The organism is Burkholderia sp. MSMB1588 (assembly GCF_001546925.1).
GTDB lineage: Bacteria > Pseudomonadota > Gammaproteobacteria > Burkholderiales > Burkholderiaceae > Burkholderia > Burkholderia humptydooensis.
On sequence record NZ_CM003770.1, the window covers coordinates 456,988 to 687,673 of the forward strand.

The 230,686-nt window shown below is 67.8% G+C and carries 193 protein-coding genes, 1 tRNA gene and 17 pseudogenes (1 of these 211 cut by a window edge); 97 read left to right on the plus strand and 114 right to left on the minus strand.

Going from position 1 to position 230,686, the window contains the following annotated elements:
• The 3 genes from WS92_RS01865 to WS92_RS01875 form a co-directional block, all read left to right on the plus strand.
• Positions 1-980, plus strand: the 3' portion of a protein-coding gene (locus WS92_RS01865) for a metallophosphoesterase family protein (protein WP_059932921.1). 643 nt of this gene lie to the left of the window's left edge; the window shows 980 of its 1,623 coding nt (coding positions 644-1,623); its start codon lies off the left edge, out of view; it ends in the stop codon at positions 978-980.
• A 74-nt stretch (positions 981-1,054) separates the two neighbouring features.
• Positions 1,055-1,993, plus strand: coding sequence for a hypothetical protein (locus WS92_RS01870; protein ID WP_015602660.1), 939 nt, complete (start codon positions 1,055-1,057; stop codon positions 1,991-1,993).
• Positions 1,994-2,015: 22 nt separating this feature from the next.
• A complete protein-coding gene (locus WS92_RS01875; protein WP_059932923.1) occupies positions 2,016-3,170 on the plus strand; it encodes a ferritin-like domain-containing protein in 1,155 nt (384 codons plus the stop codon).
• A gap of 81 nt (positions 3,171-3,251) precedes the next feature.
• Here WS92_RS01875 and WS92_RS01880 read toward each other — a convergent pair whose 3' ends face one another.
• Entirely contained in the window at positions 3,252-4,004 is a 753-nt protein-coding gene (locus WS92_RS01880; protein WP_006028107.1) for a class II aldolase/adducin family protein, read from the minus strand.
• Positions 4,005-4,247: 243 nt separating this feature from the next.
• Here WS92_RS01880 and WS92_RS01885 point away from each other — a divergent pair, with 243 nt between their 5' ends.
• A complete protein-coding gene (locus WS92_RS01885) occupies positions 4,248-4,922 on the plus strand; it encodes a uracil-DNA glycosylase family protein (RefSeq protein ID WP_059932925.1) in 675 nt (224 codons plus the stop codon).
• A 136-nt stretch (positions 4,923-5,058) separates the two neighbouring features.
• Here WS92_RS01885 and WS92_RS01890 read toward each other — a convergent pair whose 3' ends face one another.
• The 3 genes from WS92_RS01890 to WS92_RS34120 form a co-directional block, all read right to left on the minus strand.
• Positions 5,059-6,993, minus strand: a complete 1,935-nt coding sequence (locus WS92_RS01890; RefSeq protein ID WP_059932927.1) for a Xaa-Pro dipeptidyl-peptidase — start codon at positions 6,991-6,993, stop codon at positions 5,059-5,061.
• A 300-nt stretch (positions 6,994-7,293) separates the two neighbouring features.
• Positions 7,294-8,796, minus strand: a complete 1,503-nt coding sequence (locus WS92_RS01900; RefSeq protein WP_082743803.1) for a S8 family peptidase — start codon at positions 8,794-8,796, stop codon at positions 7,294-7,296.
• Between the two features lie 545 nt (positions 8,797-9,341).
• Positions 9,342-9,641 (minus strand): hypothetical protein, encoded by a 300-nt coding sequence (locus WS92_RS34120; RefSeq protein ID WP_138110307.1) that lies wholly within the window; start codon positions 9,639-9,641, stop codon positions 9,342-9,344.
• Positions 9,642-10,164: 523 nt separating this feature from the next.
• On the opposite strand from WS92_RS34120, the gene WS92_RS01910 reads away from it, so the two are divergent.
• The 3 genes from WS92_RS01910 (at position 10,165) to WS92_RS01920 (ending at position 12,798) form a co-directional block, all read left to right on the plus strand.
• Positions 10,165-10,857, plus strand: coding sequence for a heavy metal response regulator transcription factor (locus WS92_RS01910; protein ID WP_006028121.1), 693 nt, complete (start codon positions 10,165-10,167; stop codon positions 10,855-10,857).
• Positions 10,854-12,308: a heavy metal sensor histidine kinase gene (locus WS92_RS01915; RefSeq protein ID WP_059932936.1), complete on the plus strand. Its 1,455-nt coding sequence runs from the start codon at positions 10,854-10,856 to the stop codon at positions 12,306-12,308. The genes WS92_RS01910 and WS92_RS01915 overlap by 4 nt, the downstream gene beginning before the upstream one ends.
• Positions 12,309-12,459: 151 nt before the next feature.
• Positions 12,460-12,798, plus strand: coding sequence for a DUF4148 domain-containing protein (locus tag WS92_RS01920; protein WP_015603925.1), 339 nt, complete (start codon positions 12,460-12,462; stop codon positions 12,796-12,798).
• Between the two features lie 159 nt (positions 12,799-12,957).
• Here the strand turns inward: WS92_RS01920 and blaOXA are convergent, their stop codons facing one another.
• The 7 genes from blaOXA to WS92_RS01955 form a co-directional block, all read right to left on the minus strand.
• Positions 12,958-13,767, minus strand: coding sequence for an OXA-42 family class D beta-lactamase (blaOXA, locus tag WS92_RS01925; protein WP_059932938.1), 810 nt, complete (start codon positions 13,765-13,767; stop codon positions 12,958-12,960).
• A 28-nt stretch (positions 13,768-13,795) separates the two neighbouring features.
• Positions 13,796-14,962: a class C beta-lactamase gene (ampC, locus tag WS92_RS01930; RefSeq protein WP_059932940.1), complete on the minus strand. Its 1,167-nt coding sequence runs from the start codon at positions 14,960-14,962 to the stop codon at positions 13,796-13,798.
• A 287-nt stretch (positions 14,963-15,249) separates the two neighbouring features.
• Positions 15,250-18,087, minus strand: coding sequence for a phosphoesterase (locus WS92_RS01935; RefSeq protein ID WP_059932943.1), 2,838 nt, complete (start codon positions 18,085-18,087; stop codon positions 15,250-15,252).
• A 401-nt stretch (positions 18,088-18,488) separates the two neighbouring features.
• A complete protein-coding gene (locus WS92_RS01940) occupies positions 18,489-19,325 on the minus strand; it encodes an FTR1 family iron permease (protein ID WP_059932945.1) in 837 nt (278 codons plus the stop codon).
• A gap of 13 nt (positions 19,326-19,338) precedes the next feature.
• Positions 19,339-19,680, minus strand: coding sequence for a cupredoxin domain-containing protein (locus WS92_RS01945; RefSeq protein ID WP_059932946.1), 342 nt, complete (start codon positions 19,678-19,680; stop codon positions 19,339-19,341).
• A gap of 521 nt (positions 19,681-20,201) precedes the next feature.
• Entirely contained in the window at positions 20,202-20,639 is a 438-nt protein-coding gene (locus WS92_RS01950) for a hypothetical protein (protein WP_059932948.1), read from the minus strand.
• Between the two features lies 1 nt (position 20,640).
• Positions 20,641-20,877 (minus strand): hypothetical protein, encoded by a 237-nt coding sequence (locus WS92_RS01955; RefSeq protein ID WP_006028130.1) that lies wholly within the window; start codon positions 20,875-20,877, stop codon positions 20,641-20,643.
• A gap of 459 nt (positions 20,878-21,336) precedes the next feature.
• Here WS92_RS01955 and WS92_RS01960 point away from each other — a divergent pair, with 459 nt between their 5' ends.
• The 4 genes and pseudogenes from WS92_RS01960 (at position 21,337) to WS92_RS36245 (ending at position 24,308) form a co-directional block, all read left to right on the plus strand.
• Positions 21,337-21,825 (plus strand): DUF411 domain-containing protein, encoded by a 489-nt coding sequence (locus WS92_RS01960; protein WP_015603076.1) that lies wholly within the window; start codon positions 21,337-21,339, stop codon positions 21,823-21,825.
• 108 nt (positions 21,826-21,933) lie between these two features.
• Positions 21,934-22,185: pseudogene (locus tag WS92_RS36240) on the plus strand (IS3 family transposase); the annotation flags it as partial.
• Between the two features lie 66 nt (positions 22,186-22,251).
• Positions 22,252-23,628 (plus strand): ATP-dependent RNA helicase DbpA, encoded by a 1,377-nt coding sequence (gene dbpA, locus WS92_RS01965; protein WP_231755963.1) that lies wholly within the window; start codon positions 22,252-22,254, stop codon positions 23,626-23,628.
• A 269-nt stretch (positions 23,629-23,897) separates the two neighbouring features.
• Entirely contained in the window at positions 23,898-24,308 is a 411-nt protein-coding gene (locus tag WS92_RS36245; protein ID WP_231755960.1) for a hypothetical protein, read from the plus strand.
• Here WS92_RS36245 and glmS read toward each other — a convergent pair.
• From glmS to WS92_RS02000, 7 genes are all read right to left on the minus strand, one after another.
• Positions 24,236-26,053 carry a glutamine--fructose-6-phosphate transaminase (isomerizing) gene (gene glmS / locus WS92_RS01970; protein ID WP_059932950.1) on the minus strand — a complete coding sequence of 606 codons (1,818 nt, stop codon included), beginning with the start codon at positions 26,051-26,053 and terminating at the stop codon, positions 24,236-24,238. The genes WS92_RS36245 and glmS overlap by 73 nt on opposite strands.
• Complete coding sequence (locus WS92_RS01975) at positions 26,029-27,180, minus strand: hypothetical protein (protein ID WP_059932952.1); 1,152 nt, start codon at positions 27,178-27,180, stop codon at positions 26,029-26,031. Before WS92_RS01975 ends, glmS begins: the two co-directional genes overlap by 25 nt.
• 90 nt (positions 27,181-27,270) lie before the next feature.
• On the minus strand, positions 27,271-29,394 hold the full coding sequence (locus WS92_RS01980; protein ID WP_059932954.1) for a polysaccharide deacetylase family protein: 2,124 nt from the start codon (positions 29,392-29,394) through the stop codon (positions 27,271-27,273).
• A 323-nt stretch (positions 29,395-29,717) separates the two neighbouring features.
• Entirely contained in the window at positions 29,718-30,533 is an 816-nt protein-coding gene (locus WS92_RS01985) for a hypothetical protein (RefSeq protein WP_059932956.1), read from the minus strand.
• 12 nt (positions 30,534-30,545) lie between these two features.
• Complete coding sequence (locus tag WS92_RS01990; RefSeq protein ID WP_059932958.1) at positions 30,546-31,745, minus strand: YaiO family outer membrane beta-barrel protein; 1,200 nt, start codon at positions 31,743-31,745, stop codon at positions 30,546-30,548.
• A gap of 13 nt (positions 31,746-31,758) precedes the next feature.
• Positions 31,759-32,751 (minus strand): polymer-forming cytoskeletal protein, encoded by a 993-nt coding sequence (locus WS92_RS01995; protein WP_059932960.1) that lies wholly within the window; start codon positions 32,749-32,751, stop codon positions 31,759-31,761.
• A gap of 3 nt (positions 32,752-32,754) precedes the next feature.
• Positions 32,755-34,317, minus strand: a complete 1,563-nt coding sequence (locus WS92_RS02000; protein ID WP_059932962.1) for a glycosyltransferase family 2 protein — start codon at positions 34,315-34,317, stop codon at positions 32,755-32,757.
• Positions 34,318-35,503: 1,186 nt separating this feature from the next.
• Between WS92_RS02000 and wecB the strand changes: the two genes are divergently transcribed.
• Positions 35,504-36,718, plus strand: coding sequence for a non-hydrolyzing UDP-N-acetylglucosamine 2-epimerase (gene wecB, locus WS92_RS02010; protein WP_059932967.1), 1,215 nt, complete (start codon positions 35,504-35,506; stop codon positions 36,716-36,718).
• Positions 36,719-37,181: 463 nt separating this feature from the next.
• On the opposite strand, the gene WS92_RS02020 is transcribed toward wecB, so the two are convergent.
• Together WS92_RS02020 and WS92_RS02025 are read right to left on the minus strand one after the other, a co-directional pair.
• A tRNA-Val gene (locus tag WS92_RS02020) sits at positions 37,182-37,258 on the minus strand.
• Between the two features lie 150 nt (positions 37,259-37,408).
• Complete coding sequence (locus WS92_RS02025) at positions 37,409-38,290, minus strand: LysR family transcriptional regulator (protein ID WP_006028141.1); 882 nt, start codon at positions 38,288-38,290, stop codon at positions 37,409-37,411.
• A gap of 138 nt (positions 38,291-38,428) precedes the next feature.
• On the opposite strand from WS92_RS02025, the gene WS92_RS02030 reads away from it, so the two are divergent.
• Entirely contained in the window at positions 38,429-39,184 is a 756-nt protein-coding gene (locus WS92_RS02030; RefSeq protein WP_059932969.1) for a TerC family protein, read from the plus strand.
• Positions 39,185-39,335: 151 nt separating this feature from the next.
• On the opposite strand, the gene WS92_RS02035 is transcribed toward WS92_RS02030, so the two are convergent.
• Positions 39,336-40,757, minus strand: coding sequence for a pyridoxal phosphate-dependent decarboxylase family protein (locus WS92_RS02035; RefSeq protein ID WP_059932971.1), 1,422 nt, complete (start codon positions 40,755-40,757; stop codon positions 39,336-39,338).
• Positions 40,758-40,940: 183 nt separating this feature from the next.
• Between WS92_RS02035 and WS92_RS02040 the strand changes: the two genes are divergently transcribed.
• A complete protein-coding gene (locus tag WS92_RS02040; RefSeq protein WP_059932973.1) occupies positions 40,941-41,846 on the plus strand; it encodes a hypothetical protein in 906 nt (301 codons plus the stop codon).
• A 132-nt stretch (positions 41,847-41,978) separates the two neighbouring features.
• Here WS92_RS02040 and WS92_RS02045 read toward each other — a convergent pair whose 3' ends face one another.
• From WS92_RS02045 to WS92_RS02080, 8 genes are all read right to left on the minus strand, one after another.
• Entirely contained in the window at positions 41,979-43,589 is a 1,611-nt protein-coding gene (locus WS92_RS02045; protein ID WP_171845178.1) for a xylulokinase, read from the minus strand.
• Positions 43,590-43,882: 293 nt separating this feature from the next.
• On the minus strand, positions 43,883-44,713 hold the full coding sequence (locus tag WS92_RS02050) for a hypothetical protein (RefSeq protein WP_006028146.1): 831 nt from the start codon (positions 44,711-44,713) through the stop codon (positions 43,883-43,885).
• Between the two features lie 3 nt (positions 44,714-44,716).
• Positions 44,717-45,952, minus strand: coding sequence for an acyl-CoA dehydrogenase family protein (locus WS92_RS02055; RefSeq protein WP_059932975.1), 1,236 nt, complete (start codon positions 45,950-45,952; stop codon positions 44,717-44,719).
• Positions 45,953-45,957: 5 nt separating this feature from the next.
• On the minus strand, positions 45,958-46,224 hold the full coding sequence (locus tag WS92_RS02060; protein WP_009915902.1) for a MoaD/ThiS family protein: 267 nt from the start codon (positions 46,222-46,224) through the stop codon (positions 45,958-45,960).
• A gap of 70 nt (positions 46,225-46,294) precedes the next feature.
• Positions 46,295-47,128, minus strand: a complete 834-nt coding sequence (locus WS92_RS02065) for a metal-dependent hydrolase (RefSeq protein WP_006028149.1) — start codon at positions 47,126-47,128, stop codon at positions 46,295-46,297.
• 37 nt (positions 47,129-47,165) lie between these two features.
• Entirely contained in the window at positions 47,166-47,615 is a 450-nt protein-coding gene (locus tag WS92_RS02070; RefSeq protein WP_006028150.1) for an SAM-dependent methyltransferase, read from the minus strand.
• Positions 47,616-47,643: 28 nt separating this feature from the next.
• Positions 47,644-47,991 (minus strand): hypothetical protein, encoded by a 348-nt coding sequence (locus WS92_RS02075; protein WP_009915906.1) that lies wholly within the window; start codon positions 47,989-47,991, stop codon positions 47,644-47,646.
• A 19-nt stretch (positions 47,992-48,010) separates the two neighbouring features.
• Positions 48,011-48,784 carry a class I SAM-dependent methyltransferase gene (locus WS92_RS02080; protein ID WP_006028151.1) on the minus strand — a complete coding sequence of 258 codons (774 nt, stop codon included), beginning with the start codon at positions 48,782-48,784 and terminating at the stop codon, positions 48,011-48,013.
• A 774-nt stretch (positions 48,785-49,558) separates the two neighbouring features.
• Here WS92_RS02080 and WS92_RS02085 point away from each other — a divergent pair.
• The 7 genes from WS92_RS02085 (at position 49,559) to WS92_RS02115 (ending at position 58,076) form a co-directional block, all read left to right on the plus strand.
• Positions 49,559-50,167, plus strand: a complete 609-nt coding sequence (locus WS92_RS02085) for a peroxiredoxin (RefSeq protein ID WP_015603668.1) — start codon at positions 49,559-49,561, stop codon at positions 50,165-50,167.
• Positions 50,168-50,273: 106 nt separating this feature from the next.
• Positions 50,274-51,746, plus strand: a complete 1,473-nt coding sequence (locus tag WS92_RS02090; protein WP_059932977.1) for a coproporphyrinogen-III oxidase family protein — start codon at positions 50,274-50,276, stop codon at positions 51,744-51,746.
• Positions 51,747-51,897: 151 nt separating this feature from the next.
• Positions 51,898-52,707, plus strand: coding sequence for a redoxin domain-containing protein (locus tag WS92_RS02095; protein WP_059932981.1), 810 nt, complete (start codon positions 51,898-51,900; stop codon positions 52,705-52,707).
• Positions 52,708-52,730: 23 nt separating this feature from the next.
• Positions 52,731-53,825, plus strand: a complete 1,095-nt coding sequence (locus WS92_RS02100) for a CE1 family esterase (RefSeq protein WP_242425350.1) — start codon at positions 52,731-52,733, stop codon at positions 53,823-53,825.
• Positions 53,826-53,851: 26 nt separating this feature from the next.
• Entirely contained in the window at positions 53,852-54,985 is a 1,134-nt protein-coding gene (gene moeB, locus WS92_RS02105) for a molybdopterin-synthase adenylyltransferase MoeB (RefSeq protein ID WP_041862011.1), read from the plus strand.
• A gap of 225 nt (positions 54,986-55,210) precedes the next feature.
• Positions 55,211-56,662: an MDR family MFS transporter gene (locus tag WS92_RS02110; protein ID WP_082743799.1), complete on the plus strand. Its 1,452-nt coding sequence runs from the start codon at positions 55,211-55,213 to the stop codon at positions 56,660-56,662.
• A 352-nt stretch (positions 56,663-57,014) separates the two neighbouring features.
• Entirely contained in the window at positions 57,015-58,076 is a 1,062-nt protein-coding gene (locus WS92_RS02115; RefSeq protein WP_141667950.1) for a helix-turn-helix domain-containing protein, read from the plus strand.
• Positions 58,077-58,159: 83 nt separating this feature from the next.
• On the opposite strand, the pseudogene WS92_RS36250 reads toward WS92_RS02115, so the two are convergent.
• The 4 genes and pseudogenes from WS92_RS36250 to WS92_RS02135 form a co-directional block, all read right to left on the minus strand.
• Positions 58,160-58,417: pseudogene (locus tag WS92_RS36250) on the minus strand (hypothetical protein); the annotation flags it as partial.
• A gap of 81 nt (positions 58,418-58,498) precedes the next feature.
• A complete protein-coding gene (locus tag WS92_RS02125) occupies positions 58,499-59,179 on the minus strand; it encodes a TetR/AcrR family transcriptional regulator (protein WP_015603268.1) in 681 nt (226 codons plus the stop codon).
• 357 nt (positions 59,180-59,536) lie between these two features.
• Positions 59,537-60,634 carry an IS5 family transposase gene (locus WS92_RS02130; RefSeq protein WP_082761070.1) on the minus strand — a complete coding sequence of 366 codons (1,098 nt, stop codon included), beginning with the start codon at positions 60,632-60,634 and terminating at the stop codon, positions 59,537-59,539.
• 97 nt (positions 60,635-60,731) lie between these two features.
• Positions 60,732-61,904, minus strand: coding sequence for an acyl-CoA dehydrogenase family protein (locus WS92_RS02135; RefSeq protein WP_082744035.1), 1,173 nt, complete (start codon positions 61,902-61,904; stop codon positions 60,732-60,734).
• Positions 61,905-62,213: 309 nt separating this feature from the next.
• On the opposite strand from WS92_RS02135, the gene WS92_RS02140 reads away from it, so the two are divergent.
• The 7 genes from WS92_RS02140 (at position 62,214) to WS92_RS02170 (ending at position 71,447) form a co-directional block, all read left to right on the plus strand.
• A complete protein-coding gene (locus WS92_RS02140; RefSeq protein ID WP_009915917.1) occupies positions 62,214-63,074 on the plus strand; it encodes an SDR family oxidoreductase in 861 nt (286 codons plus the stop codon).
• Position 63,075: 1 nt separating this feature from the next.
• On the plus strand, positions 63,076-64,692 hold the full coding sequence (locus WS92_RS02145) for an acyl-CoA carboxylase subunit beta (protein ID WP_015604040.1): 1,617 nt from the start codon (positions 63,076-63,078) through the stop codon (positions 64,690-64,692).
• A 12-nt stretch (positions 64,693-64,704) separates the two neighbouring features.
• Positions 64,705-65,856, plus strand: a complete 1,152-nt coding sequence (locus WS92_RS02150) for an acyl-CoA dehydrogenase family protein (RefSeq protein ID WP_059934422.1) — start codon at positions 64,705-64,707, stop codon at positions 65,854-65,856.
• Positions 65,857-65,862: 6 nt separating this feature from the next.
• Entirely contained in the window at positions 65,863-66,705 is an 843-nt protein-coding gene (locus tag WS92_RS02155; RefSeq protein ID WP_059934423.1) for an enoyl-CoA hydratase/isomerase family protein, read from the plus strand.
• The gene (locus WS92_RS02160) at positions 66,702-68,714 is read left to right on the plus strand and encodes an acetyl/propionyl/methylcrotonyl-CoA carboxylase subunit alpha (protein ID WP_059934424.1); all 2,013 of its coding nucleotides are present in this window, start codon (positions 66,702-66,704) and stop codon (positions 68,712-68,714) included. The genes WS92_RS02155 and WS92_RS02160 overlap by 4 nt, the downstream gene beginning before the upstream one ends.
• 33 nt (positions 68,715-68,747) lie before the next feature.
• The gene (locus WS92_RS02165; protein WP_059934425.1) at positions 68,748-69,632 is read left to right on the plus strand and encodes a beta-keto acid cleavage family enzyme; all 885 of its coding nucleotides are present in this window, start codon (positions 68,748-68,750) and stop codon (positions 69,630-69,632) included.
• Between the two features lie 153 nt (positions 69,633-69,785).
• Entirely contained in the window at positions 69,786-71,447 is a 1,662-nt protein-coding gene (locus WS92_RS02170) for an AMP-binding protein (RefSeq protein ID WP_059934426.1), read from the plus strand.
• Positions 71,448-71,571: 124 nt separating this feature from the next.
• Here the strand turns inward: WS92_RS02170 and WS92_RS02175 are convergent, their stop codons facing one another.
• A complete protein-coding gene (locus WS92_RS02175) occupies positions 71,572-72,498 on the minus strand; it encodes a DMT family transporter (RefSeq protein WP_015602778.1) in 927 nt (308 codons plus the stop codon).
• Positions 72,499-72,585: 87 nt separating this feature from the next.
• Between WS92_RS02175 and WS92_RS02180 the strand changes: the two genes are divergently transcribed.
• Positions 72,586-73,140 (plus strand): cupin domain-containing protein, encoded by a 555-nt coding sequence (locus WS92_RS02180; RefSeq protein WP_059934427.1) that lies wholly within the window; start codon positions 72,586-72,588, stop codon positions 73,138-73,140.
• A gap of 188 nt (positions 73,141-73,328) precedes the next feature.
• Here WS92_RS02180 and WS92_RS02185 read toward each other — a convergent pair whose 3' ends face one another.
• Complete coding sequence (locus tag WS92_RS02185) at positions 73,329-73,940, minus strand: cysteine hydrolase family protein (RefSeq protein WP_009915925.1); 612 nt, start codon at positions 73,938-73,940, stop codon at positions 73,329-73,331.
• Between the two features lie 177 nt (positions 73,941-74,117).
• Here WS92_RS02185 and WS92_RS02190 point away from each other — a divergent pair, with 177 nt between their 5' ends.
• The 18 genes and pseudogenes from WS92_RS02190 (at position 74,118) to WS92_RS02270 (ending at position 90,981) form a co-directional block, all read left to right on the plus strand.
• Positions 74,118-75,083, plus strand: coding sequence for a GlxA family transcriptional regulator (locus WS92_RS02190; RefSeq protein WP_059934428.1), 966 nt, complete (start codon positions 74,118-74,120; stop codon positions 75,081-75,083).
• Positions 75,084-75,647: 564 nt separating this feature from the next.
• On the plus strand, positions 75,648-76,682 hold the full coding sequence (locus WS92_RS02195) for an acyl-CoA desaturase (protein WP_015603835.1): 1,035 nt from the start codon (positions 75,648-75,650) through the stop codon (positions 76,680-76,682).
• A 25-nt stretch (positions 76,683-76,707) separates the two neighbouring features.
• Positions 76,708-76,992, plus strand: a complete 285-nt coding sequence (locus WS92_RS02200; RefSeq protein ID WP_015603326.1) for an acyl carrier protein — start codon at positions 76,708-76,710, stop codon at positions 76,990-76,992.
• A 12-nt stretch (positions 76,993-77,004) separates the two neighbouring features.
• The gene (locus WS92_RS02205) at positions 77,005-77,940 is read left to right on the plus strand and encodes a class I SAM-dependent methyltransferase (RefSeq protein ID WP_006028175.1); all 936 of its coding nucleotides are present in this window, start codon (positions 77,005-77,007) and stop codon (positions 77,938-77,940) included.
• Positions 77,937-78,887 carry an acyl-CoA desaturase gene (locus WS92_RS02210; protein ID WP_059934429.1) on the plus strand — a complete coding sequence of 317 codons (951 nt, stop codon included), beginning with the start codon at positions 77,937-77,939 and terminating at the stop codon, positions 78,885-78,887. Before WS92_RS02205 ends, WS92_RS02210 begins: the two co-directional genes overlap by 4 nt.
• A 39-nt stretch (positions 78,888-78,926) precedes the next feature.
• Positions 78,927-79,949: an amidohydrolase family protein gene (locus WS92_RS02215; RefSeq protein ID WP_059934430.1), complete on the plus strand. Its 1,023-nt coding sequence runs from the start codon at positions 78,927-78,929 to the stop codon at positions 79,947-79,949.
• Positions 79,946-81,748, plus strand: coding sequence for a fatty acyl-AMP ligase (locus tag WS92_RS02220; RefSeq protein WP_059934431.1), 1,803 nt, complete (start codon positions 79,946-79,948; stop codon positions 81,746-81,748). Before WS92_RS02215 ends, WS92_RS02220 begins: the two co-directional genes overlap by 4 nt.
• A gap of 13 nt (positions 81,749-81,761) precedes the next feature.
• Positions 81,762-82,181 carry a PaaI family thioesterase gene (locus tag WS92_RS02225; RefSeq protein ID WP_006028179.1) on the plus strand — a complete coding sequence of 140 codons (420 nt, stop codon included), beginning with the start codon at positions 81,762-81,764 and terminating at the stop codon, positions 82,179-82,181.
• 6 nt (positions 82,182-82,187) lie between these two features.
• Positions 82,188-83,159 (plus strand): alpha/beta fold hydrolase, encoded by a 972-nt coding sequence (locus tag WS92_RS02230; protein WP_015603083.1) that lies wholly within the window; start codon positions 82,188-82,190, stop codon positions 83,157-83,159.
• Between the two features lie 187 nt (positions 83,160-83,346).
• Positions 83,347-83,492: pseudogene (locus tag WS92_RS36255) on the plus strand (HAD family phosphatase); the annotation flags it as partial.
• Between the two features lie 448 nt (positions 83,493-83,940).
• A complete protein-coding gene (locus tag WS92_RS02235; protein WP_059934432.1) occupies positions 83,941-85,008 on the plus strand; it encodes an inositol-3-phosphate synthase in 1,068 nt (355 codons plus the stop codon).
• 59 nt (positions 85,009-85,067) lie between these two features.
• The gene (locus tag WS92_RS02240) at positions 85,068-85,694 is read left to right on the plus strand and encodes a DJ-1/PfpI family protein (RefSeq protein ID WP_231756000.1); all 627 of its coding nucleotides are present in this window, start codon (positions 85,068-85,070) and stop codon (positions 85,692-85,694) included.
• Positions 85,691-86,437, plus strand: a complete 747-nt coding sequence (locus tag WS92_RS02245) for an SDR family NAD(P)-dependent oxidoreductase (RefSeq protein ID WP_059934434.1) — start codon at positions 85,691-85,693, stop codon at positions 86,435-86,437. The genes WS92_RS02240 and WS92_RS02245 overlap by 4 nt, the downstream gene beginning before the upstream one ends.
• Positions 86,434-86,856 carry a RidA family protein gene (locus WS92_RS02250; RefSeq protein ID WP_059934435.1) on the plus strand — a complete coding sequence of 141 codons (423 nt, stop codon included), beginning with the start codon at positions 86,434-86,436 and terminating at the stop codon, positions 86,854-86,856. The genes WS92_RS02245 and WS92_RS02250 overlap by 4 nt, the downstream gene beginning before the upstream one ends.
• Positions 86,849-87,907, plus strand: coding sequence for a carbohydrate kinase family protein (locus WS92_RS02255; RefSeq protein ID WP_059934436.1), 1,059 nt, complete (start codon positions 86,849-86,851; stop codon positions 87,905-87,907). Before WS92_RS02250 ends, WS92_RS02255 begins: the two co-directional genes overlap by 8 nt.
• Positions 87,885-89,393 carry a phosphohexomutase domain-containing protein gene (locus WS92_RS02260; RefSeq protein WP_059934437.1) on the plus strand — a complete coding sequence of 503 codons (1,509 nt, stop codon included), beginning with the start codon at positions 87,885-87,887 and terminating at the stop codon, positions 89,391-89,393. The genes WS92_RS02255 and WS92_RS02260 overlap by 23 nt, the downstream gene beginning before the upstream one ends.
• A gap of 26 nt (positions 89,394-89,419) precedes the next feature.
• Positions 89,420-90,136 carry a histidine phosphatase family protein gene (locus WS92_RS02265; protein ID WP_059934438.1) on the plus strand — a complete coding sequence of 239 codons (717 nt, stop codon included), beginning with the start codon at positions 89,420-89,422 and terminating at the stop codon, positions 90,134-90,136.
• A 29-nt stretch (positions 90,137-90,165) separates the two neighbouring features.
• Positions 90,166-90,981, plus strand: a complete 816-nt coding sequence (locus WS92_RS02270) for a phosphorylase family protein (protein ID WP_015603091.1) — start codon at positions 90,166-90,168, stop codon at positions 90,979-90,981.
• Between the two features lie 83 nt (positions 90,982-91,064).
• Here the strand turns inward: WS92_RS02270 and WS92_RS02275 are convergent, their stop codons facing one another.
• Positions 91,065-91,556 carry a nucleotidyltransferase family protein gene (locus WS92_RS02275; RefSeq protein WP_059934439.1) on the minus strand — a complete coding sequence of 164 codons (492 nt, stop codon included), beginning with the start codon at positions 91,554-91,556 and terminating at the stop codon, positions 91,065-91,067.
• 95 nt (positions 91,557-91,651) lie between these two features.
• On the opposite strand from WS92_RS02275, the gene WS92_RS02280 reads away from it, so the two are divergent.
• The 3 genes and pseudogenes from WS92_RS02280 to WS92_RS02290 all read left to right on the plus strand — a co-directional run.
• Complete coding sequence (locus tag WS92_RS02280; RefSeq protein ID WP_059934537.1) at positions 91,652-92,494, plus strand: NAD-dependent epimerase/dehydratase family protein; 843 nt, start codon at positions 91,652-91,654, stop codon at positions 92,492-92,494.
• A gap of 18 nt (positions 92,495-92,512) precedes the next feature.
• Positions 92,513-93,256 carry an SDR family oxidoreductase gene (locus tag WS92_RS02285; RefSeq protein ID WP_006028191.1) on the plus strand — a complete coding sequence of 248 codons (744 nt, stop codon included), beginning with the start codon at positions 92,513-92,515 and terminating at the stop codon, positions 93,254-93,256.
• A 106-nt stretch (positions 93,257-93,362) separates the two neighbouring features.
• Positions 93,363-93,875, plus strand: a pseudogene (locus WS92_RS02290) (HAD family hydrolase); the annotation flags it as partial.
• Between the two features lie 310 nt (positions 93,876-94,185).
• Here the strand turns inward: WS92_RS02290 and WS92_RS02295 are convergent.
• The 18 genes from WS92_RS02295 to tssJ all read right to left on the minus strand — a co-directional run bounded on the left by WS92_RS02295 (position 94,186) and on the right by tssJ (position 123,133).
• Positions 94,186-95,097, minus strand: a complete 912-nt coding sequence (locus tag WS92_RS02295) for a hypothetical protein (RefSeq protein WP_141667952.1) — start codon at positions 95,095-95,097, stop codon at positions 94,186-94,188.
• 1 nt (position 95,098) lies between these two features.
• Complete coding sequence (locus WS92_RS02300; protein WP_082744039.1) at positions 95,099-99,442, minus strand: RHS repeat-associated core domain-containing protein; 4,344 nt, start codon at positions 99,440-99,442, stop codon at positions 95,099-95,101.
• Between the two features lie 22 nt (positions 99,443-99,464).
• The gene (locus WS92_RS02305) at positions 99,465-100,730 is read right to left on the minus strand and encodes a hypothetical protein (protein WP_041862010.1); all 1,266 of its coding nucleotides are present in this window, start codon (positions 100,728-100,730) and stop codon (positions 99,465-99,467) included.
• 15 nt (positions 100,731-100,745) lie between these two features.
• Entirely contained in the window at positions 100,746-102,950 is a 2,205-nt protein-coding gene (tssI, locus tag WS92_RS02310; protein ID WP_009915939.1) for a type VI secretion system Vgr family protein, read from the minus strand.
• Positions 102,947-105,604, minus strand: coding sequence for a type VI secretion system ATPase TssH (gene tssH / locus WS92_RS02315; RefSeq protein WP_059934441.1), 2,658 nt, complete (start codon positions 105,602-105,604; stop codon positions 102,947-102,949). Before tssH ends, tssI begins: the two co-directional genes overlap by 4 nt.
• 12 nt (positions 105,605-105,616) lie before the next feature.
• On the minus strand, positions 105,617-106,879 hold the full coding sequence (gene tssG / locus WS92_RS02320; RefSeq protein WP_059934442.1) for a type VI secretion system baseplate subunit TssG: 1,263 nt from the start codon (positions 106,877-106,879) through the stop codon (positions 105,617-105,619).
• Positions 106,843-108,714 carry a type VI secretion system baseplate subunit TssF gene (gene tssF / locus WS92_RS02325; RefSeq protein ID WP_059934443.1) on the minus strand — a complete coding sequence of 624 codons (1,872 nt, stop codon included), beginning with the start codon at positions 108,712-108,714 and terminating at the stop codon, positions 106,843-106,845. Before tssF ends, tssG begins: the two co-directional genes overlap by 37 nt.
• A 4-nt stretch (positions 108,715-108,718) precedes the next feature.
• Entirely contained in the window at positions 108,719-109,279 is a 561-nt protein-coding gene (gene tssE / locus WS92_RS02330; protein WP_059934444.1) for a type VI secretion system baseplate subunit TssE, read from the minus strand.
• 18 nt (positions 109,280-109,297) lie between these two features.
• Positions 109,298-109,789, minus strand: a complete 492-nt coding sequence (locus tag WS92_RS02335; RefSeq protein WP_009915945.1) for an Hcp family type VI secretion system effector — start codon at positions 109,787-109,789, stop codon at positions 109,298-109,300.
• A 60-nt stretch (positions 109,790-109,849) separates the two neighbouring features.
• Positions 109,850-111,358 carry a type VI secretion system contractile sheath large subunit gene (gene tssC / locus WS92_RS02340; protein ID WP_059934445.1) on the minus strand — a complete coding sequence of 503 codons (1,509 nt, stop codon included), beginning with the start codon at positions 111,356-111,358 and terminating at the stop codon, positions 109,850-109,852.
• Complete coding sequence (gene tssB, locus WS92_RS02345) at positions 111,351-111,932, minus strand: type VI secretion system contractile sheath small subunit (protein WP_015603677.1); 582 nt, start codon at positions 111,930-111,932, stop codon at positions 111,351-111,353. Before tssB ends, tssC begins: the two co-directional genes overlap by 8 nt.
• A gap of 62 nt (positions 111,933-111,994) precedes the next feature.
• Positions 111,995-113,047, minus strand: a complete 1,053-nt coding sequence (gene tssA / locus WS92_RS02350; protein ID WP_059934446.1) for a type VI secretion system protein TssA — start codon at positions 113,045-113,047, stop codon at positions 111,995-111,997.
• Between the two features lie 52 nt (positions 113,048-113,099).
• The gene (locus WS92_RS02355; protein WP_059934447.1) at positions 113,100-115,232 is read right to left on the minus strand and encodes a serine/threonine-protein kinase; all 2,133 of its coding nucleotides are present in this window, start codon (positions 115,230-115,232) and stop codon (positions 113,100-113,102) included.
• A gap of 188 nt (positions 115,233-115,420) precedes the next feature.
• Positions 115,421-116,293 (minus strand): type VI secretion system-associated protein TagF, encoded by an 873-nt coding sequence (tagF, locus tag WS92_RS02360; RefSeq protein WP_082744041.1) that lies wholly within the window; start codon positions 116,291-116,293, stop codon positions 115,421-115,423.
• Positions 116,275-119,904, minus strand: a complete 3,630-nt coding sequence (tssM, locus tag WS92_RS02365; protein WP_015602770.1) for a type VI secretion system membrane subunit TssM — start codon at positions 119,902-119,904, stop codon at positions 116,275-116,277. Before tssM ends, tagF begins: the two co-directional genes overlap by 19 nt.
• A 2-nt stretch (positions 119,905-119,906) precedes the next feature.
• Positions 119,907-121,220 (minus strand): DotU family type VI secretion system protein, encoded by a 1,314-nt coding sequence (locus tag WS92_RS02370; protein WP_059934449.1) that lies wholly within the window; start codon positions 121,218-121,220, stop codon positions 119,907-119,909.
• Positions 121,221-121,235: 15 nt separating this feature from the next.
• On the minus strand, positions 121,236-122,618 hold the full coding sequence (tssK, locus tag WS92_RS02375; RefSeq protein WP_006028207.1) for a type VI secretion system baseplate subunit TssK: 1,383 nt from the start codon (positions 122,616-122,618) through the stop codon (positions 121,236-121,238).
• The gene (tssJ, locus tag WS92_RS02380; protein ID WP_009915961.1) at positions 122,615-123,133 is read right to left on the minus strand and encodes a type VI secretion system lipoprotein TssJ; all 519 of its coding nucleotides are present in this window, start codon (positions 123,131-123,133) and stop codon (positions 122,615-122,617) included. Before tssJ ends, tssK begins: the two co-directional genes overlap by 4 nt.
• Before the next feature lie 642 nt (positions 123,134-123,775).
• Here tssJ and WS92_RS02385 point away from each other — a divergent pair.
• Together WS92_RS02385 and tagH are read left to right on the plus strand one after the other, a co-directional pair.
• A complete protein-coding gene (locus tag WS92_RS02385; protein ID WP_006028209.1) occupies positions 123,776-124,189 on the plus strand; it encodes a TssQ family T6SS-associated lipoprotein in 414 nt (137 codons plus the stop codon).
• Positions 124,190-124,243: 54 nt separating this feature from the next.
• Positions 124,244-125,611 carry a type VI secretion system-associated FHA domain protein TagH gene (gene tagH, locus WS92_RS02390; protein ID WP_059934450.1) on the plus strand — a complete coding sequence of 456 codons (1,368 nt, stop codon included), beginning with the start codon at positions 124,244-124,246 and terminating at the stop codon, positions 125,609-125,611.
• A gap of 51 nt (positions 125,612-125,662) precedes the next feature.
• On the opposite strand, the gene WS92_RS02395 is transcribed toward tagH, so the two are convergent.
• Positions 125,663-127,555, minus strand: a complete 1,893-nt coding sequence (locus WS92_RS02395) for a DUF3857 domain-containing transglutaminase family protein (RefSeq protein ID WP_059934451.1) — start codon at positions 127,553-127,555, stop codon at positions 125,663-125,665.
• Positions 127,556-127,781: 226 nt separating this feature from the next.
• Between WS92_RS02395 and WS92_RS30755 the strand changes: the two are divergent.
• Positions 127,782-128,081, plus strand: a pseudogene (locus tag WS92_RS30755) (aldehyde dehydrogenase family protein); the annotation flags it as partial.
• Here WS92_RS30755 and WS92_RS02400 read toward each other — a convergent pair.
• From WS92_RS02400 to WS92_RS30760, 7 genes and pseudogenes are all read right to left on the minus strand, one after another.
• Positions 128,069-129,091, minus strand: coding sequence for an ABC transporter substrate-binding protein (locus tag WS92_RS02400; RefSeq protein WP_059934452.1), 1,023 nt, complete (start codon positions 129,089-129,091; stop codon positions 128,069-128,071). The pseudogene WS92_RS30755 and the gene WS92_RS02400 overlap by 13 nt on opposite strands.
• A gap of 182 nt (positions 129,092-129,273) precedes the next feature.
• Positions 129,274-129,660 (minus strand): GtrA family protein, encoded by a 387-nt coding sequence (locus WS92_RS02405; protein ID WP_006028213.1) that lies wholly within the window; start codon positions 129,658-129,660, stop codon positions 129,274-129,276.
• Positions 129,657-130,403 (minus strand): class I SAM-dependent methyltransferase, encoded by a 747-nt coding sequence (locus WS92_RS02410; protein ID WP_015603189.1) that lies wholly within the window; start codon positions 130,401-130,403, stop codon positions 129,657-129,659. The genes WS92_RS02405 and WS92_RS02410 overlap by 4 nt, the downstream gene beginning before the upstream one ends.
• 15 nt (positions 130,404-130,418) lie before the next feature.
• Positions 130,419-131,465: a glycosyltransferase family 2 protein gene (locus WS92_RS02415; RefSeq protein WP_059934453.1), complete on the minus strand. Its 1,047-nt coding sequence runs from the start codon at positions 131,463-131,465 to the stop codon at positions 130,419-130,421.
• Positions 131,450-132,861, minus strand: a pseudogene (locus WS92_RS02420) (glycosyltransferase family 87 protein). The gene WS92_RS02415 and the pseudogene WS92_RS02420 overlap by 16 nt, the downstream one beginning before the upstream one ends.
• Positions 132,858-134,066 (minus strand): glycosyltransferase family 87 protein, encoded by a 1,209-nt coding sequence (locus tag WS92_RS02425; protein WP_059934538.1) that lies wholly within the window; start codon positions 134,064-134,066, stop codon positions 132,858-132,860. The pseudogene WS92_RS02420 and the gene WS92_RS02425 overlap by 4 nt, the downstream one beginning before the upstream one ends.
• A 63-nt stretch (positions 134,067-134,129) precedes the next feature.
• Positions 134,130-134,654, minus strand: coding sequence for a hypothetical protein (locus WS92_RS30760; RefSeq protein ID WP_230479303.1), 525 nt, complete (start codon positions 134,652-134,654; stop codon positions 134,130-134,132).
• A gap of 157 nt (positions 134,655-134,811) precedes the next feature.
• On the opposite strand from WS92_RS30760, the gene WS92_RS02430 reads away from it, so the two are divergent.
• From WS92_RS02430 to WS92_RS02500, 15 genes are all read left to right on the plus strand, one after another.
• Positions 134,812-135,051, plus strand: coding sequence for a hypothetical protein (locus WS92_RS02430; RefSeq protein WP_059934454.1), 240 nt, complete (start codon positions 134,812-134,814; stop codon positions 135,049-135,051).
• A 145-nt stretch (positions 135,052-135,196) separates the two neighbouring features.
• Complete coding sequence (locus WS92_RS02435; RefSeq protein WP_059934455.1) at positions 135,197-135,367, plus strand: Flp family type IVb pilin; 171 nt, start codon at positions 135,197-135,199, stop codon at positions 135,365-135,367.
• Between the two features lie 178 nt (positions 135,368-135,545).
• Entirely contained in the window at positions 135,546-135,692 is a 147-nt protein-coding gene (locus WS92_RS02440; RefSeq protein WP_009916580.1) for a Flp family type IVb pilin, read from the plus strand.
• Positions 135,693-135,783: 91 nt separating this feature from the next.
• Positions 135,784-136,323 carry an A24 family peptidase gene (locus tag WS92_RS02445; protein WP_059934456.1) on the plus strand — a complete coding sequence of 180 codons (540 nt, stop codon included), beginning with the start codon at positions 135,784-135,786 and terminating at the stop codon, positions 136,321-136,323.
• A 41-nt stretch (positions 136,324-136,364) separates the two neighbouring features.
• Complete coding sequence (locus WS92_RS02450) at positions 136,365-137,747, plus strand: ATPase AAA (protein ID WP_015603376.1); 1,383 nt, start codon at positions 136,365-136,367, stop codon at positions 137,745-137,747.
• A gap of 45 nt (positions 137,748-137,792) precedes the next feature.
• On the plus strand, positions 137,793-138,638 hold the full coding sequence (gene cpaB, locus WS92_RS02455) for a Flp pilus assembly protein CpaB (RefSeq protein WP_015603420.1): 846 nt from the start codon (positions 137,793-137,795) through the stop codon (positions 138,636-138,638).
• A 112-nt stretch (positions 138,639-138,750) separates the two neighbouring features.
• Positions 138,751-140,733 (plus strand): type II and III secretion system protein family protein, encoded by a 1,983-nt coding sequence (locus WS92_RS02460; RefSeq protein WP_059934457.1) that lies wholly within the window; start codon positions 138,751-138,753, stop codon positions 140,731-140,733.
• A 23-nt stretch (positions 140,734-140,756) separates the two neighbouring features.
• On the plus strand, positions 140,757-141,062 hold the full coding sequence (locus WS92_RS02465; protein WP_059934458.1) for a hypothetical protein: 306 nt from the start codon (positions 140,757-140,759) through the stop codon (positions 141,060-141,062).
• Positions 141,063-141,087: 25 nt separating this feature from the next.
• Complete coding sequence (locus WS92_RS02470) at positions 141,088-142,344, plus strand: pilus assembly protein TadG-related protein (protein WP_059934459.1); 1,257 nt, start codon at positions 141,088-141,090, stop codon at positions 142,342-142,344.
• Between the two features lie 59 nt (positions 142,345-142,403).
• Positions 142,404-142,910, plus strand: a complete 507-nt coding sequence (locus WS92_RS02475; protein WP_006028224.1) for a TadE/TadG family type IV pilus assembly protein — start codon at positions 142,404-142,406, stop codon at positions 142,908-142,910.
• A complete protein-coding gene (locus WS92_RS02480) occupies positions 142,907-143,368 on the plus strand; it encodes a TadE family protein (protein WP_015602502.1) in 462 nt (153 codons plus the stop codon). Before WS92_RS02475 ends, WS92_RS02480 begins: the two co-directional genes overlap by 4 nt.
• Before the next feature lie 23 nt (positions 143,369-143,391).
• On the plus strand, positions 143,392-144,600 hold the full coding sequence (locus WS92_RS02485) for a CpaE/TadZ family protein (protein WP_006028226.1): 1,209 nt from the start codon (positions 143,392-143,394) through the stop codon (positions 144,598-144,600).
• Between the two features lie 21 nt (positions 144,601-144,621).
• A complete protein-coding gene (locus WS92_RS02490) occupies positions 144,622-145,989 on the plus strand; it encodes a TadA family conjugal transfer-associated ATPase (RefSeq protein WP_006028227.1) in 1,368 nt (455 codons plus the stop codon).
• 26 nt (positions 145,990-146,015) lie between these two features.
• Positions 146,016-146,993, plus strand: a complete 978-nt coding sequence (locus WS92_RS02495) for a type II secretion system F family protein (protein ID WP_009917575.1) — start codon at positions 146,016-146,018, stop codon at positions 146,991-146,993.
• A 54-nt stretch (positions 146,994-147,047) separates the two neighbouring features.
• A complete protein-coding gene (locus WS92_RS02500) occupies positions 147,048-148,013 on the plus strand; it encodes a type II secretion system F family protein (protein WP_059934460.1) in 966 nt (321 codons plus the stop codon).
• Between the two features lie 272 nt (positions 148,014-148,285).
• Here the strand turns inward: WS92_RS02500 and WS92_RS30765 are convergent.
• From WS92_RS30765 to WS92_RS02515, 4 genes and pseudogenes are all read right to left on the minus strand, one after another.
• Positions 148,286-148,378, minus strand: a pseudogene (locus tag WS92_RS30765) (Lrp/AsnC family transcriptional regulator); the annotation flags it as partial.
• A 32-nt stretch (positions 148,379-148,410) separates the two neighbouring features.
• Positions 148,411-149,178, minus strand: a complete 768-nt coding sequence (locus WS92_RS02505; RefSeq protein ID WP_009916044.1) for a FadR/GntR family transcriptional regulator — start codon at positions 149,176-149,178, stop codon at positions 148,411-148,413.
• 507 nt (positions 149,179-149,685) lie between these two features.
• Positions 149,686-151,224, minus strand: a complete 1,539-nt coding sequence (locus WS92_RS02510; RefSeq protein ID WP_059934539.1) for a M81 family metallopeptidase — start codon at positions 151,222-151,224, stop codon at positions 149,686-149,688.
• Positions 151,221-152,528: an MFS transporter gene (locus WS92_RS02515; RefSeq protein WP_059934461.1), complete on the minus strand. Its 1,308-nt coding sequence runs from the start codon at positions 152,526-152,528 to the stop codon at positions 151,221-151,223. The genes WS92_RS02510 and WS92_RS02515 overlap by 4 nt, the downstream gene beginning before the upstream one ends.
• Positions 152,529-152,656: 128 nt before the next feature.
• On the opposite strand from WS92_RS02515, the gene WS92_RS02520 reads away from it, so the two are divergent.
• On the plus strand, positions 152,657-153,571 hold the full coding sequence (locus tag WS92_RS02520; RefSeq protein ID WP_006028233.1) for a LysR family transcriptional regulator: 915 nt from the start codon (positions 152,657-152,659) through the stop codon (positions 153,569-153,571).
• Positions 153,572-153,667: 96 nt separating this feature from the next.
• On the opposite strand, the pseudogene WS92_RS30775 reads toward WS92_RS02520, so the two are convergent.
• A pseudogene (locus tag WS92_RS30775) lies at positions 153,668-154,667 on the minus strand (hypothetical protein); the annotation flags it as partial.
• 211 nt (positions 154,668-154,878) lie between these two features.
• Between WS92_RS30775 and WS92_RS02535 the strand changes: the two are divergent.
• Positions 154,879-155,151, plus strand: a complete 273-nt coding sequence (locus WS92_RS02535) for a hypothetical protein (protein ID WP_015604061.1) — start codon at positions 154,879-154,881, stop codon at positions 155,149-155,151.
• Positions 155,152-155,158: 7 nt separating this feature from the next.
• On the plus strand, positions 155,159-155,536 hold the full coding sequence (locus tag WS92_RS02540; RefSeq protein WP_006028236.1) for a DUF3175 domain-containing protein: 378 nt from the start codon (positions 155,159-155,161) through the stop codon (positions 155,534-155,536).
• A gap of 29 nt (positions 155,537-155,565) precedes the next feature.
• On the opposite strand, the gene WS92_RS02545 is transcribed toward WS92_RS02540, so the two are convergent.
• Entirely contained in the window at positions 155,566-157,044 is a 1,479-nt protein-coding gene (locus WS92_RS02545) for an RNA polymerase factor sigma-54 (RefSeq protein WP_059934463.1), read from the minus strand.
• 128 nt (positions 157,045-157,172) lie between these two features.
• Positions 157,173-157,604 carry a hypothetical protein gene (locus WS92_RS36260; RefSeq protein WP_231756001.1) on the minus strand — a complete coding sequence of 144 codons (432 nt, stop codon included), beginning with the start codon at positions 157,602-157,604 and terminating at the stop codon, positions 157,173-157,175.
• Here WS92_RS36260 and WS92_RS02555 point away from each other — a divergent pair.
• Positions 157,603-158,361: a DUF4397 domain-containing protein gene (locus WS92_RS02555; RefSeq protein ID WP_015603252.1), complete on the plus strand. Its 759-nt coding sequence runs from the start codon at positions 157,603-157,605 to the stop codon at positions 158,359-158,361. The two genes, WS92_RS36260 and WS92_RS02555, sit on opposite strands and share 2 nt — an antisense overlap.
• A 45-nt stretch (positions 158,362-158,406) precedes the next feature.
• On the opposite strand, the gene WS92_RS02560 is transcribed toward WS92_RS02555, so the two are convergent.
• The 6 genes and pseudogenes from WS92_RS02560 to WS92_RS02585 form a co-directional block, all read right to left on the minus strand.
• Positions 158,407-158,964: a DUF3005 domain-containing protein gene (locus tag WS92_RS02560; protein ID WP_059934540.1), complete on the minus strand. Its 558-nt coding sequence runs from the start codon at positions 158,962-158,964 to the stop codon at positions 158,407-158,409.
• Between the two features lie 214 nt (positions 158,965-159,178).
• On the minus strand, positions 159,179-160,078 hold the full coding sequence (locus WS92_RS02565) for a MipA/OmpV family protein (RefSeq protein WP_059934465.1): 900 nt from the start codon (positions 160,076-160,078) through the stop codon (positions 159,179-159,181).
• A 300-nt stretch (positions 160,079-160,378) separates the two neighbouring features.
• Entirely contained in the window at positions 160,379-160,645 is a 267-nt protein-coding gene (locus tag WS92_RS02570; protein WP_059934466.1) for a hypothetical protein, read from the minus strand.
• A gap of 55 nt (positions 160,646-160,700) precedes the next feature.
• Positions 160,701-161,012, minus strand: coding sequence for a hypothetical protein (locus tag WS92_RS02575; RefSeq protein WP_006028243.1), 312 nt, complete (start codon positions 161,010-161,012; stop codon positions 160,701-160,703).
• Between the two features lie 121 nt (positions 161,013-161,133).
• Positions 161,134-161,385, minus strand: a pseudogene (locus WS92_RS02580) (hypothetical protein); the annotation flags it as partial.
• Between the two features lie 219 nt (positions 161,386-161,604).
• Positions 161,605-161,904, minus strand: coding sequence for a hypothetical protein (locus WS92_RS02585; RefSeq protein ID WP_059934467.1), 300 nt, complete (start codon positions 161,902-161,904; stop codon positions 161,605-161,607).
• A gap of 291 nt (positions 161,905-162,195) precedes the next feature.
• Between WS92_RS02585 and WS92_RS02590 the strand changes: the two genes are divergently transcribed.
• Positions 162,196-162,444: a hypothetical protein gene (locus WS92_RS02590; RefSeq protein ID WP_006028246.1), complete on the plus strand. Its 249-nt coding sequence runs from the start codon at positions 162,196-162,198 to the stop codon at positions 162,442-162,444.
• Positions 162,445-162,640: 196 nt separating this feature from the next.
• Positions 162,641-162,769 (plus strand): hypothetical protein, encoded by a 129-nt coding sequence (locus WS92_RS36940; RefSeq protein ID WP_015603476.1) that lies wholly within the window; start codon positions 162,641-162,643, stop codon positions 162,767-162,769.
• A gap of 56 nt (positions 162,770-162,825) precedes the next feature.
• On the opposite strand, the pseudogene WS92_RS02595 reads toward WS92_RS36940, so the two are convergent.
• Positions 162,826-163,107, minus strand: a pseudogene (locus tag WS92_RS02595) (hypothetical protein); the annotation flags it as partial.
• 75 nt (positions 163,108-163,182) lie between these two features.
• Between WS92_RS02595 and WS92_RS02600 the strand changes: the two are divergent.
• Both WS92_RS02600 and WS92_RS02605 read left to right on the plus strand, forming a co-directional pair.
• Positions 163,183-163,614, plus strand: coding sequence for a CBS domain-containing protein (locus tag WS92_RS02600; RefSeq protein WP_059934469.1), 432 nt, complete (start codon positions 163,183-163,185; stop codon positions 163,612-163,614).
• A gap of 149 nt (positions 163,615-163,763) precedes the next feature.
• Positions 163,764-164,261: a PRC-barrel domain-containing protein gene (locus tag WS92_RS02605; protein WP_059934470.1), complete on the plus strand. Its 498-nt coding sequence runs from the start codon at positions 163,764-163,766 to the stop codon at positions 164,259-164,261.
• 195 nt (positions 164,262-164,456) lie between these two features.
• Here WS92_RS02605 and WS92_RS02610 read toward each other — a convergent pair whose 3' ends face one another.
• Positions 164,457-164,906 (minus strand): response regulator, encoded by a 450-nt coding sequence (locus tag WS92_RS02610; protein ID WP_015602938.1) that lies wholly within the window; start codon positions 164,904-164,906, stop codon positions 164,457-164,459.
• Positions 164,907-165,014: 108 nt separating this feature from the next.
• Here WS92_RS02610 and WS92_RS02615 point away from each other — a divergent pair, with 108 nt between their 5' ends.
• On the plus strand, positions 165,015-165,380 hold the full coding sequence (locus WS92_RS02615; RefSeq protein ID WP_015602809.1) for a hypothetical protein: 366 nt from the start codon (positions 165,015-165,017) through the stop codon (positions 165,378-165,380).
• Between the two features lie 105 nt (positions 165,381-165,485).
• Here the strand turns inward: WS92_RS02615 and WS92_RS02620 are convergent, their stop codons facing one another.
• Positions 165,486-166,037, minus strand: coding sequence for a hypothetical protein (locus tag WS92_RS02620; RefSeq protein WP_059934471.1), 552 nt, complete (start codon positions 166,035-166,037; stop codon positions 165,486-165,488).
• Between the two features lie 99 nt (positions 166,038-166,136).
• A pseudogene (locus WS92_RS37065) lies at positions 166,137-166,485 on the minus strand (BON domain-containing protein).
• A 152-nt stretch (positions 166,486-166,637) separates the two neighbouring features.
• On the opposite strand from WS92_RS37065, the pseudogene WS92_RS36270 reads away from it, so the two are divergent.
• Positions 166,638-166,859 (plus strand): annotated as a pseudogene (locus WS92_RS36270) (glycosyltransferase family 1 protein); the annotation flags it as partial.
• Positions 166,860-167,155: 296 nt separating this feature from the next.
• Here the strand turns inward: WS92_RS36270 and WS92_RS30790 are convergent.
• The 7 genes from WS92_RS30790 to WS92_RS02655 form a co-directional block, all read right to left on the minus strand.
• Positions 167,156-167,794, minus strand: coding sequence for a class I SAM-dependent methyltransferase (locus WS92_RS30790; protein WP_171845179.1), 639 nt, complete (start codon positions 167,792-167,794; stop codon positions 167,156-167,158).
• A 138-nt stretch (positions 167,795-167,932) separates the two neighbouring features.
• A complete protein-coding gene (locus tag WS92_RS34160) occupies positions 167,933-168,580 on the minus strand; it encodes an SRPBCC domain-containing protein (RefSeq protein WP_171845180.1) in 648 nt (215 codons plus the stop codon).
• 177 nt (positions 168,581-168,757) lie between these two features.
• The gene (locus tag WS92_RS02635; RefSeq protein WP_059934472.1) at positions 168,758-169,855 is read right to left on the minus strand and encodes an alanine racemase; all 1,098 of its coding nucleotides are present in this window, start codon (positions 169,853-169,855) and stop codon (positions 168,758-168,760) included.
• Positions 169,856-169,873: 18 nt separating this feature from the next.
• Positions 169,874-170,950, minus strand: coding sequence for a fatty acid desaturase (locus WS92_RS02640; RefSeq protein ID WP_059934473.1), 1,077 nt, complete (start codon positions 170,948-170,950; stop codon positions 169,874-169,876).
• An 87-nt stretch (positions 170,951-171,037) separates the two neighbouring features.
• Entirely contained in the window at positions 171,038-171,613 is a 576-nt protein-coding gene (locus tag WS92_RS02645; protein ID WP_059934474.1) for a C39 family peptidase, read from the minus strand.
• Complete coding sequence (locus tag WS92_RS02650) at positions 171,610-172,620, minus strand: D-alanine--D-alanine ligase family protein (RefSeq protein WP_059934475.1); 1,011 nt, start codon at positions 172,618-172,620, stop codon at positions 171,610-171,612. The genes WS92_RS02645 and WS92_RS02650 overlap by 4 nt, the downstream gene beginning before the upstream one ends.
• 11 nt (positions 172,621-172,631) lie before the next feature.
• Entirely contained in the window at positions 172,632-173,789 is a 1,158-nt protein-coding gene (locus WS92_RS02655) for an MFS transporter (RefSeq protein ID WP_082744051.1), read from the minus strand.
• A gap of 480 nt (positions 173,790-174,269) precedes the next feature.
• On the opposite strand from WS92_RS02655, the pseudogene WS92_RS30795 reads away from it, so the two are divergent.
• Positions 174,270-174,386: pseudogene (locus tag WS92_RS30795) on the plus strand (H-NS family nucleoid-associated regulatory protein); the annotation flags it as partial.
• 768 nt (positions 174,387-175,154) lie between these two features.
• Here WS92_RS30795 and WS92_RS02660 read toward each other — a convergent pair.
• On the minus strand, positions 175,155-176,039 hold the full coding sequence (locus WS92_RS02660; protein WP_009916068.1) for a LysR family transcriptional regulator: 885 nt from the start codon (positions 176,037-176,039) through the stop codon (positions 175,155-175,157).
• A 130-nt stretch (positions 176,040-176,169) separates the two neighbouring features.
• Between WS92_RS02660 and argC the strand changes: the two genes are divergently transcribed.
• Positions 176,170-177,162: an N-acetyl-gamma-glutamyl-phosphate reductase gene (gene argC / locus WS92_RS02665; RefSeq protein WP_059934477.1), complete on the plus strand. Its 993-nt coding sequence runs from the start codon at positions 176,170-176,172 to the stop codon at positions 177,160-177,162.
• Here the strand turns inward: argC and WS92_RS02670 are convergent.
• Entirely contained in the window at positions 177,093-179,390 is a 2,298-nt protein-coding gene (locus tag WS92_RS02670) for a hybrid sensor histidine kinase/response regulator (RefSeq protein WP_059934478.1), read from the minus strand. The two genes, argC and WS92_RS02670, sit on opposite strands and share 70 nt — an antisense overlap.
• Before the next feature lie 134 nt (positions 179,391-179,524).
• Here WS92_RS02670 and WS92_RS02675 point away from each other — a divergent pair, with 134 nt between their 5' ends.
• Positions 179,525-179,797: a hypothetical protein gene (locus WS92_RS02675; protein WP_059934479.1), complete on the plus strand. Its 273-nt coding sequence runs from the start codon at positions 179,525-179,527 to the stop codon at positions 179,795-179,797.
• A gap of 83 nt (positions 179,798-179,880) precedes the next feature.
• A pseudogene (locus WS92_RS36275) lies at positions 179,881-180,072 on the plus strand (glycosyltransferase family 2 protein); the annotation flags it as partial.
• 39 nt (positions 180,073-180,111) lie between these two features.
• Here the strand turns inward: WS92_RS36275 and WS92_RS02685 are convergent.
• Positions 180,112-181,482, minus strand: a complete 1,371-nt coding sequence (locus tag WS92_RS02685; protein WP_059934542.1) for a sigma-54-dependent transcriptional regulator — start codon at positions 181,480-181,482, stop codon at positions 180,112-180,114.
• Between the two features lie 353 nt (positions 181,483-181,835).
• Here WS92_RS02685 and WS92_RS02690 point away from each other — a divergent pair, with 353 nt between their 5' ends.
• The gene (locus WS92_RS02690; protein WP_015602746.1) at positions 181,836-182,804 is read left to right on the plus strand and encodes a sigma-54 interaction domain-containing protein; all 969 of its coding nucleotides are present in this window, start codon (positions 181,836-181,838) and stop codon (positions 182,802-182,804) included.
• Positions 182,805-182,862: 58 nt separating this feature from the next.
• On the opposite strand, the gene WS92_RS02695 is transcribed toward WS92_RS02690, so the two are convergent.
• The 7 genes from WS92_RS02695 to WS92_RS02725 all read right to left on the minus strand — a co-directional run bounded on the left by WS92_RS02695 (position 182,863) and on the right by WS92_RS02725 (position 190,537).
• The gene (locus tag WS92_RS02695) at positions 182,863-183,762 is read right to left on the minus strand and encodes an NAD(P)-dependent oxidoreductase (RefSeq protein WP_167359329.1); all 900 of its coding nucleotides are present in this window, start codon (positions 183,760-183,762) and stop codon (positions 182,863-182,865) included.
• Between the two features lie 125 nt (positions 183,763-183,887).
• Complete coding sequence (locus WS92_RS02700; protein WP_015602535.1) at positions 183,888-185,237, minus strand: LLM class flavin-dependent oxidoreductase; 1,350 nt, start codon at positions 185,235-185,237, stop codon at positions 183,888-183,890.
• Between the two features lie 260 nt (positions 185,238-185,497).
• Positions 185,498-186,313, minus strand: coding sequence for a 4'-phosphopantetheinyl transferase family protein (locus tag WS92_RS02705; protein ID WP_059934480.1), 816 nt, complete (start codon positions 186,311-186,313; stop codon positions 185,498-185,500).
• Positions 186,314-186,428: 115 nt separating this feature from the next.
• On the minus strand, positions 186,429-187,682 hold the full coding sequence (locus tag WS92_RS02710) for an MFS transporter (protein WP_015603460.1): 1,254 nt from the start codon (positions 187,680-187,682) through the stop codon (positions 186,429-186,431).
• A 354-nt stretch (positions 187,683-188,036) separates the two neighbouring features.
• Positions 188,037-188,717: a flavin reductase family protein gene (locus WS92_RS02715; protein ID WP_006028268.1), complete on the minus strand. Its 681-nt coding sequence runs from the start codon at positions 188,715-188,717 to the stop codon at positions 188,037-188,039.
• Positions 188,717-188,977 carry a hypothetical protein gene (locus tag WS92_RS02720; RefSeq protein ID WP_059934481.1) on the minus strand — a complete coding sequence of 87 codons (261 nt, stop codon included), beginning with the start codon at positions 188,975-188,977 and terminating at the stop codon, positions 188,717-188,719. The genes WS92_RS02715 and WS92_RS02720 overlap by 1 nt, the downstream gene beginning before the upstream one ends.
• Positions 188,978-189,397: 420 nt before the next feature.
• The gene (locus WS92_RS02725; RefSeq protein ID WP_059934482.1) at positions 189,398-190,537 is read right to left on the minus strand and encodes an autoinducer binding domain-containing protein; all 1,140 of its coding nucleotides are present in this window, start codon (positions 190,535-190,537) and stop codon (positions 189,398-189,400) included.
• Positions 190,538-190,716: 179 nt separating this feature from the next.
• On the opposite strand from WS92_RS02725, the gene WS92_RS37070 reads away from it, so the two are divergent.
• Positions 190,717-191,112: a hypothetical protein gene (locus tag WS92_RS37070; RefSeq protein WP_009916074.1), complete on the plus strand. Its 396-nt coding sequence runs from the start codon at positions 190,717-190,719 to the stop codon at positions 191,110-191,112.
• Between the two features lie 78 nt (positions 191,113-191,190).
• Here WS92_RS37070 and lpdA read toward each other — a convergent pair whose 3' ends face one another.
• From lpdA to WS92_RS02750, 4 genes are read right to left on the minus strand one after another with little or no spacing between them, the layout of a single operon-like run.
• Positions 191,191-192,591 (minus strand): dihydrolipoyl dehydrogenase, encoded by a 1,401-nt coding sequence (lpdA, locus tag WS92_RS02735; RefSeq protein ID WP_059934483.1) that lies wholly within the window; start codon positions 192,589-192,591, stop codon positions 191,191-191,193.
• 4 nt (positions 192,592-192,595) lie between these two features.
• Complete coding sequence (locus WS92_RS02740) at positions 192,596-193,978, minus strand: dihydrolipoamide acetyltransferase family protein (protein WP_059934484.1); 1,383 nt, start codon at positions 193,976-193,978, stop codon at positions 192,596-192,598.
• Position 193,979: 1 nt separating this feature from the next.
• The gene (locus tag WS92_RS02745) at positions 193,980-195,023 is read right to left on the minus strand and encodes an alpha-ketoacid dehydrogenase subunit beta (RefSeq protein WP_009916082.1); all 1,044 of its coding nucleotides are present in this window, start codon (positions 195,021-195,023) and stop codon (positions 193,980-193,982) included.
• Between the two features lie 5 nt (positions 195,024-195,028).
• Entirely contained in the window at positions 195,029-196,261 is a 1,233-nt protein-coding gene (locus WS92_RS02750; protein WP_009916083.1) for a 3-methyl-2-oxobutanoate dehydrogenase (2-methylpropanoyl-transferring) subunit alpha, read from the minus strand.
• Positions 196,262-196,900: 639 nt separating this feature from the next.
• Here WS92_RS02750 and WS92_RS02760 point away from each other — a divergent pair.
• Together WS92_RS02760 and WS92_RS02765 are read left to right on the plus strand one after the other, a co-directional pair.
• Positions 196,901-198,028: a DUF6670 family protein gene (locus WS92_RS02760; RefSeq protein WP_059934485.1), complete on the plus strand. Its 1,128-nt coding sequence runs from the start codon at positions 196,901-196,903 to the stop codon at positions 198,026-198,028.
• A 265-nt stretch (positions 198,029-198,293) separates the two neighbouring features.
• Positions 198,294-198,734: an SRPBCC family protein gene (locus WS92_RS02765; protein WP_006028277.1), complete on the plus strand. Its 441-nt coding sequence runs from the start codon at positions 198,294-198,296 to the stop codon at positions 198,732-198,734.
• Positions 198,735-198,788: 54 nt separating this feature from the next.
• On the opposite strand, the pseudogene WS92_RS02770 reads toward WS92_RS02765, so the two are convergent.
• Positions 198,789-199,076 (minus strand): annotated as a pseudogene (locus WS92_RS02770) (SRPBCC family protein); the annotation flags it as partial.
• 33 nt (positions 199,077-199,109) lie between these two features.
• Between WS92_RS02770 and WS92_RS02775 the strand changes: the two are divergent.
• Positions 199,110-200,045: a LysR family transcriptional regulator BsrA gene (locus tag WS92_RS02775; RefSeq protein ID WP_006028278.1), complete on the plus strand. Its 936-nt coding sequence runs from the start codon at positions 199,110-199,112 to the stop codon at positions 200,043-200,045.
• Between the two features lie 145 nt (positions 200,046-200,190).
• Positions 200,191-200,913 (plus strand): annotated as a pseudogene (locus tag WS92_RS37075) (GMC oxidoreductase).
• An 89-nt stretch (positions 200,914-201,002) separates the two neighbouring features.
• Here WS92_RS37075 and WS92_RS02785 read toward each other — a convergent pair.
• Together WS92_RS02785 and WS92_RS02790 are read right to left on the minus strand one after the other, a co-directional pair.
• Complete coding sequence (locus WS92_RS02785) at positions 201,003-203,276, minus strand: FAD-dependent oxidoreductase (protein ID WP_059934488.1); 2,274 nt, start codon at positions 203,274-203,276, stop codon at positions 201,003-201,005.
• A gap of 87 nt (positions 203,277-203,363) precedes the next feature.
• Entirely contained in the window at positions 203,364-203,759 is a 396-nt protein-coding gene (locus tag WS92_RS02790) for a TraR/DksA family transcriptional regulator (protein WP_059934489.1), read from the minus strand.
• Between the two features lie 634 nt (positions 203,760-204,393).
• On the opposite strand from WS92_RS02790, the gene phaZ reads away from it, so the two are divergent.
• The 5 genes from phaZ to WS92_RS02815 all read left to right on the plus strand — a co-directional run bounded on the left by phaZ (position 204,394) and on the right by WS92_RS02815 (position 212,588).
• Positions 204,394-205,665 (plus strand): polyhydroxyalkanoate depolymerase, encoded by a 1,272-nt coding sequence (gene phaZ / locus WS92_RS02795; RefSeq protein WP_059934490.1) that lies wholly within the window; start codon positions 204,394-204,396, stop codon positions 205,663-205,665.
• 42 nt (positions 205,666-205,707) lie between these two features.
• Positions 205,708-207,549, plus strand: coding sequence for a ribonucleotide reductase-like protein (locus WS92_RS02800; RefSeq protein WP_059934491.1), 1,842 nt, complete (start codon positions 205,708-205,710; stop codon positions 207,547-207,549).
• Positions 207,550-207,641: 92 nt separating this feature from the next.
• A complete protein-coding gene (locus WS92_RS02805; protein WP_059934492.1) occupies positions 207,642-209,444 on the plus strand; it encodes a bifunctional aminoglycoside phosphotransferase/ATP-binding protein in 1,803 nt (600 codons plus the stop codon).
• A 268-nt stretch (positions 209,445-209,712) separates the two neighbouring features.
• Positions 209,713-210,744, plus strand: coding sequence for an Acg family FMN-binding oxidoreductase (locus WS92_RS02810; RefSeq protein ID WP_059934493.1), 1,032 nt, complete (start codon positions 209,713-209,715; stop codon positions 210,742-210,744).
• Entirely contained in the window at positions 210,741-212,588 is a 1,848-nt protein-coding gene (locus tag WS92_RS02815) for a SulP family inorganic anion transporter (protein ID WP_059934494.1), read from the plus strand. The genes WS92_RS02810 and WS92_RS02815 overlap by 4 nt, the downstream gene beginning before the upstream one ends.
• Positions 212,589-212,826: 238 nt before the next feature.
• On the opposite strand, the gene WS92_RS02820 is transcribed toward WS92_RS02815, so the two are convergent.
• Complete coding sequence (locus WS92_RS02820) at positions 212,827-213,276, minus strand: CBS domain-containing protein (RefSeq protein WP_006028287.1); 450 nt, start codon at positions 213,274-213,276, stop codon at positions 212,827-212,829.
• Between the two features lie 305 nt (positions 213,277-213,581).
• Here WS92_RS02820 and WS92_RS02825 point away from each other — a divergent pair, with 305 nt between their 5' ends.
• Positions 213,582-214,235 carry a nitroreductase family protein gene (locus WS92_RS02825; protein WP_015603266.1) on the plus strand — a complete coding sequence of 218 codons (654 nt, stop codon included), beginning with the start codon at positions 213,582-213,584 and terminating at the stop codon, positions 214,233-214,235.
• A gap of 102 nt (positions 214,236-214,337) precedes the next feature.
• Here WS92_RS02825 and WS92_RS02830 read toward each other — a convergent pair whose 3' ends face one another.
• Positions 214,338-214,772 (minus strand): Hsp20/alpha crystallin family protein, encoded by a 435-nt coding sequence (locus WS92_RS02830; protein WP_009916102.1) that lies wholly within the window; start codon positions 214,770-214,772, stop codon positions 214,338-214,340.
• Positions 214,773-215,669: 897 nt separating this feature from the next.
• On the opposite strand from WS92_RS02830, the pseudogene WS92_RS36285 reads away from it, so the two are divergent.
• Together WS92_RS36285 and WS92_RS36290 are read left to right on the plus strand one after the other, a co-directional pair.
• Positions 215,670-216,122: pseudogene (locus WS92_RS36285) on the plus strand (polysaccharide deacetylase family protein); the annotation flags it as partial.
• Positions 216,123-216,287: 165 nt separating this feature from the next.
• Positions 216,288-217,628 carry a putative glycoside hydrolase gene (locus WS92_RS36290; protein ID WP_059934543.1) on the plus strand — a complete coding sequence of 447 codons (1,341 nt, stop codon included), beginning with the start codon at positions 216,288-216,290 and terminating at the stop codon, positions 217,626-217,628.
• Positions 217,629-217,745: 117 nt separating this feature from the next.
• On the opposite strand, the gene WS92_RS02840 is transcribed toward WS92_RS36290, so the two are convergent.
• From WS92_RS02840 to WS92_RS02870, 7 genes are all read right to left on the minus strand, one after another.
• Complete coding sequence (locus tag WS92_RS02840; RefSeq protein WP_059934495.1) at positions 217,746-219,239, minus strand: M81 family metallopeptidase; 1,494 nt, start codon at positions 219,237-219,239, stop codon at positions 217,746-217,748.
• The gene (locus tag WS92_RS02845) at positions 219,236-220,576 is read right to left on the minus strand and encodes a Zn-dependent hydrolase (protein WP_059934496.1); all 1,341 of its coding nucleotides are present in this window, start codon (positions 220,574-220,576) and stop codon (positions 219,236-219,238) included. The genes WS92_RS02840 and WS92_RS02845 overlap by 4 nt, the downstream gene beginning before the upstream one ends.
• A 37-nt stretch (positions 220,577-220,613) precedes the next feature.
• Positions 220,614-221,315, minus strand: coding sequence for an ABC transporter ATP-binding protein (locus tag WS92_RS02850; RefSeq protein WP_059934497.1), 702 nt, complete (start codon positions 221,313-221,315; stop codon positions 220,614-220,616).
• Positions 221,312-222,079, minus strand: a complete 768-nt coding sequence (locus tag WS92_RS02855; protein WP_006028294.1) for an ABC transporter ATP-binding protein — start codon at positions 222,077-222,079, stop codon at positions 221,312-221,314. Before WS92_RS02855 ends, WS92_RS02850 begins: the two co-directional genes overlap by 4 nt.
• Entirely contained in the window at positions 222,076-223,122 is a 1,047-nt protein-coding gene (locus WS92_RS02860; RefSeq protein WP_059934498.1) for a branched-chain amino acid ABC transporter permease, read from the minus strand. Before WS92_RS02860 ends, WS92_RS02855 begins: the two co-directional genes overlap by 4 nt.
• Complete coding sequence (locus tag WS92_RS02865; RefSeq protein ID WP_006028296.1) at positions 223,119-223,979, minus strand: branched-chain amino acid ABC transporter permease; 861 nt, start codon at positions 223,977-223,979, stop codon at positions 223,119-223,121. The genes WS92_RS02860 and WS92_RS02865 overlap by 4 nt, the downstream gene beginning before the upstream one ends.
• A gap of 65 nt (positions 223,980-224,044) precedes the next feature.
• Positions 224,045-225,253, minus strand: coding sequence for an ABC transporter substrate-binding protein (locus WS92_RS02870; protein WP_009917034.1), 1,209 nt, complete (start codon positions 225,251-225,253; stop codon positions 224,045-224,047).
• A gap of 208 nt (positions 225,254-225,461) precedes the next feature.
• On the opposite strand from WS92_RS02870, the gene WS92_RS02875 reads away from it, so the two are divergent.
• Positions 225,462-226,295, plus strand: coding sequence for a FadR/GntR family transcriptional regulator (locus WS92_RS02875; RefSeq protein ID WP_015603167.1), 834 nt, complete (start codon positions 225,462-225,464; stop codon positions 226,293-226,295).
• A gap of 88 nt (positions 226,296-226,383) precedes the next feature.
• Here WS92_RS02875 and WS92_RS02880 read toward each other — a convergent pair whose 3' ends face one another.
• Together WS92_RS02880 and WS92_RS02885 are read right to left on the minus strand one after the other, a co-directional pair.
• Entirely contained in the window at positions 226,384-228,930 is a 2,547-nt protein-coding gene (locus WS92_RS02880; protein ID WP_059934499.1) for a penicillin-binding protein 1A, read from the minus strand.
• Between the two features lie 131 nt (positions 228,931-229,061).
• Positions 229,062-230,630: a thioredoxin family protein gene (locus WS92_RS02885; RefSeq protein ID WP_059934500.1), complete on the minus strand. Its 1,569-nt coding sequence runs from the start codon at positions 230,628-230,630 to the stop codon at positions 229,062-229,064.
• Positions 230,631-230,686: the final 56 nt, after the last annotated feature.

Below are 230,686 nucleotides of genomic sequence, written 5' to 3' on the forward strand. Positions count from 1 at the left end.
TCGTGCGCGACGTGCTGCGCGGCGGCAAGCGGCGCGTGCCGTTCTTCACCGTGCCCGGCAATCACGAGTATTTCACGGGCGCGGTGTCGTTCCTGCATGCGCTCGATTCGGGCCAGCTCGTCGACAGTCCCGCGCAGCGGCAGCAGGCAAGCTATTTCTGCCTGCGCACCGCGGACGACGGCTGGCAGTTCCTCGGCCTCGACACCGGCTATCACGGGCATTACATGAATGTCGCCGCGTCGGCGCAGCAGGCGACGCTCGAGCGGCTGCACATTGGCAAGGTCGAGACGGCGGGCGCCGGCGCGAGCCCGCACTGGCCGACCGACAGGAATCCGTACTTTCAGCACACGCCGCTTGCCGATCTGCCGACGCGCGACACGACGTCGCCCGTCGACCAGGTAAGCGTGCGCGCCGACGAAGCGGTATGGCATCTCGACAAGCTGACGAACTTCCCCGGTCGCTCGGTCCTGCTGTCGCACCATCAGCTCTACTCGGCGCTCGACGTGTGCGGCATCGCGCAGCGCCGCGACGCATCCGGCGCGCCCGATCCCGCCGATTTCAATCGCGAATGGGTCAACACCGGGCTCTGGCGGCAATTCGGCCCGACGTTCGGCGACCGCGTGGCCGCGTGGATCTGGGGTCATGAGCACAACCTCGGCATCTTCGCGGATGCGTATCGCCCGTCCGATTGGCCGGCCGACGGCGACGAGGCGACGCGCATCTTCAAGACGCTGCCGAAAGGCCGCTGCGCAGGACACAGCGCGATTCCCGTTCAGGCGAACGAAGCGCCTTACGCGCAAAAGTATCCGGTGCCGCTGAAGCAGGCGGAGCTGCAGCTCGATCTGATCGACGGCTGGTACAACCGCGGCTTCCAGATCCTCGAGCTCGCGGGTGCAGGCAAGCCGGCCCGGCTGAGCTACTTCCAGGTCGCGGGAGCGGACCCGACGCCGCTGCCGCTGTTCGTCGAATCGATTTCATGAGCGGTCGGCAGCGCCTGGACGCCGTTCGCGCCCGGCCCGCCGGTCACCGGCCGTTCGATCGCAAAGGAGCGAACATGAGCAGCCTCTATTCGATTCACCCCGATTCGGGGTCCGAAAAAATCGCGCTGAAACGCGTGTGGGATGGCGACGGCCCGCTCGCGGGCGGCTACACGAGCTTCGTCGCGCTGCCGCGCGCCGGCGGGCCCGATCTGATCGCCTACAACAAGGCCACGCAGAGGACCGACGTCTATGCGCTCGGCGACGCCGCGCCGTGGATCAATCCTGTCGATTCGAAGATCGAACTCGCCGGCGGGCCGTGGGACAGCGTCGCGTCGTTCGCGCTCGGCAACGTGCCGTATCTGCTTACGTATCGCGCCGACGACGGCACGTTCGGCTTCTTCGCGCTCGGCGCCGATCGGAGCGCGTCTCCGCCGTACACGTTTGCGCTGCCGCGCAACACCCCGACGCGCGGCTTCACGAACGTCGCGCCGTTCACGTCGCTCGGCCAGCAATACATCCTCGGCTACGACTTCAACACGGGGCGCGTCGCGAACTTCAGCGTCGCCGTGACGCCTTCGTCGGCGGACGGCGTGCCGCCGCTGCTCGCGCTGAACGTCTGGTATCACGAGTGGGCGAAGGGCTGGACGCAGTTCTCGTTCTTCCAGCTCGGCGGCGCGAACTTCTTTTTCAAGATCAACACGGCGAAGCTCAACGTCAACATCGATCACATCCAGGACAATCCGGCGCTCGGCACGGTCGAGGTCGGCAGCTACCTGCAAGGCCAGCTTCCGGACGCGCTGAAGATCACGAATGCGGCATGCGTGCCGTGGGCGCACGGCGAGCCAACGCTCATCACGTACATCGCCTCGGACGGCGCGACGGCCGTCTATCGGATTCACGCGAACTGCCTCGGCTGGACGCGCATCGGCGCCGCGACGACGGTCGCGGGCGCGTCGCACGTCGTGCCGTATCGCGCCGGCAACGCGTCGTATGCGCTGTTCTATCGAGGCTGAACGATCGATCGAGGAACCTGCGATGAACCCGAACACTGTCCCCCCGGCTGCGCGCGACGTCGCGTGGATCAAGCGCGCGTTGCAAGCCGCGATCGAGCTCGAATACTCGACGCTGCCGCTGTATCTGTCCGCGATGTTTTCGCTGGAAGTCCAGAACTACACCGCATACAACGCGATCCGCAGCATCGCGATGGAAGAAATGGTGCACATGGCCATCGCGTCGAATCTGCTCGCCGCGCTCGGCGGTTCGCCGCAATTCCAGTCGATCCGGATCGCATATCCGACGACGGGGCTGCCGGGCGGCGCGGAGCCGGATCTGCACGTCGGTCTCGCGCGCTATTCGAAGCCGCAACTGAAAAACTTCCTGCGCATCGAGACGCCCGCCTTCCTGCTGCGCCAGTTGGGCCGCGGCGACGGCTACCCGACGATCGCCGCGTTCTACGAGAGCATACGTGATGCCGTCGAGCGCAACGCGGACGCAGTGCGCGCGGCGGTGCAGGCGGGCGGCCCGGCGAACCAGGTCGGCGACGACATCGGCTTCACGACCGTCACGTACACGCCGGGCGTCGATCCCGTCGACTCGTTCCATGCGGGCATCGACGAAATTCTTCAGCAGGGCGAAGGTTCCGGGCGCGGCGACGTGTTCGCCGGCAATCCGTTCGAGGACGAAGAGTCGCACTACGCGCGCTTCGCCGAGCTCTATTACGGCGCGCGCTACCAGGCGCCGTCACCGCCCGTCGATTTCAATCCGAAGAACGAGCCGCTTTTCTTCGGCGGTGCGGCGATCGCGGCGCCCGTCGTGATCAACACGCTCGCCGTGCCGGGCGACGGCTACGCGAGGATTCTCGCGCTCGATCCCGACCGCAGCACGGTGGAAAACGATCTGAACGCGTTCGACAACGGCTTTTCGGCGATCCTGTCGGCGCTCGACGCTGTATGGAACGGCCCGTCTGCTGCTTCGTGGAAGACGCTCGGCGGGGCCGTGCACGGGATGGTCGACCTGCGCGTGCTGTCGTGCTTCAACATCATGCGCCATCCGGTGCCGGCCGCCGCCGTCGCGCAACTCGCCGAGCTGTATCCGGACGAAATCGGCTACCTGCGCACTTACACCGATCTGTCGAAACCCGTGTTTTACGGTCCGAGATTCGTCAACGTGAATGGCAAGCAGGCGTCGTGAGCAGTCCGCACGACGACGGGCGTTGGGCGGCGCGCGCAAAGCGCGCCGCTCCTTTGTATTCGAGTTTGCGTGTGCGAGCGTTCAGGTCCTGTAGCCGTCGTCGCGACGCTCTAGCTTGCGAAGCAACGCCGGCCACACGAACGCGCCACCGAGTCCGCCCGTCTGCACGGACGCCGCTTCGGCACTCGTCGCGACGATCTCGGGCGGTATCTCGATCAACTCGCCGCCATTCTGCGCGGCAAGCTGAATCTGGCACGCGGTCTCGAACAGATACATCGCGAGAAATGCGTCCGCGATCGTCGGACCGACCGTCAGCAAGCCATGATTGCGCAGCATCAGGAACGTCGCGCGCCCGAGATCGGCCTGCAAGCGCGGCTTCTCGTCATCTCTGAGCGCAACGCCTTCGTAATCGTGATACGCGAGCGACGGCAGCACGAACGTCGATTGCTGGGAAATCGCCCGCATGCCGCCGCGCTGCGCGCTGACGGCCACGCCCGCCCGCGTATGCGTGTGCAGCACGCATTGCACGTCTTCGCGCGCGGCGTGCACCGCACTGTGAATCACGAAGCCCGCGCGGTTCACCGGGTAAGGAGAATCGCCGACCTTGTTGCCGGCCGGATCGACCTTCACGAGCGACGACGCGGTGATCTCCTCGAACATCATTCCATACGGGTTGATCAGAAAATGGTGATCGGGGCCGGGCACGCGCGCCGAAATGTGCGTGAAGATCAGATCGTCCCAGCCGTGCATCGCGACGAGGCGATAGCACGCCGCCAGGTCGCAGCGGAGTTTCCATTCGGCCGGATCGATGCCGGCGGCGGATGCGGTGCTCATGAAGGCTTCCTTTCGTTGCGGCCGACTGCCGGTGCAGTCGCTTTCGATGCAATGGGGCGCGCGTGCGTCACGCGTTGGGGTCGCGACGCCGACGCGCCGCCGCGGTGGAGCCGCACGCCACCCTACCAGTTTCGCGCGCCGGTGTGCATTAGGATTGCCAGCTCTCTCCCTCATCGGCAGTCGCTTCAAACGTTTGAAACGGGATGGAACGCGCGCGGCAAAACGGCGGCATAATCACGGGCGATGCCACCGAAACGAAACGAACCGTCGCCGATCCGCAACGGCGCACGCCCGAAGCCGACGCGACACGCCTGCCTCGATGCCCTCCTTCGCGAGATCCGCGCGTGCACCGTCTGCGCGCCGCATCTTCCGTGCGGGCCGCGGCCGGTCGTGCGCGCCGATCCGCGTGCGCGCATCCTGATCGTTGGTCAGGCGCCCGGCGCGCGCGTCCATGCATCCGGCATCCCGTGGGATGACGCGAGCGGCAAACGGTTGAGGGAGTGGCTGAACGTCGACGACGCGACGTTCTACGACGAATCGCTGTTTGCGATCGTCCCGATGGGATTCTGCTATCCGGGGCGCGGCGCGAGCGGCGACAATCCGCCACGTCCGGAATGCGCGCCGCTTTGGCTCGACAAGCTGCTTGGCGAACTGCCCGACATCCGGCTCACGCTGCTGATCGGCCAGTATGCGCAACGCCGCTTCCTCGGCGCGCGCCGCAAACCTTCGTTGACCGAAACGGTGCGCGCGTGGTCCGAGTACGCACCGGAATTCATTCCGCTTCCGCATCCATCGCCGCGCAATCAGGGCTGGCTCAAGCAGCATCCCTGGTTCGACGCCGAGGTGCTGCCCGCGCTGCGCGGCAAAGTGGCCGAACTGCTGCTGCCGACGCGAGGCCGCCGGCGGACGAAGCGCTGATCGTCCGAAAACGCCCGGTTCGTTCGTGTTCCGAATCGTCGCTGCAAACGGCTTCGCCGCGAGCGACCCGCCCGTGTCGAAGCCCCGGTCAGGCGGCGCGCGCCTCGCACGCCGCCCCGTGCCCGCGCGCTTCCCGTCAGGCCGGAAGCAGCGGCACCGTCACGCTCGTTCCGGCCGGATCGAGCGTGAGCTCGGTGCCGGGCGTCGGCCGCAGCGTCGCCTCGTTGTCGCTCGACAGCACGACGAGCCCGAGCCGGTGGCCCGCTTCGAGCTTGTAGTCGCGCGGCATGAATGTCAGGCGCAAGTCGTACGGCATGCCGGGCAGCACCGGCTCCGAGAACCAGCTCGACAGACGGTTGCGCGGGTCCGTCCATGCACGGGTGACGATCGTCGCACTGCCGTCCGGCGCGCGATCGATCAGCAGCGCGGTCACGTTCGCGGTCGCCGAGAACGTCAGACGCACGCGCGCGGTCGCAGTGCCCGAGATCCGCGTCGCGCTTGCGACGGGCGTCGTCTCGAAGCGGCTGCGATGCTCGCCCGTGTTCGCGTTCGCGAGCGTGAGCGCCATGATCCTCGCATCGTCGGTGAACTTCGCGAGCGGGCCGCCCGCCGGCTCGGCCAGCAGCGTGCCGGTGCTCGCGCCGTCGCCGCCCGCGAAATACGTGACGGACGATGCGCCGCGCGCGGGCCAGCTCGCCTCCTTCAGCAGCGTGCCGTCCGCCTGCTCGATCACCGAGCCCGGGCTGCGCTCGACGCCGTTGTCGTAGCCGAGCAGATAGCGCGTGAACCAGCGGTTCACCTGCTCGGTCCACGCGTTGGCCATCGCGGGCACGCGAGTCGGATCGGTGTGGCGCGCGCGGTGCAGCCACAATTGCGCGGGCACGCCCTGGCGCCGCATGGCGAGATACCACGATGTCGACTGATCGGTTCTGACGTTGTCGTCGGCAAGCCCCTGCGCGACGAGCGCGGGCGCGACCGCGAGCGCGCTCGGAATCTCGCGCGCCGCCCAGAACGCCGAATAGTCGCCCGTCTTGCGATCCTCCTTCTGCAATGCCTCATCGATCAGATGCGTGCAGCGCTCCGGATGCGGGTTCGTCAGCAGCGCCTTGATGTAGACGTCGACATCCTCGCCCTGATAGCCGTCGGGCGCGCGCACGAGCCCGCCCGACCGGTAGTAGCCGTACATGTCCGTCAGCCCGGCGACCGGCACGATCGCATCGAGCCCGCGCGTGCGCAGGCTCGCGACCATCTTCGGCAGCGTGCCGTCGTACGATACGCCGTACATGCCGACGTGCCCCGTCGACCAGGTCGCGACGGCCGGCTTGCCATTCGCGTCCTTCGCGGCCGCGCCGCGCCCGAGCCAGCGGATCACCGACGCCATCGCCACCGATTCGTCGCGCGTCAGGATCGTCGGGCAGCCGTCCGAGCCGGCCGTGCCGAGCGAATCCGCGTACACGACCGTGAAGCCGCGCGGCACGAAATAGCCCTCGATCCACGAGCGCCCCGCGGCGGCCGCGTCGACCTGCTGCCAGATCCGCGTCTGCGGCGCGGCGGCCATGATTCGTGCGGACACCGAAGCAGCCGGATGCGGCGTGCCGTCGAGCTCGACGTCGACGTTGTGGTTCGGGCTGTCGGCAAGCCCGTTGTAGTAGGGACTCGCGAGCACGATGACGGGCGTGCGCGCGCCCGACGCGGTTTCGGACGGACGCACGATGCGCACGTGAATCCGGTCCTTCGCGCCGTCGCCGTCGGAATCGACGGGCGTCTCGACCCACGCCTCCTCGGAGATCGTGCCGCCCGACAGCGACGGCTGCACCTGCCCGTTCTGGATCACGGGCCGATAGCGGCCGCCGCTCGACAGACTGGCATACGCCACGCCGGACGGCGAGAAGCGCGCCGCGAGCTGCTGTGTGCCGGCCGCGGACGGCGCGGCCCCCTCCTGCTGGACCTGAGCGAGCGCGGACGCACCCGGGATGCCTGCGCCGTCGTCGCCGCCGCAAGCGGCAAGCGTCGCGGCGGCGGCGAGTACGGCAATCCAGGCGCGACGCGGTTCGGTTCGATGAAGTCTCATTGTTGTCCTTGTTTCGATGATCGTCTGGGAACGGTCATCCCGTGCGGGATGGCGTCGTGTTGAACATGCCGGCGGGCGCTGCCGGCCGCATCGCGCGTATCGTCGCCCTCACGAAATCGGGCGCGTCCGCGACGCGATGCTTCGACGCCGCCGGCCATGCTGCGACGGCGGCGTCGCTATGCGGGCGTTGCAAGGGAAAGCGCGTCGCACATCGATGCGCCGCGCCGATGCCCGCATCCCGCATGACGGACATCGGCGCGCGCGAACGCGAAACCTCCCTGCCGCAACGCCCGCGTTCGCTCACTGCGCAGCGGCGTCGACCGCGTTGCCCGCGTCGAGCAGCCCTGCGCCGCAAGTGCTCGTCGAGCAGTTCGATCCGCTCGCGAACGGGCGCGCGCTCGATTGCAGCCGCTGCAAGACCTGCGAAGGCGACAGCGTCGAATTGACCGCGAGCATCAGCGCGACCGTGCCCGCGACGTGCGGCGTCGCCATGCTCGTGCCGTTGTAGCTCGCGTAGCTGTCCGCCCCCGGCGACGTCTTGCCTGCATTGAGCGTCGACAGAATGCCGACGCCCGGCGCGGCGATCTTCACGGCGGCGCCGTAGTTGCTGAAGCTCGCGCGCACGCCGTTGCTGTCGATCGCGCCGACCGCGATCACGCCCTGACAATTCGCCGGCTGCGTCGTCGACACCGGGCCGCCGTTGTTGCCCGCCGCCACGACGACGCTCGCGCCGCGCGACGCGATCTCGTTGATCGCGTTCTGGTAGGTCGAGCTGCACGTGCGGCCGTATCCGCCGAGGCTCAGGTTCAGCACCTTCGCCGGATTCGGATTCGACGGCACGCCCGGCACCGCGAGGCCCACCGCCCAGCGCATGCCGTCGACGATGTCGCTCAGCATCCCGCCGCACTTGCCGAGCACGCGCACGGGCAGCACCTTGCCGACCCACGAGATGCCCGCGACGCCGACGCCGTTGTTCGTCACCGCGCCGATCGTGCCCGCGACGTGCGTGCCGTGCCACGAGCTGTTGCTCGCGCCGCAACCGTAGAACGGACCGCTCGGATCGCTGTCCTCCTGCGCGGTGACCCAGTCGCCGGGGTCCGATGCGTCGCTGTCGCGGCCGTTGCCGTCGTTCGCGGTCGGGACGTCGGAGATGAAGTCGTAGCCGGGCAGCAGGTTGGCGGCGAGATCCGCGTGCGGGCGATAGCCGGTATCGATGACGCCGACGACGATGCGCGCGGACCCGGTCGTGCGATCCCATGCCTTCGGCAGATTCGCGCCGGCTGTCGGATTGAAGTAGCCCCACTGCTCGGGATAGCGCGTGTCGTTCGGCACGACGAACGCATGCATCCGCGCATCGGGCTCCGCATATTCGATCGCACCGTCCGCCGCGAAATCGCGCGCGAGCCCCTCGGCTTCCGCGAGCGGCACGCGGCGCCGCAGCGCCAGCACGGTCGCGCCGCCCGACATGTCGCGCTTGATGCGAATGCCCGCGGCGGGATCGCCCGGATTGCCGGGCGCGGATGCGGCGGCCGCGCCGAATGCGCGCCCCGCCGCGCGCGCATTGCGTGCGGCCAGCACGCGATCGATGACCGCCTGGACGTCCGCTTGCGCGGCCTTCGCGGCCGGCGCACCGGACAACGTCTTCGCGGCGCGCAGCTTGACGATCAACTGATCGACCGCATCGGCGGGCCCCGGAACCCAAGGCGCGGCTGTGGTTTCCGCTCGCGCGACCGAAGCGAGACTTGCCAGTGCGGCGCACAGCACGGTCATCCTAATAGAAGTAGTACGAATCAATATTGACATGCCCATACTCCCCCAAACGGAATGGAACGGAATGAGTCCACGATGTTGTGCTGTCGCTGCTTGCTTCGCTGCGCTGCCGGCAAGAAAGGACACGCCGCGCCGATGCGAACGACGTAACTTGGCTGGACGACGTGTTGCCGACAAACCGATCGCGGTCGACCGAACCGTCCGGCTGCGCGAGCCGGACGGTTCGTCTTCCGTCAGATCTGCGTCATGGGAACGAGCGGAACGGTGACCCGCTCCGTCTGCCCCACCCTCTCAGGTTCTTTTTGCCGCGTTTGTATTTATCAGTACATCTTTGCGACTCGTCAGGCCCGCATCAAGCATTCGCCGTGTCGTTCGACGACGGCGAACTCGGATTACATTCTTGTTTCTCGATGTCGACACGAGATCACGAGCAGCGTGCAAGCGGCGGATCGGCAGACCCGCCGGCACCGGCCATCGTCAGCAGAGTCGCCCGCCTGTCCACGTTGCGGCGCTTGCGCCGCCCGGTCTCGTTTCTTTCCAGAAGCTTGCACAAAACTTATCTCGCTGAAATCCTCATGTCAAACATTTTTAGCTAATATCAAAAAAAGTTTCATCTCAATTACCCGGCGGAGAATCGCTTTCCGCGTCCGGGCAAAAACAACCATCATGTCGAATGCGGACGCCGGCTCCACGCTGCGCCGTTTCTCCATGCCGCCGATCTCGTAGAAGAAAGTAGCGGCTGCGCAAGAAAATGCTGTTTGAAAGCGTAAGGGCGAGAGATTTTCAGGCGCCAAATCGAGCGGGACGGTCCACAAGGTTTTGTGCACAGCAGCTATTTCAGGTCGAATATCCCCAAACCTTATAAGGAATACTGTCACTCACTTGCGTGCGTTGCTCGTGACGCCCGGCACTTTTCATTGCATGCAAGCGTATCGTATTTCTTCGATTTTCCCGGTTGCAGCCGCGCCTTTCGTTTTTTGCTCCCCCGCCTCGCGCGTCGCACGCCATCTGACGAAGCGTGTCGGCACACGTCGGTTTCTCTCTTCGACATCGAGGCGTCGAATCGATTGCTGTCGCATCCGCATGACATGTTTGTTACGCTCAACCGACGCAGGCGTCCATCGTACGTCGTCGTCAGCGCAAGCGACGTGACAAACGCAAACGACGACGCACCACGGCACGTTGCATCATCGATGCATCACCGGGCGCCCGCACGCCCTCACCTCTGCGCATCGCACGTCCATGTCACGGATCGGTTCTCGGATGTGACGTTTTATCGCTGCATTTGCCGGCAAAAAAAACGATATCCGAATCGCACGTTTAATCACGGAAACCGAAATGTTGAACTGTGAACGACACACATTCTCAAAGAAAATTTAACGAGTTCTTAAAGAGTTTGAAATGAAGGTCCTCATCGTAGAAGACGAGCCGAAGACGGGCATGTATCTGAAGCGCGGGCTCACCGAAGCAGGCTTCGTCTGCGACTGGACCCAGGATGGCATCAGCGGTCTGCACCAGTTGCAGACGGAGAACTACGATCTCGCGATCCTCGACGTGATGCTGCCCGGCTGCGACGGCTGGACGGTCGTGCGCGAGCTGCGCAGAACGCACCGCACGCCGGTGCTGTTCCTCACCGCGCGCGATCACGTCGACGATCGCGTGAAGGGCCTCGAGCTCGGCGGAGACGACTATCTCGCGAAACCGTTCGATTTCGCCGAGCTGCTCGCGCGCGTGCGCTCGCTGCTGCGGCGCGGCCAGGCGACCGATGCGCCGGTGCTGCGCGTCGCGAATCTCGAGCTCGATCTCATCCAGCGCAAGGCCCGCCGCCAGGGCAACACGATCCTGCTCACCGCGAAGGAATTTCTGCTGCTGTGGCTGCTGATGCGCCGGCGGGGCGAGATCCTGCCGCGCTCGCTGATCGCATCGCAGATCTGGGACATCAACTTCGACAGCGATTCGAACGTCGTCGACGCGGCGATCAAGCGCGTGCGCGCGAAGGTCGATCAGGACTACGAGCCCAAGCTGATCCACACGGTGCGCGGAATGGGCTACGTCCTCGAGCAGCGAGGCGAGCCGTGCGAATCGTGCGCATGATGCGTCGCCTCGCGCCGCGCACGATGCGCGCGCGGCTTGCGATCAAGTTCGCGCTGTCCACGTCGGTGCTGCTCGCGATCAGCGGCCTGCTGCTGTACGAAACGCTCACGCGCACGCTCGCGTATTCGTCGGAGCGCGCGATGGAGACGACGCTCGCCGGCGTCGTCGCACACATCGACGAGGCGCGCAGCATCGCCGAGCTGCGCGAGAAGGGAACCAAGTTCTACTACTCGTTCCATAGCGACGAAAAGGTCGACTTCGCGATCTACGACGCACAGGGCACCGCATGCATGCAAAGCGGCTGGTACGTGCCATACGGCGGCGTGCGGCAGGCGAGACCCGGCCTCGATCCCGCGATCGTCGACGACAAGCGCAACGCAAGGCGCTATCTCGTGGCCAACGCGCGCCTCACCGGCAATCCGGGCTTGCCGCTGCGCGTCGCGGTTCAGTACGACTTCCGTCGCGAGCAGTCGCTGCTGCGAACGTGCGCGATCAGCATCGTCGCGATCATTCTTGTCGGCACCGCCGTCGCGGCAACCGTCGCTTACTGGATCGCCGCTTACGCGCTCATGCCGCTACGCCGCTTCGCCGCGCAGGCCGATCAGATCTCGAGCAGCCGTCTCGCGCAGCCGCTGGCCGAAACGGAAATGGCAGGCGAGCTCAGAGAGCTCGCGGTGTCGTTCAACCGGATGCTCGTGCGGCTCAATGCTTCATTCACGCGGCTGAAGGAATACTCGTCCGACCTCGCGCACGACATCCGCACGCCGCTCACCAATCTGCTCGCCGAAGCACAGGTCGCGCTGTCGCAGCGGCGGTCGGTCGACGAGTATCGTCAGGTGATCGAATCGAGCGTCGAGGAATATCAGCGGCTCGCGAGGATGGTCGACGACATGCTGTTCCTCGCACGCGCCGACGGCCATCAGAACAAGCTCGACATCGAGCCGATCGACGCCTATGAGATGGCCGATCGGCTCGTCCGCTACTACGAGACCGTCGCCGAGGATCGCGGCATCGGGATCGCGGTCGAAGGCCAGGCGAGCTTCAGCGGCGATTCGATCCTCGTGCAGCGGGCGCTGAGCAATCTGCTGTCCAACGCGATCCGTCATGCGCCCGATCACTCGACGGTCGTCGTCCGCTGCGAGCAGTCGGAGCGGGACGTCGTGATCGCCGTGACCGACACCGGCCGCGGGATCGAAGCCGTGCATCTGCCGCGGATCTTCGATCGCTTCTATCGCGTCGATCCTTCGCGATACGATTCGGCCTCGGGCACCGGGCTCGGGCTCGCGATCGTGCGCTCGATCATGACCGAGCACGGCGGCGATTGCCGGGTCGCAAGCATGCCGAACGTCTTCACGACGTTCTTCCTGCGCTTTCCTCGTGAGCACGTGACCGACGGTGGCGATTGCGCGCCGTCTGGCCATGATTCGCGTTGGCATCTCGAACAGACTTGAGTCATGTCGCGAACCATTTTAAATTCGAATGCGGCTTTTTCATCAAAATGACAAAAACATCATAGCGAAGTCACGTTGCCGGAGGGCCCCCTGTTCAAAATGTCAATCATCGAATTCCCCCTTCTGGATTCGATATTGATATGGAGAACGTATGAAAGCCACCTTCCTCACTGCCGCCCTCGCCGCCGCGCTCGTTTCGCCTGCGGCATTCGCGGACGCACCGGCCGGCAAGACGCGCGCCCAGGTCTACCAGGAACTGGTCGAGGCCAAGGCCAACGGGCTCGACTACGTGACCGACGCGTCTTATCCGGAAATCTCGCCGCTCTACGCGCCGCGCTTCGCGAACAAGGCCAAGCCGCAGCAACCCACGCACGCGGTCGCCGATACGCGCGGCGCCGCAGAGGCGGGTACGTCTGGCATGTCCGAAGCGGCTCAGGACGAGCGCTGCGTCGGCCCGCGCACGTTCTGCAACCCGTATGCCGGGTCCTGAGCGTCATGGTTGCGTCCCGCGTGATCGCGGATCAAACGTCCGGCAGGTCGTCTTATGACGCCTGCCGCTTTTTGTCGTTCGGCAATGCGCTGCCGCACGCGCGACGGCGCGCACGCATCGCGAAAGGAATCGTAGACGCGCTCGCCGCGCGTCGCCGCGTCAGTGCGCAGCCAGGCGCTGCGGCAACTCGCGCAGGAACGCATCGCGCGTGCGAACGCCCGTGGAACCCGGCTCCTTGCGCTCGTCCTGCGTGAGACTCGCGAACACGAGCGTCTCCTTGCCGCGCTTGATCCAGCCGACGAACCAGCCGAATCCATGCGCTTTGTCGCGCGTACCGTCTGCCAGAAGCGGGTAAGCCATGCCGGTCTTGCCGTGCACGATCGTTCCGTCGGCAAGCGTCGTCGTATCGACGATCCGCTCCGTCATGTCGATCGCGTTCGCGGACACGGGCAAATCGCGATTCAGCATCCTGCGCAGGAATCCGATCTGTTCGAGCGGCGAGATCTGCAGCGACGAGCCGATCCACGCGCGATCGAGACCGTTGTTCTTGCCGGGGTCGCCGGAGAGGTCCGCGTTGCCGTAGCCGAACGCCTTCGCGTATTGCGCAACGCGTTGCGCGCCCAGATGATGCGTGATCTGCTGCGAGTACCACACGACCGAATACTTGAGCCACCGCGTCGGATCGGTCGGCTGCTTCCATGCCGCGCCGCCCCAGTCGACGTAGCCGTCGCGATACGGCAAGACAGGCTCGTGTTCATTGCGCAGGAAGCCTGCGTCGTAGCCCATGAGGCTCATCGCGATCTTGAACGTCGAAGCGGGCGTCGCGCGACGGCTGCAATCGCCGTCCTTCAGCAGGAACTTGCCTGTCGTTGCGTCGGCGATCGCCGTGCAGAGGGTTTTCGCATACGCGGGGGCGGCGGCGCAGCCCAGCAAAACGAGCGCGCTCGACAGCGCGTGCCGGATTTTCACTATAGGTCTCGACGAGTTGGATGGTGTCTCATCGTTCGGCCCGAACGATCGAGTCGATGATTGTATAGCCAATCGTCACTCGTTCGTTCAACGGATACGATTTGTTCGCCAGAATGACGACGCCGACCTTCTTCGACGGGACGAACGCCACATACGTCGAGAACCCGTTGGTCGACCCGGTCTTGTTGATCCACACGTCCGGCTTCGGCGGCAGCGGAGGATCGAACGGCTTCGCGACGACGTCCTTGCCGATCAGATCGTTGCCCGCGAGCAGCTTGCCGAGACTCACCGGATACGGGTACTGCTCCCAGATCAGGCTCTGGATCATGCCGTCCGCTTCGTAGTAGCCGACATGCGTCGCTTTCATTGCGCGCGCCCATTTGTCGCTCAGCGGCACGAGCCCCATGTTCGCGTCGACGAAGCGGATCAGATCCGTCGCGCACGATCTGACGCTGTACGCTTCGGACGCGAGCATGCCCGCCCTCAGCCGAATCGGCGCGCCCTGCTTCGTGTAGCCCTGCGCATCATCGTCTTGCCGCTCGGCGGGCACGTCGATGTAGCTGTGCAGCATGCGAAACTCGGGAAACAGGTTCTTCTCGATCAGCGTCTCGAAGCGCTCGTTCATGCTCGCCGCCGCGATCATCCCGAGCGTGCCGATGCCGAGATTCGAATAGACGCGATGCGTGCCGGGCGCACGGTCGGGCCGCCAGTTCTTCAGGTAGTCGAGCAGCTCGGCGGTATTCGTGATCGTGTCGGGCACGAACAGCGGCAGGCCGGACGTCTGCGTGCCCATGTTCAGGAGGCTGATCCGATCGAAGCTGCTGCCTTGCAGCGCCGGCAGGTAGCGGCTCACGCTGTCGGCGAGCGACAGCTCGCCGCCTTCCTGCGCATACGCGGCGAGCGTCGCCGTGAACGTCTTGCTGAGCGAGCCGATCTCGAACAGCGTCCGGCCGGTGACGGGCCGCCGCGTCGCCTTCGACGCGACGCCGTAGTTGTAGAAGTAATGCCTCCCGTCGATGCTCACCGCGATCGCGAGCCCCGGAATACCGTACTTCTCTTGCAGAGGTTGCGCAACGGCGTCGACGATGCGCCCGACGTCCGCCGGCTCGATGCTTCGAGCGGCGTGCGCGGCGATTGCGAGGCAGCAGCTCAGCGCGAGCCACATCCTGATGACGAACTGCGTACGTTTGCGCATGGAGAATCGGAACGTTCGGGAGAATCGGAGCCGGACCGCCGACGCTTTATCGTCGAGAACGACACGGCGCGGCACGGACTTCGGCTGTCAGTCGAGGATTATTGCAAACGCAACCCACCCGGACAAGCGACGCTCGCGGACGAGCCTTCTCCGCCGCGCGACCGGCGATGCCTCGAAAAGCAGAACGGACCGGCGCGAAGCCGATCCGTTCTTCTCCCGCGCGTGCCGCCCGCACGCGCATTTCGACCGAGCGGCGCGCCTGCGCGCACCGCTCGACGGCTTGCATATCAACCGCGCGCCGCGCTCTTCGCTTGCGACACCTTCACGTCGTCATCGTCGTCGCGGCGATGGGGCGTCACGCGCTCGCCAACGCGCACCGGGTACGCCCGGCCGCCCATCAGCCCCTTCCACAGCACCTTGTTGTACGCGACCGCGTCGATCCGGTCCTCGACCGAGAAGTCCATGCCGCGCGTCGCGAGCGCCCAGTAGCGCATCCCGTGCGTCGGCTTGAGCGCCGCCGTCCTGATGTCGCCCGACGGAATCGGCAGTTGCGTGTTCGCGAGCAGGCCGGACGCGACCGCCTTGAAGCCCCACTTCGACTGGTTCAGATCGAACACGTCGGTCATCGGGCCTTGCGTCGCATCGAACAGCCCGAGGTGATCGAGGCCGAGCACCTCGGTGATCGTGCGGATCATGTTGACCGTCGTGTAATGCGTGCTGACGACCGCGTTCTGCTTCACGTACGGCCCGATCACGAACGCCGTGCTGCGATGCGCGTCGACATGGTCCGGGCCGTCCTGCGCGTCGTCCTCGACGACGAAGATCAGCGTATCGGCCGCATACGGGCTGTTCGCGACTGCCTGCGCGACGCGGCCGACCGCATAGTCGTTGTCGGCCATCTGAATCTCCGGCGTATTGACGCCGTCGAGCGCGGTCGAATAGGAGCCCGTATGATCGTGCGGCAGGCGCAACAGCGTCAGCGACGGCATCCGGCCGTTCGCGGCGAAGCCGTTGAACTCGCGCTCCCACTCGAGCTCGCGATAGAGATCCGGATACGCGTTGTCGTAGCCGCGGAAATAGGAGTCGGTCAGATTGACGAGCGCGGGCGTCACGCAATATCCCTGCACCACCTGGTCGGCAAACGGTGCGCGGTCCATCGGGATCGCGTTTGGACCGCTGTTGCGCGCAATCTCCATGAAGAACCCATAGTTGCGCACCGTGAGGCCCGCGCGCAATGCCGCATTCCAGATGTAGCCCTGTTGAACCGCGTCGGACGGGCCGTCCGGCGCGGACACGTCAGCCGTGCCGGGGAGCAGGTCCGGATCGGCCGGCAGCGCCGGGTTCGCAGCCGCGCGCTGCGCGCCCGTCAGCCCGACGTCGACGTTCCGGTTCTGGCCTTCCCAATCGTACGAGCCGCCGCGCGAGCCGGCGCGCACCGGGCTGCCCGCATAGTTGACGGGCAGCATCTTCGCGCCCGCGTCCGATTCGCGCGCGCCCGTGCTCCACGGCCAGCCGTCGCCGCTCACGTCGCCGGAATCGTAGAAATTGTCGAGCGTGACGAACGTCTTCGCGAGCGCATGCATGCTCGGCGTCGTCGCGTCGGGAAACTCCGCGAGCGACGGATCGCTGTTGCCGCGGCCGACGTCGCCGAGAATCTGGTCGTACGTGCGGTTCTCCTTGACGATGTAGATCACGTGCTTGATCTTCTTGCGCAGCGCGGCCATCGTCGCGATGTCGTTCGACGTGAGCGCCGCGTTGAAGCTGTTGTTGTTCGCCACCTGCGTCGTCAGCAGATCGAGCGTCTTGCTGCCGGGCGCCGGCATCCACATCAGGCCGCCCTTGCTCAGTTGTTCGATGTACTGATTCTCGACGAGCTTCACCGGCGTGTTCTTCACCGGGCACGGCACGGTGCGGCCGCTGTCCTTGCAGTTGCCCGGATTCGGGCCCGGCATGTTCTTCGTGTAGACGACGTACAGCGCGTTCGCCGCGCCGACCGCGACGTCGGACGGATACCAGCCGGTCGGAATCAGGCCGGTGACGGCGGGCGACGCGCCCGCGAGCGAAATCGCCGCGACGTCGTTCGTGCCGCGGTTCGTCACGTACAGCGTGCGCTCGTCGGCGGACAGCGCGAGCCCGTTCGGCGACGCGCCGCGATACTGCATCTCGGTGACGAGCCCCGTGGGCGCGACCGTCGACACGGTCGACACGACCTTGTTCGCGGCCGTGTCGATCACCGATACGATGTCTGCGTTGTCGGACGCGACGTAAAGGCGCGACTGCGCCGCGTTCAGCACCATCTTGTTCGGATTGCCCTTGACGGGAATGCGCGTGACGACTTGCGGCGCATTCGTCGAGAGATCGACGACGACGATCTCTCGATCGCGCTCGCTCGACACGTATGCGGTCTTGTTGCCGACGATGCGCACCGCATTCGGATACTCGCCGCCCGGCGTGCCCGATGCGCCGCCGCTCTTGCCCGGCCGCAGATCGCGCTCGGCGAGCACCGCGCCCGCGTTGAGATCGACGAGCGTGATCGAATCGTTGTAGCGATTCGCGACGACCGCGCGCTTGCCGTCCGCCGTCACGTCGATGCCCGTCGCGAGCGGCGTGCTGCCGATGCCGTTGCCCGTCTTGTGATTCAGCGCGATCGGCGCGCCGGCCTCGCCCCATGCGCCCTGCGAAAGCGCGAAGCGATGCAGGTTGTCGTCGCCTCCGCCCGTCACGTAGAAGTGCTGACCGTCCTGCGCGAACACGATGCCGACGTAGGTGTCGGGCACCTGCAGCACCTGCTTCTTGATGGGCGTGCCGCCCGACACGTCGAACACGAACACGTATTCGCCCGAGTCCGACTTGATCATCTTGCCGTTCGCATCCAGCACGTTGTTGTAGCCGCTCGTCAGCACGAGAAGCGTCTTGCGGTCGGGGCTGAGCGCCTCGGAGACCGGCTGCCCGGCGATGTAGTTCGGCGAATCCGCGAGCCCCGGATTCAGCGGAACGAACGCCGTGCCCGGCGCGGCCGCGGGCGAGATCAGTTGGCCCGTCGCAAGCAGCGTCGTGCTGGTGTCGCCGAGCGCTGGCGTGTCGACGGAATCGCTGTTGCACGCCGCGAGCGCCAACGCCGTCATCCCAACGAGCAGGAAACGTCTATACACAATGAACCCCTTCAAGAAGGCGCGACGCCGCTTTGACGGCGCCGGTGTTGTAATGATCGGTAATAGACAGGAACCCTAAGGGCAAGGAGTGACCCGCTGATGACAGCGCAGCGGCTTCTCGCTCGCGCAGCAGCCGCGGGACGCCGCAACGGCGAGCCGCATATGTGCGACGGAGTTTGGGGAACGGATGTGGACGCGCGGCTATCTCGTCATACGAGTGCACGCCTGCGGATTGCCGCTGTTCATGACGTACCGCTCGTCGCGCAGGATCGATTTCGTTTGGCTTTCATCAGGCATGGCGTTCGCGTGCCGATGTTGTCTTCGCGGCGATGCCGGAAGGGTTCGGCATCGCGCGAACGTCGGTGCGCCGGCGGCTACGCCGCGCGAGTCGGCGACGCGGCAGTCGCTTGCGCACGCGCCACTCTGCGCGCAAGCAGCACGATGACGAGCAGCGTGGCGACGTAAGCGACGATCTGGATGCCCGCCGGTCGCGCCGTATAGCCGACGAGCGTATGCAGCATCTTGCCGACGACGCTCGATTCCTTGAGCAGCCACGACGTGTCCCAGACGGTGTCGCCCCACGAAGGCAGCCAGCCGGCCGACACGAGAAAACCGACGCCCTGGCTCGCCATGCCCGCGGCAAGCAGGACGATCAGCGCGTTGGTCACGGAAAAGAGACGCTTCAGCGGAATCTGCAGCAGCCCAGCATACATGCCGGCGCCCAGCCCGACGCCGCCGAGCACGCCCAGCGCGCCGCCGACGATCATCTGCGGCGTCTGCCCCGGGTCGCTCGCCGCGATGCCGTACAGGAACAGAACGGCTTCCGAGCCTTCGCGCAGCACCGCGACGCCGACGACGATCGCGAGCCCCGTGAGCGGCCGGCTGCCGGCCGCGACGGCCCGGCCGACCTGCGACAACTGCAGCGCCATCTCGCGGCCGTGCTTGCCCATCCAGATGCTGTGCCACGCGAGCATGATCGTCGCGACGAACATCACGCCCGCGTTGAACACCTCCTGCCCCATGCCCGACGCCCACGCGGAAATGACGTCGGCGAACGCCGCGATGAGCGCCGCGCCGACCACGCCGCCGAGCAGGCCGCCGCTCACCCACCACGTGCGACCGCGCACGCCCTTGGTCGCCGCGAGGACGATGGACACGACGAGCGCTGCTTCGAGCACTTCCCGAAAGACGATGACAGCGGTGGAGAGCATGGTGCGCGGCGCTTTACTTGACGGTCAGCCTGGTTTTCGATTCGGCTTCGTGATACTCGTCGTGGAACTCGTACGTGCCCGCCTTCAGCGGCCCGATGTAGACGTCGACCTGCTTGCCCGCGGGAATCACCTTCTCGGCCTTGAAGTCGTCGCTCTCGAACTCGGCGGGCGTCGCGTCGAGGTTCTTGACCGTCACCTTCACTTTCTTGCCGGCCGGAATCGTGAAATCCGCGGGCGAGAATTTGTGATCCTTGAGCGTCAGGCTGTATGCGTCGTCGGCGGCGAACGCGGGCGTCGCCGAAGCGGAGAACGCGAGCGCGAGCGCCAGTGCGGAAATCGTCTGAAGAGCTTTCATGTAATGAACGAAAGGAAAGGATGAAGATGAAGAGATGCGGACGATAATAGGATCGATTCTCGTTCAGACAATTCGATATCCTTATTCTCGTTATGGACATGTCGCACCGCGCGATTCGCGTGCGCGGCGCGCAAGTGGCGAAGCGCCTGGGTTCGGGAACATCGCGCGCTTCGTCAATCCGGCAAAGCACCTGTCGCTTCCAGCATCGTATGAAGAAAGCATGCGGCGACGGCCGGTCGCAACAGCATGCCGGCCGATCGAACGCGCCCCCGCGATACTGAAAGGCAGATGTATGACCCATCGTCGACATTCGGGCCCCGGTGCACGTCGACGACCGCCGGCTCGCATCATCGCTTCGCAAGCGGCTTGATTGACAGCTTCTCTACCTTCGGACGGAATCGGTTCGGTGCGTCTTCCGTTGCGACGCGCGTTCCTCTCCAACCCGCCATTCATGATGCTTGCCGCATTCGGCGACATCGTCCGACATGTTCGCCGTCATCGAAACCTTCACGCCGGACACGCTATCCGACATGCGGCTCATGGATGACGACGGGGCATTGCACGCAGGCGGCGCTCGCATGCTGCGCGTACCACCTGCACGTGCTTCGGATGCCGCACTTCGGCAATCCTGCCTCCGGCGGCGCAAGCACCGCAGGCTCCTTCACGATCGCATCGACGAGGCCGCAACGATGCCCGGTCCACTGCGCGCACTTCCCGCCCAGGCACGGACCGAGAAATCGAACGCGGTTTTCGACCGGCACGCCGTTTGCGTGCAGACCGTCGAGCAATTCCCTGCTGATCGGGATCTTCGGGCTGATATAGGCGACGGTCCCGCTGTCCATCACCGCGCCCAGCACCGCTGAGGCCGACTCGGCCGGCGCGCTCGGGCAGGTGCCGAGCGACGCGTCGCCCGCATCCGCCTGCGCCGCGCCGGCCGCGCTTCCTCCGGCCGGCGTCATCTCATTCCCCGATCCGCTCTTGCTCGGTCACTTTGAGCAGGCGCTCCGCCTCTTCGGCGACGATGATCCGCCCGCCGTTCGGCAGCACGACGTTCCACGCAGGCCCCTTGATCTGAGTGGCGTTCTCGCCGACGAGCGCGGTGAGCAGCGCGATGTTCAGTTGCGCGGACGCATGCGCGATTTGTCTCCCGTCCAACGCCGCGCCGGAAACCGTGATTTTGAATTCGGTTGGTTTCATGGTTGTCTCCACAGGCTATTTCAGTTGTTGATGACCTGCACCGGGTCTTTGTTTTTTGCGCCGCATAACGGATTAAAAATAGTTCACCGAAACCGGCAAGTCAAAATTCGATCATTTACATGAAAACTGGATTATCGAATTAAGTGATTGGATAACGCATCGGCTTCTCGCTGCATCGGCTTGTCGCTCAGCACTTCGAGATTTCGCTCGATCTGCGGGCTCATCGGCATCTTCGGGTTCGCGCCTTTCGGCGGGATCGGCGATTCGAACCGCTCGATGCGGCACAATGACGCAGAACCGGCGGCAACATCGACAGAAACGCCGATGCGCGGAATGGCCCGCTAAAATGGCCACGCGCGCTGATCGATCGCCCGCCTCGCCCCTTTGGCGCGCCGTGCAAGACTACCTCGGCAAGCAGCGCACACACCGCGCCCGCTTTTCATTTCAACGGAAATCATCATGGCCCAACTCCCCGAAGACAAACCGGTTTCGCCCACGAGACGCGCGATTGCAGCCGGCCTCGCGCTGCTGCCTGTCGTCGCGTTTGCGCAGAAGACGGCGGCGAAACCCGTCGTTCAGGTGTGGAAGACACCCACTTGCGGATGCTGCGAGGACTGGCTGTCGCATCTGAAGAACAACGGCTTCGATGTCGCCGTGCACAACGTCGAGGACACGTCCGACGTGCGGCAAAAAGCCGGAATGCCGGAACGCTTCGCGTCGTGCCATACGGGCCTCGTCCAGGGATACGCGCTCGAAGGCCACGTGCCCGCTCGCGAGATCAAGCGGCTTTTGCGCGAGAAACCGAACGCGGTCGGGCTGGCCGTGCCCGCGATGCCGATCGGCGCGCCCGGGATGGACGGACCGGCGTACAACGGCCGTCACATGCCTTATGACGTGCTGCTGATCAGGCGCGGCGGGCAGCCTAGCGTGTATCAGTCGTATAGCTGACGGGTTGCGCGCATTTCGAGCAAGGGGCGTGCGGTCGCGGCGCGCAACCGACGAGGCCGCGGGTGCTTCCGGACGGTTTGCCGACATTGAAAAATCGAGAAACGGGGCGTCGGATCGTTCGGCATGCGCGCGTCGATGAGCCGCGGCAACTGCTGCAACAACGCGCCGATCGCATCCTCCTCCGGCACGTTCAAGAACGAACTGGTCTATCATCGGCGCTTTACGACGCGTGAGCGGGCACGAAGCGCGATCCGCGAATACATCGAGATCCTCTACAACCGGCAGCGCATGCAGGCTCGCCGCCATGACCGATCATCTGCTGCATTTACGCCGCGCTTCCATCTGAATCAGACTGCCGCTCAACCCGTTGGCCTCCGCGAATTCCAACCGACCTCCCCCGACGCCATGACCCGCCAACCGACCGCCATGCCGTTCAGCACGCTGCCGCTGACGCCCGCCACGCTCGCGAATCTCGCGCAACTCGGCTACACCGACATGACGCCGATCCAGGCCGCGAGCCTGCCGATCGCGCTCGCCGGCCACGATCTGATCGCGCAGGCGAAGACCGGCAGCGGCAAGACGGCTGCGTTCTCGCTCGCGCTGCTCGCGCGCCTCGATGCGCGCCGCTTCGACGTGCAGGCGCTGGTGCTGTGCCCGACGCGCGAACTGGCCGACCAGGTCGCGCAGGAAGTGCGCCGCCTCGCGCGCGCGGAGGAGAACATCAAGGTGCTGACGCTGTGCGGCGGCACGCCGATGCGCCCGCAAACGCAAAGCCTCGAACACGGCGCGCACATCATCGTCGGCACGCCGGGACGCATCATGGACCACCTCGACCGCGGCACTCTCACGCTCGGCGCGCTGAACACGCTCGTGCTCGACGAGGCGGACCGGATGCTCGACATGGGCTTCTTCGACGACATCGCGAAGGTCGCGCGGCAATGCCCGCCGGCGCGCCAGACGCTGCTGTTCTCCGCGACCTACCCGGACGGCATCGCGAAGCTGAGCCAGCAGTTCCTGCGCAATCCGAAGGAAGTGAAGCTCGACGAACGCCATGACGACAGCAAGATCCGCCAGCGCTTCTACGAAGTGACCGAGGATGAGCGGCTGCACGCGGTCGGTTTGCTGCTGAACCACTATCGTCCGGTGAGCACGATCGCGTTCTGCAACACGAAGCAGCAATGCCGCGACCTGCTCGACGTGCTGCGCGCGCAGGGCTTCCACGCGCTCGCGCTGCACGGCGAACTCGAGCAGCGCGAGCGCGACCAGGTGCTGATCCAGTTCGCGAACCGGAGCTGCTCGGTGCTCGTCGCGACCGATGTCGCCGCGCGCGGCCTCGACATCGCGCAACTCGAAGCGGTGATCAACGTCGACGTGACGCCCGATCCCGAGGTGCACGTGCACCGCATCGGCCGCACGGGCCGCGCGGACCAGGACGGCTGGGCGCTGAGCCTCGCGAGCATGGACGAGATGGGACGCGTGGGCGGCATCGAGCAGGCGCAAAAGCGCGACGTCGAATGGCATCCGCTCGCGGAACTGAAGGCCGACCGCAACGAACCGCTGCTGCCGCCGATGGAAACGCTGCAGATCCTCGGCGGCCGCAAGGACAAGATCCGCCCCGGCGACGTGCTCGGCGCGCTGACCGGCGATGCGGGTTTCAGCGGCGCGCAGATCGGCAAGATCAACGTGACCGAGTTCTCGACGTACGTCGCGGTCGAACGCGGCATTGCGCACGACGCGCTGCGCAAGCTCAATGCGGGCAAGATCAAGGGCAAGCGCGTGAAGGTCCGGCTGATGGACGAATGACGCCGGCGTCACGCCGATGCGACACGCTGGCCCACCCTCTCCAGATACCGCTGGATCGCGCCCCACTCGCCGCCGCGCCGGGTCAACGAATACACGGCCGACCTCGTCGCCCGGCATCCGGCGCGCTTCGGCCGCTTCGCGACCCTGCCGATGCGTGGGAGCAGCCGGTGTCGATCGAGCACCGCGCCGCGTGGGAAACGTGCAACCGCCGGTTCCATGAGGCGCTGATTTAGGCGGCCGCGTCACCGTGGACCTATCTGGTGCGGCGCATGCTGTCGCAGCAGAGCGAGCGCTACCGGCGCGTGTGCATCAGCCTCGAAGATTCGAAACGCGACGCGCACGCGGAACACACGTGCATCTTCGACGCGGCGATGCGCCGCGCCGATGCGCGCGCGGCGCTCGCGCCCGAGGATCACATCAGCACGACGCTCGACGCCAAGACATACGCGGCATCGCGAAACCTCGGTCATCACGTTTGGGCAGGCGCGCGGAGCGGATGCCGACGCGGCGGTTTGCCTCAAAAGCAGGATGGGCAAACACATTTCGGCAGATGTAAACGAGCCTCAGTTACGGCTTTCGTTTCCCGTGACCGCGCGCCCCACCCTCCCTACTCCACCGTCACCGACTTCGCCAGATTCCTCGGCTTGTCGATATCCGCCCCCCTGATGCACGCCGCATGATACGCGAGCAACTGCAACGGCACGACGTGCAATATCGGCGACAACAACCCGTAATAATCCGGCATCCTCATCACCGAGACCCCGTCGCCGTTATCGATCCGTGTGTCCGCGTCGGCGAACACGAAGAGCTGCCCGCCGCGCGCACGCACTTCCTGCATGTTCGACTTGAGCTTCTCGAGCAACGCGTCGTTCGGCGCGATCGTCGCCACCGGCATCGTGTCCGTCACGAGCGCGAGCGGCCCGTGCTTCAGCTCGCCCGCCGGATACGCCTCCGCGTGAATGTACGAGATCTCCTTGAGTTTCAGCGCCCCCTCGAGCGCGATCGGATAGTGCAGCCCGCGCCCGAGAAACAGCGCGTTCTCGTGACGCGCGAACTCGTCCGCCCAGCGCGCGACCAGCGGCTCGAGCGCAAGCACGTCCTCGAGCGCGCCGGGCAGCCGGCGCAGTTGCTGCGTGTAGCGCGCGAGCTGCGCGTCGTCGACGTAGCCGCGCATCCGCCCGAGCGTGACCGCCAGCGTGAACAGCGCGACGAGCTGCGTCGTGAACGCCTTCGTCGACGCCACGCCGATTTCCGGACCCGCCCGCGTCAGGAAGCGCAGCCCGGCCTGCCGCATCATCGCGCTCGTCGGAACGTTGCAGATCGCGAGCGTATCGATGTGGCCGAGCGCCTGCGCGTACTTCAGCGCGGCGAGCGTATCGGCCGTCTCGCCCGATTGCGACACGACGACGATCAGCGTGTTCGGCATCGCAACCGCGTCGCTGTACCGGTACTCGCTCGCGATCTCGACCTGCGCCGGTATCCGCGCAACCGTCTCGAGCCAGCGGCGCGCAGTCAGCCCCGCGTAGTGGCTCGTTCCGCACGCGAGAATCAGCACGTTGTCGATCTGCTCGAATGCGCGCCGCGCGTCGTGGCCGAACACCGCCGGATCGAAGAGCCCGGCATCGGGAATCGTCGCGGCAACCGCGCGCGGCTGCTCGAAGATCTCCTTCTGCATGAAGTGCCGGTAAGCGCCGAGCTCGACCGTGCCCTGCGTCGACGCAACGGTCTGCACCGCGCGCACGACCGGCCCGCCGTTGCGATCGACGATCCGCACGCCGCCCGGCGTCAGCTCGACGATGTCGCCTTCTTCGAGAAAGATGAACCGGTCGGTGATGCCGGCCAGCGCGAGCGCGTCCGACGCGAGGAAGCACTCGCCGTCCTTCAGGCCGACGACGAGCGGCGAGCCGACGCGCGCGCCGATCAGCCGGTTCGGCTCCGTCTTGCTGAACACCGCGATCGCATACGCGCCGCGCAATTGCGTCGTCGCGTCGCGCACGGCGGACAGCAGATCGCCGCGGTACCTGCTGTGGATCAGATGCGCGACGACCTCGGTATCGGTCTGTCCGTCGAATTCGTAATGCTGGCTGGCGAGTTGCGTGCGCAGCGCTTCGTGATTCTCGATGATGCCGTTGTGAACGAGCGCGATGTGATCGCGCGAGAAGATCGGGTGCGCATTGCACGTCGCGGGCGCGCCATGTGTCGCCCAGCGTGTGTGCGCGATGCCCGTGGTGCCGGTCAGGCCGGCCGTGCGCACGTGCGCCTCGAGATCGGCGACGCGCGATACGCTGCGCGCGCGCCGCGCCTCGCCGTCCACCACGGTCGCAACGCCACACGAGTCGTAGCCGCGATATTCGAGGCGACGCAGGCCTTCGATCAGAATCGGAACGATGTTCCGTTGCGCTACCGCGCCGACGATCCCACACATGACTCGTTACCTCCGATGACCTGCGATGCCTGCGCGCGTCTTCTTCTGCGCGGCGCGGCAGCGGCCGACGCGGTTGTGAATCCGCAGCGCGCGGGCGCGACCGGATCGGCCATCCTGCTTTCGAATGCCAGGTAGAGCGCTTCCTCGAGCACGTTCCAGTGCGGGCCGTGCCGGTACGGACCGGAGCGCGCGTGCCAGCACGCGACGGTGTTCCAGTCGTTCATCTTGTATGCGACGAGCGCGATCAGCCCCCACGGGAAATCGGTGCCCGCCAGTTGCAGCCATGTCTTGCCGTAGCGATGCATCCATTGCGCGTAGATCGTCGCATTCGACTGATCGGGCACGCGGATGCCCGACAGGATCGGGAAGATCTGCGCGACCTTCTCCGGATAGAAGCTCGTGTCGCCGATCTGCTGCGTGCTCGCCCGGAATCCCGACTGCGCGCCGCGCCAGAACACCTGCAGGATCGCGGCCGACAGCCGGTCCGCGCGCTGGCTCCACGGGCCCGCGTGCGCGTAGTCGGCATGGCGGATGTAATACGCGGCGAGCGCCTGCAGCGCGCTATGCACTTCGACGTTGTCCATCAACAGCGCGACGTGCAGCGTCGGCGAGATCTGGTAGACGCCCGTGCGCTTGTCGAGCAGCGTGTCGAGATGCGCGCTCGCGCGCGCGAGGCTGCGCGCCCAGCTAGCCGGCATCCCGCCCGGCGGCGCGAAGCGCGCGAGCAGCTCCATCCACGTCGCCATCATCGCGTCGTCCGCGTCCGCGTCCGCGCAGGCCGTGTATTGGCCGTCCTTCAGGCAGAAGCGGTTGAAGCCGCCGTCGGCGCGCTGGCGCGGCAGCAGCCATGCGATCCATGCGCGCGCGGCCTGGCGCGCGTCGAGCTGCGCGTCGGACGCGGCAAGCAGCGCCTTCGCGGCGAAGTACGGATCGATGCCGGCCCCGTTCAGGCGCACGGTGATCGCGCCGTCGGGCCGCTGGTAGTAGCCGGTCAGTTGCAGCTCGGCGGCGTTCGCGCACAGCGCGAGTCCGCACATCGCGAGCGACGCCGCGCGCGACGCGCGGCGTAGCAGAAGACGGGCCGCCCCGCATGTGCGAGCGGCCGCGGCGAGCGCGGGCCGGTTCATGATGTCGTGCGCTTTCCGCGCGGTTGTGCTTCGAAGTCGCCGGCGCGGCCGAAGCCGCGCGCGGCGACATGCTCACTGCCTATTGCATCGCTACAGTTTCGCGCTCGTGAACGTCAGGCTCGTGCCGGCGCCGGCAATCACGAGCCAGTTCGTCGAATCGGAGCCATCGACGGTGGCCACGCCTTGCGTCACGACCGGCATCGCATACTTCGCCTTCGGCAGCAGCCACGTCATGTCCGCGAGGCTCGTCGGATGGCTCGCGTTGAACGTCCAGCTCGCCCCCATGTCGGTTGCCGTCCACGTGACGTTCAGCCGCGAGCGGTCGAAGTTCGTGATGTCGCTCATCGTGTACCACCTGAACTGGCCGAGCTGCTTCAGCGCATTCGCCTGCGTGAAGATCGACGCCAGCACGGTCGGATAGAACGACGCGCCGTACGGGTGCGCGTAGATCAGCCGGCTCGTTCGGTTCGCGACGACGAAGTTCATCAGGTTCGCGTACCAGTTCGCGATGTCGTTGATCGGCACGCCGTACTGCTGGAACTCCTCGAACGTCGCGTACTTGCCGAACGGCATCACCGGATACGCCCACAGGCCCGGGTTCAGCAGCGCGCCGTTGCGATACGCGCGCGTCGGCTCGGAGCCGGTGTGGCCCGTGAAGTAGTAGCCGTTGAAGCCGTTGCTTTCGAGCCAGTTCACGGACCAGGTCGGCGTGTTGCCTTCGGGCGCCGCGTATTCGACGTCGGGCAATCCGGTCGCCGTCATCACCGCCGAATGGTTCATCGTCAGATACTGCTGGAACGTGCTCTGGTTCGTCTCGCTCGCATACGCGCCCCAGTAGTCGTGAATCCAGCCGCCGTGGCTGCCGACGTGGTGCCCCTTCGTCAGGAAGTATTTGACGAGGTTCAGCGCGGTCGGGTTGTAGTCGAGGTTGATGCCGTTGCCGTCGCCGAACGTCGCTTCGTCGGGGCCGGCGGTGATCACGATCGAGAACGGCCCGTTCGTCCACACGCCAAGGCTCTTCAGGTACATCGCCGGCTGGATCTGGTCTTCCGCGCAGAAGTGCCAGTTGAGCACGAGCCCGGCCTTCGCCCTCGGCAGGTTCGACAGCGACGGCAGATTCAGCAGGTTCGTGCCGAAGTAGTGCAGGTAGCCGTGGATCAGCATCCCGTCGGTCTGGCCGTCGAGATACGCGAGCGGCAGGTTCACGAACAGCACGCCGCCGTTGCCGTACGTGTTGTAGCCGGACACGAGGCCGAAGCTCGGCGACGTCAGGATCGTCGTGCCGGTGTACGTGCCTTGCGTGACGAAGCTCGGATACGTGAGGAACCCGTACACGTAGCCCGAAATGCCTTCGAGCGTGTCGGTCTGCGTGCTGGTCGTCGCAAGCCATGTGTTCGTCTTGGCCGTCACGGTCTTCGTCAGCGAGCTCGCGCTGTACGTGCCCGACTTCACCGGCTGGCCCGTGACGAAGCCCGTCAGTTTCGGCAAGATCGACGTGAACGCGCCCTTGCCGTCCTTCGGCAGCGTGTAGCCGAACCATGCACTGTGGTTGTAGCCCTTCAGGCCGCCAGGATTCGACGGGCTCGCGCTCAGGTACATCACCGCGCCCGAGGTCGCCGTGCCCGTCGTGCCGGTGGCGGCGGCCGGCAGCGCGCTCGTGGTCGTGGTCGTGGTCGTCGTCCACGGCATCGACTTGCCGGGCGGCACCTGAAGCGTGCGCAGCCAGCTACTCATGCCGGTCACGTTGCCGAGGCCGATCATGTTGCCGAGCAACTGGCTGTACAGCACGTAGTCGACGCCGACCATCGAGCTGAAGCGCGACTTCGGAACCGGGTAGAAGCCCGCCGAATTCAGCACGCCGAAGTCATAGACGAGCATCACCTTGCCGCCGTTCAGCGCGTAGTTCTGGATCGCGGTGACGAGCGTGTCGTCGGCAACCGTATGCACCTGGTCTGGCAGGATGAGGCCGGGATACTGCGACAGCGTCGCGCCCGCCAGCATGAACTGGCTGTCCGTCATCACCTTGATCTGGAGTCCTTCCTCCTGCGCGCTGTCGAGCCAGGCGGACACTCTCGGGTCAGGCAGCGTAAGCGTATCCGGGACCAGCAACAGCAGTTGATTGGTGGCCGCGCGCGCGCCGCCTGGGCTGAACGCGAACGCGAGCGCGAACAACGCGAACACGATCCGCAAGAATTTGCCTGACTTCGCCAACATGATGCGCTCCTCTCTACAGGAAGGGCGGCTCGCGACCGGCCGCGATGCGGCCAGCGCGCCGTGCAGCGGACCGGTCCGGACCTCGTGGATGTGACGGCCGTCCATCACGCCGGCACGCTGTCCGGCGTCCTCCGATGACGGCGCCGCCTCGTATCCGGCATGGCACTGCGATCGGACCTCCCCCCGGTAGAAGCGAGCTCCGTGCCATTTGCTTCGGATGCCCGAACGATCGGACTCTGTGGCCGCCCGGGCGGGTCATCCCTGACGAAATCTCGCGAAATCGTCTCAGCACTGATACGGAGAAAGCTCTTCTTGCCGGCCGCTCAGGGCGGCTCCCGCGTCAGCGCGCCGCGCCAGCTCGCGCAATAGCTGTAGAGCGTGACGAGCAGCCCGATCAGGAGCGGCGCGCCGAGCACGAAATAGCAGAACGGCACGAACAGCAGCGAGCCGTGATAGATCACGACCGCATGCAGCAGCAGCACGAACGGCAGCGCGAGCACGAAATAGCCGAGCACGAGCAGCGACGCGAACGCCTTCTGCGCGAAGGAGAAATCGAGCGGGTAGTAGAGCGCGGCCATCACGAGCGGAATCAGTGCGATCGCCGCGACGTTCATCACGAACACGTCTCGCAAATGAAGCAGCGCGTCGTACGGGAACGCGCCGGGCGTCGCTACGCCGGGCGTAGCGATGCCTGACGCCGCGGCGGCGGCCGGACCGTACATCGCCCAGAAATACACGCAGATCATCAGTTGCGCGAACGCGGCGATCCGTAGCAGATACGCAACGGGCAACCATTTCGTCCGACGAACGAACGTCGCGCCGCAGACCGCCGCGCAGACCGCCGCGGTCGCGAGCAGCAGCGCGCCGCTCGGCATCCGTGCGGCGAGATTGATCGACAGCAGCGGCACGCGCGGCGCGCGCGCCGGGTAGCCGAGCACGACCGCGGTCAGCGACGGATCGAGCTGCCGCGCGCCCCAGCCGACGACCGCGCGCCAGTACCGCCACGCGCACGGCAGCGCGAGCCACAGCAGCGCGTACAGCGGGGGCGTGAGGAGCGCGGCCGATGCGAGCCAGCGCCGCGGATGCGCGTGCGTGCGCAGCGAGCGATCGTCGGGCGGCGGGACGGGGTCGATGTCCATGCGGCCCGCCCGTCACCACCGATAGAACATCCCGACTTCGCCGCCGATGCGCGAGTAGTACGGGTTGTGGTAGTAATCGAACTCGACTTGCGTGCCCCACTTGCGGGTGAACCAGTAGCGCCACTTCAGCGACACCTCGTGGCTGCGGAAATCAGTGATCTGCGCGTTGTTGCCGGTCGCCTGGTACGCCTCGCGGCCGAAGCCGCCGCGCAGCACGATCTGGCTCTTGCCGACCTCGCCGTAGGTGATCGCGCCGTAGTAGGCGGGCGCCTTCACCGAGCCCGGCGAATCGACCGTGTAGTTCCAGCCCGCCTCGAAAATCCACTTCGGCACCGCATACCAGATCGCGCCGAGGTGATAGAGCTGATCGCGGTGGCCGTTGCGGTTCCACGCGTAGCCCGCGCCCGCCGACAGCACGAGCGACCGGTTCGACAGCAGCTTGCGGTTGAGCGACAGATCGACGCGCGCGCTCGGCAGGATCGTGCCGGACGTCGTGCCGGCGAACCCGATGCCGCCGAACCAGTCCGGCCCCATGTCCTGGATGTATGTGATCGCGCCGAGCTGCGTGCTTTCGTGGAAGCGGTGCAATTGCGCGAGCTCGCCGATGATCGTGCGGCCGCCCGCCTGATAGAGCCCGCGCAGATGCACGCCGTACCAGTCGCCATAGCCGTTCGTCAGGTGCGCCATCGAGTACGCGAGCGACAGCTCGGTGTGCCGTTGCGCCGGCGCCTGCACGTGCGTGACGATCGCTTCCGGCAGCGTCGGCCGGTTTTCCTGGTCCGGCGTGACCTCGGCGAGCGGCCAGCCGTCGGGCATGCCTTCCGAGCCGACCTTCACGAGCGCCGTGTCGTCGAACCGGCGCGGAACGATGACGAGCGGCGCGGCGGGCGGCGGCGCGGAAAGAGGCGCGGATTGCGATGCGGCGGCCGCCGGCGCGGATGCGATCGCGGACGGCGCGGGCGACGGTGCAGGAGAAGTGACTGCTGGCAGCGCCGATGGCGCAGCGGACGGCGCGGGCTGCGCGACGAGCGCCGCGGCCATGACGGCCGCGTCAGCCTGCGCGCCGGCCGGCCCGGACGACGCGATCGAAGCGGCGGCCGGCACATCGGCGTAAGCCGCCGCCGCGCGCGCGTACGGCGCGCCGTACGCGCACGCGAGCGCGAGCGCGGCGACAGGGACGGGCGGGCCGCGTCGGCAACGAAGCGCATGCATGTTGGTCTCCTCGTTACGACGCGTGATACCAGCCGCTGCGCCACGCGACGAGGTCGCCATGCACGCAGGCGTGGCCGACGACCGACACGTCGCGCGCGCACGCGCTGACCGGATGATCGGCCGCCCCGATGCGCGCGCCCGTCAGCCGCAGCAGCCCGCCCGCGGACACGACGCCGTCGATGCAGCTCGCGTCGTCGAGCAGCACGTCGTCGCGCGCGAACACCGCGCCGTTCAGCAGCGCCTCGCACTCGAGCACGACGCTGTGCGCCTTCACGCTGCCGATCAGCACGCAGCCTTCGCCGAGCGTCAGCCGGCCGTCGACGATCAGCGTGCCGTGCAGGATCGTGTGCGACGGCAGGCGGATGTCGCGCTGCACCAGATAGCGGCCGTCGAGCACGCGGTGCGGCACGCAGGCGAGCCGGCTCGCGAGCGACATCGCGCGGCGCGGCGTCAGCGCATCGTCGCGGCCGAGCGCGCGCGAGAGGCGGCCGAACACGATCGGCGTGCCGTGCAGGTTCGAGAAGCCGCCGCAGCCGTGAACGCGCACCGCCTGTCCGACGACCGCGCCGCGCACGAGCGTGTTGTCGATATCGATGTTCGGCGCGTACGCGAAACCGCCGAGCGTCGCGCCCGCACGCATCTCGATGCGCTCCTCGGCGAACGCGTATGTCGCGTGCGAGCCCGCGCCGAGCGAGATCGTCCGGTCCGCGTACAGCACGTCGTCGCGCCAGTCGCCGCGCGCGAGCCGGAGCGCGTCGACGTGCTCGACGCGCAGGCCGAGCGCCTGCCACGGCGGCGCCGCGTCGTCCCGCGCGGGCGGCTCGCCGCGCGCGCTCACGCGCAGCGCATCGAGCCACTGCGCGGCGCGGCGCGGATAGTCGACGAACGGCCCCTCGCCGATCGGCAGCGCGGCGACGTCGCTGCGCTTCACCAGCTCGTTCAAAAGCGGCAGGAACGGCAGCGTGAGCATTCCCGCCACCGGCATCATCACGTTGAAGGTCGTCATCACTCATCGTCCCGATTTCAGCGGCCGGCGAAAGCGCTCGGTCTTGTCCCAACGCAGCTCGCGACGCAGCAGCGCGTCGAGCGCAAGCCCCCACAGCGCGGCGACGACGGCCGCGATCATCACGCAGAATCCGACGACGTTCACCGGCACGAGCCGCAGCCGCGTCGCGCGGCCGTCGAGGCGCGCCGCGACGACGATCTCGAAGAACACGCCGAAGTTGCCGAACGTGCTGAACGCGAACAGCGCGAACACGGACACGAGCAGGCCGAGCGCGAGCGAATCGATGCCGTTCGTCAGATACAGCGCGAGCGCGATGCCCCACGCGAGCGCGAGCAGCGCGGGCATCATGAACACGCCGAGCAGCAGCGCGCCGTCGAGCCGGCAGCGCCGCGACGTCACCGGGCTGCGCAGCAGCGGAATCAGGTAGCGGCACAGCGCCTGGTTGTGCCCCTTCGCCCAGCGCGTGAGCTGGCGCGCGCGCACGGGCCACCGCTCCGGCACTTCCTCGTAGCACTCCGCATGGTTCAGGTAGACCGTGCGCCAGTTGCTCAGCAGCAGCCGGTAGGTCATGTCGGTGTCTTCGGCGAGCGTGTCGTCGCGCCAGCCGCCCGCCGCGTCGAGCGCGCTCTTGCGAACCCCGCCGGCCGTGCCGCCGTACTGCGGCACGAGGCCGAGGTTGTTGCGTGCCTGCTGGTTCACCTGATAGCCGCCCGCGCGCTCGAGATCGAGCAGGCGCGCGAGCAGGTTGCGATCGGCGTTCTGCGGCACGACGCGGCCCATCACCGCGCCCACTTCCGGATCGAAGAACGGCGCGACCAGTTCCTTGAGCAGGTCCGGGCGAGGCAGGTAGTCGGCGTCGAACACGACCATGATGTCGCCGCGGATCTCGCGCAGCGCGTCCTTCAGCGCCGCCGCCTTGCCCGGCTTGCCGCTCTCGCGGTGAAACGGCTTGATCAGATCGGGCGCGCGCGCCTGCACCTCGTCGATCAGCGCGCGCGTGTTGTCGGTCGAGCGGTCGTTGACCGGGACGATCGTCAGCCGGTCGCGCGGATAGGTCGTCGCGAGGAGCGCCGTCAGGCAATCGACGACGACCGCCTCCTCGTTGTGCGCGGCGACGAACACCGTGATCTCCGGCCAGTCCGCGTGCGTGATCGCGCGGTACGGCGCGCGCTGCGGCCTGAACAGGCGGTCGAGACTGAAGACGTAGTGGCGCGACGCGTAGACGCCGGTCAGCAGCGCGAATATCCACAGGTATGCCGCGCCCAGGCCGACGACGATCCCGCTGCCGGACACCTGCGGCTTGTCGACGGCGGGCGGCCGGGCGGCCGCGAAAGGCCGCCCGGCATCGAACGATGCGGGCTGCGCGAGCGCAAACGCAATCGCCTCCGCGTGCGGCCGGCTCGGTTCCGCGAACGCGCGAACCTGCGCGGCGCGCGCGAGCGGCGCGGCCGGAAGCGAGACGGACGCCGGCCGCACCGCGGTATCGCGCACGGCCAGCGAACACGCGAACACGATCAGCAACAGCACGCATTGCACGCACAACGACATCGCTCGCCGGTTCTTCATGCTCGTGTCCCCGTGCCCGCATCGGCGGCGACTGTGCTCGCCCCCCGCACGGACTTGCAAAAGGAAACCGGCGCCGCGCGTCGCGCACGTATCGCTCATCGCGCGTCGCCGCCTGTCGCCGCCGCGTCGCTGAACTGAACGCGCGCCGCACCGCCGGTTTTCGGTTTCGTCACATTGGCCGTTCCTTTGGTGTGCTGACGTCGTATCGCGTCGGAACGGATCTGCGCTGGTTCAAAGCAAAGGACGAGCCATCGTTCGGAAAAGACCGCGCGACAAGGGTTTCGCGACGAAGGCGGATTGCCGCCGCCGGCGCACGCGCAGCGTTTTGATTCATCGGCGAATCAACGCCGGGGAAACCGGCACGCGCGGCGTGCCCCGGAAGACCGCACGCGTTGCGCGTGCGAACGGCCCGCGCGGCGCGCGTTGCCGCCGCATACGATTGGCCTTTGCCTGCATCCGGCCCCCTCTTCGCATGGCCGCGACCGGCCGAGAGCAAGCCGCCGAACGCCCGCGTTTCAGAATCGATACGTTTCGCCGCGGCGGCGGCCGCTGCCTGCCTTCGGCCGGCGGCGGCCAGGAAATCCCTGACGCAATCCGCCGCGCGGCGCACGTCGCGCGCGGGGCCGGCCGTGCGCGCGCGAGACCCACGCGCGTCAAAGGTTCCGGGCCGACGCTCCCGCCGACGGCCGCGCCCCGCGCCACGACGGCATCCGCACATCGCGCGCGCGCCGCGCGGCGCGCGCGCGATTCCGGACGCCGCGACCGGACGCCGTAACAGCCGCGAGACGTTCCCGCGCGCCGGCGCGGCGTTCAGCCCTGCGCGGCGCGGCCGCGACGACGCTGGTTTGAATATTGCTCGACAGTGGTCGAGGCAGCGCGCCGGATACGAAGCGCACGGACGTGCGCGACACGCGCCGCCGATTCACGACATCACGAGGAGCGATTCATGACGTGACCCGCCCATCGCGACGGACCCGGCCCGCCGCCACGGGATTCGCGCCGCGAATCCGGGCGCATGCGCCGGGCCCGGACGTCGTAGCACCGTCGTGCGGCGCGCAGCGGACCTCGGCTCGCGCAACCGCGCGGCTCGATTCGCCGCGCCGCGCGCTCACGCCCGCGCCTTGCGGCGCACGGCCGTCGCGCCGGGTGCCGAATCGACCGGAACAACCGTGAACCGGGGATCAAGATGAAGAAAATCCTGCTTGCGTTCGGCACTCGTCCCGAGGCCATCAAAATGGCGCCGCTCGTGCGCACGCTGCAGACGCGAGCCGATGTCGACGCGCGGGTATGCGTGACCGCCCAGCATCGGCAGATGCTCGACCAGGTGCTTGCGCTGTTCGACATCGCCCCCGCATACGATCTGAACGTGATGCGGCAAAGCCAGACGCTGACCGACGTGACGACGGGCATCCTCCAGACGATCGGCGCCGTGTTCGACGACTTCGATCCAGACATCGTGCTCGTGCACGGCGACACGACGACGACGCTCGCGGTGAGCCTCGCCGCGTTCTACCGCTACTTGCCGATCGGCCACGTGGAGGCGGGGCTGCGCAGCGGCGACGTCTGGTCGCCGTGGCCCGAGGAGCTGAACCGGCGCGTAACGGACGCGGTGTCGTCATGGCACTTCGCGCCGACCGAGCGCGCGCAGCACAACCTGTTCAGCGAAGGCGTGCCGACGGAAGGCGTCGTGCTGACCGGCAATACCGTGATCGACGCGCTGCACGACGTGAAGCGCATGCTCGACGCCGACGCGCCGCTCGCGCGCGAAATCGCCGCGCAGTATCCGTTTCTCGGCCGCGACGAGCGCGTCGTGCTGATCACCGGCCATCGGCGCGAGAGCTTCGGCGAGCCGTTCGCGCATTTCTGCGACGCGCTGCGCACCCTCGCGCTCCGCTATCCGGACGTGCGCTTCGTCTATCCGCTGCATCTGAATCCGAACGTGCAAAGGCCCGCGCATTCGCTGCTCGACGGCCTGCCGAACATCCACCTGATCGTGCCGCAGGAATATCTGTCGTTCGTCTTCCTGATGTCGCGCGCGCATTTCATCATCACCGATTCGGGCGGCATCCAGGAGGAAGGGCCCGCGCTCGGCAAACCGGTGCTCGTCACGCGCGACACGACCGAGCGGCCGGAAGCGATCCAGGCGGGCACCGCGCGGCTCGTCGGCACGAACACCGAGCGGATCGTCGGCGAGGCATCGCGGCTCCTCGACGACGGCGACGCATACGACGAGATGTCGCGCGCGACGAATCCGTATGGCGACGGCCACGCGAGCGAGCGCATCGTTCATGCGCTGCTGGACAGGCCGCACGCGACCGACACGGCCCGCTTCCCGCTCGCCGCGCTCGAAGCGCCGCGCAACGCGCTCGCGCTCGGTCTGCATGCGCTGAGGTCCGCATGAGCGTGATCGTCTGGCGGCACGCGAGCCGCGGCGTCTGCGCGAGCGCTCGGGCGGGCGACGTGTGCGCTTGCGCGCGCGGCTGCCATCCGGTGATCGGACGGCGGCGGGTCGCGTCGCTGCCGGCGCGGATCGGCGGCGGTTGCGGCGGATTCGGCTGCGAACACGGGCCGCGCGCGACGCAGTGTCCGGCGGGGCGGTGTTGCCGGCAGCGGTGACGCGTGACGCGCAGGACGCGGATCGCCGCACGCGGCAAACGTGAACGAAGGGAAGCGCGATGCGTGCTGATGTGCGCCGATGCGTCCGCGCACCATGCCGAACGAAACGGCGAAAAACGAAGGATGCCGAAAGACCTGCCGCCCTGCCGGGACGGCGGACGCGCGGCCTGCGCCGGATGAAGAAGAACGCGGATGAAGGCGCTCGCCCGCCAGGGCTTTTGCGCTGTTCATCCGCGTCCGATATGCGTTGGTAGGCTCGATTGGATTCGAACCAACGACCCCCACCATGTCAAGGTGGTGCTCTAACCAACTGAGCTACGAGCCTGTGTGAGGCGCGAATTATAGAGAGCCTCTTGCGGGCGCACAAGCTCTTTTTAGAAAATTCTTCGATCGATCGCTCGACGGCGACAGGACGCGCACAGCCGATCGCGCGGCCGGCGGGCCGACCCGCCCGCTCGGAAAGACGCGGCGCCGCTCACCCCCGCGCCGCCGCGGCCAGCACCTGCGCGACGAGCGGATGATGCTGGCCGCGATGCGACCGGATCGCATGGATCTCCTCGGTCACGCCTTCCGCGCGCCCGAGCCGCCGCAGCCCGCGCAGCAGCGCGACGTCGCCCGCGCCCGGCTCGCTGAGCGGAAACACGCCGAGGCCGCGCGCGGCGAACACGGCCATCAGTGCGCTGTCCTCGAACTCGCCGACGATCCGCGGCCGGATTCCGTGCGCGTCGAACCAGCGATCGAGCCGCGCGCGCAGCGCCGCGTGCACCGTCGGCAGCAGCACGGGCAGGTCGGCCAGGCACTGCGGAAAGCGGCCGCGCGCCGCCGACGCGATCGCTGTCGGCCCGTACCAGTCGACGGGCGACGCGACGATCCGCTCGCTCGCGAGCCGCAGGTTCACGCGGCGCGGCGCGGGCTCGCCCGCGAGCACGAGATCGAGCCGATGCAGCGCGAGTTCGGCAAGCAATTCCTCGTATTCGCCGTCGTGACACAGCAGCCGCAGCGACGGCGCCGCGAGCGCGGGCGCGAGCACCGCGTGCGCGGTGAGCTTCGAGATGCCGTCCGTCAGGCCGACCGCGAGCCGCGCGCTCTCGCCGCGCGCCGCTTCGCGCACCTCGTCCTCGATCAGTTGGCCGATCCGGAAGATCTCCTCGGCGCGCGCGAACGCGGCCTGCCCGGCTTCCGTCATCGTCACGCCGCGCCCCGCCGGCTTCAGCAACTGGTGCCCGATCGATCTTTCCAGCTCGCGCACCTGCGCGCTGATCGTCTGCACGGCCATGTCGAGCCGCTCGGCCGCGCGCGCGAAGCCGCCTTCCTTCACGACGACCCAGAAGTAATACAGATGGCGAAAATTCAGCATCGCGCCCCTCGCTCCGTCGTCATCGACACTTCGTAAAAACCGAATCATAAGTCAGATTTCAACTGATTTTTACGAAACATGAAAGCGCCGATCATCACGGCTTCGACATGCGATCCATCCGCCCAAACCACCACGATCATGGACTACCTGCTGACCCTCGCCGCCGATCCCGCTGTCTGGGCCGCGCTCGTGACACTCGTCGCAATGGAAATCGTGCTCGGCATCGACAACCTGATCTTCATCTCGATCCTGAGCAACAAGCTGCCCGAAGCGCGGCGCGAGCGCGCGCGGCGCCTCGGCATCGGGCTCGCGCTGATCTTCCGTCTCGCGCTGCTCGGCACCGTTGCGTGGATCGCGCGGCTCACCGAACCGGTGTTCGCGCTGTTCGACCACGCGTTCTCGTGGCGCGACCTGATCCTGATCTCGGGCGGGCTGTTCCTCGTCTGGAAGGCGACGAAGGAGATGCATCATCACGTATCGCACGACGGCGCGAACGAAGGCAGCTCGACGAACGGCGCCGGCCTGACGATGTGGGCGGCGGTGAGCCAGATCCTGATGCTCGACATCGTGTTCTCGATCGACAGCATCGTCACCGCGGTCGGCATGACGACGCACATCCCGATCATGTTCGTCGCGGTAATCGCGGCCGTCACGGCGATGCTGTTCGCAGCCGACCCGCTGTCGCGCTTCATCGATCGCCATCCGACCATCGTGATGCTCGCGCTGAGCTTCCTGATGGTGATCGGCATGACGCTGATCGCGGAAGGCTTCGGCTCGCACGTGTCGAAGGGATACATCTACGCGGCGATGGCGTTCTCCGTGTTCGTCGAGGGAATGAACATGCTGGCGCGGCGCGCGAAGGACAAGCGCGCGAAGCGAATCGCCGCGCATTGACGCGGCGCGACGTGAACGGTTGCCCGGTTCGGCTCGATCGGGCCGCGCGACGCGAATAGGCGACGGCACGACTCGGCGCGCGGCGTCGGCCGCGATGCGCCGCCGACACGCCCGGCTTCATGCATCGCGGTCCAGTGTCCGAATCCGCGCCCTAGAGCGGACAGTCGGTAAACAGATCGAGCACCTGCGTAAAGAACGCTCTCGCCTGCGCGTCGTCGCGCAGATCGAGTCCGGCCGAATCGCCGCCGTAGACGCCGCTCGACTGCGCACGCGCGTGCGCATGGCGTCGCGCATAGTCGACCGCTTCGCCGAGATCCTGCCGGAACCGCTCGACGACGCCCGGCCGCGTCTGCGGCCCCGTCACGCACATGTGCAGCGCGTCCGGATGCTGAAGCCCGTTGAAGCGCCAACCGTGCCGACGCATGCAGTCGTTCACGTGATAGACGTCGAACGCGTCCGATGCGAACGCGAAGCAGAACGTCGGCTTGCCGAGCACACGCAGCTCCGGGATCGCGCGAACCGCGGCCTGCATGTCGAACGCCGTATCGAAGACCGCCTTTGCGCGCGCCCGATAGCCTTCGCGCCCGAGGCTGCGCAGCGCCGCCCACGTCGCCGCGATCAGCCCGCCCGAGCGGCTCCCGGCCAGGCCGGGCGAGCCGTAGACGCCGCCCACCCAGTCGGTCATCAGAAAGTACTGGTGGCGGCGAAAGCTCGCGTCGCGCCACGCGAGCACCGAGCCGCCCTTCGGGCCGTAGCCGAACTTGTGCGTATCGGCCGAAATCGACGTGACGCCCGGCAGACGAAAATCGAATGCCGGGATATTCGGATAACCCAGTTCCTCGCCCCACGGCAGCATCCAGCCGCCGAGGCAGCCGTCGACATGCAGCCACACCTCCTTTTCGACAGCGATCTCCGATAACGCTTCGATCGGATCGATCGTCCCGTACGGGTAATTGCATGCCGAGCCGACGAGCATCACGGTATCGGCGTCGATCGCATCGCGCACGAAATCGGTGTCGACCCGCATCGTGTCGGGATCGATCGGCGCGACGATCACGTCGATGCCGAACAGATGCGCGGCCTTGCGAAATGCGGGATGCGCGGACGCCGGCCAGATCATCCGCGGCCGCTCGATGCCGCGCTCGGCGCGCGCTTTCTCGCGATACGCGAGCGTCGCATTCAGAATGCTCTCGGTGCCGCCGAGGCTCAGCGCACCGCATGCGCGATGCGAGCCGTCGCGCTGTTGCACGGCTTCACCGTGCAACAGCGCGACCGTCATCTCGACGATCTCGCTTTCCATCCGGTTCATGCTCGGACACAGGTCGCGCTGCAGCGCGTTCACGTGGCTGAAGAGCCCGTACGCTTCATTCAGGAACGCATAATGTTCGTGGTCGCCGCAGTACATCGTGCCCGAGCAGCGGCCGTTCTCCCATTTGCGATCTTCGCGCGCGGCCATCGAGCGCAGCTCTTCGAGCAAGCGCTCGCGCGGCATCCCATGTTCGGGAAATCCGTGCATCGCGCCGAATTCCGCTGCATAAGGATAGAGCCGCCTGATGCCTTCTTCGAGATCCATGACGCCCTCCTGTTCGAGGCCGGCATCGGCGTGCGGACTCGCGTCGATGTCGGCAGCACGTCGGATGATCCGGCCTCGCCGATCGAATTAAGGCTGCCTGATTAACACATTAAAAATTCCCTGGAAGTTCCTTTCGTTCACGCTATGCTTGAACGACATCCTAATAAAAAACAGGAACATCTCATGAAAAAAATCGCATTGGCGCTTTTGTTGATGCTGTTTTCATCGATGTCGGCAATGGCGGGGGCGATCATTCCATCGGGCGGCACACTGGTCGCGGGGCAATACGCGATATCGAACAACGGCAACTTCGCATTCGGCATCGACGCCGCGAGCGGCAAGCTCTATTTCCACTACAAGTTCCCGACGCAAGCATGGGGCGCGAGCTCGATGTCGCAAATCTACGGAACGAAACCCGAGGGCGCGCTTTACGTGGGCACGGGCGACCGGCTCGTGATGCAGACCGACGGCCGGCTCGCTTTCTATTCGGGCAACGACGTCGTCTGGAGCAACTGGTATTACGGGCCCGCGCCCATTCCGGGCTCATACGCGGTCGTCGAGGATTTCGGCGTCGTCGCGATCTATCCGCCGCAGGGCGGCTATCCTTCGTTCACCTGGCCGTTCGCATCGGTCACGCCGAACAGCGGCGCGCTCGCGACGGTCATCGGCTATCCGTTCGGCCTGAACTTCCCGGTGCTCAACGGACGCCAATCGCTGCAGATTTTCAACAACGTCACCTATTACCTGTGGAACAAGAGCTTTGCGTCGGACAGCGTCGCGATGCAGCCCGACGGCAATCTCGTCGTCTACAACAAGGGGCAGCCGGTCTGGTCGACGGGAACCTCGGGCAATCCGGGCGCCTACATGCTGGTGACGCCCGTCGGCTTCGTTCTCGGCAAGCAGTATGGCGGCATCCTCGCGAACGTGCCGTATCCGGTGTCCGTCGACCAGTCGAGCCGCGCGAGCGGTCCGAACGATCCGAAGCCGACGCCGGCCACGCCGCCGCCGCCTTCGCTGAACCTGCCGATCAACGCGAGCTGGAAGTGCTATTACGTCAAGGACTGGCTCGTGTGCTACGCGCCGGGCTGAGCAGCCCGCCGTTGCGCGTTCGGCGCATTGCCGGCCAAAGCGCGCAACGCGCATCGTCGAAGCCGAAAAAACATATCAGGCGATTCACCGATCGACGTTCATCGAGATTGCTTGTTTCGATGCGAAATCGATTCATTGAAAAATGCGCTGCAGCGCCCTGAAAATCGGCCGATTGCGCCTGAACGCCTCGACGAATTGCGTCGACATTTCCGCATAGACGGCCGCATTCGCGCGATTCGGCTCGCAGACGCCGTGAATCCGCACGCGCGACGCGAAGTCGTCGAAACCGAGCAGGCCGAGCCGCTCGAACGCAAGCAGCGCGACGCCGACGCACGTCGTGTACTGCGGCTGCTCGATGCGGTGAACAGGCGCGTCCAGCACGTCCGCGACGATCTGCGACCACGCATCCGACGCCGCGCCGCCGCCGTAGAACACGAAATGCGAGAAGCGCCGCTTCGCGAACGCCTCGACGGGACCGCGCAACCAGCGCAGGTTCATCGCGACGCCTTCGAGCACCGCGCGCGCGAGATGGCTGCGCGTCGCATCGAGCCCGAGATTGACGAAGCCGCCGCGCATCGACGCATCCGCACGCGGCGCGAGCGATCCCGCAAGCCACGGCATGAACATCACGCCGCCGCTGCCGGGCGGCGTCGCGTCGATCGCCTTTTGCAGGCGTGCGAAGCAATCGTCGCGCGGCAGCGCGCCGAACGGATCGTCCGCATAGACCTGCTGCTCGATGAAGTGTTTCAACGCCGCGCCGCCGATGCCGTTCTCCGCCATCACGAAATACGTGTCCGGCACCGGGCTCGGCATGCTGAGGATCGCATGGCGAATGTCGGTGCGCTTGAATCGCACGTGCGCGATCATCACGCTCGAGCTGCCGATCGACAGCGCCGCATGATCGCCCGCGAACGCATGCGCGCCGATGCCGCCCGCCTGTGTGTCGTTCAGCCCCGCAACCACCGGCGTGTCGCGCGGCAAGCCGAGCTCGTCGGCAACGTCGGGCAGCACGCGGCCGACGATCGCATCGACGGGCAGCAGCTCGGGCAGCTTGTCCGCGTCGATGCGCGAATAGCGCACGAGCCGCGGATCGTAGCGTGTCGCATTCAGGCTGCGGTTGTCGACCGCGAGCGACATGAACGCCGTGCATTGATTCGCGCACGCGCGCCCCGTGAAGCACAGGTTCAGATAGTCCATCGGCTCGAGGAACGCCGCGGTGCGCGCGTAGACATCGGGTTTCGCATACTTCAGATAGCGCATGTGCGTTAGCGAAATGCCGCCTTCGACGGGCGGCAGACCGTGCACGCGCAACCAGCGCCACTGCCGCAGCAGCGAATCGGCGCGCAACGGACGATCCGCGAGGCCGCGCATCGCTCGCGGCGCGCCGCGCCGGTCGAGCCAGAGCATCATGTTCGCGACAGGCGCGCCGTCGGCGCCGACGGGCACGATCGACGAATACTGGCTGCTGCACGCGACCGCGAGCACGTCGCGCGGCGCGACGCCCGACGCACGCAGCGCGACGCGGCATGCACGCCTGACCGCGCGCCAGATGTCGAACGGGTCCTGCTCGACGCCGCCGCCCGGCGTATGCAGCGTCGCGACCGCATCGCGCGCCGCCGCGACGACGCGCCCGTCGAGCGAAACGACGGCGGCCTTCGGGCCGCTCGTGCCGAGATCGATCGCCAGCACGCAGGGTCCGGGTTCGGCCATCGCGCCTCCTTTCGTCGGGACGTTGCGATACATGTTTGAAGCATAGTCGAGAGAGCGCCGCGAAAGGGTTCGGCGGCGGCGCTCGGGATACCCGCGATGGGAAGCGCGCTCGCGCGAAAACGAGGCAACGGTGTCCGACTGGTCAGCAGGACATCGGCAGGCGCCGGGCAACACCGGCATTCGGCGATACGCGGGCGATGGCTCAACGGAGACGATTGTCCCGTTCGCGATCGTTGCGCATCTGGATTTTCCTTTTATCTCGACACGCCTTTTGCCGGGAATTTGCCTCCATCGAGTTCGCCGTCTCCACACCGGCGGCTCGGCGATCAGATCGCAAATCGCTCGACGACCGTCGCGTGTTCGTGACTGCCCCCTACGCTCGATCGATAGACATGCACGAACGTGAGGCAATCTCCGATTCGATAGGCAGTCGAATGGATTTCGGCGGAATCGAACAGAAACAGCGGCCGGTCGATCTCGATCTCGATGCCGCCGAGGGGCGCGGCCAGCCCGGCATGCAACTCACGGCGCTCCGCCGGATTTGCCTCGAGGATCATCGCCTCGCGGGCGCTCGCGGCATTCGCGACGACTTCTATATATGACCACTGGTCCGCCGCTTCGGAATCGTGCCGGCAGATCCGGATCGCGCGCGTCGCCGTGGCGATCGCCGATGCCGCCGACAACGCACCCAGTGTCTTGCGCAGCGGCCGCTCCACTGCGTCATTTGAGATCTCGTCGGGGAGGAACATGTCCAGCACCGCCCCCTCGACGCGAGCCGGCATCGCGCCCAGGTCGCTGCCATGCTCGATCGCGAGCGGCCGCATCGCGCACTGCAGATGCGCGAAGCGCTCGTCGCCGTTCATGAACTGGACATCGCCGAGCAACAAGTGACGCTTCTGGCGTACCGATATCGTGCAATGCACCAGGAACTCGTCGGCCGAGAAGAAACTGAAGGGCCGTTCGTAACGGATGCTCTGACGCACGACGACGACGCCGAATCCGAATTCCCGAATGAGTTGTGGAAAGGGGCGAAGGTGATCCTTCAGCCATTGCGCCCAAACTCTCATCGTGCACGCCAGCACGCTTCGCGGCAGCAACTGGCGAGAATCGAAGAGACTCGTATCGTTGAGAACCTGCAGGGTGGAATAGCGCGCCATTTTTCATCCCGTCGTCCGGCCCGCCGCGCGGGCAACCGCAAGTAAGCCCATGTTGACCTCCAGCACGTCCTGCGAACCGGCGCCGGAGATCAATCCGCAGAAATCGCGAAGATAACGCTCGAACTGATTCGCATGCGCATAGCCGCGCGCGCCGGTGAGCCGAATGGAGTCGAGCGCGACGGCAATCGCATGCTCGGTGATCTCGTGCTTGGCCGCCGACACGATCTCCTCGAGATGATTGTTCGCCGCGTTCTGGTCCAGCCAGTCCAGCGCGGGATCGACAAGCGCCTTCGAAATGTGGACCTTCATCTGCATCCGGCCGAGCCGGGCCTGTATCAGTTGCATGCTCGTCAGCGGCGCGCCGTGCCGGACAGTCTCCGACAACATCTTCACGCACTCGTCCACGATACGCTGCATGCGCCCGATTGGCGCGCAACACAGAATGCCGCGGCGCGGATTCAGAAAATTCTGCACGTGGTCCAGGCCGTTCTCCGCGAGCAGCAACTGTTCCTTGGGCACGCGCACGGAATCGAAGCGAACCGCGGCAAGGCCGCTCGCGCGCAGGCCCATCGTCTCGATCGGCTGCACGTGAACGCCCGGCGCATCCCGGTCGATCATGACGACCGCCATGTCGTCGGTGGCTTCGTTCATCACATACGTCATGTAGCTGTCGGCCATCGCACCGGCCGTCACCATGACCTTGGCGCCGTTCACCACGTAGTCGCCGCGATGTCCGCGCAGCATGCTCTTCATGCTGAACGCGTCCGCCTCTTCCGTGTAGGCGAACGCGACGAGCCGCTCGCCGGTGCAGACGGGCGCGACATAGCGCTCGATCAGCCCGGCGTTGCCGCTCGCAACGAGCATGTTGGCCACGGACTGAAACAGGCTGATGTTCAACGCGAACGACGCGTCGTCGCACAGATAGCCCACACGCTCGAGCGCGTGCCCCCAGCCCAGCAGTGACATGCCGAGGCCGCCGACGTGACGCGGCAACGACGCTCCGAGCAATCCGCGGCGCGCCGCCTCGATCATCACCTCGCGCCGGAGCGTCGCGCCGGCCCGGTCCAGTTGTCCGGCCTCGTTCGACACCTCGTCGAGCAGATCGCCGGAGAACCGGTCGACCCAGCGGCTCGTCGCATCGCGCGTCGCGTCCTCGGGCGGCGGCAGTTCGAAGAGCCCGTCCGCGTGCCGCGACACAGGCCTGCCCGGCGCGATCACGTCCAATTGAGGGGCGAGCATGCGCGTCAACCTCCCGCGATCGCGGTCAGAATCTCCAGCCTGTCCTCCTGCTTCACGCATTGGCCGACTTGTTCGGGCGAAATCTGATGGCCGTTCAGAAACATGCGGTGCACCTTGCGAGGATGACCGGCCGAATCCAGCAGCACGTTGCCCATCGCGGGGAAGCGTCCCACCAGCAACTGGATGGCTTCCTGAACCGTTTCCGCGGCCAGCGAGTGCTCACGCTGATATTGCGCGTATTTCTGCAGCACACCTGACAATACGATATTCATGGCGATTCCTCCGGATGGGGTCATGCTCGAACTACGACGATGCGATGCGAAACGGCGCCGATGTGCTTGCTCATCCGCCTGCGGCCGTTCTCGCCGGGGTCAGGCGCCGGAACACCGCCTCGGCGAAATGGTCGGAATCGCGCTTCAGCGGGTGGAAATGCGGCGACAGGTATGCACGAGCATACGCAAGCATGAACTGTGCGAAGCGCTCGTCGACAAACATGAAGCGAAACCACTGGGCATACGTGGACGGCCGCAACAAGTCCGAAGACTGGACGGCGAACCAGAAAGTGGTCGCGAACAGCACTCCGGTATAGAGCGCGAACGCGAAAGCGCCGACGGCGATCCGGGTGACGTAGCCCACGCCGGCCGCGTCCGCGACGTCATGGATCACGGCGCGATGTTCGATTTCCTCGGCGAAATGCCAGCTCAGCAGCAGGCCAAGTTCGCGGTTCGCCCGCGCGAAGTAATCCGGCCGGCGCAGGCACATCTCGCCCATCAGCGTATTGAGATGCTCGAGCGCCGCGATCAACGCGATGCGAAGTTTCCGGCCGAGAAGCGGAAACAGGAACCGGAATACGAGAAAGTTCTCGACCTTGTGAAAGCCGCGGTACCGGAGGCCGACACGATCCAGATAATCGCAGGCCTTCCGGTGCTGGACTCCGTGCGAGGCTTCCTGCCCCAGCCATGATTTGAGTTGGCGCCGCAGATGCTCGTCGCGTATCGCGGGAAGGTAATCGCGCGCGATGGCGACGAACTCGAATTCGTCGCACAGCAGCAGCGTGTACGCGTTGAACAGCGCCGTGCGGAACCGATCGCCGCCGAACCACAGGCGGCCTTCGACGACGTCGAAACGCGGTCGAACCCGGCGAACCGGAATGACTCTTTCAGGCTGTGGGCGCATGGCGTTTATCGGGCGGCCGCCGCGGCGACCGGCTCCCTCACTCGGAAGGTTGCAGGATGTAGTAGTCCTTCATGACCTCGTGGCTCCAGGCAGGCTGGCTGACCCTTCCGATCGGTCCGAACTCCTCCAGGTACGGCTTGATGTCCAGCACGGGGGTGCCGTCGACGGCATCGAGCCCCCTCACGCGCAAGGTGCGGCCTTCGACCGACAGCAACTGGCAGCGGGACACGCCGATCAGGTTCGGGCGCCCTTTCGCGCGTTGCGCGAGAATCCCGACCTTCGGCCAATCGGCGCGCCCGCGCGGATGCCGCGCGCCCCGCTCGATCTCTTGCGAAGGCACCTGATTCAAGTGATAGATCACCTCGATGTGACTGAACGTATCGAGCCCCATCAGCGCGTCGTCCGACAGCGCCGGCGAATCGATCGTGATCGCCGATTCGATCGCCCCCCAGTGATCGTCGATCAACTCGACACGCGGCGACGCCACCCTGCCGATCGGAACCATGGTGATTTGACTAGCCGACACTGAATACCTCCTCGTCTTCAACGCGGATGACTTGAACAAACACGGAAGAGAAACCGCATCCGAGCGCGGCGGCCAGGGTCGACCGCACCGCGGCCACGATGCCCTGCACCCGTGCGGAGGAATGACTGCGGCGGCAGAAGATCCTGACAACCGGCCCGCCCCCCGGCTCTCGGTTCCAGTCCGCGCGCCAGGCCAGCGCGGGATCGACGGGATGCCAGAACGCCCAGACTTTGTCGAGCGGGATATCGGATACGGCGCACACGGCTTCGCAGACCTGCTGCAGAAGCAATGACACGCCGTCTCCGGTGTGTCGATGCAGGATGTGAATGACAGGCATGGTTGGCTCGGGAATCGTCTTATCGAGCTTGTGCTTCGATGAAGCAGGTCCGGACGGGCACCGTGTAGCCCCGGTCGTCACGGCGCACGCCGATCGCGTCGAGCGTCGCCTGGGGCGTCCCGTCGAGCAGCGCGACCATCGCCGCGTGCGCGGCGTCGCCGGAGTTGGCGATATCGCACCAGCGCGCGAGACCGACCCCGCCCGGGCGCTCGGTGAGGTCGCGCTCCAGCGTCTCGACGCGCAGCCCCGCGTTCTCGAGCAGTTCGCGCCAGCGCGCAATGGTATAGCTGCGGATGTGGGTCGGATCGTGGAGCACCTCCAACTGATGGTTCACGCCGTCGCATTCGGGATCGTCGTCGCCTTGCAGATCGATGATGACGACGCTGCCGTCGGGCCGGAGAATGCGCCGGAATTCGGCGAGGGCCCGAGCAATGTCGTGGAAGTGATGCGCGGCCAACCGGCAAACCACGAAGTCGAAGCCCCGATCGGGCAGCGGCATCGATTCGGCATACGCCTCGACCGCGCGGACTGGCGCCCCTCTGGCCTGACCCAGCGCGACGAAGTTGCGCAGCATGTTGGGCGACGGATCGACGCCGCACATCAATTTCGCGCGTCCCAGAAACGCGAACGCCGAATGGCCGGCGGCGCACGCGACGTCGCAGACGTCCAGGTCCGTCCGCCCGTTGCTGAGCGAACGCAGCATCGTGAGAGAAGGACTGGTCTCGTGAACCTCGCTGCTCGCGTAGTTGTCAGCAATCGCGTCGAATCTTGCGCTCGCGTGCGTAGACGACATGGGTGTGGCTCCCGTTTATCCGATCAAGACAACCTGACAAGGCCTTCGTCGCGCGCCGCCGATCGATGGTGTTTCGCTCCGGCGGAAACGCTGCCCGGCATTGCAAATCCGACGTATCACTTCGCACACAGACTAAATTAAATCGCCGCCGCGCAGACAGTTCGTTTTGTCTCAGAAAGATGCCAATTTGTCTCACGCCGGCATTGCATGAATCGCGGGCAAAACCGGTCACGGAAATCCGTCCGAAAAGATGACGCCCGCAAGCAATTACTTTAATCATTTACGAACGATCAACTTTCACATTTAACTTTTCGACCCCGCTTCATCCTGCGCGTTCGACACCCATGCCGCGCCGTCACAAGAGGTTCGCAAAATCATTTCTCTCACCCGAACGGCGCACGCTCTCCGCCGGCCGCCGGCCGCCGGCATCGCTGCAATGCGTCAGCGCCGTCGTACGCGCCGCGCCTCGAGTTCAATCAACATGATTTCTCTCCAATTTCGCTGACGATCGGCGGATTGCCGAGTGAGACAAATCCACATCTTTCTGAGACAAAACGAGCTAACACGTAACGACGACTTTACTTAGTCTATCCATCAGGAATAAATCGATGAATGAAACCCCCGACAAATAGGGTTGATTCAGCTCACAAAATCAATTAGGCGACTCAATAAAATGCTCGCGCCGCGGCTCGCGCACCGCACGGGGAATACATGTTCCCGCTCGGCACTCGGCGGGCCATGTTCGACGGAAGAAAATATTTCGGATTATCAAATATGCAGAGCCATCAATCCACCTCGGTGGGATCTCGCGATATCGCTCCCCATGCACAGGATCTCCCGCAGGCGCAGGCCGTCCTGCAAGCGGGAGACGCCGCTCCCGACTTCTCCCTGCCTGCCTCCCGGGCAGGCCGCCCGCTGAACTACGCGCTGAAGGACGCGCTGCGCAAAGGCGCCGTGGTGGTCTATTTCTACCCATCCGCCTTCACGAGCGGATGTAACGCTCAGGCGCACGCGTTCGCCCGCGACATCGACCAGTTCGCCGCCGCGGGCGCCTCGATCGTCGGTGTGTCGCTCGACAGCATCGAGCGACTGCATGCGTTCTCGGCCGATCCCCAATACTGCGGCGGCAAGTTTCCTGTCGCGTCAGATGCGCAAGGCCGGGTGGCCCGCGCTTTCGGCCTGGCCGTCGAGCCCGCACCTCCCGGCAAAACCGACACGCGCGGCGATCCCAACGACCATGACCGAGTGCCGCGCACGACGTTCGTCATCGCCCCGCACGGCAAGGTGGCCGCCACGATCGCGGGCGCGAGTGCGGTCGAGCATGCGGAACAGGCGCTCGCGTGGGTTCGACGCTTGTCGGCGGACAACACGAATGCGCGCTGAAGAAGCCGCCGGGCGACGCTCCCCGCCGTCGATCCGAACAGTGCGGGGCGACGGCCCCGTTCCATCACACAGTCGTCGTGCGACAACAATCAACTGAGAGGCCTCAATGAACGTCAGAGCGTGTGACTTTCCGGAGACGATCGAATACGAGCCCAATCTGGGCGCGCTTCTCGACCGGCACCCGGAACTGCAGATCGAACGGGACGACTACAACATCAACGTCACCGCGAACTACGGTGAGCGCCTCGAGCCCGATGCGCTGTTCGAGCGCTACAAGCAACATCCCGGGCAGGGCAAACCCGCGCATCTGTACTATCACTTTCCGCTGTGCGAGTACATCTGTCACTTCTGCAACTACGTCAAGCAGCTCGCCTCGCCGACATCGCGCGGCGCCCAGCTCGATCGCTGGACGGATGCGTTGATCAAGGAGTCCACGCTGTACGCCCGGCAGGTTCCGTGGGTCACCGGCGCGCTGATCGAATCCTTCTATATCGGCGGCGGCACGGCCGCTGTCCTCACTCCGGCGCATCTGAAGCGCATTCTCGATCACGTCCGGTCGACGTTCCACGTGACGCCGGAATGCGAGCTGAACATCGAAGGCAATCCGGACAATTTCTGCGACATCGACAAGGTCCGAGCGCTCGGCGACATCGGGTTCAACCGCTTCAGCGTCGGCGTGCAATCCTTCACGCCGGAGGTGAACCAGTTCACCAATCGCGGCCATACGCCGGACATGTCGCGCCAGGCGATCCTCAACCTGCGCAGTACCAGCTTCCCATTCAACGTCGACATGATGTTCGGCCTTCCGCATCAGACGCCCGAAACGGTCTCCGAGGATCTGCGCACGCTCGTCGAACTCAGGGTCCCGACCATCACGATCTATCGGCTGCGCAACGCGGATCGGCAGTCAATGGGGATCGGCAACCGGGCAGTGTGGAACGTGCCCAAGGTTCGCAACCGGCTCGTCGAGCAAGGCCTGTTTCCGACGCTCGGCGCGACTTACGAGATGCGCGAGCGCGCGGTCGAGCATCTCGTGCGAAACGGCTATCAACCGAGCCCATGCGGATGGTGGAGCCTGCCCGGCACGTATCGCGAAGGCAACATTCCTCGCGTGTCCCGCAACAAGTGGCAGCGCTTCGATACCATGCTGGCGTTCGGCCCCGGCGCATACGGCTGGCTCGCGGGCGCCAACCGGAGCGTGATCCAGACGCACAACAGCTCAGACATCAGCGGCTACCTCCATCACATGGAATCGAGCGACACGCCGCCGCTCGCCTTCGGGCGTCTGCTTACCGGCAATCAGGCCGTCGGCACCGCGCTCGGTTTCGCGTACAAATCCCGTCAGCCGATCGAGATCGACCGCTTCAGGCGCGAATACGGCGTGGATCTCGTCGAGGACGAGCCTTTCAAGACCGTCTTCTCGGAACTCCTGTCCAAGGGCCTGATCCGGTCGACCGACAACGGCAACGCATTCCTGCCCACATTGAACGGAGAAGCGCTGCACGAGGAAATCATCTCGGTGTACCTGCACGAGCGCATCGGTTCGTTCACCACCGCGGTCTGCAACAAGGTGGCCTGAACGCCGGCCTTCGCACGCCGGTAATCCGTCCGGCCGGACGGCCGATCGCGAGCGAATCGCGTCGGCCGCCCAGCCGATTCGCGCGCAACGCGGCCGCGCGGTCGGGGAAACGCCGCCTGACGATCGGACTCAGCGCCGACATTCCGTGCCCATGATCGTGACAACATCCAACGAACCGCGCATTCGCCGTCACTCCCCGTTCGTCGCCGCGGTGCGGACTCCGCTTGCCGGCGTGTGGGTCGGCATCCGTTTTCTGCTCATTCCGTTGCTCTGGCTGCACTACCGCGCGGGCAGCCGGATGGATTGGGCGTTTTCGGTGGACGCCTTCATGAAGCGATCGCTGTATCCGCTCACCGAGACACCGGACGATGTGCTGAAGCGCGACCTGGAACTTCCCGCATCCGTCCAAAGCCGGCACGACATCGCCGAGCCGGCCGACGGCGAAACCGATGCGGTTTCTCCTCCGCGCTCCGGGAACGGATGGGCGCGCCTCGGCCATCATCCGATCGATCTCGCGCGATTCGCGAACGGCCGGCCGCTGCTGCTCATTCTGTATCGAGGCAGTTGGTGCCCCTACTCCAGGCTTCATCTCGCCGATCTCTCAACGGTGGCCCGTCGCCTGGAAACCCTCGGCGTTGCCGTTCTGGCCGTCAGCGCCCGCCGTCACGACGACTGGTGGCGCGCAAAGGGCATCTCGCTCGCATTCGCCGCGGATCCGGACGGCAACTTGTTTCAAGCGATGGGCGTTCGCATCGCCCCGCCGCTGTCGCATCGCGTGTGGGGCATGCTGCTGCCGCACGAGAGCGGCTTCCTGTTCGACCGGAACGGGAATCTCGTGGCTGCGGACGTGCGGCGACTCAATCCGACGAAAACCAGGCAGACGTTCCTCTCGGCGACACGATGGCTCGCGCTCGCGCACGAGCTCGCCGACGCGGAGCGGATTGCGCGGCAGAACTTCTGAACCGGCCACGATCGTCCATCGACATGCATCCGACCACTGTCGTCTTGGGTACGCTTGCGAGCTTGCTCGCAAGCGTCTGCGCATTCGCCCTCCGCAGAAGCCGGATGCGTTCGCCGGACCGACAGCCGGCGCCGCCGGCGCGCCTCGAATCGTTGTGCGTCGGCGACACGGTCCGCACGTTCCTGCATGTCACGCCGCCGTCCCTGCCTCCGAATGCGCCGCTCGTCATCGTCTTTCACGGCGGCTCCGGTACGCCGGAACAGATCCGGAAATACACGGCGTTCGAATTCGACGCGCTAGCCGACGCGAACGGCTTTGCGCTCGCCTATCCGCGCGGCGTCGGCGGCAACTGGAATACCTGCCAGAAAGGGCGCAAGAACGCGGCGACGCGACGCAACGTCGACGATGTCAGCTTCACGCGAGAAATAATCGCATGGTTTGAATCCGTTTACGGGATCGATCGATCCAGCGTCTTCGTTGTCGGATTTTCGAACGGCGGGCACATGTGCTTTCGCCTCGCGCTCGAGATGACGGACGACCTCGCCGGCTTTGCCGCGATTTCGGCCAATCGGCCCGCGCCGGCCGATTGCAGACACGCTGGCAGGCGCGTGGCGGTGCCGATGATGACGATCAGCGGCACGGCAGATCCGATCAATCCGTACCGAGGCGGCGAACTCTCGCCATACGGCCTGCGTGCGCTCGGTCCGGTACTGTCCGCCGAGGAGACCGCGCGCTCGTTCGCCCGCCCCGACGCCGAGCACCATCGCGACGAAGCGAGCGACCTATTTCCCCGGGATCGCAAGACCCACGCGGTGCGAGATGCATGGGGCGACGAGAACGTGCTGATCACGATTCACGGCGGCGGACACACGATTCCCCAGCCGCGCTACGCGTTCCCGCGCCTGTTCGGCAGAACCAGCACCGCGGTCGACGCGCCGCTTGAAATCTGGCGCTTCTTCCGCATGATCGCGGCGAACCGCGCGCGCGGCCGCGCCGAAGCAAAGGTCGATGCAGTCAGGCTGACCCGCGCGATCCCGTCGCCACGGCCTCGCGGGGCAGCGAACCGGTACCGGCCGTCGCATCGAACGTCCCGGTGCGTGGAGCTGGCTCAACGCTAAACATTGCTGACGAGACGGAGTATCTTATGCTGTCCAATAATGAGATCAAGCGCTACAGCAGGCACCTCATCATGCCCGAGATAGGAATGGATGGGCAGCGCCGCTTGAAGGCGGCCAGCGTACTGTGCGTCGGCGCGGGCGGTCTGGGATCGCCGCTCGCCACTTATCTGGCGGCGGCGGGAGTCGGACGTCTCGGTCTTGTCGACAGCGACGTCGTAGACGTCAGCAACCTGCAGCGGCAGATCCTCCATCACACGTGCGACGTCGGCCGCAGAAAAGTGATATCGGCGAAGGAGAAGCTGAACGCGCAGAACCCTGAAATCGAGATTGTCGTTCACGACGCGATGCTGACGCCCGACAACGCGCTGGACATCTGCGCCGGCTACGACATCATCGCCGACGGCAGCGACAACTTCCCCACGCGCTACCTGATCAACGACGCCTGCGTCCTGCTCGACAAGCCGAACGTCCATGCGAGCATTTTCCGGTTCGACGGGCAGGCGACGGTATTCCACGCGAAGCACGGCCCTTGCTATCGATGCCTGTTCGCCGAGGCGCCCCTTCCCGGCGAAGTCCCCAACTGCGCCGAGGGCGGGGTGCTCGGCGTGCTGCCCGGCCTGCTCGGCGTCGTTCAGGCAACGGAGGTCATCAAGCTGATCCTGGGCATCGGAACGCCGCTCATCGGAAGACTGCTGACGTTCGACGCGCTGAGCATGCGCACGCACGAACTGCGGCTCGCCAAGGATCCGGATTGCCCGATCTGCGGCGCCCGCCCCATCATTCGCGACCTGGTGCGCGAGCAGGCCGCTCAGCCCGCTTGCGGAATGCCGCTTCCCGAGACCGCGGAAATCGGGGCGGCGGAATTGCAATCGATGCTGAGCGATCCGTCGATCAAATTGACGCTGCTCGACGTGCGCGATCCGAACGAGTGGGAAATCTGCCGGATCGAAGGCGCAAAGCACATCCCGATGAGTGTTCTGAGCGGGCGCCTGCACGAGGTCGATCCCGCCGCGGACATCATCGTCTATTGCCTTGCGGGCAAGCGCAGCAGCACGGCCGCCGCGCTCCTGCGCCAGGCCGGCTTCGGGAACGTGCGAAGCCTGTCGGGCGGCATCCGCGCCTGGGCGGCTTGCGTCGATCCCGCGATGCCGATTTATTGATCGTGGCGCTCTGACGTGTCGTTTCGATGAACCAAGGGAGAGCAAATGGGAAAGCCATTCAGGAAGTCGGCACGATCCGGCCCGCTCGCCAACGCCCCGGCCTCCCGCATCAACGACGTCCCGCTTTCGAGAAAACCCGCGCGTCCGCCAGCGCGGCACGCGTTACGCCGGATACCTGACGCGCCGCCGAGCGCGCGCGAAATCCGCACGATCTATTGGGCCCTGATGGTGGTCATCGGCCTCGGCACGCTCGATCAGAGCATCGTCGCAACCGCGCTGCCGCGCATCATGTCCGATCTCGGCGACATCGCCAAGAGCTCGTGGATCGTGACCGCCTACGTGCTGTCCTCCACCACGTCGATGCCGCTTTACGGGAAGCTCAGCGACCAGTTCGGCCGCAAGCGGATGATCTTCATCGCGGTGGTGGTGTTCCTCGTCGGCTCGCTGCTGTGCGGCCTATCGCAAAGCCTGACGGAGCTGATCGCGGCGCGCGTGGTGCAGGGCCTGGGCGCGGGGGCTTTCCTGCCATTGAGCCAGACGATCATCGCCGATCTGATTCCGCCCGCACAGCGCGGGCACAAGCAAGGCGGCATCGCTGCGGTTTTCGCCGCGACGAGCGTGATGGGCCCGCTGCTGGGGGGCGTGATCACCGATGCATTGTCGTGGCACTGGATTTTCCTGATCAATCTCCCGGTAGGCGGCGCGGCGCTGTACAACATCGTCCGCAAGCTGCGCCCCGGGCAGCCCGGCGGCGCGCAGCGAATCGATTACCTGGGATCGCTGCTGATGACGGCGGCCGTCACGGCGTTTCTGCTGGTGCTCTCGCTGGGCGGCTCCGCATGGCCGTGGCACTCGCCGCAGGTCTATGGCAGCGCGGGTGCCGGCCTGGTCTTGACCGCGGCACTGCTTGTCCACCTGCGGCGCACAGCGGCGCCGATCCTGCCCCCGAACCTGTTCGACAACACGGTGTTCAACATCGCGTGCATCGTGATGTCGCTGACATTCATGGGCCTGTTCGGGGCGACACTGTTCCTGCCGCTGTTTTCGCAGCTCGTCAGCGGGACGGGAGCGACCGAATCGGGCCTGCTGATGGTGCCGCTGATGCTGGGCGCGGTCATCTCGTCGGTGATGGGCGGCCGCATCCTGGCGCGCATAGGCCGCTACAAGCCCACGCAAATGGCGGGACTGTCGATCGCCATCGTGGCGTTCGCGCTGCTCGCCTGGTCCATCTCGACCCGCCTCAGCTACTGGTTCATCGAGCCCTGCGTCTTCATGCTCGGAATCGGACTGGGTCTCGTCATGCCGAACATGACAGTCGCGGTCCAGAACGCGCTGCCGGTCGCGCAGCGCGGCGTCGGCACCGCGATGCTGACATTCTTTCGCTCGCTGGGCGGGCTGGTCGGGATTGCCGGATCGAGCGCGATCATCGCGAGTCAGTTGCCAGCCACCGAAGCCGCCGCGCGCACGGCGCTCGCCGGGCATCATCTAAGCGGCCCGATCCACCAGGCGGCCGGCGGCCTGGCGGACATCTACCGCAGTTCGATCGCCGAAACGTTCGCGGTCGGCTCGGCGATCGTCGCGCTCGCCCTTGTCGTGCTGTTACGGCTGCCCGAGCTTGCGCTCGTGGATCGGGACGACGCGCCGCCTGACGCCCAGGGAGCGCCCGCACATGATTGAGCCCGCTCGGCCACAACGCCCCTTCCGTTTCGCACGCGACGGCCCTTGCGACGATCGACGCGGAAATCTGCGCGACGGCGACGCCCATCGGCGGCCGGCTGCGCCGATGCGTCCAGCATTGCGCATCCGCGCGCCGGGCTTTTGCGCGCGTCGCGCGCCACCTCATCGTCGGTGGTACGTCCCATGAGCCGCGCCCACGCGGTGGAAGTGCGATCTTGCGCACGGACCGGCGAACCGCATCGGTTCCATGCGACGGTCGACAAATACGCCCCCGAATATCGATTTCGCATATAAATATAGAAATCCAATAGAACTATTAATTCAATCGAATCATCCGGTCTTGGAGAGGGACATGGATAATGTAGAAATATATCGATTTCCAAACATAAAATTCGATGCGAGCAAAGAATTCGAACCCTCGCAAAATCAGGACGCGATGGACGATCTCCGGCGGGGTCAGACTGACGCCGCCGCGCCTGCGGGGCCGGACAGTTTTTTCAGCGGCGCGCATGTCGGCAGCCTGATGCTCGGCACGCTTCGCTACCCGGCGACAATCTCGAACGGCCTCGTCACACATGAGGCCATCCGGACCATACAGCGCACCCATTGCAGTGATTGCGATCACTATTTCTTCTGCGCCTCCCGCGAGCATGCGTGGCAGTCGACATCCGAAACCGGCATCGTTCGCATCGACGCCCGACAGCTCTTCTTTGCCGACCCGGCTCGGCCGCTGTGCATCGACGTTCAGTCCGGCGACGTCGTCATCCTGATCGTTCCGCGCAATTTCATCCCCATCGATCTCTCCTCGCGGCACGGCACCGTATTTTCCGGGCTGATGGCGTCGCTCGCCTCCCAGTACATCGTCGGTCTCGCGGAGCACGTCGGCGCCATCTCCCATGCCGAATCGAAAGCCATCGGCGACGTCACGCTGAATATGCTGCTGGCCGCGACATCTGCGGCCCACGACCCTATCGGGCCCGTTCGAACGAACCTGGAAATCGAATTGACCAGGAAAGTCAAAACCTACATCAACAACCATCTGGAATCGCCGAAATTGTGCGTCGATTCCATTTGCCATGACATCGGCCTCTCGCGCGCCGCGCTATATCGATTATTTTCGAGGGAAAATCTGGGCGTCGCCGAATACATCAAACTTCTTCGACTGAGAAAGATCTATTACATCCTGAGACACTCGACCGAATCCCGCATCCGGATTTCCGAACTCGCCGACCGCTATGGGTTTTGCTACAACTCCTCGTTCGCGAAATTGTTCAAACGTCAGTTCGGCTGCGCGCCGTCGGAGATCAGGCGGAATACCGCGGTCAAGCCGCGCTCGGGCAACGGCAAGGCAACGCAACACGACGTGCCGCTCGATTTCAACGAGCGGCGCCACTTTCCCACTGGAGCTTCCTGAGAAGGCGAACTCGCCGTATCGCGCCGCATCGGCGCTCGCGACAATCGAGCGCGGCCGCCTATTGCCCGCCGCCCAAATAGGTCGCCCAGGCGCAGGCGGCGCTCCTCGACCCACCCCTCGAAAGCCTCGTCGGTCTTGTCGTTCACGTACATCACCTGATACCAGTGCTTGTACGGCTTGTAGACCGTCACGATATCGCCGGGTACGACAAAAATGCGCCTGGTGACGCACGCCGACGCCGGAGCCGAATGGAAGTACGCGCGTCCCGAACCCGTCACCGTCGCCGAAAGCGGCGGCCTGAAATTGTCGTCGGGGCCACTGGTCGCGCTGTTGAGCCGCCGGCTGCCAGCGGCTTGCCGAACGCGTTTTCACGGCCGGCGCCGCAACGATCCGGACATCGAACGAAAAGCGGTTCGCCCGCGTCAGCCCGCTTTCGCGGCGCGCTTTCTCTTCGCCGCGCTCGCGGCCGCTGGCGCTTGCGGCGGCGGCGCTCCCGTGCGCAACAGGAACTGCACCGCATGATCGGCGAGCGCGTCGAGCCCCAGCGCCCCATCCGGCTTGTACCACTGCGCGACCCAGTTCAACGCGCCGAACATCAGCAACCGGTCGACCGGCGTCGGCGCGGGCCAGTCGCCCGCCGCCCGCAGCCGTGCGATCACGCCGTCCCATACCGCCTCGTAACGATCCTTCAGCTTCAGCACCTTCGCCTGCATCGCTTCGTCGAGCGACTTCCATTCGTACAGCAGCACCGGAATGAAATCGTGATCGGGCGATACGAGCGTCTGCAAGTGCGTGTGCACGAGCGCGCGAAACGCGTCGCGCGCGGGCAGGTTCTCGACGTCGAGCGCCTCGATCCGCGCGAGCGCGTTCGACATCCCCTGCTCCATCACGGCAACGAGAATGTCCTGCTTCGTCTTGAAGTAATAGAACCAGCTTCCCGCCTGCACGCCTGCTGCTGCGGCGATGTCGCGGACCGTCGTTCGTTCGTATCCCTGCGTGCGGAACAGCTTCGCGGACTTGAGGATCAGCTCGTCGCGCAGCGTCGCGCTCTCGCCCTTCACGGGACGCCCGCGCTTGCGCGCGGCCTGAGGTATGGCGCTCATGGAATCACAATGCGATGTTTCGAACCGGCGCTCGCCGCCGCGAAGCCGCGGCGACGCCCGTCATTCGAGCGATTATCGGCGAGTTTCAAACGCTTGCAAAGCCGATCCGCCCGCGCGCGCCGTTTTGGCCGAGCCAAACAAGCGACGAGCGGCCGCTCTCGTGGCAACGCATGTGCGTTCCGTATGCAAACAGCCCCTAGCAGGCTGTTGAAAAGCCCTCCGTCATGACAACCGGAGCGCTGGTTAAAAGGATTTCACGTGCGATCAAGCGGTGAATTACAGCAGCACCATGCAAATCTCCCGGCTGGTGGACATGCCAGCCGGCATGCCGACGCACGTCGGCCCCGCTCAGGCGGCTTATTGCGCAACTCGGGGCGACGCCACCGTCAGTATTCGAGCCATGCGAGTCAGGTTACTGGCGAGCATCGTCAGCTTGAAGTGCTGATCGACGCGCCGGATGCCGCGATACACCGTCTGCCGAATCCGGCCCACCGTCTTGCCCCAACCGAAGTGCTCTTCGATGCGTTTGCGGATGACTTGGCTGATCCGGTAGCCGGCATGCCGCGAGGTGCGGCCGTCGATCGCGCTGCCGCCTTGGCGGGTGTCGTTGCGTGCCACGTGCGGCGTCACCTTGCGTGCCCGGCAATCGCCAACGAAGTCGCGCATGTCGTAACCCTTGTCGGCGCCCAGCGTCTTGGCATGGCGGCCCGGTACACAATCAAGCAAGCGCAGGGCGCTCGCGCGTTCGGCAAAGCCGTCGGCATGGCTCACCACGGCACCCACCACCAGGCCCGAGCGGTTCTCCATGAGAATGTGTCCTTGGTAAGCGAGGATGGCCCCGCTTTGCTTGCTCTTCCTGAACAGGCGTGCATCCGGATCGGTACTCGACTGGTGTGTCTCGTTGCTGCGCCGCTGGCCACGCCAGTCAGTGTCGGCGTTGCGAGCGCCACCCGCGGGCGGCTCGTCGCCCGGGCCGTCCTTGGGGCGGAAACTCTTGTGGCTGGCCCAGGCCTGGATCAGCGTGCCATCGACCGAGAAGTGCTCGCGCGAGAGCAGGCCACGCTGCTCGGCCAAGCCCATGACCTTGGTGAAGAACGCTTCGACGACCTCGTGTTCGAGCAGCCGGTCGCGGTTCTTGGAAAACGTCGAGTGGTCCCACACGGCGTCCTCGATCGCCAGCCCGACGAACCAGCGGAACAGCAGGTTGTAGCGCATCTGCTCCATCAGCATGCGCTCGCTGCGCACCGAGTACAGCACCTGCAGCAGCAACGCCCGCAGCAGCTTCTCCGGCGCAATCGACGCGCGGCCGCTGTCCGCGTAGATCACGCTGAACAATCCGTTGAGCTGCTTGAGCGCTTCGTTGACAAGTTGCCGTACCGGCCGCAGCGGGTGATCGGCCGGCACGAAGTCTTCCAGCTTGACCGTTGTGAACAGCGGTTCTTGCATCTCGTCCATTCCGCGCATCGCTCTCATTGCCCAAGGTCATGAACACGATATCCATAACGCGCGACTCTCAACGCCCGTTTACGCTGGGCCCAAATTCAACAGCCTGCTAGTACTCGAGCTGCCGCGCGGCGAGGTCCTTCATGATCTCCTCCGCGCCGCCGCCGATCATGTTGACCTTCACCTCGCGGTAAATGCGCTCGGGCCGCGTGCCGCGCATGTAGCCCATGCCGCCGAGGATCTGCACGGCGGCGTCCGCGCAGAACTGCATCGTCTGCGCGGCGAAATTCTTCAGCATGCAGATCGTCGCGACGAGCTCCGGCGCGCGCCTGTCGACGTGATCGATCTGCCACGCGCATTGCTCGAGCCAGGCGCGCGTCGCGCCGATGCGCATCGCCATGTCGACGAGCTTGTGCCGAATCACCTGATGATCGGCCACGCGCTGCCCGAACGTCCTTCGCTGCCGCGCCCAGTCGAGCGCGTCGTCGTAGCAGACTTGCGCGAAGCCGAGCGCCGACGCGGCGAGGCTGAAGCGCTCGAGATTGAAGTTCTGCATGACAAGCGCGAAGCCGCCGCCCTCCGGGCCGATCAGGTTCGCAGCCGGCACGCGGCAATCGTCGAAGCGCAGATGCGCGGTATCGGACGCCCACCAGCCCATTTTCTTCAACGGCGTCTTCGACAAGCCCGGCGTACCGCCGTCGACGAGCAGCAGCGACAGCCCCTTCGCGCCCATCGCGCCCGGATCGGTGCGCACGGCAACCGTGTAGTAATCGGCGCGGATGCCCGACGTGATGAACACCTTCTCGCCGTTCACGACGTAGCGATCGCCGTCGCGCATCGCGCTCGTGCGCAGCGCGGCGACGTCCGAGCCGCCGCCCGGCTCCGTGATCGCGAGCGCCGAGACCTTGCGGCCCGCGAGAATGCCGGGCAGCACGCGCGCCTTCAGTTCATCGCTGCCAGCATGCGCGATCGGCGGCGCGCCGATCGTGTGCGACATCAGCGAGCTGACGACGCCGCCCGCGCCGCAGCGCGCAAGCTCGATCGAGCAGATCAGCCGATGGAACATGTCGACGCTCTCGATCCCGCCGTATGCGTCCGGAAAACCGATGCCGAGCAGCCCGACTTGCGCTGCCTTCTCGTACAGCTCGCGCGGAAACTCGCCCGCCTCGTCCCAGTCGTTCACGTAAGGCGAGATCTCCTTGGCGACGAAGCGGCGCAGCGTGTCCTGCCATTCGATGTGTTCGGGCCGGTAGTACGCCGGGTTCGGGGTCATGGGATGCATCGGTGCCTCCTGTCGGTTCGCCGGGCCGGCCTTCCGGGGGCCTGCTTTCCGGGGGGAACGGCCTTCGCGGAACGGCGTCGTTCGTGCCGATTCTAGGAACCCTCTAAAAATAAATCAATCGATTGATTTATTGGATTCGCGGCGCTACGATGCGCACATCGCACGGCGGCATCCGGCTCCCCGGCGAACGCGCCGCAGCAGCGAAAGGCCGTGGTCGCCAGCGGCGCTCGTGCTCGCCACGCGCACCGCGCGGGCGAGTACGAGCGCCGTTTCCGGACGATCTGTTTCCCGACTGACGGAAGACTTCCCATGGGATATCGCTCACAACTTCGCGCAGGCAGCTTCGACGGCAAGGTCGCGCTCGTCACGGGCGGCGGCAGCGGCATCGGCCGCTGCTGCGCGCACGAGCTCGCATCGCTCGGCGCGCACGTCGTGCTGCTCGGCCGCAACGCGGACAAGCTCGCGAACGTGTCGGCCGAGATCCACGAGGACGGCGCTCGCGCGGACGCGATCGCATGCGACATCCGCGACGAGGACGGCGTCCGGCGGGCGGTCGCGCAGATCGTCGAGCGGCACGGCCGCGTCGATCTGCTCGTCAATAACGCGGGCGGCCAGTTTCCCGCGCCGCTCGAGCAGATCAGCGCGAAAGGCTGGCAGGCGGTGCTGAACACGAACCTGCTCGGCGGCTTTCTCGTCGCGCGCGAGTGCTATCTGCAATCGATGAAGCCGCGCAAGACGGGCGCGATCGTCAACATCATCGCCGACATGTGGCACGGGATGACCGGCATGGGCCACAGCGGCGCCGCGCGCGCCGGCATGCTGAATTTCACCGAGACGGCCGCCGCCGAATGGGCGCCCGTGCGCGTGAACGCGGTCGCGCCCGGCTGGATCGCGTCGAGCGGCATGGACACGTATCCCGATTCGATCAAGCCGATGCTGCGCGGCCTGCCGAAGATGGTGCCGCTCGGCCGCATCGGCAACGAGGCCGAAGTGTCGGCTGCGATCGCGTTCCTGCTGTCGGACGCCGCGTCGTTCATCAGCGGCGCGTGCCTGCGCGTCGACGGCGGCGCGCCGAATGCGCGCCGTCACTTCGCGATGCAGCCCGCCGACGCGAACGCGCCGTTCGACGGCTTCCATCGCGCGACCGTGCCCGAACTCTTCAAGCGCTGACATGCCGATCTTCGACTCCCGCCTCGACACCGCAAGCGCCGCGTTCCGCGACAACGCCGATCACATGCGCACGCTGATCGCGCAATGGCACGCGCTGAACGCACGCGCCGCGGACGAATCGGCGAAGGCCGGCCCGCGCTTCGACAAGCGCGGGCAACTGCTGCCGCGCGAGCGGCTCGCGCTGCTCGTCGACGCCGGCGCGCCGTTTCTCGAGCTCGCGTCGCTCGCCGGCTATCTGGTCGGCGAAAGCGACCCGGACAAGTCGGTGCCGGGTGCTGGGCTCATCGGCGGCATCGGCTACGTGAGCGGCACGCGCTGCATGATCGTCGTCGCCGATTCGGGCATCGACGCGGGCGCGCTGCAACCGATGGGCCTCGAAAAATTCCAGCGGCTGCAGCGAATCGCGCTCGAGCACCGGCTGCCGTTCGTGCATCTCGTCGAATCGGCGGGCGCGAACCTGATGCAATACCGCGTCGAGGAATTCATTCATGGCGGCCGCCATTTCTTCCAGCTCGCGAAGCTGTCCGCCGCCGGCATTCCGGTGCTCACGCTCGTGCACGGCTCGTCGACCGCGGGCGGCGCGTACATGCCGGGGCTGTCCGACTACGTCGTGATGGTGCGCGGCCGCGCGAAGGCGTTTCTCGCCGGCCCGCCGCTGCTGAAGGCCGCGACAGGCGAGATCGCGACCGACGAGGAGCTCGGCGGCGCGACGATGCATGCCAGCGTGTCGGGTCTCGCCGAATACGTCGCGGACGACGACGCCGACGGCATCCGGCTCCTGCGCGAGCTCGTCGACAAGCTCGGCTGGCGCGAACGCGAAGCGGCGCTGCCCACGGGCGTGGAGCCCGCGCTCGATTCCGAAGGACTGCTCGGCATCCTGCCGCGCGACGGCAAGAAGCCCGTCGACATGCGCGAGGTGATCGCGCGGCTCGTCGACGCATCGGATCTTCTGGAGTTCCAGCCGTCGTACGGGCCGTCCACCGTTTGCGCGCACGCGCACCTCCACGGCATGCCCGTCGGCATCGTGACGAACAACGGCCCGCTCGATCCCGCCGGCGCGACGAAGGCGACGCACTTCATTCAGGCGTGCTGCCAGAGCGACGTGCCGCTCGTCTATCTGCAGAACACGACGGGCTTCATCGTCGGCAAGGAGTCCGAACGCGCGGGAATGATCAAGCACGGCGCGAAGATGATCCAGGCGGTATCGAACGCGACCGTCCCGCAGGTCACGATTCTCTGCGGCGCATCGTTCGGCGCCGGCAATTACGGAATGTGCGGCCGCGGCTTCGATCCGGCGTTCGTGTTCTCGTGGCCGAACGCGCGCACCGCGGTGATGGGCGCCGAGCAGGCGGCGCTCACGATGGCGATCGTGACGGAAGGCGCGGCGCGCGCGAAAGGCATCGAGCCCGACCGCACGCGGATCGACGCGCTGCGCGAGAAGATCGTCGCGAATTTCGAGCGCCAGACGCACGCGTTCTACACGTCCGGCCGCATGCTCGACGACGGCGTCATCGATCCGCGCGACACGCGCCGCGTGATCGCACTGGCGCTCGCCGTCTGCCGCGCCGGCCGCCGCCAATCCGTCCAGCCGCTCACGTTCGGCGTCGCCCGCCCCTGATCTGGAGACATCATGCACTTCACCGAAGAACACGAAGCGATCTCGCGCACCGTCAGGCGTTTCATCGAGCAGGAGGTCAATCCGCACGTCGACGAATGGGAGGAAGCCGGCATCTTTCCCGCGCACGACGTATTCAGGAAGCTCGGCGCGCTCGGCATGCTCGGCCTGAGCAAGCCCGCCGCGTTCGGCGGCGGCGGCCTCGACTACAGCTACGAGCTCGTGATGGCCGAGGCGCTCGGCGTCTGCGCGGCGGGCGGCGTGCCGCTCGCGATCGGCGTGCAGACGAACATGGCGACGCCCGCGCTCGCGCGCTTCGGCTCCGACGCATTGCGCGACGAGTTTCTCGCGCCCGCGATCGCGGGCGAGCAGGTGTCGTGCATCGGCGTATCGGAGCCGGGCGCGGGCTCGGACGTCGCGTCGATCCGCACGAGCGCGCGCCGCGACGGCGACGACTACGTGATCGGCGGCACGAAGCTCTGGATCACGAACGGCACGCAGGCCGACTGGATGTGCTGCCTCGCGAACACGTCAGACGGGCCGCCGCACCGGAACAAATCGCTGATCGTCGTGCCGCTGAAATCGAAGGGCGTGCACATCGAAAAGAAGATCCGCAAGATCGGCATGCACTCGTCGGACACCGCGCAGATCTTTTTCGACGACGTGCGCGTGCCGCGCCGCAACCTGATCGGCGAGGAAGGCCTGGGCTTCACGTACCAGATGCTGCAGTTCCAGGAGGAGCGGCTCTACGGCGCGGCGGCCGCGCTCGTCGTGCTCGATCGTTCGATCGACGAAACGATCGACTACACGCGCCAGCGCAAAATCTTCGGGCGGCCGGTGCTCGATCATCAGGTCGTCCATTACCGGCTCGCCGAGCTGAAGACCGAGGTCGAGGCGCTGCGCGCGCTCACGTATCGCGCAACGGAGCTGTACGTGCAAGGCGGCGACGTGACGACGCTCGCGTCGATGGCGAAGCTGAAGGCGGGACGCCTCGCGCGCGAAGTCACCGACAGTTGCCTGCAGTTCTGGGGCGGCATGGGCTTCGCATGGGAATCGAGCATCTCGCGCACGTACCGCGACACGCGCCTCTTCTCGATCGGCGGCGGCGCGGACGAAGTGATGCTCGGCATCATCTGCAAGAAGCTCGGCACGCTGCCGCGGGAGTGACGCGCGATGACCGGGACGACTTCCTCGACGCTCGCGCCGCTGCATGTCGCGCACGCGAACGGCATCGTGTTCGCGACATTGAATCGGCCCGCCAGGCGCAACGCGCTGAGCGACGATCTCGTCGCGGCGCTCGACGCGGAGTGCGAGCGCGCGGCCGGTGACGACACCGTGCGCGCGTTCGTGCTGCGCGGCGCGGGCGGCGTGTTCTGCGCGGGCGGCGATTTCGGCGGCTTCAGCGCGATGATGCGCGAGCCGGCGCCCGCCGGCGAGCCGGACCCGATCGCGGCGTCGAATCGCCGGTTCGGCGCATTGCTCGACAAGCTCGCGGCGTTGCCGATGCCGACGCTCGCCGTCGTCGAAGGCGCGGCGGCGGGCGGCGGCTGCGGGCTCGCGGCCGCGTGCGATCGCGTGCTGATCGCGAGCGACGCATATCTTTCGATACCCGAAACATCGCTCGGGCTGCCGCCCGCACAGATCGCGCCGTTCATCGTCGCGCGCGCGGGCGCCGCGCGCGGCCGCTGGCTGATGCTGACGGGCCGCCGTCTGTCGGCCGCCGACGCGCTGCATGCGTGCCTCGTCGACGAAATCGCGGGCGCGGACGGCATCGACCGGCTGTTGCGCAGCGAGCTTGCGCGCGTGCTCGCATGCGAACCGGCCGCGCAGCGCGCGACGAAGCGCATCGTCGCCACCGCGTTGCGCCGCGAGCGCGGCGCCGTCCTCGATGCGGCCGCCGGCGAGTTCGCGGCCGCGCTGCGCTCGGGCGCCGTCGCCGAAGGGCTCGCCGCGTTGTCCGGCAAGCGCTTGCCCCACTGGGCGAGCGACGCGCCCGCGCCGCCGGAGGCTCAATGAGCGCGCGCCGCTTCACCCGGCTCCTGATCGCGAACCGCGGCGAGATCGCGGTGCGCATCGCGCGCACCGCACGGCGGCTCGGCATCGCGACGATCGCGGTCCATTCCGAAGCGGATGCGCGCAGCCCGCACGTCGCCGCCTGCGACGACGCGGTAGCAATCAGCGGCGCGACGCCCGCCGAGCCGTATCTGTCGATCGACAAGCTGATCGACGCCGCGCTGAAAAGCGGCGCGCAGGCGATTCATCCGGGCTACGGCTTCCTGTCCGAGAATGCGGCGTTCGCGCGACGCATCGCCGACGCGGGCCTCGTGTTCGTCGGCCCGCGCGCCGACTCGATCGACGCGATGGGCGACAAGGCGCGCGCGCGCCGCCGGATGGCCGCGGCCGGCATTCCGGTCGTGCCCGGCTACGACGGCGACGATCAGGGCGAAGCGCGCATCCTTTCGGAAGCCGAACGAATCGGCTTTCCGGTAATGCTGAAGGCGGCGGCGGGCGGCGGCGGGCGCGGGATGCGCCGCGTCGATACGCGAGACGCGCTGCCCGCCGCGCTGAAGCTCGCGGTGTCCGAGGCGCGGCACGCGTTCGGCGACGGCCGGATGATCGTCGAGCGCGCGGTGATCGAGCCGCGCCACGTCGAGGTGCAGATATTCGCCGATGCGCACGGCCACGTCGTCCATCTCGGCGAGCGCGATTGCTCCGTGCAGCGCCGTCATCAGAAGATCGTCGAGGAAGCGCCGTCGCCCGTGGTCGACGCCGCGCTGCGCGCGCGGCTAGGCGCAACGGCCGTGGCCGCCGCGCGCGAGATCGGCTACGTCGGCGCGGGCACCGTCGAATTCCTGCTCGATCGCGAAGGCCGGTTCTACTTCATGGAAATGAACACGCGGCTGCAAGTCGAGCATCCGGTGACGGAGCTGATCACCGGGCAGGATCTCGTCGAATGGCAACTGCGCGTCGCGCAGGGCGACGCGTTGCCGCTCGCGCAGCAGGACATCCGGCTCGACGGCCATGCGATCGAAGTGCGTCTCTGCGCGGAAGATCCCGCCGACGATTTCCTGCCGCGCACGGGCAGCGTGCTGACGTGGCGGCCGGGCCGCCATGCGCGCTGCGATCATGCGCTCGCCGACGGCATCGCGATCAGCCCGTTCTACGATTCGATGCTCGGCAAGCTGATCGCGCACGGCGGCTCGCGCGCGCAGGCGCTCGACCGGCTCGCGCACGCGCTCGACGACACGGTACTGCTCGGCGTGCCGACCAACCGCGCGTTTCTCGCGCGCGTGCTGCGGCATCCCGCATTCGCCGACGGGCGCGCGGTATCCACCGCGTTCGTCGCCGAGCACTTCCCCGACAACGACAGCCGCCGCTGCGCGCCGACGGAAGCGGCGTGGGCGATCGCCGCGTGGCTGTCGGTCGCCGCCGTCGATCGCGCCGACGCGTTGCCGCCGGCGTGGCGCGGCTGGCGCAACGGCGCGCCGCTGCCGGTGCCGTATCGGCTGTCGTCGGCAAACGCAAACGCGGGCGCGGAGCACGCGCAGGCGCGACGCGGCATCGTGACGATCGATCGGCAGCGCGCCGTCGTGCACGCGCACGGCCGCTCGCCGATCGCGCTCGATGCTGCCCGGCCCGCGCGCCCCGGCGAGCCGTCGACGGTCGCGATCGACGGCCGCGCGCACGCGTACTGCTTCGCGATCGCGCACGGCCGCCTGTGGCTGCAAGTCGACGGCGTCGATCACGCGTTCGCGATCCACAACCGCGAAGGCCGGGCGAGCGCCGGCGCGGCCGGCGGCGACGGCGTGCTGCGCGCGCCGATGAACGGCCGCGTGATCGCGGTCGACATCGACGAAGGCGCGACAGTCCGCGCCGGGCAGACCGTCATGGTGCTCGAAGCGATGAAGATGGAGCACGCGATCACCGCGCCGTTCGCGGGCCGGGTCGCGTCGCTCGGCACGCGCGCGGGCGAGCAGGTCGCGCCCGGCCAGGTGCTCGCGCAACTCGAGCCGCAAGCCGGCTGAATGCGGCCGCATTCGATACAAGGAGATCTTCCGATGAGCCATCCCGTCGTCATCACGTGCGCGCTGAACGGCATCTTCACGGACCCGAAGCAATTCAACGTGCCCGTCACGCCCGAGCAGATGGCGCGCGAAGCAAAGGGCGCGTACAACGCCGGCGCGTCGTGCGTGCATGTGCACTTCCGCCGGCAGGAGCCGGACCGCGGCCACCTGCCTTCGTGGGACCCGCGGCTCGCGGCCGAGATCGCGCAGGCGATCCGCGAGGCGTGCCCGGGCGTGATCTTCAATCAGTCGACGGGCATCGTCGGGCCGAACGTCGACGGGCCGCTCGCGTGCATCCGCGCGATCCGCCCGGAGATCGCCGCATGCAACGCAGGCTCGCTCAACTATCTGAAGGTGAAGGCGGATGGCGCATGGGCATGGCCGCCGATGCTGTTCGACAACCCGGTCGAGAAAGTCGCTTCGTTTCTCGCGACGATGGCCGAGACGGGCGCGGTGCCCGAGTTCGAATGCTTCGATACCGGCATCGTCCGCTGCATCGACATGTACGCGCGCGCCGGCCTGTTCGAGGGACGATCGAACTACAATTTCGTGATGGGCGTAGAGTCGGGCATGCCCGCCGATCCCGAGCTGCTGCCGATCCTGATCCGGCTGCTGCGTCCGGATTCGACATGGCAAGTCACCGCGATCGGCCGCGCGAACATCTGGGCGCTGCATCGGCGCACGGCCGAGCTCGGCGGGCAATTGCGCACCGGGCTCGAAGACACGTTCTATCTGCCGGACGGCGCGCGCGCGACGTCGAACGCGCGGCTCGTCGACGCGATCGCGACGATCGCGCGCGAAGCCGGGCGCGAGATCGCATCGCCGCGGGATGCGCGGCGGATACTCGGCACGCGCGCGATACACATGATCGAAAGGTGAGCATTTTCGGGAGGCGATCGAAGCCGCCCCGAACCGGCGAAAACCGGCGCGCGTCGGCGCGGCTCGAATGCGCCGGATAGGCCAAGGCAACGAACGACACACGAACCGGGACCGCGGCCGCGTTGCGCGCACGCGGCTCGCAAGGAGACGACATTGACCTCGATCGCCCCGGGCAACCTGCCCCTCGAACGCCTTCAGCACTGGGAACGCGCGCGCGCCGACGACGTATGGCTCGTGCAGCCGACGGGCGGCGGCGACGTGCGCCGCTTCACGTGGCGCGAGGCCATCGACGAAGCGCGCCGCATCGCCGCACATCTGCGCGCGCTCGATCTGCCGCGCGGATCGAACATCGCGATCCTGTCGAAAAACTGCGCGCACTGGATACTCGCCGATTTCGCGATCTGGCTGAGCGGCCACGTGTCGGTGCCGCTCTATCCGACGCTCGGCGCCGAATCGGTCCGGCAGGTGCTCACGCACTGCGAAGCGGCGGCGCTGTTCGTCGGCAAGCTCGACGCGTGGGAGCCGATGCGCGCGGGCGTGCCGCCGCAGGTGCGCAGCATTGGCCTGCCCTGTCTGTCCGATGCGTCGTCCGTCGGCGCGACGTGGGACGACATCGTCCGCAACACGGCGCCGCTCGCGGAGCACGTGACGCGCGCGGCCGACGAGCTCGCGACGATCGTCTACACGTCGGGCACGACCGGCGACCCGAAAGGCGTGATGCTGACGTTCAGCGCGCTCGGCTGGTGCGTCGAGCCGGTCTTCGACCTGATCCCGATCGGCCCGGACGACCGGATGATCTCGTATCTGCCGCTGTCGCACGTCGCCGAGCGCGGCTACGTCGAAATGCTGTCGGTGCGCGCGGGCTTCACGATCTACTTCAGCGAATCGCTCGATACGTTCATCGCCGATCTGCAACGCGCGCGGCCGACGTTCTTCATCTCGGTGCCGCGCCTATGGGCGAAGTTCCGGCACGCGGTGGCGAGCCGCCTGCCGCCGGGGCCGATTCCCGACGCGATGAAGCCGCTGATCCTGCAGCAGCTCGGCCTCGATCAGGTCCGCCTCGCCGCGAGCGCCGCCGCGGCGATCGAGCCCGCGCTGCTCAATTGGTATCGCGATCTCGGGCTCGAGCTGCTCGAAGGCTACGGGATGAGCGAAGTGTGCGGCGTGTCGCACTCGTGCCGGCAGCACGACATGCGGCCCGGCTATGTCGGCGCGCCGGTGCGGGACGTCGAGAGCCGCCTCGCCGCGACGGGCGAGATCGAGATCCGCTCGCCCGGCAACACGATCGGCTATTACAGGCGCCCCGATCTGAGCGCCGCGCTCTTCACGCCCGACGGCTTCGTGCGCAGCGGCGACAAGGGCGAGCTCGACGAAGCGGGCCGCCTGAAGATCACCGGGCGCGTAAAGGAAATCTTCAAGACGAGCAAGGGCAAGTACATCGCGCCGTCGCCGATCGAGAGCCGGCTCGCGACGCATCCGTTCGTCGACGCGTGCTGCGTGGTCGGCGCGGGGCTGCCGCAGCCGTGCGCGCTCGTGTCGCTGTCCGACGAGGGCCGCCGGTTCGACGGCGACGGCCGGCGCGCGGCGCTCGAGACATCGCTCGGCGAGCATCTCGAGCGCGTCAACGCAAGCCTCGACGATCACGAGAAGCTGCGCTTCGTCGTGGTCGTCGATTCGATCTGGAACGAGACGAGCGGCTTCGTCACGCCGACGTTCAAGGTGCGCCGCAATCGTGTGGAGGCGCGGTATGCGCCGTTTCTCGAGGCGTGGGATGCGCGCGGGGCGGCGGTCGTTTGGGAGTCCGATGGGGTTTGACGCGTGAGAACACTGCGGGCGTGAACAAGAAACGTAGCCGGCGAAACCGGCAAGAACAGGTTCAACCGCGTCAATCTTCCCGCCTGCCACGGTGGACCATCGCGTGCAACGGTCCGCCGCAAAACTACGCGCGGTCCCTGCGGGCCGCGGAGCACGCCGGCCGATAACGCTCGACGCGCCGTCGCCGCCCGCCAGGAACGCTCCCAAGCACCAGCGCACAGCCGCTCATGATGATGACGGCTCCGATGATCTGGGCGTTCGAGAGGTTCTCGCCCAGCAGAAGCGCCCCGACAAGTACGGCCACGACCGTCACCGCGAATTCGACGCTGATCGCTCGCGTCGCGCCAATCGCCGACACGAGCTTGAAATAGACGACGTAAGCAAATCCGCTCATGACGCTTCCGAGCACGAGCAGATACCCATAATCGACGATATGCGGCACCGAAGCGACCGGCGCGAGCGCGACCAGCGGCAGGGTGAATAAACCGCCGAACAGAAATGAGCCTGCAGTCACTTCCAACGACCCGACATTTTTCAGTCGACTGCTGGTGTAATTGCTGCCGATTGCGGCACAAAGCGAGCCAAGCAGCGAACTGACACAGCCGGATGCAAATGTCGACGTAAAGGGAACAGAAGGAAATCCGACCAGCAACACGATCCCGGCGATGCCGAACGCGAGGCCCATCAGGCCTTGTAGCGTGATGCGCTCGAGGCCCCGCATGTGCCCGATGATCATCGAGAAAAGCGGAATGGTCGCAACCAGGATCGCCGCCATCGCTGTGCCGATTCTGGGCGTCGCGAATGACAGGCCGATCAGTTGGCCGGCCACCGTAGTGGCGCCCACTACCGCGAAATCGCGCCATCGCGCCTTGAAACCTATCTTGCGTCGCGCGCCGACAGCAATGACGAGCAATGTCGCGCTTGCGACGAGTGCGCGCAAGCTGACGGCTCCGATCCATCCAAATACATGAACCACCTTCAGAATCACCAGGAAAGACAGCCCCCAGGTGACCGCGAGCAGCAGGTAAGCGGCTATATTCTCAAGTCGCATCGCATCTTCCGTGGCCTATTCGATTGGAAACTATAGTTTCATGGTGGAGCGTATAGTGTCCATTTCAGCAGGTCAAGGAGTTGAAATTTGTCGGACGAAATCGATGTTCCCGCCCGCCTTCGTGCGTTGCGAGCAACGTTCAAGCTGACTCAACGAGATTTGGCCCGGCGCACGGGCTTGAGTCACACGACAATCGCCAAGATTGAACGAGGGGAAATCAGTCCCACGATTGCGTCGCTGCAAAAAATCGCCGCCAGCTTCCAACTCCCCGTCACATCGTTGATTGACGCGAGCGCCGACGAGCCGACGAGGATCTTCTATAAGCACGAGGACCTGACCGTCGTCGCACTCGGCAAGCACACGATTCGACAGATCGGCCGGAACTTGAGCCGGCGCGCGTTGCAGATGATGGAAGACACCTATGAGCCAGGGGCCGACACCGGCGATGCGATGCTCAGCCATGCCGGCGAGGAAGCCGGACTGGTCATCCGGGGATATCTGGAAGTGACGGTCGGCGACCAGGTGGCCGTACTCGGCCCAGGCGAAGCCTATTTCTTCGAGAGTCGGATTCCTCATCGATTCCGAAATAGGGGCAACGAAACGTGCGTCGTCGTTGCGGCGGCCACGCCGCCGAGCCTGTAGGCGCCGCGGCTGGCCGCCGTGTGGCATCGCCCGATCGCCTGTCCGCGACGACGAACATCGGGCGCGTGCCGACATCCTCCCGCTCCCTCAATCGCCGCAGGATCGATCGTGTTCCGGTTGCGCACCGGCGACGCTTTTCGTCATCGGCAGGCTCCTCGCGCGGCCGGCCGACGCCGGCTGCGCCCCGTTCAGACGAGCGGCAGCTTCAACACGTCGTCGGTCGCCATCACGTCGCCGAACGTGTCGTCGACGGTCGCGAGCGCGGCGCGATGCAGGTCGGCGTGCGGCAGCACGCTGCCGTCCGCGCGATCGAGATCGCGCGTCGCGCACGCGTCGTCGACGACGATCACGTCGTAGCCGAGCGGCACCGCGTCGCGCGCGGCCCCCGACACGCACGCATGCGTCATCAGGCCCGCGATGATCAGCGTCTCGACGCCGGCGGCCTTCAGGCGCGCATCGAGGTCGGTCGTCGGAAACGCGCTGACGGACGTCTTGCGCAGCACCTGATGATTCGCCGCCGGTTGCAGCTCCGCGTGGAAGCGCACGCCGTCGCCGTCCTCGGCGAACACCGGGCCGCCGGCGGGCGTCACGTGCTGAATGTGGAACACGCGGATGCCGGCGCGATCGGCGTGCGCGACGAGACGCCGCGTGTTGCGCAGCGCGCGGTCGCCGTCGGGAATCGGCAGCTTGCCGCTGAAATATTCGTTCTGGAAATCGATCACCAGCAACGCGGCGCTCGCGGCTTCGATTGCCTGCGGAGCGCTCGCGCCGGCCAGGGTGCGAATGGTGGGATGGCTCATCGTGAATCTCCTCGTGAATGAAGCGCGACGCACGCCCATCGTCCGTCGCTGCGCGTCTCGCCTGCGCGGCGGCGAAACAGACGTCAGTATCCGGACCCGGCACCGGCCGCGAAAGTGGCCCGAGAGACAACATGTGATAGGATCGGGCCACTTTTCCGCACTGCCGTCTCGTTCGCCATGCATACCGTCGCGGTCATCGCATTCGAAGGCATCAGCCCGTTCCACCTGTCGGTGCCGTGCATCGTGTTCGGCGACGACCTCGCGCGGCTCGGCGCGCCGCGCTATCGCTTGCTGATCTGCGGCGAGAAAACAGGGCTCGTGCCGACGATGTCGGGCTTCAGCATCGACGTGCCGCACGATCTGTCGGTGCTCGCCGAAGCGGACACGGTGATCGTGCCGGCGTGGCGCGATCCGTGCGAGCGGCCGCCCGAGGCGCTGCTGGACGCGCTGCGCGTCGCGCACCGGCGCGGCGCGCGAATCGCGGGCCTGTGCCTCGGCACGTTCATCCTCGCGGAAGCCGGCCTGCTCGACGGCCGCACCGCGGCGACGCACTGGGTATGGGGCGACGATTTCGCGCAGAAGTACCCGAAGATCCGGCTCGACCGGAAGGTGCTGTACATCGACGACGGCGACATCCTCACGTCGGCGGGCACCGCGGCGGCGATCGACTGCTGCCTGCATCTGCTGCGCCGCGATCACGGCGCGGACGTCGCGAACCACGTCGCGCGCCGGATGGTCGTCGCGCCGCACCGGCACGGCGGGCAGGCGCAATACATCGAACAGCCGCTGCCGAAGGCGACGGCGGGCGACCCCTTGAGCGCGGTGCTCGACTGGGCGATCGAGCATCTCGAACAGCCGCTGTGCGTCGACGCGCTGGCGGCGCGCGCGGGCATGAGCCGCCGCAACTTCACGCGGCGCTTCAAGACGAAGACCGGCACGACGGTGTCGCAATGGCTGCTGAATCATCGGCTGACGGCCGCGCAGCGGCTGCTCGAGACGAGCGACAAGACGGTCGAGCGCATCGCGGAGACCGTCGGGTTCGGATCGACCGTGTCGCTGCGGCAGCACTTCACCGCCGCCTATTCGATTTCGCCGGGCGCGTATCGGAAGCAGTTCGGCCGCGGTTTCGCCGCCGCGAGCTGACGCGCCGGCCGGGTGATCGCCGTCGCTCGGCGCCCCGAGCGCGCCCACGTGCGCGACACAATGCCGAATGAAGTGCGAATAAATCAATTCAATCCGGCATTGAATCGAAATCGTGCTCGCTCGGCGGCAGGCGAATTCATTCCATTTGTTTAATCGACGCCCATTTCAATACCGCGCGGCCGGACGTTGTCCGAACCCGATTTCGAACCCGATTTCGAACCCGAATCGAAAAAAATGCAGATCGGCTCACGAGTCGAGTATTTCTTCGGTTTCAGGAATCGTTTCCAGCATCCGGGCAACCGTCTTCACATCGTGATCAGCATCCAATCGGGCCCCGTCCACCGTTCAACGTAACGAAACGACGAAACGCAGACTAGAAAGACCGGCAAACGCTGGAAACGGTTTCCGGTCGCCTTTATCCATTTACGCATTCAAATCCGCACGCCGTCTTGATAATTTGTTTCGGTTCACCAAACACTTCAGCATTGACGATAGGAAAATTCATATTGAGTTTCGAATATCGCCAATGAAAGATGTACCAAACAATTTGCTGAGAGACATCCGATGAGTTCCGGCCAGCCTCCGTCCACGAACGAAGGTGCGAGCCAGCCCGAGGGTGCGACCGGAAGCGCGATTCCCGCGTCTTTTTCTTCCGGCTCGCATGGCTTCGCCCGCACGACAACGATCTCGCCCCGCTCCGCCGTCCGCCTCGATCGCCGCATCGCCGCCGCCGTCACGCTGCTCCCCGCGTTGGGCACGGTCGCCGCGATCGCGTCATGGATCGGCGGTCATGGGCCGGGCGCCGTCGAATGGATCGTGTTCGCGATCTTCTATTTCGCGACCGCGCTCGGGCTCGAAGTCGGCTTTCATCGCCACGTGACGCACAAGGCGTTCAAGGCGAAGCCGTGGGTGCGCGCCGCGCTGATCGCGCTCGGCTCGATGGGCGCGCACGGCCCAGTCAACTGGTGGGCGTCGACGCATCGCCGCCATCATTCGACGAGCGACGGCGACGGCGATCCGCATTCGCCGCACCTGTCGGGCGAAGGCATCGGCGGGCGGCTCAAGGGCCTGTATCACAGTCACATGGGCTGGCTCTTCGTCGGCGAATCGACGCGGCCGGCGGGATGGGAGAAATATGTGCCCGACCTCTATCAGGACCCGCTCGTCTTCCGGCAGCACATGGCGTACTACCGCTGGGTCGCGATCGGCCTCGCGCTGCCGCCGCTCGTCTGCGGGCTCGCGTCGCGCTCGTGGATGGGCGTGCTGCTCGGCTTCCTGTGGGGCGACATGGTGCGGATCTTCGCGGTCAGCCACTGCATCTGGGCGCTGAATTCGCTGTGCCACGTGATCGGCCGGCGCGACTTTCACACGACCGCGCACGACCGCAGCCGCAACAGCCTGCTGCTCGCGATCCCGACGTTCGGGCAGGGCTGGCACAACAACCATCACGCGTTCCCCGCGTCCGCGTTCACCGGGCTGCACTGGTGGCAGATCGATCCGGGCGGGCTGTTCGTGCGCGTGCTGGAACGCCTGCGCCTCGTCTACGACGTGCATCGTCCGAACGCGGAACTCATCGAAAAGAAGCGCATCGCACCATGAACGACTCTCCACGGGAGCCACGAAAATGAAGAGCGCCACCCTGAAGGCAGTGGAAATCGAAGCAAGAAGCCACGAGGAAATCGTCGGCTGGATGACCGGCTATCTGGCCGCCAGGCTGCACGCCGACAGCGGCTCGATCGACGTGAGCAGGCAGTTCATCGAATACGGCCTCGATTCGGCCGACGCGATGAGGATGGTCGGCGATCTCGAGGACTTTCTCGGCTTCGAGCTGTCCCCGAGCCTGCCCTATCAATATCCGACGATCGACACGCTCGCCCGCGCGCTCGCCGATCTGTCGGCCGGACGATAGGGAGACCGAACGATGACCGTCCATCTCGAGAGCCGCGAAGCCGTCGCGCCGAACCGCGGCGCGCCGTACGGCGCGTCCGCCGACGCGATCCAGTACCACTACGACATCGGCAATGCGTTCCTCGCGCTCGCGCAGGAGCGCGGCCGCAACTACTCGTGCGCGATGTACGAGGCAGGCGATACGCACGAGCAGGCGCAGATCCGCAAGCTCGACTACCACATCGCGCAGATCCGGGGGCACGGCGCGGCGCGCGTGCTCGACATCGGCTGCGGCTGGGGCGCGCTGCTCGACCGGCTCGTCACGGTCGCCGGCGTGAAGGAAGCCGTCGGGCTCACGCTGTCGAACGAGCAGATCCGCTACATCGGCGAGCAATACGCGCACCCGAACGTCGACGTGCTGCTGCGCAACTGGCAGGACTACGCGCCCGAGCAGCCGTTCGACGGCATCATCTCGCTCGGCGCGTTCGAGCACTTCGCGAAGATCGACGAAGACAAGGGGCAGGCGTACCGGCACTTCTTCAGGAAATGCCACGACTTCCTGAAGCCGGGCGGGCGCCTTTCGCTGCAGACGATGGGCTACGGCGACGTGCCGCGCGACCGGCGGCATTCGGACCTCTTCATCGCACGCGAAGTCTTTCCGGAATCGGACCTGCCGTATCTCGCGGACATCGTTCGCGCGTCCGAGATGCTGTTCGAAGTCGAGCTCGTGCGCAACGATCGCCACGACTATGTGAAGACGATGCGCGCGTGGTTCGAGAACCTGCGCGCGCATCGCCGCGAGGCGCTCGAGCTCGCGCCGCTCGACGTGGTCGAGCGCTATGAGCGGCTTTACCGGACGATGAGCTATTCGTTCGATCTCGGCGCGTTCGTGCTGTACCGGATCACGTTCCGGCGCATCGAGCCGAACCGGATCGATGCCGGCGCGCAGCATCGGGCGGCGCTCGCATGAAGGACGCGTCCGCCGGCCGCGCGTCCGGGCATCTGTCCCGCGCGTCGTCCGCGCGCCATCTCGGCGTCGCGGCGATACCCGCCGCCGGCACGGCCGCCGCGATCGCGCTCTGGGCTCGATTCGGCCTCGCGCCGCGCGCGCATGACATCGCGATGCTCGTGGTCTTCTACGTGCTCAACATCCTCGGCATGGAGCTCGCGCTGCATCGCTACTTCGCGCATCGCACGTTCAAGGCGAAGCCGCCCGTGAAGATCGCGCTCGCGATCCTCGGTTCGCTCGCGTACATGGGGCCGCTGATGTGGTGGGTCGCGATTCACCGGCTGCATCACGCGAACGCCGACCAGCCGGGCGACCCGCACACGCCGCAACTCGGCGGGCGCGACTTCGTCGGCCGCGCGAAGGGCATCCTGCACGGCCACGTCGGCTGGCTGTTCGATCCGCCGTCCGCGCGCCCGAATGGCTGGAACCAGTATGCGAACGACATGTACCGCGATCCGGCGCTGCTGCGGATCCATCTCGCGTATGACTACTGGCTGCTGCTCGGCCTGCTGCTGCCGGGCGCGATCGGCTGGCTGCTCGATCCGTCGTGGCAAGGCGCGCTGCTCGGCCTGCTGTGGGGCGGGACCGTGCGGATCTTTCTCGCGACGAACGCGATCTGGGCGGTCAATTCGATCGGCCACGCGCTCGGCGGCCGCCGGCCGTTTCCCGGCCGCGACCAGAGCCGCAACATGGGGTGGCTCGCGATCCTGACGCTCGGCGCCGGCTGGCACAACAACCATCACGCGTTTCCGCAGTATGCGAGCACGCGCTTGACCCGCTGGCAGATCGACGTGACCGGCATGCTGATCGCGCTGCTCGAACGGCTCGGACTCGTGTGGGACGTGCAGCACCCCGATCGGGACGCGATTCGCGAGCGGCTCGCGAACGCGCGGCGCGACGATGCGTGACCCGCGCTCCCCTTCTTTCGAAACCGGGCGGATCTCGCGATGACGACACTCAGGATCTTCGATGCGCGCGTGCACGTGTTGCCGGATGTCGTAGCGAAGCTCGTCTGGAAGAACTACGAGCGCGACGCGTGGAAGATTCGCTACGAGCTGCTCGCCGAGCAATCGATCGCATTCCTGAAGGCGCACGGCATCGCGCGCGCGGCCGGCATCTGCTATGCGGGGCAGCCGGGCATCGCGCCGTTTCTGAACGACTTCGTCGCGCAACTGGCGGCGCGGCATCCTGCATTCGTCGTGCCGTTCGGCACCGTGCATCCGCATGACCGCGATTGCGCGCGCGAGACCGTTCGCGTGCTCGACGAGCTCGGCTTCGCCGGCCTCAAGATCCACTGTCATCTGCTGAGGATCGCGCCTGACGACGACGCGCTCGCGCCTGTTTTCGAAGCGCTCGCCGAACGCGGCAAGGTGCTGAACCTGCATTCCGGCGCATTCGCGAAAAACAACGCGCGGATGGACGAAATCCGCCGCCTCTGCAACGTCGGGCGGTTTCGGCGCGCGATGCGGCGCACGCCGGAGCTGAAGGTCGTCGTCCCGCACATCGGCTATGACGAAGTGCAGGCGTACCTCGATCTGCTCGACGAATTCCCGAACCTGCATTTCGATACCGCGATGGCGTTCGGCGGCCATCGCGTCGCGACGGGCGAGGCCGTGCCCGATGTCCGGCCGCTGCGCGAGACGCGCCATCCGCGCGGCGCGCATCCGCGGCTGCCCGCGCCCTGGAAGCCCGCGCTCGAGCAACTGGTGCCGCAGATGTGCGACCGTCCGGATCGCTTCCTGTACGGCAGCGATTTCCCGCTGGTTCCGTATGAGTGGGATTTCGAGATCAGGCAACTGACGCGCTACTTGCCGGCGGAGGTGCTGCACAAGGTGTTGTGGGACAACGCCTGCGCATTGTTCGGCGGCGATGCGAGCACCGCAGGCGATACGGGCGACGCAGGCGTGCGCGCACATGCTTCGGCCGCCCCGCTCGCCGCGAGCCGACCAGCCGCGGAGCCGACGCGATGAAGCATCCGCCCGATACGATGGCCGCCGACGCATTCGCCGATTTCGTCGCGCTCACGCAATATCGCGCCGCGCATCAGCCCGACCTGCCGGTCTACACGTTCGTCACCGGCGGCGATCGCGACGAGCGGCATCTCACGTGCGCGGCGCTCGACGCGCGCTCCGCTGCGGTCGCGGCGACGCTCTCGGAGATCGCCCGCCCCGGAGACCGCGTGCTGCTGCTGTTCCCGCCCGGCATCGACTACATCGTCGCGCTGTTCGGCTGCATGTATGCAGGCGTCGTCGCCGTACCCGCGTATCCGGTCGAGCCGGCGCAGCCGGAGCGCACGTTGCGGCGGCTGACTGGCATCGTCGCGGATTGCGCGCCGGCCGCGATCCTGTCGACGACGTTCGTGCGCGACGACATGAGTCGCGTCGAAACCGGTTCGCCCGCGCTCGGCGGCCTGCACTGGATCGCGATCGACGCGCTCGACGACGACGCCGAACGCAGCGCGCCGCGCCCCGTCGACCCTCGCGCGCCCGTCTATCTGCAATACACGTCGGGCTCGACCGGCGCGCCGAAGGGCGTGATGATCAGCCAACGGAACCTGCTGCACAACTCGGCGCTCATCGCGAGCCGCTTCGAGCACGACGCGAGCAGCCGCGGCGTGATCTGGCTGCCGCCGTATCACGACATGGGCCTGATCGGCGGCATTCTGCAGCCGCTCTACGTCGGCTTTCCGGTGACGCTGATGTCGCACGTCGATTTCCTCAAGCACCCGCTGCGCTGGCTGCGCGCGATCGGCGAGCGGCGCGCGACGACGAGCGGCGGGCCGAACTTCGCGTATCAGATGCTCGCGGCGATGCGCATCGCCGATGCCGATTTCGACAAGCTCGACCTGCGCTCATGGGACGTCGCGTTCGTCGGCGCGGAACCGATCCGGCCCGCCACGCTGCACGCGTTCGCGCAGCGCTTCGCACGCTGCGGCTTCGACGAGCGCGCGTTCTATCCGTGCTACGGCCTCGCCGAGCACACGCTGTTCATGACGGGCGGCCTGAAATCGCAGCCGCCCGTCGTCGCGGCTACGCCGCGCGGCACGGAGCCGGCGCGCGCCTCCGATGCGCGGCGCGCCGGCGCAGCGATCGGCTGCGGCGACGCGGCGCGCGACAGCCTGGCGCTGATCGTCGATCCCGACACGCGCATTCCGTGCGATGATGGCCGGGTCGGCGAAATCTGGGCGCAAGGGCCGAGCGTCGCGCTCGGCTACTGGAATAATCGGGCGCTGAGCGAGCAGACCTTCGAGGCCGAGTTGCCCGGCTACGGCGGGCGGTTCCTGCGCACCGGCGATTACGGCTATCGATCGGGGTCCGAAATTTTCGTCACGGGCCGACTGAAGGACATGATGCTGATTCGCGGCGCGAATCATTATCCGCACGACGTCGAGGCGACGATCGAGGAACTCGACGCCGAGCTGTTTCGTCCCGGCGGCTGCGCGGTGTTCGCGCTCGACACCGACGCAGCGCCGCAAGTGACCGTCGTGCGCGAGCTGCGGGCGCGCTATCTGAAGGCGTTCGGCGACGGGGGGCACGAAGCCGGCCGCACGCCCGACGCGCTGTTCGGCAGGCTGCGTCAGGCGATCAGTCTGCATCACGGCATTGCAGTACACCATATCGTCTTCACGTCGCCGTCGGCGATACCGAAGACGACGAGCGGAAAGGTCCAGCGGCACGCCTGTCGCGAACTGTTTCTCAACGACACGCTGCCGGTGATCACGCAGTGGCGCGCGCCATCCGGCGCGCCGAACGACACCCGGAACATCTGACGAGGAACACGGCATGCAAGAGAAACTGGACGCGGACTACTTCAACCGATTCGGCGCCGACTATCTGCCGGGCCTGCTCGGCGTCGTCATCAAGCAGGTCGAGAAAAACCACGTGCTCGCCGAGCTGACGATCCGCCAGGCCGTGCTCGCGCACGGCATCCTTCATGCGGGCACGATCGTGAGCCTCGCCGATACCGCGTGCGGCTACGGATGCCTCGCGAGCCTGCCGGAGGGCGCGTCCAGTTTCAGCACGCTCGAGCTGAAGAGCAATTTCATGGGCTCGGCGCGCGACGGCGCGATCGTCTGCGACGCGCGCGCGATTCATGGCGGCCGCATGACGCAGGTGTGGGACGCAACCGTCCGGCATCGCGAGACGGACAAGCTGCTCGCGACGTTCCGCTGCACGCAGATGATCCTCTGGCCGACGAAATAAATCGCGATGAGCACGCGACGCCTGAATGACACGCCGCATGCGGCCGCGCGCGCGCGGCGCGACGGCCTCGACATGACGTGGCTCGATCCGCTGCGGCTCGGCCCGCGCGCGGCGCGGATCGCGCGCGGCTGGGCCGCGCAGTCGAGGCCGGACGTGCGCTTTTGCGACGTGCCGGCCGCGACGATCCGCGTGCGCGTGGCCGGCCCGCGCGCGAGCGGGCGGCCGACGATCGTGCTCGTCTGCGATCCGCCGAGCGTCGTCGAGCACTTCGACCAGTTGGTCTCGCTCGTCGCACCGCACACGCGCATCGTCTGCTTCGAGCCGCCGGGCTTCGGCTTCTCCGTGCCGAAACGGCATTTCACGTTTTCGTTCGACGATTACCGCGCCGCGATCGAGGCGCTGCTCGCGAACCTGAACGAAGGGCCCTACCTGCTCGCGTTCTCGTGCGTATGGGCGCATATCGCGTTGCAGATCGCGGCCGCGCAGCCGGCACTCGTCGGCAGGCTGCTGCTTTGGCAAAGCCCCGCATGGGACGAGCAGGTTGCGTGGGCGCGGCACGTGGATGCGCGCAACCTGCTCGCGACACCGTTCGTCGGGCAATGCGCGTGCGCGTTCGGCGCGCGGAAAATCGGCGCCGGCTGGTTCCGGCAGGCAATGGCGAAAGACCGTTATCGCGAATTCGCGCCGATGCTCGATACGTCGTTCGATCACGGCGCGTTCTGCTGCCTCGCGTCGCTGTGGCAGCGCTTTTACAGCGGCACGCCGCGCGCGGTGCAGGTGACGCAGCCGACGCTGCTCACGTGGGGCGCGGCGGATCGCACGCATCGGCATAGCGACAAGTGGTCGATCGCGCAGCAGGTGCCGCACGCAGTCCGGCATCCGGGCTTCGCGCACGCGGGGCATTCGCCGGAGCTCGAAGACAGTCCTGCCTTCTCGCAGCTATTGCTGACCTGGTTGGACGCGAAAGACACGCGTTGATCGCGCGCGTGCGTGTACGCGCTCTCACGCGCAGGGGCTCGATCGACTGCGCGAGACCGACGACCGCGGCAACGGCGCGACGATCCAGCTCCCGCATGCTCATGGTGATCAGTCCAGGTTGGCCCACGATGCGCTCCGGCAGTTCACAAACCGCCGCCAGCATGCGCCGAAACCCGCGAACTACGACATTTCAACTTTGCCCCATACCGACGCATTGCATCTGAACGCGTATAACGCGCTGCTCGCGCGCTGGAATCGGTCAATCGATACGATTACTACAAGACCCACGTGATGGGTTTTTCCGACGACTTGATCTTCGGCAAGCTGTTTCCGGAAACGGGAAAAGTTGTATGCAAGCCGATGGATTTAGGGTCGTTTTCCCAGCCTCCCGCAACAAGTTAATTTATTTAATAAATCTCACAAAATATTCCCAACCCCACTAAAATAAAATCAAAAAAACAACATCCGGATCAAGCGCAATTAAAGGAATTCGCCCCCATTTGAAATTTGCGCAACACGTCATCCATGGTTCCGTCACGCATTTCCCATCGATGAATCATCGCCATTCTCCTTGATAATCGCCCTCCAGCGACTAACATTGAATGGTTGCGCTTTCTTAAAATCACCTCGCCAATAAAAACTGCCGCCTTCCATTTTCCCGGCCGAACCACTCATCCAATCCGAACGATAGAAACAAAGCCGATTTATCAATCGGATTGCGCGGCGTTGCGAAAAATGATCCGGTCCCGCGGATACACGTGAATGACAAGGAGAAAGAGACATGGCTCAGCGCATTCGTCTCGCAGTCGCCGGTGTGGGCAACAACATTTCGGCGCTGTTCCAGGGCGTCGAATACTATCGCGCGCTTCGCGACCGGGGCGTCGACGAGCGCGAGTTCGTCGGCGTCAAACGGCCGCGCATCGGCGGCATTGGCGTCAGCGATGTCGAGTTCGTCGCCGCCTTCGACATCCATCCGAACAAGGTCAGCCGCCCGTTCGACGAAGCCGTGCTCGCGCCGCCGAACAACTATCCGATGCTCGGCGTGCCGCTGCCCGCCATCACGGTGCCGGTGGATCAGGGCCTCACCAGCGAGTCCGCCGGCGACGGCGACGCCGCGTTCGAGCACGTCGTGCGCCGGCTGCGCGAAAGCGAGGCCGAAGTGCTGCTCTATTCGCTGCCGACCGGCCTGCAATGGGCGGCCGAAGCGTATGCGCGCGCGGCGCTCGCCGCGGGCGTCGCGTTCGTCAACTGCACGCCGGAGCTCGTCGCGCGCACGCCCGCGCTGCTCGACGCCTATCAGGCGGCCGGCGTGCCGCTCGTCGGCGACGATCTGGCGAGCCACTTCGGCACGTCCGTCGTCCATCGCGCGCTGCTCGGGCTGCTCAGCGACCGCGGCATCACGCTGCAAAGCTCGTATCAGTTGAACTTCGGCGGCAACGAGGATTTCCGCAACCTGCGCGAGCGCGGCGCGAGCAAGCAGCAATCGAAGCTGAATGCGCTCGCGCAGGACGGCGTCGATACGTCGCGCGTCGAGGTCATTCCGTCGGCCGGCTACATCGGCCAGTTGAAGGACAACAAGGTGGCGATCGTGAACATCGAAGGCGTCGGCTGGGGCGGCACGCCGGTGCAGCTCGACCTGAAGCTCAAGGTGCAGGATTCGAGCAACGCGGCGGGCGTCATCATCGATCTGATCCGGATCGCGGCCGCGTCGCGCCGCGCGAAGCTCGCCGGCTTTCCGGCCGCGGCCGCGAAGCTGTTGAAGTCGCCCGTCGGCGGACACGACAAGATCACGCCGCAAAGCATCGACGCGAGCTTCCGCGCGCTCGACGCGGCCCCGGTTCGAGCATGACGATCGCGCAATCGGAACGCAATCGCGCACGCGCCGTTGACCGTCGCGGCGCGACGGACGTGATTGACGTCGTTCTGCTCGCGTACGATGGCGTCGATGCGCTCGATCTGTTCGGCGTGCACGCCGTGCTCGCGAAGGCGTCGGCCGTGCCCGCACCGGGCGGCGGCGCGGCGCTGTGCGTCGCGATCGCGGCGGCCGCGCGCGTCGTCACGACGTCGTGCGGCGTCGAGCTGACGTGCGGCGCGACGCTCGACGCGCTCGAACGCGCGGACGCGATCGTCGTGCCGGGCGGAAGTGGCGCGGCGAACGCGGCACGGCAGCCGTCGCTCTCGACGCCGCTCGCCCGCGCGCATGCGCGCGGCGCGGCGATCTACGCGGTATGCTCGGGCGCGCTCGTCGTCGCGGCGTCCGGCGTCGCGAACGGACGGCGGCTCGCGATCCATCGCGACAAGCGGCAAGCGCTGCTCGACGTCGCGCCGTCCGTCGAGCCCGCCGCGGGGCTCGTCGCGGATGGCCGCTTATGCTCGGTCGGCGGCGATGCGTCGCCTTCGGCGAAGGCGGCCGATCTCGCGTTTCAACTGCTCGCCGATTTCGCGCCATACGCGGTCGCGCCGGTGGCCGCCCGCATGGAGCTGCGGCCGGGTCGCGGCGCCGCGGCCGCGCGCCTGCTGGAGACGGCCGCATGAGCCCGCGGCGCGGCACGGTCCTCGTGACGGGCGCGAGCCGCGGCGTCGGCCTCGCGATCGCCGAAGCGCTCGCGGGGCGCGGCTACGATCTCGCGCTGTGGGCGCGGTCCGCTCCCGACCTCGATGCAATCACGCGCCGCCTCGGCGCAACCGGATGCCGGGTCCGCGCGGCGGCCGTCGACGTCGGCGACGCCGCCGCGGTGGACGCCGCGGGCCGCGCGCTGCGCGAGCAGGACGCGATGCTCGCGGGCGTCGTCGTCAACGCGGGATGCGGCCGGTGGGCTCGCATCGCCGACACGGCGCCCGACGAATGGCGCCGCACGCTGCGCACCAATCTCGACGGCGCGTTCCACACGCTGAAGGCGTGCGTTCCGCTTCTCACGGCCGCGCATCCGCTGATCGTCGGCATGATGTCGGACGCGAGCGTGTGGCCGTTCGCCGAGCGCAGCGCGTATTGCGCGTCGAAGGCGGGCCTCCGTCAGTTCTTCGAGGTCGCGCGGCAGGAACTGCGCGAGCGCGGCATCCGGATGACCGCCGTGCTGCCGAGCCGCATCGACACGCATTTCCAGGGCGGCCACGCATCGGCCGCGCCGGGCAGCCGTCCCGGCGCGCTCGATGCGGCGGACGTCGCGACGATCGTCGCGGATCTGTTCGACGGCCCGCCGCACATCGAAATCCGCGAGCTGCACGTAACCGCGCTCGCGTCCAGCTTCGGACCTTTCCCAGGGGAGCATCCAGCGTGACGATTTTCACAGCCATTCATCCCGCCGGCCATTCGCGGCCGATCGGCAAGTATTCGCCCGCCGTCGCCGTGCCGATCGGCGCGGGGCGGCGCCTGCTCTTCATCAGCGGCCAGGTCGCGACCGACGCCGGCGGGGCCGTGCTCGCGCCCGGCGACGCCCGTGCTCAGACGGAGATCATATTCGAGCGCCTCACGAGCATTCTCCACACCGCGGGCGGCGATCTGTCGGCGCTCGTGAGCGTCGTGATCTATCTGCGCGACATCGCCGATTTTCCCGCGGTGTCCGCGGTCCGCAACCGCGTGCTCGCCACGCCGCCGCCCGCGAGCACGCTCGTTCAGGTCGCGTCGCTCGCCGAGGCGGGCTGCGTCGTCGAGATCAGCGGCGTCGCCGTGATCGGCGAGGACGGCGAACGTGGCTAGCCTCGCCCGCACCTGCGCTTCGCGCGGCGCCTGCGCCGGGAAAGCCGATCCGCGCGGCCTGCGGGCGACGCTGCCGCGCGTCGCGCAACAGGCGGGCGTGCTCGTCGTCGGCTCGCTGAACATCGATCTGCTGCTGTACAGCGATGCGTCGCCGAGCGAAGGCGACTCGCTGCCCGTGCGCGCGATCGCGCTGCCGGGCGGCCACGCGGGCAACTGCGCGTCCGCGCTGGCGGCGCTCGGCCTGGCCGTGTCGATCGTCGCGGCGCTCGGCGACGACGCCGACGGCGATCGGCTGCTCACCGACCTCGACGCGCGCGGCATCGACACGCGCTTCGTGCGGCGCGTCGCGCACGCGCACACCGGCCGCGCGATCATCCCCGTGCTCGGCCCCGAGCGCCGCAACTACATGCTGCTCGATCGCGGCGCGAACGAGTCGCTCGCCGCCGCCGACGTGCGCGCCGCGCTGTCGGGCGTCGCGCGCTGCGATGCGCTCATGCTGTTCGATCCGAGCGCCGATGCGCTCGCGCAGACGTTCGCGCTCGCGCGCGCGCATCACCCGGCCGCCGCGCTGTGCTGGACGCCGTCCGGCATGTATTCGCGCGATCCGGTCGCGCTGCCGCTGTTGCCGCAATGCGACGTCGTGTTCGCCAACGCGCGCGAGTTCGCGCATCTGCGCGAGCAGGACGATCGCGTGCTCGACGCGCTGGACGGGGTCGACGTCGTCGTCACGCTCGGCGAGCGCGGCGCGCTGTCCCGCCATCGTGGCGTCGAGACGCGCGCGCCGGCGCATCCGTGCGAAGTCGTCGATCCGACCGGCGCGGGCGACGCGTTCGCGTCGGCCTACCTGCTCGCGCGGCTCGCCGGCCTCGATGCGGCCGATCGCCTGCGGCTCGGCAACGCGGGCGGCGCATGCGCGGTCGGCACACGCGGCGCACGCGACGGCCTGCCGACGCTCGACGCGCTGCTCGACGCGGCGCTGGACAGCCCGCAAGGCCGGTCCGCGCCGCCGCGCGCCGAGGAGCCCGCCCATGCGCATGCGGCGAAGCGCTGACGGCTGGCGCGGCCTGATCGGCAGCACGTTCACGCCCGAGCGCGCGGCGAGGCTCGCCGCGGCGATCGTGACCGCCGTGCGCGCGCATGACGGCGGCGGCCCGCGCGTCGTCGTCGGCTACGACTGCCGCCGCCTCGGGCACCGCGCCGCACGGCTCGTCGCGCGCGCGGCGGGCGACGCGGGCGCGCGCGCCGTGCGCATCGTCGAGCATCTGCCGACGCCGACGGCGTCGTACCTCGTCGGCGCGGGCGACGCCGAACTCGCGCTGCTCGTCACCGCGAGCCACAACCCACCCGAATGGAACGGCGTAAAGGCGAAGGGCCGCCCCGGCTGCCCGCTCGACGCCGAGCTCGAACGGCGCGCGGATGCGCTGTTCGACGACTCGGAGCGCGCCGCCGGCGGCGCGCGGTTCGGCGAACCGCCCGGCGAGCCTTTCGGTGAGCCTTCCGGCAAAGCCGACGAAGCGCGCGCGGACGATGCCCGCGGTCCCGGCGACGTGATCTTCGAAGAATGCGATGCGTCGCCGTGGATCGACCGACACGTCGCGCATGTGCTGTCGCGCCTGCCCGCGACGCCGGAGCGGCCGCTGCGCGTCGTCGTCGACGGGCTCGGCGGCATCGCGGGCGGCGCGATGCTGCGCCTTTGCGGCGCGCTGCGCTGGTCGGCGACGCCGCTCGGCTGCACGCCGTCCGCGACCTTCGGCGGCGTCGCGCCCGATCCGTCGCTGCCCGCGAGCCGCCGCCGCGCGGCCGACGCGGTGTGCACCGGGCGCGCCGATCTCGGCCTCGTCGTGGACGGCGACGGCGACCGCGTCTATGCGATCGACGGCGACGGGCGCACGGTCGAGCCGCACGAGCTGTTCGCGCTGCTGCTCGCGCATCGGCATCGGCGGCGATACGGCCATCCGGAGCGCGGCATCGCGATCACGGCGGCAACGGGCGCGCTGGTGCGCCGGATGTGCGCGCAGTGGAGCCGCCCCGTCGTCGAACTGCCGGTCGGCTTCAAGCATCTGTCGCCGCTGCTCGTCGACGGCCGGATCGACGCGGGCGCAGGCGGCGTCGGCGATCTCGCGTTCGCCGAATTCGGCGTCGACCGCGATCCGTTCGGCGCCGTCGCGCTGCTCGCCGACCTGCTGGCGACGAGCGGCCAGCCGCTCGCGTCGCTCGTCGCCGGCTTGCGGCGACGCTACGGCCGCTTCGACTGGCTCGAATCACGCGTGGACGGCAATGCGACCGCCCCGCAGTTGCGCGCCGCGGGCCGGCGCGCGCTCGAACGATGCGGCTTCGACGCACGCGCGGCGCGCATCACGACCGTCGACGGCGTCAAGTTCTCGCTCGACAGCGGCGAATGGCTGCTGCTGCGGCCCTCCACGACCGAGGGCGGCATCCGCGTGTACGGCGAGCTGCTGAGCGCGCGAGCGGCCGGCGCGGCCGCCGCGCTCGCCGCGCACGTCGCCCGCGCGCTCGCCGCCGAGCGAAGCCCGTAGCCGCGCGCCGACGGAGAAGCACGCCCGTGCACGACCGCTATCGCCTGATTCTGATCCGCCACGGCCAGACGCCGGACACCGTCGCCGGGCGCTTCTGCGGCGCGCGCGACCCGGCGCTCACGGCGCTCGGGCACCGGATGGCGATCGAGGCGTCGCGGCATCCGGCGCTGCGCGGCGTCGCCGTCGTCGTGACATCGCCGTCGCTGCGCGCGCAACAGACCGCGCGCCACGTCGCCGACGCAAACCGCGTGCCGATCGTCGTCGACGAACGGCTGCGCGAGCTGTCGTTCGGCGCGTGGGAAGGACGCGTGCCAGACGACGTGCGCGACGAGCCCGCGTACCGGCGCTGGGCCGACGATCCGGCGATCCACGCGCCGCCCGGCGGCGAAACCGGTCTCGCGGTGCTCGCGCGCGTGACGTCGGCCGTGCGCGACGCGATCGCCACGTTCGACGACGTCGCGTTCGTCACGCACAAATCGCCGATCCGCCTGCTCGCGTCGTTCTACGGCGCAACGCCGCTATCGCGCTTCAGGCTGATCGCCGGCATCCATGCGTGCTCGGTCTCGCTGATCGTGCGCGACGGCGGCGACGTCGCGCTCGGGCCGCTCGGCGACACGTCGCATCTGTCGCCCGCGTGGCGAGCCGATCCCGATCATGCACGCGCGCCGCCTGACGGCGCGCGCGCTCTCGGCACCGCCGCGCCGCGCGGCGCGACGCCGCCCACCGGAAAGCGCGGCGGGTAGCGCCTTCCCTCACTCTGCAGGAGTCACGCATGTCACGCTCGAAGCGCATCGCCATCATCGCGGGCACCGGACTCGCCCGCGGCCTCGACGCATTCCTCGGCAACCGCGAGACGTTCGAGAACGTGCGGGTCACGTTCGGCCGGCGCAGCGGCACCGTGCTGCATTACACGAAGGGCAGGATCGGCGGCGTCGAAGCGATCGTCCTGCCGCGGCACGGCCCGACGCTCGAGATTCCCGACCGCAGCCCGTCCGAGCTCGTCGCCGAGCTCGGACACGAAGCGCACATCTGGCATCTGCACGAGCTCGGCGTGCAGGCCGTCTACGCGTTCAACTCGGTGGGCTCGCTCGACCTCGATCTGCCGCTCGCCGCCGACAACGTGTTCCTCGCGCCCGACGACTATGCGCGCGGCCTGTCGGGCGTGTCGCACAGCTTCGGCAATCTGGCGAAGGACGTGCATCCGTCGATGCGCGCGCCGTTCGACGCGCGGCTGCGCACGAACTTCGCGCTCGCGGCCGACAAGGCGGGCGCGAAGCTGCTGATGCATGGGCTGTACATCCAGTCGGCCGGCGACGCGTTCGAAAGCGTCGCCGAGGTCGACACGTACCGCCGCGTCTACGCGGGCCACCGCAATCGCGTGCTCGGCATGACGGCGGGCGCGGAACTCGTGCTGTGCCGGCAGATGGGCATCCCATATGCGCTCATCTGCGCGAACTGCAACTGGGCGGAAGGGCTCGATCCGGACCATCCGGTCACGCACCCGTTCGTGCTCGCCGGGATGCAGCCCGCGGCGGCGACGCTTGCGAAGATCGCCGAGGCGGTGCTGCGGATCGAGGCGCAATCGTGAGCGCGCTGCGGGCCGCGTTTGCGCGCGCGCCGCGTTCGCGTTGCCCGCTTCGTTCGGTCGACGCGTTTCGCAGCGGCGGGCGGCTAGCCGCGCAGCGCATCGAAGCGCCGCCGCAGCAGCGCCGCGCGTTCGAGATCCTTGCGCCGCCCGAACAGCCGCAGCATCCGTTCGAGCACGAGCGGCGACGGCACCGGCACCTTCACGTTCGCAATGTCGACGTGCCGCGTCGAATCGACGATGACCTCGCGCCACGCGCGGCCGTCGTTGACTTCGAGGCGGCCCATCACTTCGACGTCGAGCGGCGCGAAGCCGAATCGCGCGAAGCGCGAACGGAAGCGCGCATCGTCGGACGGACGGAAACCGGCGCGACGCGACGCGGCCCAATGCGCGATCGCGGCGTCGGCATCGCGCACGCTCGTCAGCACGTCGACGTCCTTCGGCGCGACGTCGACGCCGTACAGCGCGAGCGCCGCGCTGCCGATCACGCACCACGGATCACGAAACATCGCCGCCATCGCGGGCACCGCCAGCGACAAGGTCTGTTCGAGCGCCGCATCGACGGATGGTCGAACCATGACTCCTCCATGCGCCCGCGAAGCGCGACGGCCTCGCGGCGGGACGCATCGAAATCGCATCGAAATCCTTACTTTAACGATTTTTGGAGGCGAGCATGACAAGAATCGTCATCACGGGCTCTGCCGGCAAGGCCGGCGCGTTCGTCGTGCGCGAATTCGCCGCGCACGGCTACGATACGCTCGGCGTCGACATGAAGGCCACCGTCGCATCGAGCGCGCTCGGGCATCTGCCTTCGATGAAGGCCGACTTGCGCGACCTCGGGCAAGCCGTCGAATCGTTCGACGGCGCGGATGCGATCGTCCATCTCGCGAACGTGTCGCTGCCGGGCCTGTTCCCGCCCGGCAAGACCTTCAGCGACAACGTGACCGTCAATTACAACGTATTCCAGGCCGCGCATGTGCTCGGCATCCGCTCGATCGTCTGGCTGTCCAGCGCCGCGGTCGTGCACGATCTGTTCGATCCGGCCGGCGAGATCGACGTGCCCGTGACCGAACATTCGCCGGTGCGTGCGGGCTCCGCGTACGCGCTGTCGAAGATCGTCACCGAGCAGATCGCCGGCTTCTTTTGCGACGAACGCACGTCGATCGTCGGGCTGCGCGCCCCTGTGATCGAAGACCCGGCCGATTATCCGCACTACACGAAGTATCAACGCGACCCGCAGATGCGCCGCTGGCATCTGTGGTCGTACATCGACGCGCGCGACGTCGCCCGCGCATGCCGCCTCGCTGTCGAAGCGCGGCCGCCCGGCGTGCACAACGTGTTCGTGTCCGCGCCCGACACCGTGATGGCCGAGCCGATCGATGCGCTCTTCGAACTGCGCTTTCCCGGCGCGCCGGTGCCGGGGCGATTGCACGAATGCGGCAGTTTCTTCGCGCCGGAACATGCGAAGCGATTGTTCGGCTTCGAGCCGATCCATTCGTGGCGCGGCGATCGATGAGATGCATGCGAGGTCATCATGGACGCAACGCATTCGAACGGCATCTATTCGCTCGACGGGCAGCGCGTGCTGATCATCGGCGGATCGAGCGGCGTCGGGCTCGCGCTCGCGCGCGAGGCGACGCGGCTGCGTGCGCAGGCGATCATCGTCGGGCGGGATCGCGCGCGGCTCGATCGCGCGGCGGCGATCGTCGGCGCGGACGTGATCGCCGAGGCAGCCGATGTACGCGAGCCGCGCGACGTTCGCAGGCTGGCCGGGCGCGTCGGGCGTATCGATCATCTGTGCGTGAGCGTCGCGCACGACATCGCGCCGCATTCGATCGCGGACGATGTCGAGACGCTGAAACGGCACTGGGACAGCTTGTACTGGTCGTCGATCGTCGTCGTCAAGGAGACGCTCTCGCATCTCGCCGAGACGGGGTCGATCACGTTCGTCACGGGATCGTTGAGCCGCAAGCCGGTGGCGGGGAAATCGCTGTTCACGTCGTCGCAGTGCGCGATCGAAGGGATCGCGCGAGCGCTTGCAGTCGAGCTTGCGCCGCGGCGCGTGAATACCGTGGTTCCAGGGCTGCTCGATACGCCGCTTTGGAACGCGCTCGATCCGGCGCGGCGGGCGGCGTTTTTTGCGGGGCATGCGGCGAAGCTGCCGGGGAGGCAGATCGGGCGGGCAGAGCATGTGGCCGGGGTGGTGATCGCTTGCATGGTGAATGCGTTCGTGACGGGGGCGGCGTTGATCGTCGATGGGGGGGAGCAGGTTGTTTAGGCTTGTGTGGTGTGGCTTCGTGTTGCGTGATGGATGCTCGTTGCGCGGGGTGCGCGGTGGAGCGGACGTTGGTGCGGCGAGAAGCTTCGCAAGGAATCTTCGCCCCGTGACCGCGCTCACCCTGTTGTGCGACCTGGACAGCACGCTCATCGATACCGACGCGTTGCATCTGAATGCCTATAACGCACTGCGCGCACGCTGCGATCTGACCATCGATATCGATTACTACAAGACGCATGTAACGGGGTTTTCCGACGATCTGATCCTCGGTGGGCTGTCTCCGGGGATGCCAGCGGCGGAATATACCGAGCTGGCGGCGGAGAGGGAGCGGTTGTTTCGCGCGCAGTCGGGCGCGAATCTGACGCCGACGGCGGGGACGGAAGGTATTCTCGGGTATGCGGAACGGGGCACCGCGAAGACTGCCGTCGTGACGAATGCGCCGCGCGAGAATGCGACGATGATACTGAACGCGCTGGGGCTCGCGGAGCGGTTCGGCAGGCTTGTGACTGGTGGCAAGCTCGAGCACGGGATGGCGCATCCGTTGCCTTATTTGACGGCGCTTGAATTGCTCGGGGCAAAGGCGGAAAACGCGGTGGCGTTCGAGGATTTGGCTTCGGGGCATGCTCGGCGAGTTCGGCGATGATTTTTACGTTCGGGGATGCCTATCTGCATAAAAAATGACCCTGCTTATCAACGACAGGTTGATTTCCTTCGTAACAATATAGGGCGTTCCGGATGACAAATTCCAAGTTCATCTATCCCGGCAGCTCGCCGAAGAGTGGATCCGAAACCCTCTTCACGACCGGGAAGACACCTGCGAGGCGAGAGATTGAGTTTGAATCATTAGATTTCCTCAGATGCACTTATCCGGACATAAAATCCCTCCATTGCAGGCACGAGCAGCTTCAAATTCAATCCGCCGCAATCAGTCACGAATGCCTAATATCCAGCACTTCATATTTCGATGGATCAAATTTCTCAGCAATATCCTTGAATGGCTTTCCACAATTAATAAAAGTGATTCTCTTCAACAAAGGATGACTAGCGATCGCCTCAGCGTTTCTAATTTTTTTGCTGTTGACGATGAAGAGATCAGCAAGGCTGGGCATCGACAAAAAAACAGAGCAATCGATCTCGGATTTGATGCCATTCAGCAACAGAGATCTCAACTTTACGTACTTCGACAATCCATCAAGGCCAAAATTATTCCCTGAAAGGATGACGCCAACCTCCTCGATACCATCAGGAAGGTTTTCCTCCAACTTGATGTCCCCCGCATCGGAAACAACGACGGTCTTCAACGTATTGTCAACAGCGATTCCATTCAAGAGATTTCCATTTTTTGACAAATCGAAACCCAAGTAATCGAGCTTAAGATTATTGACACGAAATTCCAGCAATTTTTCCCGACAAGATTCTGAACCGAATTCATTCTGAAATTCGATGAATTTCAATCCACCAATTGACTCGACCCCATCCCATCTCGCCTCAAAGTCGACGCTGCTCTTTGGATTCGTCAACAGCAGCGTTTCCAGCTCCTTGGGGAGACAATCGACCTCGATATCTGCTAGCATAGAGACAGGAATTTGAAGAAAACGCAAACTCCGTAGCCTTCTCACAAAATCCGGAATTTTTTTCTTGTCCGATTTCCTTGCCGGAATCAACCGAAGAATTTCCGTCTCGTCGATAACGTCTTCTACCTTGTCCCACGGCACCACCACTGCACCGTCTTCCTCGAACACGCTGCATTCCTTCTTGCTCCCCACGCAAAAATATCCTCTTGGTCGATTGGCGGTGGTGAGTTTTATCGTATCAAATGGACTTCTCATCATTGGGTACACGTTAAGTTTCCTTCTTACAAGTTCTTCTTCGTTTAGAAGCAGACACACCATGTTTCTTGATCAGGTTTTCCGCATGTTTAACTTTCTTTTCTGCCTGGATTCTCTTACTCATGTCATTCAACATATTTGCACTTCCGAGCCGCGCCACCTGCTTGTCCAATTCCCTTTGCTCGTAATATCTCAAGATGTTGTTTCTGTCGCTCGCGGTTGTCGCGCTTCCCAGGTTGACAGAGATAAATTGCACCTTCGCATCGGACTGCTCAAGTAGATACTGAGCATTCGCATGCGTCAAGTCCGAGATTCGCGAAGACATCCCTTGCGCACGTATTCCCGCAGAGCCGACGTACGACTTTCCCCCAGCCGTAATGATGTAAATGCCGGGCGTATCAGGTAACGTCGGCGGAGCCTTGACCAATCCCAGCGGATCGATCCACTGAATCGAATTCGGTGCGAACTGGTATGGATCGATCCCGCCATCGAGGCCGATTGGGTCTTGCGATATGAAGCCGCCGGTGTCCGGATCGAAGTACCGATGCCGGTTGTAATGCAGTCTCGACTCTTCATCGAAGTACTGCCCCTGAAGCCGCAATGGCTGATCGAAATTCTGTTCGGTATCGCATGTCTCCCATACGATCCGTCCGAACGCATCGGTCATGCGTGTGGGCGCACCGTTCAGTTCATGATGATAAAAATACGTGAGCTTGCCCGCCGATAGCGCGGATTGAGCGACGGCGAACGGCTTGAATGTTCCCGGATAGCAGATCCATTCGCGATCTCCGCCATCATTCGTGGCCTCCCTCGCTAATGCATCTCCATCCCAGAAGAAACGGCTGGCGTGCGATGACCCTTCCGGTTGCGTCTGAGAATACTTTCCAACTCTTCGATGAAAAGCGTCATATGCGTACTGAGCGTGAATGTGCGAAATGCCTTCTGCCGTCCGCCGTGTTGCGACCGTTTCAATCAGCAACCCGTCGCCATCCCACGACAACTGCAAATCCTGTGTGTCATCGCGCTTGTGCACCAGGTTGCCCGCGTGATCGAACGTGTAGGAACTGCCGTCGAATTCGCCGTTACGAGTACCTACCAAATTGGTTATTCGATCGTGCAAGAAGCGATGCAGCTTGCTAGCAGGATCGATGTGACGCGTGACATGCCCCACCGGATCATATTCAAAGCGCTCGACGCCGAATCTTGAATCACGCAGCTCGATCAGTTCGCCATTCGGGCCATACTCATACTCGCTCGAAAACAACACGCTCGTACCCGATAGCAGCGCCTGCTTCGCGAGCCTTCCATCTGCACCATAAATCAATTCGCGCTTCTGATCGGCGCTGAGCTTTTCGAGCGTGATTTGTCCGAATGCATTGCGCTCGAGCGTAATCGATGCGTCATCGTCAATCTGGATCGACGTGACCATGTCGAGCGCGTCATATCGATGACGCACGACGTGCACCGCTGTTTGTCCATGCGCGCGCAGTTCGGTTCGTCGTTCGATGCGATTGCCCGATGCGTCGTAAGCAAAGGCGATCGTGAAATCGTCGCCCTGCCTTTCTTCAATGACTCGGCCTTCTATATCGTATCGAATCGCGACTCGACAGTCGGGATTCTCAGCCAGCACAAGACTACCGCTCTGATCGTATTCGAAGGACTCGATACGCATTCCACCGGGCTGCCGCGGATCCGGCACGCACTTTCTGACAATGCGGCCAAGCACGTCGCTGTCATAGTCGATCGCCCGCGCCAGCGGATCGATGCTGCGTCGAAGCTCGCCTGCGGGCCCATATTCATAGCGTCGCGATTGGCCCCAATAATCGATTTCTTCGATGACACGGCCCAACGCGTCACGCTTCAGCCCATGCCGTTCGCCGCGTTCGTTCACCACACCGATGAGTTGTTCCTCGGAATCGTATTGGTATTCAACGGCATGTTCATTGGGTGCCGTTCGCTTGATCACGTCACCCAGCGCCGAATATTCCAGTTGCGTCACATTCCCCGCGGAATCGCGAAAACGCATGAGGTTGTCATCTGCATCGTAAGTGCAGTGAAGTTCTCGTCCTCCCGGCTCGATCGCGCTCATCAAATTGCCGTTTCGATCGTATTCGTAACTGCTCACTTGTCCGAGCGAGTTGACGATCTGAACGAGATTCCCGCGCACATCGTGCACATAGCGAGTGCGATTGCCGAGCGCGTCGATTAAGACCGCGAAGTTTCCATATCGGTCATACTCGAAGTGTGTGATCTCACCACGCGGACCTGTGTGCGAAACGAGTTGCCCGAAGATATCGTACTCATATCGCGACGTTGATTGCGAAGGCGTAATGCGTGTAAGCAGATTGCCGTGCTCGTCCCACTCGTAGCGCCATTGTCGGGAAACAGGCGCGATCACGCACACCGGCCTGTCGTCTTCATCGTATTCCGTACACGTCATGCTGCCGTCCGGCAGTGTGTGCGTGAGCAAATTTCCGTGCGCATCATATTCCCAAGCCGTCGTCCGCCCCGCCGGATCGATCACCGCACTCGCACGCCCCTGCGCGTCATACCGATACCCGGTCACGCCGCCTAGCGGATCGATTTCAGCAACAGGCATCCCGCGCTCGTTCATCTGCGTGATCGTCGTATGCCCGAGCGAATTGGTGACGCGCGTCTCCATCCGCGCACGATCGTAGACGAACCGATAATCGAACAAGCCGTTATCGCCCCAAGCATGATCGACGCGCCACACGCCGTCGTCGTCCTGCTGATAGCTGTAGTAGAACGACACGCCCCGCGCGCTCGTGTGGCTCACCATCCGATGCCCGACCGCATATTCGAAATGATGCGGATGCGCCATCGCGTCGATCGCCGCAGCCAGATTACGCTCGCGGTCATGCTCGTAGCTCACGAGCGGATGTGCGTTTCCGCCCGCATCGATCAACGTCAGCGACGTCAACAACCCGGCGTGCGGCCCCCTGCCCGTACCGCATTCGACCAGACGCTCCGTCTGCCCGTCGCGCTTCCATTCGACGAGACGCACGAGCCCGCCATACATGTCGCGCTCGAACACCCACGCATTGCCGTTGAGATCGGCCATGCGATCGATCGGCAGCGTGAGTCGAGAATCGTCGCCATCGAGCGCCGCGACTGAATCCCTCCAACGGGAAGGCAGCACGAATCCGTATTCGATCCCCTCGCGCGTGCGCAGCACCATCCGCCCATCGTCGCCATACAACGCATGTCCATGCTGCCAGTCATAGGTGCGCGCCGGCCAGCCGTCATCCGCCGGCACCACGTTGAATGCGGTCGCATGATCCGGAAAATGCGCGACCGCGCCGATCCCGTCTTCGTTGCGCATCAGCTCGAGCCGGATATCGGCCGGCGTCTGCCAGCCGAAGCCCACCGCGCCCGGATGGCGATCCTGACTCGCGTAATAGCGATCCCACACGAGCGGCAAGCGGCCTGACACGGTGAAGTCGTTCTGCTGCACGACCACTTCGCCCGTCGTCACGTCGACCGGCTCCGCTTTCAGCACCGTGCATCTCAAAAATCCCGACTTCAGATGCAGCTTGTCCGCGAGGTTCTTCGCCCACTTCGATCCCTGAAACGCCTTGAACATCCCCTTGGCGGCCGCCGCCATGTTCATCACGGGCGGCCCGCCGACGAGCACCGGACGGCCGACAGGAATCGGCAACATCACCGAACTCGGCATCGACTCATGCGTGCGCGTCGTATGCGCGCCGTTGTGCGGCGGCGGCTCGATCCCCTCGGCCCAGCAGCTCATCGCGGGCAGCGCCAGGAACGACATCGGATCGTTGTTCGCGAGCACGGTCCGGCTGCCCATGTACGATTCGGCGTCGTCGGACGGCAGCGGGTCGGGCGGCGCGAACGTTTCGCCCAGCGGGAAGTGCAGCCCCGGCACATGAAACGAATGCGTGCCCGCCGTCGCGCGCATCAGCCCGTTCACGAAGATCGGCCTGCCTGCGGCGGCCCCCATTCCGACGCCCGCGCCCACCGCGCCCGCCACGTCGCCCTTGATCGACGACACGTCGCGATTGAGCTTCAGCGCCTTCGCGACCCACGGATCGCTCGTGGCCTGCTTCTTCTGGTCCTTGAGCGAATTGAGCGCATCGGTCAGTTTCTTGCGGTCGTCGGGATGGTCCTTCAGGTAATCCAGCACCGCGTCTTCGGCGATCGTCATCGCAATGCTGCCGATCACTCCCTTCGCGGCCGCAATGTATTCCCGCAGATCGAGCATGAAGCCGATATGCGGATGCGGCAGGAACACCGGAGGCAGCCCCGGCGTGACGATCACCGAATGCACGTCGATCCCGACGACGGGGTCCATGTGCTTGACGGCCGGCAGCGCCACGATGTCCGCTCCCCGCTCGCGCTCAGCGTCCGCCGCGCAGCGCCGCGACCTTGTCGCTCAGTTCGCTGCGGCGCCGGTCGAATGCGCCGACCTGTTTGACCATCCACTCGACGACGAGCCTCAAGTTGCTGCTGACGCGCATCGATTCGTCGATCAGCAGCCCCGCGTCGAGCGCGTTGAAGCCCGCCTCCAGCGCATGCTCGCGCTCTCCCGCCTTCTCCCAGCACACGGCGCTCATCCGCCACGCCTCGACGGTCATCAACGCGTCCCGCGCGGCGGCCATCGACGCCGCCGCGCGCTCGTAGCAGTAAGCCGCCGACGCGAACGCCTTGTGCGTCAGATGCACGCTCGCCTCGCCGAACAGCCCGTTCGCGACGAGCTTGTGCCCCGCCGGATGCCCTGCGCCAACCGCGCGCCCGCCGCTTTCAGTCGCCTGCCGATACGCATCGAGCGCGCGCTCGTGGTCGCGCCACTTCAGATACGCGGCGCCCGCGATCAGATGCACGACCACGCACTGATCGAACCACTGCTCGCGTTCGGCGATCTGCAACGCCGCCGTGCGCAATCGTTCGAGCCGCGCCGGATTGCCGTCGCCGATCGTCTCGCTCAGTTCGACGAACAAACGCCTGAACTCGCCGCTCGGCCCGCGCTCGCCGGATTCCGCGAGCAATTCGCGCGGCACGCTCGCCATCGCGTAGCATCCCTTTACGATGTGCACCGTGCTCGAATGTCGCTGTTGCAACGGCTTGAACGGCTCGGCATCGGTGCGCGGCAACACGAATCGCACGCGCGCGCCGAGTCTCGGCGACGATTCGACGACGTCGAGCAGTTCGCCGAGCCAACGCGCGAGCGCCGCGTCGTCGCGAACCTGCGCGGGTTGCAATGCGAACACCATCGCCGGGAAGATGTCCGGATGGTGCTGCATCAAGCTGTCGGCCACGGTCAGGAAACGCAGGATCGGATGCCCGCCGTCGTCGCGCGGCGGCTGCCAATCCGCAAGCAGCCCTTGCGCGTTCGACGCATCGCGCCGGCTGTCGTAGAACCGGATGAGCTCGTCGGTCAGCGCCGGCGCGTAACGCGCGCCGTCGAAGAAATCCGAACGCATCACGATCACCGCGCTCGATATCTCCTCCTGCGTCTGGAAATAGAGCTGCACGAGCTGCGCGTCGGCTTCGTTCGTCTGCCAGATCATCAGCCTCGCGGCGCGATCCTTCGCAAAGCCCTGCCAATCCGTGTGCGCATCCATGAACCTGCGCTCCACGGGGTTCGTGGGTTGCCAGTTCTGCATGATCCTCGCGCCCCGTCAGGGGTTCAGTTTCAGTATCGTGCCTTCCACCGTGTGCTCGCCCGTCGCCGACGACGTCACCGTCTTGCCGCGCACGCTGTGGCTTCCGCTGGCGCTCGATTCCACCGTGACGCCGTTGATCACGATCGTGCCGTCCTTCTTCAGCGTGATGCTCGCATCGCCGCAAACAAGTGCGATTTCATCGCCCGCGCCGACATGCACGTTGTTCTTCACGCTCATCGTGTGGCTCGCGCCGACGTTCACCGATTGCGAATCACCGACGTTGAGCACGTGCGCGTTCTTGATCGTCGACGTTCGCGAGCCGATCTCCTCGGCGTGATGCTCGATGACGGCGGTCTTCATGCTTTTCGAATTCGTCTGGTAGTGCTTGGTGACGTTCAGCGTCTTGCCCTCTCCGATCGATTCGGTCTTGTCTTTCGTCACTGTCTCCACGTGATTGCCGCCGATCGTCGCTTCTCGATTCGCGCCGATGGTCACGGTTTCGTCTTTTCCGACCTGCCGCGTGCGATTGCCGACGACGCCATGCGTCTCGTTCCCGCCGATCTGCGCGACGCGATGCTTCCCGATGTTCACTGTCTCGTTCTGCCCGACACTCCTTTGCCGGTTGTTCGCGACGCTCATCGTCTCGTTGTTGCCGACCGAATGCGAATGATCGTGGCCCACCGACAGCGTGTGGTCCTGCTCGGTCTCCGCGTCGAAGTTGCGCTCCGCATGCATCCACAACTGTTCCGCGCCCTTCTTGTCCTCGAAGCGAAATGCGTTCGAATGCTCGGCCGTGCCGCCCGGCGACGAGCGCGAGAGCAGCCCGCTTTGCGTCGCGCTGCCGGGCAGCCCCCACGGCGGCATCTTCTCGCCGTTGTACACGCGCCCCGTCACGATCGGCTGATCGGGGTCGCCGTTCAGGAAATCCACCACCACCTCATCGCCGATGCGCGGTATCTGCACGCCGCCGAAGCCGCCGCCTGCCCACGGGCTCGACACGCGCACCCAGCACGACGAGTTCTGGTCGCTCTGCCCGTAGCGGTCCCAACGAAATTGCAGCTTCACGCGCCCGTACTGGTCCGTCCAGATTTCCTCGCCCTTCGGGCCGACGACGGTCGCCGTCTGCGGGCCGTTCGTGCGCGGCCGCGGCGTCGCGCGCGGCGAGCGGTACGGCAGGCTCGACGGCTGCACGAGCACCTGCGATTCGTGCGCGACCGCTTCGTTGCCGCTGTCGGTCGCGTAGGCGTTCTCCTGAAACCGATACTGGCAGCGCACGATCAGGTATTCGCGGTTCTGGTCGGCGCGCGGGCAGTGTTCGAGCGTGAACAGATAGCCGGGTGCGATCCCGCGCACGTCGGTGCGCGCGAGCGCGCGCTCGTGCTCGGCCTGCTGCTCCTCGAGCCGCACGCGGCTGTAATGCGCGCCCGGCTCGTCGTCGCGATAGCCGCCGGGCCATTCGAACGACGCGAAGCTGTCGTGATCGTGGCCGCGCGGATCGATCTTCTGCGCGGACAGATCCGCGCGCGGCTTCGTGTAGTCGTAGTCGCTCGTCTCGTGCTTGCCGATGCTCACCTCCTGCGCGGGCAGCCAGCTATCGATGTGCTCTTCGTCGGCGATCGCGGTGCGGTCGCGCGCGATGAATGGAATATGCTCGTAGCCGGGCAGCGCGACGTGCGACGCCATCGCGTCGCACAGCATCAGCGTGTGCGTTTGCGCCGCATGCCTGAAGTAGTAGTAGATCCCTTCGAACTCCATCAGCCGCGACACGAACGCCGCGTCGGTTTCGTTGTACTGCACGCAGTATTCGCGCGGCGTGTACGTCTCGGTCAGATGGTTTTCGATCGGGAAACCATACGTGCCGAGCACGTCCTGCACGATCTCCGGCACCGTCTTGTTCTGGAAGATCCGGCAATCGGAGCGGCGCGTCGCGAGCCACAACCACGGGCGCACGATCAACTGGTAGCCGTAGTGCCGCTCCGCGCGCCGCCCGACGAGCGACGCGCGCGCGACGATGCCGTTCAGATAGCGCGCCGATTCGTCCTGCTGCCGGATGCGCACCGTCACCGGCTTGCCGAGCAGCTCCTTCAGCGACAGGCTGTGATTGTCGGCGAGCGCTTCGATCCGGAAGTCGAACATTCGCCCGAGCGCTTCCTCGCCGTAGAGCTGGTGAAACTTCAGGTCGTCTCCGTGCAGGCTGTCGAGTGTGAACACGCGGGTCACGTCGCGCCCTCCTCTTCGAATCGATAAACAAACTGGCCGTCGTCGGCGCTCACGTCGATCGCCCGCAGCGCGCGCCCCTCGATCGTCGCGCGCAGGATCTCCTGACTGATGCGCGGCAGCACCGTGTGCGTGAGAATCGCGTCGACCATCCGGCCGCCGGATTCGATCGTCCGGCAGCGCTCGACGATCAGCGCGGTCGCCGAATCCGCGCAGCGCAGCGCGATGCCGTGATGCGCTTCGATGCGGCGCTCGATGCGGTCGAGCTGCAATGCGACGATCCGCGCGAGCATCTCGTCGGTGAGCGGGTAGTACGGGACGACCGTCAGGCGTCCCAACAATGCGGCGGGGAACACGTCGCGCAGCGGCGCGCGCAGCGCGTCGGTCAGCGTCTGCGCATCGGGCGGGCGCTGCGGATCGCGGCACAACTGCATCACGCGCTCGGAGCCGACGTTCGACGTGAGGATGATCACCGTGTTGCGAAAGTCGATGTAGCGCCCTTCGCCGTCTTCCATCCAGCCCTTGTCGAACACCTGGAAGAAGATCTCGTGCATGTCGCGGTGCGCCTTCTCGATCTCGTCGAGCAGCACGACGCTGTACGGCCGCCGCCGCACCGCCTCGGTCAGCACGCCGCCCTGTCCGTAGCCGACGTAGCCGGGCGGCGCGCCCTTCAGCGTCGACACCGTATGCGCCTCCTGAAACTCGCTCATGTTGATCGTGATCGCGTTGTGCTCGCCGCCGTACAGCGTCTCGGCGAGCGCGAGCGCGGTCTCGGTCTTGCCGACGCCGGACGGCCCGCACAGCAGGAACACGCCGTGCGGCTTCGCCGGATCGTCGAGCCGCGCGCGCGCGGTCTGAATGCGTTGCGCGATCAGCTCGACCGCATGCCGCTGGCCGACGACGCGCTCGGCGAGCGTATCGGCCAGCTTCAGCACCGATTGCATCTCGTCGCGCACCATCCCGCCGAGCGGAATGCCGGTCCAGTCGGACACGACGGCCGCCACCGCGTGCGTGTCGACCGCGGGCAGCACGAGCGGCGTCTCGCCTTGCAAATCGGCGAGCTCGCTCAATGCAGTCGAAAGCTTTGCCTGCGCATCCGCGCGATCCGTTGCATCGAGCGCGCGCGACGGATCGTCCGCGAGCAGCGAAGTCCTCCAGTCGACAATCTTGCCGAGCGCATCGCGCTCCGCCTGCCAGCGCGCATCGAGCGCATCGAGCGCCGCCTGTTCGCTCGCGATCGATGCGTCGATCGCATCGAGCCGCGGCGCATCGCCCGCGCCGAGCGCGCACTCGCGCGCGACGAGCTCGCGCTCGACGCGCAGGCTGTCGATCCGGCGCCGCGCATCCTCGATCGGCGCGGGCACCGCATGCTGGCTCACCGCGACGCGCGCGCACGCGGTGTCGAGCAGGCTGATCGCCTTGTCGGGCAACTGCCGCGCGGGAATATAGCGATGCGACAGCGTGACGGCCGCCCGCAGCGCATCGTCGAGCACCAGCACGCGGTGGTGCGCTTCGAGTTTCGCGGCGAGCCCGCGCAGCATCGTCAGCGCCGCGTCCTCCTCCGGCTCGCGCACCTGCACGAGCTGGAAGCGCCGCGTGAGCGCCGGGTCCTTCTCGATGTATTGCTTGTACTCGGACCACGTCGTCGCGCCGATCGTGCGCAGCAAGCCGCGCGCGAGCGCCGGCTTCAGCAGGTTCGCCGCGTCGCCCGTGCCCGCCGCGCCGCCCGCGCCGACGAGCGTGTGCACTTCGTCGATGAACAGAATGACGGGCCGCTCGCTCGAGCTCGCCTCGTCGATCACGCCGCGCAGGCGGCTCTCGAATTCGCCTTTCACGCTCGCGCCCGCCTGCAGCAAGCCGATGTCGAGCAGATACAGCTCGACGTCGCGCAGCGGCGGCGGCACGTCGCCCGCGACGATGCGCAGCGCGAAGCCTTCGGCCACCGCGGTCTTGCCGACGCCCGCTTCGCCGACGAGCAGCGGATTGTTCTGCCGGCGCCGCAGCAGGATGTCGACGATCTGGCGAATCTCGCCGTCGCGGCCGACCACCGGATCGATCTCGCCCGCGCGCGCCCGCGCGGTCAGGTCCACCGCGTAGCGCGCGAGCGCCGAGCCTTCGCGCGCGGCGGACGATGCGCTGCCCGCCGCGCCCGCCGATGCGCGCGCCGCCGGCGGCGGCGCTTCCGGCGAACCTTCGACGATCTGCTCGAGCTCGTCGGCGAGCACGTCCGGCACGATCCGCTCGAAGTCGCGCGCGATCGCATACAGCACGTTGCGCAGTTGCGTCGTCTTCAAGATCGCGAGCAGCAGCACCGCGCTTCGGATTTGCGTCGCGTCGTACTTGAGCGTTGCGTACACCCATGCGCGTTCGACCGCATCGTCGATGTGCGCGGACAGATCGGACACCGAGCCGGCGCCGCGCGGCAGCCGCTCGAGCGCCGACACGATCCCGCGATCCACCGCCGCCGTGTCGATGTCGAAGCGGCGCAGGATGCGGTGCACGTCGCTGTCCGGGCGCTGGAGCATCGGATTCAGCCAGTGCACGAGCTCGACGTACGGATTGCCGCGCAGCCGGCAGAAGCCCGTCGCCTGCTCCAGCGTCTCGTAGAGAAAAGCGTTCAGTTTTCCGAACAAGGTCACTCGGCCGATATCGGACATGGCGATTCCCGTTCAGGCAGGTTGTCGATCAAGCGCGTCGGCGGCGGCCGCCTGATCGGCCGCGGTCGATCGAACGCGCGCGGCGTCCGCGCTCGCCCCCCCGCTGCGCGCATGGAGCGCGCGCGCGTCGTAGCCGAGCACGAGATCGTGCGCGGGGCCGGGATCGAGCCGCTCGCCGAGCCACGCGGTGCGGCCGAGCCCGTGACGGCCGCCGAGCGCGAGCGCCGGCACTTCGTCGTGCGCGAGCTCGAGCTGCACGTCCCAGTCGAATTCGATGCCGACGTACTCGCGCACCCATTGCGCGAGCCGCCGCGCGTGCGCGCCGCCCGGCAGGAACTGCCGGTATTCGTCGAGCGTCAGCGGGCCGAGCACAATCCGCAAGCGCGATTGCGCGTCGCGCACCGCATAGCCGAGCACGGCGCTGCCGAGCGGCTGCGTCGGCCGCGTCGCGCGGATCGCGCAGCGCTGCGCGCGCTCGAGCATCACCCATTGCGGCACGTGTTCGACGATACGCACCCGCACGCCGAAGTAGCGCCGCAGGATCTGCACGAGCCCCTCCGGGTTGCGCGTGTGCCGCACCAGATGGCCCGCCTGGTGATACTTCGCATGCGGCGCGAGCACGCCGGCGCTGTCTGACGCGTCGGCATCGGGCGAGGGCGCGTCGCGCGGCCCGATCAGGCTCGCGACGTAGCGGTCGAACCGCGCGCGCGCCGGCCGGTCGAGGCTGACGGTCGGCTGCGCGTCGGCCCACGCGCGATAGAACAGCAGGATCAGCCGATGATGGAACAGGTCGGCGAACGCGGCGAACGTCGGATCGTCGTGCTGCGTCGCGCGCTCATACGCGTACTCGGTCAGATGCGACGGCAGCGGCCCGTTCGGCCCGAACAATCCGAAGCCGTGAATCGCGACGCGCGGATGCGGGCCGTCGTCGCGCACGTCGGCGAGCATCGCCGCCGCGAACGCGAGCGACGGCGCCTGGCCGAACCGCACCGGCTCGTCGCGCGGCCGCGACGCATAGCCGGACGGCGCGTGCTCCGGCGACAGCGCATCGAGCCAGCGCAGCGCATGGAACAGATCGTAGCCGTGCGGCGCGGCGCGCAGGCGGCGCCACCAGGCGTCGCGGCGCGCGGCGTCGGCATGCGGCGCTGCGTTCAGATCCGCACGCGGAGCCGCGCCCTCGTCCACGTTCGAGTCCGCGCGCACGTCCGTCGCGGCCGGCTCCGGTTTCGGATGCGTCGTCATATCGCGGGCCGCCTGCCGACGCGCGTCGGCCACTGCGCGAGCCTGCCGCGCTGCGCGCTGCTCAGCACGCATTCGGCGAACGAGTTGATCGACACGTGCCGCGCGAAGAACTGCTCGAGCACCGCGCCGAGCAGATACGGGCTGTCGCCGGAAAACGCGTGATCGTCGACGGTCACGTCCACCTGCACGCCGCGCCCGAACATCAGCGGCCCGGCAGCCGGCAGCCGGCGGAACACCGGCGTGAACGCGACGCGGTGCACGCCGTCGATCTGCCGGCGCATCGCCGCGTCGGCCGGGTCCGCATGCAGGCCGAGCAGCTCGCGCAGCACGCGCGCGCCTTCTTCGTCGTCGACGTCGGTCAGCGTGTGGCGCGCGAGCCCGAGGTGGCTCACGAGCCGCCATGCGGTCTGCGCATCGGCGATCGGCGGGCGCGGCCGCGACGGCCCGCGGATCGCGGCGATCCGCTCGACGGGCGCCGACACGCGCAGCGTGAACGCGTTCGCATCGCCCGCCGGCAACAGCAGCACGAGGTCGCGATTCGTGCACAGCGTGTCGACGGACAGATAGCGGATCGATTCGTCGTGCGGCACGCAATCGCTATCGACGAGCGACACGAACGTCTCGCTGCCGACGTAGCCGGTGCGCGTGCCGTTCGCGCGCGCCTGCGCGGACACGAGGCGCGGCTCGCGGCGCACCGTGTAGTACGCGCCGTAATTGCCGTCGTCGCCCGCGAACGACGCGTGGAACGGCCGGAACACGCGTGCCTGACCGTCGTCGCGCGGCTCGCTCGCGAGCCGACGCACCGCGTAGACCTCGTAGTCGAGCGGCCGGCTGCGATCGACGACCACATGGTGCTCGCGCGCGCCCGGATGAACCGGAATGCGGTCCGCGCGACGTGCGAACAGATTGACGGCCGGCGTGCAGTTCAACGCGATGTGCCGCGCGTCGACGCTGTTTTCGAGCGCAGCATCATGCCGATCGAGCAGCAGCGTCAGCTCGAACGTGTCGCCCGTCGCGCGCGCGAGCGCGGGCCGCAACCCTTCGATGCTGAAGAACAGGAAGCGCGCGGGAAACGCGAAATACTCGCGCAGCAGGCGGTAGCCTTGGAAGCTGCGGCCGTCGTCGGGCAGCAGCGCCTGGTCCGCGTCGAAGCCCTGATGGGCGAGCGCATCCGCGCCGAGCACGTGCAGCCAGCGCGGCGGCTGCGCCGCGTCGTGGCAGACGACGCCGATCGTATGTCCGGCGATCAGTTCGAGCAGATGCAGCGCGTCGCGCTCGGGGCCGGCGAGATGGAACATCAGCCGGTCGATCGGCAGTTGCGCGAGACTCGCGCCGCCGCGCGCCTTCAGCCGGATGCGCAGCGCGCCGCGCACGTCGCGCCGCGAGGCTGTCGCCGAGCGCGGCAGATACGCGGGCGCGCCCGTGACCGTGGCGGCCGCGAGTTCCAGCGGCCACAGCGTCAGATCGTGCGCGGTGCGAAACTCGCACGCGGTCTGCTCGGACGCGGCCGGCCGCGCGCGCAGCGCGGTGCCCGCCGGCAGCCGGTAGCCTTGCGCGAGGCTGCCCTCGTTCATCATCGGCGTGAACTGAACGATCGCCATCGACGGAATCGGCGCGACGTAGCCCGGATACACCGCGTCGAGCAGCGCCTGCGTGAAGCGCGGAAACTCCGCGTCCATCTTGAGCTGCACGCGCGCGGTGAGGAAGCTGAAGCCTTCGAGCAGCCGCTCGACGTATGGATCGGGCGGCCCCGATTCGTGCATCCGCAGGCGCGCGGCCACTTTCGGAAACTGCTGCGCGAACTCGCCGCCGAGCTCGCGCAGGTATGCGAGCTCGCGGTTGTAGTAATCGAGCAGGCGCGTGTCCATCGCGTCAGCCTCCCGCCGCCGGTTGCAGCGCCATCGCGCCCGTCTCCAGATCGAGATCCGAGCGCAGCACGAACTCGACCGGATGCGGGACCGACCACAGCGTGCCCTTGATCTCGAACATCAGCACGTTGTGCCGGCGCTCGCCCGCCGCGCCGCCCGGCGTGTCGAGCACGCTGCGCACCTCGACGCTGTCCGGCGCGATGCGCGGCTCGAAGCGCACGATCGCATCGCGGATCGACGCCTCCACCGACATCCGCTCGACGCCCGACATCGGCTTGCCGACGAGCGGCCGCATCCCGTAGTTGAGCACCGACGCCTGCGCGTGCGCGAACGCCGACCAGTCGACGAAGCCGTCCTCGCCGTTGCGCGTGTTGAGCAGCCACGTCAGGTCGCGCAGCACCGCCGCGCGCAGCCGCTCGCCGCCGATCGCCTGCGCGTCGGGCGGCTCGGTGCGCCGCTCGCGCTCAGCGTCGGTCAGCCGGTCGAGCAGCGCCGGCTGCAGCCGGTCGCGCGCGGCGCGCATGCCGCCCTCCTGGCCGCCCCCGGTTCGCACGTCGTCGTCCACGGTTCGCGCTGCCCGCCGTCACATCTCGGTGTTTTCCTTGATGTTCCAGCCTACCGACACCTCGGCGCCCTTGCCGCCGTTGTCGTTCTGCTGCCAGTACTGCTTCTTGACCTTCGCGGCCTGGAAGCCGTACTGCATCAGCAGCCGGTCGGCGGCGTCGCCCGGATCGACGCCCGCGATCTGCGCGGACGTGACGAGCACTTCCTGCAGCGTCACGCGCATGAACTCGATCTGCGAGCCGCCCGTCTTGCACGCCGAGATCTCGACGGACGACAAATGTTTGCCGTTCGCGCAGTTCTTGATGATCGCCGTGGCGCCCTTGTCCATGTACGCGGCCACGACGAGATCGTTGAAGCTCGCCTTGCCCGCGTTGCCGCCGCTGCCGCTCGCCATCGCGCCCGGCTGGCTCGCGCCCCACGAGAACGACTGGATGTCGGTCCAGCCCTTGTGCTGCGCATCGGCCGATTCGCCGGTGACGCCGTCCACTTTCATAAACATTGCGACGCCCATCGATTTCTCCGTTTGGGTTGATTGAGGGATGTCAGTCGAGTCTCATCGGCCGGTTGACGTTCATGCGCTCGCCGCCTTAGCCGACGGCAGCTTCGAGATGAGCCGCAGCGACACGGTGAGCCCTTCGAGCTGGTAATGCGGCCGCAGGAAGAACTTCGATGCGTAATAGCCGGGGTTGTCGTCGATCTCATCGACGACAACCTGCGCGGCCGCGAGCGGCTTGCGCGCCTTCGTCTCCTGCGACGAGTTCGCCGGATCGCCGTCGACGTAGTTCATGATCCAGTCGTTGAGCCAGCGCTCCATGTCGTCGCGCTCGCGGAACGAGCCGATCTTGTCGCGCACGATGCACTTCAGGTAATGCGCGAAGCGGCAGCACGCGAACAGGTACGGCAGGCGGCCCGAGAGCCGCGCGTTCGCGGTCGCGTCGGGATCGTGATACTCGGCCGGCTGATACAGCGACTGCGCGCCGATGAACGCCGCGAAATCCGAATTCTTTCGATGAACGAACGGCATGAAGCCGTTCTTCGCGAGCTCGGCCTCGCGGCGGTCGCTGATCGCGATCTCGGTCGGGCACTTCTGGTCGACGCCGCCGTCGTCGGTCGGGAACGTGTGGCACGGCAGCCCTTCGACCGCGCCGCCCGATTCGACGCCGCGGATCGACGAGCACCAGCCGTACAGCTTGAACGAGCGGTTGATGTTCGCCGCCATCGCGTATGCGGAATTCGCCCACGTGTAGCGGTCGTGGCTCGCGGCTTCGGTGTCTTCCTCGAAGTCGAATTCGTCGACGGGATTCGTGCGCGCGCCATACGGCAGCCGCGCGAGAAAGCGCGGCATCGCGAGCCCGACGTAGCGCGAATCCTCGGACTGGCGCAGGCTGCGCCACGCCGCGTATTCGGTGTTCTGGAAGATCTTCGTCAGATCGCGCGGATTGGCCAGCTCCTGCCACGAATCCATCTGCATCAGCTCGGGCGACGCGCCCGCGATGAACGGCGCGTGCGCGGCCGCCGCGATCTTCGACAGCTCGCCGAGCATCTCGACGTCGGGCGGGCTGTGGTTGAAATAGAAATCGCCGACGAGGCAGCCGAACGGCTCGCCGCCGAACTGCCCGTACTCCTCTTCGTAGACCTTGCGAAAGAGCGGGCTCTGATCCCACGCGACGCCCTTGTAGCGCTTCAGCGTGCGCGCGAGCTCGTTGCGCGACGCGGGCAGCGCCTTGATCTTCAGCAGCTCGTCGGTCTCGGTGTTCGTGACGAGATAGTGCAGCCCGCGCCATGCGCCCTCGAGCGTCTGGAACTCCTCGTGATGCAGGATCAGGTTGATCTGCTCGGAGAGCTTGCGGTCGATCTCGGCGATGATCTGCTTGACGCTGCCGTAAGCGTCGGTCGTCATGCCGACCGTGTGCTCGAGCGCCTGCTGCGCGAGCGTGCGCACCGCGCGCTCGACCGATTCGCGCGCCTCCGCGGTCTTCGGCTTGAACTCCTTCTGCAGCAGCGCGGCGAACTCGTCGCGCGCGACGACGGGCTGCGCGGCCTCGCGCGTGTCGGCCCGGGTTGGAGCGTGTTCATTCATGGCGAATCTCCGAATCGTCCGCGGCGCCGGTGCCGGCGATGGCCGGCGCGCCGCCGTCGGCGCTCGCCGCGAGCGGCTGCCGCACGAGCGACTTCAGCAGTTCCGGATCGTTGATCGCGTTTTCGATCAGTTGCTCGGCGCCGTGCTTGCCGTCCATGTACGACAGCAGGTTCGACAGCTCGGTGCGCGCCTCCAGCAGGCGCCTGAGCGCATCGACGTTGCGCGCGATCGCGGCGGGCGAGAAGTCGTCGATGCTCTCGAACGTCATGTCGACGCTCAGCATCCCGTCGCCCGACAGCGTGTTCGGCACGTGGAACGCGACGCGCGGCGCGATCGATTTCATCCGCTCGTCGAAGTTGTCGACGTCGACTTCGAGGAACTTGCGCTCCGGCAGCTCCGGCAGCGGCTCGGCCCGCTTGCCCGCGAGATCGGCGATCACGCCCATCACGAACGGCAACTGGACGCGGCGCTCGGCGCCGTAAGTCTCCACGTCGTACTCGATCTGCACGCGCGGCGCGCGGTTGCGCGCGATGAATTTCTGTCCGCTGGCCAAAGCCTTGTACTTGCTCGTCATCGTCTGCTCCTTCGCAATCAGGTTGCGTCGATCATGTCCGCCGCCCGCAGCGGCGCCTCGCATCATTCGCTTCGCTGGCCGCTCAGCATGTCGAGCTTCGGCAGGCTCTCCGGAGCGAGATCCCGGATGATTTCGTAGAAGTCGAGCGACAGCAGCCGCTGCGCGCGGCGCAGCAGGATCGGCGCCGGGTGGCTCGGCTCGTGCAGCTCGAAGTAGCGGCACATCTTTTCGAGGCCGAGCTGCACGTCGTCGCGGCTCGTCACCTCGGCGTCGCGCCATGCGCGGCCGTTCGCGGCAAAGGCCGGCGCGGCCGCGCCATTCGCCGCGCCGTTTGCCGCGCCGGTTGCCGCGCCCGCCGTCGCGTCGGCCGCGCCCGCCTGCGGCGCGCCCAAGGGCGGCGGCAGCCCGTCGCGCACGATCCGGCGCAGCGCCTTCTCGAAGTCGCTCGCGTCCGGCGCCCATTCGTCGCCGAGCTTCGATGCGACGCACGCGCGAATCGCATCGAGCGCGTCGAGCGCGGCGAACGCCGCCCGCAACGTCGGCTGCCCGCCGTCGCGCGCGCGCACCAGATCGGCGATCAGCCGCTCGCGGCCGCCCGGATAGCCTTCCGCGCCGCCGTCCCGGCCGTCGAACGCACGCTCGGCGTCGCGCACGCTCGGGCCGCCGTCGAAGAGCGCCTGCCGGCGCGCGGCGCGCGCGCAGCCGTGCGCGCCCGCGACTTCGGCGAGCGCGTTCGCGCGCAGCGTCGGATCGCGGTCGCCGTCAGCGTCGAGGCGCGGATGAACGTCGTCCCACCACAGCGCGAGCATCCCCGCGACGAGCTTCAGCCCGTCCGCATAGCCGGGAATGCCGCGCAACTCGGTCCAGCTACGCGCGAGATGCGCGGCGACGCGCAGATCCTTCGTGCGCCCCGACAGCTCGAGCGCGAGACGCTCGACCGCGCTCCAGTCGGGCGCCTCGGCCGGAATCACGGTGTCGCCGTATTGCTGCTCGGGCCGCGGCGTCGCGCTTTCCTGCAGCCGCAGGAAATCCTGCTCGTATTCGAGATTCGCGCCGCACGGCAAGTCGGGCGCGACGCCGGCGAGCAACGATTCGATCGGATCTGAACTCTGCATGGGTCTTCCCGTGGATGGACCGGCGCCGGCGGCGCGCGCCGGCATGTCGACGTCATTCGAACGCATAGTCGATGCTCACCGGCTTGCTGCCCGGATCGATCTTCACCGTGCGCCGCAGCGGCGGCAGCGTGCCGTTGCGGATCTCGATCTGATAGACGCCCGGCGCGAGCGACAGCGTCCGCAGCGGCGGACTCGCGCCGCGCTTCACGCCGCTCACGTACACGTCGCCCCACGGGCGCACGTGGAATCGCACGGGGATCGTCTCCTGCAGGTCCGGCGGCTGCTGGTCGGCCGCGGCGGCGGCCTCCGCGGCGACGGACGGCGAGACGGGCGGCGCGCCGCCGCTCGCGGACGGATTCGCGACGACCGTCTCCGTCGCGTCGAGGCTGCCCTTCGGCGCGAGGTTCGCAGCCGGCGCGGCGCGCGCGGACGCGGCGCCCGCGTCGTTGTTCGCGATCTGCGGCGCGGCGCTCGCGCCGGCGGCCGTCGTCGCAACGGTCGGCGCGGGCTCGTGCGCGATCGTGTCGGCGGGCGTGGAGGGCGGCGCGAGCGCGGGCTGCGGCTCGGCGCGTTGCGCAAGCGTGGCGGGCGCGCTGCCGGGCGCGGGCGTGAGCGCGGGCGTTGCGGCGAGCGGCGGCGACGCGCTCGCGTTCGTCGCTGTCGTCTCGGGACGGCCGGACGGCTTCACGAGATACGCGACACCGATGCCGATCGCGAGCGACACCGCGAGCGCACCACCCGCATACGCGATCGTTCGCCGGTCGCGCCATCCCGTCCGTGCGGCGGCGGGCCGCGGCGGCAGCGGGTCCCGTTCGCCCGCGTGCTCACGCGAAGGTGACAGCGACGGCGCGTGATCGGCGCGCGGCCGTAAAGGCCCGGCCTCGCGATCGTCGGTCGACGGTGGCTGCTGCGGCGGCGCGGCCGATGCACCGCCGGCCCGTTCGGCGGCGGCCGAAGCCGAATCTCCGTGCCGATACGAGGCCGACTCTTGCGACTCTTGCGACTCTAGCGGCGGTCGAGACTGTCGCGCGCGCTCCCCGTCGAGCCGCATCGCCGCCGCGTCCGCGCCTCCGTCGGCATCGTCGCGTCGCCGCGCATCCGGCGAACGGGACGTCGCAGCCCGCTGCGCGCCGTCCTCCGCCGCGTCCGCCTCGCGATCGCCCGCCGGCTCGCGCGGCTCGCGCGGCTGCGCTTGCGCCGGGCTCGCCGGCGGCGCGACATGAGGCGAAGGCGGCCGCTCGAACTCGCGCAGCCCGAGCTCCGCCGCGAATTGCGCAACCGACTCCGGCCGGTCGGCGATCTTCAGTTGCAGCGTGTGGTCGATCGCCGCGAGAAACGCCGGGCTGTACGGCTCGCGCGCGGTCAGCTCGCGCGTCGCGAGCGGCCGGTAGGTGTCCTGGATGCTGCGCACGACCGCCGCGGGCGGCAGCTCGCCCGTGACCATCGCGTGCATCACCGCGCCGAGCGCATACAGATCGGTCCACGGCCCCTGGCCGAACGCCGGATCGTCGGTGTACTGCTCGATCGGCGCATAGCCCGGCTTGATCATCATCGCGCTGTCGTCGACGAGATCGCCGATCCGTTTGCGCGCCGCGCCGAAGTCGAGCAGGATCGGATTGCCGTCGGGCCGGATCAGGATGTTGTCGAGCGCGATGTCGCGATGGAAGCACTGCGCGCGATGCAGCGTGTCGAGCGCGCCGAGCAGCGCCGCGACGATGTGGCGCAATTGCGTCTCGCCCATCTGCGCGCCGCCGTCGAGCAGTTGCTTGAGCGTGCGCCCTTCGTAGAACGGCATCACCATGTACGCGGTGCCGTGGCTCTCCCAGAAATGCAGCACCTTGACGAGCCCCGGATGGTCGAACTGCGCGAGCAGCCGCGCCTCGTTGAGGAACGCGCTGCGGCCCGCGTCGAACGCCTGCGCGAAGCGCACCGAGCGCAGCGACACCGTGTAGTCGCCGCCGCGCGTCGCGAGCATCGACGGCATGTATTCCTTGATCGCGACCGCGCGCCGCAGCGTGCGGTCGAACGCGCGATAGACGATCCCGAAGCCGCCGACGCCGAGCACCTCGTCCAGTTGCAATTCGCCGAGGCGATGGCCGAGCGGCAGCGGCCGCACCGCGAATTCGGCGGCGGCGCTGCGGGTCATGGTCTCCTGCTCGTTGTCTCTCGAAAATGGGTCCGTCATGTGCCACCTCGTGATTCCGCAAAGATTCCACGAATCGCAGCCGGATCGCGCCGACTTCGCGCGCCGCTGCGTTGCGTGTCGGCGCGCGAAGTCGCGCGCCGCTCCTTGCTTTGCCGTTACGCGCGCGTTGCACGCGTCCGTTGCATGCGCTCGTTACATGCGTCAGCTACACGCGTCCGTTTCGCGCCCTAAACGCCGTGCTGGACGCCGCCGAACAGCCGCAGGAACAGCCGGCTATCCGGCGCGCCGGTGTGCGCGTGCGTGCGCAGCGGCGATCCGTCGGCGCGGTTGGTCCACCAGAAGCTCGTCGCGCCGTGCGGATCGAAATACTGCGAAAGCCCCGGCCATGCGGGCGTCGCGGGCGGGCTCGGCATCGGCTGCGCGAACGGGCCGCTCCGCGCTTCGCCGCCGCTTTCGCCGCTTTCGCCGCTCTCACCGCTCTCGTCGCCTTCACCCGCTCCATCGAAGTCACCGGCTTCACCGCCTTCACCGCTGCCGCGTGCCGCATCGCGTTCGCCGCGCCAGCCGCTTTCGCCGAACTCGCCGCCCGCGCCGCCGAACCACGCCGATCGCGCGGCCGCGCCCGGCACGAGCCGCACCCTCGCGAGCGCCTGCTCGAGCTGCACCGGCGCGCGCGCGTGCCGGATCGCATCGAGCAGCGCGCTGCCGACCTGCCAGTAGAACGCGTCGGCGACGTCCGGCAGCGCGCTCCAGTAATCGGCGGTGCGCATCGGCAGCGTCGCGATCACCGGGTAGTAGCGGCCGACGCGATCGCAGCTCGGCGCGAGGCAGCCGGGCTGCACGCACTGCGCGCCCGCGCCCGCCGGAATCAGGAAATTCCAGACCGGCGCGACCGTGTAGTAGCGCGCGAGCTCGTCGTCGCCGCGCTGGCGCATCGCGGCCATTCCCTGCTGGAGCCAGCGCTCCCACCAGCCGGCGAGCTCGTGCGACAGCCTGTGGTTGACGAAGTCGCCCGCGCCCGGAATCTTTCCGTACCAGGCAGGCGGCTCGCCGTCGCAGGCAAGCGTCGTCTGCATCGTGCTCATTGCTTCGGAGGACATGTAAAGGACTCCATCTGCGGCAACCGGAACGGGTTGCGAACGCTGCTCGCCGTCACCTGCAGCACGATCGGCTTGCCGTCCACCGCGAATCTCGCGACCATCTGCTCGGGCCCGCGCCCGCCCGACACGCCCGCGCGGTCGAACAGCCGGTGCAGCGCCCACGGCCCCTCGGTCGTGAAGCCGCCCGCCGCGCCCGACTGTTCGGTCACCTGCAGCCGCACCTGATTGCTGCCGCGCGTGCCCGGCCACTGCACGGCGGTCGGCACCTGCGGGCCGTGCGCGTAGCGGACGATCTGGCCGTCGACGTCGAGCACCATCTCAGAGATCGACGGGTCCATTTCGAGCGGCACGATCTCGACCTTGATCTGCGCGGTCCGCGCGCCGCCTCCGAAATAGACGTCGCGGATCACCGCAGCCTTCTCGAACGCGCCGAGCATCGCGGCCGCCGCCGGATCGGCTTCGGCGTTGCGGTTGTTGAAGCGCCACGGGTGCGCGGTCGTGTCGACGAGCGTTTGCAGGTTCTTCTGGAAGAAGTCGTCCATCAGGCCGCCCGCCGCGAACAGTTGCGCGAAGTCGGACGGCGCGACGTCGCGCGACGCGCCGCGCGCGAACGGATAGCGCCCGGCGATCGCCTGCCGGCAGAAATCGCCGACGTTCGCGCCCGCGCGCTGCGCGACGTTGCGCTGCTCGACGCTCGCGACGCTGCCGTTCGCGACGTTCGACAAATCGTCGAGCACCTCGCGAAACGGCGTCGGCAGCCGGCCCGCCTGCGCGCGCAGCCGCGCGGGCGCGTCCGACGGCGGCGGCGTCGCGCCGCTGCGCAGCGCGTCGTCCGTTGCGGTGAGGTACGTGTACAGCGCGTCGATCGCCTTGAGCACCGCGTCGAACGACGCCGCCTGATCGCCGCCGCCCGGCGCGAACGCGCGCAGCCCCGCGAAGTGGCTGTCGACGATCTGCTCGGGGCTCGCGGGCGACGCGGCCGCCGCGCCCGCGTCCGCGCCCGGCTGGCCCGCGAAGATCTGCGCGAGCGAGCTGCGCGCCTCGTCGACCTTGTCCTGCGCGCGCGACGCGAGGTTGCGCGCGCCGCCGGGCGCATCGCCGAGCGGCGTGTCGCGCGCGAGCGCGACCATCAGCCGCGTGAGCGGCGAATCCGCCGACGACAGCGTGCGCGCGACCTGGATGCTCTGCGCGAGCGTCGACGTGCGCTGCAGCCGGATGTCGGCCAGATAGTCGTCCCAGGTCTTGATGTAGTCGTTCAGATAGAGCTGCCGGACGTCGCGCGCCCACGCGGCCGCGTCGGCCGGATTCGGGATCTCGGACGCGCCGAGATTCAGCACCCACACCTCCTCGCGCCCATACGAATCGATCGCGCCGGGCAGCCGCGGCGCGAACACGTTGCGGTAGCCGTTGCGCGTATAGAGGCCCGGCACGCCGTCGGCGAGGCTCCTGCCGCTCTGCCGCCGGAACGCGAGCGACGCGTCCGGCCCGACCGCGCGCGCGACGCTGAAGTCATACGACGCGGTGCTCGGGCGCAGCGTGCGCGCGAGCTGCCGGTACAGCCGCTGCGAGAACGGCACCTGCCGCAGCCGCTCGCGCACGTCGGCGACGAGCCGCTCGTTCATCGGGAACGGCGACACCGCGACGCGATTGCCGAACAGCGCGCCGAGATGCGAGCGCAGCGCGCTGCGCTGCGCCGACGAGAAATCGGCGGGCAGCGCGCGCTCCATCTCGAGATCGACGACGGCCTGCACGAACGCGGGATCGTAGTGCGCGCTGTCGTAGAGCATCAGATACGCCTTGAGCGCCGCGTATGCATATTCGGCCTCGTCGGGCTGCGCCTCGCGCAGCGCCTGCTCCATCCGGCTCGCGGCGATCGGCAGCAGCACGTCGTCGAGCGCGCGCCGGTACACGGCGTCGCTCGCCTCCTCGATCTTCTCGCCCTGAAAGAGGCCCCAGCGGTACGCGAGCGGCGGGTGCCGCAAGTCGACGCCGCCCGCGTCCGGCAGCCCGCTCAGCTCGTCGAGCACGGGCAGCAACTGGACGATGTCGGCCGCGCCCGTGAACTTCGCGCGGCCGATCTGCGCGTCGACCGCCGGCACGCGCGCGGCGACCTGGTCGAGATAGTCGCGATTGCGCGAATAGCTGCGCAGCCACGCGAACAGCACCGCGACACACAGCAGCGCGATCGCCGCGTAGCCGACGATCTGCAGCACGCGCTGCCGCTGATGCCAGCGCAGATTGCTGCCGGCGAGCGCCGCCTCGCGGAAGATGTGATCCTGCAGCAGCGATTTCAGGAAGAAGCTGCGGCCGGCCGAGCCCGTCTGCGCGGCGGGCGGCACGCCCTCGATCTTCAGGAAGCGCTTGATCCCGCTCATCACGCGGTCGAACGCGGTGCCTTCCTGCGTGCCGCTCGTCAGGTACACGCCGCGCAGCATCGGCATCGGCTCGAAGCTCGACACCGAAAACACCTCGGCGACGAACTGGCCGAGCATGTCCTGCAGATCGGCGATCTGCTGCGGCAGCAGGTAGCTCATCTCGCGCTGGCGCGCGTCGGTCTGCGACGCGAGCAGCTCCGGCAGCCCGTCGTTCAGGCGCTTGTGCAGCAGCCGGTATTCGCGATCGAACGCCGCGCGCAGATCGAAGCCGCCCGCCTCGCTCTCGGCGAGCGGGAACGTGAAGCCCCACACCTGCGCGCATTCGGCGCGGCCGAAGCCGCCGAAGTATTCGGCGAAGCCGGCGAGCAGGTCCGCCTTCGTCACGAGCAGGTACACCGGAAAGCGAATGCCGAGCTGCGAGCGCAGCTCGAGCAGGCGCTTGCGCAGCACCATCGCGTGCTGCGTGCGCTCCGCCTCCGACGCGCCGAGCAGATCGGCGACGCTGATCGTCAGCATCGCGCCGTTCAGCGGCTGGCGCGCGCGGTATTTCTTTAGCAGATCGACGAAGCCCTTCCATTCGGCCTCGTCGAGCGCGCGATTGCTCTCGTGCGTCGTATAGCGGCCCGCGGTGTCGATCAGCACCGCGTCGTTCGTGAACCACCAGTCGCAGTGCCGCGTGCCGCCCACGCCGCGAATCGCCGCGCGCCCGAACTGCTCGGCGAGCGGAAAGCTCAGCCCCGAGTTGACGAGCGCCGTCGTCTTGCCCGAGCCGGGCGCGCCGATGAACACGTACCACGGCAACTGGTACAGATACTGGCGCGACATCCGTTCGAGCCATTGCGGCAGGCCCTTGCGCGCGCCGTCGGCGGCGCCGAAGCGAACCTTCTTCAAGAGCGTCGACGCTTCGTCGAAGCGGCTGCGCAGCTCGTCGAGCTGCGCCCGTGCGGGGTCGCCCGTCGCAGCGGGCCGCGGCGCCGCTTCGCGCAACTGGTTGAGCAACTGCGCGTTCAGTTGGCCCGCGCGCCAGTTGCGCCAGGCGATCCGCGCGCCCCACGCGGCGAACAGCGCGACGATCGTCAGCGCGCGCACCCAGCCGCTCTCAAACGGGCGGAGCTCGGCGAACGCGAACAGCGGCCCGGCGAGCCAGACGAAGCACGCCAGCACGACGAGGCCGGCGAACGTCCAGATTTCCCGCGACGGCAGCGGGCGAACGATGCGTGCGACAGCGTGGCTCATGCTCAGGGCGTCTCCTTCGTCGTGTGCGCGGCGTCGCCGCCGGGCGCGAGCATCAGCGTGATCTCGACGCGCCGGTTGCGCGCGCGGTTCGCCGGCGAATCGTTCGGCGCGACCGGATCGAGCGTGCCGCGCCCTTCGGCCGTGATCCGGTCCGGGCGGTCGAGCCGCGCGGCGATCAGGCCGCGGACCGCCTCCGCGCGCTCGCGCGACAAGTCCCAGTTCGATGCGAAGCGTGCGCTGTGCACCGGCGTATCGTCGGTGTAGCCGCTCACGCGCACGCTGCCCGGCACCTGGTTCAGCGCGTCGGCGACGCGCGTGAGCACCGGCATGTAGCGATCGATCACCGATGTCGAGCCGGACCCGAACAGGCCGTCGCCGCGCAGCACGATCACGCTGCGGTCGGCTTCGTCGCGCACGCTCACGAGCCCCGCGGCGATCTCCGGCTCGAGGAACTTCGCGACGCGCGGCGCGGGCGCCGGATGCGGCGCGGGCTGCGCCGGCTGCAGCTTCGGCACGTGCAGCGCGTCGATCGACGCGAACAGCCGGTCCGAATGGCCGGCGAGCGCGATGCGCAGCCCCGCGAACACGCCGAAGCCCACGAGCAGCGCGAGCGCGACGCACACCCACAGCGGCACCGTGAAGCGCCGCGTGACGTCGCGCGTGACGACGTCGCGCCAATGCGGCGAGAGCGCCGGATCGAATTCGCCGCGCACCGAGCGGATCGTCTGCGCGAGCTGGCGGCGCACCGCGTCGAGCTGCGCGCGGCCGTTGTCGAGCACGCGATAGCGCCCTTCGAAGCCGAGCGCGAGGCAGAAATAGAGCAGCTCGAGCAGGTCGAGATGCTGGCGCGGCTGCTGCGACAGCCGTTCGAGCAGATGGAAGAACTTCTCGCCGCCCCACGTCTCGTTGTGGAACGACACGAGCAGACTGTGCGACGACCACACGCTGCCGCCCCACGGCGTCAGCGCGGCGGCCTCGTCGAGCGCGGTGCACAGGCAGTAGCGCGCGCCGATGATCGCCTCGGAGGCGACGCCCGCCTGCTGCGCGCGCTCCTCGAACTGGCGGATCTCGACGACGAGATGCTCGCGCAGCCACGCGGGATTCGGATGATGGACCGTCGAGCGGATCTGCGGCACGAGGTTCAGCAGCGGGTTCGCGGCCGCGACGAGCGGATTCGTGCCGCTCGCCGCCCACCGGCCCGGCCTCGGCTGCGACGCGGCCGCGCCCGCCGGCGCGGCGGCCGGATGCGCGCCGCCCGGGTTCGGCGGCACGAATCCGCCCGCGCCGGCCGAGAACGAATCGGAAGAAGAGTTCATCGCGCGATACCGCCCTCACCCGCGAATCGCCCAGAACTCCATCGAGAGTCCCGGGAATTCGCCGGCGAAATGAAATGCGAGGCCGCCGGAGCGTTCGAGCTGCTTCCACATCTCGCCGCCCTTGTCGATCTCGAAGTACGTGTGCCCCGCGTGATACGGAATCTGCCGGGGCGCGACCGGCAGTTGCCGCATCGCGATGCCCGGCAACTGCAACTGCACGAGGTCGCGAATCCGCTCGACGGGCCCGAGCTTCGCCTGCGCGGGAAAACGCACGCGCAGGCTGTCGGCCGGCACGTCGGCGCGCACCGCGAGCACGAAGCCCGCGGTGTCGCGCAGCGCCGGATCGGCGATCGTCGCGACCTTCATTCCGTTGCCCGCGTCGCGCAGCTCGATCTGGATCGCGTTCTGCTCGAGCACCGTCGACAGCGAGCGGCGCAGCTCCGCCATCAGCTCGCCGAAACTCGTGCGCAGATCGTCGTGCCGATAGACGGCGAGCGACTGCGGCCGCCGGCCCACCGCGGTGAACGTGCTCAGGTCGCACGCGAGCTTGAGCCAGTCGCGGAACAGCGTCTCCGGATGCGCGGCGACGTCCTGCTGCGCGTGCCACGTAAGCGCCAGATAGCGGTTGACGAGTTGCAGCAGCAGGAAATCGGCGACTTCGGACACGCCGCCGCGCCCCGGCTCCGACAGCCGCCCGCCGAGCGCCTCGCTGCGCTGCGTGAGCAGCCCGTGCAGCTCGCGCGTGTGGCGCAGCAGCACCGGATCGCGCTGCGCGACGAGCCGCGGCGGAATGTAGCCGTCGTCGACGAGCAGCCGCCCGTCGGTGCGCCGCTCGACGATCCGCACGGCGCCGAGCGCCTCCCAGTCGCCCGTCAGCTCCGATTCGAGCATCAGCCGCACGTTCAGCCGCCCGGTCTGCAAGAGCGCGGGGCCGAGCGCGACCTCGTTCGCGTCGGCGACCTCGTGCTCGCGCACGACGTAGCGCGCGAATCCCGCGTCCGCATTGCCGTTGCCGTCCCCGCCGAACGACACCTCCTGCGCGCCGCCGCGCCACAGCGGCAACGCGAGCACGACGAGCTGGTCCTTCGCGTCGGCGGGCACGTCGAGCGGCTCGGGCCGATCGTCCGGATGCGACAGGTCGAACGGCGTGCCGTCGCGCATCACGCCGGTTGCGGCAAGCAGCGCGACCTTGCCGAGCGCGAGCAGCTCGCGGTCGATCTGCAGTTCGTCGTAGCCCCAGTAGAAGCCCTGCAGCGGCAGGCAGCGCATGCCGACGTAGCGCTCCCAATGCCGCTCGAGCTGCTGGAAATGCTGCGGGCGCAGGAACATGCCCTCGGTCCAGATCACGCGCTGGCGCAACGCCGCAGCGGGGGTCGCGGACAATACCGGCTCGTTCATTGACGTACTCGCGAATCGCCGCCGAGGCCGACGCCGCCGTTCTTCACGGCGACCGACAGCTTCATCTCGCCCGGCGAGGTTTGCCAGAATCGGTACAGGTTCAGTTGCTTCGCGCGCGGCAGCGGCACCGTCATCCGCCAGCGGTTCTTCTCGAGCACGCGATATTCGGCGACGATGCCGATCGCGCTCGCGTCGACGTTGCCGCGGTAGTGCAGCGTGCGCGCGTCTCCCGGGCGCAGGATGATCCGGTCGACGCCGAGCAGATCCGCGCCGAGCACGCTCTCCGGCTTGTCCTGCAGCGAGAAGAAATCGGCGCTCTCGAACGCGGACGCCGTCTTCAACTGGAACACCTTCAGCACGATCGGCGACGGCTTGCGATTGATGTCCGGATTGACGTCGGGCGCGACGTCGAGCGTGATCGAATACGGCACGGCAACGGAACGCTCCGTCGCCCCGCATCCGGCAAGCAGCAACGCGCACCCCAGAACGACGGAACCACTGAACCGCAGTCGCATTTTCTGTCTCTTTCCTTGCATCGCAATAAAGCGCCCGCCGGCCTGCCGCAGCGAAAAGCCGGATCGATTCGAAATAAGGTGACGATCTTATTGGGCCTGTTGATTTCTAATTTCCGTGTCCTTTCATTGCGATTTCATCCGGTAATTTTTTGATCTGAAAGACGGGTCAAACCACCAATAATTTCCGGCGAATTTAAATTTCCGGGAATTCGGGCCGCTGAATGACTTACGGACAAATCCTGACACAGCTCAGAGGTCTGATTCGTTGCGGCCGCCCGATCCGATTGCGCGGACGCCAGCCAGGAGAACGCGACGCGCCCCGCTGCCCGCCTGCCGCGAGCGGCCGAGCCGCGAAGCTTAATTCGTGCCAAGCCCTTTACGCCGCCAAATAAACGGCAAGCTCTTTTACGCACTGGGATGAGCACAGCAAAACAACCGACGAAAACAAAAAGCACACCGAACTATAGATTCAACTGATGCGCTTCACAAGGCGAAGCCGGGACGAGAGCCGGACTTTAATTCGACTTATTGTTTCAAGTTGAAACAAAAGGTAACAGCCGGTCCGTTTCCAATTATTGGAACTAGAATCCAACGGCATGCTGCATTGCCCCGACCATTCCACTTATAACTGTCAATTCAAGAATGAAAGGCCGCGCCTCGCTTTACATTTTCCTTGGCTTTTTCTTGGCGGGAATGGGCGGCTGCGGCACGGGCACGGCGCCCCCGGCCTCCCCGACTTCGACGCCATCGGTCGCGCAGGCGACGCTCGACAGCGCGAAAGCCGCATACGACGCGGGCGACTACAGGCGCACGATCGCGCTGCTCGGCGGCCATGCGCGCGAGGTCGACGGCGCCGACGTCAACACGCAGGTCGCCGCGCACAAGCTGCTCGCGTTCAGCTATTGCCTGACGAGGCGCGTCACGCAATGCCGCGCCGAGTTCTCGAGAATTCTCGACCTCAATCCGCGCTTCGATCTGTCCCCTGCCGAAAAGGGGCATCCGATCTGGGGGCCGGCGTTCGAGTACGCGCGCCGCAAACATGCGTCGTCATCCTGAACGAATCGAACCGGTTTCCATGCGAACGCTTCATCCATCGACCGACGTATCGACATGCAACTGACCGTTATCGAACACGCGGGCGAGCCGGTCGGCACCGACGACCGCAACGCCGTCGTGTTTCATCCGCCGGGCGGCACGATCGGCCGGGACAGCGACAATCACCTCGTGCTGCGCGACGACACCCGGCAGATCTCGCGCCTGCAGGCGCTGCTGCAAGTGGCCGGCGACGCATGCCTGCTGAAGAACCTGAGCAGCGTATCGACGATCGAGGTGAACCGCGTGCCGATCGGCTATGCGCAGGCGCAGCGCCTGAACATGGGCGACATCATCCGGATCGGCCCGTACCTGCTGCGCGCGGAGCCCGACGACGCGACGATCGAGCGGACCGTCGAAGCGGCGGCCGCCTCGCACGCGCAGACAAAGGGCGCGAGCAACAAGCTGTGGGGCCTGCTGCACGATCGCTTCGGGCTCGGCAGGACGCAGGACGCGGACGGCAAGGCCGTCGAGCGGCCTGGCGCCGCGCCGCCGCGCGATCGCGATTCGCCGGCGTCCGCCGCGCCGCGCGACCTGCATCAGCTATCGACCGATCCGCTCGATCTGTTCGCGCAGCCGCAGGGCAATCTCGATGCGCAGGCCGGCGCCGCGCGAGACGGCGACGGGCGCGGGCCGCCAACCTCATCCGTCACGCAATCGGATCACGCGCCCGAATGGACGCAACACGTGCGCGTGCAGCCGGCGAAGTCCGCGCCGCCCGCCGCCGCGCGTCCGGGCGACGCGGGCGACGTGCCGTCGCGCGTGCGCGCATCGACGCCGGCGACGCCCGAGACGCTGCTGCAGGCGTTCTTCGAAGGCGCGGGGCTCGACACCGCGGCCGAGCCGCACCACTGGTCCGCCGAGCAGTTGTTCGTCGCGGGGCAACTGCTTGCGCTGTTCGCGAACGGCACGGTCGAACTGCTGTCGTCGCGCAGCATCCTGAAGCGCGAAGTGAAGGCCGACATGACGATGCTGCTCGACCGCGAGAACAACCCGCTGAAGCTGCTGCCGGACGGCGGCGCGGTGCTGCGCCAGATGTTCGGGCTGCCGCTGCCGGGTTTCATGACGCCGCAAAGCGCTGTGTCCGACGCGTTCCAGGATCTGCACGCGCATCAGCTCGGCATGGTGGCCGGCATGCGCGCCGCGCTGATGGATCTGCTCACGCGCTTCTCGCCGCAGCGCCTGCGCGAGCGCGACACCGCGCCGCAGTGGTACGAGAAGCGCGTGCCCGCGCTGTACAAGGCGCGCTTGTGGGACCGCTATGCGACCACGCATCGCGACACGCTGTTCGCGATCGAAGACGATTTTGCTTCCGTGTTCGGCAAGGCGTTCCTTTCCGCCTACGACGCGGAAGTCGAAGGCTATCGCGGGCGCTGCCGACGCTGATCCGGAGGATGCGCCGCCGCGAATTCGGAAGGGCTGCGAATCGAACAAGCCCTATTCGCGCGTCTTCGCGCGCACGACGATCTGCGCGAGCGCATCGCGCTCGATGCGCTCGAGCGACGCGCGCGCCGCATCGAAATCTTCCGGCGAGCACACCTGATGCGCGAAGCGCGCGCGCAAGCGCCGCGTGATCTGCACGACGCGCGCCGCCGCGTCGAATACGTAGTGCGATTCGTAATCGAGGAAGCGATCGTGCACGTTCGCATCGGCCGACAGATCGGTCACGCGCACGTTGTCGGGCAACGCGATCTGCGCGGTCTCGTCGAACTCGCCGCCGATGCACAGCCACGGCTGCGTGCGCACGGGCTCCGCGAGCCAGCCCCGCACCTGCGTCGCGATGCCGCCCGCGAGGCTCGATAACGCCGGCAGCGCGGTCGTGCCGTCGGGCCAGGCGAAGTGCTCGAGCGTTCCCGTCATCGAGGTCGAAAACGGCCCGCTCGTCACGTCACGCTCGCCCGTGCCGAGCCGCGCGGTGCCGCTCAAGCCGCTCTGCCGCAACCGCTCGGCCGCGAGCTGCAGCACGCGCTCGCGCGCCGCCTGCCGGAACATGCCGCGCTCGAGCTCCGCGGTCCAGCCGCCGTCCTCGACGTAATATTGATAGCGCGCGGCCCCGCTCGGCTCGACGTCGATCCGCAGGCGCGCGTCGCGCGTGCGCGGCTGCGCGGCGGGCGTGCGCGACAGCACGCCGTCGTCGACGAGGAGCGCCGGCCGATCCATCACGACGGGCGGCAGATAGCCGAACTCGACGCCGCCGACCGTCGTGTCGGCGAACAGGCCGAGATCCGGCAGCCACGTGATCGCGTGACTGATCGCGCTGCCGCCGTAGCCGGGCACGTCGGGCAGCGTGTAGACCGGGCCGAGATTCAGCAGCGCCGGCTCGCTGCGTATGCCGAGCGCCGCGAGCAGCGCGCCGAACAGCGCGACGTGATCCTTGCAGTCGCCGTAGCGGTTGCGCAGGATGTCCGTCACCTTGTGCGGCGCGGCCGCGGTCTCGCCGAGAAAGAGCGCGACGTAGCGCACGTTCGTGCGCACCCAGTCGTAGATCGCCCGCGCCTTCGCACGCGGCCCGGACGCGCCCGCATTCGCGACGATCGATTCCGCGAGCCGCGCGACGGCGGGGTCGGCCGCGCTCGCGTCGACGGCCGCCGCGCGATACCGGCCGGCGAACGCCGCGAAATCGCGCAGCGTCGACACCATCAGCCGGTCGCCGTACGTCGCGTAGCCGACCGAGCCGTCCTCGATGCGCGGATACGGGCCGTGCCGATAATCGAATTCGTAGCGCGTGCGGCCGTTCTCCGTCACCGGCGCTTGCGCGACGTAGCCGCGCGCGTCCGCGTAGAGCGGCAGGTCGGCGGGCAGATCGAAGATCAGGCGCTGCGCTTCGACGGGCGCGCGCGACGGCGCGGCGAAGTAGCTGAAGTACCCTGGGTCGCGCGGCTTCGTGCGCGACTTGCCGAACACGAGGCGCGTGCGCGCGCCCACGTCGACGCCCGGAAAGATCACCGAGCGCAGCACGCCGTCCTCGAAGAACGGCGCGCCGGCGGAGCGCGGCTCCTGCACGTCGCGAATCGCCTCCGGGCCGACCGGGTGCGCGACGCCCGCGCGGTCGATCGTCTCCGCGCGCAGCAGCTCGACGCGGTCGATGTCCTTGTTGAACCACACGTAGCGCTGCGCGACGTCGTCGATGCCGCTCGCGGTGTTCGCGCGCAGCGTCGAATCGTCGTGCTCGTCGACGGAGCCGTCGCGCTGGACGACGAACACGTGGACGTCGCTCACGACGGTCGCGGGCGCGGCGTCGGCGGCGTCGGGCTCGATCGGCGATGCGCTCGCGCAGCCGATGAACAGGCCCGCGCACGCGACGCAAGACAATCGGATCAAAACGTACATCGCAACGGACCTGCGCGAATGGAGGGGCGAATCGTCGTGACGAACGGAGGCGGACGAAGGCGCGAGCCCCCGTTCGCCGGTCGAGTCAGTGTCGGCCGCGCTCGCGCGCGCGTCAAGGCGCGCCGCGCCGGCTTGCGGCAATCAGCCGGGAATGCGGCGGGCCGATTACGGCATGCTCGCCACGCGCCGAGCGCCTCGCATCGCCCGCACGATCCCGCCGTCGACGCGCGTGCTGGCGGGCGGGCGGCGCATGCCTGAACTCGGCCCGCATTTCTACGCGCCGACCGTGCTCGCCGACGCCGCGCCCGGCATGCAGCTCTGCGGCGAAGAGACGTTCGGGCCGGTCGTTGCGTTAATCCGCTTCGCGACCGAAGAGGAAGCGATCGCCGCCGCGCACGACACGCCCTATGGTCTCGCCGCGTACTTTTACGCGCAGGACGGACGGCGGATCGCGCGCGTGTCGTCACGGCTCGAAGCGGGAATCGTCGGCATCAACGAAGGCCCGCCCGCGAATCAAGCCGCGCCGATGCGCTGCACCGCGATCGACGCGACGTCGACGCGGCTCGGCAGGATCGCGTCGCGCACCGCGCGATCGGCAACCCGCTGCAGCGTCGCGACATCGGCCGCGCCGACCGCCCGTTGCGCGAGCGCCGCGCGGCGCGTGATGTCGGCGGCCGCGTCGAGCGGCAAGCGCGTGAGCGACGCGTAGACCTTCGCGTAATCGTCCGGATGCGCGAGCGCCCATCGTCCCGCCCGTTCGAGGCGCGCGAGCGCGTCGACGAGCGCCGCGCGCTTCGCGCGGTCTTCGAGCGTGCCGACGGGCGACGTGAGGAACGCGAGGCCCGAATTGATGCCGCTGCCGTCGCGCACGACGCGCGCGCCGCGCCGGACGACGTGCCCGTAATACGGATCGAACGTCGCCCAGGCGTCGATCCGCTTCGCCTCGAACGCGGCGAACGCATCGACGGGCAGCACGAACCGCACTTCGACGTCCTGCCGAGACAGCCCGCGCTCTTCGAGCGCGCCATAGAGCTGGTACTGCGAAATGCTGCCGCGCGCGGACGAGACGACGACGGTCCGCCCTTTCAGATCCGCAACGCCGCGCACCGGCGAATCGGGCTGCACGACGATGCCGAGCGACGCCGGCGAGCCCACGCGCGTCGCGACGATTCGCAGCGCCGGATCGCCGAGCGCGGCGGCGAGCACCGGCAGGTCGCCCGCGGGCGCGACGTCGATCGCGCCCGCGCGCTGCGCTTCGAAGAGCGGCGCCGCGCCCTGGAAATTCGCCCAGCGAAACCGATACGGCGTGTCGTTCAGCACGCGCGCCGCTTCGGCGAGCGCGCGCAGGCCGCCCGCCTGATCGCCGAGCACGAGCGTCACGCCGGATACGTCGGCGTCCGTCGCGCCGGCCTCTGTCCGCTGCGCCGCGAACGCCGGCGCGATGCGGCCGGAGAATGCCGCGCACGATGCGGCGGCAAGGCGTCGCAACGCACGGCGACGCGCGGCGAACGACGGCGGAGCAGCGTAACGGCTCATCGGCGGAGGCCTCCCGAAGAAACGCCGCCGCGCACGATCGCGCGACGGACGAGTCGCCAAGCTTAGGGAATCCGCCGATGCGGAACAAACATCGATTTGCGAAATGCTTATCGGGAATGCGCATCGCGCGCACGCTTCGACGATGCAGCGCCCCGCATGTGCGCCCCGGCGTGCGCGCGCCGTCAGCGATACGTCCAGAGCCGATGCATCGCGAACGTCAGCGGCGGCACGAGCACGACGACGGCCGCGATGCTCCACGCGGGCGCGACGCCGAGCGCCTGCACGCCGTGCGAGATCGCCATCGTCAGCATCAGTCCCGCAGCCGATACGGCGACGAAGCGCGCGACGTTGCGCCAGCGCAGCGGCGCGGAAAAGCTCCACAGCGTGTTCAGCAGATACGACGCGCCCGTCGCGCAAACGAACGCGACCGCGTTCGCCTGCACCGCGCTCGCGGCGAACGCGCCCATCAGCGCCCCGGCGATCGCCGCGTGCAGCGCGGTGGACGCCGCGCCGGACACGCCGAAGCGCACGATCCGCGCGCGCATGCCGATGTCGGCGACGGCGCTCATCGCGGCTCGCTGCGCTTCGTCAGGACCGCGAACAACGACACGCCGAACGGCAGCGAATGCTTCGGCAGCCAGCCGCGTTCGGTGCGGAAGATCCGGTACAGCGCCGCGTTGACCGCGCGCGGCCCGAGCGCGTCGCCGCTCGAGCGCGCGCGATGCAGCAGCCGGTCGACCGTTCGCGCGACGACGGCGAGCGGGAACAGCAGCGTGTTGAAGTACGAGCTGCGCACGATCATGCAATCGGCCGCCCGCGCGCAGCGTTCGAGCGCCGCACGGTCGTAGCGCCGGTAGTGATGGAGGAACGTGTCGTGCGCGCTCCATAGCCACTGGTACGCCGGCACCGTGACGACGATCGCGCCGCCCGGCGCGAGATAGTCGCTCACGCGGCGCAGCGCGGCCGCGTCGTCTTCGATGTGTTCGAGGCAGTCGAAGAAGCAGATCAGATCGAAGCGCTGGTCGCCGAACGGCACGTCGTCCGGGCAGCGGCCCGCGCGGATGTCGAATCGCCAGCCGGTCCTGCGGTTCGCGATCGCGCGCGCGGTGTCGTCCATCTCGAGCGCGCTCACCGCGCCGAACGCCTCGAGCATGCCGAGATTGCCGCCCGTGCCCGAGCCGATCTCGAGGATGCGCGCGCCCGCCGGCAGCCCGAGACCCACGAGCAGCGCACGCAGGATGTCGCGCCGTGCGCGGAACCACCAGTGCGTCGTTTCGGTGGCGGCCATTTGCAGATAAGCGTCGGGTGACATGGCGTCCTCCTTCGGTCAGCGGCTTGCGGCGCGCTCGCGCGGCATTGCGCGGCGCCGCGCAAACTCGATCCGCGCGGCGCGCGCCGCGGCGGCGGGCAGCGCGCTCACCTTCGTGCGCGCCTGATAACGGCGGCGCACGAGGTAGATCGGCCGCTCCTTCGATTCGTAATAGATGCGGCCGATGTACTCGCCGACGACGCCGATGCCGATCAGCTCGATCCCGCCGATGAACAGCATCACCGAAATCAGCGACGCGTAGCCCGGCACCGGATTGCCCATCCACAGCGTGCGCGCGACGATGAACCCGCCGTACAGGAACGCGAGCGCGGCGATGCCAAGCCCGATGTAGGTCCAGCTTCGCAGCGGCACCGTGCTGAAGCTCGTGATCCCTTCGAGCGCGAAGTTCCAGAGCTTCCAGCCGGAGAATTTCGAGTGGCCCGCGCAGCGCGCCTCGCGCTGGTACTCGACGATCACGGTCCGGTAGCCGACCCACGCGAACAGCCCCTTCATGAAGCGCCGGCGCTCCGGCAGGCTGCGCAGCGCGTTGACGACCTGCCGGTCCATCAGCCGGAAATCGCCGACGTTGACGGGCAGCTTCACTTCGGACAACGCATTGTGCACGCGGTAATAGAGCGCGGCGGCGGTGCGCTTCGCGAACGTGTCGCACGCGCGGTTGCTGCGCTTCGCCGCGACGACCTCCGCGCCTTCGCGCCAATGGTCGATCATCACCGGGATCAGGCTCGGCGGGTCCTGCAGATCCGCGTCGATCGGTATCACCGCGTCGCCGTTCGCTTCGTCGAGGCCCGCCGTCAGCGCGGCCTCCTTGCCGAAGTTGCGCGTCAGATCGATCACGCGCACGCGCGGGTCCTTCGCACCGACGGCGACGAGCTGCTCGAGCGTGTCGTCGCGGCTGCCGTCGTTCACGCAGACGATCTCGAAGCGGATCGATTCGATCGCCTCCATCAGCGGCACGACTTCCGCGAAGAACCGCGTGACCGCGTCGCCCTCGTTGTAGAACGGCACGACGAGCGAAATGAGCGGTATGTTCATCTGATCCCGCATGATGCTTCTCCCTGAACCCCGTAGCGGCCGCGGCCGGCAAGCGGCGCCGCCGCCCGCGTGCGCCGCGGCGCGGCGTCCGATGCGCCGCGCGCCGCGATGAAACGAACCGAATCGATCGCGTCCGCCGCGTCTTCGTCGCCGGGCAGACACGGCGCGCCGCGGCGCTCGCGCGCGATGCGGCACACGATCGCCGCGAGCGTGCCCGCCGTCACGAGCGGCAGGAACTGGAACCCCAGCGGCTCGATCGCGACAAGCCCCGCCAGCGGCATCGGCGCGAGCGCCGCGAGCCCTTCGCGCTCGAGCGGCCGCCAGCCTTCCGTGCGCGCGTGGCGCACGGCCCACGCGATCACGAGCCCGTACCACGCGAGGTCGTAGTCGTACAGATACGGGCTCACGAGCAGGCTCGCGCAGACGAGCGCAGCGCATGCGCGCTCGCGCCGCGCCACGCGTAGATCACCGCGGCGGCCGCGAACGCGATCGACGCCGCCTGCAACAGTTGCGCGACGAAAGGCGGCAGGCCGGCGAACGTCGCCATCGCGAAGAACGTCGGAATCCGCGCGAGCGCCGCCTGCCCGGCACCGATCGTCTGCAATGCGGACGCCGCGCCGTGCGCGAATGCGGCCCATGCGCCGAAGCCGAACGCGAGCGTGCTCAGCGCGGCGACGAGCGCGACCGTCGCGGCCCATGCGCGCAATGCGCGCCATTGCGACGCGCACAACAGCGCGAGCGGAAACAGCAGCGCGAGCTGCGGCTTGATGACGAGGAGCCCGAAGCAACATCCGGCGAGCGCCGGGCGGCGGCGCAGCGCGACGAGGCCGAAGCCGGCGAGCGCGGCCGTCAGCAGGCTGTTCTGGCCGATGAGCGCGACGAAGAACGTGCCGGGAAACGCGAGCGCGCAGAGCGCCGCGAGGCGGCGCGGCACGATCGCGCGCACCATCGCGACGAACAGCGCGCCCGTGCCTGCGGCCCACGCGAGCGCCGCGACCGGATACGGCAGCCAGCCGAGCGGCGCGACGAGCAGCAGCGTCTGCGGCGGATAGAGCCACAGCAGCACGCCGCGCATGCCGCGCATCGACGGCGCCGCCTGCAGCTCAGCCGCATGCAGCGCCGAAAAGCGCCAGGCGTCGGCCGCGTGGCCGTGCACCGCGAGCCGCGCGGCGCTCCAGGTCGGCACGAAGTCGAGCATCGGCGGCAGCGGCGAGCCGAGCCCGCCCGACAGCCAGCGAACCAGATAGATGCCGCCGAACGCTGCATAGCAGACGAGCGCCGCGATCGCGTAGGTCCGCACCCGCTTCGCGCCCAGCCAGTGCGGACGGCGGCGCGGGCCCGCGGCCGGCAGCTCCTGGCATTCGACGTCGCGATGCGCCGCCGCGTGGCCGTGCGGATGCGCTTTCATCGCGCGACTCCCGGCATCGCTCGCGCGCGGCGCGCGACGACGAGCAACACGGCGAGCAGCACGACGGGCCCGAACTGCGGGAAATGCGTCGCGCGATTGAAGAACTCGAAGAACGGCAACAGCCAGCCGGCGACGAACACCGGCTGCTCGCCGGGCAGCCAGCCGGTGTCGAGCGCGCACGCGAGCACGCCGAACAGCGCGATGCCGAGCCACGCGAGCTCGTAATGCCACAGATACGGCGTCGCGAGCAGCGTCGCGACCGCGAGCCCGGCCGCGCGCAGCCGCGTGTCGCCCGTGCGCAGCCAGACGTCCAGCGCAGCGACGGCCGCGAGCACGCCGACGCCGATCTGCACCGCATACGCGGCATGCAGTGACGCGCCGGCGAGCCGCATCGCCGAGAACGGCGCCGGCGACGCAAGCCAGTACTGCGCGCCTTGCTCGAGCACGAGCTCGCGCAGCATCGTCGCGCCCGACAGGAACGCATGCACGGACGCCGTGCCGCAAACGGCGACGCTCGCCGCCGCGAAGACGAGCGTGCCCGCGGCGGCGGCGAAGCACGCGCGCCATGCGCGCGTCGCGACGAGCAAAAGCGGAAACAGCAGCGCCATCTGCGGCTTGACCGCGAGCAGGCTGATGCAAAGCCCCGCGAGCGCCGGGCGCTTCGCGAGCAGTCGGACCGCGAGCGCCGCGCACGCGGCCGTGAGCAGCGAATTCTGTCCGATGACGGCCGCAACGAGCACGCCCGGGAAAGACAGGATCACGAACGATGCGAGACGCGGATTCGACAAGCGGTCGCGCAACCCGGACAGCGCGCCGACGCTCTTCGCATACGCGACGAGGCCGAGCGCGCAGAAGAGCAACAGCGACGGCACGTAAGGCAGCAGCGCGAGCGGCGTGACGAGCACGAGCAGCGTCGGCGGATACACCCAGGGCAGAAAGCTGCGGTTCACGTACGCGCCGAGCTGCGCCGCTTCGGTGCGGGAGAATGCCGCATAGTCGTAGACGGTTGCGGGCGCGCCGTGCAGCATCGTGTGCGATCCGCTCCAGAACACCGTGAAATCGATGCCCGGCCGAACGGTCGTGTTCGCGGTGAAACCGCTCGTCGCCCAGCCCCACGCGCCCAGCAGCGCGATGCTGAGAATCAGCGTCGCGCCGCCGTAGGCGAGCACGCGATCGCTGGTCAGCCATCCGCCTGAGCGCAACATGCCGAAGCATGTTCCCCGATTCGCAAGATCCATGATGCCCCGATGTGTGATTAAGCGTTCTGTTCATTCAAACGCGTCGATTTTTTTTGTCGATTCGTTCGGACGACGTTCTTGTTCGCACGACGCCGTCGCGCTTCCATTGTTAGAAAAAAAAGCGAGCCGATGCAAATCGCGGCGGCGCGCGATATCGCAGCGGGCCGGCCGGAAACGGCGGATTCCGCATGAAAAATGACGAACGGACGCGCTCGCGTTACGGAGTTGAAACACTTTCCGCCGCCGGACGTCTGCGCCGAAGTCGCGCGGCACGGCTCCGTTCACGGATGCCCGGTTCAGGGAAAGTCCCGACAAAATTTTTTGTGCCTTGCCCGGCGGGCGTTCGCGGGCGGCGGCGGCGCGCGGCGGCGCGCTCGCGCGTATCAGAACCGAAACCTTCTGCGCCGCATCATGCCCGGCACGTTGCATCGATGAGCCGCTCGCCCTTGCCCCGCCGCGTCTTCCCGAAAGCTGGCCCACTCCTTGCGAAACGTCCTGCGCGGCAAACGACGACGCGACGATCGGCGAATTCACGGCAACCAGACCAGCAGACAAGAATCTCGCCGACGTCACCCACGGGGTCGCATCCGGCGCCACGCACGCGAGTGCGGCGCCGGATGCGTACAGGGCAGTCGCCGTTCGACCAGCGGGGCACCGGCTGCGGCCGAGTGCTTGGAAAAAATTGCTTGTTGTGAATACCGGGGTGAAGGCAATGTTCACTTATACCGTTCAGCGGCTTCTCGGCCGCTCCAGCAGCGAAGCGGCGCGCGCAGTCGCCGTCGCTCGCGATCCCGCCGCCGGCCGAAACGGCCGTCGCTTCCGCGTTTTTCCAGGGTGGCGCCGCGCAGCGCGCATCGATTCATGCGCACGCGCCGGCAAGCCCCATCCCGCCGATCGTTCCGTCCGCGCCGGCGCATGCATTCGCGTGCAGGCCCCGGTGCGGCTGTTCTGATCCGCGATCCGCTTTCCAGCAGTGCCTTGCAGTGCCCGTAGTGCCTTGTTGTGCCTTGTTGTGCCTTGCAGTTGAAGCAGTTCCCGTTGTACGTCCCGCGCCGTTGACGGCAAGGGTTTCATTAGTCATCCGAAAGGAGAGAGTCATGTCCAGCTTCATTCAATACGTCAAGCAGTTCGTTCGCGACGATGGCGGCGTCAGCGCCATCGAATATGGCCTGATCGCCGCTTTGATCGCGATTGTGATCATCGGTGCGGTGAAGACGGTCGGTACCGACCTCAATTCCGTCTTCACGACGATCGGCAGCGATCTGTAGGGCACGTCGCCGGAAGGACGGATGGCTTTGCGCAACACGCCGTCCGTCGCTTTCCGCGCGTGCGTTTCCCTTCGATGTTCCGTTCGATACCGCTGAGGAGCGACTCATGAGAACCCAGTCCTTTTGCCGGAAGTCGGCCCGTCCGCAGCCGCTCGGCGCACGTCCCGCTCACGCGTTCATGTGCTGGCTGCGCGACGAATCGGCGGTGTCCGCGATCGAATACGCGCTGATCGCATCGCTCATCGCGATCGTGATCATCGGCGCGGTGCAGGTCGTCGGCACCAATCTGCAATCGGTGTTCAGCACCGTCGCTTCGGATGTGTGATCTCAAGCCCACCTGGATGCGCCAGTCCGGCACGCCGGCTGGCGTCACCGAAGCGGTTCATCGAACCATTGAATTAGACGCGAGGCCTTCCATGCTTTCCGCCCTGCCACCGCAACCGATCCCGCTGTGCGCGGCGCTGCTCGCAGTCGTCGCGGCCAGCATCGATCTGGCGAGCCGGCGCATTCCCAACCGACTGATCGCGCTGGGCCTCGTGGGCGCGCTCGTCGCGCAATGCGCGCTGCCCGGCCCGCACACCGGCTTCGTCGCGTGGCTCGCGGGCGCCGCCACCGGCGCCGGCCTGCTGCTGCCGTTCTATGTCGTGCGGGGAATGGCGGCGGGCGACGTGAAGCTGATGCTCGCGATCGGCGCGTGGGTCGGCCCGACGCTCGCGCTGCACATCGCGCTCGCGACGTTCGTCGTCGGCGGCGCATGGGCGCTCGCGGTCGTGGCCAAGCGCCGCCGCTTGCGCAAGCTGCTCGCGAACCTGCGCCACCTGTTCGCGGGCGCGGCGCTGCTGCGCGATCCGTCGGCCGCGCGCGCCGCACCCGGGATCGACTCGGTCGGGACGCTGCCATACGGCGTCGCGATCGCGATCGGCACGCTCGGCGTGCTGTTCGCGGCGGCGGCCTGACGCAACGCATGCTGACTCTCACTCAACGATTTGGAGCGACCATGAACCTGGATCAAGCAGAACCGCGACACGACGTGCAGATCGCCCATCTGCCGGAGCCGCCGTCGCTGCGCATGTACCGCGCAAGGCAGGCCGCGCGCTTGCCGGCCGCGCCGCGCACGCTCGCGGAAACCGGCCTGAACGAAGCCTTCGTCGCGGCGCTGTTGCTGAAATCGATGCTCGCGCACGGACGCTCGAGCCTGACCGAGCTCGTCGAGCGTCACTGTCTGCCGCCCGCCGCGCTCGACGAAGTGCTGACGTTCCTCGCGTGCGAGCGCCTGATCGAAGTCACGCACCGCGGCCTGTCCGACATCGACCTGACGCTGCGCCTGACCGACCTCGGCCGCGCGCTCGCGCTCGAGGAAAAGGCGCGCAACAGCTACTGCGGCCCGGCGCCCGTCACGCACGACGCGTATGTCGCGAGCGTCGCCGCGCACTCGGTGCGCCTTGTGACGATCTCGCGCGCCGACGCGCACGCGGCGTTCAGCGGCGTCGCGATCGAGCCGGCGATGCTCGACGCGGCGGCCGCGTCGATGAACGCGGGCCGGCCGCTCCTGATCTACGGCCCGGCGGGCAGCGGCAAGACCTATCTCGCCGAGCGCCTCGGCGCGCTGCTGCGCGGCAATGTGCCGATTCCGTACGCGATCCATGCGTCGGGCGAGATCATCAGGATTCACGATCCGCTCGTGCACGTCGACGCGCCGCGCGCGGCCGACGGCGCGAACGGCGACCGCCGCTGGCGCCTCTGCCGCCGGCCCGTCGTGCTCTCGGGCGGCGAGCTCACGCTCACCGAGCTCGACCTGCGCCGCGACGATTCGACGGGCTACTACCAGGCGCCGCCGCACGTGAAGGCGAACATGGGCCTCTACATCGTCGACGACCTCGGCCGCCAGCGCATCGCGCCGCGCGACCTGCTCAACCGCTGGCTGATGCCGCTCGATCGCAACATCGATCAGCTCACGTTCGTGAGCGGCGTGCGGCTCGAAATGCCGTTCGACGTGTGGCCCGTGTTCTCGAGCAACCTCACGCCCGCGCAGTTCAGCGACGACGCGTTCCTGCGGCGGCTCGGCTCGAAGCTGCACGTCGGGCCGCTGCCCGTCGAGCGCTACCGCGACGTGTACGACGCGAACTGCGCGGCGCTCGCGCTCAGCTCGGACCCATCGACGTTCGACTACCTGCTGCGACACCTGCACGAACCCGCACGGATGCCGTTTCTCGCGTGCTATCCGAGCGATCTGCTGCGGCTCGTCGCGGCGTCCGTGCGCTATCGCGGCGACGCGCCCGCGGTCACGCCACAGGCGCTGCATGAGGCGTGGCGCAGTTTCTTCGGCTCGGCGCCCGACGAACCGCCGTTCACCCCGCCGGATGCGGATCGCGATTGGTAGCGTCCGGCCCATTGGCTCTTGATACGACTAGCGAGGAGTACCGCCATGAAAAACAGTCGCGCATTCACGATGCTCGCCATCGCCATCCTGGCGGGGCTGGCCGCCGTCGCCTTCGCTTCGCGATGGCTCGTGCAGACCTCGAGCAGCGCCGTCACACCCGTCGCGGTCGCCGCGACCGACGTGAACCTCGGCGAGCCGCTCGGCCCGAACCAGTTGCGCATCGTCAACTGGCCGACGGCCAGCGTGCCGCCCGGCGCGTTCACCGATCTCAAGCCGCTCGAAGGCCGCGTCGTGCGCACGAGCCTTGCGCGCGGCGAGCCCGTGCTCGGCACGAAGCTCGCGCCCGTCGGCACGAAGGGCGGCCTGTCCGCCGTGATCGCCCCCGGGCACCGCGCGATCACCGTGCGCGTGAACGACGTGGTCGGCGTCGCGGGCTTCGCGCTGCCGGGCAACTACGTCGACGTGATCGTCAACACGCAGGAACAGTCGAAGGCCGATCCGCAGCAGAGCATCTCGAAGATCGTGCTCGAGAAGATCCTCGTGCTCGCCGTCGCGCAGCAGGTGAGCCGCGACGACACCGCGCCGAAGGTCGTCAACGCGGTCACGCTCGAAGTGTCGCCCGACCAGGCGGAGAAGCTCGATCTCGCGCGCAGCGTCGGCACGCTGTCGCTCGTGCTGCGCAACCAGATCGACAAGGACGCGCTGAACACCGGCGGCGCGACGAAGAACACGCTGCTCGGCCAGCCGGCGGCCGTGCCAGCGAGCGTCGCGGCGCCCGCCGCGCAACCGCGTCCCGTGCGCATGCGCGTCGTCGCGCATGCGCGCGGCGCGGCCGGCCGCGACTGCGTCGGCGTGTTGTCCGGCGTGACGGGCAGCGTCGAATGTTTCTGACACAAGTGGCAAAGCACTGACGATGCCTGGCGTTTCCGCTGCCCGTTTGCGTTCCGGCAGCTTTGATAGTCAAACCCGGCGCACTGCGCCGGGCACTGGGGGACCACACGAAATGGACACCAAATCGCAACTTTCCCGGCCGACGCCGACGCGCTCGCGCGTCGTGCGCGGCGCGGCGCTCGCCGCCGCGTGCTGCGCCGGGCTCTTCACCGTCTTCGCCGCGGCCGCGCAGGACGCCGTCGAGAACGCCGCGATCGCGAAGGGCACGGCGGCGGCGCCGATGGCGATCGGTCGCGGGCCGATGCAGATGACGATCAGCATGGCGCCCGCGCCCGCCGCCGGCGCGGCGGCCGCAGCCGCCGCCGCGCCGCTGCGCGGCCCGAACTGCGTCGGCGAGATGCGCGAGTCGACGAACGTGAGCGTGCCGCTCGGCAAGTCGCTGCTCGTGCCGCTCGACGAACCGGTGCGCAACCGCACGATCGGCAACCCGGCGGTCGCGCAGGCGACGATGGTATCGCCGCGCACGCTCTATCTCGTCGGCATGTCGGTCGGTACGACGAACATGATCGTCCAGGGCAAGAGCGGCACGTGCCGGATCATCGACGTCGCGGTCGGCGCGGACGCGGACGGCCTGCAGACGTCGCTGCGGCAACTGATGCCGCGCGAGCGCGACATCCGCGTGTCGACCGCGGCGGACACGATCGTGCTCGCGGGCAACGTGTCGAGCGCGCAGGCCGCGCAGCAGGCGGTCGCGATCGCGAAGGCATACAGCGACCGCACGAACGCCGGCGCCGCCGGCAACGGCAACGGCAACGGCGGCGGCGGCTCGCGCGCCGACGTGCTGAACATGCTGACCGTCACGTCGCCGCAGCAGGTGATGCTCGAAGTGAAGGTCGCCGAGGTATCGAAGACGCTGATCAACCAGATGGGATCGGCCGTCAACATCCAGGGCGGCTTCGGCTCTTGGACGGGCGCGCTCATGACGAGCCTGCTCACGGGCGTCGGCAGCGGCATCGTGGCGAGCAAGTCGAACAAGCTGCCGCTCAGTGGGGCAATCGACGCACAGGACACCGACCAGCCGGTGAAGATCCTCGCCGAGCCGCGGCTCGTCACGATCAGCGGCCAGGAAGCGACGTTTCTCGCGGGCGGCAAGATCTTCATCCCGGTGCCGCAGAGCAGCGGCATCGGCACGAACACGATCACGCTGCAGGAAGAGGAATTCGGCGTCGGGCTGAAGTTCACGCCGACCGTGCTGTCGAACGGCCGGATCAGCCTGAAGGTCGCGCCCGAGGTGTCCGAGCTGTCGCCAACGGGCGTCACGCTGTCCGCGTCGAACGTGGGCAACGTGTCGATCCTGCCGCTCATCACGACGCGGCGCGCATCGACGACCGTGCAGATGAACGACGGCGAGACGTTCGCGATCGGCGGCCTCATCAAGGACAACGCGCAGGGCACGCTCAAGGCGCTGCCGGGCATCGGCGAGCTGCCGGTGCTCGGCGCGCTGTTCCGCAGCACGTCGTTCCAGCAGGACCGCACCGAGCTCGTGTTCATCATCACGCCGCATCTGGTGAAGCCGCTCGACACCGCCGACGTGCCGCTGCCGACCGACAGCTTCACGAAGCCGAACGAAGCCGACGTCTATGCGACGGGCAACATGGAAGGCCGTGGCGGGCTGCGTCAGCACGGCGCCGCGCCGGCGAACGCCGCGCCCGCGAATGCCCCCAAGAATGCCGCGCCGATGAGCGCCGCTCCGGCCGATGCCGCGCCTGCCGCTGTCGCCGCGCCGGCCAAGGACGCGCTGGCGAGCCCCGCGCCCGCCGCCGCACCCGCGCCCGCGCGCCCGTCGGCGACCGTGCAGGCGCCGCCGCTCGCACCGCCGTCCGCCGCCGCGACCGCGCAACGGCAAGGCGCGCGCGCGACTGCGCCGGACGCGGCGCGCGCCGGTCTCGCCGCGCCCGCGGCAGCCGCCGCGCCGCCTGCTCCCGCGGCGCTCGCGACGCCGGCCGCAGCCGGCTCGAACGCGAAGCATCAGGGCGCGCAGCCGCCGCAACAACTCGCCAACGCAAGCGCGATCGCGCAAGACTTCGATCGCTGAACCACATCGTCAAGGGGACGCTCATGAACCTCGATTACTTCACGCTGACGCGCCGCCTCGTGCTCGCCGCGTCGCTCGCCGCCTCGCTCGGCGGCTGCATGTCCAGCACGCCCGTCTGGGACGGCCGCTTCGGCGATTCGGTGCGCGCCGTGATGCACGCGCAGATCATCGATCCGCACGCGGCCGAGCACGCGCAGTCCGCGCCCGGCGTCGACGGGCGCGCGGCCGCCGCCGCGCTCGACAACTACGACAGGTCGTTCCAGCAGATCGAGCCCACGCCGAACGCGTTCGTGATCGGCGTCGGCGGCGGCAAGACGGGCGGCCAATAACCACCATTCGCTCAGGGAGACCGTCATGTCTCGCGTCACTTTCTCCTCAGGCGCCGCCCTTCACGGCGGGCGGCGCCGCCAGCGCGGCGTCGTGTCGATCCTCGTCGCGCTGATGCTCGCGGTGCTGATCGGCTTCGTCGGCCTCGCGCTGGATCTCGGCAAGCTCTACGTGACGCGCAGCGAGCTGCAGAACAGCGCGGACGCATGCGCGCTCGCCGCCGCGCGCGACCTGACGGGCGCAATCAACCTGTCCGTGCCAGAGGCGGCCGGCATCACCGCCGGCCATCTCAACTACGCGCTGTTCGAGCAGTTTCCGGTTCAGATGCTGACGAACTCGAGCGTCACGTTCAGCGATTCGCTCAGCAATCCGTTCCAGCCGAAGAGCTCGATCGCCTCGCCGTCGTCGATCAAGTACGTGAAGTGCACGACGTCGCGAACGGGCATCGTCAACTGGTTCATCCAGACGCTCAACCTGGTGCCGGGCGTGAGCGTCGCGAACGCGTCGGTGTCCGCGACGGCCGTCGCCACCGTCGGCGCCGCGCAGACCACCTGCGCGATCCCGGTGTTCATCTGCAAGGCCGGCACGCAGACGAGCCCGCCCGTCGCCGGCGCGACGTACAACATCGGCGACTGGCTCGCCGTGAAGACGGGCTCGCCGCCGTCGTTCGGCGCGGGCAACTTCGGCTGGTCGGCGCTCGACGGATCGAACAGCGCAGCGTCGATCAAGAGCGAGCTCACGGGCAACTACTGCGCGCTGCCCGCCACCGGCTCGCAGGTCGGCACGCCGGGCAACAAGGTCGCGGACAGCGCCGCATACAACACGCGCTTCGGCATCTATGCGAATCCGTACAAGGACCCGTCGTACGGCACGCCCGATTTCACCGGCTACGCATACGACGCGACCACGTGGCCCGCGCAGAACAACGCGTACTCGGATTTCGTGAGCAAGCGCCTGACGTTCACGAGCTACCAGGGCGACCATCTTTCCGGCATCACCACGAGCGGCACGTACAACGCGAGCTACTACCCGGCGGGCGCCGACCGGCGGCTCGCGCTCGCGCCCGAGGTCGACTGCACGGTGCTGCTGAGCGGCCACAGCGCGCCCGTGCTGTCGTGGGACTGCGTGCTGATGCTCGATCCGATGGGTTCCGGCGGCAGTGCGGGCCCGATCCATCTCGAGTACCGCGGCTCGTCAACGGCCGCCGGCAGCCCGTGCGCGACGCAAGGCACGCCCGGCAACGGCAGCTCGGTGGGCCCGCAAGTGCCCGTGCTGCTCCAATGAACCCGCAACCACAAGAGACGATCATGAACCGACTCTCATTCCGCTCCCGTCCGTCGCGGATGCGCGGCGCCGTCGCGGTGGAATTCGCGATCGTGATGATCCCGCTCGTGCTGCTCGCGACCGGCGTCGCGGAATTCGGCCGCGCGATCTATCAGTACGAGGCGTTGACGAAGGCGACGCGCGATGCGACGCGCTACCTGTCGACGTACCTGTCGACCGACCCTGCCTATCCGGTCGCGCAGGCGCAGTGCCTTGCCGTCTACGGCAGCACGACCTGCGGCTCGACGGGCAGCGAGCTCGCGCCGGGCCTCGCGACGTCGATGGTCATCGTGTGCGACGCGTCGCACACGACGAACTGCAGCGACTCGTCCGATCCGGCGCAGTTCGCGAGCGTGCCGACCTACGACACGAACAACGGCTCGCCCGACCCGGCAAGCCTCGCGGGCAGCATGAATCTCGTCGAGGTGAAGATCAAGGGCTATCGGTACCAGCCGATCCCCGTGTTTCCGGGGCTGCCGGCCTTGACCTTCGGCAACATCGTCACCGTGATGAGGCAGGTGTCATGAACGCGCGCCCCTTCTCCCTCATTCGGCGCCGGGCGCAGCGCGGCGCGGCGGCTGTCGAGTTCGCGCTCGTCGCCGCGATTCTCTGCACGATCCTGATCGGCATCTGCGAGTTCGGCCGCGTGCTGTTCTACTGGAACACCGCGAGCGAGGCGGTGCGGCTCGGCGCGCGCACGGCGACCGTCTGCGACGCCGACGCGTCCGTCGTGAAGACCCGCATCAGCCAGTTGATGCCGCTCATCGGCAACGCGAACGTGAGCCTCGCGTACACGCCCGCCGGCTGCGATTCCGACGCGGCGACGGCGCGCAGCACCTGCACGTTCGTCACCGTGTCGGTCACGAACGTGACGGTCAGGACGCTGATTCCGTTCGTGCCGCTCACGCTCTCGATGCCGCCCTTCGTCACCACGCTGCCCCGCGAAAGTCTCTCGACGTCGACGGGCGGCTCGGTCTGTCAATGAACCCCTACACGAGATCAACGACCATGATCAACATCCTCGTCGCTTCCGAAGACGCATCGCGGCTCGCGCATCTCGCGCGGCTCGTCGCCGACGCCGGCCGCTATCGCATCACGCGCACGGTCGGCCGCGCCGCGCAGATCGTGCAGCGCACGGACGGGCTCGACGCCTTCGACATCCTGATGATCGACGGCGTCGCGCTCGACGCCGCCGAGCTCGCCGCGATCGAAAAGCTGAGCCGCCTGCATCCGGGGCTCACGTGCATGCTCGTGACGACCGACGCGTCGTCGCAGACGCTGCTCGACGCGATGCGCGCCGGCGTGCGCGACGTGCTGCACTGGCCGGTCGAGCCGCGCGCGCTCGACGACGCGTTCAAGCGCGCGGCCGCGCAGTGCACGCAGCGCAATACGCCCGACACGCGGATCGTGTCGTTCATGTCGTGCAAGGGCGGCGCGGGCACGAGCTTCATCGCGGGGAACGTCGCGTACGAAATCGCCGAATGCTCGAAGCGCCGCACGCTGCTGATCGACCTGAACCAGCAGTTCGCAGACGCCGCGTTCCTCGTCAGCGACCAGACGCCGCCGTCGAGCATCGCGCAGCTCTGCGGGCAGCTCGAAAGAATGGACGGCGCGTTTCTCGACGCGAGCGTCGTGCGCGTGACGGATTCGTTCCACGTGCTCGCGGGCGCGGGCGATCCGGTCAAGGCCGCCGACATCCGCGAGGATGCGCTCGAATGGATTCTCGGCGTTGCCTTGCCGCGCTACGACTTCGTGATCTTCGAGCTCGGCGTCAGCCTGAACGCGGTGTCGATGGTCGCGCTCGACCGCAGCGACCACATCGAAGTCGTGCTGCAGCCGAGCATGCCGCATGTGCGTGCGGCGCGCCGCCTGCAGGAGCTGCTCGTGTCGCTCGGCTGCCCGCTCGATCGCATCCAGCTCGTGCTGAACCGGCAGACGCGCACGTCCGAGCGCGCGCGCGCGGCGCTCGAAGAAGTGCTGAGCATGCGCGCGGCGCACGTGATTCCCGACGATCCCGCCGCGGTCGGCGAGGCCGTCGACCAGGGCGTCCCGCTTTCGCGGCTCGCGCGCGGCTGCGGCGTCGCACGCAGCCTGCAGGCGTTCGCCAAGCAGCTCGTCGAAGGCGAGCAGCGCCCGCAGCGAGACAGCGAGCGCGACGCGCCGCTCTTCGCCCGGCTCTTCACCCGCGGCGCGGCCCCCAAACTCAAATCGATGTAACCCCCGTTCGAGGAGACCATCATGTCATTGCGAGACCAGATGTCCACGCGGCGCGCGCAACCGCTCATGTCCCGAAGCGACGCCATCGGCGCGGCAACCGCGATGGCGCGCGAAGCGTATCAGAAGCTGCGCCGCCAGATGCACGGCGCGGTGCTCGAGCGCGTCGAGCTCGAACGCCTGTCGCGGCTGCCCGCCGAGCAGGTGCGCAACGAGATCTCGACGCTGATCGCGCGCATTCTCGACGAAGAGAAGCTGCTCGCGAACGACCTCGAACGCCGCCAGCTCACGGTCGACATCTACGACGAAATGTTCGGCTTCGGCCCGCTCGAATCGCTGCTGCGCGACCCGACCGTGTCGGACATCCTCGTGAACACGGCGAGCGCCGTCTATGTCGAGCGGTACGGCCGGCTCGAGCTGACCGACGTCACGTTCTACGACGACGCGCACCTGATGAAGGTGATCGAGAAGATCGTGTCGCGCGTCGGCCGGCGCATCGACGAATCGAGCCCGATGGTCGACGCGCGCCTGCCCGACGGCTCGCGCGTGAACGCGATCATCCCGCCGTCCGCGATCGACGGCCCGCTGATGTCGATCCGCCGCTTCGCGGTCAATCCGCTGAAGATGGACGACCTCGTCAACTACCAGACGCTGACGCCGCCGATGGCGCAACTGCTCGAAGCGCTCGCGCGCGCGAAGGTCAACGTGCTCGTATCGGGCGGCACCGGCAGCGGCAAGACGACGCTCCTGAACATCCTGTCCGGCTACATTCCGGACGACGAACGGATCGTGACGATCGAGGACGCGGCCGAGCTGCAATTGCAGCAGCATCACGTGCTGCGGCTCGAAACGCGCCCGCCGAACATCGAGGGCAAGGGCGAGATCACGCAGCGCACGCTCGTGCGCAACGCGCTGCGCATGCGCCCCGACCGCATCATCCTCGGCGAAGTGCGCGGCGCCGAGGCGCTCGACATGCTGAACGCGATGAACACCGGCCACGAAGGCTCGCTCGCGACGATCCACGCGAACACGGCGCGCGACGCGCTGACCCGGCTCGAAAACATGATCGGCGTCTCGGGCCTCTCGCTGCCGCCGAAGACGATGCGCCAGCAGATCAGCTCGGCGCTCTCCGTCGTCGTGCAGACCACGCGCCTCACGGACGGCAAGCGCAGGATCGTCAGCATCCAGGAGCTGACCGGCATGGAAGGGGAGATCATCAACATGCAGGAGATCTTCACGTTCAAGCGCACCGGTCTCGACGCGAACGGCAACGTGCTCGGCTACTTCACCGCGACGGGCGTGCGGCCGAAGTTCGCCGAACGTCTGAGCGCGTTCGGCATCCAGTTGCCCGACGCGATGTACGACCCCGCGCGCCGCTTCGAAGTGGCATAAGCCCGCGCTGCATGAAGGAGCCCGTCATGGACCCGATTTTCTACGGTTTCGTCCTGCTGCTGTTCGTCGCCGTGGTGCTGGCGTTCGAAGGCGTCTATCAATGGTGGAACGCCCGCCACGGGCCGGCCGCGCGGCGCATCGAGGCCCGCATCCGCGCGATGTCGGCGGGCGGCCAGGTGCAGAAGGAACGGCTGTCGATCCTCAAGGAGCGGATGCTCAACGACGCGAAGCCGTTCGACCGCCTGCTGATGCGCATGCCGCGCGTGCAGACGCTCGACCTGCTGATCGAGCAGTCGGGCCTCACGTGGTCGGTCGTGAAGCTCGCGTGGATCTCGCTCGCGATTCCGTTCGCCGCGTTCGTCGCGCTCAGCTTCGCGCCGCTGCCGCTGTGGGTCGCGGCAGTGGCTTCCGTCGCGACGATATGCCTGCCGACACTGTTCGTGTTGCACTGCCGGACACGCCGCCTGCGCAAGCTCGAACGGCAGTTGCCGGACACCTGCGACACGATCGCGCGCGCACTGCGCGCCGGCCACGCGTTCTCGAGCGCGATCTCGATGGTGGGCGGCGAGTTCGCCGAGCCGATGGGCGGCGAGTTCCGGATCACGTTCGATGAGATCAACTACGGCGTGCCGCTGCAGGAGGCGCTGCTGAATCTCGCGACGCGCGTGCCGGTGCCCGATCTGCGCTACTTCGTGATCGCGGTGCTGATCCAGCGCGAAACGGGCGGCAATCTCGCCGAGCTGCTCGACGGCATCGCGCTCCTGATCCGCGAGCGCTTCAAGCTGTTCGACAAGGTCCGCGTGCTGTCGGCGGAAGGCAAGCTGTCCGCGCTGATCCTGACGCTGCTGCCGTTCGGCACGGCGGGACTGCTGTCGGTCATGAATCCCGACTTCATCGCGGTGCTCTGGCAGGACCCGGCCGGCATCCTGCTCGTCGGGATGACGATCGCGTCGATGGCGTTCGGCATCCTGTGGATGCGGCACATCATCCGCATTCGCGTGTGAAGCGGCGCGCCACGCATCCGGCCATCATTCGTTGAACGACATTCGGGGACTGTCATGGAAAACCTCAACGTCATGCATATCCTGCTGCTGCTCGGCCTGTTCGCGATCGTCGTCGCGGGCGTGATGGCCACGTGGCTCGCATTCGCGCCGCGCGGCCTCGCGCGGCGGCTCGCGCAGATCGGCGGCGGCGGCGCCGGCGCGGTTGCGGCGGGCGACAGTCCGGCGCCGCCGGCCGTCTGGGTCGAGAAGCTCGCCGAGATCTCGCAGCCGATCTCGAGGCTGTCGCTGCCGAAGTCCGGCTGGGAGAACTCGCCGCTGCGGCTGCGCCTCATCAACGCCGGCTGGCGCTCGCCTGGCGCCGCGCACCTGTACTTCGCCGCGAAGACCGTGCTCGCGCTCACGCTGCCCGCGGTCGCGATGCCGTTCATGATCGGCACCGCGCTCGGCGACAACCCATACGCGGTATCGGCGATGGTCTTGCTGATCGGCGGGTTCGGCTTCTATCTGCCGAACGCGATGCTGTCGCGCCACATCCGGTTGCGGCAGCGCAAGATCATCGAGGATTTTCCGGACGCGCTCGATCTGCTGACCGTGTGCGTCGAAGCGGGGCTCGGCCTCGACGCGGCGCTGACGAAGGTCGCCGACGAGCTGCGGCTGCGCAGCCCGATCGTCGCGGACGAGCTCGGGCTGATGCTGCTCGAGATACGCTCCGGCTTCGCGAAGGACGCCGCGCTGCGCAACCTCGCGCTGCGCACGGGCGCCGAAGACGTCGACGCGTTCTGCGCGATGCTGATCCAGGCGGACCGCTTCGGGACGAGCATCGGCGCGTCGCTGCGCGTGCTGTCCGACACGCTGCGCACGCAGCGGCGGATGCGCGCCGAGGAGCGCGCGGCGAAGATCGCGCTGAAGCTGCTGTTTCCGCTGATCTTCTGCATCTTTCCCGCGCTGCTGACGGTGCTGCTCGGGCCCGCGTTCATCCACATCTACCGGACGCTGCTGCCGACGATGGCGGGCGGCTGAGCAACGCCCGCGGCGGCGTCGGGCGGCTTTTTCCGCCGTGCCGCCGGCGCCGCCCGGCGGTCAGCCCGCCGCGCCGACAACAAGAAGTCCAAAGCAGCGCGGCGGGTGGGGCGTCGATTGCCGCTCCTCCCGCCGCGTGCGGCGACGATGCGCCCGCTCGCCGCACGCTTCGCGGTCATTCCGTCATCCCGACATGCCGACATCCCGAAGTCCTGATAGAAACGCGCCGCGTACCCGTCCGGCTTAGGGCCCGTCCACGCCCAGGAGAGGCCCTAAGCCGGCTTGCTCGCGAGATCGGGCACGGAGCCGTCGCGCTTGAGCGTCGCGAGCACGATGCCTGAATTCGTCGACATCACGCCGGGGCGGCACGCATCGAGCAGGGCCGCCCCGCGCTGCGTCAGGCCGGATCGAGGCTCGTTTCGTTGACGGCCGCGCGCAGCGCGATCATCGCGGTGCGCGCGCCGTCCGCGTCGCGGCCGTCGATCGCCGCGACGAGCTTCGCCGCCGCGTCGCGGATCGCTTCGTTGCGCTCCTGCAGCATCGCCGCGTCGAGGTCGATCGCCATCACGCCCGCGCGGGCGACTTCGGCCATCTGCCGGATGAACTGATTGCGGCTCGCCTCGACGATCGACGCATGCAGCAGCTCGAGCGCGCGGCGCAACGCGTCGGGCTCGACCGCGTCGTGCAGCGCCGCATGCGCGGCGCGCACCGCACGGCGCTGCGTCTCGTCCGAATGCACGGCCACCTGCGCGGCCGCCTCCGGCTCGATCAGGTCGCACATCGCGGCGACGTCGAGCAGGAAGTCCGTGTCCGACGCGATCCGCATCCGCCACTGCATCACGTGATCGTCGAAGAGCCGCCATTCGCTGCGCGGCGTGAGGCGCGTGCCCGCTTTCGTCCGCGCATGCAGCATCCGCCGCGCGGTCAGCATGCGCGTGACCTCGCGCATCACCGAGCGCGGCACGCCGAGCTCGCGCGCGAGCACGTCCTGCGGCGGCAGCAGGCCGGACGTGTATTCGCCGTCGACGATGCGCGTGACGAGCTCGTCGAGCACGCGCTGCACGCGCGGGGACGCCTTCAGCGAGCGGCGCTCGGCCGCGTCGCCGAACGGTCTTGCCGGCGTGCGCGCCGGGTTCAGGAGATGGTTGCTATCTAAGGAGTTCATCGTACTCATCCATGTGCGCAATGGGGTCCTTCGCTGAAAACGGAAGGCGCGACGACGTGAACGCATCCGCAACGCGACAAAGGCATGCGAAAGCGGGATCGGCTGCGGCGCTCGCTGCCTCGGGAATAAAAAGCGCGACCGGAGCGTGTTCCGATCGCAAGGCCACTGCCGCTGACAACCGGGCCACCAGGCGGCAGATGGAGCACGACGCACGCAGTGCGCGTCGTGACAATCGAACCGATGCGGCCGGATGGGGCGCCGGCCGCGAAAGCGCGAAGCTCGGGCGAGCGGCGCGCGCGCACCGCGTCCGGGCGCTCGCCGCGCCCGGACGCCTGCCTCGTGAAACGCAACGCGCCGCGCCGTCGCGGCGGCACGCGCGCGACGAGGCATGGACGTTGCCGTACAATGCCGACAACCATGATGGGGGCTTCGCTGAAAGTCTTCCGTGGTCAGGCCGCAGCAGGTATTGGCGCACCTTGCGCGGCTGCTCGCCTCAATGCATCCGTCCTATATCCGCATCTCTCCCGTGATCCCGTCCGCATGCGGCGCGCGCCGCCCGCCGCAGCCGAAGAACGGCGCGCCGCAAGGGCTCGTGCGCATTCCGTCGGCAAGCGACGTCCAGCGCAGGTCGGCCGGGTCGGCGGCCATCCAGCCGCCCGCTTTCGCGATCAGCACGCAATCTGCGATCGCATCGAAATCCGCCCGAAAATGAACGGAACTCTTGTTGACCAGGATCTTCATCGTCTCGGGCGCGACGCCCGCGATCCGATAGAAGCTCCGGTCGGACATCTGCACGCGCGCCGACGTGACGACGACGCGCACGTCGGCGATCCGCAGGCACGCGGTCGGGCCGAGCTCGAACGTCGCGCCCTTGAGCATCGGGCCGTCGCAGTGGCAGCGGCCGTTCGACAGCGACTCGACGCGAAACGTCCCGGTAAACGGCAGCCCGCTGTCCGCGCCGAGCGTGACCTCGACCGACGCGCCTGGCCCCGCCGCGTGCGCCGCGCACGCGGCCGCCGGATCGAAGAAGAGCCCGAGCGCCGCGTCCGGCGCGCGGTGCCTGACGAGCGCATGCAACAGCCCCGTCGTGTTCGAGCCGCCGCCCGCGCCCGGGTTGTCCTGCGTGTCGGCGATCACGACCGGCTTGCGCGCGCGGCGCGCGATCCGGATCGCCTCGGCCACCGCGTCGTCCGCCGACATGAAGCGCACCGTCCACTCCGCCTCGGTCGACACGACGTGCTCGTACAGCGCGTCGACCGCGCGCGCGAGCTGGACAGGGTCCGCGCCGTAGCCCCAGATCGTCGGCCCGCATTCGGAGAAGTCCGCGGCCGGAAAGCCCGGCGCGAACGACAGCGACCGCACGCTGCCCGTCTCCAGCCGCGCGAGCAGCCGGAACAGGCTCTTCGACGGCTCGAGCGACGTGCACATCGCGTTGACCGGAATCAGGAACGGCACGCGCCGCGCGCTGCGAAAATGGCGATGGCGGCCGCGCCTGCCGAGCAGCGCGTCGAGCAGCGCGACCGCGCGGCGCCCGGTGTCCGCCATGTCGACATGCGGATACGTGCGGTACGTGACGAGGCCGTCCGCGCTGTCGAGCATCTGCTGCGTGACGTTCGCGTGCAGATCGAGCGACGCGACGATCGGCACGCGCGCGCCCACTGTCTCGCGCAGCCGGCGCAGCAGCTCGCCTTCGCCGTCGTCATGGCGCTCGGTCGCCATTGCGCCGTGCAGGTCGACGTAGATGCCGTCGGCATCGCGCCGCTTCGCGGCGTCGACGATCTCGCCCGCGATCCGCTCGAACGCAACCGTTTCGACGCGGCCCGACGGCGTCGCGTCGGCCCAGATGGCGGGCAGCGCGACGTGGCCGGCATCGTCGAGCGCCGCGAGCGCGCCCGCGACGGGCAGGTTCATGCGCTTGAGCCGGCCGATCTCGGCGCCGCGCGACAGCGGATAGCGGCCGCCGTCCGCCGCGAAGCTCGCGTAGGTCGCCTTGCTCGGTGCGAACGTGTTGGACTCGTGCCGGAACCCGGCAACCAGAATCTTCATGACGCGGCGGCGCTCCACTGGTTCGCGTCGACGCGGTTCGCGAGCAGCACGATCGCGCCCGCGACGAACAGCGCGGCCATCACCATCAGCCCGGCCTGCAGGCTGCCCGTTGCGGTCTTGATCCAGCCGATGACCGTCGGGCTCACGAAGCCGCCGAACAGGCCGATCGAATTGATGAGCGCGATGCCGCCCGCGGCGACGTCGCCCCTCAGGTAAGCGACGGGAATCGCCCAGAACACCGCGTACGACGCATACATCAGCGCGGTCGCCGCGACGAGCGCGACCATCGCGACGACGAACCGGTCGCCCGCGAGCACGTTGCCCGCCAGCGCGGCCGCGCTCAGCAGCAGCGCGATCGCGCTGTGCCGGCGCCGCTCGCGGCGCTTGTCGGACAGCCGGCCGATCACCAGCATCGCGACGATCGCCGCGAGATACGGCAGCGCGGTCAGCGCGCCGATGTGCAGCAGGTTCTCCACGCCCGCGCCGCGCAAGAGCGTCGGCAGCCAGAAGCTGATCGCGTAGAGACCGCAGATGATCGCGAAATAGGAAAACGCCATCGCATGGATTCGTGGATCTTTCAGGACCTCGCGAAACGCCGTGTGCCGGCTCGCCGCGCACGGCGCCGAAGCGAGTTCGCACAGCAGGATCGCCCTCTCGTTCTCGCTCAGCCACTTCGCGTCGGCCGGCCGCTCGCTCAGCGTGAAGAACAGCACGACGCCGAGCAGCACGGCGGGCAATCCTTCGAGCAAAAACAGCCACTGCCAGCCGGCCAGACCGTGCGCGCCCGCGAGCTGCGTCATGACGAGCATCGACACCGGCCCGCCGATCACCGCGCCGACGGGCCCCGCGCACAGCAGCATCGCCGTCGCGCGCGCCATGCGCGCCTGCGGGTACCAGCGGGTCAGACAGAACAGCATGCCGGGGGCGAAGCCCGCCTCGAACACGCCGAGCAGAAAACGCAAAACGTAGAACGTCGTCACGTCGGTGGCGAACATCGTCGCGATCGACGTCAAACCCCACAACACCATGATGCGGCTCAGCGTGAGCCGCGCGCCGACACGGGTCAGCCGCAGATTGCTCGGCACCTCGAACGCGATGTAGCCGAGAAAGAAGATTCCGGCGCCGAGGCCGTACACGGCCTCGCTCCATCCGAGGTCCGTCTGCATCGCGAGCTTCGCGAAACTGATGTTGACGCGATCGATATAGGCCGTGACGTAACAGACTGCAAGAAACCCGAGGATGCGGATGTCGACCTTTCGATAGATTCGCGAGCGCGCGTTTCCGGATGCGTTCTGTTCTCTCATATGGCCCGTATTGGAATCTGCCTGCGCGTACTCCTGCGCTCATTTATCGTGGCCATTATCTCCATACTGTATGATCCCAGTGACAGCAACTTTGGTGTACAGCCGTTGCTTTGCAAGGCAACAAGCGTATGGATCAATCGTTTCAGGTCAACCTCAACCGTCTTCGCTATTTCCACGCGATCCTCGAGCACGGATCGATCCGCGCGGCGGCGGAACGGCTGAACACCGCGCCCTCCGTCGTCAGCCGGCAATTGCAGTTGCTCGAGAGCGAAATCGGCGCGCCGCTGTTCGAGCGCCGCCAGCACGGCATGATCGCGACCGAAGCCGCCGCTCTCCTCGTCGAATACACGCACGCGTGCCGAATCGGACTAGAGCAGTTCCACGAATCGCTGCACGGCGAATTGCGCGGGCGCGTCGAAATCGCGCTGACGGTCGGCTATGTCGAAGACCTGATGGATTCCGTCATCACCCGTTTTTTACATCGACATCCGCACGTATCGGTCGCATTGAACGTGCGCTCCGCGGACGACGTCGTAGATGACGTATTACGCAAACGTGCGCATATCGGCCTCACGTACAATCCTTCGTTGCCGCCGGAAATTCGCGAATGCTTGAGCGTCGCGCATCCGACGTTTCTCGCGGTCGCGCCCGATCATCCGCTCGTGAAGCGCGGCGAGCCGCTCGAATTGCGCGATGCGGTGCGCTATCCGCTCGCGCTGATGCCTGCGCCGTATTACGGCGTCGGGCAGATTGTGCATACCGTCGCGCACGCGGAGAACATTCCGCTTGCGCCGCGGCTCGTCACGAACTCGGTGCCCGCGATGCGGCGTTTCGTGCGTTCGGGCAACGGCGTCGCGTTTCTCACGCATCTGTTGATCGAAGACGATGTCCAACGCGGCGAGATCGTCGCGCTGCGCATGCGCAACCCGCTGTTCAACTTGCCTTGCGGCAAGGTGCTCGTTCACAACGAGCGCGCGTTGCCGCGCGCGGCGAACGAGATCCTCGCGCGCATCGTGCGGGATTTGCCGTCGTTCAAGTCTTGACGCGGCGCGGCGCCCGCGCGGCGCGTTTCCGGCTGACGGCGTTGCGCATCGCGCTTTCACATGCCGGGCGGCGTCGTCCGCCCGCCGGCGCGCGGCGTCGTCCAGATCCGACGCGCTGAGCGACGGACTCTTGCGCACCTCGACCGTCGGGCTGACGTCAGGGGGCAACGCCGTCTTCTTCTTTTTGGCCTCCTTCGCTTCCTCCGATTCGATCTTCTGCACCTTCGCGTGCATCCAGCGGATGCGCGGCGCGGCACTGTCCAGCTCGATGCAGTCGGCCCACTCGACGGTCGAATCGTCGCAGATCAGCGCCGAATCGGGATGGGCGAGATCATCTTCGGTCTCGATGACGTGAAAGCAGCTCTGCGCCTGAAACGATGTCGAGAGTCTCTGCGTCTCGCCTTTCTCCGAATGCACGTCGCCGAGCGCGCTGATGCCGCGAAAAATGCCCGCGAGCTGCCGGGTCGCGAGCGTCAGGTTGTCGCTTCTGTAAGCGCCCTCCGAACAGTCGTCGATCGCCTCGGCGAACGCGCGCCGCTCGATCAGCACGCTCGACGGCGTCTTGTCGAGCAGGCGCGCGATCGGCTGCGCGAATTGCGAGAGAAACGCCGAAGACATTTGAGCCGCCGTGCGGCACCGCGAGCGTCATCGCGCCGGCGATGGTCCGATGCAGGCCGAGACTCGACGTCGTCGCGCCGACGTCGTACGCGTCGATCGTCTTGCGCCGGATCTCGCCGCGCTATGCCGCCATCATCCGCATGCTCATGCGCTCGATGCGCGCCGCGTCGGGCTGCACGAACGGCTCGACGAACGCCTGCGGCCCGATTTCGACGCACCGCTCGCGCAAGCCGTGGTCGAGCGGATCGTCCGCCAGTTCGCGATAGACGTACAGGTAAGCGTCGACTTCGCCGTTGCCGACGGGTTGCAGATTCAATTCCAGAAGCAGCACGTGCGCGAAGCGCGCTTCCGCCACGTCCGCTTCAGGCGCGAGGAGCGGGGATCGGAGAAACGATCGCGTGAGCGACGACAGCGTCGCGCTGACCGTGACGCCGTCGATTTGCAGATCGGGGCGTTTCTGGCAGACGCAGCGCACGCGACGTAAGCGCCAGGATGGACGAAGCGGATATTTACGTCACGGATGCTTGTTTAAATCGCGCGCCGAGACGGACATTCGACTCGGCGAAATCAACAACGCACGCGATTGGCCCGATTTTCAATACGATTTGTGCAAATGCCGGCGCAAGCCATATATTGAAAAGTCGGCTCGCCGGTTCGATTCGAGGCCGCCCGTCACGAAGGAGCACGCGATGCGGATATTCGATGCGATCGCCCTGCTGTTCTCGCGCGCCGCCGGCAGGCGCACGCGCTCCGCTCATTCCGCCTTCGCGCACGCGGCGCGCGGCGCGTGTCCGTCGCGCCGCGTGCGCGAAGGCCGGGCGCACGGCGCGCCCCCCCGGCATCCGACGCCGGCTTCGCGCACGCGCGAGCCGTTCGAGATCCGGCGGCCCGAACGGTTCGGCGTCGGCGACGTCGAGCCCGGTTCGTCGAACGCGCCCGAAGCGGGCGGCATCAAGCTGTGAGCGCGCGATGGCCACCCGCAAGACACCCGCCCGCAAGCAGGCCCCGCGCGAGACCGCGCACCGCCCGCCCGCGTCCGGCCGCAAGCGCGCCCGCGCCGCGCAGGAAAAGTCCGGCCGCTACTGGTCGAGCGACGTGACGGAGCACAGCCACGCGCTCGATCTCGAACCCGACGTCTTCAAGTCCGACGACCCCGAAGCGATCGCGCAATCGCTGAAGCGCTCCGCGCTCGACAGCACGCGACGCAAGGCGAATCCGTTCCAGTCGGCAATGTCGATGCTCAATTTCTACATGAACCGCGCGGGCCGGAATCTTACGAAAACGCGCCGGACGACGCTCGAGCGCGCGAAGAAGAAGCTGCGCGAAGCATTCGGCCGCAAACCCTGACGCGCGCCGCCCGCGCGTTCGCCGCAGGTTCAAGGCGGCGCGCGGCGGCGCAATTCCGCGGGCGGGATCTTCATCGCCTGCCGGTACTTCGTGACGGTGCGGCGCGCAAGCACGATCCCGCGCCCCGCGAGACGCTGCGCGAGCGCGACGTCCGACAGCGGATCGACCGCCTGCTCGGCCGCGATCATGTCGCGGATCAGCACCTTCGCGGCGGCGGCCGAGCACGCGCCCTTGCCCGCCGCCTCGAGCTTGCGCGGAAAGAAGTGCTTGAACTCGAACGTGCCGTGCGGCGTCGCCATGTACTTGTTGCCGGTCGCGCGCGAGATCGTCGATTCGTGCAGGCCGAGCTCGTCGGCGATGTCGCGCAGCACGAGCGGCTTCAGCGCGATCTCGCCGTAGCGGAAGAAATCGCGCTGGCGCGCGACGATGCACTCGCCGACGCGGCGGATCGTGTCGAAGCGCTTCCGCGCGTTGCGGATCAGCCAGCGCGCTTCCTGCAGTTGCTGGCCGAGCGGCGACTGATTCGAGCCGCTCGATTGCGCGAACAGCTCCGCATAGCGGCGATGAATCCGCGCGCGCGGCATCACGGCCGGGTTGATCGTGACGATCCATTCGTTGCGCACCTGCCGCACGATCACGTCGGGGACGACGTAGTTGCCCGCCGCGCTGCCGTACTGGTTGCCGGGGCGCGGATCGAGCCGCCGCACGAGCGCGCATGCGATGTGCAGCGTGCGCGTGTCGCAGCCGATGCGGCGCTGCATCTCGGCCGTCTCGCGGCGCGCGAGACGCTCGAGATGATGCGCGGCCATCTCCTTCGCGCATTCGACGCCTGGCGTGCCCGCGGGCATCGCATCAAGTTGCAGCAGCAGGCATTCGGACAGCGAGCGCGCACCGATGCCCGGCTGATCGAGCGACTGCACGAGCCGCAGCGCGACGAGCAGTTCCTGCTCGGCCGGATGCAGCAGCGGGTCGGCCGCCGCCGCGAGCTCGGGCAGCGCCTGGCGCAGATAGCCGTCGTCGTCGAGCGCGTCGATGATCATCCGCGCAAGCGTGCGGTCGCGCCGGGTCAACTGGCAGAGACGCAGCGCGTCGTGCAGGTGCTCGCGCAGCGTCGGCTCGGCCGTCATCCAGTCGCCGGGCTCGAGATCCGACGCGTCGTCGGCGCGCCGGTTCGAGCCGCGCGCCGACAGCTCGGCCGTCAGCGGCACGTCCTGCCCGACGACTGGCGGCGACGCGTCGCTCGCGAGCGCGCCGTCTTCGCCGTCGGCGTAGCCGTCGTCCGCCCGCGCGTCCGCTTCGGCGGCGGGCGTCTCGCCCGGCTTGGCCGCAGCCTCGGCGGTATCGTCGTCGGGCGCTTGCACGTCTTCGAGAAACGGATTGGTATCGAGCGCCTGACGCAACTCCTGCTGGAATTCGAGCGAAGAAAGCTGGAGCAGGCGCAGCGACTGCTGCAAGCGCGGCGTGAGCGCCAGGTGTTGACGCATTTGCAACGCGAGCGTGGCGGGCATGCGGAACTCCCTTGCAGGTGGACGTGGATGCCCGGGTCTCCGCAACTTCCATACCCATTTCGCGTGCGTTGTGCGAACGGGTTTTCGCCACGGGCATGCGGCCGCGCGGACGCGCCGGCCGGCGCTTTTTACAAACGCGTGCGCAAGTTTTGGACCGCGGCGCGCGCGGCCGCGATCCGGGCCGCGATCCGGGCCGTATTCGGGTCGCAGCCGGATTGCATGGGGACCGCATCGGGGCCGCGATCGATGCGGTCGGCTTCGCCGCATGCCGGCGATTGCCGCGTCGACGCCAACGCGTCCGCGTAGATATTGCCTTTCGCCACAAAAATTCCATGCATTCGCGCCGCCGCGTGCGCCGCCGCATCGACGGGCATGGGCGTTGCTGTCTGCGGGCACCCCGTCGCGCGAGGCGCGGGCACGGCGACCGAGCCTGTTTTCGCCGAACCCATCGACACGTCAACTTCACCCACGGCGGCGGCGCGACGCGCCAGCAATACCCGCACCGGACGCTGCGAAACGCGCCGCGCCGCGTCGGCCGACCGATACAGAGAGGGAGTCATGAAACCGATTCGAACCGTTGCGGCGCTGATCTCGGCCGTCGCGCTCGTCGCCGCGTGCGGCGGCGACGACACGGGCACCGAGCTCGGCATCTCGAATCCGCAGGCGCGCTTCATCAACGCCGTTCCCGCCGGCCCCAACCTCGACTATTTCCTGAATGCGCAGGCCAATGCGACCAACATCGCGTACAAGGGCGTCACGCGCTACCGCTCGGTCGGCAGCGGATCGCAGACCGCAAGCTACAACGTGACCGGCACGAGCGTGACGATCGCGTCGCATACGTTCAATGCGGCGAACGGCCACCATTACACGACGATCGCGATTCCGAGCACATCCACGCCGATCTCGGTGATCGACGATCCGTTCGCGAAGGGCCTGCTGTCCGATCAGGCGCGCGTGCGCAGCTTCAATGCATCGCCGAATGCGCCGAACGTCGACATCTACGTCGTGCCGCCGGGCACGAACATCGCCGCGCAAAGCCCGACGCTCGCGGGCGCCGCGTATCAGAACGCCGTGCCGGCGTCGGGGCAGGACTCGATCTATCTGTCGGGCGGCACGTACCAGGTGATCGTCACGCTGCCGGGCACGAAGACGCCGATCCTCACGACGCCGCCCGTCAGCATCGCGAACAACGCGGACTGGCTGCTGCTGACGATCCCGGCGGGCGGCGTCGCGGACGTCACGCCGAACGACATCCACGTGCTCGTCGCGCAGGGCAACGACGCGGATACGGCGGCGCAGGAGCTGGGTCCGCAATAGTAGAGCGGTAGAGCGCCGCGCGATGCCGCCGTGACGCCGTGACGCTCAGGTCGAACGCTCGAAGCTGAACTTGTGCTCGGTGCGCGCGCCCAGCGTGTGCTCGACGTCGACGGTGCCTCGATAGACGACACGCCAGCCTTCGCGCGGCTTAACCTCCGGCTGGCAGCCGTGCGGGCGGCTCTCGATGCCGGCGAGCCCGTCGTCGGGCGTATCGACGGCCTCGTCGAGCGACGCGTTCGAGTAGATCACGTTGTCGTGCCACTCGGACGCCCCCGTGCGCGCCTCGGGGCCCTTGCCGTCGACGTCGACGGTGTTGTCGGTCGCGGCCATGTTCGCGTTGTCGAGCGTGACGATGCGGCTCGCCGCGCGCCGGACCGGATCGCCATCGCCACTCGTGTACTTGTCGATGTCGATCGCGGGCAGGCCGGTCGGCGTCTTGCCCGCGATCGCCTCGGCGGTCAGCTTGCGCTCGTTCGTGCGGGGCTCCTTCTCCTGCGTCGCCGCGTCGGGCATGTCGCGACCGGCGGCCGGCGTCTTCACGGAGCGCTTCGCCGCGATTTCGCGCTGTTTCCGCAGGGTGGGATTCGATTCCGTGTGCTGCATGCGCACCTCCTTGCGAACGAAAATGCGAACGCCGCGCGCGACGGCGCGGCCGGATTCGTTCGGCACGCAAGAAAGGCTCCCGCTGCCGATCGGCCGCGATCGGCGACGATCGGCGGGCCGGAACGCCGCGAGATTCGAGCCCCGGCTCCGGACTTGAAGCTTCAAGCTTCACGGCCCAGGCTCGACGCGTCGAACCCCAAGCGCGCCCCCGCCGCTAGAACTGGTAATTGATCGACACGTCGACGACCGCGTTCGTCGAACGCTGCGTGAGCGGGCTGCGCGCGGCGCTGCCGACGAGTTGCTCGAGCGCGCCGTCGGCCGTCACGAACCAGTGCTTCGTGACGAACCACACGAGCGTCACGCCGCCGCCGAACGACTTCACGCCCGCGCTCGGCTCGTAGCGAGGATGCCCGGAACGCGCGGCCTGCGCATCGTTCACGCCGAACCAGCTATTCATGTAGCGCGAATCGGCGAACGTGACGGTCGGCCCCGCGAACCAGTAGAACGTTTCCGAGCTGCCGGGCAGCGGCATGTACGCGGCGAGATCGGCCACCCAGCCGTTCGCGCCGCCGACGCTGCGCCGCACGTCCGCGCGCAGCACGAGCGGGAACGCGCGCGAGATCACGTAATCGGCCGACAGCTTGATCACCGCCGCCGGATTGATGTTGCCGATGCCCGTCAGATGGCCGCGGTCGTCGGCCTCGCGGCGGCCGAGGTCGTAGCCCGCCGAGAGCGTCGCGCGCCAGTTCGGCCCGCGCAGCACGTTGACGCCGATTCCCTCGCCCGTCGACACGAACCACAGGTCGCGATAGCGAACGTCGAACGTCGGCCCGGCCATCGGCCGGTACTGGTTCGAGCCGTCGTAGCGCGGCTGCAGCGTCGCGGCCGCGCCGGCCGCGATCTGCCATGTCTGCGGGTTCGGATTGAAGAGCTTGTCGAGCGGCACGCCGGCCGAATACTGCCACTCGGCGAGCGGCGACGGCGTCTGCGCGTGCGCGGCAACGGCCGCCGCCGCGCACGCCGCGCAGACGATGCCGCGCGCGGCGCGCCGGCGCGCCGCCACGCCGCTCGGAGCGGCGGCTCCCCGGATCGAAACGGCTCGTGCGTCGCTCATGTGCTGTCCTCTTTGTTCGCGTTGTAGTCGGTACCGCGCGCTTTCGCACGAAAGCCGCGCGTGGCAGGCACGGCGAATGGCGAGCGGCGTCGCCGGACGGGCAGACTGTGGCGAACCGCGCCGAGAATCCGCGCCCGCCCCGCTCGGCCGGCGGCACGGCGCGCCATCGATGCGCGGCACGCCCGCGTCGCCGGCGCTCGGCGACGCGATGTCACCGTCCCGGTCCGCCGCCGCGCCATCCAGTGTGCGCGCATGCGGCCCGCCGCGCGAGCCCCTGCGCGCCGTGCACGGCGGGCGGCATCAATAATTGCTGCCCGGCGCGGGCGTCGCGCTGTTGCCGCCGCCCGGGGCCATCAGCGGCGCGCCGCTGGAGCCGGGGTTGCCGTAGCGTGCGCCGTCGGTCGGCGTGACGGCGGTCGGCGGCTGATTGACGCCGTCCGTGATCGTGCCGCCGGCGTTGCCGGCGCGCGGCGATCCGCCGCCGTTCGGGCCGTTCTGCGAGCACGCCGCCACGAGCGCCACTGCGGCGGCACTCGCCAGTTTCGTCGAAATCTTGCGGATCGTCATGGAAACTCCATCGAGCAAACGGCGCGGGCCGTCGTGCGCGACGCACGCCCGCCGCTCAGAATCGGTTGATGTGGAAATCGCCCGCATAGGCGGTCGGACTGCGCCGCGCCATCATCTCGGCGAACTCGTCGGCGAGCCGCCGCAGCGCGAGGCGTTTCTGCCCGATATCCCACTGCCCGAACGCGGCGAACGCGTCTTCGTCGAACGTCACCGTCACGGCGGCCGGATGGCCGTCCGCCTGAAAGCCGATGTGCAGCACGTCAGCCGGGTGTTCTTCAATGTGAAAAGGCATCGAGCGGGTTTCGAAATAGCGGCCCAGCGTCTCGGCGATTTCCCGCTTGTCGCCGGGCTCGACTCGGATCGTCATCGTTTCCTCCAGGTGGGCGGCCAGCCGCCGCGAACGCCGTCGTCATGCGCGCCGTTGCTGTGAGAAGGGCCGTCGCGAAGCGGCCGTCATGGAGCGGGCATCTCGGAGCGGCCCTCGCGAAGCGGCCGTCGCCAAGACGGCTCGCGCCTATCCGGCGACAGATGAACACGGCTGCGGCGACTCAGCGGCCACGGCGGCCGCGCGACGCAAACCATGCGTGAACTGGGGGATCGGGCGGCGGATCGCCCTCCGGGTGACGGTATGGCTCAGGCGGCTCGACCGGATTGTCGCCATCTTCGCCGGGATCGGGCGGCACGTATTCCGGATCGGGGATCGGCGGATACGGCCGATGAAACAGCACGTCTGGTTGCATAACGGATCATCGAATGGTTGCATCAGGGAATCGGTGCGGCGACGACGCCGGTTTCGATTCCCGCAAGCGTCGTGCCCGTCACGCCCACCGCGCCCGTCGGCGCGCTTGCGCATGTCGCATGTCATACGTTCATACGCATGCGCGGCGCGCCGCCGCCCAGCCGGTATCGGTTACACCGGCCGCTTGTAAATCCTGCAAGCCGCCGCGCGCCTGCCGCGCTCACGCCTCGAACGCGGCCATCACGAGCCACATCCGACGATCGTCGTCGCGAATCGGCGCGGCGAGCGCGAAGCGGTCGCGCGGCGCGCACGAGCGGATCAGCGCGCGGCGCGCCTGGTCCGGGCTGTCGAACTCCTCGTCGCCCAGGCGGCGCACGCTGTCCTTGCCCTCGAACATGTGGCGCTCGGGCCGATAGACGAGCGGCTCGCGCTTCCAATCTCCAAAGCGGTTCAAGACCGATTCGAAACTGCCGCCGCATACGCTGGATTCGTAATGGACCGTCGACTTCGGCATTTCCATCTGGTCACCTCCCGGTCGCCCGGGCGCCGCGCATCGAGACGCGTCGTCGGCGACGCGCCGCGTCCGGAACGGGTTCGATTACGCGCATCGCGCCGGCCGCGCGGCCTGCGCGACAGCCGACGGCCGGCCGGGCCGGCATCGATGCCGCCGCGCATGGGCACGAGCGTCGGCGAACGGCGCTGCCGCGACATGCGGCGCTGTGCGCGACGCGGCAACTCGCGTGCCCGCGCGCGACTGCCGGGAACGGTCCTTGCTGATAGGGACAGAGACAGACCTTGCCGGAGAACCGAGATGACCCAGCACAGCCAGCGGCAACACGCGCGGCACGCGCCGAATTCGCCGCCGATGAAGGACAAGGACGAGATCCGCACACACCGGTCAGAGGACCTGATCGACAAGGCGCTCGAAGACACCTTCCCGGCGAGCGACCCGCCCGCGACGGACGGCGTCACGCGCGTCGATTCCTCGAAGCCCGCGCGCGGCGGCAAGCCGCATCGGCCGGCGCGCGACGCGCACCGGCGCGGCGGCGCGAAGCATTGACGCATGCGGGCGGCTGCCGTCAGCGCGGCTGCCCGTGCAGGTTTTACGACGGCCCGCGGCCACGATGCGCGGTTGGGCAGGATACGCGAACGCGTGCCTACGCGTGTCCGGTGTCTGTCGTTTCGCAGCGATTTTCAATGGAGGAACGTCGGGCGGCGGACGCACCGCCGCCGGATCGTCAATCAAGGAGCATCAAATGAGCAGGGCCAGGCGCATGTGGAGGGAAGTCGAAGGCGCGGTCGAAGTCACCGCACTGGCGGCGATCGAATGCGCGCTGCTGATCGCCATTCTGGTCGCACTGGGGTTTCCGCACTCGGCCATCTAGCCGACCTTCGGCGGCCGTTTCCACCCATTTCCGCCCGGATCGCATTCGGTGCCGCGCCGGTCGGCGAGCGCCGGATGGTCCCGCAGCTCGGCGGGCACCGTGTGCTCGTCGTCCCATCCCCATCAGTACGTCCCGCCCGCGACGGGCCGGTATCGCGCGCCGGTCGGCATGCTCCGCACGCGCGCGCCGACGATCGCGTAATCGGCGCAGCGCATGTAGCCGTTCTTCGTCGTCGCCTCGGACACGCTTCGATGCACGACTGCGTCGATGACGGAATGCAGCGCCGCGTGGATCGGCGCGGCGAGGATCGGAGGGCTCGTTTCGGATTCGTGTTGCATCGAGGCTGGGCGCATTCGCGCCGGCGGCACGCCCCTTGCTGCATTCATCGCGCATCTCACGACAAAGGAGGTCCCATGCATCGCATCAACGAAATCATGTCGCGCGACGTCGTCCAGGTCGCCCCGTCCGATTCGATCCGGCACGCGGCGGAGCTGATGGCGCGTTTCGACATCGGTGCGCTGCCCGTCTGTCAGAACAGCCGGCTCATCGGCATGATCACCGATCGCGATCTCGCCGTGCGCGCGGTCTCGGCCGGCAAGGCGCCCGACACGAAAGTGCACGAGATCGCGTCCGGGCCGATCGAATGGTGCTTCGACGACGATCAGGTCGACGACGTCCAGAAATACATGGCGGACGCGCAGGTGCGGCGGATGCCGGTCGTCGATCACGACAAGCGCCTCGTCGGCATGCTGTCGATCGGCGACATCGCGACGCGCACCGACGGCGCATCGCGCGACGAAGTCGCGAACACGCTCGAACGCGTGTCGCAGCCGCGCCGCTCCTGAACGGAATGCGGCGCGGCCAGCGCGCACGGCCGCGGCGGCGGGCCGCATGCCCGCGGCGCGACCGTATCCGGACCGGCACGGCGGCATCGGCCGGTCGCGCGGCGCTGCCGGGCGACGCCCGGCCGCCGCTCAATCGAAGGAGGTCGACGATGAACACCCCTCAGCAACGCACCACGCGAAGCATCGGCAAGGGCCGCGACGCCGCAGCGGGCCCGGGCCCCGACGTGATGGCGACGAGCACGCTCGACGGCGACAAGGTCTACACGACGGACGGCGACGACGTCGGCAAGATCAAGGAGATCATGCTCGACGTGCGCACCGGCCGGGTCGCCTATGCGGTGTTGTCGAGCGGCGGCCTGCTCGGCATCGGCGACAAGCTGCTCGCGATTCCGTGGAGCGCGCTCACGCTCGACACCGACCGCAAATGTTTCCACGTGGCGGTGTCGTCCGAGCGCGTCAGGAACGCGCCCGGATTCGACAAGAGCCATTGGCCGGCGATGGCCGATCCGAACTGGGCCGCGTCGCTGCATCAGTACTACGGCAGCGCGCCGTACTGGAGCGACGCCGACGAGGACGCGCTCGGCATCGACGCGCCGCCCCCCGAGGCGTCGCCCGACCGGCCCGAGCGCGGCGACGGCCGGCACTAGGCACCAGGCCGGCGCGCGCTCCGGCCCGCACGCGCGCCACGCTGCTCTGTGAACACGTCCGGGAACCTGGGGTTCGACCGCAGAGCAATCCTTCGAGCGCCTCGCGGCGCTCTTTTTTGCGTTTGCGCGACGCCCGCGCGCGCCGCGCTTTTTTACAAAACGCGCTGTAACGAAAGCGTCAGCCGGCCTGCCCGCTCAACCGTCGCGCGCGCCGGCGCTCGCCGCTTCGAGAAAACGCAGCAGGCGGTGCGGCGTCAACGGCTTCGCGCAGAACGCGTCGAATCCCGCGTCGCGTGCGCGCGCGAGGTCGTGCCGCGCCGAGTACGCGCTGCACGCGACGAGCAGCATGTGCGCGGTCGTGCGCTCGCGCCGCAGCCGCCGCGCGATCTCGAGCCCGTCGAGGCCCGGCATCGCGATGTCCAGCACGATCGCGAACGGCTGCCAGTCGCGCGCCGTGCCGCAGACTTCGAACGGATCGTCGACGACGCGGCACTCGAAGCCGCGCGCATCGAGCAGCAGCCGCAGCGCCTGCGCCGCGTCGCGGTAATCGTCGACCACGAGCACGCGCCGATGGCCGGCCCGCGCGCCGTCGAGCGGACGCCACAGCACGACGTCTTCGCCCGGCTCCATGCGTTCGTTCGTCATCGAAACCTCCTTCGTCCGGATATCGTCATCCCGCGCGGCAGCAACGGACGGACCCGATGCGGGCACGGCGCTTGCGGCGTCAGTCCATCGCTTTCGCGGAGACGGTTCATGGCCCTCAAAACGTGCGCGAGCGTGGCGTGCGTGCTCGCGCTGCTGCTGCCGGCGCTTGCCGACGCGCGCGCGGACGCCGACGCAGACGCGGGCGACGCGGCCCGCGCGATCGCGGCGCTCGTCAGCGGGGCCGCGCCGGCGCAGCGCGCGGACTTCGACGACGATGCGCTGACGGGGCTCGGCGTCGCGAGCCTGCGCGTGCTCGCCTATACCGCCGAGGACGAAGTGCGGCGCACGTTCGGCGTCGATCTCGCGCAATGGCTCGACACCGCATGGGCGACGCTGCTCGGCTATGCGGGCGACGACGTCCGCGCGCGCGACGAGCATGCGCGCGTGGCCCGGCGCCGCCGGGCGCCGGCGTGAGCGGAGCGCGGCGCGTGCTCGAGAGAGCCGCGCTGCGGGAAATCGACGCGCGCCGGTACTGGCTCGGGCGCGAGCTCGACGCGTTCGGGCGACGCACGGGCTGCGCTATCGCGGCGGCACGTCGGGCCGCGCCGGATCGAAGTCGGCCCATTCGCCGTCGCGCCACTCGCCGTCGACGCGCTCGACGTTCGCCGCGCCGCTCGCGCGCAGCACCGCCTCGACCGCGCCCGCCGTCTCGCCCGTCACGTGCGCGGCGAGCATCACGCCGGTATCGCTTTGCCTGAGCGTGCCGAGCCCCTCGATCTGGCGGCCCTGCCTCCGGCGCAGCGCGCCGCCGAGCGCGCCGATGTAGCAGCCGACGAGCGCGGAGGCCAGCCATACGACCCAGTAGCGCCAGCCGAGCACGTGGACGACGAAGCCCACGACGAGCCCGACGATCGCGCCGAGCGCCGCGCCATAGGCGGCGCCCGGGCCGCCCGGCCGCGCAGCGGAATCCGCGTAGACGTCGCCGCCGATCGGAAACTTCGCGTGCTGCCCGCTCGGATTCAGAAAGAACATCGATACGTCGTCCGGCCCGAAGTCGCGCGCATACAGATGCCGCGCGCCCGCCTCCGCCTGCTCGAACGTCGTGAACCGGCCCGCCACGATCATCGCCATACGAGACCCATGCCGCCCGTCGCGCCGATGATCACGGCCGCCTGCTCGCCGATCGGCTTCAGCGTGCATTGCATGACTGCCTCCCTGCCAACGGGCCGGTTATTTCGGCCGCACCGTCAGCCTGTCGCGCACGTTCTTCACGCCGTCCACCTGCTTCGTCACGTCGACGGCGAGCGTGCGCTGCCGCTCGTCGGGCACCGTGCCCGCGAGCTGGACCGCGCCGCGCCGCGTCGTCACGTGAATGTCGCCGGACGACAGATCGTTCGTCGCGAGCAGCACGGCCTTCACCTTCGTCGCGATCGCCCGCGGCGTCGGCCTGCGGCAGCGCGAGGCATGCGGCCGCGAGCGCGATCAGACCGGCCGTGGCGAAGCGGCCGAAGCGATTCGCGGCATGATGGGGCGAATGCGGTTGCGTGTATCGCGGTACGTGGAATTGCATGTCGTTCATCGTCAGCCCCTGTTGTCGAATCGGCGCGGCGGCCGGGTGCCTCACGGTGCCGCAAGCGGTGTGCCACTGTCTGCGGAACGCGCCCGACATGGGCTCGCGCGCGACGCGCGAGCCGCCGTGCTTTTCGGCAAGCCGTTATAACTTTTGCGGCCGTGTTCGCGCGCCTTTGCGCGCAACGCAAATGGGCATGCGCGTTGCGTTCGTTGCGTTCCCATCCGGCAAAGGTCACATTCGCGCCTGCGGTCACGGGAGCCATCGCCATGCAGAAAATCGCGCTGAGCAGTGAGCCCGCATCGCCGTTGCGCGTCATCGGCGGCGTCGACGCGGGCGGGCAGGACATCCCTGTCGCGAACGTCGCGAAGCGGCTCGCACGAGAGCGCATCGCACTGCGCGCGCGTGGCCGCGTGCGGCGGGCCGGACGTCGGCGCGTAGCGGAGCGATTGCGCGGAGGCGCGGGGCGGCCGGTGCTCGGCGGGCCAGCGCCCGGTGGCCGACGATCGGCGGCCGACACTCGGCGGTCGGCGATCTGCGACAGTCGCCGTCCGTTGCCGCCCATTGCCCGCGGTCGACTACCGCTGATTCTTGGTTCTTCGTGGATTTCCGTGGATGGCGCTTACCGACCCAAAGCCGACATTCGTCACTCCTGGTAGCGGTAACTCGTGCGGGGAGTTTAAGCTTCCCGGTAGCCCCGCGCACCGTCCTTGACGAAAGCAAGGCGACTCCACGTCACGCCCATACGCCGATTTCCTCGCTGAGAAGATTCGGTCTGAACGTTCATTACAGTTCGCAGGCCACGAGCATTCGCGAGTTGCATCGTCTCCGCCGCCGAAACATCGAACATCCGTCGGCCTTCCGGAACGGGGCCGTGACGCAAGGATATGATCAGTATGGCACCATCGCAAAGAAGAGCGCTGACATTCGGCATCGCACGGCGACATTCGTGCTCGTCAAGGTGCATCCAAACAGCGGATAGCATTACAAAGTGGAATTCTTTTCGTCTCGAACGCAGTATCGCGAGATCCGGAAGGCTATCGTCCAGCCATTCAATCCGGGGAGACGGATGCTGCCTGATTCCTGCAACTCGCAACGCGTCCACCGGTTCGATGGCTACGACCGAATGCCCCATCGTCGCAAACGCAGCAGCGTCGGTTCCGATACCGGCTCCGACGTCGAGAACGCAGGACGGTGCTATCGGAACGAGATGCATGATGGGCGCATGATGCTCGGCAAACGAAATGTCTTGCCATTGCTCGATGAGCAATGGCGAATTCTCCGCGTAGCCTTCCGTGCCGCTGACATTAATGGACACCTGCGCCCTCCATGTGTCGGTGTTTCGGGAAGTTTGCCAGATTGTCGTCAATTCAGCGCCAGTGACCCCAATGTCCGGAACTGGCCGGCCAGCAACTAATGCTGCGGATTCCGTTGGCATCGCACGAGAAGCAGGCGCTCACGGCGTTTGCGATTCTGCACGCTGCTTGAGCGCAGCATTCATCGCCTGGAAATTTCTCCGAGTCTCCCCGATTACGTCTTTCGTCAAGCGGCCAACAAGCAATCCAGAGAAAGACTCCGTTTGCTCAAGATGGGTGCCGCCGGCTACGGCGGTTAGGCGAATGCAATGCGTACCGTCGAAGACGCCGCGAATCCATAGACTGCCACGCCAGCAAAGCTCTTGTTCCGGACGGACGAGCAGGACCGTCGGCTTGAACACCATCGAATCGGGCTCAGTGCCTAGCACAATTCGGATTGTTTCTCCTTCCCTGAAATCGCCGTCAACCCGAGTAATGAAGGGATTCCACTCAGGATACGCGGCGCTGTTCGATACGATTTTCCAGACATCGGTGGGCGGTCGATCGATAAGAACGTCGGCACGCGCGCTGCCATCTTGGTGCATGAAAAAAATGCTCCCAATTACGCCGACAACACTGACGACGATGCCCTTCAGCAGTAGTCTCCGTAAGCCCATATTCGCCCGATGGTTCGTTGTAGTTGTCTCATTGCAGCCTCGAACTGGCCGATTGTGGACGATCTTGACACCTGTGTCGAATGTCCGAATATAGCCGAACGCCGTCAGTAGCAACCGGTTGCCAGCGACCATGCAGTCCTCCAGCGCGTGTCGCATGCAACTGAAGAGTTCTGACCGGTGCGCGGCGTCGTGACTGAACGAATCGCATACCGAGAATCGTGCGTAAATCATGACCCTACGTCCGCGCCCAGGAGTGTACGACGCGAATTGGCGACTTTACTTCGTGTGACGCCAAAGAAATGCACATAGTCAAGGCATCACGCTTGCCGCGTTGTCCATCGCGCGGGCGCTGATCTTTTTCGCGGCGGTGAATGACGCACAATCTCTGATCTCAAGGATGTTGTACGGCGAGATCAGGCACTGCGCAAGCGCTTCGTAGTCGGGTATGAATCTCAGCACGTCTCCCGCTTTCAATGGCCGCTCACATCGCGTTACGTCAAACACTGTATAGTCGGACGTGTTCCCGACATATCTTGCGCCGCGATCCAGGCAGTGGAGCCCTTCAGGCACGGTGTTCAACGAGCCGAAGTTCACGACCGCCCGCTTCATCGTTTCGGTATTCCGACTGTCGCAGTAGCGAGGTTTATCCTTGATCTCAAGTATCTCCCCAGAATAAACAAACGCATCGCTGAAAAGGTCGTTGTGAATGCCCTGCCGGCCCGGCGAAGTGCCAAGAAAGATCGCTTCGCCGACTCGCAGTTCGTTGGCCAAACCTAAGTACCCATCTGAAAGCACGCGATCCAGCAGGATCGACCCGCCGATTGATATCCTCGGTAGTCTATACCCTATGATTTTTTGCGCCGTCCGGACAAGATCGTCGATGAGCCAGAACTCGTGGTCGCTCGGGCAATATGGGCTTAGGCAACCGAAATTGACGCCAATCCCGGAAAAGACGATGTGATCACCGAGGAAATTCCTGATCTGCTCCGAGAATTGCCCAATTTCATTAGGGAGAATGCCTTCGCGACGATCCCCCAGGTCCACCATGACAACGATTTCGTGGCGGAGTCCATTGCGTGCAGCCGCGTCGGCCAGCTGCTTGACCGTGCCGAGTTCTGAGTTGACGCTTGAATTGGCGTATCTGACCACGGAGTCGATACCTGATGGCGCGGGCATCTTCAACAGCGTGGTATGCGGGAGCTTTCCTGGACCCGCGCCGGTGAAGTCAACCGGTCCAGAAAAGCTCATTCGTTCTATGCCGCACTGGATCAATGCATTCACGACTTCAGGCAGCAACTGGCAGCTTTTCAGTACCGCGTTCAACTTGAGATCACGCCGATTGCATGCACTCTTGATCACACCAAGGTTGTGTCTGATTTTTTCCAGATCAATGATTAGCTTCGACATAGCGCCTCTCCGCGACGATCAATGTCCAACCATTGTTTTTCTCAGACCTATCAGTATCGACTGCCCACTCCGGGCTGATATGAACAGGCCATGTGTGATGTCCTGCGAGTAGGTTGGAAACGTCGCCTTGAGATATTTATCGACTCGGGGTAAATGGTTCCATCGAACCGTTGGGAACAGCGAATGCGCTAGATGATAGGAATCGCCAAGCGGAAATATGTTGTTCCTGACGATCAGGCCTACGATGCCGGGGAATTCGGTGGGCCGCCCAAGCGTGAGTTCCCGGATGTCATAATCAAGATCATCCGACACTTCCTCGTACCATCGGTGCAACGAGATGTGGGCAATCCAGTAGAACAAGGGGTAGGTGATCAACACGGGAACGATGTAATACAGGAGCATCTCTTCGTACATGCCGAAATGCGCAAAGAGGGCGACGATAACTGCCACAGTCGCAATCCTCAACGAGAGATGGACGGGGTTTTTGCGATCGTGCCAGATATACGATGCGCATTCGATTAGCCGATTCTTAATTCCAGCTGGGGTGATCGGATAGAACACGCCGGTCCAGAAGCTCATTGGCGAAATACCAGGCCGAAAACGCTTGTCCTCGAGTTCCAATAGATCTGGATCATGAGGCATGTTGACCGAGCTGTGATGTCTTCTGACATGCGTATCGCGTCGGACACTAGCCTCGGGCATGAACGTGGGGAATTGGTAGAGCAAATTGGCCAACCAGAGGCCAAAATTGATGTTCTTGCACAATGCCCCATGGACAGCGAAATGCCCTGCTTCCTGTAGCGTCCGGAATCTTCCTGTGACAAATAAAAGCAGAATTATTTTGATCAAAATGCTGTTCGTGAGCCCAGAAACCAGGATCGCAGCAATGATGTACAGATAGCTCCAAACAAATGGGAAAACGGCAAAGACCTTTTCCAATTTTTTCGGCTCGGTGCGAGCTAGATATCTTCTTATCTCACGAATGGATGCGTTGTTCGGGATCAGGGCAAGGTCTGGAAAACTCCTACGGTAATAGAAGTGGTCGATGAGCTGTAGGCCGATAGCAAACGATACGAGAAAAGCTACGGTAAGCAATTTTCACCCCTAAATAACAGGTTGTCTTTCACATGCTACATTGAGTTTCTCGATGCATTGAGGGTGGAACTGTGCGCTTCTTGAACGCTAGACGACGATGCCTCTGAGGCTGGAAAACGAGGTCACATCATGGACTTCGCGCCTAAACGAGAAATTTCCCGGACCTTGTTCGTAATCGGGATCGGAGAATATGCAATGAGTCGGTGATCTTTCCTTCAGGACCAACCCATGCACTATGATCAAGTGGCCGCTCTTCTTGATGTTTCCATCGGAGACTGCTGGTGTCAGCCTGGGCGCGACCGACAGAATGGCCGATTTCCCGAGCGACAGCAGTTCGATCAATGCATCGACCCCGGACAGTGCCTTTACTTCGGCCTCAATGCCACGCTCGGCGAGCATGGACGCGAGACCGTAATGAGACCAACCGACCTCAGGGACATAGGCCTGCCGCTCGATGCCTTCTTTGATCAAGGTACCCAACGGAGGCGTTGATTGAAGCTTTGCCGAAAGAATCATGCTCACGCATGCTATTCCGCAAGCCCGATCGCGCCACGCCTGGGCCTCGGCTTCCAAGGAGAACCCGTTCCCGAAGTAACTCGGGGAGAGCGTGTCCTGCGAGATATAGCGCATGCCAACCAGATTATCGACGAAGACTTCACTCATACGTCACCACCCTTTGCATAGAGGCGGCGGACAGATGAACTCTTGCATCTCCTGATGTTCGCGGCTGTCGAGATGTACAGGAATTGTTCGAAGGACATCGCGCTGCCAAAGCACCGCGACGAGTTGCTGCCGGGATAAAGCCCCGGAATCGTGTTGATTTCGAGATAGTGTGGCGCCCCAGACCGAATTACGTAGTCGAATCTCGCGACGCCTTCGCACTGAAGCGCCATGTACATCATGCTGATCTCGCGCTCCAGCCGCTCCGCGACCGCGGGATCGAGAAGATGAATGGAGATCGGGTTGTCGATCCGGTACTTCAGTGCTTGATCGTATAGCCGGCTTCCTTCGGGGAGATCGAAAACGATGGCGTCGCTGATATGCAGGCCATCCACGTCCCGGAACATGGAGACGGTGCCGTGGTCGCCCTGGATGTATTCCTCAACCATCCATTGGTTGTGCGAGGCCTTTGGAATATCGCTGATGACTATGGCCAGATTTTCGAAAGAATCGACGAAGACGACACCTTCGCTGTCTCCCTCACTTAACGGTTTGACGACAAACGGACCCGGTCCGAGATCCTGATTCTTTGTTAGATCTGGATCGAGCGATGATACAAGGCGTCCGTTGGGCGTGGCAAAGCCCCAGTTCCGGACCATGGCCTTGAAGACGTTCTTATCCATCCCGATCGCCGACGCCAGTACCGGCGAGCCTGAATAGGGGATCTCCAGCGAGGACATCAATCCTTGGATCTGTCCGTCTTCCCCTCCCACGCCATAGCAGATGTTCAGCACAAAATCGCACTTGGCAAGGCGCGTAGCGAGGCTCGGTTTCCCGTCGTACTCGATGATGACCGCCGATTGGCAAACTCGCTGAAAGTATGGGAGCAGAGTGTGCGCATTCGTGATGGACCCGTGACTTTCGCTGGAGTAGCCACCAGCCAAAATGCCCAACTTGATCTGACCAAGCACTTGCTTGGCCGACAAGAATTTTTCATCTACGTTCGTCATGTACAATCCTTTTAACGTTTAAATTCAATGACGCCTCTTAATAAAACCCGGAGTCTGGCGTACTTATTGAAAATCAAAAATGAAAGGATGATATAAAACGCCAAGGCGCTAACAATCGGTAGGGAGGATGTGCCAAGTATGTCCTGCAGCACACCGCCCGTGACCGGGCCAAGTAGCGACCCTGTTTCATACAGCAAAAGCAATCCGGCATTTCCTGTCATCAGTTCATCGGGGCGCGCTCGCAGGCCAAACATAATAAGCGCTAATCCGTATAACACACTGCACCCCCCCCCCCAAAGAAAATATAAAACTTCACTACCGACACCGTGGTCGTTCATCCATATCAGGTGGGAAAGCAGAATCCCTGCGATGGTAACGATGAAAGCCGATTTATAGATACCCAATTTGTCGGCGGTGATGCCCATCGCGATCTGCGCAGCCGCGGAACCAAACAATGTGGTCGACAGCAGATCCTTTCCGGTCAGGCCATTCATGTTCACGGTCGTCGACGTAGGAAGTAGGGTAATCTGTGCGGCCACCAGAGCGCCGCCACAAGTTGCGATCACGCATTCGACCGGCATTTTCCTCAGCGACTTAACAGCGAGCCCAAGTGTTGCTCCCTTTTCTTCCGGCAAGATGAGAGAGCCCGACAGGTAACATATCGCTACGCCAACGCAAAATAACAATGCGGACGTGAGAAAGGCCCGTTCGAGCGCAGCCGTATCGATTGGGATCAAGGACCCCACGGCCAAGGAGAAAGTCGTTGCCGCGGCATAAACCCCAATCACCCGTCCTTTGATGGGGGCGGGTGTCGAGTGATTCAAAAGGGACTCCAAGGCGATCCAGAGCATCCCGTTGGTCGCGCCTATGCAGGCTCTGACGACAAACCATACATACAGGTTATTACTTCGCTCCAGGATAAAGAGCCCACCGCACAACACTAACGCACTGAATGCGAGTACTTTTTTGTATCCGAGCAGCGCAATCAAACGTCTTGAACTGAATCCCGTGAGGATGATCGCAAGTGATGGTGCGCATGCGCTGACGCCGATCTGCGTCTGTGTTGCGCCAGCAGATTTTAATGTGAGCGCCAGCAGCGGCATCGTGTAGCCGAAGGCGACGGACATAAATGCCGTTGCGATAATAATTAAAACACTGCGTCTCATCATTCGTTTGTTCGTTCGTTGCTTTGCAGCCAACAGGAAAAACAGAATCAGCTTTATGGACTTGCATTGGAAGACGAGAACTCGCGTCAGGAATTTCCGGATCGAAATTCGAAGATCTGAAAATTCTTACAAACGTGCGGTCCGCATTCGGAATGTGATGCAGGAAAAGTTGCAAATTTATTGTGGTGAGATAGCTGCTTTAATACGAAGAACAGATTGTGCGGACCTCCGCCAATTCGGCGGCACGGCATTATTGCTAATCAAGTATCGCGTCGCGCTTGGACAATGTAAGTGTCGCGAAATTCAATGTCAAGGATTTTTTCATCTTTTTGCTTGTGATTGAAATGAAGAATTTATGTCTGTTTGGTGCACGGAAGATTCATAAAGAGGTAGATAGTGAACTGAATTGAACTAGTGGATTTCTTCGATGGTCGGCATGGCCACTAATTGCCGATTGGAGAAAGGGGCGACGTGCGCCTGTTTGCGCCAAGGTATCGAAATCCGAAAACGGGCGCGACCTGGAGTGGGTGCGGTAAGGCGCCTCAATGGATTGCGAGCGCGAAGAACCGCGATCGCTTCCTGATCCCGACCGAGGAATAAGCCGGCGAAAGCCGTTAGAAGTGTTGTGCAGGCAGATAACGCGTCTGGTGAGGGCCAAAAGTGCAGTAAGTCTTGCCAAGCGCTCCAGCAGAAAGGAGGTCGACGTCGCCTGTTGTCTCGCGCAGTGCCGCACCACAAAACGGGCGCCTCACCGCACCAGCGCGATCTCACGTTCGACCGCGACTGAGGCCTCGACTGCGATCGTCCCACCGATCGCCGCGTCTGATCAATTCGACACCTCGTGCTGGCCATGGAGATCGGGAGGTGCATTCGCCTTGGACTCTGCGGACAGTTCCCGATGCAGCTTGGCGGCCGCGATCGACGAGTCAACTTTGGCATGAAGAGATGTGCCATCCCCCAGTTCGACTATCCAGCTATCTAGCACCCGACAGACGCCGATGGTCCAATCGCTGCTATGCGAATCGCCATAATCGCTGACCACCACCCACCCGAGTGCGACCATTGGGTCGCGCTACTCAAGCATTGGCGCCATGATCATGCTCGACTCCGGGCGCGCAGGCCAAGCGTACACGCATGCTTGCGAGCTCGTAGATCGACTGTAGGAAGGCTTCTTGATTGCCGATTACTGCTCGGCGATGTCTGCAAACAACCACGCGCGACATCGAGTGGAGTTGTGGAGCCGCGCGAAGGGCTCTTTGCGCCCCAATTCGGTCAGTCGAATTTCTACAAACCGGCCATTCGTTCGTCGTGGCGTGCAACAAGGCTACTGTTTCAGCGAAAGTGAACCTAAGCGGCAAATGGCAACACCTACGCCAATCGCAAATTCCACAACACATCAAGTACGTGTTGCGTGGAACGCTCAACGTGCCCCGCACGATGTGCAATACCGAGCCGTCGCCACAACGCTGGGCGCAGCGGACGCATGACAATGCGCCTGTCGGGTAATGGCGTAGTGGCCTCATAGGGCAACAGCGCTGCGCCGTAACCTGCCGCTACCAGACTCTTGATCGCGTCGTTGTAGTTGAGCTGAATGCGCGGCGCAGGATGGTGCCCTCCGGTCGCGAACCACTCCGCAGCCAGACGCGAGAGACGCGTGGTCGCGTCATTGAGAATGAGAGGTTGGGCGGCGAGCCATTCAGGGGTAACGCGGGCCGGACACCGCCAATGCGCCGGCACAAAGGCCATCACAGGGTCGCGGCGCCAAGGCTTTATCACGAGTCCCGCCACCGGGGGCTGAGGCAGCGCGACCAGCCCGACATCCAGCGTTCCATCCACCAGCCGGGACAGGGTTTCTTGCGAAGTAAGCACTGCAATCTGAATGTCGATGGCGGGATGGTGCTCGCGCAGGACCTCGAGCGCTTGCGGCAGCAGGTGCGCGATCACGCCCGTGGACGCGCCGAGACGCGCACGCCCTTCGAGCCCCTCCACTTGACGTTGAATATCGTCTAACGCCTGCTCCGCGTCGGCCAGCAGTCGGCGCGCGCGCTCCACCAGCACCTCGCCTATGGACGTCGGCCCCACCTGTCCGCGCTTGCGTAACAGGAGTGGAGCCCCAATGCGGTCTTCGAGTTCGGCGATGTGGAGGCTGACCGTTGGCGGCGCCAGGTGCAACGCACGCGCCGCATCGGCAAATGAACCACGGTCGGTAACGGCGACCAGAGTGCGCAAGCGGTCCAGGCTGATCTCTCGCATGACGGCGTCCAGATTCAGAAAAACTGAATGTTTGCGTTATGAAATTCAACTTTCGCTATTCTAGCCGTCCGCGCAACATAGGAGGCTCTTTTTACCTGTTACCACCCACAGTCAGCGGAGTCATCCACGTATGAGCTCTCCCGTAGTTTTCATCGACGGCGACCAAGGCACCACCGGGCTGCAAATCCACGACCGGCTGCGCAACCGGACCGACATCAGACTGTTCACACTTGCCGCTGCGGAGCGCAAAGATTCGCGGCGTCGCGCGGAAGCCATCAACGCCTGCGATATCGCCATCCTCTGTTTGCCGGATGCCGCCGCGCGCGAGGCAGTGGGCGCCATTGTCAATCCTGCCGTCCGAGTTATCGACGCAAGCTCCGCCCACCGCACGCAGCCGGACTGGACTTACGGTTTTCCGGAAATGGCGCCGGGGCAGGCTGAGCAAATTGCGAACGCATGTCGGGTCACCAATCCTGGTTGCTATCCGACCGGCGCGGTTGGCCTGCTGCGTCCGTTGGTGCAGGCCGGGCTCATACCGGACAATTACCCGATCAGCATTCATGCGGTATCCGGCTACTCCGGACGCGGGCGTGCCGGCGTGGAGGAACATGAGGGGCCGGGAGCCGCCAACGCGCCTTCATACCAGGTCTATGGCCTGGAACTCGCGCACAAGCACGCGCCGGAGATCCAGCAGCACGCCTGGCTTACGCAGCGTCCCATTTTCGTCCCCGCGTATGGAGCGTTCCGCCAGGGCATCGTGCTGACGGTGCCGCTGGCGTTGCGGCTGCTGGCGCCCGGCGTGGATGGCGCCACGTTGCACGCATGCCTCGCACGCCACTATGCCGAGGTGACTCACGTCCGAGTCTTGCCGCTGCACGAATCGAGCGCCTTGAAACACCTGGACCCGCAAGTGCTGAACGGTACGAACGACATGCACTTGAGCGTATTTCATGACGTGGAGCACGGGCACGTCCTGCTGTCCGCGGTTTTCGATAATCTTGGCAAAGGCGCCTCCGGAGCTGCGGTTCAGAACCTGAACCTCATGCTCACGCGTCAACCGCTCCCCGTCGCGCGCAGGATCGCGCGCGCGAGCGTCTGCAGGTCGACCGGCTTGCACAGATAGCCGTCGAAGCCCGCCGCGAGCACGCGCCGCTCGTCCTCGCGCCCCGCATGCGCGGTGACGGCGAGCACCGGCGCGTCGTTCGCCGCGTGCGCGTGCGCATTCGCGTGGCGCAGCGCGTCGAGCAGCCAGAAGCCGTCGCCGTCCGGCATCGCGAGATCGGACAGCACGACGGTCGGCCGCAGCGCGTCCGCCTTCGCGATCGCCTCGCGCCCCGACGACGCGACGATCACCTCCGCGCCGAGCGTCTTCAGCGCGGCGGCCAGGCTCGCGCGCGACGTCGCGTCGTCGTCGACGAGCAGGACCCGCTGCGCGTCGAGCGTCATCCGCGCGCCGCGCTCCATTTGCACCGCCCATGCGAGCGCGCCGATCGGCTGCCAGCCGGCGGGCAACGTGACCGCGAACGTCGTGCCGCGGTTCTTGCCGGCGCTCGCGGCGCCAACCTTGCCGCCGTGCAGCTCCACGATGTGCCGCACGATCGACAGCCCGAGGCCGAGCCCGCGCCGCGACGACGCGGGCGCGCCTTCCGCGCGCCGGAACGCCTCGAACACATGCGGCAGGAACTCGGGCGAGATGCCCTGGCCCGTATCGGCAACCGTCAGCTTCGCCTGCGAGCCGGTGCGCTCGAGCGACACCGTCACGCGGCCGCCGCGCGGCGTGAACTTGAAGGCGTTCGACAGCAGGTTCGACAGCATCTGCCGCAAGCGCTCGCCGTCGCCGGACACGATGCACGTGTCGAGCGCGCATTCGACCGCCAGCTCGATCCCGTCGGCCTGCGCGGCCGTGCCGAGCGCGCCCGTCACGTCGTTGACGATCCGCACGAGATCGACCGGCATCGCGTCGAGCCGCAGCTTGCCCGTCGCGAGCGACGATGCGTCGAGGATGTCGCCGACCATCCGCGCGAGCGACCGCGCGCTGCGGTCGATCGCGTCGATCGCCTGCTGCTGCAGCGCGCCGTCGACCGGATTGCGCAGCACCTCGATCCAGCCATAGATCACGTTCAGCGGCGTGCGCAGCTCGTGCGACACGGTCGCGAGCAGTTCGTCCTTCAGCCGGTTCGACGTATCGGCCTGCCGGCGCGCATCGCGCGCGCCGCGCAGCGAGCGATGCGCGCGCCGCTCGCGCCGGCGCTGCCCGCCCGTATCGCGCAGCGTCAGCGACAGCGCGACGCATGCGTCGCGCTCGTCGAGCACGGGCGACGCCGACAGCGTCGCGCGCAGCCGCGAGCCGTCCTGCCGCATGCACAGCACGTCGACGTTCTCGATCGGCTCGCGCACGCCGGGCACCGATGCGGGCAGCGGATGACGGCGCAGCCAGCGCGGCGCGATCAGCATCGCGACGTCGCGGCCGCGCGCCGCCTGCTCGTCGTAGCCGAACATCCGGCGCGCGGCCGGGTTCCAGCTCGTGATGCGGCGGTTCGCGCCGACGCCGACGATCGCATCGGGCGACGCCTCGACGAGCCGCCGCAGCATCTGGCTCGCAGCCACGCGCTCGCGATCGACGCTCACGTCGCGCACGATCAGCACCGCGCCTGTCATGCCGCCCGCCGCATCGACGAGCGGCGACGCGACTTCCGCGATCGGCACGCGCTGGCCGTCGTGCGGCATGAGCCAGTGCCCGTCGACGGTCGCGCTCGCGCCGCTCCTCAGCACGCGGTCGAGCGCGGTCGCGCGCACGCGCGCTCCGTGCCCGTCGCACGCGCGGAACACGCCGCGAAACGGCAGGCCGCGCACGGCCGTCGCATCGCAGCCGATCAGCGTGGCCGCGGCCGGATTCATGTACGTGATCACCCCGCGCCGGTCGCTAACGACGACGCCCTGCGTCAGCGATTGCAGCAGCGCCTCGTAGTACCGGCGCGCGAGCGCCTCGCGGCGGCGCAGCGCCTCGTTCATGCGGCGCGAGCCCTTGAGCGCCGCGACGATCGCGCAGATCGCGCAATTGACGATCACGAACGTCGCGAGCTGCACGATGCGCGCCGACAACGGCCCCGGATACGCGAGCGTGTCGGACAGAAACATCACCCAGATCAGCACGGCGCTCGCGGCGGTCGCACCGATTCCGCCCGCGAGCGACGTCGCCCACACGGCGGCCGCGATGAACGGGAAATACAGCGCGAGCGGCATGTCGGCGCCGCCGGCGCGCACGAGCGCCGCCTGCAGCAGCGTCGCGATCGCGATGAAGCCCGCGACCGTCGCGTAATTTCTTGCGTGTCTCCGTACAAATCCCGCCATTACGTCCTCTCCTGCCCGCGCATGCGCGCGCGGCCCGCCCGCGATGCCCGGCGCCAGCCGACGGCACGGAATTTGCGGGCCCGGGCGGACAAGCCGCGCATCCGCGCGCGCCGCATCGAGGAGGCTCGCGGACCATGACATCGACACACCGCCGGCTCGTCATCTCGCCGCCGCATCTCGACGGCGGCGTGTTCGGCTGCGACCGGTCGCTCGCGCCGGCGGCGCTCGCGTGCGCCGTCGAGCGGCCCGCCGCGCCGATCGCCGGCGCACGAGCGAGTCCGCCGGCCCAAGCCGAAACGATGCGTGCGTATGCGAGCCAGGTCGCCCTCTTCGCCGCTCATGCGCTCGTCGACCTCCATGCTCCCGAAACCTGCCGGCGGCTCCAATGCGAGACCATGTCTGCGTAACGCCCGCGCGCGTCGTCGTGCCGACGCGCGAGCCGCGCATCACCGCGATCGTGCTCACGCACCGCCGCGAGCACGAGCTCGCGCGCACGCTGCGCCTCGCGCCGCGCGTCTGGCGCGAAGCGGGTGGCCTGCGCGGCTGGCGGCGCACGCTCGCCGGCCTGCCGTGGACGCTGCGCGAACGCCGGCCGATTCCGATGCGCGTCGACGCGATGCGGCGCGTCGTCGAGGCCACCGAGCGCATCGCGCGCCGGCAGGCGCGGCGACAGCAACGGTAGCGGCGTCGGCATCGCGTGCGGTGTACGGCGCGCGCATCGTCATCGCTTCGCCTTGTCGTCCTCCTCTTCTTCGCGTTGCGCGAGCCGGTTGTAGATCGTCTTCAGGCTGATGTCGAGCACGTCGGCCGCGTGCGTCTTCACGCCGCCGCACTGCGCGAGCGTGCCGAGGATGATCCGTCTGTCGACTTCCTCGAGCGTCGTGCCGAACGGCACCGTCACCGAATCGCCCCCGCCGCCCGGCTCGCTCGCCACTTCGTCCATGATCGGCGGCGGCAGCGTGTCGATCACGTCGCCGTCGTTGAAAATGCACGCGCGCTGCACGAAGTTGCGCAGCTCGCGCACGTTGCCCGGCCAGTCGTATTCGGCGAGCGCGGCGAGCGCGGACGGCGAGAAGCGCATCTTGCGCCCGCTCTCTTCGCCGAGCTGCCGCAGGAACGCCTCGGCGAGCATCGGAATGTCGTCGCCGCGCGCGCGCAGCGGCGGCAGCGTGATCGGAAACACGTTGATCCGGTGATACAGGTCCGGGCGCAGCTTGCCGTCCGCCATCGCCGCTTCCGTGTCGAGGTTCGTCGCGGCGACGATCCGCACGTCGACATCGATCTCGCGCGCGGAGCCGAGCCGCGTGAGCCGCCCCGTCTCGAGCACGCGCAACAGCTTCACCTGCGACTCGACGGGCATCTCGGTGATCTCGTCGAGGAACAGCGTGCCGCCGTCCGCGCGCTCGAAGAAGCCCTTGTGCTGACGGTCCGCGCCGGTGAAGCTGCCGCGGTCGTGGCCGAACATCTCGCTCTCGACGAGATTCGCCGCGATCGCGCCGCAGTTGACCGCGAGAAACGGCCCCTTGCGGCGCAGGCTCAGATCGTGGATCGTCTGCGCAGCAAGCTCCTTGCCGGTGCCCGATTCGCCCATCAGCAGCACGGACGCCTCGGTGCCGGCGACGCGGCCGATCGCGTCGTACATCACCTGCATCACGGGCGAGCTGCCGAGCAGCCTGCCGAAGCGGCCGAGCCGCTGCAGCTCGGAGCGCAGCGCGGCGATCTCCTCGTGCAGCACGCCGGTGCGCGGCACGCGCGCGAAGATGCTGTTCAGCCGCTGCACGTTGATCGGCTTCACCAGATAATCGGTCGCCCCGCGCCGCAATGCGTCGATCGCGGTCTCGAGGCTCGCGTGCCCCGTCGTCAACACCATCTCGACATGCGCGCCCTTCGGCAGCTCGTCGAACAGATCCATGCCGTTGCCGTCCGGCAGGACGAGATCGCACAGCACGAGATCCGGCGTGTGCGCCGCGATCAGCGCGCGCGCTTCCTCCAGCGTCGCCGCGGTGTCACAGGCAAGTTGCTGGCTGTGGGCGAGCGCGGACAGCATGTCGCGTGTGTCCGCATCGTCCTCGACGATGAGAATGCAGGGCATTCGTGCTCCTTCATTCGTTGCGCGCCGACACAAGCAACGAACGAGCCCGCATGCCGGCGCATATCCGATCAGGCAGCCGAACGATGCCGGCCGATGTGCGATGCGATCGACGATTCGATCGCGGCGACGAAGCGCGTTGCTCATTACAGTATAGAAAACGCGCCCGCGGCAAAACCTGTTATCGGATATTTCTATCCGGTCCCATCGTCGACATGGAAATTTCAATTCATTGTTGAAAAATAGTCGCTAGGCTTCTTCTGTGTAAAAAATGCATGCGCCGGGCGCATCCGGCACCGTTCGACCGGAGCGAGCCCGCACGGCCCCTCGGGGATATCCCACTCAGCGAGAGGTTCATGTCGCAACCCAGCAGTGACGGCAGACGGCTGCAAGGCAATTCGTGTCTGATCCAGGCGCTGTTGCACAAGGTCGAGAAAGTGGCCGGGACTCGCGCGAGCGTGTTGATCGTCGGTGAAAGCGGGGTCGGCAAGGATATCGTCGCGAGACTCCTGCATGACATGAGCCCGCGCCGCCACGGTCCGTTCGTTCCGGTCAATTGCGGCGCGATCCCGCGCGACATCGCCGAATCGCAGTTGTTCGGCCACGAGAAAGGCAGCTTCACCGGCGCGGCCGCGCAGCACATCGGCTTCTTCGAGGCCGCGCGCGGCGGCACCATCTTTCTCGACGAAGTGGCCGAAATGTCGCGCGATCTGCAGGTGAAGCTGCTGCGCGCGCTCGAATCGAACAGCATCACGCGCGTCGGCGGCAGCGAGCCGATCGCGCTCGACGTGCGCGTCGTCGCGGCGACCCATCACGATCCCGCCGAAGCGGTGCAGGAAGGACGCTTTCGCGAAGACCTGTTCTACCGCCTCGCGGTGTTCGCGCTGCGCGTGCCGGCGCTCAGGCATCGCGAGGACGACATCGAAGGCATCGCGCAGGAACTCGTCGACACGCTCAACGCCCGGCACCGCACGCGCAAGCGGCTGTCGGGGCAGGCGCTGAAGACGCTGCGCACCTATTCGTGGCCCGGCAACGTGCGCGAGCTGCGCAACGCGATCGAGCGCGCGTACATCCTCTCCGACGAGCAGATCGAGCAGTTGCCCCTGCGGCGGATCGCGCCGCGCGACGACGTGCGCAAGCACGCGATGACACTGCCGCTCGGCATGACGCTCGCGCATTCGCAGCAGCGCTTCATCGCCGCGTCGCTCAAGTACTTCGACGGCGACAAGCCGCGCACCGCGAAGGCGCTCGGCATCAGCCTGAAGACGCTGTACAACCGGCTCGCGCTGATGCGCGAGCACGATGGAGAAACCGCGCAGCAATGAATGCGCCGGACGCGCTGCGCGCCTGTCGCGCAGCGATCGCGCGGCGAGACGCGCGTTGTCAACTGCCCGCGTACCGCGCGACGCTGCGCGCCTCGATCGCGCGCACGACGGCCGCCATGTCCGCTTGCCCGTACCCGAGCGCCTCGGTCTCGCGATACAGCTCGCAGCAGACTTCAAGCAGCGGCGCCGCGAGATGCGCGCCGTGCGCGGCCTCGGTCGCGAGCCGGCTGTTCTTGAACACGTCGGTGATCGACGCCTGAACGTCGAAATCCTCGTTGACGAGCTTGTCGATCTTCACGCGCGACACGCTGCTCGCCATCGGCCCCGCGTTGAGCGCCGCCTGGAACTGCTTCATGTCGAGCCCGAAGCCGCGCGCCGCGTGCGCGGCCTCGGCGAGCCCCGTCACCATCGCGATCAGGAACGTGTTGATCGCGAGCTTCATCAGCAGGCCGGTCGGCACCGGCCCCGTCACGACGATCTCGTGGCACATCGGCGCCAGCAGCGCTCGCACCTCGTCGACGGCGGCCGGCTCGCCCGCCAGCATCGCGACGAGCCGCCCGGCTTCGGCCGGCTTGCGCGAGCCGGACACCGGCGCCTCGACATAGCGGCCGCCCGCCGCGCGAATGTCGGCCTCGAGGCCGCGCGAATACTCGGCCGACACAGTCCCCATCTGGACGATCGTATGTTGTGCGACGTTGCGCGCGAACGCGGGCTTGCCGCGGCCGAGCACCGCGTCGATCGCGGCGTCGGTCGCCATCATCAGGATGACGATGCGCGCGTGCCGATAGACGTCGGCCACCGAATCGACGACTTGCGCGCCGGCCGCGCGCAGCGGCTCGCAACGCTCGCGCGTGCGGTTCCACACGACGAGCCCGGTTCCGGCGCGCGCGAGATTGAGCGCCATCGGCAGCCCCATCACGCCGATGCCAACGAAGCCTACTTTCATGATCGCCTCCATGAGCACGCCGCCGCACGCGGGCGGCGGCGCCATCGACAGGTTGCGGGCGATCGGAGCGCTTCAGTCGGCCGTGCGCCCGGGTTGGCGGCATGCGCGCCTGCACGCCGCGCCGGCGGCCAGTTTAGCTAAATTGCCGCAACCTGTGCGTCACGGGCGTAGCGACTCTCCTTGTACGGCAGCCCGAGGTGGTCGCGCAGCGTCGCGCCGCGCCGCACCGGATCGAAGTAGCCGCGCGCGGTCAGCACCGGCAGCACGCGGTCGACGAAATCGTCTAGCCCGAAGCCCGTCACCGGCAGGCCTAGCATGAAGCCGTCCGCCGCACCCTCGTCGACCCAGCGGATCATCTCGTCCGCGACCCTGTCCGGCGTGCCGATGAACGCCTCCGACGTACCGATGTTCGAGCGCCGCGTCGACACTTCGTACGCGACCTCGCGCAGCGTCAGCTTGCGCTCGCGCGCGAGCCGCTTGATGTTCTCGGTCGTCGACTGGAAGCCGTCGTTGCCGAGATTGCCGATGTCGGGAAACGGGCCGTCGAGCGGATACACGCTGAAATCGTGCTGCTGGAAGAAATGGCTGAGGTACGTGAGCGCCTCGCGCGGCGACAGCAGCTCGCGCACCTGCCGATACTTGTCGTCCGCGTCTTCCTGCGTTGCGCCGACGATCGGGCCGATGCCCGGAAACACCTTCACGTGATCGGGATCGCGGCCCGCGGCGGCGGCGGCGGCCTTCACTCGGCGATAGAACACGCGCGCTTCGTCGAACGTGCTGCCGTTCGAGAACACCGCATCCGCGTAGCGGCCCGCGAAGCCGATGCCGTCGTCCGACGAGCCGGCCTGGAAGATCACCGGCTGCCCTTGCGGCGAGCGGCGGATGTTGAGCGGCCCCTCGACCGAAAAGAAGCGGCCGCGATGATCGAGGCGATGCAGCTTGTCCGGATCGAAGAATTGGCCGGTCGCGCGATCGCGCACGAGCGCGTCGTCGTCCCAACTGTCCCACAGGCCCTGGACCACGTCGAGATGCTCCTCGGCGATCGCGTAGCGCTGCGCGTGATCCGGATGCGGGCGGCCGTAGTTCTTGCCCGTGCCCTCGATCGACGACGTCACGACATTCCAGCCCGCGCGCCCGCCGCTGATCAGATCGAGCGACGCGAACTGCCGCGCGACGTTGTACGGCTCGCTGTACGACGACGACATCGTGCCGACAAGGCCGATCTTCGACGTGAGGACCGCGAGCGCGGACAGCAGCGAGATCGGCTCGAAGCGGTTGAGGAAGTGCGGCGCCGACTTCGGCGTCACGTACGCCGAATCCGCGATGAACGCGAACGCGATGCCGGCGCTTTCCGCGCGGCGCGCGCGATCGACGTAGAAATCGAAGTTGATGCTCGCGTCCGGGGGCACGCTCGGATGTTTCCATGCGTTCATGTTCGCACCCGCCCCTTGAATCAGGACGCCGAAATGGATGTGTTTTCTGGTCATGGGAAGGCTCTATCGAAACGTTCAAACAGCGCGCGCGAACGCGGCGGCGCATCACGCCGCTCGGGCCGCGCGCCCGGGAAGGCCGCGCACCACGCCGCAGCCTCGCGGCGCCGTCGTCCGACGAACCCGGACTTCGTCGTGCGACGGCGCCTGTCTCGAACGTCGGGCGAACATCGCCCGTCAGTTCGCGATACTAAATAAATTCGCGCGACCGATCCGTGTACGGTGCGGCCGTCCTGCTTTCGGTGCGCGCTGCGCGCTCAGCCGAGCGCGGCCGCGCAGCGCGCGCTCGCGGCCGGGTCCGGCACGATCTCGCGCATCCTGATGTCGAACGGGCGCGCCGCCGCGTGCGCGTCGCGAATCCCGAGCGCCATCTGATGCTCGGCGCCGACGTCGAGCAACGCGAACTGCCAGTGGCTCGCGTCGTCGCCGACGTGCCGATCGAATGCGATGCGCACGGGCTGCGCGGGCAGCGCGAACGAGAACTCGCCGAGATCGATCGACAGCCCGACGCCGCGCGCCTTGATGTACGCCTCCTTCAACGTCCACAGCTCGAAGAAGCGCGTGCGCCGCTCGTCGGGCGGCAACGCGAAGAACGCCGCGCGCTCGCTCGCCGAGAAGTGCGATGCGGCGATGCCGTCGAGATCGTTGCTGCGCGCGCGCTCCTCGACGTCAATTCCCGCGTCGGCCGTGCGCGTGACGACGCACGCGACGATGCTGCGCGCGTTCGACAGATTGAAGCGCAGCGGCGGCCGCGCATCGCCCGCGTCGATTTCCGGCCGGCCGTGCGCGTTCGCGCGAAATCGCCATTGCGCGGGCGCGACGTCGCCGGCATACGCGGACAGCACGGTGCGGCACAACGCGCGCGTCACGAGATATTCGAGCTTCAGGTGATCGAAGGCGAAGCGTTCGAGGCGCTCGCGCTCGTCGGCGCTCAGCAGCGCGCGATAGCGCTCGTGCAGCGCGGGCGTGTCGCAGGCAGCGGTGCGCGCGTACCACACGTGCGCGTCGCGTTCGCCGAGCGGCAGCGCAGTCGGTGCGTTCATCGTCGGGAAGGGCGTCGAGGCGTTCGTCATACGGGTTGTCGTATCGTGCGCGAGCCGCTCGCGCGGGTATTCGGGTCCATGTTCGAGTCGGCGCGCGCGATTGCGTCCGCATTCGCGGCGCCGACGCCTCGCGCGCCGCCCTGCGTCAAGCCCGCGCGACCGCCGCGCCGCCATGCGCGGGCGCGTCGTTGATCGGGAAGTGCAGCAGCGCCGCGAACAGCCCGGCGAGCGCCGTCGCGGCCCAGATCAGCGTGTACGACCCCGTCGCGTCGAACACGTAGCCGCCGAGCCACGAGCCGAGAAACGAGCCGATCTGATGGCTCAGGAAGCACACGCCGAACAGCGTGCCCAGATGCCGCGTGCCGAACACCTTCGCAACGAGCCCGCTCGTCAGCGGCACGGTGCCGAGCCACGTGAGCCCCATGATCGCCGCGAAGACGACGACCGACGTAGCGGACTTCGGCCCGAGGAAGAACAGCGCGATCGCCGCGCCGCGAATCAGGTACAGCCAGCCGAGCACGTGATGCTGCCGGTAGCGCCCGCCGAGCCAGCCGCACGCCCAACTGCCCGCCATGTTGAACAGGCCGATCAGCGCGAGCGCGGTCGCGCCGAGCCCGACCGGCATGTGGCAGAGCAGCAGATAGTTCGGCAAGTGCGTTCCGATGAACGCGAGCTGGAATCCGCAGGTGAAGAAGCCGAGCGTCAGCAGACAATAGCCGCGATGCCGCACCGCGTACGACAGCGTGTCCTTCAGCGATACGGCCGCAGTCTCGTGCACGACCGCATGGCTGCCGCGCGTGTTCCGGTCGAGCAGCACGCCGAGCGGCGCGATCGCGATCATGCAGCCGGCAAGCACGAACAGCGCCACCATCGTGCCCGAATGCGACGTGAACCACTGCGCGACCGGCACGAGCGCGACCTGGCCGAGCGAGCCGCCCGCGCTCGCGATGCCCATCGCCATGCTGCGCTTTTCGGGCGGCGCGCCGCGGCCGACCGCGGTCAGCACGACGCCGAAGCTCGTGCAACTGATCCCGATGCCGACGAGCACGCCTATGCCGAGCACGAGCATCGCGCCCGTCGGCACGACCGCGGCGATCGCGAGGCCGAGCGCGAACACGACCGCGCCGATCGCGACGAGCGGCCCGGCGCCGTAGCGGTCGGCGGCCGCGCCCGCGAACGGCTGCGCAGCGCCCCAGACGAGGTTGTGCAAGGCGATCGCGAACGCGATCGTCGTCACGGGCAAGCCGTGGTCGAACGAGAATGGCCCGATGAAAAGGCCGAAGGTTTGCCGCACGCCCATCGCCGCGCTCATCACGAGCGCGCCGGCGATCACGGCGATCATCATCGGATTGAAGAAACGTGGGGATCCGTCGCGTCGATGCGTTTCGGGTGCAAACATGTCCGCTCCTGTTATGGCGGCTATCCACGGCGCGAGCGCGACGCGGACAGCGCGATTCGTTTTAGTCGATACGGCGTCGCATCCTCGATCGCACGACGCCCGCAAGCGTGCGCCATCGCGAATGCAATGGCGCGTCGCGCGGCAAGCGGCATGTCGCCGGCCCTCGGATGCGCGCGACGATTGCGCTTGGCGCCCGCACCGCACGCGAGCGTCTGAACGATCGAAGACTTTGCAGCGCAACAATCCGGCGCGTGTCGGCGCGCCGCGCTGCGGCCATGGAACCATCGGATGATTCGCATTGGAGTCTATATGAGCGTTTCGCATTTGTGCAGGAATTCCCTCGCCCGCTCGGCGTCATTGCGCATCGTGCAAGCATGGGGTCAGGGCGCGCGCCGCGCACGGCGCGCCGTCCTGCCACAGCAGCGGCGCGACGGGCCCGGCAACCAGCACCGAATCGACCCGGCCGATCACGATCGTATGGCTGCCGTAGCTGAAATCGCCGTCGACGGCGCACCACAGCGTCGCCTGCGCGCCGGCGAGCATCGGCACGCCGTGCGCGTCGCGCCATTCGCCGTGCGCGAAGCGCGCGTCGTGATCGAGCTTGCCGCTGAATGGCGCGATCAGGTCGAGCTGGCGTTCGTGCAGCAGGTTCAGCGAGAACCGGCGCGCGCGCATCAGCGGCGCATGCAGCGTCGCCGCGCGATTGATGCACACGAGGATCGCGGGCGGCTCGGTGGTGAGCGCGCTCACCGCGGTCGCCGCCATGCCGTAGCGGGCGCACGCGTCGCGCGTCGCGACGATCGACACCGTCGACGTCAGCCGGCGCATCGCGGCCTTGAAATGCTGCGCGAGCGCATCCGGCGCGGGCGCGGAAGATGCCGCGCGCATCGGCGCCGATGCGTGTGCATGCGGCGTCGATGCGCGCGGCTCGGCGCGCGATGCGTCGCGCCGTTCGCGCTCGGGCGCCGGCCGCTCGAATGCGGCGTGCGCGTCGCTTGAGGCGCGCGATGCGCGCTCGGTCCAGGGGCTCGCCATTACGTCTCCTCCTTTTGATATCGGGCGGTCGCCGCGAAACGGTCGTCGAACAACGCGAATTCGGATGTGCCGGAGCGCGCGGCGGCGCCGCCGATCAGGAACCAGCCGCCGCCGATGTACAGCGGCCCGGCCGACGCGATGCGCGCGTCGACCGAATAGCCCGCGCGGCCCGCGCCCGCCGCCACGATCGACAGCGCGCGCTTTCCCGCGCCGTGCGCAACACGCGATAACCGCCGCGCCAATCCGGTGTCTGTCGCCATCTGATCGAATCCTCGCTGCGAGGCGTCGCTTGTCGTCGCGATTCAGCGACATCGCGCGCCGGCGGGCGGGCGAACGGCGGGCCGCGCATCCGTGCGCCGATGCGCGCGCCCGTTCGTCGACGACTACCGGCCCCTCGTCGTCCAATTGCCTCTCGTTCGAATCTGCCCGTTTCTGTTTCTCGGCGTCCGGCGCGGTTCGGGCCCGCATCGAACGCACTTCGTCATGCATTCAACCTGAATCGTGAACCGATGGATGCAGCGGCCAACCTGACGGCGCATCCGCGCGACGCGCCGCGCGCGTGCGCGGCGTTCGTCCGGCGACGCATCGCGCGTGACGGCCGATGCGTGCGATACAGGCTAACGGAAAACGCCCGCGTAATGACTTAGATCGTTTACGGCATATGGCAAGCATGCTTACGCTCATTTCGAGATATAGCCTTCGGCAAGCAATCCCAGGCGCTTCGCCTTCGTCGCGCTGCTCTTGATGTGCTTGCTGTCCATCTTGCGGTTGATCGCGGTGAAGAGCTGATAGACCGCGCGCTCGTCGAGCCGCAATTCCTCGGCGACGTGGCGCGCGCCGCCGCCGCGCGCGACGAGCCGCAGCGCCAGCACGTCCTGCGCGGCGAGCGACAGCTCCTGCGCGAGCTCGCGACGGCGCCGCACGACGCGCCATTCGAGCATCTCGTTCGCGAGCCCGCGCAGCACGCGCCGGTTGCGCCACAGCGCGTCCTCGCCGTGCGGCGCGGACAGCGGCGTCGCGACGTGCAGCAAGCCGAACGTCGACACGTCGCGGCGATGCGCGGGAAAGAACACGTTGCTGCCGAGCCCCTGCGTCTGCGCGTAGTGGTTCAGCCAGTGATCGGACGGCAATTCGGCAAGCGCCGAGCCGCGCAACGGCTGCGTGTTGTCGCGCGCGTGCGCGACGGCGGGATCGTTCAGATACCAGTGCTGGTGCACGTAGCGCTGCGCCCACGCAGGCGCGCCGCCGATCAGCAGATCGTGCGTCGTGAACTCGCCCGTGTCCTCGTCGACGACGAACCAGTGATAGAAGCACTGCGTCGCACCGCATGACGCGCAGATCCATCGCATCAGCGCGAGCAGCGCGCCGTCGTGCTCGCATTCGACCGCGAATTCCGGCTGCGCGGCGGGTGCGGCAAGTGCGGCGGGTGCGGCGGCCGCGCGCTCCGCTGGGCGGTATGCACCGGATGCGTCGTTCGCGGCATGCGCATGCCGTGCATCATGCACAGCGAGCGCGCCGTGCAGGCCCGCATCGCCTGCTGCGCGATGCACGTCGAGCAACGCGCGGTAGTCGATCCCTAGCTGCGCGGCATAAGGGTCGTGCTCGACGAACGCCGCGACGGCCGCCGGGTCGCGCAGGCCGACGCGCTGCGTCGACACCGGCTCGCCGGGGCTTTTGCAGCGCCGTTCGAGCACGAAGCCGCGCAATGCGTCGCCCTGCACGCCGAGCGAGATGCGCTTGCCGTCGACGATGCCGACGCGCGTGCGCGCGAGGTCGGAAGAGGAAGGTTCGAAAGGAACAGAGGTGGATTGTCGAGCCATGACGCCGATCCATTGGTTGGGGTGGGAAGGCGATGGCGGTTTGGCCCGACAGCCGCAAAGCGCACGACGACCGGGCGGCTCATGGCGACAGGTCAAATTGCGAACGGTGACGTGAACGCGTCGTGCGGAGTCGGGAAAGAAAAGAATTGCTCCTGCATCACGGCCACCGGCGGCCATCGGTGGTGATCAGTCGCGCGGCAGCGACGCTGCCGCCGTCAAGCGGAGTCGAGCAAAGGGAAAAGGAAGGGCACGCCCGCGCGATGCGCGGGCGAATCGGACGCCGGCGTGCCCGGCGGGCCTCGTTATCTGGGCTGGAACCGGTACGCCGGCACGGCGCACCGAATGCGAAAACGCGCGCGACGCGCGCGGCAGAGGCTGCGTTCGCTCAAGCGGCGCGCCGCCGGCGCGAGGCACGATGCCGCGCACCGGCGGCGCGCGCCGGAATGGCGAACGAAACGCGTCGGCCAGCGCAGCCCGCGACGCGCGAACGCGTCCGGCACGTCGCCGTACCGCTTAGTTTTCGTCGTAGTGGATGTTGGAGATCGCCATTCGCCCTCGCTCGCCTCTGTGCCTGATGGCCGGGATCGCGACGCGTCCCGGCGTCGTTGATGTCGGACGCGATCGCGCGGCGCGCGCGATCGCGAATGCGTGCTTCAGATGTGCAACGCGTGGCCGAGCGCGCGAAGTGCGGCTTCCATCACCGCTTCCCCGAGCGTCGGATGTGCATGAATCGTACCACTGACGTCCTCGAGGCGCGCACCCATTTCGAGCGATTGCGAGAACGCGGCCGCGAGCTCGGACACGCCCACGCCGACCGCCTGCCAGCCGACGATCACGTGATCGTCGCGGCGCGCGACGACGCGCACGAAGCCGTCCGCGCCTTCGAGCGTCAGCGCGCGGCCGTTCGCGGCGAACGGAAACGACGCGCTCAGGCATGCGCCGAACGCGCGCTCGGCTTCGTCGGGCGCGAGTCCGGCCGACACGACCTCGGGATCGGTGAAGCAGATCGCCGCAATCGCGGCGGGCATGAAATGGCGCCGCTTGCCGGCAACCAGCTCCGCGACCATCTCGCCTTGCGCCATCGCGCGATGCGCGAGCATCGGCTCGCCCGTCAGATCGCCGATCGCCCACACGTTGCGCATCGACGTGCGGCACATGTCGTCGATCTTCAGCGCGGCGCCCGCGCGGTCGAGCTGCAGCGTCTCGAGCCCCCAGCCCTGCGTGCGCGGACGGCGGCCGACCGTCACGAGCACCTGGTCGGCGGCGAGCTCGGTTTGCGCGTGCGCGTCGTCCTGCACGCGCACCGCATCGCCGCGCGCGTTCAGCCCGAGCACCTCGTGGCCGAGATGCACGCGCACGCCGAGGCGCTTGAGCGAAGCGGCGACGGGCTTCGTCAGCTCCGCATCGTAGATCGGCAGGATGCGCTCGCGCGCCTCGACGACGGTCACGTCGACGCCGAGCTTGCGGTACGCGATGCCCAGCTCGAGCCCGATGTACCCGGCCCCGACGACGACGAGCCGCTTCGGCAGCCTGCCCGGCGACAATGCCTCGGTCGACGAGATCACGTTGCCGCCGAACGGCATCGCCGGCAGCTCGACGGGCTCGGAGCCCGCGGCGAGCAGCAGATGCTCGCACTGGATACGCACGCGCGCGCCGTCGCCCGTGTCGACGTCGACGTTCTTGCCGTCGACGACGCGCGCGTCGCCGTGCACGACTTCGACGCCGTTCTTCTTCAGCAGCGCGCCGACGCCGCCCGTCAGCTTCTTCACGATGCCGTCCTTCCACGCCACCGTGCGCGCGATGTCGATCGCGGGCGCCTCGGTGCGGATGCCGAGCGGCGAATCGCCGGCGAAGCCGCGCACCTTGTCGAATTCGCCCGCTGCGTGAATCAGCGCCTTCGACGGGATGCAGCCGATGTTCAGGCACGTGCCGCCCAGCCTGTCGCGCTCGACGAGGATCGTGCGCACGCCGAGCTGCCCCGCGCGAATCGCGGCGACATAGCCGCCGGGCCCGCCGCCGATCACGAGCAGGGTTGTTGTCCTGGTGTCGCTCATCGGCTCATTCCACGAAAAGAAGGGCGGGTTGCTCGAGCAGCGCGCGCACGGCCTGGATGAACTCGGCCGCATCCATGCCGTCGACCACGCGATGATCGAACGACGAAGACAGGTTCATCAGCTTGCGCGCGACGACGGCGCCGCCGCGGAACATCGGCCGCTCGACGATCCGGTTCACGCCGACGATGCCGACTTCGGGCGAATTGATGACGGGCGTCGACGCGATGCCGCCGAGCGCGCCCAGGCTCGTGATCGTGATCGTCGAGCCCGACAGCTCGTCGCGCTCCGCGCGGCCCGCGCGCACCGCGTCCGCGAGCCGTGCGATCTCGGCCGCGATCGCCCACGGATCGCGCGCCTCCGCGTGGCGCACGACAGGCACCGTGAGGCCCGCCTTGCTCTGCGTGGCGATGCCCAGATGCACCGCGCCGTGACGCGTGACGACGCCGGCTTCGTCGTCGTAGCGCGCGTTGATCTGCGGGAAATCGCGCAGCGCGATCACCATCGCGCGCGCGAGGAACGGCAGCACCGTCAGGCGGCCGCGCGCATCGCCGTACTTGCGGTTCAGCTCGGCGCGCAGCGCTTCGAGCTCGGTGACGTCGATCTCCTCGACGTAGCTGAAGTGCGGAATCCGGCGCTTCGCGTCCTGCATCCGCTGCGCGATCTTGCGGCGCAGGCCGATCACGGGCACCGCTTCCTCGTCGTGACGCTCGGCGTACGCGGCATGGCCGCCGCGCGCGCGCGACTCGGCCGCGCCGCGGCCTTGCAGGAAGGCGTCCAGATCCTCGTGCCGGATCCGGCCCGCTTCGCCCGTGCCGTGCACGTAGCGCAGCTCGACGCCGAGATCCCACGCGCGCTTGCGCACCGCGGGCGACGCGAGCGGACGCTCGCCCGGCCGGCGTGCGGGCGGCGGCGAGGCGCTCTCGCGCGCGGCGGATTGCGCGGCGGCGGGCGATGCCGCGTGCGCGGCGCTCCGCGCTTCGCGGTCGTCGCGGTCGTCGCCGGCATCGCGCTCGCTTCGCGCGGCTGCCGCGCCCGCATGCGCATGCGCATGCGCCGCGTCGGCAATGCGCTCCCGCGCCGCGGCCGAGCCGCGCGCGTCGCCGTTCGCCGCCGCGCCATCGGGCTCGCCCTTGTGATTGCCGTCGCCTTCGACTTCGAGCCGCACGAGCTCGCTGCCGACCGGCAGCACGTCGCCTTCCTTGCCGCCCAGCGCGACGACGACGCCCGCGACGGGCGACGGAATCTCGACCGACGCCTTGTCGGTCATCACGTCGGCGATCGCCTGGTCTTCCTTCACGCGATCGCCGATCTTCACGTGCCACAGCCCGAGCTCGACCTCCGCGATCCCTTCGCCGATGTCCGGCATCTTGATGACGTGGATGCCCATGTCAATTCTCCATCGCGCGCCGCAGCGCGTCGCCGACCCGGTTCGGGCCCGGGAAATACGCCCATTCCTGCGCATGCGGATACGGCGTGTCCCAGCCGGTCACGCGCTCGACGGGCGCTTCGAGCCAATGGAAGCAGTGCTCCTGCACGAGCGAGATGAGTTCCGCGCCGAAGCCGCAGGTGCGCGTCGCCTCGTGCACGACGACGCAGCGCCCCGTCTTGCGCACCGATTCGACGATCGTGTCGAGATCGAGCGGCCACAGACTGCGCAGGTCGATCACCTCGGCGTCGATGCCGGTTTCCGCGGCGGCCACGAGCGACACGTGAACGGTCGTCCCGTAGGTGAGCACCGTCACGTCGCCGCCGGCGCGCACGATCGCCGCCGAATCGAGCGGCACCGTGTAGTAGCCGTCGGGCACGAGGCTCGCCGGATGCTTGCTCCACGGCGTCACCGGCCGATCGTGGTGGCCGTCGAACGGGCCGTTGTAGAGCCGCTTCGGCTCAAGGAAGATCACCGGATCGTCGTTCTCGATCGCCGAGATCAGCAGCCCCTTCGCGTCGTACGGATTCGACGGCATCACGGTGCGCAGCCCGCACACCTGCGTGAACATCGCCTCGGGGCTCTGGCTGTGCGTCTGGCCGCCGTAGATGCCGCCGCCGCACGGCATGCGGATCGTCAGCGGCGCGATGAACTCGGCCGCCGACCGGTAGCGCAGCCGCGCCGCCTCCGACACGATCTGGTCGGACGCCGGATAGAAGTAGTCGGCGAACTGGATCTCGCAGACGGGGCGCAGCCCGTACGCGCCCATCCCGACCGCCGCGCCGACGATGCCGCCTTCGTTGATCGGCGCATCGAACACGCGCGACTTGCCGTACTTGTTCTGCAGTCCTTCGGTGCAGCGGAACACGCCGCCGAAATAGCCGACGTCCTGCCCGAACACCACCACGTTGCCGTCGCGCTCGAGCATCACGTCCATCGCCGAGCGCAAAGCCTGGATCATGGTCATCGGCGAAGCCGCCGGACCGTCTTTGCCTGCTGTCGTCATCGCTGTCAAACCCCGAGCTGTTGGCGCTGCCGGCGCAAGTGCGCGGGCATCTCCTTGTAGACGTCCTCGAAAATGCTCGCGACGTTCGGCACGTGCTCGTCGGCCAGCGTGCCGTAGCGCTCCGCTTCCTTCTGCGCGGCGAGCACCTCGGCCTCGAACGCGGCCTTCGTGTCCTCGTGCTCCTGCTCGGACCACACGCCGAGGCCGACCATGTGGCGCTTCAGGCGCTCAAGCGGATCGCCGAGCGGGAAGTGCGTCCAGTCGTCGCCGGGGCGGTACTTGGTCGGATCGTCGGACGTCGAGTGCGGGCCCGCGCGATACGTGACCCATTCGATCAGCGTCGGCCCGAGGTTGCGGCGCGCGCGTTCGGCCGCCCAGCGGGACGCGGCGTAGACGGCGAGGAAGTCGTTGCCGTCGACGCGCAGCGATGCGATCCCGCAGCCGACGCCGCGCCCGGCGAACGTCGCGCCCTCGCCGCCCGCGATCGCCTGGAACGTCGAGATCGCCCACTGGTTGTTGACGACGTTCAGGATCACGGGCGCGCGGTACACGTGTGCGAACGTGAGCGCGGTATGGAAATCGGCTTCGGCCGTCGCGCCGTCGCCGATCCACGCGGAAGCGATGCGCGTGTCGCCCTTGATCGCCGAGGCCATCGCCCAGCCGACCGCCTGGATGAACTGCGTCGCGAGATTGCCCGAGATCGAGAAGAAGCCCGCGTCGCGCGACGAGTACATCACCGGCAACTGGCGGCCCTTCAGCGGATCGCGCGCGTTCGACATCAACTGGCACATCATGTCGACGAGCGAATAGTCGCGCACCATCAGGATCCCTTGCTGCCGATACGTCGGAAAGCACATGTCGCCGCGCTCGAGCGCGAGCGTGTGCGCGACTGCGATCGCTTCCTCGCCGAGGCACTGCATGTAGAACGAGATCTTCTTCTGGCGCTGCGCGATCTGCATGCGCGCGTCGAAGATGCGCGTCTTCAGCATCGCGCGGATGCCTTTGCGCAAGATGTCGGGATCGATGTCGGGCGCCCAGGGCCCGACGGCTCGTCCGTGCTCGTCGAGCACGCGCACGAGGCCATAGGCCAGGTCGCTCGTGTCGGCGGGCGCGACGTCGATGGGGGGTTTGCGCACCTTGCCGGCTGGCGACAGGCGCAGGTAAGTAAAATCGGTCTTGCATCCCGGACGCCCGGTAGGCTCCGGCACATGCAATCGCAATGGCCCGTACTGGCTCATTCAATTGTCTCCACGTTTGATTTTGTCGCACGCTTCGCCGCAGAGCGTAACAAAGTTATCGCGCATGGTGAAAGCTTCTTCGGCCCCGGAGTCGCCCCGATTTTCAAACGGACGCCGGAATGTTATGAGATCGTTTAGCACGCTCGTTCGCGTGGCGTCGGTCGCGCGTGGCGGATGCTGCGGGCGCGATATCGCGCGGCATGTTGCCGTGCATGCGGCACGCGTGTTCGTCGAGTTCGTTTTTGTGCGATGCGCAAGCGCCGCGGCGCGAGCGCGCGCGCGAACCCGCCCGGCATTCGCGCGTCGCACGAGCGGCGCGCGCCGTGCGCGATGCCCCCACTCTCGTCACGAGTTATGCGCTTGCGTCCGCCCGCCGACGCGGGGAAAACGGCGGCGCATCGCGATTCGAATATCGCTTATCACCACAATCAATTTCCGCGGTTTCGCGTTTCGTCCTAGACTCTCCAGAACGTTACATCGATTGATGTAATTATTGGCTGGGCGGCGCGCATTCCGTCTCGACCGTTCGCGCGAAGTCCGCTTCATTCACGACATGAAGACCGCCCGCGCGCGACATCATCTGGATTCCGAATCGTCACGACTTCGTCGCCTGCGGCGCGCCACCGACTGCTTTTGCTCATGAACTCGATCCTTGCCCCGGACAACGCGCCGCCCGCCTGCGCGACGCGCACGAACCCGCTGATGTCGGCGCTCGCGCGCATTGTCGTCACTGCGCTGCTGCCGAGAATCGACCGCGCGGCCGATGCGTCGACGCGTCCGTTCGTCACGCCGGACATGCTCGTGCCGCACGTGCGCGACAAGCGCTACGGGCTCACGCATTACGGCATCTTCTTTCCCGAGTTGCCGGAACCGCACCGGTACTGCAACGTGATGACGCTGCTCGGCGCGACGGGCAGCGTCGCGTTCGACAATGACTACCTGACCGACGGCGATCCGCGCGACGTCGCGACGGTGCTGTCGTCGACGGCCGCCGACGGCGCGCATCACTATCGCGCGTATTCGATCGCGCGCGAATGCGCGGTACGGCGCGCGGACACGGTCGTCGCGTTCGGCGGCGACCTGACGATCGCGGGCGCGTACCCGCGCTACACGGTGAAGGCCGACTACGCGCACTTCGGCCTCGACGTCGCGATCGACTGCACCGACATCGTCTCGTGGTTCGTCCGCAACGTCGCATACGACCATCTGAGCCTGCTCGCGACGTGCTCGGGCACGATCCGCCACGGCGGCCGCACGATGCCGGTCTACACGCTGTGCACGTTCGAATACGCACGGATGACGACGCCGCAAGCGTGGTTCGCGAAGCCGCTCGGCGAGCGCTGGAAGCTGCCGCTCGATTTCTTCACGTACCAGATCGTGAACCTCGGCGAAGGCGTCCAGTTGCTGCTGACCGAAGTCCGCGTGCTCGGCGAAAAGGCGTTCAAGGGCATCCATCTGCGCGCGCTCGACGGCGCGGCCGAGATCCACGAGCGCGGCGTCGCGTTCGTCGTCGACGAATACGGGCCGGAGCTCGCGAACGCGCCGGACGGCCGGCGCATGCGGCTGCCACAACGGCTGCCGTGGACCGCGCGCGACGGCGCGGGCCGGCCGTGGCTCGAACTGCGCGGCACGATCGACAGCCCCTGGCGCTTCGGCCATGGGCGCGGGTATGTCGCGAGCTATCGCTTCGACGGCTTCACCAAAGGCCGCGCATACAGCGGCCGCGGCTACATCGAGTACGTCGATTGCGAGGTGCCGCGGCGCTGACGGTTCGCTTCATTGTTGCTTGCCGTCGCTTCCCGTCGTCTCCGTCGCGCGACGCGCGACGCTCGTCCGCGACTCGGCCCCGCATCCGCACGGCGATGCGCGGCGATCGTCCCGATTGACGATTACATTGATCGATGTCATTGTCATTGCGTGTGCGACGAGACCGGCTGCCGTGGCGCACCGCAGCATCGGCCGGCGCGCAGCCGGGCGATGCCCTGCTCGATTGCGCACCGGCCGCCCTCCACCCTCGAAACGCGAGCTTCATATGAAACAGCAACGCATAGAAATCGCCGAAGAGTTCGACGCCCCGGTTCAGCAGGTCTTCCGCTTCTTCAGCGAGCACGAGAATCTCAAGTCGATCTTCTCGCCCGCGAAAATCCGCCGGATCAGCGACGGCGAGCCCGCGCGCAACGGCGTCGGCTCGGCGCGCGAGATGCGCGTGCCGGGTGCGCCGCCGTTCGTCGAGACGGTGACCGCTTATCAGGAAAACGAACGGATCGAATACCGGATCACGCGCGGCAGCCCGCTGCGCGACCATCTCGGCGTGATGCGCTTCGTTCCGATCGACGAGCGCCGCACGTATTTTCATTACGTGATCACGTTCGAGGGCAAGGTGCCGTTCGTCGCGCCGCTCGTCCGGCACGTGCTCGAGGGCAGCATTCGCCGCGGGCTCGGGAAAGTGGCGACGCGGCGGCTCTGGGCGTGAGCGCGCGGAAAGCGGCGACAGGCGCGCCGTGAAGCGCGAAGCATGCGTTCGATATCATGCGTCGCGGGGCGCGGCTTCGAGCCGCCGCTTCAGCAGCGTCAGCGAATGCGCGGACTCGCGTTCGACGCGCCTGCGCATCACGAGCGCGTTCGCGAGCCGCAGCAGCGGGCTCGGCGAATGGTAGTGCAGCGTGCGGACGAAACGCGTTCCATGCGCGCCGCAGCGACACTCGTCGGTCGGCAGGATGCTCAGGCTGCCGGCCGCGTTCGCGGCGCGCGCCTGCCACGGCGCGCCGGGCTCGTTGCGCACGACGTCCCGGCGCAGATGGTCGACGCGCCCCGCGCGCGGCATGCAACCCTTCCGGAGCGCCACCGAATGATCCAGAATCTGCGACAGCTCGACCTGAACCTGCTGCTCGTGTTCGACGCGCTGATGCAGGAGCAGAACCTGTCGCGCGCCGCGGTGCGCCTGCACATGAGCCAGCCGGCCGTCAGCAATGCGCTGACGCGGCTGCGCCAGCAGCTCGGCGAGTCGCTCTTCACGCGCACCGCGCGCGGCATGACGCCCACCGCACAGGCGCGCGCGCTGTACGAGCCGGTGCGTCAGGCGCTGTATCTGCTGCAGATCGGGCTTGGCCCGCAAGCCGATTTCGAACCCGACACGCATCATCTGTTCAAGCTGTCGATGAACGATTACGGGCAAACGGTGCTGCTGCCCGATCTGCTCGCGCACATCAAGTCGCGCGCGCCGAACGTGATGCTCTCGGTGCAGAGCGACGACGCCGGCTCGATTCCCGCGCAACTGACGACGGGCACGCTCGATCTCGCGATCGACTATCTGCATTTCGACAATCCCGAGCTCTGCTACGAGCCGCTGCACGAGGAGCATCTCGTCGTGATCGGGCGCGCCGGCCATCCGGCGTTCGCCGGCGGGCTCGCGCTGCGCGGTTACGAGGAAAGCGGGCACGTGTCGATCCAGCCGCGCGACAGGCGCGGCTCGCCGCTCGAGATCGTGCTCGGCTCCGCGCGCGTGCGGCGCGTCGTGCATCTGCAGGTGCCGCACTATCTGACGATTCCCGCGCTCGTCGCGAAATCGGACCTGCTCGGCACGATCCCGCGCCGGCTCGCCGAGCGGTTCGCCGATGTCCATGCGTTGCAGATCGCGCCGCTGCCGATCGACATCGCGCCGATCCAGGTGAGCCTCATCTGGCATCGGCAGCAGGACGCTCAGCCCGGCCTGCGCTGGCTGCGCGAGCAGATCGTCGTCACGCATCGCGCGATCGTCGAGTGCGCCGAGCACGCGCCGGCGTGACGCGCGTTCGCGATGAATCAGGAACCGCGCAAGCATGGCGGCCGTGCATCGCGCAGGCGCTGAGAGCTCCGCCGGCCGCTGTTTGAATCGCCGCGCAAACGAGCGGGAAATCAACGCGCTATCGCGCGCACCGCGTTTCGAATCGATGCTCGGCGCAAGGCGCTCGACACCGCGGGGTTCGCGCGGGAATACGCGGATCGGATCGGTGTGCGCGCGTCGTGCGCCGCATCGCGCGACAGCAGGAAAACAGGGAGACGAACCCGCTCGCGCACCGTCGCGCACGCCGGCCGGTTCGAACCATCAAAAAGGTGAACCGAATGAAGCAGCAGTCCTGCGATTACGACTACGTCGTGATCGGCTCCGGCTTTGGCGGCAGCGTATCGGCGCCGAGAAGAGCTTTTATCCGACCGAGGTCGGCGTGTTCTTCGGCGACGACGCCGACGCGCCCGGCACGCGCCATGCCGATCCGTACTTCGGCGGCGCGGGCCCCGGGCGCACGTCGTGCATCGGCTGCGGCGGCTGCATGGTCGGCTGCCGCCACGTCTGGCCGTTCTCGAAGCAGCTCGCGACGTCCGGCGCGAAGATCCCCGCGTACATTCCGGCCGCGAACGACTTCGCGTGGAAGGCGGCGCGCGCGCTCGGCGGCGCGACGATGGCGCACGACGCGCGCGACGGCGTGTGCGACGGCCGCAGCCGCGTGTTCGGCTACCGGAACATGTACGTCTGCGACGGCTCGGTGCTCGGCGCGAATCTCGGGGTCAACCCGAGTCTCACGATCACCGCGCTCGCCGAGCATGCGATGAGCCACGTGCCCGCGGCGGGCGAGCAGCAGTGGGACAGCGCCGGGGAGGAACGCGCCGCGGCGTGAGCGAGGGCGCGTGCGGGGCGACGCGAGCGCCTCGCGCGCGTCACACGTCACACGTCACACGTCACACGTCAAACGTCAAACGTCAAACGTCACGCGCCGCGATGCGCGCGCCGGCGCTGCGCGCGGCCGTTCGCGAGCGCGGCGAGCGCCGCGTCGTAGCCCTGCTTCTGCAATTGCGCGATCGCGTCCGACGAAAAATCGTAATCCTCGATGAACGACAGCCGCCCGTCCCGGTTCAGCGTGATCCGCTCGATGTCGATCGCCGCGCGATTGCCCATCAGCCGGATGTAGAGCGGCTGCTGACGGATCTCGTTCGCGGCCGGCGCGTCGACGTGCGCGAGGATGCCGTCGACGAGATCGCGAAAATCGCTCGCGTATTCCTCGAAGCGCAGATCGTTGCGAACGCGGTCCATGTACGCGATTTCCTCGCGGCGCAGCATCACTTCGACGAGGTTCGTCGGCAGCATCTTCGTGCCCGAGAACAGATCGACGATGAACACGCGTCCGCCGATCTGCCCGCACCGCGCGATCACGAGATCGAGCGGCGAGTTGCTGACGACGCCGCCGTCCCAGTATGGCCGGCCGTCGACGACGGTCCACGGCATTCCCGGCGGCAGGCTGCCGCTCGCGAGCAGATGCGTGGGGCTCAGGCGATCGACGTAGCTGTCGAAGATGCGCGGCTCGCCCGTCTCCACGTCGACCGCGGCGATCAAGAGGCGCGTCGGGCTCATGCCGAGCGAATCGAAATCGACGTAGCGCTCGATCAGCTTCTCGATCGACGACGCGTCGAAGAAGCTCGTCCATTTCGCGCGAAGCCGATCGGCGTCGAAGCCGAGCCGCGACCATTGCGGCTTCAGGAAATTCGGCACGCCGAACGACAGCACATACGTCGACAGCCACGCCTGATGCCACTGCGAGCCGTGCGGCAGCGGCAGCGCGATCGACATGTCGCGCCAGAACGCTTCGAGCGCCTTCGACGCGCCCGTCGGGTGGCTCGCGACGATCGCGCCGTTGAACGCGCCGATCGACACCGCGGAGATCACGTCGGGCCGCACGCCGTGCTGCTCGAGCGCCTTGATCGCACCGCACTCGAACGCGCCGAGCGCGCCGCCGCCCTGCAGGATCAGGATCGTCTGCACCGGCAGCCTGTCGAGCGCAAAGTTCGGATCGCTCAGTTTCGACTTCTGCGCGGCGACGTTCACGTGCAGCCGGATCGCATCGTTCAGCGCGGCGATCTCGCCGGCCGGCCGGTCGATCGTGAACGCGGCGCGCAGCACGTCGTCGGCGAGATAGAGCAGCGTGTACGAGGAATCCTCGAACGAGCCGCGCTCGATCGTCTCGGTCGCGCCGGCCGGATAGCCGAGCAGGTTGTACGACAGCCCGAACACGCTGCCGTAGAAAATCGACACGTCGCGATACGGCAGCCGGCGGCCGAGCATGTTGCGCGCGGCGATCCTGCCCTGCCGCACCGCGTTGTCCCAGTGCTCGATCCGCCGCCGCACGCCGAAAATCGGATCGCCGAAGTGCGCGACGTCGCCCGCCGCGAACACGTCCGGATCGGCCGTCTGCAGGAACGCGTCGACTTCGACCCCATCACCGAGCACGAGGCCGCTGCCGTCGAGCCAGCCGCAGTTCGGCGTGACGCCCACCGCCGCGACGAACAGATCGCACGGCCGCGTGCCGCCGTCGCTCGTCTCGACCGCCTCGACGCGCGCGTCGCCGAGCACGCGGCGCACCTCGCGGCTCGTCAGCACCTCGATGCCGCGGGCCTTGCAGAGCGCGTCGAAATGGCTCGCGAGCGCCGGCGCGCGCAGCGTCGGCATCACATCGGGCGCGTGCTCGACGAGCGTCACCTGCAGGCCGAGCGCCTGCAGCGTCGCGGCGATCTCGACGCCGAGAAAACCGCCGCCCAGCACCGTCGCGCGGCGCGCGTGCGCGCTCGCGTCCTTCAGCGCCTGCGCCTGCGCGACCGTGTGCAGCACGTGCACGCCGTCGAGCCCGATGCCGGGCAGCTCGGGCACCTTCGCGCTCGCGCCCGTCGCGATCAGCAGCTTGTGGTAACGGTATGCGACGCCGTTCGACGCGCGCACGATCCGCTTCGCGCGATCGAGGTGCTCGGCGCGCGCGTCGAGCACGATGTCGATGCGCTGCGATGCGTAGAACGCCGCGTCATGCAGCGTGATGCTCGCGGGCTGCGCGGCGCCCATCAGGAATTCCTGGCTGAGCGGCGGGCGCTGATACGGCAGCACGGGCTCGCCGCAGAGGATCGCGATGCTCGCCGACGCGTCCTCGCCGCGCAGCGTCCGCGCGGCGCTGACGCTCGCGATGCCGCCGCCGATGAGCAGATAGTCGAATTCACGCATCGGCGCCTCCCGTCGCCACGCCGCGCGCGGCGAACGCGGCGGGCTCGGCGCGCGTAGCGCGCGTGGTGTACGAACGGCCGGCGCCGCTCACAGCGACGGCCTCGGCTGCGTCGCGAACCGCCGCTCGTGCGCGCGCTGGCACGATGCGCAGCGCAACGCGGTCGGGCGCGCGAGCAGGCGCTCGTAGGCGATCGGCTGCCCGCAATCCGTGCAGAAGCCGTAGTCGCGCCGCGCGATCCGTTGCAGCGCCGCATCGACGTCGCGCAGCTCGGCGAGCTTCATGCCGATCAGCGCATGGCCGACGTCGACGAACAGATCCGCGTTCGCCTCGTCGCCTTCGTCGGGCGCGGGGCCCGCGAGGTTCGCATACGGCTCGTCGGCGCGCTGCCGCTCGCCTGCGCGCACGTCCGCCTGGAGCGCCTGCCTGCACGCGCGCAGCAGGGCGCCCAGAACCTGGAGTTGATGTTCGTCGAACGCTGCCATCGGGTCCTCCGCGTTTCGCGTTGCCGCATCGGGCCGTCGCGCGGTGCGCGGCGACGGCGGGGCGATGCGTGCCGTGTTGCCTGCCGGGTTTGCCTTGAAGCTGCGATTTCCGCTTCGCCGCGCGGCGCTCCGCGTGCGGGCGCGTGTCCGGGCGATCGGCGGCGATCCGTTTCCGTTTCTGCTTCTGCTTCCGTTTCCGCGCGCCGCCCTCCGCGCGAAGCGCGTTCACGCCACGATGCCACCGCGATCGCGCCGCTGCAACGCCCTGCGTCGAACGATCGCGCGCCGGCGACCGCCGCCGTCATCGCGCCCCGCCGCCACATCGCGCCCCGCCGCGGGAACGCTCGGCTGCCGGGGCGCCCGGCCGCGATCTGCTTGACTATCGTCAATGACCCGCCGCACCCGGCTTTTAATCTGGCGATGCGGCGTTCGCCGGCCTATGCTGTCCCAATCCGATGCGCGTCGGACGCGCAGCACCGCGGCAAGCGAATCCGCGCGCGCCCGCCGTCTCCGGCACGCTTTGCGAAGGCGGCCGCTTCGGTGCCGGAAGCGCCCCAGCCGCTTGCCGCTCCGCGCCCGCGCGCGCCGCGACAGCCGCGGCAGTGTGTCCCCGTACCGCCAGCAAGGAGGTTCGATGCTGTACGCGTGGCTCGAAGCGCAACGTGAATTCTTCCGCGCATGCCAGCCGTGGGCGGGCGCCGCGCAGCACGCGAGCGCGAGCGCGCGCCCGGCCGGCTGGCCGACATGGGGCCCGATGGCGCGCGCGGCCGATGCGGTCCCCGCGCCGCCGCCGTTCGCGATCGCATCGGTCGCGATCGACGGCGCGGCCGTCCCGGTCGACGAATGCATCGTCGACGACACGCCGTTCTGCGCGCTGCGCAAGTTCTCCCGCCGGCTCGACGGCGGCGCGGCCGCGCGCTCCGCGGTCTTTCTGTGCACGCCGCTCGCCGGCCACCATGCGGTGATGCTGCGCGAGACCGTCGAGACGATGCTCGCGACGCGTGACGTCTACGTGACCGACTGGCGCAACGCTCGCGACGTCCCGCCCGACGCGGGCGCGTTCGGCCTCGACGACTACGTGTGCACGCTCGAGCACTTCATCGCCGGCGCGGACGAGGGCAGGCTGCACGTGATGGCGGTCTGCCAGGCGACGGTGCCCGCGCTCGCGGCCGCCGCGCTGCTTGCGGCGCGCGGCGTCCACGTCGCGAGCGTCGCGCTGCTCGGCGGCCCGATCGACACGCGCTCGCACCCGACGCTCGTCGACCGCTTCGCGCTCGAACACGACCTCGACTGGTTCCGCCGCGCGGCGATCGACGTCGTGCCGCCGCCGTATGCGGGCGCGGGGCGGCGCGTCTATCCGGGCTTCATCCAGCACGCGGCGATCGTCGTGGCGCATCCGCAGCGGCGCGTGTCGCTCGAAAGCCGCTACTGGGCCGCGTGGATGACGGGCGATCTCGCGTCCGCCGCGCGCTGCCTGCGCGAGATGAACGAATATGGCGCGGTGCTCGACATGACCGAGCGCTATTTCCTCGACACGATCCGCGTGATCTTTCACGAGCGGCTGCTCGCGCAAGGCCGCTGGTCGATCGGCTGCCGCCGCGTCGCGCCGGAGCAGCTCACGCGCACTGCGCTCTGCACGATCGAAGGCGGCCGCGACGACATCGCCGGCACCGGCCAGACGCACGCCGCGCATGAGCTGTGCAACGCGGTGCCCGACGCCGCGCGCGAGCGGATCACCGAGCCGGACTGCGATCACTACGACCTCTTTCTCGGCCCGCACTGGCGGCGCTCGATCCATCCGGCGCTCGACGCGTTCTGGGCGCGCGCGGAAGCGGCGCGCCGCGCGGCCAGCGAGCCGCCGCGCGGCGCGCAGAGCGTCGAGCCCGAGCACCGAATCACGCATTGAGCCGCGCGGCGAACCACCGCGCGCGGCGCGCGCGCACGCCGCTTGCGGACGATCAACAAACGCACGCGCGTCGGTCGCCACGCCGATTCGTTCGTCCGCATGATCGGCATCATGGACGACCAACCGATCTGCGACGCCGTATTCGCCGACCGCTACGCGCTGCCGGGCGAGAACTCGCGCGCCCAGGCGTGCGCGCGGATCGCTCGCGCGCTCGCGCTCGCGGAGCCGGCGGCGACGCGCTCGAGCGCCGCGCGGCGCTTCTACCGGAACCTGTTGAACGGCGCGCTCGGCGCGGGCCGCATCATGGCGCGCGCGGGCGCCGCGCCGGACCAGACGATGGCGAGCTGCTTCGTGCATCCGATCCGCGCGCCCGCCGCGCTCACGCGCTTTCAACCGAACCTAGACGAGGCGCTCGACGAAGCGCGCCTCGCGCTCGCGATGGGCGCCGACCTCGGCTACGACTTCTCGGACATCCCGCCCGCTGGCGCGCGGCCCGACGCGGACCAGCCGACGTCGCCCGGCGTGCGCGCGGCGCTCGACCGGTTCGATCGCATCGGCGCGCAGGCGGGAGAGCGCGACGGCCGCCACCGCGCGCAGCTCGCGGTGCTGCGCTGCGACCATCCGGATCTGTCCGCATTCGCCACAGCGAAGTGCGGTCGCGAGCGCGGGCATGCGCGCCGGACGACGCTCGAGCTCGCGGTGGCCGTCACCGACGCGTTCATGCAGGCGGTCGAGCAGGATCTGCCGTGGACGCTGCGGCACCCCGCGCCGCCGCGCGACGCGGCGAGCGGCGCGCTGCCCGCCGCGGACGGCGCATGGACATATGCGAGCGTGCCCGCGCGCAATTTGTGGCGCGAGATCGTAGCGGCCGCGCGCGACGGCGCGGGGCCCGGCCTCGTGTTCGTCGACGCGATCGACGCCGCCGATCCGCTGCGCGGCCGCGAGCGAATCGACGCGACGAGCCCGTGCGGCGCGCAACCGCTGCCGCCGTACGGCAGCGCGATGCTGGGCGCGGTCGACCTGTCGCGCTTCGTGCGCAATCCGTTCGGCGCCGGCGGCGAGCCGCGCTTCGATTTCGCCGCGTTCGACGCGGCCGTGCGCGTCGAGGTGCGCCTGCTCGACAACGCGCTCGACATCGCACGCTGGCCGCTCGCCGCGCACGCGCGCGAGTCGTACCAGAAGCGGCGGATCGGCGTCGGCGTGACGGGGCTCGCGGACATGCTCGCGATGATGCGGCTGCGCTACGATTCGCCGGCCGCGCGCGAGATGGCGCGCTACATCGCGTCCGACCTGCGCAATCTCGCGTATTCGGCATCGGCCGAACTCGCCGCCGAGCGCGGCGCGTATCCGCTGTGCGACCGCCATGCGCATCTCGACGCGCTGCGCGCGGGGCCGCCGCTGCCGCATGCGGTCTGCCACGCGATCGAGCGCGACGGGCTGCGCAACAGCCATCTGACGTCGTTCGCGCCCGCCGTCGGCGTGAGCCTCGCGTTCGGCGACAACTGCTCGCCCGGCATCGAGCCGGCGCGCGCGTGGATCGAGCACCGGACGGTGCGCGCAGGCGCGGCCGGCGCGCCGGGGATGCGCGCGGAGAACCACGCGCACCGGCTGTTCCGGTCGCTGCGCGGCGAGCGCGTCGCGCTGCCGGAGTATTTCGCGACCGAAGCGGACATCGCGCCGGGCGACCGCCTCGCGATGCGCGCGGCGCTGCAGCCATGCGTCGACGCGGGGATCGGGAATACGCTGACCTTGGCGAGCCATTACTCGCTCGAGGAGGTCAACGCATTGCTGTTCGCCGCGTGGCGCGCGAAACTGAAGAGCGTCGCGATACGGCGAACGGATCTCGCGCGCGACGCGCAATCGGGCGACGGCGACCGCGCTTAGGGTCTGTTCACGCTGATGACGACCTGGCGCAGCGCTCGGCGCGCGCGGGCGCTTGACCCACGTCAAGCCGACGCCCGGCGCAATCGGGTCGAATGACGACGGGCGCGATCGCGGCGCGGCGGTCTCCACACTGCGGCAGCCGCGCGGCAGGCAGCGCCCCATCCCGCGCGACCACGATCCCCGGAGGTGACGAGATGCGCCGTTCGCGCCAGCCGAAGCCCGCGAAATCCGCCGACTTGCCGAGCCGCGCACGCGGCGCCGCGCGCACGACCACCATCCGCGGCAACGGCCCGCGGCGGCGCGCCGTGCGCGAACGCGCGGCGCGCCGCCTGTCGCGCGAAATCGACGCGACGCTGCGCCGGGCGTCGACGTATCCGCATCCGGCCGGCCGCATCGTGCGCATCGAAACGCACATCTCCGTCGTCTATCTCGTCGGACGCTTCGCATACAAGCGCCTGAAGCCGTTCGACTTCGGCTTCGCGAACTTCGGCGACCTCACCGCGCGCCGCCGCGCGTGCGAAGCGGAGCTCACGCTGAACCGCCCGCTCGCCGCGCCAATCTATCTCGCGACCGGCCCGGTCGTGCGTCGCACGCGCGGCCTGCGCCTGTTCGGCGCGGGCGCCGCCGTCGATCACGTCGTCCGGATGCGCCGCTTCGACGAGCGGATGCTGTTCTCCCGGCTGCTCGCGCGCGGCGCGCTCGGCGCGGCGGACATCGACGCCGCCGCGACGCGCCTCGCCGCGTACCATCTGCACGCGCCGCGCGACGTCCCGCGGCGCGCGTACGGCAGCGCGCACGAGCTGCGCAAGCAGATCGACGACGTGTTCGCGCCGCTCGAACGCGCGCTCGGCGCGGCGTTGCCGGCGGCGCTGCGCGCGTGGTGCGGGCGGCGCTGCGACGAACTCGCCGTGCATCTCGACGCACGGCGAGCCGACGGCTACGTCCGCGCGTGCCACGGCGACCTGCATCTGAACAACGTCGTGAAACGCGGCCGGCACGCGCTGATGTTCGACTGCATCGATTTCGACGACGCGCTGCGCTGGATCGACGTGATCAACGATCTGTCTTTTCTGCTGATGGATCTGCGCGCGCACGATCGCGCCGATCTCGCGCACCGGCTGCTGAACCGCTGGCTCGACGAGACGGGCGATTTCGCGGGTCTCGCCGCGCTGCCGCTGTACGTCGCGTATCGCGCGCTCGTGCGGGCGCTCGTCGCGACGATGCGCGCGGGCGGCGGCGGCGCGGCGCGCGCCGAGCTCGCGCGCCAATACGTCGACGTCGCCGCGCACGCGGCCCGCGCGCGCCGCCCATGCCTGCTGCTGTGCCACGGCTATTCGGGTTCGGGCAAATCGGTCGCGAGCCGCGCGCTCGCCGACGTGTCCGGCGCGATCCGGCTGTCGAGCGACAGCGAGCGCAAGCGCGCGCGGCCGTTCGCGGCGGTCGACGCGCGGCCGCTTCCCGCGGCCGCGTACACGCCGCAGCAGATCGCCGCGCAATACGCGCGCCTGCGCGCGCTCGCGCGCGACGTGCTGCGCGCCGGCTACACGGCGCTCGTCGATGCGACGTTTCTCTCGCATGCGCGCCGCGCGCGTTTCGTCGCGCTCGCGCGCGAAACCGGCGTGCCCGTGTTCATTCTCGATTTCCATGCGAGCCGCGCATGCCTCGAACGACGCGTCGATGCGCGCGCCGCCGCGCAGAACGATCGCTCGGACGCGGGCGCGGCCGTGCTTGCGGCGCAACTCGCGACCGCCGATCCGCTCGACGCCGGCGAACGCGCGCGCGCGATCGGCTTCGATACCGACGTGCCGCTCGCGACGATCCGGTCGGCCGGATATTGGCGGGCGGTGCTCGACGTGCTCGACGCCGCAAGTGCGGACGCACCCGCAACGGGCTGACGCCTCAGCGCGCCGCGCCCGCGCGAACACATCGCGCCGCCGCCGCGCATCGCGTGCCCATCTGCCCGCACTGCAACGGCGAAGAGCGCTCCGCCCCGAACCGAATACCCGCTCGCCCCCCGCCCATTCGCCGTTGATCTGGGTCAAGCCCCGCGCGACAGCCGCTCCATAGACTGAAATCGACGCTGCGCAGCCCGCATCGCCCCCGAATCCCGGCGCGTCGTCCCCGCCCGCACGCGAACGCGCCTCCCGACAGGAGACCCGCAACATGGAAACATCCCCGCTCCAGACGACGCCGCACGAAGCCATCCCGTCATTCGATCCGTCGGCGAGCGTCGAGGACAAGCTGCGCCTCGCGATCCACTACGCGACACTCGCGCCGTCGAGCCACAACACGCAGCCGTGGCGCTTCATTCTCGGCGACGCGTCGGTGATGCTGTGCGCGGACCGGCTGCGCGCGCTGTCCGTCGTCGATCCGTACGATCGCGAGCTCCTCATCAGTTGCGGCGCGGCGCTCCTCAACCTGCGCGTCGCGCTGAGCCGCTTCGGTTTCGCGTACACGATCGACATGTTCCCGTCGACGTCGGACCCCGACGTGATCGCGCTCGTGCGGCTCGATCCGCACGGCTACCACGACGAGAGCCTCGTGCCGCTGTTCGATGCGATCGTCGAGCGCGTGACGACCCGCATGCCCTACGCGAACGAAGCGGTGCCGTGCGAAGTCCAGCGTGCGCTCGTCGCCGCCGGCGCGGCCGAGGGCGCGGAGATCGCCTGCGTCGACGCGCCCGACGCGCGCAACGAGATCGCCGAGCTGATCGCCGACGCCGACCGCCTGCAATTCGCCGATCCGCGCTTTCGCCGCGAGCTCGCGAACTGGGTGCATCCGCGCCGCCAGAACGACGGGATGCCCGCGTTCGCCGCCGGCGTGCCCGCGCTGCTCGACTTCGCGACGCCCGTCGTCGCGTCGGCGATCCGCACGTTCGATCTCGGCGGCGGCCTGGCGGCGATGCATCACAAGCTCGTCGACGGCTCGCCGCTCATCGTCGGCATCTCGACCGCGAGCGACGATCACGACGCCTGGGTCGCGGCCGGCCAGGCGCTCGAACGCGTGCTGCTCGTCGCGACGGCCGCCGGGCTCACCGCGTCGTATCTGAATCAGCCGATCGAGATCGCCGCGCTGCGCGAAAGGCTGCGCCCGCTGCTGCACGTCGACGCGCATCCGCAACTGCTGCTGCGCGTCGGACGCGGCCCGGTCGTCGCGCACGCGCCGCGGCGCCCGATGATGGACGTCGTGTCTTGATCGAGCGGGAACGCGCCGCGCGCGGGCGGGACGCCGCGCGGCGCGGTGGCGATGAAGGCAGCGGCGGCGGCGAAGCGTGGCGGCGCTGGCTGCCGGGCGTCGCGGCGCTGCGCGCGTACCGGCGCGCATGGCTCGCGCGGGATCTGTACGCGGGCGTCGCGCTGACCGCGGTGCTGGTGCCCGTCGGCATGAGCTACGCACAGGCGGCCGGCCTGCCTGTCATCGCCGGCCTGAACGCGTCGATCGCCGCGCTTCTCGGCTACGCGATCTTCGGGCCGAGCCGGATTCTCGTGCTCGGCCCCGACTCGGCGCTCGCCGCGCTGATCGCCGGCGCGATCGCGCCGCTCGCGCACGGCGACCCCGCGCACGCGGTCGCGCTCTCCGCCGCGCTCGCGCTGATGTCCGGCGGCTTCTGCGTGCTCGCCGGCCTGCTGAAGTTCGGCTTCGTCACCGATCTGCTGTCCAAGCCGATTCAGTACGGCTATCTGAACGGGCTCGCGCTGACGCTGGTCGCGAGCCAGCTCCCGGGCCTGCTCGGCGCCGCGCCGCCCAGCGGCACGTGCATCGACGCGGTCGCGAGCATCGCCGCGACCGTCGCGCAAGGCCGCATCGACTTCGTGTCGCTCGCGCTCGGCGGCGGCTGCCTCGTCGGCATCGTGCTGCTGCGGCGCGTCGCGCCCGCGTGGCCCGGCATGCTGATCGCGGTCGCCGCCGCGTCGGCCGCCGCCGCTTGGCTCGGCGCGGCGCCGGAAGCGGCCGGCGCGAATGCGCACGTCGCAAACGCGCATGTCGCAAACGCGCACGTCGCCTACGCGCACGTCGCCCTCGTCGGCTCGCTCGCCGGGACCCTGCCGCCGCTCGGCCTGCCGTCGATCTCGCTCGCCGACGCGAGCCGGCTCGTCGCCGGCGCGCTCGCGATCGCGATGGTGTCGGTCGCCGACATCAGCGTGCTGTCGCGCGTGTTCGCGCAGCACGACGGCAGCGAAGCCGATCGCAATCAGGAACTGATCGCGCTCGGCGCGGCGAACCTGCTCGCCGGCGTGCTGCGCGGCTGCGCGGTCAGCGGCAGCTCGTCGCGCACGCCCGTCGCGCTCGCGGCCGGCGCGCGCACGCAGTTGACAAGCGTCGTCGCGGCCGCCTGCATCGCGCTGCTGCTCGTCGCGCCGACGCTGCTCGCCCGCGTGCCGCTCCCGGCGCTCGCGGCCGTCGTCGTCTATGCGGCTTACGGGCTCGTCGACGTGCGCGCGATCGTCCGGCTCTACCGCGTGCGCCGCGGCGAATGCGCGGTGTCGGTGCTGTGCTTCGCGGGCGTCGTGCTGCTCGGCGTCGTGCCGGGCATCCTGCTCGCGGTCGGGCTGTCGCTGCTGTCGTTCGTCTGGCGCGCGTGGCACCCGTACGACGCGGTACTCGGCCACGTCGAGGGGATGCACGGCTATCACGACGTGTCGCGCCATCCGGATGCGCGGCGAATGCCGGGCCTCGTCGCGTTCCGCTGGGACGCGCCGCTGTTCCACGCGAACGCGGCGATCTTTCGCGATCACGTCCGCGACGCGATCGCCGAGGCCCGCGCGCCGGTGCGCTGCGTCGTGATTGCCGCCGAGCCGATCACCGACGTCGACGTCACCGCCGCCGACATGCTCGCGACGCTGCGCGACGAGCTCGCCGCGCGGCGGATCGCGCTGGTTTTCGCGGAAATGAAGGGGCCGGTGAAGGACCGGCTGCGCACGTACGGGCTCTTCGACAAGATCGGCGCCGACCACTTTTTCCCGACGGTGACGGACGCGATCGCGCACTTCGCGCAGATGCGCAAGGACGTGGCGACCGCGCGGCGGGCGCGGCGTTAGCGATGCTCCGGGTTCGAGCGGGCGAACGGGCGCGGCTCGAACGATCGAACGATCGCAATCGCTCGCAACGGCGGGCATCGCATGCGGGTGCGCCGCGCCGATGACGGTGCGTGCACGCATGCAATCGAATCGGCCACGCCGATAGCGTGAACCGCAATCAAAGCGACTGCGAAGCAGCGGCGACGCCGCCGCACGGCGCAGCGCGCTCTTGCTCTTGCCTTCGCCGCGCGCGCATCCGTCAATCCCGCGCCTTCTCCTCGAAGTGAACCTGGCGCCGCGAAATCGACGCGATCTCGTCGAACAGCCTCGCGGCGCTCGCCAGCAGGTCGTCGACGGACACCATCCCGACGAGCGCGCCGCCGGCGTTCACGACCGGCATCCGGCGCGCGCCCGTCAGCCGCATCCGCTGCGCGATCGTCCACAGGCTGTCGTGCTCGTGCACGACGACCGCCGGCGCGGACATGATCTCGCCGACGAACAGCGCGGCGGGATCGACTTCCTTCGCGATCAGCGACAGCACGATGTCGCGGTCGGTCAGCATGCCGACCGGCTCGTGCGCGCCCCCCACGTCGTCGACGACGATCAGGTCGCCGACATGGCGGTCGCGCATCAGGTGCGCGGCGTCGAGCACGGTGTCGGTGCGGCGGCACACGACGACGTCGCGGGTACAGATCTCGGCAGCGTTCACGATCGGCCTCCGTTCGTGAGCAGGGCGGGCGCAGCGTGCGCCGCTGGAACAGCGCACGCGACAAGGCGCGGCGAAGCGCAACGATACCGGACGACGATCCAGAACGAAGCGCCCGCGCGAGCGCGTCACCCAGCGTCGCATGCGCGCCCCTTCGCCATTTGATGCACGTCAACGCAAGCGGCCCGCGCGCGCCGGCGCGCGACGCTTGATCGGGATCAGACCGGCGCGCCGCGCGCTCGCTATCGTTGACGAATGCACGCGCTCGCGCGGGTGCGGCGCGCCATTCCACTGCCCAGGAGACGGACATGAGCGAACCCGAACTGCTGACCTATCAACCGATCGCCGTGGCATTGCCCGCGCCCGCCGAAGACGAGGCGCCGGCGATCATCGATCTGCCGCAGCCCGATCTCGGTGCGGGCCTGCCGCTGATGGCCGCGCTGTCGCTGCGGGCGAGCACGCGCGAGTTCTCGTCCGCGGCGCTCGCGCCGACGACGCTCGGCGAGCTGCTGTGGGCCGCCGACGGCGTCAACCGCCCGGCGACGGGCGGCCGCACCGCGCCGTCCGCGCATGCGTTCAACGAGATCGACATCTATGTCGCGCTGCCCGACGGCGTCTATCGCTACGATGCGGCGCTGCACCGGCTGCTGCTGAAACGCTCGATCGATGCGCGCAACCTGACCGGCTACCAGGATTTCGTCGGCGCGGCGCCGCTCGATCTCGTCTACGTCGTGCAGACGTCGCGGCTGCTGCCGATGCCGAAGCCGCTGCGCGAGACGTTCTCGGCGGTGGCGGCGGGCGCGATCGCGCAGAACGTCGCGCTGTATTGCGCGTCGATGGGGCTCGGCTGCGTCGTGCGCGGCTGGATCAACCACCGGCTGCTCGCCGACGCGCTCAGCCTGAACGAGGACGAATTGCCGATCCTCGCGCAAACGGTCGGCAAGCCCGTGGCGCGTGCGTGACGGCGCGGGGCCGCAAGCGGACGCCGGCGACCGACAGCGCGCGAGGCACGCGCGGCGCCCCGCTTCACGGCGCGCCGCCTGCGCGGCGGCGCACACGCGAATCTAGCCGATCGTCAGCTTCTTCTTTTCCGACGTCGCCTTCTTCGGCAGCGTCAGCGACAGCACGCCGTCCTGATACTGCGCGCTCGCCGTGTCTCGATCGAGGTCGCTCGCGAGCGAGAAGGTTCGCGCGAACTCGCCCGAATAGCGCTCGCGCCGAATCACGCGCTCGCCTTCCTTCAGCTCCTTGTTCCGCTCGACCTTCGCGGCGATCGACACGGTGTTGCCTTCGATCTGCACGTTGATGTCGTTCTTGTCGACGCCCGGCAGCTCGGCCTTGACGACGTAGGCCTGGTCGTTTTCGGTCACGTCGATCTTCATCGACGCGAGCTTCTCTTCTTCGACGTCGGCGAAGCCGCGCAGCGGACGGAACAAGCCCTGGAACAGATCGGACACGGGCTCAAGCGAAAACGGGTCGTAACGCGTCACATTGCTCATTGCTCTCTCCTGGAATTCGCGGCCGCGCACGATGCGCGGCCTACGCCACGGACGGCACCCGGCGCGCGCCGGATGCCCGTCAATCGGTGATGCCGGTCCGGCTCGATACCGGCTGTCTTCAGCGTAGCGACGCAGGCCGGCCGGGCATTGACGTGAGTCAATCGGCGGCGATCGGGCGGCGGGCGCGAGCCAGGGCCTGTTCACGCGCCCGAAGCAAACTCGCGCGCCCGCCGCCCGACGCCCGCGCTACTCGGCCGATTCGAGCAGGCCCGGCACCAGCGCGCGGCACACCGCATGCCTGCGCGAGCTCGCGTCGAGCCTGCCGGGCCGGACGGCGCGCGGCGGGCGTTCTTGACTACGATCAACCGCCGCCCGTCAAACCGTAGCAGCATGGTCGACGCAGGACCGATCCCAGCGGGCCGCTCCGCGCTCATCCGTTGCGGCCGGTGCAGCGACAGTCGCGCCGACGCCCGGCTCCGCAAAGGTGAAGCTTTACGGGAGCCGATGACTACCGGCTCCGCGCGGTGCGCGAGCGCGGCGGGCAACCATCGGCGGCGCGCGAAACCGGGGCGCGAATCGGCTTCGTCGCGTGGCCGCCCCGTGGCGGAAACCACACGCTCGCGCGCCGCGCACGAAGAAAACGCCCACCGCCCGCGCTATCGCGGCCGGTGGGCCCGAACACGTTTCGAACAACCGACGGAACTGCCCTTGCGACACTCACGCTCCTGGCTCACCCGATTCCGGCTCGCGGCGGCTGCCTGGTGTCTCGCATGGGCGGGCGTCGCGCCGCCCGCATTCGCCGGCGCGGATGCCCCCGCCACCGCGCCGCCCGCCGACGCGTCGCGCCCCGCGATCCTCGTCTACCACCGCTTCTCGACATCCGCGCCGCCCGATTCGATGACCGTGCGCGTCAGCACGTTCGACGCGCAGCTCGCGTTCCTGCGCGCACACGGCTATGCGATCGTGCCGCTGCGCGACGTCGTCGCGTGGGCGGCGTCGCCATCCGCATCGCTGCCGGAAAAAGCAGTCGCGATCACCGTCGACGACGGCCACCGCTCGGTGTACGAACTGCTGCGCCCGATCGTGCTGCGCGAGCGCTTGCCCGTCACGCTGTTCATCTATCCGTCCGCGATCTCGAACGCGTCGTATGCGATGACGTGGGACGAGCTGCGCGCGTTGCGCAATACCGGCCGCTTCGACATCGAATCGCATACGTGGTGGCATCCGAACTTCCGCACCGAGCGGCGACGCCTCGCACCCGACGCGTTCCGCCGCTTCGCCGCGACCCAGTTCGCGCACGCGCGCGCGCTGCTCGAGCGCGAAGTCGGCGGCCCGGTCGATCTGCTCGCATGGCCGTTCGGCATCTACGACGACGAGCTGACTTCGCTCGCCGCACAGGCGGGCTACGTTGCAGGCTTCACGCTCGACGCGCGCAAGGTCCGCCGCGGCGACGCGCCGCTCGCGCTGCCGCGCTTTCTGATCGTCGACAGTTGCACGCCAGCCGTGCTCGCGCGGATGCTCGGCGAGCGCGGCGACGCGCAGACCGGCGTCGCCTTCGCCGCTCGCGCAACGGCCAGCGTTCCGGCCGCCGGCGTCGCGACAGCCTCGATGCCGATGCCCGACACCCCGGCGCGCGCCGCTTCGTCCGCCGCTTCGTCCACTGCCCCGTCCGCCGCCATCCGCGGCAGCGTCGTCGACGCGCGGACCGGCAAGCCGATCGCCGCCGCGATCGTGACGATCGGCGGCCGCCCGATCCGCGCGGACGAGCGTGGCGCCTTCCCGGCCGACGCCGCGGCGGCCGGCATCGCCGTCCGCGCGCCCGGCTATCTGGCGACGCGCACGAGCGTCGAAGCCGGCCGGCCCGTCACCGTCGCGCTCGCGCCGTTCCGGCCGAAAGCCGTCTATCTGTCCGTGTTCGGGATCACGAGCAAGACGCTGCGCGAAGCCGCGGTCGATCTCAAGGGCGCGACCGCGATCAATGCGCTCGTCATCGACATGAAGGGCGACCGCGGCATCACGCCGTATCCGAGCACGGCGCGCCGCGCGTCGGGCGCGGCCGCGCAGACGCCGAACGCGCCCGTCGTGCGCGACTTCGCGGCGCTCGTCGCCGAGCTGCGCCGGCGCGGGCTGTATCTGATCGCGCGGATCGTCGTGTTCAAGGACGATCCGCTTGCCGCCGCGCATCCGGACTGGACGGTGCGCGATGCGAACGGCGACATCTGGCGCGATCGCGAAAAGCTGCGCTGGATCGATCCGTCGCTGCGCGAAGCGTGGGCACACAATCTCGATGTCGCCGAGGAAGCGGCGAAGCTCGGCTTCGATGAAATCCAGTTCGACTACGTGCGCTTTCCGGACGCGCGCGGGCTGCGCTTCAGCGTGCCGAACACGCGCGCGAACCGCACTGCGGCGATCGCCGGCTTCCTGCAGGCGGCGCGCGAGCGGCTCGCGCCGTACAACGTGTTCGTCGCCGCCGACATCTTCGGCTACGTCTGCTGGAACGAGGACGACACCGCAATCGGCCAGCAGATCGAGACGCTCGGCGGGCCGCTCGACTACATCTCGCCGATGCTCTATCCGTCCGGCTTCACGTGGGGATTGCCGGGCTGCACGCAGCCGACCGCCGATCCGGGGCAGATCGTGCGCCGCTCGCTCGCGGAGGCGCGCTTGCGGACCGGGCTGCCGGGCGTGCGGTTCCGGCCGTGGCTGCAGGCGTTCCGCGATTACGCGTTCGACCGCCGCGATTTCGCGGCGGCGCAGATCCGCGCACAGGTGGACGCCGCCGAGGCCGCCGGCACGGACGGCTGGATGCTGTGGAACGCGCGCAATCGCTACGATCCGCAGCAGTTGCCGAAGTAGCCGCGCGGTTGCGTGCGCGAGCGCGCGGCGCGATGCCTGCGGCAATGCCGACATCGGCATCGGCACCGCATTCGAAACCCCAATCGCCCCGGCACGGCCGCACGATCGCGGCCCCTTTCAAGCGTCGAATGCGCTCCACTCCGTTCGCGAATCGAGCGGAAACACCGGCCGCTCGACGCGCTCGAAATCGAACAGCGTGTAATCGGAGCCCGTCACGCCGCGGCTGTCGCATTCGACGAGCGCCGCCGCGATCGGCACGAACACCGGCCGGCAGTACATCCGCGATTTCAGCAGCAGAAAGCGCGCGCGCCGCGGATCGACGCCGACGCTCTCGAACACGCCGAGATCCCATGGCTCGTGCGTGCGCTCGGTGACGACGAGCGTCGCCGCGCCGGTGTCGAGCACGGCCGCCCGCCCCATGTACGCGCGCTGGCCGGTGTAGGTCGGCCCGCTGATCACGTATTCGCCGTCGGTGATCGCGCGCACGACGCCCGTCGCGCGAAACGGCGCGCGCGGCGCGGCTCCCGCGCGCGGCAGCTTGTTGCCGACGTCGATCGTCACGCGCGCGCCGACGCCCGCCGCGATCATCCGCGCCACCGCCTCGGGATCGCACAGCGGCCCGCTGACGAGGCCCGAAAGCCCTTGCGCGAGCGCCGCTTCGAGCAGGTCCATCGTGTCGCACGTGCCGCCCGACATGCAGTTGTCGCCGTGATCGAGCAGCAGCACCGGCCGGTCCGCGCCGTGCGCGAACCCGGCCGCGCGCGCGACCGATTCCGCGAGCGGCGGGCTGCGATAGACGAACTCGTCGCGCGCGTCCCAGATCTGCTGCGCGATGCGGGCGGCCACCGCGTCGGCGGCGGCCGCGTCGCCGTCGCCGACGACGACCACGCTGATGCACGGCGCCGGAATGTCCGCGAGCGAAAACCCGGCGAGCACCGACACCGCGAGCATCCCGTTCGCCTGCGCCGCGCGCGCGGCGTCGAGCGCGCGCCGCATCGCGCCATCGGCGGTCGCGCTGCGCAGCGTCGACGTCATCAGCGGCGGCCGCCGCCACGCGAGCACCGGCCGCGCGCGGCCGTGCACGCGGTCGAGCAGCAGCCGCGCCGCGTGCGCGCCCGTCTCGTACATGTCGACGTGCGGATAGGTCTTGAAGCTGACGATCACGTCCGCGTGATCGATCATCTTCTGCGTGACATTCGCATGCAGATCGAGCGCGACGGCGATCGGCGCGCGCGGCAGCGCGGCGCGCACGCGCGCGAGCAGATCGCCCTCGCCGTCCGCCGACTGCTCGGCGACCATCGCGCCGTGCAGATCGAGCATCACCGCGTCGCAGCCGGGCGCGGCGGCGACGATCGCATCGCAGATCGCGTCGTACGCATCGGCCGCGACAGGGCCGCTCGGGTTCGCGGCCGCCGACACCGGCGTCACGATCCGCGCGCCTTCGCGGTCGGCCGCGTCGATGAACGCGGCCATCGCGGTGCGCATGCCCCGGTTGTCGCGGTACGCGTGCTCGCCGTAGCTCGGGCCTTCCCGGCCGAACGCGGCAAGCGGCGTCGGCACCGGCGAGAACGTGTTCGTCTCGTGATTCATCCGCGCGATCAGGATCTTCATCGCGCGGCTCCGTCGGCGCCGCCCGCGACATCCTCGCCATCCATCGCATCCGCGACGCCCGCCGCGCTCAGCATCGCGTGCAGCAGCACGTTGCAGCCCGCTTCGAGATGCTCGGGGCGCGCGTCCTCGATTTCGTTGTGGCTGATGCCGTCCTTGCACGGCACGAAGATCATCGCGGCCGGCGCGACGCGCGCGAGGTACACGGCGTCGTGGCCCGCGCCGCTGATCACGTCCATCGACGACAGGCCGAGCGCGTCCGCGCCCGCGCGCACCGCGCCGACGAGCGCCGCGTCGAACGGCTGCGGCGCGAAATGGACCACCTGCTCGACGTCGACCGCGATGCCCGGCTGCGCGCCCGCTTGCGCGCAAGCCGCGCGCAGCGCCGCGTCCATCGCCAGCAGCGATGCGTCGTCGGCCGCGCGCAGATCGACGCTCAGCGTCACGCGCCCCGGAATCACGTTGCGCGAGTTCGGATGCACGTCGACCCAGCCGACCGTGCCGCGCCCGTGCGGCGCATGCGCGCGCGCGATCCGGTTCACCTCGGCGACCAGTTCGGCCGCGACAAGCAGCGCGTCGCGGCGCAGCGCCATCGGCGTCGGGCCCGCGTGCGCCTCCATGCCGCGCACGGTCACGTCGTACCAGCGCTGGCCGAGCGCGCCCCGCACGACGCCGATCGTCGTGTCGTGCGCCTCCAGCACCGGGCCCTGCTCAATGTGCGCCTCGAAGTACGCGCCGACGCGATGCGGCGCGGCGTACGCGTCGCGCGCGTCGCCCGCATAGCCGATCGCGCGCAGCGCGTCGCGCACCGATACGCCGTCGCGGTCGCGCTGCGCGAGCGCATGCTCGAGCGTGAACGCGCCCGCGAACACGCCCGAGCCCATCATCACCGGCACGAAGCGCGAGCCCTCCTCGTTCGTCCACACCGCGACCTCGAGCGGCGCGTTCGTGCGCACGCCCGCGTCGGCGAGCGTGCGCAGCACTTCGAGCCCGGCGAGCACGCCGTAGTTGCCGTCGAACTTGCCGCCCGTCGGCTGCGTGTCGATGTGGCTGCCCGTCGCCACGGGCGGCAGGTCGTCGCGCGCGCCCGCGCGCCGCGCGAAGATGTTGCCGATCGCGTCGACGCGCACCGTGCAGCCGATCTCCTTCGCCCATGCGACGAACAGATCGCGCGCCGCGCGGTCGAGCTCGGTGAGCGCGAGCCGGCACACGCCGCCCTTGGCCGTCGCGCCGATCCGCGCGAGCCGCATCAGGCTGTCCCACAGGCGCGCGCCGTTCGTGCGCAGGCCGGCGGGCGAAGGCGCGGCGCGCGCGCCGGATGTCGAATCCTGAACTTGCATCGATGCGTTTCCTTGCATGGAAAAGAAGGCGCGGCGCTCAGACGACGCCGACGCCGAGATAGCGATCCTTGATCGAATGATCGGCGGCGAACGACGCGTTGTCGCCCTCGTAGACGATCACGCCCTGCTCGATCACGTAATGCCGGTCGGCGAGCTGCGTGCAGACTTCGAGGTTCTGCTCGACGAGCAGGATCGCGACGCCCGCCGCCTTGATCTGCTTCAGTTGCGCGACGATCTCCTCGACGATCACGGGCGCGAGCCCTTCGACCGGCTCGTCGAGCATCAGCAGGCGCGGGCGGTTCATCAGCGCGCGGCCGATCGCGAGCATCTGCTGCTCGCCGCCCGACAGTTGCGCGCCGCCGTTCCTGCGGCGCTCCTTCAGCCGCGGAAAGATCCGGTAGACGTCGTCGAGCTGCCACGGCGAATCGCGGCGCGCGCCGAGCCGCAGGTTTTCCTCGACGCTCAGCAGGCGGAAGACGCCGCGATGCTCGGGCACGAAGCACACGCCGCGCGACGCGATCCGGTACGGCGCCGCGCCCGCGATCGGCGCGCCAACGAACGTCACCGCGCCGCCGCGCGCGGCGACGACGCCCGCGATCGTCTTCAGCGTCGTCGACTTGCCCGCGCCGTTGCGGCCGAGCAGCGTGACCGTCTCGCCTTCGCCCACCGCGAGCGATACGCCTTGCAGCACGTGGCTCTTGCCGTAGTACGCGTGAACGTCCTGCACGTCGAGCATCATGCGCGGCCTCCGGTGATCATGTTGCCGAGATACGCGGTGCGCACGCGCTCGTCGCCGCGAATGTCGCCCGGCCTGCCTTCGACGAGCACGCGCCCTTGCTGCATCACCGTGATCGTGTCCGAGATGTCCATCACGATGCCCATGTTGTGCTCGATCAGCACGACCGTGTAGTCGTCGCGCAGGCCGCGGATCAGCGCCTTCATGTCGTCGAGGTCGTCGATGCCCATGCCGGAGGTCGGCTCGTCGAGGAAGATCGCGCGCGGCCGCGCGGCGAGCGCCATGCCCACTTCGAGCCGGCGCTGCTGGCCGTGCGACAGCGCGCCCGCCGCCGTGCCCGCGAAGCGTTGCAGCGCGAGGCGCTCGAGCACGCCGTCGACCGTGTCGTCGTGCGCGAGCGCGCCGCGCGGCGGCTTCCATGCGTTCAGCGCGCGCCGCGCATCGACGCCCTGCGCGGCGACGCGCAGGTTCTCGCGCACGCTCAGGTTCTGGAACAGGCTCGTCACCTGGAACGAGCGCGCGATGCCGCGCCGCACGCGCCGGTGGTCAGGCTCCTGCGTGACGTCGCGCCCGTCGAACACGATCGAGCCCGCCGAGATCGGCACCGTGCCCGTCAGCACGTGAAAGAGCGTGGTCTTGCCGGCGCCGTTCGGGCCGATCACCGAATGGACCGTGCGCGGCGCGATCCGCAAATCGACGCCCGCGAGCGCGGTGAACTTGCCGTAGCGCTTGACGACGCCGCGCGCTTCGAGAATCGCGTCGCTCATCGCGCCTCCTGGTCGACGTGGGCGTCGGCCGCCGGCGGCGCGCGGCGCAGCGCGGCCGCGGCGCGCTCGCCGATCCCCCACAGCCCGCGCTGCATGAACAGGCTGACCGCGATCAGCGCGAGGCCGAGCAGCAGCAGCCAGCGCGGCCACAGCGTCGACAGCCAGTCGGCGAACAGCACGTAGAACGCCGCGCCGAGCACCGACGCGAACAGGTTGCCGGTGCCGCCGATCACCGTCATCACGAGGATCATCTCGCTCGTGTGATAGTCGCTGTTCGACAGCGGCGCGATGCCCGTCATCAGCGCGTGCAGCGCGCCCGCGAGCCCCGTGACCGCGCCCGAGATCACGAACGCGACAAGCTTGAAGCGCTTCACGTCATAGCCGGCGGCCGCGGCGCGCGCCTCGTTGTCGCGGATCGCGAGCAGCGTGCGTCCGAACACCGATTGCGACACGCGCGCCATCAGCCAGAACGCGGCGATGAACAGCGCGGCGACGAAGCCGTAGTACTGCCACGGCGAATCGAGCGGCACGAGCGTGCGGCCGAGCGCGCCGAGCGCCGGGCGCGGAATGTCGAGCAGGCCGTTGTCGCCGCCCGTGAGCTCGGGCGTCGTGTACGCGACGAAGTAGAACAGTTGCCCGAACGCGAGCGTCAGCATCACGAAATACGTGCCGCGCTGCCGGATCGAGAACCAGCCGACGAGTGCGGCCGCCGCCGCGCCGAGCGCGATCGCGGCAGCTAGCGCGACGGGCACCGAGGGCACGCCGCGCGTGAGCACGAGGCCCGCCGCGTAGCTGCCGAGCCCGAAGAAGACGCCCTGCCCGAACGACAAGAGGCCGGTGTAGCCGAGCAGCAGATTGCAGCCGAGCGCGGCGAGCGCGAACACGAGCACTTCGGTCGCGAGCGAGCCCGAGCGCAGCACGAGCGGCAGCGCGCAGACGACGGCCGCGGCGAGCAGCACATGGCGATGCAGCGCGCCGTCCGCGCGTTGCGCCGCACGCCGCGCGGGCGCGCCGCCCGGCAGCGAATTCGACGATTCGATCATGCGGCCCTCCCGAGCAGCCCGTTCGGGCGCAGCAGCAGCACGGCCGCCATCGCCACGTAGATCATCAGCCGCGCGCCTTCCGGCCACAGCGTGCTCATCACGCTCTGCACGATGCCGACGAGCAGCCCGCCGACGAGCGCCCCCGGAAAATTCCCCATCCCGCCGACCACGACGACGACGAACGCGACGCCAAGCGCCTCGATCCCCATGAACGGGTCGACGCCGCGAATCGGCGCGGCGAGCACGCCGGCGAGCGCGGCCGTCGCGGCGCCGAGCGCGAACACGAGACTGAACACGCGCGACACGTTGATGCCGAGCAGCGACACCATTTCCGACGATTCGCTGCCCGCGCGCACCGCACTGCCGAGCCGCGTGCCGTCGAGCACCCACCACAGCAGCGCGGCGAGCACGGCGGTGAAGCCGATCACGAAGAGCCGGTACTTCGGATAGACGAAGCCGCCCCAGATCACGACGCCGTTGAGCGCGTCGGGCACGGGCACGTTGTCGCCTAGCGGGCCCCATGCGAGGATCGCGCACTCCTGCAGCACGAGCGCGAGGCCGACCGTCGCGAGGATGTGGAATTCGTGCTGCTGCGCGTACACGTGCCGCAGCACGAGCTTCTCGACGATCCACGCGAACGCGCCGACCGCGAGCGGCACGGCGGCGAGCGCCACCCAGAAGCTCGCCGACCATTGCAGCGCCTGATAGCAGAAGTACGCGCCGAGCAGATAGAACGCGCCGTGCGCGAAGTTCACGAAGCGCAGGAGTCCGAACACGATCGACAGGCCGACCGCGAGCAGGAAATACAGCATCCCGACGCCGATCCCGTTGACGATCTGCAAGAGATAAACGTTCATGGCTTCAGTTCAGATCGAGTGGTGAACCGAGTGGTGAGCCGAGTGATGAGCCGAGGCGGCCGACGTCAGGCGAGCTTGCAGCCCGTCTTGTCGACGGGCAGGAACGACTGGCCGGAGCTGACGATGTCCGCGTAGTCGTCGGCGTTGCGCATCCGGCTCTTCGGCTTGCCCTTCAGCAGGTAGTAGTTCTTCAGCACCTGATGGTCACCCTTGCGGATTGCCTCGGCGCCCGTCAGGCCGTCATATTTCATCCCTTCGAGCGCGGCGATCACCTTCTTCGGATCGGCGCTGCCCGCCTTCACCATCCCGTCGAGCAGGATCTTCGAGCAGATGTACGAGCCCGCGAGGCTGTAGTTCGGATTCGCCTTGAACGCCGCGCTCGCGCGCTTGACGAGATCGCGGTTCAGCGGCGAATCGATCCCGTGCCAGTATTGCGCGCCGAAGTAGACGCCGTCGCAGAGGTCCGCGCCGAGCGCCTCGAACTGCTCGAGCCCCGACGCCCACGCCATCAGGATCGTGCAGTTGTTCTTCATCCCGAAGCTCACCGCCTGCCGCAGCGTATCCGACGATTGCGAGCCGAAGTTCAGGATCAGCAGCACGTCGGGCTTCGCGGCAACCGCGTTCGTCAGGTAGCCGCTGAATTCCTTCTCGGCAAGCGAGTGATAGCTGTTGCCGACGTGCTCGATCCCCTTCTCCTTGAAGATCGCCTTCGCGGCCGTGAGCAGCCCCTCGCCGAACACGTACTGCGGCGTGATCGTGTACCAGCGCTTCGCCTTCGGCAGCATGCCGATCAGCGGACGCACCGTCTGCTCGATCGCGCCGAAGGTCGGCACCGACCAGCGGAACGTCGCGGCGTTGCAGTCCTTGCCGGTGATCTCGTCGGCGCCCGCCGTCGTGATGAACACGCCGCCCGCCTTCTCGACCTCCTTGCCCATCGCGAGCGCTTCGGACGACAGAATGCCGCCCGCGAAGAAGCGCACGCCCTTTTGCTGCGCGATCTCCTGCACGCGGCGCACCGCGGTCGCGGGCGAGCCCGCGGTGTCGAGCGTCATGTACGACAGCGGCATGCCGAGCACCTTGCCGTATTGCTGGATCGCGAGCTTCATGCCGAGATCGGCGTACTTGCCGTTCGCGGCGAACGGGCCGGACATCGGCACCGGGCACGCAAGCTGGACGCCCGCGCCCTGCGCGAACGCGGCACGGGACGAAAGCGCGCCGAGCGCGCCCGGGACGGCCGACAGCGCGGCCAGTTTCAACAGTTCTCGGCGATTCAAGTTGACGCTCCTTGGGGGAAAGACACACGCGATGCGACCGACTGCCCGACCGCGCCGGCCATCTCTCGCGGATGCTGTGCCGGCCGTCGATCCTATTTATCATGATAAATAGGATTAACTTGATGCTAGGTATAATAAATTCGAGTGTCAATCGGGCAAAAATCGGGCAAAAAATCGGGCGCCGCCCTACACCTTGGGAGTGTCGAAGATGGTCATGGACCGAGCGAAAGCCGGCATCGCGGTCGAAATCAAGCAGCCGAAGCGCGCCGACCTCGTCGCCGAGGAGATCAAGCGGCTCATCACCGAGAAGGACCTGAAGCCGGGCGACCGGCTGCCGCGCGAGGCCGAGCTGCAGCAGCTCTACTCGGTGAGCAAGAGCACGATCCGCGAGGCGCTGAAGTCGCTCGAAGTGCAGGGGCTCATCAAGGTCACGACGGGGCCGAGCGGCGGCGGGATGGTCGTCGAGGTGCCGCTCGACCGCACGCTGCAATTGCTGCAGAACTATCTGTTCTTCAAGGACGTGTCGATCGACGACATCTACACCGCGCGCCGGCTGCTGGAGCCCGAGCTCGCGGCGGGCGCGGTGCCGCATCTGAGCGAGCGGGATTTCGCGGCGCTCGAAGCGAACATCGCGTGCTGCGACGGCTCGTCGGGGCCGCACGATCGCGGCCACGTCGTGCGGCAGCGGCAGGAGGACATGACGTTCCACGACATCCTCGCGGCCGCGAATCCGAACCCGTTCCTGCGCTTCATCTGCGAGCTGATCAACGAGATGATCCGGCAGTTGATCGAATTCCGGAACGACACGCCGCTCGCCGAGCACCGCCGCTTCGGCGACGCGAACGTGAAGATCCATCGCGCGATCCTCGAAGCGGCGCGCGGACGCGACGCCGAGCGCGTGCGCGCGCTGATGGTCGAGCACATGACCGAGGCGCCGAAGCATGTGAAGCGGATGAAGGGCCGGCTGCGCGGCCGGCTGATTCTCGATTCGGAGATCCGCAAGCGGCCGCGCGCGGTCGCGGCGCTCGTCGAGAAAGACTAGAAGGGTCTGTTTCCATACGGAACGCACATGCGTTGCCACGAGAACGGCCGCTCGCGCGCCGCGCGCGAACCGCCGCCGCCAACCTGCGCTAGTTGCCGCCGCCCGCGCCGGTTGCGGCCGACGCATCGGGCGTCGGCGTCGGCGACATCGGCGCGTTGTCGTTCGGCAAGCCGCTGTCCGGCCGCGGCGCGGCGGGCGGCGTCGACGGCAACAGCGGCGGCACCGCCGGCGCAGGCGCGGACGCGCCGCCCGGCGCAAACGGCATGCCGCCCGTGGGCGAAGCAGCCGAAGCAGCCGAAGCAGCCGAAGCAGCCGAAGCGGCCGAAGCGGCCGCCTCGGATGCGGCGCGCGCCGCCGCCTCCGACGCCGCCTCGACCTCGGAAGCCGGCATCACCTCCTCGACCGGCGCGCGCGGCGCCTTCGGCGGCGCGGCCTTCTGCTGCGGCTCGGGCTTCTCGAACAGGTAGCGATACCAGTCGCCGAGCCGGTTGCGGAACGTATCGAGCGCGCTCGGCGGCGCCTCGGTCGCGAAGCGCTCGCGCGTGTCGACGAGCCGCGCGCGTATCGCCCGTTGATAGAAGTCGCCGACGATCGGCAGCGCGCTCCTCGCGCCTTGCCCCCAGTCGCTGCCGAGCGTCACGCGGCCGTCGTCGAAGCCGACCCACGCGCCCGCGACAAGCGCCGGCTGCATCAGGATGAACCAGCCGTCGGTGTCGCCCTGCGTCGTGCCGGTCTTGCCTGCGATGTCCGCGCGAATCCCGTAGCGCGAGCGGATCGCCGCGCCGGTGCCGCGCTCGACGACGCCGCGCATCACGTCGATCAGCGTGCGCGCCGCCGGCGCGCCGAGCGCGCGCTCGGGCGACGCGCTCGCGAACTCCGCGAGCGCGTCGCCGTTGCGATCCTCGATGCGCGTGACCATCCGCGGCTCGACGTATTCGCCGACGTTCGCGATCGTCGCGTACGCGGACACCATCTCCTTCAACGTCACGGGGCTCGTGCCGAGCGCGAGCGACGGCACCGCTTCGAGCGCGCTGTCGCGCACGCCCATCGCGCGCGCGAGCCGCGCCACCTTCTGCGGGCCGACCTTCATCATCAGTTGCGCGGTGATCCGGTTGCGCGAATACGCGATCGCGTCGCGCAGCGTCATCGGCTTGCCCGTGGGCGGCGCGTCGTCGTCGGGCCGCCAGATCTCGCCGCCCGCGAGCGCAATCTCGACCGGCTGATCGACGAACGTATCGTCGGGCGTCGCGCCCGCCGCGAACGCCGCGCCATAGACGAACGGCTTGAACGTCGAGCCCGGCTGCCGGCGCGCCTGCAGCACGTGATCGAACGGCTCGGTCGTGAAGTCGCGGCTGCCGACCCACGCCTTGATCTGCCCGTTGCGCGGATCGATCGCGAGAAAGCCCGCCTGCACGTCGGCCTTCGCCTTGCAGAGCGCGCGCGCGAAGCCGCGATCGGCGAGCAGGCGCTTGAGCGCGGCGTCCTCGGTCGCGCCGCCGTCGAGCGCCACGCGGAACTCCGGCGTCTCGCGCACGAACGCGCGGAACAGCGGATTGCCGGGCGCGCAGCCGCTGCCGGCGTTCCACATTCCGTTCGCGATCCCTTGCAACTGGTTCGTCTGCCGCGCGAGCGCCTGCGTCGCATACGCCTGCAGCCGCGAATCGATCGTCGTGCGCACGACGAGGCCGTCCGAATAGATGTTGTAGTCGTTGCGGTCGGCCCACGCGATCAACCATTTGCGCAGTTGCTGCGCGAAATGCGGCGCGGGGCCTGGCGGCTCCTTCTGCCGCTCGAAATCGATGCGCAGCGGCTTCTTCTGCAGCGCCGCGTAGGCGGCCGGCGAGAGCTTGCCGTACTTCACCATCTGCGCGAGCACCGTGTTGCGTCGCGCGAGCGCGCGCTCGGGGTTCAGCACCGGGTTGTAGTAGCTGTTGCCCTTCAGCATGCCGACGAGCGTCGCGGCGTCGAGCGCGTCGAGCTGATCGGCCGATTTGTCGAAGTACGTGCGCGCCGCCATCTCGACGCCGTAAGCGTTGTAGAGGAACGGCACCGTGTTCAGATACGTCTCGAGAATCTGCGCCTTGCTGTAGACCGCCTCGATCTTCAGCGCGGTGATCGCTTCCTTCAGCTTGCGCGTGAGCGTGGGCGCGCGGCCGATCTCGTCCGGATACAGGTTGCGCGCGAGCTGCTGCGTGATCGTCGAGCCGCCCTGCCGGTCGCCCGAGAACGTGCGCAGCGCGGCGCCCGCGGTGCGGCGCCAGTCGAGCCCGTGGTGCTCGTAGAAGCGATGGTCCTCGGTCGAAATCAGCGCGTCGACCATCTTCGGCGAGATGTCGGCGAGCGGCACCCATTCGCGGTTCGACGGCTTGAACTCGGCGAGCAGCTTGCCATCGGCGGACATGATCTGCGCGGGCGCGTCGACGCGCGCCTTGCGGATGTCGCCGATGCTCGGCGTGAACGGGATCAGCGCGAGCACGTAGAGCACGCACAGCGCGGGGACCGCGGCGGCGGCGAGCAGCACGCCGCGTCGCGTCGGATGGCGCATGCGGCGGAGGACGGCGGCGGCGTGCGGCTTCGCGGCGGCGAGCCGGGCCGCGCAACGGTCGAGGAAGGACGACACGATTCGGCGATTCACGCGGTGATGCGAATGGGTGGGAAAGCGTGAATCGTACCAAACGCGGGAGGGCGGGCTCCCAAGTGGCGCGAAGGCGGGCGGCGCAGCGGTGAATTGGCCGCGCGATCGCCGTCACGCCGCCGCGCCCGGCATCAGGCCCTCGCCGTCCTGATCAGGCCCTCGCAGGTTCCGACCTGCGGATCGCCCGCCGGCAGCTTCCCGCACACGCCCTCGAACTGCTTGACGACCGCCTGCGCCGCCACATCGTGCGCGCCGCGCTGCCGCCAGTGCGCGAGCTGCGTGACGACGCGCGTGAGCGCGCGCCGGTTCGCGCCATAGAACGCGTTGCGCGTCTGGCCCGCCTGCGTCAGCACGTCGTTCGCGATCCGGCGGATTTGCCCGGCGTCGTCCGGCGCGAGATCGACCGCGTTCGCGAAGTACGCCGCGCCCCAGCGCAGCCGCGTCGCCGGGCCGCTCGCCGCTTCATACGCTTTCCTGTACCAGTCGAGCGCCGCCGCCCGATCGCCGCGCGCCTTCGCGTTCGCGGCGAGCCCCGACATGAAGTAGTACGGCGTCGGCGAACGCGCGAGCTCCGCTTTCAGGAGCGCGTCGGCCGCATCGAACTGGCCGGCGTCGGTCAGCGTGTCGGCGGCCTCGCTGGCGACCGCCTGCCGCCCGTAGACGTTCGTCGATTCGGCAAGCGCCGACGCCGTCTGCCGCCGCACCGCATCGGCAAGCGCGGGCGGCAGCGGCGCGCCCGGTTTCGCGTCGAGCCGCGCGACGCGCACGCGGCCGTGCAGCGCCATCGTGCGGTCGATCGCGGCGAGCGACGTGTCGGTGGACAGCCGCGCGAGCGCCGCGTCGAACAGCTTCGCGAGCGACGCGCGCGCCGCCGCATCGTCGCCCGCCAGATACCGGACGACGTCGGCCGGCGCCGTGACGAGCACGTCGTAATCGGCGCGCGCGCGCTTCGGGTCGCGCAGCGCGTCGCGCACGGCCGCGGCGGCCGCCGCCTTGTCGACGTCGCCCTGCTGCGGCGGATCGCCCGCCGCAGCCGACACGGCGGCCTTCAGATCGAGCCGCAGCGCCTGCGCATCCGCGAGGTCCGCGCGCGCACGGCGGGCTAGCGTCTGCAACGTCGCCGCGACGCGCTCGCCCGGCACCGGCAGATCGCCGTCGGTGTCCCACGAGTAATCGGCGAGCACGCGCCAATCGTCGGGCGTGACGCGCGCGCCGTCCTTCAACGCGGCGGCGAGCGTCTGCCTGAACGGATGCGCCGCGTTCAGCCCGATCGACAGCGCCTGCATGTAGCGGTCGAGATCGACTTCGCCGGGCAGCCGCGTCACTTCGGTGCCGTCCGGCCGGAACAGGATCATCGTCGGATAGCCGCGCACCTTGAAGCGATCGCCGATCTTCTGCGCGTTCTCGGTGTCGCCGTCGAGATAGACGGGCACGAAGAACGATGAGCGCGACTTGAACGCCTGCTGGCTGAAGATCGTCGATTTCACCTGATTGCACGACGGGCACCAGACCGCGCCCCAGTACAGGAACAGCGGCTTGTTCGTGCGCTTCGCCTCGGCGAACGCGGCGTCGATGTCGCCTTGACGCCACGCGATGCCGGGCGGCAGATGCTCGGGGGCGTGCGGCGCGTCGGCGGCGAAGCACGCGGCCGCGGCGGCGACGAGCAGCGACGCCGTCAGCTTTCGAATCGCAGTTTTCATCGATGAGAGTCCGGTTGGGAGCGGCGCCGCGCGGGATCGGCATCGTCGTCGCGGTC

Excerpts from the sequence above, each read along its gene's own strand:
- dbpA (WP_231755963.1), top strand. The coding sequence starts at position 22,252 with ATGCCGTTCAGCACGCTGCCGCTGACGCCCGCCACGCTCGCGAATCTC.
- WS92_RS02885 (WP_059934500.1), bottom strand. The coding sequence starts at position 230,630 with ATGAAAACTGCGATTCGAAAGCTGACGGCGTCGCTGCTCGTCGCCGCC.
- WS92_RS02670 (WP_059934478.1), bottom strand. The coding sequence starts at position 179,390 with ATGGCGGGATTTGTACGGAGACACGCAAGAAATTACGCGACGGTCGCG.
- WS92_RS02520 (WP_006028233.1), top strand. The coding sequence starts at position 152,657 with ATGGATCAATCGTTTCAGGTCAACCTCAACCGTCTTCGCTATTTCCAC.
- WS92_RS02040 (WP_059932973.1), top strand. The coding sequence starts at position 40,941 with ATGAAAAAAATCGCATTGGCGCTTTTGTTGATGCTGTTTTCATCGATG.
- cpaB (WP_015603420.1), top strand. The coding sequence starts at position 137,793 with ATGAAAAACAGTCGCGCATTCACGATGCTCGCCATCGCCATCCTGGCG.
- WS92_RS01890 (WP_059932927.1), bottom strand. The coding sequence starts at position 6,993 with ATGAGACTTCATCGAACCGAACCGCGTCGCGCCTGGATTGCCGTACTC.
- WS92_RS01875 (WP_059932923.1), top strand. The coding sequence starts at position 2,016 with ATGAACCCGAACACTGTCCCCCCGGCTGCGCGCGACGTCGCGTGGATC.
- WS92_RS02065 (WP_006028149.1), bottom strand. The coding sequence starts at position 47,128 with ATGCGCCCACAGCCTGAAAGAGTCATTCCGGTTCGCCGGGTTCGACCG.
- WS92_RS02220 (WP_059934431.1), top strand. The coding sequence starts at position 79,946 with ATGAAGCATCCGCCCGATACGATGGCCGCCGACGCATTCGCCGATTTC.
- phaZ (WP_059934490.1), top strand. The coding sequence starts at position 204,394 with ATGCTGTACGCGTGGCTCGAAGCGCAACGTGAATTCTTCCGCGCATGC.
- WS92_RS02845 (WP_059934496.1), bottom strand. The coding sequence starts at position 220,576 with ATGCAAGTTCAGGATTCGACATCCGGCGCGCGCGCCGCGCCTTCGCCC.
- WS92_RS02055 (WP_059932975.1), bottom strand. The coding sequence starts at position 45,952 with ATGCTCGCCCCTCAATTGGACGTGATCGCGCCGGGCAGGCCTGTGTCG.
- WS92_RS01950 (WP_059932948.1), bottom strand. The coding sequence starts at position 20,639 with ATGACGCCGGCCGGAGGAAGCGCGGCCGGCGCGGCGCAGGCGGATGCG.
- WS92_RS02745 (WP_009916082.1), bottom strand. The coding sequence starts at position 195,023 with ATGACGACAGCAGGCAAAGACGGTCCGGCGGCTTCGCCGATGACCATG.
- WS92_RS02160 (WP_059934424.1), top strand. The coding sequence starts at position 66,702 with ATGAGCGCGCGCCGCTTCACCCGGCTCCTGATCGCGAACCGCGGCGAG.
- WS92_RS02280 (WP_059934537.1), top strand. The coding sequence starts at position 91,652 with ATGACAAGAATCGTCATCACGGGCTCTGCCGGCAAGGCCGGCGCGTTC.
- WS92_RS02850 (WP_059934497.1), bottom strand. The coding sequence starts at position 221,315 with ATGATGCTCGACGTGCAGGACGTTCACGCGTACTACGGCAAGAGCCAC.
- WS92_RS02140 (WP_009915917.1), top strand. The coding sequence starts at position 62,214 with ATGGGATATCGCTCACAACTTCGCGCAGGCAGCTTCGACGGCAAGGTC.
- WS92_RS02810 (WP_059934493.1), top strand. The coding sequence starts at position 209,713 with ATGGAAACATCCCCGCTCCAGACGACGCCGCACGAAGCCATCCCGTCA.
- WS92_RS01960 (WP_015603076.1), top strand. The coding sequence starts at position 21,337 with ATGGCCCAACTCCCCGAAGACAAACCGGTTTCGCCCACGAGACGCGCG.
- WS92_RS02440 (WP_009916580.1), top strand. The coding sequence starts at position 135,546 with ATGTGCTGGCTGCGCGACGAATCGGCGGTGTCCGCGATCGAATACGCG.
- WS92_RS02125 (WP_015603268.1), bottom strand. The coding sequence starts at position 59,179 with ATGAGCGCCATACCTCAGGCCGCGCGCAAGCGCGGGCGTCCCGTGAAG.
- WS92_RS02090 (WP_059932977.1), top strand. The coding sequence starts at position 50,274 with ATGAACGTCAGAGCGTGTGACTTTCCGGAGACGATCGAATACGAGCCC.
- WS92_RS02585 (WP_059934467.1), bottom strand. The coding sequence starts at position 161,904 with ATGGAAATGCCGAAGTCGACGGTCCATTACGAATCCAGCGTATGCGGC.
- WS92_RS02435 (WP_059934455.1), top strand. The coding sequence starts at position 135,197 with ATGTCCAGCTTCATTCAATACGTCAAGCAGTTCGTTCGCGACGATGGC.
- WS92_RS02490 (WP_006028227.1), top strand. The coding sequence starts at position 144,622 with ATGTCATTGCGAGACCAGATGTCCACGCGGCGCGCGCAACCGCTCATG.
- WS92_RS02470 (WP_059934459.1), top strand. The coding sequence starts at position 141,088 with ATGTCTCGCGTCACTTTCTCCTCAGGCGCCGCCCTTCACGGCGGGCGG.
- WS92_RS01955 (WP_006028130.1), bottom strand. The coding sequence starts at position 20,877 with ATGAAACCAACCGAATTCAAAATCACGGTTTCCGGCGCGGCGTTGGAC.
- WS92_RS02270 (WP_015603091.1), top strand. The coding sequence starts at position 90,166 with ATGTCACGCTCGAAGCGCATCGCCATCATCGCGGGCACCGGACTCGCC.
- WS92_RS02075 (WP_009915906.1), bottom strand. The coding sequence starts at position 47,991 with ATGCCTGTCATTCACATCCTGCATCGACACACCGGAGACGGCGTGTCA.
- WS92_RS02535 (WP_015604061.1), top strand. The coding sequence starts at position 154,879 with ATGCGGATATTCGATGCGATCGCCCTGCTGTTCTCGCGCGCCGCCGGC.
- WS92_RS02840 (WP_059934495.1), bottom strand. The coding sequence starts at position 219,239 with ATGAAGATCCTGATCGCGCGGATGAATCACGAGACGAACACGTTCTCG.
- WS92_RS02245 (WP_059934434.1), top strand. The coding sequence starts at position 85,691 with ATGAGCCCGCGGCGCGGCACGGTCCTCGTGACGGGCGCGAGCCGCGGC.
- WS92_RS02000 (WP_059932962.1), bottom strand. The coding sequence starts at position 34,317 with ATGAAGAACCGGCGAGCGATGTCGTTGTGCGTGCAATGCGTGCTGTTG.
- WS92_RS02200 (WP_015603326.1), top strand. The coding sequence starts at position 76,708 with ATGAAGAGCGCCACCCTGAAGGCAGTGGAAATCGAAGCAAGAAGCCAC.
- tssJ (WP_009915961.1), bottom strand. The coding sequence starts at position 123,133 with ATGCGACTGCGGTTCAGTGGTTCCGTCGTTCTGGGGTGCGCGTTGCTG.
- WS92_RS02445 (WP_059934456.1), top strand. The coding sequence starts at position 135,784 with ATGCTTTCCGCCCTGCCACCGCAACCGATCCCGCTGTGCGCGGCGCTG.
- WS92_RS02485 (WP_006028226.1), top strand. The coding sequence starts at position 143,392 with ATGATCAACATCCTCGTCGCTTCCGAAGACGCATCGCGGCTCGCGCAT.
- WS92_RS02555 (WP_015603252.1), top strand. The coding sequence starts at position 157,603 with ATGAAACCGATTCGAACCGTTGCGGCGCTGATCTCGGCCGTCGCGCTC.
- WS92_RS02305 (WP_041862010.1), bottom strand. The coding sequence starts at position 100,730 with ATGCAGAACTGGCAACCCACGAACCCCGTGGAGCGCAGGTTCATGGAT.
- WS92_RS02805 (WP_059934492.1), top strand. The coding sequence starts at position 207,642 with ATGACGACGGGCGCGATCGCGGCGCGGCGGTCTCCACACTGCGGCAGC.
- tagH (WP_059934450.1), top strand. The coding sequence starts at position 124,244 with ATGCAACTGACCGTTATCGAACACGCGGGCGAGCCGGTCGGCACCGAC.
- WS92_RS02620 (WP_059934471.1), bottom strand. The coding sequence starts at position 166,037 with ATGGCGATGATCGTGGCGGGCCGGTTCACGACGTTCGAGCAGGCGGAG.
- WS92_RS02860 (WP_059934498.1), bottom strand. The coding sequence starts at position 223,122 with ATGATCGAATCGTCGAATTCGCTGCCGGGCGGCGCGCCCGCGCGGCGT.
- WS92_RS02215 (WP_059934430.1), top strand. The coding sequence starts at position 78,927 with ATGACGACACTCAGGATCTTCGATGCGCGCGTGCACGTGTTGCCGGAT.
- WS92_RS02590 (WP_006028246.1), top strand. The coding sequence starts at position 162,196 with ATGACCCAGCACAGCCAGCGGCAACACGCGCGGCACGCGCCGAATTCG.
- WS92_RS02080 (WP_006028151.1), bottom strand. The coding sequence starts at position 48,784 with ATGTCGTCTACGCACGCGAGCGCAAGATTCGACGCGATTGCTGACAAC.
- WS92_RS02095 (WP_059932981.1), top strand. The coding sequence starts at position 51,898 with ATGATCGTGACAACATCCAACGAACCGCGCATTCGCCGTCACTCCCCG.
- WS92_RS02235 (WP_059934432.1), top strand. The coding sequence starts at position 83,941 with ATGGCTCAGCGCATTCGTCTCGCAGTCGCCGGTGTGGGCAACAACATT.
- WS92_RS02650 (WP_059934475.1), bottom strand. The coding sequence starts at position 172,620 with ATGACGAACGTAGATGAAAAATTCTTGTCGGCCAAGCAAGTGCTTGGT.
- WS92_RS02790 (WP_059934489.1), bottom strand. The coding sequence starts at position 203,759 with ATGGCAGCGTTCGACGAACATCAACTCCAGGTTCTGGGCGCCCTGCTG.
- WS92_RS01995 (WP_059932960.1), bottom strand. The coding sequence starts at position 32,751 with ATGACGACCTTCAACGTGATGATGCCGGTGGCGGGAATGCTCACGCTG.
- tssA (WP_059934446.1), bottom strand. The coding sequence starts at position 113,047 with ATGCAGAGTTCAGATCCGATCGAATCGTTGCTCGCCGGCGTCGCGCCC.
- WS92_RS02425 (WP_059934538.1), bottom strand. The coding sequence starts at position 134,066 with ATGTTGCGCTCAGGCGGATGGCTGACCAGCGATCGCGTGCTCGCCTAC.
- WS92_RS02430 (WP_059934454.1), top strand. The coding sequence starts at position 134,812 with ATGTTCACTTATACCGTTCAGCGGCTTCTCGGCCGCTCCAGCAGCGAA.
- WS92_RS01870 (WP_015602660.1), top strand. The coding sequence starts at position 1,055 with ATGAGCAGCCTCTATTCGATTCACCCCGATTCGGGGTCCGAAAAAATC.
- WS92_RS02560 (WP_059934540.1), bottom strand. The coding sequence starts at position 158,964 with ATGCAGCACACGGAATCGAATCCCACCCTGCGGAAACAGCGCGAAATC.
- tssH (WP_059934441.1), bottom strand. The coding sequence starts at position 105,604 with ATGTCCGATATCGGCCGAGTGACCTTGTTCGGAAAACTGAACGCTTTT.
- WS92_RS02855 (WP_006028294.1), bottom strand. The coding sequence starts at position 222,079 with ATGAGCGACGCGATTCTCGAAGCGCGCGGCGTCGTCAAGCGCTACGGC.
- WS92_RS02785 (WP_059934488.1), bottom strand. The coding sequence starts at position 203,276 with ATGCGTGAATTCGACTATCTGCTCATCGGCGGCGGCATCGCGAGCGTC.
- WS92_RS02610 (WP_015602938.1), bottom strand. The coding sequence starts at position 164,906 with ATGACGAACGAACGCATGGAGCCGGGCGAAGACGTCGTGCTGTGGCGT.
- WS92_RS02205 (WP_006028175.1), top strand. The coding sequence starts at position 77,005 with ATGACCGTCCATCTCGAGAGCCGCGAAGCCGTCGCGCCGAACCGCGGC.
- WS92_RS02510 (WP_059934539.1), bottom strand. The coding sequence starts at position 151,224 with ATGAAGATTCTGGTTGCCGGGTTCCGGCACGAGTCCAACACGTTCGCA.
- WS92_RS02710 (WP_015603460.1), bottom strand. The coding sequence starts at position 187,682 with ATGTTTGCACCCGAAACGCATCGACGCGACGGATCCCCACGTTTCTTC.
- WS92_RS02565 (WP_059934465.1), bottom strand. The coding sequence starts at position 160,078 with ATGAGCGACGCACGAGCCGTTTCGATCCGGGGAGCCGCCGCTCCGAGC.
- lpdA (WP_059934483.1), bottom strand. The coding sequence starts at position 192,591 with ATGAGCGACACCAGGACAACAACCCTGCTCGTGATCGGCGGCGGGCCC.
- WS92_RS02410 (WP_015603189.1), bottom strand. The coding sequence starts at position 130,403 with ATGTCACCCGACGCTTATCTGCAAATGGCCGCCACCGAAACGACGCAC.
- WS92_RS02370 (WP_059934449.1), bottom strand. The coding sequence starts at position 121,220 with ATGAACTCTTCTTCCGATTCGTTCTCGGCCGGCGCGGGCGGATTCGTG.
- WS92_RS01940 (WP_059932945.1), bottom strand. The coding sequence starts at position 19,325 with ATGCTCTCCACCGCTGTCATCGTCTTTCGGGAAGTGCTCGAAGCAGCG.
- WS92_RS01900 (WP_082743803.1), bottom strand. The coding sequence starts at position 8,796 with ATGTCAATATTGATTCGTACTACTTCTATTAGGATGACCGTGCTGTGC.
- WS92_RS02725 (WP_059934482.1), bottom strand. The coding sequence starts at position 190,537 with ATGGCTCGACAATCCACCTCTGTTCCTTTCGAACCTTCCTCTTCCGAC.
- WS92_RS02600 (WP_059934469.1), top strand. The coding sequence starts at position 163,183 with ATGCATCGCATCAACGAAATCATGTCGCGCGACGTCGTCCAGGTCGCC.
- WS92_RS02230 (WP_015603083.1), top strand. The coding sequence starts at position 82,188 with ATGAGCACGCGACGCCTGAATGACACGCCGCATGCGGCCGCGCGCGCG.
- WS92_RS02750 (WP_009916083.1), bottom strand. The coding sequence starts at position 196,261 with ATGAGCCAGTACGGGCCATTGCGATTGCATGTGCCGGAGCCTACCGGG.
- ampC (WP_059932940.1), bottom strand. The coding sequence starts at position 14,962 with ATGCGCAAACGTACGCAGTTCGTCATCAGGATGTGGCTCGCGCTGAGC.
- WS92_RS01990 (WP_059932958.1), bottom strand. The coding sequence starts at position 31,745 with ATGCATGCGCTTCGTTGCCGACGCGGCCCGCCCGTCCCTGTCGCCGCG.
- WS92_RS02500 (WP_059934460.1), top strand. The coding sequence starts at position 147,048 with ATGGAAAACCTCAACGTCATGCATATCCTGCTGCTGCTCGGCCTGTTC.
- WS92_RS02145 (WP_015604040.1), top strand. The coding sequence starts at position 63,076 with ATGCCGATCTTCGACTCCCGCCTCGACACCGCAAGCGCCGCGTTCCGC.
- WS92_RS02465 (WP_059934458.1), top strand. The coding sequence starts at position 140,757 with ATGAACCTCGATTACTTCACGCTGACGCGCCGCCTCGTGCTCGCCGCG.
- WS92_RS01920 (WP_015603925.1), top strand. The coding sequence starts at position 12,460 with ATGAAAGCCACCTTCCTCACTGCCGCCCTCGCCGCCGCGCTCGTTTCG.
- WS92_RS01945 (WP_059932946.1), bottom strand. The coding sequence starts at position 19,680 with ATGAAAGCTCTTCAGACGATTTCCGCACTGGCGCTCGCGCTCGCGTTC.
- WS92_RS02100 (WP_242425350.1), top strand. The coding sequence starts at position 52,731 with ATGCATCCGACCACTGTCGTCTTGGGTACGCTTGCGAGCTTGCTCGCA.
- WS92_RS02285 (WP_006028191.1), top strand. The coding sequence starts at position 92,513 with ATGGACGCAACGCATTCGAACGGCATCTATTCGCTCGACGGGCAGCGC.
- WS92_RS02635 (WP_059934472.1), bottom strand. The coding sequence starts at position 169,855 with ATGTCGAAGCTAATCATTGATCTGGAAAAAATCAGACACAACCTTGGT.
- WS92_RS02415 (WP_059934453.1), bottom strand. The coding sequence starts at position 131,465 with ATGCGGGATCAGATGAACATACCGCTCATTTCGCTCGTCGTGCCGTTC.
- WS92_RS02720 (WP_059934481.1), bottom strand. The coding sequence starts at position 188,977 with ATGGCGACAGACACCGGATTGGCGCGGCGGTTATCGCGTGTTGCGCAC.
- WS92_RS02030 (WP_059932969.1), top strand. The coding sequence starts at position 38,429 with ATGGACTACCTGCTGACCCTCGCCGCCGATCCCGCTGTCTGGGCCGCG.
- WS92_RS02035 (WP_059932971.1), bottom strand. The coding sequence starts at position 40,757 with ATGGATCTCGAAGAAGGCATCAGGCGGCTCTATCCTTATGCAGCGGAA.
- WS92_RS01915 (WP_059932936.1), top strand. The coding sequence starts at position 10,854 with ATGATGCGTCGCCTCGCGCCGCGCACGATGCGCGCGCGGCTTGCGATC.
- tssK (WP_006028207.1), bottom strand. The coding sequence starts at position 122,618 with ATGAACGAGCCGGTATTGTCCGCGACCCCCGCTGCGGCGTTGCGCCAG.
- WS92_RS02875 (WP_015603167.1), top strand. The coding sequence starts at position 225,462 with ATGGTCATGGACCGAGCGAAAGCCGGCATCGCGGTCGAAATCAAGCAG.
- WS92_RS02130 (WP_082761070.1), bottom strand. The coding sequence starts at position 60,634 with ATGGACGAGATGCAAGAACCGCTGTTCACAACGGTCAAGCTGGAAGAC.
- WS92_RS02775 (WP_006028278.1), top strand. The coding sequence starts at position 199,110 with ATGATCCAGAATCTGCGACAGCTCGACCTGAACCTGCTGCTCGTGTTC.
- WS92_RS02450 (WP_015603376.1), top strand. The coding sequence starts at position 136,365 with ATGAACCTGGATCAAGCAGAACCGCGACACGACGTGCAGATCGCCCAT.
- WS92_RS02185 (WP_009915925.1), bottom strand. The coding sequence starts at position 73,940 with ATGAGCCATCCCACCATTCGCACCCTGGCCGGCGCGAGCGCTCCGCAG.
- WS92_RS02700 (WP_015602535.1), bottom strand. The coding sequence starts at position 185,237 with ATGACCAGAAAACACATCCATTTCGGCGTCCTGATTCAAGGGGCGGGT.
- WS92_RS02355 (WP_059934447.1), bottom strand. The coding sequence starts at position 115,232 with ATGACGGACCCATTTTCGAGAGACAACGAGCAGGAGACCATGACCCGC.
- WS92_RS02085 (WP_015603668.1), top strand. The coding sequence starts at position 49,559 with ATGCAGAGCCATCAATCCACCTCGGTGGGATCTCGCGATATCGCTCCC.
- WS92_RS02335 (WP_009915945.1), bottom strand. The coding sequence starts at position 109,789 with ATGGGCGTCGCAATGTTTATGAAAGTGGACGGCGTCACCGGCGAATCG.
- WS92_RS01880 (WP_006028107.1), bottom strand. The coding sequence starts at position 4,004 with ATGAGCACCGCATCCGCCGCCGGCATCGATCCGGCCGAATGGAAACTC.
- WS92_RS02110 (WP_082743799.1), top strand. The coding sequence starts at position 55,211 with ATGGTGGTCATCGGCCTCGGCACGCTCGATCAGAGCATCGTCGCAACC.
- WS92_RS02165 (WP_059934425.1), top strand. The coding sequence starts at position 68,748 with ATGAGCCATCCCGTCGTCATCACGTGCGCGCTGAACGGCATCTTCACG.
- WS92_RS02675 (WP_059934479.1), top strand. The coding sequence starts at position 179,525 with ATGACATCGACACACCGCCGGCTCGTCATCTCGCCGCCGCATCTCGAC.
- wecB (WP_059932967.1), top strand. The coding sequence starts at position 35,504 with ATGAAGAAAATCCTGCTTGCGTTCGGCACTCGTCCCGAGGCCATCAAA.
- WS92_RS02695 (WP_167359329.1), bottom strand. The coding sequence starts at position 183,762 with ATGGAGGCGATCATGAAAGTAGGCTTCGTTGGCATCGGCGTGATGGGG.
- WS92_RS02740 (WP_059934484.1), bottom strand. The coding sequence starts at position 193,978 with ATGGGCATCCACGTCATCAAGATGCCGGACATCGGCGAAGGGATCGCG.
- WS92_RS01975 (WP_059932952.1), bottom strand. The coding sequence starts at position 27,180 with ATGAACCGGCCCGCGCTCGCCGCGGCCGCTCGCACATGCGGGGCGGCC.
- WS92_RS02155 (WP_059934423.1), top strand. The coding sequence starts at position 65,863 with ATGACCGGGACGACTTCCTCGACGCTCGCGCCGCTGCATGTCGCGCAC.
- WS92_RS02190 (WP_059934428.1), top strand. The coding sequence starts at position 74,118 with ATGCATACCGTCGCGGTCATCGCATTCGAAGGCATCAGCCCGTTCCAC.
- WS92_RS02260 (WP_059934437.1), top strand. The coding sequence starts at position 87,885 with ATGCGCATGCGGCGAAGCGCTGACGGCTGGCGCGGCCTGATCGGCAGC.
- WS92_RS36245 (WP_231755960.1), top strand. The coding sequence starts at position 23,898 with ATGCTGTCGCAGCAGAGCGAGCGCTACCGGCGCGTGTGCATCAGCCTC.
- WS92_RS02705 (WP_059934480.1), bottom strand. The coding sequence starts at position 186,313 with ATGACGAACGCCTCGACGCCCTTCCCGACGATGAACGCACCGACTGCG.
- WS92_RS34160 (WP_171845180.1), bottom strand. The coding sequence starts at position 168,580 with ATGGTCGCTGGCAACCGGTTGCTACTGACGGCGTTCGGCTATATTCGG.
- WS92_RS02025 (WP_006028141.1), bottom strand. The coding sequence starts at position 38,290 with ATGCTGAATTTTCGCCATCTGTATTACTTCTGGGTCGTCGTGAAGGAA.
- moeB (WP_041862011.1), top strand. The coding sequence starts at position 53,852 with ATGCTGTCCAATAATGAGATCAAGCGCTACAGCAGGCACCTCATCATG.
- WS92_RS02575 (WP_006028243.1), bottom strand. The coding sequence starts at position 161,012 with ATGACGATCCGAGTCGAGCCCGGCGACAAGCGGGAAATCGCCGAGACG.
- WS92_RS02210 (WP_059934429.1), top strand. The coding sequence starts at position 77,937 with ATGAAGGACGCGTCCGCCGGCCGCGCGTCCGGGCATCTGTCCCGCGCG.
- WS92_RS02405 (WP_006028213.1), bottom strand. The coding sequence starts at position 129,660 with ATGAGCGCCGTCGCCGACATCGGCATGCGCGCGCGGATCGTGCGCTTC.
- WS92_RS02505 (WP_009916044.1), bottom strand. The coding sequence starts at position 149,178 with ATGAACTCCTTAGATAGCAACCATCTCCTGAACCCGGCGCGCACGCCG.
- WS92_RS02150 (WP_059934422.1), top strand. The coding sequence starts at position 64,705 with ATGCACTTCACCGAAGAACACGAAGCGATCTCGCGCACCGTCAGGCGT.
- WS92_RS02615 (WP_015602809.1), top strand. The coding sequence starts at position 165,015 with ATGGCCCTCAAAACGTGCGCGAGCGTGGCGTGCGTGCTCGCGCTGCTG.
- WS92_RS02495 (WP_009917575.1), top strand. The coding sequence starts at position 146,016 with ATGGACCCGATTTTCTACGGTTTCGTCCTGCTGCTGTTCGTCGCCGTG.
- WS92_RS02685 (WP_059934542.1), bottom strand. The coding sequence starts at position 181,482 with ATGCCCTGCATTCTCATCGTCGAGGACGATGCGGACACACGCGACATG.
- WS92_RS02660 (WP_009916068.1), bottom strand. The coding sequence starts at position 176,039 with ATGCGAGAGATCAGCCTGGACCGCTTGCGCACTCTGGTCGCCGTTACC.
- WS92_RS02395 (WP_059934451.1), bottom strand. The coding sequence starts at position 127,555 with ATGTACGTTTTGATCCGATTGTCTTGCGTCGCGTGCGCGGGCCTGTTC.
- WS92_RS02135 (WP_082744035.1), bottom strand. The coding sequence starts at position 61,904 with ATGCATCCCATGACCCCGAACCCGGCGTACTACCGGCCCGAACACATC.
- WS92_RS02385 (WP_006028209.1), top strand. The coding sequence starts at position 123,776 with ATGAAAGGCCGCGCCTCGCTTTACATTTTCCTTGGCTTTTTCTTGGCG.
- WS92_RS01910 (WP_006028121.1), top strand. The coding sequence starts at position 10,165 with ATGAAGGTCCTCATCGTAGAAGACGAGCCGAAGACGGGCATGTATCTG.
- WS92_RS02690 (WP_015602746.1), top strand. The coding sequence starts at position 181,836 with ATGTCGCAACCCAGCAGTGACGGCAGACGGCTGCAAGGCAATTCGTGT.
- tssB (WP_015603677.1), bottom strand. The coding sequence starts at position 111,932 with ATGACGAGCAAGTACAAGGCTTTGGCCAGCGGACAGAAATTCATCGCG.
- WS92_RS02570 (WP_059934466.1), bottom strand. The coding sequence starts at position 160,645 with ATGACGATCCGCAAGATTTCGACGAAACTGGCGAGTGCCGCCGCAGTG.
- WS92_RS02605 (WP_059934470.1), top strand. The coding sequence starts at position 163,764 with ATGAACACCCCTCAGCAACGCACCACGCGAAGCATCGGCAAGGGCCGC.
- WS92_RS02475 (WP_006028224.1), top strand. The coding sequence starts at position 142,404 with ATGCGCGGCGCCGTCGCGGTGGAATTCGCGATCGTGATGATCCCGCTC.
- WS92_RS02645 (WP_059934474.1), bottom strand. The coding sequence starts at position 171,613 with ATGAGTGAAGTCTTCGTCGATAATCTGGTTGGCATGCGCTATATCTCG.
- WS92_RS02195 (WP_015603835.1), top strand. The coding sequence starts at position 75,648 with ATGAGTTCCGGCCAGCCTCCGTCCACGAACGAAGGTGCGAGCCAGCCC.
- WS92_RS01885 (WP_059932925.1), top strand. The coding sequence starts at position 4,248 with ATGCCACCGAAACGAAACGAACCGTCGCCGATCCGCAACGGCGCACGC.
- WS92_RS02175 (WP_015602778.1), bottom strand. The coding sequence starts at position 72,498 with ATGCGACTTGAGAATATAGCCGCTTACCTGCTGCTCGCGGTCACCTGG.
- WS92_RS02715 (WP_006028268.1), bottom strand. The coding sequence starts at position 188,717 with ATGGCGAGCCCCTGGACCGAGCGCGCATCGCGCGCCTCAAGCGACGCG.
- WS92_RS02045 (WP_171845178.1), bottom strand. The coding sequence starts at position 43,589 with ATGTATCGCAACGTCCCGACGAAAGGAGGCGCGATGGCCGAACCCGGA.
- WS92_RS01980 (WP_059932954.1), bottom strand. The coding sequence starts at position 29,394 with ATGTTGGCGAAGTCAGGCAAATTCTTGCGGATCGTGTTCGCGTTGTTC.
- WS92_RS02115 (WP_141667950.1), top strand. The coding sequence starts at position 57,015 with ATGGATAATGTAGAAATATATCGATTTCCAAACATAAAATTCGATGCG.
- WS92_RS36260 (WP_231756001.1), bottom strand. The coding sequence starts at position 157,604 with ATGACTCCCTCTCTGTATCGGTCGGCCGACGCGGCGCGGCGCGTTTCG.
- WS92_RS02830 (WP_009916102.1), bottom strand. The coding sequence starts at position 214,772 with ATGAGCAATGTGACGCGTTACGACCCGTTTTCGCTTGAGCCCGTGTCC.
- WS92_RS02400 (WP_059934452.1), bottom strand. The coding sequence starts at position 129,091 with ATGAGCCGTTACGCTGCTCCGCCGTCGTTCGCCGCGCGTCGCCGTGCG.
- glmS (WP_059932950.1), bottom strand. The coding sequence starts at position 26,053 with ATGTGTGGGATCGTCGGCGCGGTAGCGCAACGGAACATCGTTCCGATT.
- WS92_RS02655 (WP_082744051.1), bottom strand. The coding sequence starts at position 173,789 with ATGATGAGACGCAGTGTTTTAATTATTATCGCAACGGCATTTATGTCC.
- WS92_RS02060 (WP_009915902.1), bottom strand. The coding sequence starts at position 46,224 with ATGAATATCGTATTGTCAGGTGTGCTGCAGAAATACGCGCAATATCAG.
- WS92_RS02825 (WP_015603266.1), top strand. The coding sequence starts at position 213,582 with ATGAGCGAACCCGAACTGCTGACCTATCAACCGATCGCCGTGGCATTG.
- WS92_RS02050 (WP_006028146.1), bottom strand. The coding sequence starts at position 44,713 with ATGGCGCGCTATTCCACCCTGCAGGTTCTCAACGATACGAGTCTCTTC.
- WS92_RS02765 (WP_006028277.1), top strand. The coding sequence starts at position 198,294 with ATGAAACAGCAACGCATAGAAATCGCCGAAGAGTTCGACGCCCCGGTT.
- WS92_RS01935 (WP_059932943.1), bottom strand. The coding sequence starts at position 18,087 with ATGACGGCGTTGGCGCTCGCGGCGTGCAACAGCGATTCCGTCGACACG.
- WS92_RS02480 (WP_015602502.1), top strand. The coding sequence starts at position 142,907 with ATGAACGCGCGCCCCTTCTCCCTCATTCGGCGCCGGGCGCAGCGCGGC.
- WS92_RS36940 (WP_015603476.1), top strand. The coding sequence starts at position 162,641 with ATGAGCAGGGCCAGGCGCATGTGGAGGGAAGTCGAAGGCGCGGTCGAA.
- WS92_RS02225 (WP_006028179.1), top strand. The coding sequence starts at position 81,762 with ATGCAAGAGAAACTGGACGCGGACTACTTCAACCGATTCGGCGCCGAC.
- argC (WP_059934477.1), top strand. The coding sequence starts at position 176,170 with ATGAGCTCTCCCGTAGTTTTCATCGACGGCGACCAAGGCACCACCGGG.
- WS92_RS02540 (WP_006028236.1), top strand. The coding sequence starts at position 155,159 with ATGGCCACCCGCAAGACACCCGCCCGCAAGCAGGCCCCGCGCGAGACC.
- tssC (WP_059934445.1), bottom strand. The coding sequence starts at position 111,358 with ATGAATGAACACGCTCCAACCCGGGCCGACACGCGCGAGGCCGCGCAG.
- WS92_RS02865 (WP_006028296.1), bottom strand. The coding sequence starts at position 223,979 with ATGAACGTTTATCTCTTGCAGATCGTCAACGGGATCGGCGTCGGGATG.
- WS92_RS02275 (WP_059934439.1), bottom strand. The coding sequence starts at position 91,556 with ATGGTTCGACCATCCGTCGATGCGGCGCTCGAACAGACCTTGTCGCTG.
- WS92_RS36290 (WP_059934543.1), top strand. The coding sequence starts at position 216,288 with ATGCTCGGCGAGCGCGGCGACGCGCAGACCGGCGTCGCCTTCGCCGCT.
- tagF (WP_082744041.1), bottom strand. The coding sequence starts at position 116,293 with ATGTCCTCCGAAGCAATGAGCACGATGCAGACGACGCTTGCCTGCGAC.
- tssM (WP_015602770.1), bottom strand. The coding sequence starts at position 119,904 with ATGAGCCACGCTGTCGCACGCATCGTTCGCCCGCTGCCGTCGCGGGAA.
- WS92_RS02760 (WP_059934485.1), top strand. The coding sequence starts at position 196,901 with ATGAACTCGATCCTTGCCCCGGACAACGCGCCGCCCGCCTGCGCGACG.
- WS92_RS02545 (WP_059934463.1), bottom strand. The coding sequence starts at position 157,044 with ATGCCCGCCACGCTCGCGTTGCAAATGCGTCAACACCTGGCGCTCACG.
- WS92_RS02460 (WP_059934457.1), top strand. The coding sequence starts at position 138,751 with ATGGACACCAAATCGCAACTTTCCCGGCCGACGCCGACGCGCTCGCGC.
- WS92_RS01985 (WP_059932956.1), bottom strand. The coding sequence starts at position 30,533 with ATGGACATCGACCCCGTCCCGCCGCCCGACGATCGCTCGCTGCGCACG.
- WS92_RS02515 (WP_059934461.1), bottom strand. The coding sequence starts at position 152,528 with ATGAGAGAACAGAACGCATCCGGAAACGCGCGCTCGCGAATCTATCGA.
- tssF (WP_059934443.1), bottom strand. The coding sequence starts at position 108,714 with ATGGACACGCGCCTGCTCGATTACTACAACCGCGAGCTCGCATACCTG.